Below are 195,056 nucleotides of genomic sequence, written 5' to 3' on the forward strand. Positions count from 1 at the left end.
ATTATCTACCGTCAAAATGCCGAAGATAACCGGTACAGGCAATTCCAGGTTCAGTTGCATCAATCCTTCTGTTACGCCTTTACAAACATAGTCGAAATGCGGAGTCTCTCCACGGATCACACAACCAAATGCAATAATAGCGCCAGGCTGAGCACCTGTGCCCTGGGTATGCTCCCAATATTGTTTTGCAGCAAAGGGCAGCTCAAAGGCACCCGGAACTTTCACTTTAGCAACCTTCGATATGTTGTACTGTGCAAGTGTCTTGTCACAGCCCGCCACCAATTCATTGATGACAGTATCATTCCATTCGGTATACACTATAACAACACTGGCATCCTCAATTCCGAGAATGCCAGTATCGTCCAATAAACTTTGATTATGTATTGACATGTTGAATATATTCTACCGGGAGTGAGCATACCACCATTACGAAAATATTCCACAATCTGTGATATCCCCCTCTTCCGCAATTATTCTCTAACTACACCCAGTCTGGCCAGGTATTTATCCATTTCGCGGCCTTCGTTTGACTGAGGATATTTTTCGCGGATCTCCTTGTAAATAGCGATCGCTTCGTCGTTTTTACCAGCAAGTTCCAGGGCTACACCTGCACGGAACAGGTAAGTTGGACCGGTAAAATCGTTGTCGCTGTACTGACCAGCTTTTTTGTAATATTTGATACCTTCTTCAGTATTCTTCAGTTCCATGTAGGCATCGCCGGTTACGCCGTAAGCCATAGCCTGTACTAACTGATCACCTGCATTGAAATCTTTCAGCTGATCGATACCTTCCTGGAATTTGCCCAGCTTCACGTAGCAAATACCAGCATAATATTTTGACAATTGACCGGTTTTGGTGCTGCCGTACTTCTTAATTACCTGTAAGAAGCCATCGTTGTTACCATCTCCGTTCAGGGCCAGGTTAAATGAATCTTTTTCAAACGCTTTCTGTGCGTGGAATACCATGTCCGCTGCTTTCTTCTCATTCGGAGCCTTGATGAATTTGTTGTAGGCAAAGGTACCGCCTATCACCACAACGATAACGAGGAGGGCAATGTTGATGACATTCTTGTTCTTGAAATAAAAGTCTTCCGCCTTGTGTACAGAGTTTTGCAAGTCGAAGTCCTTAGTAACAGGAGCAGATTCAGCGGCCTTATGTTTTGTTTCGGTCATTGTAATTGTGATCGTTAAATTGTTATTTCTTGTTAGGGTACAGGTACGGCCTGATCGCCATATTCCCGCAAATATAAAAAAGGTTAGCGAATCTGCCGCGCCATTTCATGCACGGACGGGACCGCTAACCTATTAAATATCACTTAGTCAACAATGAAAGGATAATCCTCCTGGGTGTATACATCTTTCAGCAGCTCGTCATCAGAAGGCCATGGAGAATTTTCTGCAAATTCTACGCAATGTTCAACCTGTTGTTTAACCTTCTCAGTGATAGCTTCGATTTCTGCATCTGTAGCCCATTTGTTTTTCTGAATGGTCTTCAGAACCACATTCAGCGGATCTCTCTCTTTGTATTCTTCTACTTCTTCTTTAGTACGATACTTAGCAGGATCACTCATAGAGTGCCCACGGTAGCGGTAAGTTTTGATTTCCAGTAAGGTCGGACCTTCGCCTACGCGCGCACGCTTTACAGCTCTTTCCATACCTTCATGTACTGCTTCACAGCTCATACCGTCGATAGTATCGCTCGGCATATCGTAAGCATTAGCTAACTTATAGATATCCAGTACGTTGGAAGTACGTTCTACTGAAGTACCCATTGCGTACATGTTATTTTCACAAATGAAAATTACTGGCAGTTTCCACAGCATGGCCATGTTGAATGTCTCATGCAGCATACCCTGACGGGCAGCACCATCTCCAAAGAAGACAACTGCTACGTTGTCAGTACCTTTGTATTTCTCAGCAAATGCCAGGCCCGCACCGGTACCAATCTGGGCGCCCACGATACCGTGTCCGCCGAAAAAGTTATGCTCTAAAGAGAAAAAGTGCATACTACCACCCTTACCCTTAGAACAGCCAGTAGCTTTACCATACAGTTCAGCCATACAAGCATCCGCAGACATTCCCTTGGCAATCGCCAGCGCGTGGTCACGGTAAGCAGTGATGAATTTATCTTCCGGTTTAGTAGCAGTCATACAACCCGCAGCAATTGCTTCCTGTCCGATGTACAGGTGGCAAAAACCACGAATCTTCTGCATTCCATATAATTGGCCGGCTTTTTCCTCAAAGCGGCGCAGCAAGAGCATCAATTCATACCAGTACAAATACGTCTCTTTGGTGAACTTCGTCTTTACGTCTGTTTTTGTAGCCACTGTTTCTTAATTTGTCCGCAAATATAACAGGAAAATCCTAAAAACTAAATACTTTGCAACTTTGCTGGAAATACATACCATAATAATATAATAGGCACCTGCACTACAGGGGTTAAAAAAAATATAATTTGCTGTCGCTCAAAAAGATAACATTAGTACAATTTAAGAACTATGCCCGGGCCGATCACCGGTTTACCCAACGGATCGTAGGCATCACCGGGCGCAACGGTTCCGGAAAGACGAACCTCCTGGATGCCATTTATTACCTCTGCTTCACAAAAAGCTATTTTACCAGCAGCGAAGCCCAAAATACCCGGTATAATACCAATGGCTTCCGGATCGATGCATTCCTCGACAAGGACGGCCACGAGGAACATATTGTATGCACCGTCAAAGATGGCAAAAAGGATATTGCCCTCAACGATGAATCCTACGAACGCTTTTCCCAGCACATCGGCAAATTTCCTGCTGTCATGATCGCCCCTGACGATGCCGAAATCATCCTGGGGGGCAGCGAAGAACGCCGCAAATGGCTGGATGCCCTGCTCTGCCAGCTACACCCTGGCTACCTGGATCACCTCATCACCTATCAGAAAGTATTACAGCAGCGCAACAGTCTGCTAAAAACAAGCCCTGCCGCCGGACAGGATCTCCTGCTCGACGTATTTGACGATCAGCTCATTCAACACGGCACTCCTATATATGAATGGCGCAGAAATTTTTTGCCCGCCTTCATACAACAGGTCCAATCCTTATATGATTATATCGCCGGCCAGCATGAGGTGGTGAACATTCAATATCTCTGCGGACTCCATGAGCAATCATTTGCACAACTACTACATGCCAATCGCTATAAGGATACAGTGATGCAGCGTACTACCGGTGGTATACACAAAGATGATCTGCTCTTTCTGCTGGATGACCATGCTATGAAATCAAGTGCATCGCAGGGACAACGAAAAAGTTTTTTGTTTGCACTGAAACTGGCGCAGTATGAAGTGATCAGAAAACACAAAGGCTTTGCCCCATTACTTCTGCTCGATGATGTATTTGAAAAACTGGACCAGGAGCGTGTTTCACGCCTTATACAGCTGGTAAGCGGTGCTGATTACGGGCAGGTGTTTATCACTGATACACATGCGACAAGATTACTGGATGCATTTAAAGAAAAAGAAGCAGGTTTTCAATTGGTAGAGATGGAGTAATCCGTATCTTTGCCGCATGCGCTACGGTATTACGACAATGGGAGATGCCCTCAGAGATTTTATGGATAAAAGCCGGATGAAACCACGGCTTACAGAAGTACGGATCAGAGAGAACTGGGAACAAATCATGGGTAAAACAATCTCCAGGTATACTGAAGGTATTCAGCTGATTGACGGGAAGTTGTTGATTTCTACCAACGTAGCGCCATTGAAACAGGAATTATCCTATTCAAAGGATAAGATTATTAAATTGGTCAACGATATGCTGGGTGAGCCGGTGGTAAGGGAAGTAGTGATCCGATGATGATCATTTTTTTTGTCCTTACCATTCTTCCTCAAACGGCGAAAACATTAGCTTTCAACTAATGTTCTCAACCTGGTAATATAAACTTATAAGCTCGCCGTTGACTTTGAAGATTTCGAATTAAACTCCTTAATCAGCATATTGATATCGTCTACATGTAAGCTGGTATGCAAATGCACCAACAATATATCCTTCTCATCCTGGATCAACAACACTACATTTCCCAGGTTATCATCCGCGCCTTTATTTAATACATGTACCACACTACCATGATCTCTTACTTCCATCAGTAAATCAAAGTGTTCTTTATCAATCAGCTTTTGTTTCAGCTTCAACAGATCACTTGCAGGAATCGGCCCGTCATAACCTTCCATGGCATAGAGCTTGATTTTGTGGATCTTTGAAAAGAGCATCCTTGCATCTGCACCATCGGAGGTTTTCTTGTCATTTGGAATGAGGCTGGTTACAAAGCGCATAGGTAATCTGCCTACGCCTATTCTGAAAGTTACGGCTACACCTCTGTGAGCATTGTAGAATTGGGCGAGGAGGCGATCCTGGGCCTGGGTAGTGCTGGTACTGAGGAGTAGGATTACGAGGCATGATAATGCGAGGAAATGTTTCATAAGGGTAATTTTAAATTCAGTGGTTTACATCGTACTTTTCTTATTCAGTGATTTCAGCCTGTCCATCCCCCCGATATTCATATCATTGGCTATCTGGCTGATTTCATTCAGGTCAATATCACCCAGGAGACTCATCGCCACAAATTCATCTTTACTACCCACCAGCATAATCAGCTCCGCAATATTCCCCTTGCTGTTTTCTTTTACCATGAACTTCACCAGTTCCCCCTCACTCCGTACAGTCATCAGTTCCTCATACTCTTTCGTGAGTTGGGAAGCGGCTTCCTGATAAAGCTTATTCCCTTCTTTCGTGTTTTCTTTTACAAGGATTCTCAGTCCTTTGAGCTTTTTGACAATAGCCATGAAGCTCTTTCCTTCAGCAGAATTGATGTCAAATTTGCTGAACATGGAGAACATCTTAGGTGTGACGCTGACCAGCGTGAAACTTTGGTCGTTTTCATACTTCTGAAAAAAACGGTCGATCACACTTACCTGTTGGGCAAACAGCCCCGTACCTGCTGTTAATAGCAACAGCAATAAACATAAGCGTTTCATTGTTTTCAATTTTATTTTTAAGGAATTAGAATGGCCAGATTTGCCTTTGTTTTGTTACGTTTTGCTCACGGGATACTTTTAATGACGTTCGAATTTTAAGTTTAATTCCGGTTAATGCAGCTTATTCCATTTCATACCGACTTATACATTTTATTACCGTTTCATTCAAACAAATTCATTTCATACCGTTATACTTTTTTGAATCTTCAGTTTCGCACTTTAATCCGCTTTAATAATCTCCGTCGCCTCATTGAAATAGGCAATCTTCTTTGCCTGCGCCGTCCCCTTGTTCAGGTTCTTCGCCAACAACTCCAGGGCCTTCTTTGTTGCTGCATACGCCTCCTTTGGATCATCGTAGGTATCCGCCTTATTCAGCGCCTCCGCCATACTATGATCACTCATCTCCTGCTCCTTGACCTTAAACTGCCGGCCACTGTATGCCAGTCCTACTCCTAAAAGCAGCACTGCCGCATATTTCATCCAGTGCTGATAAGGACGGGGCATAGTCACCACTCCCGTAGTTTTTTCAGGCTGTTCTTCCAGGACAGGTATTTCGGCCACCGATCCATTCTCCAATCCATCCATATCCTCCACCTCCCTCAAATCCAGCTCCTCAAACACCGTCATTTCCCTCTCCCCCTCTGCCACAAAATACCCAAACAAGGCCGCCGCCTCCAACAAATCCGCCGGCAGCTCCTGCCTGTTCCCGGCAAAAAAACTGCGCAGCAAATCCTCTTCTTCCAGCGAAGTTTCCCCTTCCCAATACCGGCTTAGTATTTCTCTGATCTCATTATACTCCATACACTTGCAGTTTTTGTAATTGTTCACGTACTGATTTGCGGGCACGATGTAAATTCACTTTCACATCACTTAAATCTATTTCCAAAATATCCGCAATCTCCTGATAAGTGTGACCATCTATATCACGCAATTGCATGATAGTACGGTATTTTTCCGGCAATGCCCGCATGATCCGGTGGACGCTGTTCATCACATCCTGCCTGGCCGTAGCCTCGTGAGGATTATCCTGATGAGTGACAGCTATATCTACAACCTTGTCCAGCTCTTCTGACCTGCGGTACTTCTTAGACTTCAATCTGTCCAATGCCAGGTTGCGTACGATCCGCATACACCATGCCTCCATGTTCTGCAGCTCCGCCATGCGTTCTTTCTGCTGCCAGACCTTCATCATCGCATCCTGGGTGATGTCCCTCGCGTCTTCCTCATTTCCCAGCAGGTGGTATGCAAAGCGATAGAGCTTTTGCCTGACCGGGACGACTTGTGATTCAAATAGTGCAAGAGACATATGTTATACCAGGGCGTTTATATAAGGAAGACGACTCGTAAATAAGTTTGTTACAAAAGTTCTTAATTTTTTTTCCTTAAATAAAAAAAGGCCCTTAGGGCCTTGATATTCAATATCATTTACAACTTTATCCTCGGGTCTATCACACTATACAACACATCCGCCAGCAAATTAATCACCACAAAAATCCCCGCCGTAAACAACACCGCCCCCATCAACACCGGGAAATCAAACTTCTCCAGGGCATCCACCGTCATCTTCCCTATCCCCTTCCACCCGAAGATATACTCCACAAAAAACGCCCCCGCCAGCAACTCCGCAAACCACCCCGTGATCGCTGTCACCACCGGATTCAAAGCATTCCGCAATGCATGCCTGAGTATCACCGTCCGCTTTTGCAGTCCCTTTGCATACGCCGTCCTGATATAATCCTGGTGCAATACATCCAGCATCGCCCCCCGTGTCAACTGCACGATAATCGCCAATGGCCTGATCCCCAATGTCACTGCCGGCAAAATCAGGTTTCGCAATGTCAGCGTTCTCCCTGAAAAGGCATCATAATCAAACAAACTCCCCGTCATATGCAGACCCGTATAATCACTCAGCACAAAGCCAAACATATACGCCAATACAATTCCCATAAAGAACGAAGGTGCCGAAATCCCTACCACACTTGCAAACACCGCCCCGGTATCCATCCAGGTATCCTTCTTCACTGCCGATAAGATGCCCAGTCCAATCCCCGCCACCGTAGCAAACAATATTGCCGCCACCGCCAGCACTAATGTCCCGGGCAAAGCCTCCGTCAGCATCTCCCATACATCCTTCTTCCCCTGGTAGGACCTTCTTAAATAAGGTGTCTTCAATACTAAAAGCCTGTCTCCACTCAAATGCAACAAAGACACAAAGTGCAAAGCACTCTCTGCCTCTTCCCGGCTATGTACCGATACCGGCGATAAATCATTCAGATACAACAGGAACTGTACCGCCACAGGCTTATCCAAATGCAATTCCTTCCGCACATTCTCCAGCGAAGCCACATCCGCCCGCTGTCCCAGCGTTAACCGCGCCGGATCACCTGGCAGTACATTAAATAAAAAAAATACCAGTGCCACTACACCGAGCAGCACCAGTATTCCGTAACTTATTTTCCGCAGGAGAAATCTCAGCATAAATTAGTCGATAGCAAATGGCAAATCATGATAGCTCCACTTTCCCTTGATTGTACCTTTCTCGAGCAACAGCAAACAAGGATTACTCCTTCCCGCTGTCTTAATGGCCGTTCCGTCCATATTCAGGAACTGGAACTCCAGTCCGTTTGCCTTCACAAAAGGTGCCACCTGATCTTTCGTAGAAGCCGTTACCCCATAAATATAACACTTACCCTGCTTTGCCATTGACTGCAATACAGCCATCTTACGTTGCCAGCCATCACCCGCCTCTTTCACATCCTTTACCAGGAACAAATACACCGGTGTCGTCTCTGTCAATATTGCCTCGGTCTGGTTACCGCCATCGAAATCCGTCAGGATAAAGTCCTTGATCGGTGGCTCACCATCCCCTTCCTTCACCAGTTTATCTTTTCTATCTACATACACCCAGGTACTGTCATTCCATGGGAAATTCTCGGTTGTAAACTCCTTCTCCTTTCCATCTTTCTTATAGATCAACACGGTTTCATATACATCCGGATGTGCTCCCGGCGGCAGTTTCATTTTCTCAGGAATATTGTTCCCTACCTTATAGCCCAGGCAATCCACGATTGGCAAATGCACCAGCGTATACCACTGGATGCCCAGGGAGAAAATCAGTGACACCAGCATCAACGCCCCATTCGCTTTCGTACCAAACAAAGGCCCGATTTTATTTCTATAAAGGAAGATCACAAGAATCATCACCAGCAATGCCACATCTTTCCAGAATGTTTCTGCCGGAGACAACTTAATACAATCCCCAAAACAACCACATTCACGCACGGTACCACTAAACAGCGCATAGGCTGTCAGGAACGTAAAGAACGCTATCAGCAGCAGGATCAGCCAGGAGAACAGGCGCATCCTGTACCCGATCAGTATCGCCACACCACATACAATCTCAAAAGTATTCATGGCCACTGAGTATACCAGGGAGTAGTGCGACATAAAACCCAGGTGCAATACTTCGAAGAACTCATCCATCTTATAACTCAGGCCCAGCGGATCATTCGCTTTGATCAGACCGGAAAAGATGAACAACACCCCCACAATGATTCTTAATAGGTTAAGGAGAAATTTCATGGATAATTTAATTTATTATGCCAGTTTACCTACCGGCACATCAACACATTATAGCTAAATTTGCATGGCAAAATAATCAATAATACGCAAACAGGATAAACGGAAAGGAGGAATGGCAATTATGAGTACTATTAACTGTAAAGGCAAATTACTGGACCTGTCAACCACCCCGGTGGTGATGGGGATCATCAATATCACTGATGATTCTTTTTTTGCTGATAGTCGCACCAAACAACTGGATGCGATCCTGGACAGGGCTGCACAGCACCTGGCTGAAGGTGCGCAGATCCTGGATATCGGGGCACAGAGCACCCGGCCCGGCGCTGTAACTGTGGGCGAAGAAACGGAAATTGACAGACTGATACCCGCTATCTCTGCACTGGTTGAGCGGTTTCCCGATGTCATTATCTCTGTCGATACATACTATGCAAGGGTTGCGGAGCAATGCATCCATGCCGGTGCCGCCATCATCAACGATATCAGTGCCGGCGACCTGGATCCGGATATGATCTCCGTAGCAGCAGCTACCAAAGCCCCCTATATTGCCATGCATATGCAGGGTACCCCCTCGAATATGCAGCAGCAACCACATTATGAAGATGTGACCCGCGAAGTACTGGATTACTTCATTCAAAAAAAAGCTGCCTGCCTGCAGGCCGGCATCAAAGACATTATTATCGACCCGGGCTTTGGTTTTGGTAAAACCCTGGCACACAACTACACGCTTTTGAAAAATATAGATGCTTTTCATATATTGGATTGTCCAATATTGATTGGCATTTCCAGGAAATCGATGATTTATAAATTGCTGGGCAATACGCCCGCAGAAGCGCTGAACGGTACAACGGTGTTGAATACACTCTCTTTACAGGCAGGCGCACAGATCCTAAGGGTACACGATGTAAAGGCTGCGATGGAAGCCGTAAGAATCCATCAGTTTATGAAAGGTCTCTAATATTTCCTGATCAGGATGTACCCTGAATACCCCTCTTTCTATGAAAGAGTTTGAGGAAGTTCATATCCCGGTATGCAACTCCTATTTAAACCATATCTATTTAATATTCATTATTTTTACAATCTATGGATGACTTGTTTCAATTTTACGGATACCGTTACAACTGGTTGAACGTACTTGACCTGGCGATAGTAATCTTTCTGGTAATTCAGCTCTACCGCCTGCTCAAAGGCAGTCTGGCATTCAATATATTCGTTGGTTTGCTCATGGTGTACTTCGCCTATTTCATGGTGGAGCTCCTGCACATGCCCATCCTCACCCTCATCCTGCAGAACTTTATCAATATCGGACTGATTGCTATTATCATCATCTTTCAGCCCGAAATCCGTAAGTTCCTGCTGGTATTAGGCAAGAAAGCACCGCTCAGCAAAGACAGCTTCTTCACGAAGCTCTTCCTGCCTGATAAATTCAAAAGCTACAAAGAAGAAGAAAATATCATTGACGAAGTGGTCACTGCTGTCAGCCACATGGCGGCTACTTATACCGGTGCCCTGATCGTCATATCCAATTCTTACCGTGTAAAGTTCGATACCGCTTCCAGCATTTCCCTGGATAGTAATATCAACGCAAAACTGCTGGAAAGCATCTTCTGTAAAGGGAGTCCGTTGCATGACGGAGCCCTCATCATTGTAGGCAACAAGATCCTGGCAGCCAAGGTGATCCTGCCGGTATCGGAGAATCCGAATCTTCCCTTGCAGGTAGGCCTGCGGCACCGATCAGCGGTGGGAATTACAGAGCATAGTGATAATCTTGCTATTGTAGTCTCGGAAGAAAGAGGGACGATTTCTTATGCAGAAGATGGAAGTTTGACACAGGATGTATCGCTGGAGGATCTGAAGAGTAAGTTATATGAAGTGCTGGTAGACGGATATACTGGTTAAAATGAATCACTAACCTGAAATATCCTGATAATACCAGGGCATAAAAAAGGCTGAACGCATCAAACGTTCAGCCTTTTTTATTATAAGAAGTTATTAATTATTTCTTCTTAGCTGGCGCAGCAGGAGCAGCAGGAGCAGCAGTTGGTTTTACAACATCCAGCAGTTCCACATCAAACACCAGTACGGAGTTAGAAGGGATCATTGGAGTTGGCTGCAGACCATAACCCAGACCGGAAGGCAGGATCAGGGTAGCTTTGGTACCTTTCTTCAGAGAAGCGATACCAGCATCCCAACCTTTAATTACATAACCTTTACCAATTGGGAAACGGATTGGTTGCAGTGGTCTGCCTGGGTTGATGGTAGAATCAACGGAAGAATCAAACACTTTACCATTCAGCAGTTTACCAGTATAGTTTACTACTACGGTATCACCTGGCTGAGGCTGTTCGCCTGTACCAGCTACCTGAGTAGCTACATAAACGCCTTCAGCTGTAGGAGTAGCCTGGATGTTGTTCTTTGCAGTATAATCCTTGATCAGTTTCTGATCTTCAGCCAATTGCTTAGCAGCAGAATATTTGCTCACAACTACGAAAGTAACGTTCAGCTTGTCACCTTTCTTAGCAAAAGGAGGACGTGGCTGAGGCAGGGAGTCTACAGGGATTGCAAAGGTAGCGCTATCGCCTTCGTGCAGGGCAGCCAGACCGTCCATCAGGTCCCATTTCTGCTGAGACTTCTGGATCAGTACAGGAACCGGTGCGCCACCGCTTCTTTCGCGGGAAGTAGCCAGCGTGGAATCGTTCAGTTTCTGGATGATGTTCATCAGCACGGTGTCACCTTCTTTCAACTGCGCACCACTACCTGATTTATGAACGATATAATCTACGCCACCGGGAGTCTTCTTGTGACCACCGCCACCGCAGGAGGCCAGCAACAGGCCCAATGCTGCAACTAACAACTGATTGTTCTTTTTCATTTGACTGTATTAGTAGGATTGAATGACTTATTGTAATGCTTCTTCGTTTTCAGCGATCGCCTTAACAAAACGCTGCACGGTCACCTCAAGGGAATCAGCACTATGACCACCGGCTGCATGAAAATGACCACCGCCGTCAAAGTACTTACGGGCAAAGGTATTCACGTCAAAATCGCCTTTGGAACGGAACGATAGCTTTACCTCCTGGTGACGGTCTATAATCAGCGCCGCCATCTTGATGCCCTGGATAGAGAGCAGGAAGTTGACCACACCCTCCGTATCGCCCGTTTGCAGGTCGAAACGCTTCAGATCAGTATATGGAATAGCGATCATTGCGGTGTTATACTCATAATAAACCTCCATCCGGTTCAGCAGGCTATGGCCCAGAAAGCGGAGACGGTTTTCAAGGAAATTATCATAAATCGCCTGGTGGATCAGCTCGTGGTTCAGACCATGATCCAGTAAATCAGCCACCATACGATGCACACGGGACGATGTAGAGGCAAAACGGAAAGAACCGGTGTCTGTCATGGTACCTGCATAGATGCATTGTGCCATTGCATCGTTAATATAACGCTCTTCACCCATTTTGTGTATAGTCTCATACACTAATAGTGCCGTAGAAGCCGCTGTGGTGTCACTCACGCCATAGTCAAACACTGGCTGAGGCTCCAGGTGATGGTCGATCAGTATTTTCGCACAATTCAAAGCTGCCAGGTATGGCTCCATGTTCTTAGTCCTGTACAAGGCATTGAAATCCAGACAAAACAGCAATTCCACACCCTCCAATGCCTTCATCGCCTTGTCCTGCGAAGACTCAAAATCCAGCACTTCCTGTGAACCCGGCATCCAATTCAGGAAATCCGGAAAATTGGTAGGTGAAATAACAGTTACCTCGTGTCCTTTCTGCTTCAAATAATGGTACAAGGCCAGAGAACTTCCCATTGCATCTGCATCCGGTTTCTGATGCATCGTGATTACCACTCTTTTAAGGGTTTCCAGCAAAGGCTTAATTTCCTCGATCCTCTTCATTTTATATTAATAATATAATGTAACTGTTTTTACCGAAAAATGAAGTGCGAAGTTCTCTATTTAGCGCAGAATTACAAAATTTTTGGGAGGAGGATTTAAAATTCCCTACTGAAGGGTAAAATTTCAGGCTAAATGCCTGTTTTAGCGGCAGAAATCGCTCTTTTTTTCTGTCTGTGAGCACTATCAGGCGCTTTTTTTTTCTGATTGCCTAAAATCTGGTTACATTTGCGCGCAAAATACGCTAATTAGTTACTCAATATATTATGGCTAACAACAGAACCTTTACAATGATCAAGCCGGATGCCGTAGAAAACGGTCATATCGGTGGTATCCTGAACAAGATCAACGAAGCTGGTTTCCGCATCGTAGCGATGAAGATGACCAGACTGTCTGCTCAGAAAGCAGGTGAATTCTATGCAGTACACAAAGAAAGACCTTTCTATGGTGAACTGGTTGAGTTCATGAGCAGTGGTCATATCGTAGCAGCTATCCTGGAAAAAGATAACGCTGTTGAAGAATTCCGCAAACTGATCGGTGCTACCAACCCAGCTAATGCTGAAGAAGGTACTATCCGCAAAATTTATGCTGAGTCTATCGGCCGTAACGCTGTTCACGGTTCTGACTCTGACGAGAATGCAGAGATCGAAGGTAACTTCTTCTTCTCTGGCCTGGAAAAATTCTAAGCTATTTCAGATATTCCGAAAGAGCGTCCTGTACCTGTTACAGGACGCTCTTTTTTTGAATGCCACAAGTCGTTAAAGCCAATTGAATACTACTGCTTATTAAAGCCAGCGGAAGTCCCTCACCTGAATGCCCGCTTTCATAAAGGTTCATTAACTTGCAGCCATGTGGGAGATCTATCTGAAAGGATTCAAAGCTTATTTACAACTCGAACGTTCCCTCTCCGGCAACTCTATCGAAGCCTACCTCCGGGATGTGGAGAAACTCGTGCAATACCTGCAATCGGCCAGCATCACCCTCCCACCCGACCAGATCGAACTCAAACACCTGCAATCCTGTGTACAATGGATTGCCAGTCTGGGTATGACCGCTACCTCACAGGCACGCATCATCTCAGGCATCAAAGCCTTTTATAAATACCTGCTCCTGGAAGACATTGTCAAAATAGATCCTACCCAGTTATTAGAAGCACCTAAAACCAAACGCCAGCTCCCCGATGTACTCAGCTTCGAAGAAATAGAACTGATCATCGCACAGATCAAAACCGGTACGCCCGAAGGAGCGCGTAACCGGGCCATCCTCGAAACCATGTACAGCTGCGGCTTACGTGTGAGTGAAGTCACCGGTTTACAGATCTCACAATTACATTTTGACGCAGGTTTTATCCGGGTAATCGGTAAGGGAGATAAGGAAAGACTGGTCCCTATTGGCCGTGATGCCATTAAGTACATTAATATATATAAGGATGAAGTAAGGGTACATATGCCCTGTAAACCCGGACAGGAAGACATTCTTTTTCTAAACCGCCGGGGTAGCGCCCTCACAAGGGTGATGATCTTCCTGGTGATCAAAGAACTCACGGCAGCAGCCGGAATTGAGAAACAGGTGTCACCACATACCTTCCGCCATTCATTTGCCACGCACCTGGTAGAAGGTGGTGCAGATCTGCGCGCCGTGCAGGAGATGCTGGGCCATGAGAGTATAACGACAACGGAGATTTATACGCACCTGGACAGAGAATACCTGAGAGATACCCTGCAAAGATTTCATCCAAGATTTTAAAATGAGATTAAATATTTCATCCCGTTCTACAGTAATACCTGAGAGATACGCTGCAAAGATTTCATCCAGGATTTTAAAATGAGCTTAAAATATTCCATCCTGTTCTTCTGAAACTGCTTAGAACCAACTACTTAATTCCCTGCAATTATTACCCTTTTGTTAATCATCCCGATCCCGTAACCAACCTATCGATAAGCGCATTATTTTACACCCGTAATTCAAAACCTACAAACTGTTACACGTTTACACTGTCAGTCCTCCCGGACCTGTACAATGCATGCGTTAGCACTTCCTATTGCCTGAAATTAACGCACAATGAAAGCATCAACTCTTCTGCATGTTCCTGCCACCATGCTGTTATCCCTCTTCCTGTTCAGCTGTTCGAAACAGGACCTGCCTGCGCCACAATTAAAAAACACTGTAGCTGCTACCAGTACCACAGCTGCCGTGAGTGTAACATCCAATAGCTGGATGACAGCGCTGGCAGACAACACCAATATTGCAGCCATCTCTATTCCCGGTACGCACGACAGTGGTGCACGCGTTGAACCAGTATCCGGTACGGCCAAATGCCAGGACCTCTCCATTGCAGACCAGCTGGAAGCCGGCATCCGCTATCTCGACATCCGCTGCAGGCACATTGACAATGCCTTCGCCATTCACCACGGCGCCATTTATCAAAACCTGAACTTCGACGATGTGCTCACTGCCTGTAAAACCTTCCTGACCAATCATCCAAAAGAAGTGATTGTGATGAGTGTAAAGGAAGAATATGATCCAAGCAACAACACCCGCACCTTCGAACAGACCTTTGATACTTATGTGTCGAAATACGGCATTATCTCCCTGGGTGCCACGGTGCCTGCCCTGGGAGATGTAAGAGGTAAGATCGTATTGCTCCGCCGCTTTTCAGCAACGACTACTCCAAAGGGTATCGATGCTACCAGCTGGGCAGACAACACCACTTTTACCATTAATAACGGTAATGCCAATCTGAAAATCCAGGATAATTACATTGTAAATGATAATGCATCCAAGTGGAGTAATGTCACTGCATTGTGGACGGAGTCAAGCAGTACCGGCAACAGTACCCTGTATATTAATTATACCAGCGGGTACAAACCCCTGATCTTTGGTATTCCAAGTATTACTTCGGTATCAGGTACTATTAATCCACAGATTGAAACTTATTTTTCTACCCATACTTCAGGTAGATATGGGATCGTGCCCATGGATTTTGCAAATTCGACAAGATCTAATGCGATCTTACACACGAACTTCTAAAAGCGGAAGGGTTCATCGCTATAGGCGATGAACCCTTCAATTATTTTCACCCCACCAACTTACTCAGCCACCGCGTTGCCTTCTTCACCACTCCTCCCTGCATCGTAATATTAATTACACTACAGGCATCAATCGCTCTCCTTCCGGGCATGGCTGCCACCTCCACATGCTCCTCCCATACCAGGCGCTTGTCCCTGTACACTTTAAAATACACATCGGGGCCAGGCAACTGTCCGCCGGACAGTTGCTTTCTACTGAATCTGATCTGGTAACGCCCCCGATCGTCTGTGCTGCCAGAGGCCAGCATCCGGTGGTTACCTGCATTGTACGCTTCTACCCGTAATTGTGATTGTCCCTCATAATCGTGGGTGCGCCTTACGATTCCGGCAATCACCCATGTACCATAGCTGGCTCGGATCTGTGCCCAGCTTTCAACTGGAATAACATAAGCATAAGCTGCTACATACTGCTGCATAGAATGCTTCCATTGGGGTACCAGCGTGCTCAGATGGAAATGTGTCTCCATCCTGTCGCCTGCCTCCTCGGGCATGCCCTGCAAACAAATGTCCAACTCTAAAGGTTCCGTGAATAAGTGCAATTGCTCCCAGCCAAGACTGAAATTGCCATGATGATCCAGGGCCGTTTCAGCCAATAACCGTTCCTGCTTATTCAACACCTCTGATGGGGTTAACTGCCTGGGGCCACTAAAAGAATTTTTATGGGGATAACGATTTGAAAGGTGCCCATCCGGCAAATAGACCCTGATTCGGGCGTTTACTAAGGGTTCAGTACTGTCAGCCGAGATCAATGCAGAAATGTTTCCAATTAGTAGGTAACACATAGTTGTAAATTTAAAAAATGGGGTCAACCCGGTTAACCTCAAATCCTGTCGTGGTTTCTCTGCATGTCTACTAGGAATGAACAAACTTTGGGTAGAAAGGCCCGTCGATGCTTGCTCGCATTGTGGGTATAGCCATTACCCACAATGCAAAGATTAAAAAGTCTCAAATGGCAGACAAGCGTTGTAATACGTTGTTTTTAGAATACGTAGTTCTACGCATTTTTCAGGGAGCCCTACGTTAGATTAGATACAAAACCATGCATTCTCTAACACATAACTCTATGATCCAACGCAAGATAAATTCAATTGCCGCCTCCTTATGGCACAAATATGGGATACCGGCCCCGGCTTTGAAAAGCGATTATTTATAATAATTTTACCGCCAATTAAAACAACAGCATTCGTATGAGTACTACTAAACCTAATTTCACCCCAGATGCAGGTGGATTTATTCACCATGACGAAGCACGACGTTTAAGGGACAACTACTGCAACAAAAAACGCCAGAAAGAACCACACAACCCTGATTTTATTCAGGCTTACTTCTTTGGGAAAGAAAAACTGCAACAACTTCTTGAATGTCAGGACGACATCATCGGACTCCGTATCTATTTCGGCGACGACCACGATCATCCTGAAAAGGAACTGAAGAAAATGGTCATCTATGCAGTAGACACAGAAGGCCACAACGTACATTACAAAGATTCAAAAGCTGCAAAGGAACTGAATCTCCGCGCCGGTTCCGCTGCGCCTATCGAATTCGCAGCGCTGGACCAGGGTTTACCTTGTCCGACAAATTGCCCTGATAAAGGAACCGTTTAAACCAAAAGGCAGGTGATTTCATATCTGATTACGTTCTACATCATGGAGGGGGTCGAATTTTTACTTTTGATCCCCTTTATCATGAACTTCAATATTCTCGACAGGAGTGGCAGATCGATCTTTTACTATCTAATCAGCAGTACTGTCTTTGCCGGCGGCTCGCACTTGCTGGCTCATATTTTCGGAAATAACATGTGGTTCTTTGCGGCCATGTGCTACATCCAATTCCTCATTCTTACCATCTTTTTCTATCATGTATTTAAAAACCAGCTGTTCAAGAAAATATTACTCATTGTTTTAGGGCTCACCACCTGTTTTGCGATAACTGATTTCGTTTACCTGGAGGGGCCTAAAGCCTATAACTCCTATGCTATCTCCATTGAGAACCTCTTCCTTTTACTGTACAGTGTCATTTATTTCTGGGAACTCATGCGCGACGAGGACCTGGTGAAACAATCCATCTTTGTCAACAACCTTCCTAACTTCTGGTACAATAGCGGCCTGTTTATTTACCATTGCTCCAACTTTATGTTGTCCCTGGCTTATAACTTTTTGCAGCACACCGATTTTGACAGAAGTATACAAAATGCCACGCTTTCTGTTACCTTTATCGGCGGCTTTGCAGAAGTAGTGCTGATCTTCATTGGACTCCTCAAAGCCAAAAAATTCAGGTCATGAACAGTTACGAAGTAGTTATCATCGGTACGGCAGTCATGCTCATCATGGGCATCTTTGTCATCGTACTCGTTATATTTCAGCAGAAACAGGTTATTCAACACAAACTCCTGATCAGGGACAAAGACCTGGAACTGCAGAAAGAACGCCTGGTAGCCATTCTTCAGGGCCAGGAACTGGAACGCAAACGTATCGCAGAAGACCTTCACGATGAAGTAGGTGCCCAGCTCTCCGTGCTCAAACTCAATCTCAACCAGCTCCAGCCATTACTCAAAACAGGTAATGGGGAGCAGGAACAATTAAAAGAAACCAAAGAATTTACAGATACTATCATCCAGCACCTGCGCTTCATCTCCCAAAGCCTGCACCCACAGGCACTTGAAAACCTGGGCCTGAGCCGGGCGCTGGATTCTTTCTGTAATATGATGAACCGAAACAAACAGGTGCAGATCCACTTTACTGAAGACAGTAACCACCACGATGTTGAACCCGAAAAAGCCCTGAATATTTACCGTGTGGTACAGGAACTCATCAACAATATTCTGAAACACGCACAGGCAACACAAGTCCAGATTACCTACATGACAACCCCGACCCTGCTAAGTATTTATGTAGTTGACAATGGAAATGGCCAGCTGCTGCACTCGCTGGAGAATGCCCGCCATAAAACAGGCAGCCTGGGCCTGAAGAATATTGAAAGCCGCCTCAACATCATAGGCGGTACTATTCACTACAAACCCGGCGTACCTGCCGGTACCATCGCCGAAATCAAAGTAGAAAATTATCAGCACGCTGAGTAATACTGGTATTTTATTCTAGCTTTGTCCCTGAGCAAAGACCACGTGAGACGAATCGGGACAAAAACGCAACCAATATAAACGGCTCCCTCTATGACAAACAACATTAAGGTAGCTATCGCCGATGACCATAAAATCTTCCGGAGTGGGGTGATCAATACCCTCACACCCTATGAAAACATCAATGTGGTGTTTGAAGCTGAAGATGGCGTGCATTTACTACAGATCATGGAAGAACAACAGCCAGATGTGATTCTCATGGATCTGAAAATGCCCAACATGGATGGCATAGAAGCTACCAAAAAAGTAAGGGAAAAATATGCCCACGTTAAAGTAATCGTACTTACCATGTATGAAGACGACAACTTTATTGTACATCTCATTGAGAACGGCGCAAATGCCTACCTGCTGAAAAATGCAGAACCAGGTGAGATTTATGAGGCTATTTGTACTACCTACGAAAAAGGGTTTTATTTTAATGAAAATGTGAACCTGGCGCTTCTTAAGAAGGTCATGCACAAAACCAGGCAACAGTTCAAACCGACTTTCCGCAGCGAGGTGCCCCTCACCGACCGCGAACTGGAAGTACTGCGCCTGATCTGTGAAGAACTGACCACACAACAGATCTCAGAGAAGATTTTCCTGAGTCCGAGAACAGTGGAAGGACTCCGCCAGAAGTTGCTGGAAAAGACCGGTGCTAAGAACATTGTAGGCCTCGTGATGTACGCCTTCAGGAACGGCCTGATTGAATAGAACGCGATTTTATTTAGTAAGGGAAGGGGTAATTTAGTAGAACTGGACTTATTTTGTAAGAACGGGACTTATTTTTATAGGAACGGGATTTATTTAGCAGGAACAGGACTTGTTTTGTAAAAACAGGATTTATTTTGTCATGTGAAGGAGGAATTTATCAGATACAATTTGATAAAGCCCTCCTCTATCCACTACATTTCCATCACTGGCAACCTGATTGCACAGGCTTCATTCCATTATGTGCAGGCTGCAATAATTGAATGATCCAGGCCAGTACGATCACCAATAAACACCCGATCGCATTCAGCCACAGGAACGACACTATATTGGTAATAAAGACAATGATCACCAGTATTTCCGCCACTATTGCCGCCCAGAATACCGCTGTGCCACCGATCCGCTTACAATAAAATGCCACCAGGAAGATACCGAGTATCACGCCATAAAACAGTGATCCCAGTACATTCACCGCTTCTATCAGGCTCCCCAGTTTGCTTGCAAACTGCGCTACTACTATGCAGAACAGTCCCCAGATGAACGTCCACCAGCGCGATGCCTTAAAGTAATGTTCGTCAGGGGCTGTTGGTCTGAACTGTCTTTTGTAAATATCAATCACCGTAGTCGATGCCAGCGAATTCAGGGCCGCTGCAATGCTACCCCATGCCGCTAAGAAGATAATCGCTATCAGCAGTCCTACCAGGCCTTTTGGCAGATTATTGACGACAAAATGAAGGAAGATATAATTCGTATCATTCGTATCCGCTGCCGGATCGGCTTTTTTAATATAGTCTATAGCGGTAGTACGCACCTTCATCGCATTTGCCTCTGCAGCCTGCAACTTTTGCTGCGCCATCTCCACCCCTGCATTGTCTTTGTTTTTAATGGCGCTGGACAATGCCCTCACCTGCTCCTGCTTCACCTGGTTGAAACTATTATATTCCGCCCGGAGTTGTTGTAAGGCAGGCCCCTCCACCTTACTCAGCTGCGCTTCATTAAAGAAGATAGGTGCCCTGAAATACAAATAAAACACGAATACCATCGAGCCCAGTAATAAGATCAGGAACTGCATCGGCACCTTCACCAGGCCATTCATCAGTAAGCCTAACCGTGACTCCGTCACACTCTTTGCAGTGAGGTAGCGCCCTACCTGCGACTGATCCGTTCCAAAATAAGAAAGTGCTAAAAAGAACCCGCCTACCAGGCCACTCCAGATATTATACTTGTCCTTCCAGTCGAAATCAGTCACAATCACATTCAGCTTATTCATCTTGCCCGCCACCTTTAGGGCATCATTAAATCCTATGCCATCAGGTAGCAGATGCACCACCATCCAGCCTGCCAGGAACATGCCCACAAAGATGATGACCAGTTGCAGGGTCTGGGTATAACTCACTGCCCTGGTACCACCGGAGACCGTGTAGATAATAAGGAGTCCGCCCATAATCACATTGGTCCAGTAAATGTTCCAGCCCAGCAATGAAGAAAGAATGATGGCCGGGGCATAAATACTGATCCCGGTAGACAATGCACGCTGTACTAAAAATAATATAGCCGTAAACGTACGCGTCTTACAATCGAATCGCCCTTCCAGGTATTCGTACGCAGTGAATACTTTCAGTTTGTGATAAATAGGCACAAAGGCAATACAGATCACTACCATTGCCAGCGGCAGTCCGAAATAATATTGTACAAAACGCATCCCGTCAGTATAAGCCTGACCTGGTGCAGAGAGAAAGGTAATGGCACTCGCCTGTGTGCCGATGATAGACAACAGTACAATATACCATGGCATAGACTGGTTATCCAGGAAATAGCCGGCCATATCCTTCTGACCACGGCTCTTCCAGATCCCGTATAAAATAATCCCGATTAATGTACCCCCCAGTACAATCCAATCTGCTACACTCATGAATAAACTTTAGTGAATAAATAAAACGCGCCGATCAGCAGGCAGAGCCAGCCGGTTACGAGTGCATACCATTGCCACCAATGTGGCAGCAACGGAGGTTTATTTTCTTCGATATAATCAGGGAACTCCTCCCATTCCGGCGGGAATGGCGGTTTATTCTTTTTCATAACAAATACTTCCTTTAGCTCAATTACTTTTTATCTGGCAATGAGTTGGGAGCCGGAGCGGTCAACTGATCACTTCCTCTTTGCCAGCATATTCCCGCTCAGCAAACCCAATGCTAGTCCTATCAGCAAACCGATATGAAGCCGCTTGATCTCAAAACCAATAGCCAGGCCAATGACAATACACAAAATCGCTGTCATCGTCAATCTTGACCTTGGAGGCTGTTTTTCCGCTGCCATTTATTTCTTCGTTGAAATCAGGTTTACAAATATGCGGTAAGCACCCGGTACACCCGCCGGCAACTCTCTAAAGAACGCCAGTGAAGTGTATACATACCTACCCTTGCCATACTTTGCAACGATTGTAGACCCCTGTAATGGTGCTTCTCCTTTATCATGCATAGAGAACAGCGCTTCATACTTTGCATCTGCGTTTGTCGTAAAGTACAGGCCGCGCTCCTGGATCCAGCCTTCGAAGTCCTGTTGGGTAATCTTATTCGGATAGTTCATAATCCCGTCCTCAGGCTTCAGGAAAGATACCTCGGCTTTTTCATCAGTCACACGGTCACGGCTCAGTGAAAACGGATAAGGTCCAAGATCATTGATCTGCAGGGGCCCGTTCACGTTATACTGCACCAGCAAGGTACCGCCATTCTTCACGTACTCCATCAGGCGGGGCTGCCAGTATTTGATACGTGGATTAATATTATATACCCTTACACCCGTAATGATTGCATCATACTGGCTCAGGTCTCCATTCATAATATCTTTTTCAGTGAGGTGCGTTACTTCATACCCTACCTGTTGCAGACTCGCTGCTACCAGGTCGCCTGCACCATCAATGTATCCGAGTTTGCGGCCATTGTGCTGCAGGTCTACCGTTACCAGACGGCCTGCTGCATCAGGGAATAAGGTAATGGTAGGAATATGATCATAGCTGATCGTCTGGATCCCCTGCGCGTAGGTATGCCCATCATCCTCAATGATTACTTTGAAGGTATCAGTACGGTTACTGCCCTCCACTTTGGCAGGAGCGATGTGAAACAGCAAAGTGGTTTCATCTCCCCTGTTCGTGAGCTCAAATGGCAGGGAAGTCTCCTGGCTGGAGAAGCCGGATGGCAATTGCAGTTTTACGCGGCCCCCGGTAGCATTCCCCATATTGCGCAGCTTGACCTGTACAGGTTGAGGAGTGGTGCTGGTGAATACAAAAACATTGTTCGCCAGGTTCGCCACTACAGGAGGAGCGATAATGAGGGGAGCGTATACCTCACCTTTTACAGGGTCGGTATGTTTGTATTGCACCGGACGGGCAATAGTCAGGTCTTCGCCCTTAATCTTTAAGCGGATGGTAGCCTGAATGCCCGGAATGTTTTCAGGATGGCCCACGAGCAGTGGATCCTGGATGGTGTATTCTCCTACACCATGAGCTGCGCGCAACCAGTACGGTTCAGAGATGGGCGTATTGTCCGGCACCTGCATGGTGATTGGTATATTTTTCAGCTGGTTGAAGTCCAGTTTATTTTGTGCGAAGCTGGTGTCCTTGCTGCCGAAGCTGAGGGACTGAATCTGCACGGGGATACTGCTGTTGCAGATTACCTGTACGCTGCCCTGCATGGTCTGACCAGGTACGACTACTTCATTGTTGCTATAAGCTTCTGCCCAGATACCGGCGCAGGCCAGGATGAGTTGTTCCGTCTCCTGGAGTTTCTGGTTACGCCAGTAACCCTCAGGGAGGGCCTGGATCGCTTTCCTGATTTGCAGCAGGGCGGGCACAGTAGCGGCAGGGTCATCTAGTTTATAGGCGGCCCTTGCTTTGTCGATCATCTCTCCGATGGCTTTACCGCCTTCGATGCGTGACCAGGTGGTATTGATGCCATCCAGCAGACTTTTCTGCGGGGTATCGCCCTTGATGGTGGTGAAGTATTCCATGGAGCTACCACGGGCAGCAGCTACACCGAATCCCTGGCTTTTGTGCTGGGAACGGCTCTCGGCGGCAATTTCGCCATAACCTTTGCCGAGGAGGTAATTGAAGGCACCTACGTCGAGTTTGAACTGGTCTTCGCTGGTGGTATTGAAACCACCAAAGTTGAAGGTATTCCAGAGCAGGCGTTTCACCTTCCAGGGCTTAACATATTTCAATTGTTCAGGAAACCGGTTTGGATCGGCGGCGGCATCGAAGGCTTCGGCTGCGATCATAGCGGAGGCGGTATGGTGACCATGACCGGCACGGCTATCGGCAGGGAAGCGGCATACGATGACATCGGGCTGGAATTTCCGGATGATCCAGACAGCATCGGCAAGAATTTGTTCACGGTTCCAGATCGTGAAGGTTTCGGCTGGGTTCTTGGAGAAGCCGAAATCCAGTGCACGGGTAAAGAATTGTTCGGCACCATCTACCCGCCGGGCGGCGAGGAGTTCCTGGGTACGGATCAGTCCAAGGAGTTCGCCCTGTTCATTGCCGATCAGGTTCTGACCACCATCTCCACGGGTAAGGGAAAGGTAGCCGGTACGATATAATTTTTCGTTTGCCAGGTAACCCAGCAGGCGGGTATTTTCATCATCAGGATGAGCGGCCATATATAAAACACTTCCCAGCGTATCCAACTTTTTCAGCTTCAGGGCAATGGAGGCGGAATTGTTCACGGGCGAGGGTTGTCCCATGGCCGTAATGGCCGCCAGCATGCCTGTTGCGATTGCTAAACAGATGCTCTTTACCATTTCGTTCGAGAATTTAAACAGGCTCAAAAATAGTGATTATAAGGAGGTGTTTGGGAAAATGTGATAAAAGGAAATAGGTGAAGGAGAATGGGGGCATTATGGAAAAAGGAGTAAGGAAAAACCGCGGGAGATAGGGTGTAGATTAAATATCACTAGTATTCCATAAGGTCACTAAAAGGTCACCAAAAGGGCACCTCAATATCCCCGGGATATTGAAGTGCCCTTTTGGTGACCTTATGGTGTACTTTTAATATAAAAGAAAGGGTATAGCCTGGGTATACCCAGACCAGGCATTTATACAACTTCAGCGAAAAAATTAAAGCGCCCCCGCCCTGTTATTTCTTAAACATAAAGTAAACGGCCCCGAGAATCAGGGCAAAGGATACCAGGTAATTCCACCTGATCGGTTCTTTCAGGTAGAAAATCGCAAAAATGGCAAATACGGAAAGGGTAATGACTTCCTGGATAGTCTTGAGCTGGAATCCGGAGAAGCCTTCCTGCTCGCCGATACGGTTGGCCGGGACCTGGAAACAATATTCAAAGAATGCGATTCCCCAGCTGATGAGGATGACTTTCCAGAGAGCAACGTTGGTGAACTTAAGATGACCATACCAGGCGAAGGTCATGAATGTGTTGGAAATGATGAGAAAGATAATGGTACGCATGCTGCGAATGTACTGCGTTTTGGAAATGAAAAATAGAAGTATCAGGCTTAGGTATAGCAAAAAATTCGCCAGTAAGCGGAGGTGAGAGGAAAGAAAAATCCGCTCATCTCAGAGTCGTACCCCTAAAATGAACGGATCCAGTTTGTAAATAGAAGGTTATCAGGAGGCCAAATACCCACCCGTTATAATTGGCAAGCGTAGCGGGGGGTATGGTATCTTTACCTTTAGCAAAATAGGATAAAAAAAATAAACCGGCCCAAAAGAGCCGGCCGGTTGTTACAGGTCTCAACTTTCCTATCATGCTTAGGAGTTGTAAGTTTTCAGAGTGCTCAAAGGGGACTTGTACACCCTTCTTGCATCATATATAATGATCTCTGGTAATAATCTAAGGTATAGGCACCTGCCTTTTGCAGGTATGTGGCTTGACTGAGCATCTTTATATATAATATATATAAGAACCGCTCCCCTGTCACTGGCAAATCCATGCCTTCCAGCTGACCCCTTGCCCTCAGGCAGTGGTCTCCTCCCCAACTTGTCAATACCACTCTGTTTTTCCTAAATAAAGAATGGTTACTCTTTCAATATTTTTAGCAGGCGCCTGCTAAATGCCGGCTTCTTATTCACTGTCTACATAAATAATACAACCGTTATTATCTTTACCATTAGTCTCTTTTAAAAAAAACTTGTCTTTTTTTTAAAAAAAGGGGCTTTTAAAACAAAGATCAGCCATGGTGGCTCATTTCCAAGTATAAAAAATTTATTTACTTTTTTTGTCCGGCTGCTAATCAGGCAATTAGCCGGATAATTGATAGAATAACCATAATTTTGCTATATTCTGTTTTTGAAAGCCAACTTTAGTTTTTTAAAAATGGAATGAAAAGATAGTTACAGGATGCTGCCGCTCAACAATACAGATATAGTCACCGGGGTCCGGAACAGGGATAAACAGGTATTTGAAATTATATTCAATCAGTTTTCGCCATCCATGTTCAGCATTGCCTTGCGCTACCTGAAAGATCAGGAAGAAGCGCAGGATATTGTGCAGGATGTATTCCTGAACCTGTGGCGAACCGCCGAGAACCTGGATGAGCGGGCACCGATCCAGCACTACCTGGCCCGCGCCACTGTAAACACCTGCCTCAACCGTATTAAAAAGACCCAAAGGCAGCAGGCGTACGCCAAAGAGCAACAGCAAACGCAGGAACCAGGCACCATTGAGCACCTACTGCTGGAACATAAGGAACTGGAAGCCCAGTATCTTTCCATTTTAGAAAAACTGCCTGAACAATGCAGACGGGTGTTCGAGATGAGTCGCATAAAGGGATTGTCGCCCGCAGAAATCTCGCAACAGTTAAATATATCCATCAATACAGTATACACACACCTTACCACCGCACTTAAAAAAATCAGGTTGGGACTGCTCAATCAGCAGTAGCGGGGCATACATATATAATATATAGACGCCCAAGAAAATGTTAAAATTTTTCCCCGGGGACTAATGGTAAGTTTATTTTTGATTGTATTAATAGTAAGAGATGAAACTACAGCAACCTGATATCGATGTCGTTATCCACTACCTGGAAGAACCAGGAAATGAGGAGCACAAACGTTCACTGGATGAATGGTTGCAGCAGGATGCTGCCAATTTGGATATCTTCCTTGAAACCAAAGCCTTATGGCAGGGTGACGACCTGATACCGACAGCAGCTACCTATAATACTACGCAACAATGGCAAAGACTGGAAACCCTGTTCGCCACTGAAGAGATCCTCTCCGGCAACAGTCTCCTCTCCCCTGCCACCTCCACGTCAACTCCCGTAATTAAGATGCGTAAACCTATCCACCGCTACTGGTGGGCAGCCGCCGCATCCGTACTCCTGATGGCCGGAACTTACCTCCTGGTCCGTCAGCCAATGTATACGACCCAACAAACCGCACAAAATAAAGATAGCCTCCTGTTACCCGATGGTACCCGGCTCTATCTGAATGCACATACCTCTGTCAAATACCCTCGCCACTTCAAAGGTGATACCCGCGAAGTATATGTGCAACAAGGTGAGGTATTTGTCGATGTAAAGCATATGCCTGAAAAACCATTCACCGTTCACCTGAAAAATGTGGACATTGAAGTACTCGGTACCTCCTTCGATGTGAAAGAAACCAAGCAAGGCGTAAAAGTCTTCGTACAGAGTGGTAAAGTAAGAGCCATCTACAAGAACAAGAACAGATCAGTGATCCTCACCCCAGGCCAGGAAGCCGATATGCTCCTTGCCAGTGAAAGCATCACTACCCGTCATCATAGGAATAATAATCCCATCGCATGGAAAACTGGTCAGCTGAGCTTTGACGATGCCCCATTGTCCGAAGTAGCCGACATACTCGAAGATTATTATAAAGTACATATCGTACTGAAAGGTGACGCGGTGGCCGATAAAAAGCTGATTGCTACCTTCCATAAGGAATCCCTTTCTGAAGTACTGGACATCCTGTCAAAAACACTGCAGGTACATACCGTACAGAAAGATAGCCTCGTAGAAATTTATTAAGTACTTCCGGAGAAAAAATGCAGGAAACTCATATGGCACTCCGGAAGGCCGCTTTTTATAAGCGCTGGTACATTGCACTTTTTTGTGCATGTATAGGGCTTCTTTTGACATGCCCATCAGTGAAGGCCCAGGATGCAGATACCATTCACGTATCCCTGAAAGTCACCCGCACCCCACTCCGCCAGGTATTACGCCTCATTGAAAAACAAACCGGCCTTACCTTCGCCATCTCCTCTACTGTCATAGAAAATTCCAGGAACGTATCTATTGTTGCTGATCACCAGCCATTGAATACAGTACTGCAACAACTATTTTCCGGTACCCGCTATGCATTCGAAGTCAGGAATAAACAGATCATCGTATTCCCGATCCTGCAATCCGCTCCCATAAGCGGGGTGCCAAAGATTCCGGTCAAACCAGAACCCGAAGTCTTTACCGTGTCGGGGGTCATATCGGACGGCGAAAAGCCACTGGCCGGGGTTTCTATCAGGGAAAAGGGTACCCGCAACGGTGCCAGTACCAACGAAACCGGTCGCTTTAAACTAACAGTGAATAATGGAGACGCAGTATTACAGATCTCCCTCATCGGTTATGAACCACAGGAAATAGCACTCAAACAAAGGAAAAACCTGGATGTATTGCTCACCGGCGATACCAAAATCCTGAATGACCTCGTCATCATCGGGTATGGTATCCAGACAAGGGCAAACATCAATGGTGCTATCACTAAAGTGGAAGGTCGCCGCCTTAAAAGCCGCCCGGTTACGAATGTGATGGCAGCGCTGCAGGGTACCGCACCAGGACTGCTCGTTACCCGCCTGAATGGACAACCCGGCAAAGAAGGATTTAACCTGCAGATCCGTGGCCTCTCCTCCGGCAACAACAGTGATCCCCTGGTACTTGTAGATGGTGCCCCTGGTTCTATTGCACTCCTCAATCCCAACGATATTGAATCCGTTTCCGTGCTGAAAGATGCCGCTGCGGCGAGTATCTATAGCCCGCAAGGTGCCGGAGGCGTGGTACTCGTAACCACCAAAAGAGGCAAGGCCGGCAAGATCAATGTGGAATACAATAGTCTCTTCGGCCTGGAACATCCCATCAACCTGCCCAAACGCATGCACTCCTGGCAGGCAGCAGCGCTGCAGAATACTGCTGCCACCAACGCCGGCCTGGATCCCATCTGGTCTGAACAGGAAATCGGGTATATGAAAGATCCGGCCATCGGGGCTGTGCGTGATCTGAACGGGGATTACAAGTATTATTATGACAATAATCCGCTGGAGAATGTTACCCGGCAAAATAGCTCAGTTTCCAATTTTAATATAAGTGCACGAGGTGGCAGCCTGGATCACCAATACCTGCTGTCACTAGGCACCTTTGCCCGCCAGGGTCTGTTTAATACAGGGCCGGACAATACCAACAGGAACAACGCCCAGCTGAATATCAATAACCGCTTCAGCGATATGATCAGCCTGGAGACGAGCCTGCAGTATGCCAGGAGTCATACGCAATCGCCGGGTTACCGGGTAGATGGGTACAATGGTTTATTGAATTACCTGTACCAGGCACCGGGTTACCTGCCTACCTACGTACCGAATACAAGCGACTACACAGCTGGCTATAATCCTATTTCATTATTGGAGGATGGCGGTAAACGCGACGAACAAACGTCGTTTGCAGATGCCACCTTTTCGCTGAAAGCAGAGAACCCGGTGAAGGGCCTGACTTTGAAAGCAGTGTATAGTCCGCAGATCACCCATTACTACGATGGCCTTGGCAAACAAACCATCCGCTACTATAACGGCAATGGCTACGTGAACAGCATCAATGATCCTAACTCCCTGAAGAGGGGTGATCTGCTGGAAGTACAGCATAGCCTGCAATTGCTGGCGGATTATGATATTCCTGCCGGTAAGCTGAATACCATTCACATATTGGGTGGTTATGCTTACGAAAGCCATTACCAGCGTCAGAAAATTTCTTCGCTCTATAATGTAACGAAAAATGAGATTGCCAATGTGGCATTCAATGATCCTTTAATTGCCGATAGACGCTGGTTCAAGGCTTCAGGCTCACAGGGATCTATGTTTGCACGCCTCAATTACAACTTCAACGACCGTTACCTGCTGGAAGCAAACGTAGTAGCTGCAAGATTGTTTTATAACAGTTCAGAGATGGGATCAATTACGCGTCAGCATATCTTCCCTTCCTTTTCCGGCGGCTGGCGACTGAACAATGAGAAATGGTTTGGGCATACCTTCCGCTTCTTCGATGAGTTTAAATTAAGAGCATCCTGGGGCTTGCTGGGCAACTTTAACTGGCGTGCAGGCCTGAATGATTATAACTACAGGGACCAGCTGAAATCACCGCAGGCTTATCCATTGTTGAATGAGGATTATAGTGACAGGTATATGCCTGGCAATAATAACTGGGAGACGATCAATACGACCAATGCAGGCTTGGATATGGCTTTCCTGAAAGGACGATTGACTGTGACAGCGGATTATTTTGTGAAGCATAATCCCAGGATCCAGATAGCATCGCAGACATTGCCTCCTTATAATTATGCTTATCCTGCCTTCTTTATAGCAAGCATGCATTCATGGGGATGGGAGTTGAATATTGGGTGGAGAGATAACAGGGGGGCATTTAGTTATTGGGTAAATGCGAACTTGTTTGACGGGCAGAATAAGATCTTAAGTAGTGATGGTAATACGGCCTGGTTACCGGGGAATAATAAGGGATTGACCGGATTGCCTTACAACGCAATCTTAGGGTATAAGAGCGAAGGATATTTCAGGACGAATGATGAGGCGCATGCACATGCCTATCAAAGTACGGTTACGGCTGCGGGTGATTTGAAATATGTGGATCAGAACAATGACGGGATTATTAACGGGGGTACTTATACGAAAGCGGATCATGGTGATTTAGTATACCTGGGTAGTTCACAACCGAGGTATTCTTATGGTTTTGATGCGGGCTTCTCTTATAAGGGAGTGGATTTTTCCGTGTTTTTCCAGGGGATTGGAGAGCGGAAGGTGATGGTACCGGCTAAGTATAGTATGCCGTTTGTAGAAGGCTGGCAGCAGCCCTGGCAGATTCATGCGGATTACTGGACACCGGGAAACCAGTATGCTGCGTTTCCACGACTGTATAATGGGTATAACCAGAACCTGGCACCCAGTTCGTTTTGGGTGATGAATGCGGCGTATGTGAGGTTGAAAAATCTACAGCTGGGATATACGTTCAGGTTTACGCATGGGCAGCCATTGCTGAGTAGTTTGCGGGTGTATTTTTCAGGGCAGGATTTGTGGGAGATCAATCATATGAAGATCCGGTATTATGATCCGGAGCAGGCGGCGAATACGGGGTACCAGTATCCGTTTTTCAGGTCGTTTACACTGGGGATGAATGCGATTTTTTAGTGGCGGGATTGTGCTTTTTAAGGTTTAAAATTTCTTCGCCTGTCAGTAGAATATGGTTTAAAAAAGTCTTTCTTTTGGTAATTAAGGTTGTTGTTTATAATGCAATAAATCTTAAATGCCTTAAAATAAAAAAAACGCTTCTACCAAACGGTAAAAACGTTTTACAGTTATTGGGTTGTTAGTATTGTCTGTTAGTGCTCCTTCTTCCCTGCCAGCAGGTACAACACCGCCATCCTCACAGCTACCCCATTCTCCACCTGGTTCAGAATGATAGAATGTCCGGAATCTGCTACGTCAGAGCTCAACTCTACGCCGCGATTGATCGGGCCGGGGTGCATGATCACAATCTCTTTCTTCAGACTATCCAGCAGCTGGCGGTTTACGCCGTAAGCCAGTGAGTATTCTCTCAGCGAAGAGAAGAGTGGTGTATTCTGTCTTTCCAGCTGTATGCGCAGCACATTCGCTACATCGCACCATTCCAGTGTTTCGCGGATGTCGTAGCTGACATTTACACCCAGTGCTTCCTGCATGTGCTTGGGGATCAGTGTAGGCGGACCTACTACCGTCACCTCAGCGCCCAGTTGCTTCAGGCAGTAGATGTTTGATAAGGCTACACGGGAGTGCATGATATCGCCGCAGATGGCAATTTTCTTACCTGTTACAGCACCCAGCTTTTCCCTGATAGAGAAAGCATCGAGCAGCGCCTGGGTCGGGTGTTCGTTGATCCCGTCACCAGCGTTTACGATAGGTACCTGGATGTGTTTGGATAAGAAGTGAGGCGCACCTGTGGCCGAGTGTCGCATTACTACCATGTCCACTTTCATGGAGAGGATGTTGTTCACTGTATCAATCAGGGTTTCACCTTTTGATACGGAAGAACCGGAGGCTGAAAAATTCACCACGTCAGCACCAAGACGTTTCTCCGCCAGTTCGAAGGAGATACGGGTACGGGTGGAATTTTCAAAAAATAAATTAACGATGGTAGTATCCCTGAGCGTAGGAACTTTTTTGATTGGTCTTTGTAAAACCTCTTTGAACTGATCAGCTGTTTGAAAGATTAGTTCTATATCCTGACGCTTCAGACCGCGAATTCCGAGGAGATGATTTACTGATAATGACATTTAAGATGCAAATATAAATGACCTGAATACAAAACCCAAAATCAATATCCGGACGGTAGGCTGTTTTTTAGCAAAAATCAGGTGGATAGTGGCTGGAATATTGGTATAAATGGCTCCATTTAAACCGCCTGATCAAAAGGCCTGGTTTTTAAAAACACCATCTGAAATTCCGCTTCCTGACAAATTCCTCCTGCTACTCAATGATCACATCGTCATGCCCATCTCGGTCTTTCCAGCGTACCTTCACATTTTCGGAGTTGACAGCATCAATTTCACGCCCCGTATAATCTGCCTGGATAGGCAGCTCACGGGTAAAACGGCGATCTATTAATACAAGTAACTCCACAGCGGAAGGTCTGCCGAAATCCAGCATTGCATCCAATGCAGAACGGGTAGTACGGCCTGTATACAGCACGTCGTCGATCAGTACGACCTTCTTATTTTCAATAGAAAAATCAATCGCAGTTTCGTTAGGCACATGTAGTGCCTTTCCTTTATTGAAGTCATCACGGTAAAAAGTGATGTCAATTCTTCCATATTGGATCTTTACACCTGGCAGCAGCTTCTGCAGGGTATTATAAATTCTGTCAGCCAGGTAAATGCCTCTTGGCTGCAGTCCGATCAGGGCAGTCTGGGAGAAGTCTCCGTGATTTTCGATGAGCTGGTGACAGAGTCTGTCAACAGTGATGGCCACTTGTGTACCACTCAGTATGGTCTTCAAAGTATGCAGTTTTAGGGAGTAAAAATAAGGATTATAAGAGGTTTATTGAATAATTTTTAAAAAACAGTGACCTTTCGCTGACTGAATCCGTATATATTGCATATGGTTTATTCAATCCTCATCATATGAAGTACTTTCTTATGTTTTCACTGTCCTTTTTTGTTTTTGCATGCAATTCCAAATCCCAGCTGAAAGTAGGTGATAAAATTCCGTCTTTCCAGCTGAAGGATCAGGATGGCAATACGTTTGATATCAATACTGTTTTAGGTAAACAGCCGCTGGTAATCTATTTCTATCCAAAAGATGAGACCAGTGTGTGTACGAAAGAGGCGTGTTCTTTCCGGGATGCTTATACGGCTTTTTCCCAGTATGGGGCGAAGGTGATTGGTATTAGTTCTGATGGGGTTACATCTCACAAGAAATTTGCGGAGCATCATCATCTGCCGTTTACATTATTGGCAGATACATCTAATAGTGTGCGGAAATTATTTGGTGTGCCGAAGACCTTTGTGATTCCGGGCAGGGTGACTTATGTGGTCGATAAGCAAGGGGTGGTTGTGCATATGTTTAATTCTATGAAGGATGGGGAGAAGCATGTGACGGAGTCGCTGGAAGCCTTGAAGAATATGAAATAAAGAGCATAAAAAAAAGGGCACCTCATTTCGAAGTGCCCTTTTTTTATATCGCATGAATTATGCTTCTTTGATAAAAGGATAACCGTACTCCGTAGGTGGTACCAGGGTTTCCTTGATCGTCCTTGCACTCAACCACCTGTACAGGTTCAGCATAGAACCCGCCTTATCGTTGGTACCGGAGGCTCTTGCTCCGCCAAAAGGCTGTTGACCTACTACCGCACCGGTCGGCTTATCATTGATGTAGAAATTACCTGCTGCATTCACCAGCTTTTTAGTCGCCAGGTCAATGGCATAACGGTCCTGTGCAATGATAGAACCGGTCAATGCATACGAAGAGCTGCTATCTACCACACTTATTATTTCTTCGAATTTATCTGCGTCATAAGTATAGATGGTCAGCACCGGGCCGAAGATCTCTTCGCACATCGTTACATATTTCGGATCTGTCACTTCGATGACGGTAGGCTCGATGAAGTAACCTTCAGTCTTGCTATAGTTACCACCGGCAATGATCTTAGCGGCAGGATCTTTCTTCGCATTCTCAATATAATTCGTGATTTTATCGAAGGAACGTTCGTCAATCACCGCATTGATAAAGTTGCTGAAGTCTTCCACGCTACCCATTTTCATGGTTTTCAGTTCTGCGAGCAGGCGGGTTTTCACTGCTTCCGCGATATTGGAAGGCAGGTATGCACGGCTGGCTGCAGAGCATTTCTGCCCCTGGTATTCGAAGGCACCGCGTGCCAGAGCAATGGCAGTAACGGCTACATCGGCAGAGCTGTGTGCCAGAACAAAATCTTTACCACCGGTTTCCCCTACGATGCGTGGGTAAGCTTTATATTTTTTGATGTTCTGACCGATGGTCTGCCACATGTGCTGGAACACAGCAGTAGAACCGGTGAAATGGATACCTGCAAATTCAGGGTGGCTGAAGCAGATGTCGCCCAGTTGAGGACCATCTACATAAATGAGGTTGATCACACCGGCAGGCAGGCCTGCTTCGATCATGATCTGCATAAACATATTCGCAGCGAAGACCTGTGTATCAGCTGGCTTCCAGACTACTACGTTCCCACACATTGCTGCGGAGGTAGGCAGGTTGCCTGCAATCGCGGTGAAGTTGAACGGTGTTACGGCCAGTACGAAACCTTCCAGTGGGCGGTATTCGGTACGGTTGTGTACACCTGGAGAGCTTACAGGTTGTTGTTTATAGATTTCTGACAGGAAATGAACGTTATAACGCAGGAAGTCGATCAGTTCGCAGGCGCTATCGATCTCTGCCTGGTAGGCATTTTTGCTTTGACCGAGCATGGTCGCGGCATTCATGTGGTAGCGATATTTGGTCGCAATCAGTTCAGCGGCTTTCAGGAAGATACCGGCGCGTTGTTCCCATGGAGTAGCGGCCCATTGTTCTTTAGCGGCCAATGCTGCGGCGATGGCATCATTGATATGGGAGGCTTCGCCCATGTGGAAATGACCCAGTTTGTGCTTGATTTCGTGTGGAGGGCGCAGGTCAACAGTTTTACCGGTACGGATTTCCTGGTTATTGATGTACATAGGAATATCCGCCTGTTGGGCCTTAAAGGCAGACAGTTGCTTTTTCAATGCAACCTTTTCTGGCGATCCGGGTGCATAGCTGTAAACCGGTTCATTTGCCGGTGCAGCAAAATGAAAATAAGCGTTGTGCATTCTCAAAGAGTTTTTGTTGTAACGATAATAAGTAAAATTAAGAGAAATGGTTCTCTTTCTGCCAAAAAGGAAAAGCCCCTCCTGCTGGAAGGGCCTTTTCACATAAGTAGCATTAATTATTTTCCTTGGACATCATCAGGTAAGCTTTAATAAAGCCATCCAGTTCTCCGTCCATTACGGGGCCTACGTTTCCTACTTCGAAATCTGTACGGTGATCTTTGATCATCTTGTACGGATGGAATACATAGGAGCGGATTTGCGACCCCCATTCGATTTTACGCTTGTTGGCGTTAGCGGCATTTTTCAGCTCTTCGCGCTTGCGCAGCTCTTCCTCATACAGGCGTGATTTCAGCATAGTCAGTGCTTTTTCACGGTTTTCACCCTGTGTACGGGCCTGCTGGCATTCCACGATGATGCCTGTAGGAATGTGCTTGAGTCGCACGGCTGTTTCCACCTTGTTGACGTTCTGTCCGCCCTTACCACCTGAACGGTAGAATTCCCATTCCAGGTCGGCCGGGTTCACGGCAATTTCGATGGTATCGTCCACCAACGGATACACATAGACTGAAGCAAATGAAGTATGCCTGCGGGCATTGGCATCAAACGGGGAGATACGAACCAGACGGTGTACCCCGCTTTCAGCTTTCAGCAATCCATAGGCAAAGCTACCGTCGAACTCGAGGGAAGCTGATTTAATACCAGCGCCATCCCCGTATTGCACGTCGATTTCAGATACTTTCCAGCCTTGTTTTTCACCGTACATACGATACATGCGTAGCAGCATTTCGGCCCAATCCTGGCTCTCGGTACCACCGGCACCGGAGTTGATGGTGAGTACTGCCGGCATCTCATCTTCCGGCTCGTTCAAGGTAGACTTGAATTCCAATTCATCTAAAGCGGCCACTGCTCCTTCGTACGCAGCTGCTACTTCTTCTTCGGAGGCTTCACCCTCTTTCTGGAAGTCCAGCAGTACCGCGCTATCTTCTATAGAGGTTTTCACCTGCTCGTAAAGATCGACCCAGAACTTATTGACTTTGATCTCTTTCAGAATTGACGTAGCCCGGGCATTGTCGTCCCAGAAGCCGGGGGCTAACGATAATTGTTTGTCATTTTCGATTTTTGCTATGCGGTCCTGGACGTTAAAGAAAACCTCCCAGGACATGGAGACGGTCCCTCATAGCTTTGAGTTGTTCTGCTGTCATAATGGTGGCAAATGTAAGGAAAAAGGGGAACAATATTTGTTGCACATTGACATTATTCTTCGCCCTTAAATTAAAAATTTCAACTATCCATGAAAGCCTCCCATGAAAGCCTTTACTACAAGAACAGCGCGATTTTTAATACAATAGGGTATCTGGTGGTCATAGGTGTGAATGTGCTTGCAGGCTTAGGCATGATTAACGGGAATACCACTTCACAGGTGTCTGAAAAGTATGATAATCTCTTTGTGCCGGCGGGTTTTACGTTTTCCATCTGGGGTTTGATTTACCTGGCACTGCTGGGATTTATCATCTACCAGCTCCGGCTGGCATTTGCTCCAGGCCATGAGGATACTTTGGAACAATTCATGGAAAGGATGCGCGGTTGGTGGTTGATCAGCTGTATGGCCAACAGTTGCTGGCTCTTCGCATGGCATTATGAGTTATTGCCACTGGCCTTATTACTGATGCTTACCTTATTAATATCATTGCTGGCTATTCATATAAATTTTAATATTGCTGCACCGGGTGCCAGCCGCTCCGTGCGATGGTTTATCTACATTCCTTTCAGCCTGTACCTGGGTTGGATCTGTGTGGCAACTGTAGCCAATACTGCTGCGCTGATGGTATATGCCGGCTGGAATGGCATGAGCGTAGCCGTGACGGCTATACTCATCCTGGTAGCCTGTATAGGGGCCACCCTGCTGGTCGTAAAGCGACACAATATAGTGGCGGGTATTGTGGCCATCTGGGCATTTTATGGTATCATTGCCAAACGGCAAAGTGAAGTGACGAGCATGGCCCTACCGGTAATAATCTGTTGCCTCACCGCAATTGGCGTTGTGCTGATTGCAGGTGTCAGAAGCGTTTTTCATAAAAAGGCCGTTAAATAATTTATTACATTTGGAGACTAAATAATCAACTCATGTTCCCAACGACAAATCCTGAATCAACAAAAGCCTGGCAGGAGCTGCTGAAACACGCAGACCAGATGAAACAAACGCACATGCGCACTTTGTTTGCGGAAGATGCTGAAAGATTTAACAAATTCAATCTGCGTTTTGAACAAATCCTGTTCGACTATTCAAAAAACATTATTACTGAAGAAACGCTGACTAAGCTGTTTGCGCTGGCAAAAGAGTGTGGTGTGGAAGAGGGCATCAAAGCTATGTTCAGTGCTGAAAAAATAAACGCTACCGAGAACAGGGCAGTACTGCATACAGCACTGCGCAACTTCTCAGGCAACCCTGTAGTGCTGGATGGTAAAGATGTAATGCCGGATGTGCTGACTGTGCAAAAGAAGATGGAAGAGTTCTGTGAGCGCATTCATAGCGGCGAGTGGAAAGGTTATACCGGTAAGCCTATACGTTATATTGTAAACATTGGCATTGGTGGATCTGACTTAGGTCCGGTGATGGTGACTGAAGCACTGAAACCTTACTGGAAAGAAGGTATGCAGCCTTACTTCGTGTCTAATGTGGATGGTACGCATATCGCAGAAACACTGAAGAAAGTGAGTCCTGAAGAAACATTGTTCTTAGTTGCTTCCAAGACCTTTACTACGCAGGAAACTATGACCAATGCGCTGACTGCGCGCAGCTGGTTCCTGGAGCATGCAAAGGATGAGAAATTTGTAGCGAAGCACTTTGCTGCCTTGTCTACCAACGAAAAAGCAGTGAAGGAATTTGGTATCGATCCTGCGAACATGTTTGAGTTCTGGGATTGGGTAGGTGGCCGCTATTCACTGTGGTCCGCTATTGGATTGAGTATTGCGCTGACTGTAGGCTTTGATAATTTCAAAAAATTGCTGGAAGGTGCACATGCAGTAGACAAGCATTTCCAGACGACTCCATTGGAGAAAAATATCCCGGTTATCATGGCACTGATTGGCCTGTGGTATGGTAACTTCTTTGGTACCGCTACAGAGGCAATCCTGGCTTATGATCAGTACATGCACCGCTTTGCAGCGTATTTCCAACAGGGAAATATGGAGAGCAATGGTAAGTATGTGGATCGTAATGGTAATGCCGTGACGTATGAAACAGGTCCGATTGTATGGGGTGAACCTGGTACGAATGGACAGCATGCCTTTTATCAGCTGATTCACCAGGGTACACGTATTGTTCCGGCAGACTTTATTGCACCGGCTATCAGCCATAACCCGATCGGGGATCATCATGTGAAGTTGCTGTCTAACTTCTTTGCTCAGACAGAAGCGCTGATGAATGGTAAGAGTGCAGAAGAAGTGAAAGCGGAACTGGTGAAACAGGGGCTGACAGAAGCGGAGATTGCGAAATTGACACCTTATAAAGTGTTCACGGGTAACAGGCCAACAAACTCCTTCCTGGTGAAGGAAATTGATCCAAGAACCCTGGGGTCACTGGTAGCACTGTATGAGCATAAGATCTTTGTACAGGGCGTGATCTGGAATATTTACAGCTTTGATCAGTGGGGTGTGGAATTGGGTAAACAGCTGGCAAATAAGATCCTGCCTGAGTTGGTGAATGATGCTACTGTGAGTAGTCATGATAGCTCAACGAATGGGCTGATTAATGCGTGGAAGAAGTTGAAGCAATAAGCTTCATTATGAAACAATAATAAAAGAGGGGTTTGCCTATGGCAAACCCCTCTTTTTGTGCAATAAAAAACCTCCGGAAAAATCCGGAGGTTGTATAAGAAGTTTAAGAAGTCAATTTGAACCTTCCCTTACCACTTATCTACATCTTCACTATGTGAAGTAGCAGATGCAGTAGCGGCAGGTGCGGCAGCAGCTTCAACAGCGGCTTCCACAGCATCAGAAGAACCTTCTGCGCCTTCTCCATCTTCATCATCACGTACATAGTCGTGATTGTAGGCATCAAAATCGAAGTCGGGCATCAACTCAGTCTTCACGTAGTTGATGGTCTCTGTTAATGCATTCAGGAACTTGTTGAAGTCCTCCTTGTACAGGAACACTTTGTGCCTGTCGTAACCATTGTCATTAAAGCGTTTTTTGCTTTCTGTAATGGTCAGAAAGTAATCGTTTCCCCGAGTGGTCTTTACATCAAAGAAGTATGTTCTTCTTTTGCCCGCTTTCAATCGTTTAGAAAAGATACTGTCATTATTTCTTTCCTGCTGATTGGTATTTTCGTACGCCACAGTTGATAGATTTAAGTTGTTAACGAATCAAATCCTTTTTCCAATAAGCAACAAATATACTATTGTTTTACAAATATCAAAATAATTTTAAATGATTTTGAAAAATGATAGAAAGACAGCTTAGGTATTGGTTTTCAGGCATGTATAAGATTTTGATCCTTATTCTATTACAGATTCATCATCCCCTGATTGCTGGCGGGCATACAGTTCTGCATAATAACCGTTTAATGATAACAATTCATCATGGGTGCCTGTTTCAACGATCTTTCCTTCATCCAAAACGATGATCTTATCAAACTCAAACAGGGCAAAGATGCGGTGGGTAATTATTATTGCAGTTTTGTCTTTCAGGTATGCATACAGATTACCAATGATTTCTTTCTCTGTACGGGCATCTACTGCCGACAGGCAGTCATCAAACACCAACAGGTTGGGATCTTTGATCAAACCACGGGCTATTGAAATACGTTGTTTTTGTCCACCGCTCAAAGTCACCCCCCGCTCCCCTACTACTGTATTGAAGCCTTCCGGGAATCCCAGGATGTCTTTTTCTACGGATGCCTGCCGGGCCGCACGGCGTACTGCTTCCTCATTAGCTTCGGGGGTACCGAAACGGATATTGTTGGTGATTGTATCTGAAAACAGGAATACATCCTGCGGCACATAACTGATCTGTGTACGGAGGTCCTCCAGCTTCAGGGTTCTCAGGTCCATGCCATCCAGCATCACTGCTCCCTCCTGGGGATCGTACATACGAATGAGCAACTGTGCCAGGGTAGATTTCCCTGAGCCTGTACGGCCTATTACGGCCACCTTTTCTCCCGGTTTCACGGTGAGATTGAAATTTTGAATCGCCTGGATACCTGTATGCGGATAAGTGAATGATACGTTTTTGAAAATCACCTCTCCCTTTACATCTATTGATTTTGCATCGGGCCTGTTATAGATAGCCGGCTGGATATCCAGGAATTCATTTAAGCGTTGCTGACTTGCAGCAGCACGTTGTACCATGCTGGCCACCATACCGATAGAGAGGAATGGGAACATGAGCATGTTTACATAGATCACGAATTCAGCGAGGTTGCCTACGGTGATATTGCCATGGATCACCTGGATCCCGCCGATGAAGATGGTTAAGAGTACACTCAAGCCGATCATCAATGCCATGCTGGGTTGGAAGAGTGCATCTGTCTTTGCCAGGCTTACAGAACTGATCTTGTAGTCTTCACTGGCTTTCTCAAAATGCCCGATCATGCCTTCTTCCTGCACGTATGACTTGATCACGCGGATACCGGAATAAGACTCCTGTGCGATAGACGTGATATTGGATAACTGTGACTGGATTCTTTCACTCTTCCTGTGAATGATATGGTTCACATAATAGATAGTGAGGGCCAGGAAAGGTAGTGGTGACAAGGTATACAGCGTGAGCAGGGGGTTCACATCTATCATGAGGTAGACCACGATCACGAGCATGAAAATAGTACGGGTGGCATACATGATAGCAGGGCCTACATACATGCGTACGCGTGATACATCTTCTGTAATACGGCTCATAAGGTCGCCGGTACGGTGCATCTTAAAGAAGTTGAGGTCCAGCAGCTGGTAGTGCTGGTAAATTTCGTTCTTGAGGTCAAATTCAATGTGGCGGCTCATCACGATAAGTGACTGCCTTTGGAGATAGAGGAAGAAACCACTCAGTAAGGCAAATACCAGGAGCATTACGCCATAGAAGGCAAGGACCTTAGAGAAGTCGGAGTGGAAAATAGTTTTGAGATTGGTATCGCTGATCAGGTGATAGTTATTGAGGTTCTGTGCCAGCAGATCGAAGATCTGGCGTACCATGATCGGTTGAAACACACTGAATACAATGGAGATTACTGTACAGATTAATCCTAGCAGGAATCGCCATTTGTATCGAAGAAAATATTTATTCAGTACGGCAAGGTGTTTCATTGGTTTGTCGCTCGTAAATATCCTTTAAGCATGATTGCTGATTGATCTTTCGGGATCAATTTTTTGGTTTCCTTTTCTATGTAGAAAGATGATTCCTTTCAGGTGCCTACATCTTTCTATGTAAAAAGGGAGAGGTTGCCCTCCCCCTTTCCTGTAGCTTATAAACTTTTCAAAGTCTCGATGATCTTCTGCTCGCTTTCAGCATCACTTACGTCCTGCTTCACGAATTTCTGACCAGTGATATTTTCGAACAGTTCTATATAGCGTTCGCTGACTGTGTTGACGAATTCATCGGTCATTTCAGGCACCTGCTGGCCTTCTTTGCCCTGGAATCCATTAGCCATCAGCCATTCGCGAACGAATTCTTTAGAGAGTTGTTTCTGTGCTTCGCCGGCTTTTTGTTTTTCCTCGTAGCCTTCTGCGTAGAAGTAGCGGGAAGAATCTGGTGTGTGGATCTCATCGATCACGTAGATGGTATCGCCAATTTTACCAAATTCATACTTGGTATCTACCAGGATGAGGCCACGTTTTGCAGCGAGTTCTTTACCACGGGCGAAGAGTGCCAGCGTATATTTTTCCAGTTGCTCGTAATCTTCTTTACTTACAAGTCCTCTTGCGAGGATCTCTTCGCGGGAGATGTCTTCATCATGCCCTTCGTGCGCTTTGGTAGTCGGGGTGATGATAGGAGTTGGGAAATAATCGTTCTCCTTCAGGCCTTCAGGCATGGTGACACCGCACAGTTCGCGTTTACCGCTTTTGTAAGTTCTCCAGGCATGGCCGGTCAGGTTACCACGAACCACCATTTCTACCGGGAAAGTTTCACATTTTAAGCCAATGGTTACATTTGGCAAGGGTACAGCCTTTACCCAGTTAGGTACGATGTCCTTAGTAGCTTCCAGCATGATTGCTGCTACCTGGTTCAGTACCTGACCTTTGTAAGGAATGGGACGGGGCAGCACCACATCGAAAGCAGAAATACGGTTGCTGGCTACCATTACCATCTCTTTATCATTGATGGTGTATACGTCTCTTACCTTTCCCTTGTAAAAAGCCGTTTGCCCGGGAAATTTAAACTTTGACTCTAACATGAAATAATACCGATTATAACGATTAATGAATATCCTTCATTCACAGGGCAATTTCTGCCGGCTATGCATTCAGATGCGCAAAAATACTTTAGCTGGGATTAATTAACTAAGAAAACTTTAGAAGCCGGGAATTATTAGCACCGGCAAACTGGTGAATCAGGTTTAAAATATATTCATTGTCAGGGTACTGCGTGAGCCATTCCTTAACATCCATTCCGTTTGTGATAGCGGTTTCGCGGGGAATGTAGCCCATGCCGTAGAACCTGCCTTTTTCCATGAGGATGCAGCTTTGTTCTGCAGCATCACGGCCGGCATCTACGATCATAAAAGAAGGCTGTGCCTTCTGCATGTGGATAATGGCAGCCCGTACCCGGAGATTATAGTATTCAGGTAATTCCTTTTTGTCGCAGGCACCTTTGCATTTGTGGCCAGTGAGCGGTTTGCAGGCACCGTCTCCTTTCTGGAGGAAGCAGAGGCGCGGGCAGAGATCGAATTCGCGGATCAGGCCTTTGAGCATCTGGTGACCTTGTACCAACAGGGGAAACGAGTGAAGCGGCATGGTATACTTGCGGCGGCGTTCGATCACGAGGCGCAGGTAGCCGAGCTGGTCTTCGAAGGTATAGAAGCCATACTTGAACTCGATGTTCTTCTGACTCCTGTTATATTTAGGCCAGAGCCGTTTGATTTCCACGCTTTCCAGGATATTGGCCATCAGTTCAGTGCCTGTCACTTCGTGAGAGATACTGTGGATGTTGCGCAGGAACTCCTGTCGCTGGCGACTTGGATTATTGCCCGTGAAATGGCTGTTGACTCTTTTCTTGATATTTTTGGCCTTGCCGACATAGATGACTTTCCCTTTCTGATCATGAAAGTAGTAAACACCGGGATTGGAAGGTAATGTCTTTACGTGGTCGGGAGGCAGGTTCGTAGGGAGGAACTGTTCCTTACTGGTGGTTTTGAGTGCTGCAGAAATAGCGTTGTTCGTATCCAGGCTCAGGTAGAGGCCGAAGAGCCGAACGGTAGCAGCAGCATCGCCGGCAGCGCGGTGGCGCTGTTCAACATTTATTTGCAGTGAGCGGCAAAGGTTGCCGAGGCTGTAGCTGGGTAAGCCGGGAACGATTTTACGACCGAGGCGTACAGTACAGAGTTTTTTAGTGCGGAGGTCGTAGCCTGCCTGCAGCAAATGATATTGTAGAAAAGAGTAGTCGAAATTGACGTTGTGCGCCACGAAGATCTTGTCTTTTAACAGGGCGAATACTTCGCCGGCAACATCTGCGAATTTAGGCGCGGAGGCCACCATATCGTCCGTAATGCCCGTGAGGGATTGGATATAGCGGGGAATGGGTACGCCAGGATTGATCAGCGATTCAAATTGCTGAACGATTTGAGATCCATCATAAATGAAAATGGCTATTTCGGTGATGCCATTGGCACTCGCGTGCCCACCTGTGGTTTCGATATCGACGATTGCGTACATAGCTCCCTTCCTTTCCTCGGGGAACAAAGATAGGGATATTTTTGGCCTGCGACGGCAAGGAAGAGGATGAATGCTGATTAAAAAATGCAGGCCTCTTATATACAAAAAGAGTTGTTAGCCACCAGGTCGACATTCCCGAATCCATTGCACATGAAACCATCCTGGCAACTAACAACTACAATCTTTAATTTTATAACTGCATGATTGAGCGCATTATTTCTTTTTCAGCAGACTATCCAGTGTTTTTACATGTGTCTGATGCGCCTGCAGAGTAGGCAGTGTTTTGGAAGCAAAAGCTTTCAGTTCCGGATCACTTACATCATTGCTTGCTTTCTGGAACAGGTCTACTGCATCATTATGGTCTTTTACCATAGCATCTACATAAGCCTTATCGAAATCTTTACCGGTCTTTTTGCTGATATCGTCAATATCTTTCTTGTAGTCCACACCAACACTATCTGGCAGTGTGATATTCTTGGCAGCTGCAATTGATTTCAGTTCGTCATTAGCTTTAGAGTGATCCGCTACCATTTGTTCACCAAAGGCTTTTACCTGTGGGTTCACACCTTTCTCCTGTGCAATTTTACCCAGGGCTACTTCTTTTAAACCTGCATCGGCAGCTTTTACAGCGAAGTCAGAGGAGCTTTGATCCACCGGAGCGGTTTCCTTGTTTACAGCCTGAGCGCTGTCTACAGCATCTTCATGCTTTGCTTCGGTATTACCACCGCAGGATTGTAACATCCAAACGGTCATCAACGTGGCGGCTACATAACTTAGTCTTTTCATGTCTAACTTTTTTAGGTTCAACAATTAATTACTGGGAGAGAGGCAAAAAAGGGGCCACTGCGCCGGTGCCAATTCCTGGAAACGGGCAATGCCTTGTTGGGAAAGGATTTTCTTAAAACAACCTCTACTGTAATGATTTTCAGATAATTGTGGACACGTTTCTACAAAAAAGGAACAGTTCCTTTTTTATTTTACCTGCATCCTGCGTTTTACCTGTTATAAAAGGCTATGATCTATTATAAAGGGCTGTGATCCGACAAGGGGCCTGCGGCTGGCTTTTTAATTTCAAATGATAGGGCAAATTTCTTTTTTGGAACATTCATTCTATATTTATTTGGAACATTCATTCTGTAATTATATCTTTGCACCATCATGGCACGTAACAAAGCATTCGATCCTGAAGAAAGGCTGGAAAAAGCAAGAGACCTCTTTTGGCAAAAGGGGTACAACGCTACATCCATGCAGGACCTCGTGGATGGTATGCAACTGAACAGAGCCTCTATATATGATACTTATGGCGACAAGCACGCCCTTTTCCAGCAATGTCTCTCTAACTACGCCAAACAGGCCCTGAAAGATTATAAGCAATGCTGCCAGGTATGCTCCCCGATCGCCGCTGTTGAACACATTGTACGCAAGGCTATTTCAAACAGAAAGGAAGGGCAGAGTTGCCTGATGGTTAAGACTTCCTTTGAACTGGCATCCATGGACCAGGGAATAAAGGATCTCGTAAAGAACCAGGCACTGGAACTCATCAATGTTTTGCAGGAACTACTTGAAAAGGCTAAACAAATGGGAGAAATTCCCGCGGATAAAGACCCAGGTGTAATGGCCCGCTTCCTGTACAGTAGTTTTAGCTCCATCTGGATGATGGATGTGTTATTCAATGATAAACAGTTAATTGATCAGCTGACTGATCATATTTTAAACAGTATCAGGCATTAAAAATTTTTTGACCATTTTCAGAACGATCATTCTAATATGTATCCAGCATTATTCTCACAATCCAGCATAGGCAAATACGCCCTTTCCAACAAAGTCGTGATGGCTCCGACTGTAACAAAGCGCCGTGTCAATGATGGGGTACAACAGGACCTGATGGCCCACAAACGCCGTGTCACTGACGGGGTTCCGAATGATCTGATGGTAGAGTATTACAGCCGTCGGGCAGGTGCCGGGTTGATTATAGCCGAAGGCACCAGCCCTGTGGAAAGCGGTATGGGGCATGCGCACATGCCGGGGATCTATAGCAAGGCACAGGTAGCAGGATGGAAAAAGGTAACGGATGCAGTGCATGCAAATGGCGGTAAGATCTTTTTACAGATTATGCATACGGGCAGGATCTCCCACCCTGCCAACATGCCGGCCAAGGCCAGGATTGTGGCACCCAGCGCGATTGCCGCCAATGGACAGATCTGGACAATGGAACATGGTTACCAGCCTTATGGTACGCCCCGTGCTATGAGTACAGGAGAGGTACAGGAAATGGTGCAGTTGCATGTAAAGGCAGCGAAACAGGCAATGGAGGCCGGCTTCGATGGTGTGGAGCTGCATGCAGCCAACGGGTACCTGATGGAACAGTTCCTGCACCCGGATACGAATCAGCGGACGGATAAATATGGTGGTAGTATTCCGAACAGGGTACGGTTTATACTGGAAACGGTGGCGGCTGTAAGTGCGGCGATTGGAAAGGACAGGACAGGGATCAGGCTTTCTCATTATAGTAAGGTGAATGATCTGCAGCATCATGGACAGATTGATGCGACTTATGAATACTTAGTGGATGCGTTGGATACGTTTTCACTTTCATATATACATGTAGTGGATGGGCATAGTTTGGGTGAACCGGAGATACCAGCTATTCTGCTGGCGGGGATCAGAGCAAGGTTTAATGGCCCGCTGATACTGAATGGGAATTTCGATGCACTGAAGGCAGAGGATACTTTGCGGAGTGGGTTGGCGGATTTTGTGGCATTTGAACAACCATGTAACAGCGGGGTAAAATTGTCCGGTCCGCGGATGAGCGCGGATTGTTTATCATAAATAGGTTAGGGTTTAGGTGAATGGGGTGTAAGCGGGTTTAGGTTTAGATGAATGGGTTAGTAAGTACGTTTAGGTTTAGAAGAAAAAAAGATTGGAGTTGATGAGAAGTGGTTTAATTTGAAAGAATGGAGAAGGAATGAGAGCGTGGAGTTGATGAAAAGTGGTTTAGTTTGAAAGAATGGAGAAGGAACGAGAGCGTGGAGTTGATGAGAAGTGGTTTAGTTTGAAAGAATGGAGAAGGAATGAGAGACTGGAGTTGATGAGAAGTGGTTTAGTTTGAAAGAATGGAGAAGGAATGAGAGCGTGGAGTTGAGAAGTAGAATGGTTTAAAAGAATGGCGGAGGAATGAGAGATTGGAATGAAGAAGTGGTTTAGTTTAAAAGAATGGAAAGGAATGAGAGAGTGGAGTTGTTGTTACGTGAAATTAGAGTAATAGTAAGAAGTAGGAATCAGCAATTGGAATTTGAAGTAATGTAGTGTTGTAGGCGTAACAAAAATGAAGTATCGATTGGATGAATGAAGTGGTGTAGTGTTAAAGCTTGAAGTATGAATCAGCAGAATGGACCTGTAACCAGGGTTTAACCAAACCCAACGAAGATTGATTCAGTGCAAGGTTGTATAGGCCCGCCGTCAAAGGCGGGAGCGAACTATCCGATCCGCGGATATGAGCGCGGATTGTTTATCATATATTAGATTGCTTGCAGCGAAGGAGAATCCCGGTGACGCTTATTTGCATCACCGGGATGTGTTTTATTTAGCCTGTTGCCAGCCGAAATACTGCTGTGCATTGTAAAAACAAATATCCTGTACCACCTTCCCTACCCACGCCAGATCATTCGGCAGTTCGCCATTTTCTATCTCCTGGCCAAACAACTCACAAACAATCCTCCTGAAATACTCATGCCTGGGATAAGAAAGGAAACTCCTTGAATCCGTCAACATTCCCACAAACCGACTCAGCAAGCCCATATTGGAAAGCGCATTGATCTGCCTGATCATCCCATCCTTCTGATCCAAAAACCACCATGCAGAACCAAATTGCACCTTGCCCGCTATCGACCCGTCATTAAAATTACCTATCATTGTAGCCAGCAACTCATTATCTGAGGGATTCAGGTTGTAAAGAATCGTCTTTGCCAACTGATCCTGGCTATCCAGTCTATCCAGGAATTTCGCCAAGGCTCTTGCCTGTGAAAAATCACCGATTGAATCCCAGCCCGTATCCGGGCCTAACTGGCGCATCATACGGGAATTGTTGTTCCGCAATGCACCCAGGTGATACTGCTGTACCCATCCTTTTTCCCAATCCCAGATCGCCAGTTGAACCAACAAGGCTGATTTGATCTGACGGATTTCAGGCAAAGTCAATTGTTTACCTCCTCTTACTTTCAGGAAAACAGTATTGATCTCAGCATCTGTATAATCATCTGCATAGATTTCTTCTATGCCATGATCTGATACTGAACAACCTATACCGGCGAAGAAATCATGCCTGCTCTTCAGTGCAGCAAGCAAATCCTGGAAAGTGGAAATGCTTGTATTGGCAGCCTGCTCCAGTTTCCCGAGATAAGCGTTGTATTTGACGGGATCATCCACGTTCATCGCCTGGTCCGGGCGGAAGGCAGGCAGTATCGGTATTTCAAATCCTTCCTGTTTCAGCTGCTGATGATATTCCAATGTATCAGCAGGATCATCCGTCGTACATACCAGCGCTACTTTCATCCGGCGCAGCAGGTTGCGGGTCGTGTAGTCCGGTGTCCGCAACAAATCATTGCAGGTAGCATAAATAGCTGCTGCAGACGAAGCATTCAGTATTTCAGTTACACCAAAGTAACGTTGTAATTCGAGGTGTGTCCAATGATACAGCGGGTTTCGTAATGTATAGGGAACTGTAGCCGCCCATTTCTCAAACTTCTCCCAATCCGAACGCTCACCAGTGCAATAGCTTTCATGCACTCCGTTTGTACGCATCGCTCTCCACTTATAGTGATCGCCATACAACCAGGCCTGTGTAATGTTTTCGAACCTGGTATCGGCTGCAATCTGTGCCGGCGGCAGGTGACAATGATAATCGATCACGGGCATCTCCTTTGCATAGTCGTGATACAATTTCCTGGATGTCGCAGTACTCAACAGGAAATGTTCATCTAAAAACTGCTTCATTATTGCTGATTAAAATGTTTTCTTATAATGAGACTCCTCTCTTCCAGGGAATGAAATCATCCTGTCCGTTCAGGACTGATTTGGCGGGCAATGTACCGCTGGCCACCTGGATCACATGCTCCAGGATCCGCTCCCCTGCCTGTTGAATGGTCTCGTCCCCATCGATGATGGTACCGGTATTGATGTCAATGATATCCGGCATTTTTTCAAATAACTTTGTATTGCTCGACAGTTTAATGACGGGGGTTACGGGATTGCCGGTAGGCGTACCCAGGCCTGTAGTGAATAAAACAATGGTAGCCCCCGCTCCTACTTCGGCTGTTGTGGATTCCACATCGTTGCCGGGAGTGCATAGGAGATTAAGCCCCGGTTTCTTTACCTGCTGGGGATAGTCCAATACTTCTACCACCGGCGAGGTACCACCTTTCTTCGCAGCACCAGCACTTTTGATTGCATCCGTAATGAGGCCATCCTTGATATTGCCCGGTGAAGGGTTCATATCAAAACCGGAACCTGCATCTTCCGCTCTTTTTTCATAAGTCCGCATCAGGTCTATGAAGCGCAGTGCATCTGTTTCCTGCACACAGCGGTCACTCATCTCCTGCTCTACCCCGCAAAGCTCGGGGAATTCAGATAAGATCACACTGCCACCAAGGGCAACGAGCAAATCGGACGTATAGCCAATAGCAGGATTCGCGGAAATACCGGAGAAGCCATCTGATCCACCGCATTCAAGACCAATGGTCAGTTTACTCAAGGGCGCGGGTTGACGGGTGACGGTATTGGCTTCTATCAAACCGGCAAAGGTTTGTCTGATCGCAGCAGATACCATGGCCTGCTCCGTGCCGATCGTTTGCTGGTCCAGGATGTATAGGGGTTTACTGAACCGGGGCGAGCGTTTTTTAATTTCATCCTGCAGCATGGTAATCTGCGCATTCTGGCAGCCCAGGCTCAAAACTGTAGCACCTGCTACATTTGCATGGGTGATGTAACCAGCCAGCAATCCACAGAGGGTTTGCGCATCCTGGCGGATGCCACCACAACCACCTTCATGAGTGAGAAATTTAATCCCGTCTACATTGGGAAAAACTTTTGATTGCCGGTAAGCTGTCTCGTTTTCTGTGTAGACAGTTTCCAGGATGCTTTCTTTGCTGGCACCCTGTTGAAACTGGTCTGCGAGTTGCTTTGCAAAAGCCGCGTATTTCTTAGGACGACCATAACCCAGTGCATCAGTAAGTGCTTCTTTCAATACTTCCACATTCCTGTTTTCACAGAAGACCATGGGGATCACAAGCCAGTAGTTGCCCGTACCAACGGTGCCATCTGCACGGTGGTAGCCCAGGAAAGTGCGGTCTTTCCAATGTGAAATGTCAGGCTGATGCCAGTCAGTTTTGCGCTGTGGGGCCAACTGAAAATCACTGGCAGCATGTTGTACATTGTTAGTCCCAATTCTGGCCCCGGCGGGCAGATCCTGTTTTGTCCTGCCTACAAGTACACCATACATGGTGATCGGTTCACCTGCTTTGAGTGCAGTTTCGGTAAATTTATGTTTGGCAGGCACGTCATCATACAGCGTGTACGATTGCCCGTTATCCTGTACGGTTTCTCCTTTTTTCAGGTCGGTTAATGCCACCACGACATTGTCATGTGGATGGACTTTTAAGATACTTCTTTTCATAGCACGGTTGTTTCTGCAGCTACTCTTTTGATCAAGGTAGCAGCTCCTTCATTGATTAAATTATTCAGCATGACGGTGACTGCCTGAGGGAAGCCGCTGTATTTGCTCAGGTCTTCGCCCCATAAGGCTTCATTTTTCAATACTTCCTGTACGAGGGCACCAGGAGATAAGTGCTGCCATTTCTCTTTGAAATAAGGCGCATGATCATCCTGTATGTCCTGTTTCATGGTGAGCAGGTAAGCTGCAAAGCCCATGGCCAGCAGGGCAGGTACTTCATGCACATGCTGGTAATATTTCCTTAAAATCGGGATAACCCGCATCTTCATCTTGCTGGTATACTGCATCGTGATGCTTAGCCAGCGATGCTGTATATAAGGATTACGGAAGCGGTCTAACACGCTTACAGCAAAGCGATGCGCGGCATCTTCACGAATCCCGATATCGGTGATGGCAGGCACGATCTCATGTTGCATGAGGGCGGAGATCACTGCCTCCATATTTGGGTCTTCCATGGCTTCACGAACGGTTTCAAATCCTGCCAGCTGAGCGAGGCCACAGGTGAGGGTATGTGTACCGTTCAGGAGGCGCAGCTTCAGTTCACGAAATACATTGATATCAGGCGCGAGGATCACTCCCTCATCAGCTTTTGCAAAAGAGAGGATCTTTCTCACCTTTTCACTACCTGTTTCTATGGCCCAGAGGCGATAGACTTCAGACATAATCATGAGCTGATCTTCGTAACCAAGTTGTTTTTCTATTGCAGCCTTTTCATCGGCTGGCAACGCACCGGGTACAATGCGGTCTACGAGTGAGTTGCAGAAGTAGTTTTCTGTGTCCAGCCAGTGAATAAAAGGCTGTTCTAAATGATGACGCTTTGCCTGTTCGAGAACGATGTTTTTGAGCTTAGTACCATTATCCGGAATGAGTTCAGTTGGTATAATGACCATGCCCTGTTGATTCGACTGGTAGCGTTTCAGTAAGAATGCCAGCAGTTTTCCGGGAAAGGAAACCGGTGGATTGGCGTAGATATCATCATCTGTCAGACTGATTCCTACTTCGGTAGTATTGGATATAATGATTTCCAGGTCTGGGTTTGCTGCGCAAGCAAGGATGTCCGCCCATTGCGCTGAAGCAGAAAGCACCCGGCTGATGGAGGTGTTGACGATCTGTTCTGAAATACGCTGGCCGGCGTAGATGCCCTGGATACATTGTGTAAAGAGATTATCCTGGGCAGCAAAGGCATCGGTACCGCCTTTGTCAGTAGACTTGATCACGACGATGCGGCCATTGAAGATACCGGCTTTGTTAGCTTTGTCTATGAAAAAATCAGGGAGACCACGGAGAAGTACGCCGGTACCAAATTGCAGGACTTTCTCGGGAAGGTCCGGGACGGCTACGTGATTTTTAGATAATTGCATATAATGAGTTACTTATTTGAAATTTCAAGTTTTTAGGCAGCCCAGATATATAGTTTACAAATGGCCTAAGTCTTGTCTTGCGAACAGCTTAGATCTTGCTTGCGAACAGCTTGGATCTTGTTTGCGAACAGCTTAGATCTTGCTTGCGAACAGCTTGGATCTTGTTTGCGAACAGCTTAAGTTTTGCTTATAAACCAGCACCCCCTATTTCTTTGCCTCCCGGATCATCCAATCTGCAAGATCGGAAGCTGCCTGAAAATTTTGAAAATCGGGGCTGAGTCTGCGTCCATCCAGGTATTCATTATAGAACCAGGGATCACCCACGGCAAATACAGCTCCCTTGCCTACTTTGGATACTGCCATGATCACATCGCCCTTGTCAGTCAGGACCGATGTAGCAGGTGCCGAAAGTCTGATCGTAGAGATCTCTTTGATGTAGATCTTCTTCGTATTTGGAAAAACGACATTTCCTGCAGGCAGGTACAATGCCCCCTGTTCAAATTGTTTGCCTTCTACATGGTTGCGGCTGTCTTCATTGAAGTGAATACCAAAGCGCTCTGTGAGCGTATTGAATTTCTCTATTTCTGAATTGCCTTTGTCATTCTGCAGGATGATTAAGACACCGCCCTTCTTCACCCAATCGTATATTACATCTGCGTAAGCAGGGGTCATGTAATTGGGTGTAGTAGTTTCTTTTTCTGTATCAGGATCTACGATCAGGAAAATATTGGTCTTTGCAAGATTGGCAGCAGTAGGTGCTTCGGGCAGCATGGCTGTACGGACACCTTTGTTGTGGAAGATTTCGCCCCAGAGGGAATAACCGCCATTATCCATTTCATCCCATATATAGTGCCAGGTAGTACCATTACTTCTTAGCTCATGGTTGAAGAAATTATCGATGGTAATGGTGAGTCCTTTGCCTGTTTTGGGAATAGCCAGCAGGTCCATTTCATTCGCAGCCATCATATAAGCTCCTACGCCTTTAGGATCGTTCTGGATCACCTTTTCACTGAGGTAGTATTCATAGCTGCCATCGCGGTAAGGGTCGCCCCCTAAGCCACCGACAGTAACAGTGCCTTCGAGGTTTACGCCACCTTCGGCAGCAGGACGAATAAATTGTTTATTGATCCCGGCGAATCCCTTTTTGGCGGCAGGTAAATATGATGCAGGCAGGTAGCCCAGGCGGATGCCTTTGGCCAGGGTATAGACAAACATGTTGCTGACTGATGCTTCGAGGTAATTACCTTTCTTAGCCGGCTTGTCTAAGATCTGCCACCATACACCACTTGCAGGATCCTGGAATTTCTTCACAGCCGCTGCATAGCGCTGTAAGATCTGTAAAAGGCTATCTCTGCCCGGATGATGTGCAGGATAATATTCCAATACATCTACGAGTGCCATGCCATACCAGCCCATAGCTCTGCCCCAGAAATTGGGAGAGCGGCCGCTGGTCTTATCCGCCCATTTCTGTTGCCGGGATTCATCATAACCATGGTATAATAATCCTGTTTTTGCGTCGCGACTGTTGGTTTCCATGAGCACAAACTGCCTGGTGATATCCTTAAAAGCGGTATCCTCATGAAACAGGGCAGCATATTCTGCATAGAATGGCTCGCCCATATATAAACCATCTAACCACATCTGGTAAGGATAGCGTTTCTTGTGCCAGAATCCGCCTGCATTGGTACGGGGTTGTTGGCGCAATTGCTCCCTTAGTTTTTCAGCCGCCAGTTTATATTTCTCCTCATTGGTAACTTTGTAGAGCAGCAAAAGTGCACGGCCGTTTTTGATATTATCTATGTTGTAATCATCCTGTTTATAGGTGCGGATGTTGCCGTCTTTGTCCAGGTAGGTATCAATGCCCTGCTGGATAAACCGGAAGTACCTGCCATCGCCGGTGTTTTTCCAGAGGCCGGCAAAGCCTTCCAGTACTACTCCCTGGTCATAGGTCCAGTGGGCACGTTCGCCGGTTTCCTGTAATGAATCTTTCCATAATCGCATGACGGTAGCGGCCATTTGAGCAGATTGCGCATGGCTCTGCATGGTGGCTGCCAGGAATAAAAAAAGTAAGCCTGTTCTTTTCATGTTAATCTCCCATTTTAATTGCTTTGCTATCCTGCACGTTCATTTTGCCATTATCGGCAGTGAGCAGTTTTACGTTGGTCAGGTTAATATTTTTACCTTCTATGCAATCACCTGCTTTGTCTGCCCTGATGGTGATATTATTCAGGTAGATGTCGCTGATTGGCATTTCAGGTAAGCCGCGGATAAAGATCGCCTTTGCCGCACCATTACATACCACGTTGCTGATATGAAAATCCCTGAAACGCGGCGTGGCTTCGGTGACAGGTATCGTTTCTACTTTCGGCGCTTCTCTCTTTTCACCTACCAGTACTACCGGGTCTTTTGCCATGTAATACATATCAAACAGGATGGCTTCCGCAGGTATGTTTTCCATGTTGATATTGTTCACGTAGATCTTTTCTACGATACCGCCACGGCCCCTCGTTGTTTTGAAACGAAGGCCAATGTCCGTGCCTAGGAAAGAACAATCGGATACATATAAATTGTTCGCTCCGCCGGACATTTCGCTACCGATTACGAATCCGCCATGTGCATGATAAACGGTACAATTATTCACGATCACATCGGCAGTAGGTACGCCTCTCTTCCTACCCTGTTCATCTCTGCCGGATTTGATACAGATGCCATCATCACCTACATCGAATGTACAACCTTCGATCCTGGAAAAGCGGCATGATTCCAGGTCCAGGCCGTCTCCATTCTGCGCATACCAGGGATTCTTTGCATATACATTCCTGAGAGTGATATGTTCACACAATAAAGGGTGCAAGCACCATGCCGGTGAATTCTGGAATGTAACCCCTTCCAGCAATACATATTTGCAGGATGCGATGCTGATCATATTAGGACGGAGGAAATCTTTGATATCATTGTAATCAGCGGCAGTTTTACCGGGAGCAATGACACCAGCCTGCTGGGTTTTGGAACCTTTCTGTGATTTTTCGGAAGGGTACCAGGTTTTCTGGTCTTCGCCGGTAATACCGCCGGAAGAGGTGAGTTTCTTCCATTGGCTTTCTGTCAGTTTATCCTTCTTGACAATGCGCCATGCATCGCCACCACCATCGAGAATACCTTTGCCGGTGATGGCAATATTTTCTGCCCCCACTGCGGAAAGAGGGGCCTGGCAACGAATGGCGCTTAACCCCTCGTAAGTGGTCTCTATCAACGGGTATTGGGAAAAATCAGTTGTAAATTGTAAGATGGCATTGGGTGCCAGGTACAGGTTCACATTGCTCTTCAGGACGATGGGTCCTGTGAGCCACAGGCCTGGGGGAATCATGACTACGCCACCACCCCGCCTGTTGCAGGTGTCGATTGCTGCATTGATGCACTGACTATTGAGCGTCATGCCGTCTGCTTTGGCACCAAAGGCTACGATATCAAGCGTATCTCTTCTGAAGTGAGGTTCATAGATCTCGGGCAGATCAAAGCGGTATTTGCCTTCAAATGCCGTTTTACGGAGGTATTGATCCAGACCAATGTGTTTCTCATGAATTTCCTTTGCCACTAAGCCTGCTATGAGGGTAGCTCCATAGGTGTTAAAGTGAGTATTGTCGGTCACGCCATCAGGCAGGCTGCGATAGTGCCCGGCGGGTGTGGTTTTAAAGAGTTTTTCAGAACCCTGCACGCCCTGTTGGACGAGCAATGCTTCGCTGCTTTTGTGCAGGTCGATGAGGGGTACCTTGTATTGTGCAGCGAGGGCTCTTACCACACCGGGGTATTCACCATGCTGGTCTACGAACTTTCCCTTGTCATCGAACTTACGGCGCATCACGGGTGTAATGAGCACAGGATTGGCTCCTTTGGCGCGGGCTTCTTTTACAAAGCGCAGCAGGTTGTCTTTGTAGGCACCATTGGGTGCTGCATAACGGGTGGAATCTTCTTTCTTCTGGTCATTGTGCCCGAACTGGATCAGGACCCAGTCTCCCTGTTTTAACTGTGCTAAAACAGTATCCCAGCGGTGTTCATTGATGAAGCTCTTAGTACTCCGGCCATTCACGGCAAAGTTCTTTACTTCTATGCCATCCAGGAATTGCGGGAACAGCTGGCCCCAGCCTCTTTCGGGATTATCTTCCAGGGGCTTGTTGGACATCGTGGAATCTCCAATCAGGAAGATACGGGGTTGATCAGCCGGCATCCAGCTGATCAACGGTAACAAAAATACCAGTAAATAAGGTCTTATATTCATCTGTAACAGTTTATTGGTAGCCAGGATTTTGAGTGAATTCAGCTTTGTTGGTCACGGCATCAATCTGATCCTGCGGAATCGGGCGCAGGGTGTGATAGGATTGGAAGTTGGCTGCCGGATCGGGGCTGTATTTATCAATGCGTTCTTCCAGTTTGCCGGTACGTTTCAGGTCAAACCATCTTAATTGTTCACCTGCCAGTTCACGGGCTCTTTCATCGAGGATGAAGTCCAGCGTGATGTCGGCATCGGTGATCTGCATGTCGGCTTCATGACCGGGGATGGCGGCTCGCTTACGGATCACGTTGATGTAGTCAGCGGCTTTGGCATTATTGCCCAGTTTGAACTGTGCTTCGGCTGCGATCAGATACATTTCTGCAAGGCGGATGATGAAGGCATCCCGGGCGCTTTCTTCTTCACTCATCGAAGCGCGGGTCGGATCATCAAATTTCTGTAATGAAATATAGTGCGTACGGTCTTTCCCTCCACCATTTGCAGCATAGACCATATTCCGGTCATACACCCTGTATTTTTTGCCGGCAGTATCAGCATTGGTCACTGCATATTTGGTGACTACAATCGCGGTATCGCCCAGTTTCATACCAGCAGGCGCAGTTTTCAGGTTATTGCAATACCAGACCTGTTTGAAGGTAGCTGCATAACGGGAATCTGCATTTTCGTTGAACAGGTTCAGCAGGAAGAGGGATGGCATATACCTGTTGAAAGGGCGGCCATTGGTTACATCGCGCTGCATACCTGGCAGATCATCGTACTTCATGATAAACATGAGATGACCATTGTTAGCACCCCGGGAGTGGCCGTTGGGATAAAGCGTTGCATCTACCCGGTCATCGAAGACCAGGTTTTTCATATAGTTCACAGCCCACACCACTTCCTTGTTCTGCAGGTTGCTCATGCTCCAAAGGTCGGCATATTTTGCCTGTAAGCTATAACCATAATTGTTAATTACGGAATCAGCGAGTACAGCCGCTCTTTCATTGAGTCCCCGGGTGAGGCACATCCTGGCTAAGAATGCCTGTGCTACGGGTTTGGTAGCACGGCCATAATCCGTCGTTGTAAGTGGCAGATCATTGATAGCTACATCCAGGTCACGGAAGATCAGGGCATAGAAAGTATCGACCGGGGTACGGTTAGCTGTCGTTTCGACACCAGTTGTTTCATTGACAGTAAAATGTACGCCGCCCCACATTTCCACGATGTGCCAGTAGTAGAAAGCGCGCATGAAGTGGAGTTCAGCATTGCGTGTCTTCCTGACAGCATCTGTATAACCGGCTTGATCTACGCGGCCAATACCTGTATTGCAAAGGTTGATGGCTGCATACAATTGTTTCCACAATCCACTCACCACGGTATTGCTGGCCTGTAAATTTATGTATTGGGTCATGTCCGGGTATTTATCACCGGTACCGCTGGTCCAGAGGTCAGTGCCCATTTCAGAAATGCTGTAACCTTCTTCTTTGCCATACCACCAACGGTTGTAGGTGTATACGGCATTCACCAGGGTTTCAAAACCTTCGGGGGTGCTGAATACCTGGTCGGTGGTGAGGCCCGATGGGTTGTATTCTTCCAGCTGCTTGTTACAGGCAAAACCGGTTAATAATATGAGTAAGATATAGTAGCGTTTCATGGTTTGCTTTTTTAGGATCAGAATTCAACGTTTAAGCCAGCGACATACATTTTCGTGAGAGGGTTACTCAGGTCCCCGCCTCTTTCCGGATCATAGTCTTTCACTTTGCTGAAGGTGAAGAGGTTCTTGCCCGTTACGTACACTCTTACATTGCTGAGGTGTACGGCTTTCAATGCGCCTGCAGGCAGGGTATACCCCAGTGAGATATTCCTGATCTTTACAAAAGAGCCATCTTTATAGCCAAGTGTTTTGATGAATGGGGTACCATCTTTGGATACGCTGGCATTTGGGCGCGGATATTCATTGCTGGCATGTTCCGGGGTCCAGTAATCCAGGGGGGCGCTGTTTTCAAGGCCCTGGGGATCAAATTTGGCAGCGTATTCAGAATAGATGTACTGGCCGATACGGGCAAATACATAGATGTTCAGGTCGAAGTGGGCGAAGCGGATATCGTTGTTAAAACCACCACTCCAGGCAGGCACTTGTTTACCTAAGACTTTTCTGTCCTGTGAATTGAGGGCACCATCACCATTGAGGTCTTTCACTTTGATATCGCCGGCTTTGTAGCCAAATTTAGCCGCTTCGGTGGCTTCATCTGTTTGCCAGATCCCTAATTTCTGGTAGTCATAATACACTTTTACAGGGTAACCAATGAACCAGCCATTGGCAACGTCGTTGGTGCTGGCATCGGCCAGTGCAACGATTTCTTCTTTGTTTTTAGAGAAGACGATATTGGAAGTCCAGGTAAATTTACCGGTACTGATATTCGTGGTGTTCATGCCGATTTCGATGCCCCTGTTGCGGGTCTTACCAATGTTCTGGATCACGGTACTGACACCGGAAGAGGATGGTAAGGTTCTTTGCAGCAGCAGGTCTTTGGTATGGGTATCGTAGTAATCGATGTTGGCTCCTACCCTGCCATTGAGGATACTGAAATCCAGGCCTATATCGGTGGTGGCGGAGAGTTCCCATTTCAGGTTTTTGTTGCCGATCTGGCTACCGATGGCATAGGCAAGCGCAGCGTTGGTATCATCGTAGGAGAATGGAATCTTGCTCAGGTAACTGGCGGTAGAGTAAGGAGACACCGCATCGTTGCCGGCCACGCCATAGCTGGCACGGAGCTTCAGGTCACTGAATACGCTTTGTCCATGCATGAAAGATTCATCGCTGATTCTCCAGGCCAGGGCGGCAGATGGGAAGAATGCCCATTTATTGCCGGGAGCCAGTTTGGAAGAGCCATCGGAGCGGCCGGTGAGGGAGAGCAGGTACTTACCTTTATAATTGTAATTCACACGGCCAGTGAAGGAGATGAGTTTACTGGAGAGGTAGTTGGTGCGAACAGCGATACCACTTACGCTATTTGCAAGTGCATAATAAAGTTGCGAGGGTAACAGCTGTCCTTCACCCTGCAGGAAACCCGAATCACGCTGATCGGAGAGCAGGCTGGCTACACCGGTAATACCGATGGTGTGGTGTCCGAACTGGTGTGAATAATTGGCTACGTTCTCCCAGCTCAGGTAGCGTTGTGCACCTGTGTTGTATTGGGAACGGGAGGTAGAGGCAGTAGACCTGTCGATGGAATTTTTAGCAGCAAAGATCCCCTGTCGGGCATTGTCCAGCGTAACGCCCAGATTGGAGCGGAGGGACAAGCCTTTGAGTGGTGTAAGCTCTACGTAGGCATTGATAAAAGTCCTTGTGATGCGGCTATTGTTCTGATAGATATTGGGCTGTTCATCAGCCAGCGGGTTGATGGCAGAACCGTTATTGGGGAACAATACAAAATTGCCGTCAGCATCGTAAGGGCCATTGAGGGGTACGATTTTGTTGGCCTGGTTCAAAGGGTCGCGGCGTGCATCCTGGTCGTAGTAGGTCAGCTGACTTTGCATCCCAACCTTCAGGATGCTGCTGATAGTCTGGTCGATGTTCAGACGGGCGCTGTAGCGACGTGTGCGATCGAGTTTGAATAAACCTTTTTCATCAAAGTAATCGAGGGAAAAGTACACCTTTGTTTTATCGGAACCACCGGTTACCCCTACCTGGTAATCCTGTTGTAAGCCTTTATGAATAAGCAGGTCAGCGTAGTTGGTCCAGAGGTTATTTTGGATAGCATTGACTTCGGCCGCGTTGAAGATAAGGGCATCGTCGGCTTCAGTGTTCCAGCGACCAGTGGTGTGGTAGGCCTCTCTTTTGAGGGCCACGTATTGCGGACCGGTCATCATGGACGGATAGCCCGCTACCTCATTAGAGCCCACATAAGTGTTGAGATTTACTTTAGGCTTGCCCGTAGCCCCCTTGCGGGTGGTGATGATAATAACACCGTTTGCACCACGGGAACCATAGATGGCAGTGGAAGAAGCGTCTTTGAGCACTTCCATGCTTTGAATATCGCCGGGGTTGATGTCCTGGATGTTTTGATATTGTACACCGTCTACGATGTAGAGCGGACCATTGTCTGCACGGATGGAGCGGTTGCCTCTTACGGTGACGTTGATTTTAGCACCGGAGGCACCACTGCTTTTGGTAATGTCCACACCGGGCAGTTTACCCTGTACAGATTCCATTACGTTGGTAGCAGGTACTTTTTTGAGCTCGGCGCCTTTCACGGAAACAACGGAGCCGGTGAGGTCTCTTTTCTTCACTTCACCATAGCCGATTACGACTACTTCGTCCAGTTGTTTGTTATCTTTCGTCATTGCTATGCTCAGGCTTGTATTTCCTTCAATATTGCGGGCGAGTGCTTCATACCCCATGTAGGTGAATGTGAGCACGCCCTGTGGATGGGGGACATTGATGGAGAAATTACCAGCGGCATCGGTTTGTGTACCGGTAGTGGTGCCTTTGAGTTGTACGCTGACCATCACGAGTGGTTCGCCGGTGGCAGCATCAGTGACTTTTCCTTTCACTATATGGGTTTGAGCGAATGCCGAACTGACAGTGCATAGCAATAGCCAGCCAAACATCAGTAGTTTTTTCATAACGTTTCGAATTGTTGCGTGTTTTTCAAATGGGTTATCAAATCCAATAATGGAATACGCATTGCTACAGTGGCAATACAGGCAGGCACTGGTTTTGTATCAGATTGATAGATCGTAACCGTATCCCCGAAACAATTCTACAGCTATAATTTTATTAATGGAAAGGAATGGGCGGATTTATTTACGCAAACGTTTGCGGTTGATGATAATCATTGGAATTTTTTCTATAAAATCAAAGGGAAAGAGTTTACCTTAGTATAGAAATCCTCAATACCTATTTATGAAAAAATGGTTTTTATTGTTTTGTATAGCAGGAAGTATGCCTGCTATGGCCCAACTTGGTGTTAATGACACATTGCATATTCGTAGTTTAAGCGTAGGTGCTAACATTAATTCAGCATTTCCATTGAATGTGGGTACTAAGGCCCGGTTTAGCGATCAGGCTCATTTTGGCGACTGGTATGATGATACACCTTATGGCTTTGGCATCCAGATTGCCAGGCCAGCAAATACCGGAGATACCCGTTTCCATTTATCGTTTGTAAGAGCTGGGCAATGGGTAGCTGGTTTAGGGTTTTTACAGTCCAGCAATACTTTTGCTATTCAGAACTATGGCAACAACTCCGTTTCTACTGGTATCTTTATCACTTCTGCCAGCAATGTGGGTATCAATAACCGTACCCCCACCACTACATTGGATGTGAGTGGAACAGTCAGGGCTGAGACAGGTATGGTTGTAAATATGGCTTCTTTGCCTACGGGTTATGCCCTGGCAGTAAATGGCACCATTGGTAGTACAAAGGTAAAGGTGACCCAAACCTGGGCAGACTTTGTGTTTGCACCTGGATACAAACTGCCTTCATTAGCGGAAGTGGAGGCACATATCAAAGAGAATCACAAATTGCCGGATATTCCTTCTGAGAAGCAGATTGCAGCTGAAGGCCTTGATGTGGGTGAAATGCAGAAACTGCAGATGCAAAAGATTGAAGAGCTGACATTGTATATCATTGATTTGAAGAAACAGCTGGAAGCACAACAAAAAGAAATTGAAGCGCTAAAAGCAAAATAATTATTTACAGTGGATTTTTACAAAGGGTTTGCCTGGCGGTAAACCCTTTGTATTTTATTCTATCCTGAACCAGTTATAATCTGCATACCCCGCATCATTGGTCTGACCTGGCCGGGTACAAAATAATCCCACCTTCGCTCCGATCCAGCGCCCGGGTTTGCCGGTAAAGGTTTCTTTTACCGCTGTAAAATCTTTTCCATTCTTGCTGTAGCTAAACCGGCAAATGGCCCCTTCGCTTACTTTCACACGGAAGTAGCAGGTGCTGTCTGAAAGTGTAGTAATAATCTCTTCTGTTTCTGCATAGCCTTTGTCGGCATTTTTGCAGGTGCTGTAAATGAGCTGAAATTTGTGGTTGAGCGAAAGTGATGCATAATCAGTACCCATGATAATGAGGCCTGTGCGTTCCCCTTCTAATTTTGGATTGGGGGTGAATTTGCAAACGGTGGTGACAGTGAATGTGTCATTGGGAAATTTCTGTAAGAGCAGATTCGGAACTTCCCAGTAGTTGTGCGATGAATCAGGGAGTTTTGCGGAGAAGAGCCGTAAACATCCTCTTGCAGGAGAGAGCATTCCCCAGGTAGGGAGCGGATTGGCCTGCCACTGCCATTGCAGTCCCAATGCGCTGTTGTTGAATTCATCGGAGGAGGGCGGTGTTTGGATATTACCCTTATTGAGCGGCTTTTTGTAAGTGAGTACAGGTTCCCCTTTGCCATCACCATCTTTGTCAATACCAATGAGGGGCCAGTCATTCACCCATTTCATGGGTTGTAAATGCACGACACGGCCATAGGCATCTTTATCCTGGAAATGCAGGAACCAGTCAGCTCCGGTGTTAGTGGTGACCCAGGCTCCCTGATGGGGCCCATTGACGGGAGAACTACCCTGATCCATAACGATCTTTTCTTCGTAAGGACCTTCGATCTTTCTGGATCGCAATATGAGTTGCCAGCCGGTGCTTACACCACCTGCGGGGGCAAAGATATAGTAGTAGCCATTACGCTTGTAAAGCTTTGGTCCTTCCAGCGTAGGATTAGATGGATGGCCATCTGCCACGAGGATACCAGCATCTGTTACGGTAGTACCTGCTGCATTCATATGATGGAGAGTAAGCACACTTTTGATACCTGCGCGACTGCCGGCATATGCATGAATGAGATAGACCCGGCCATCGTCATCCCAGAATGGGCAGGGGTCAATGATGCCTTTGCCTGCTTTGACGAGGATGGGATCGGACCAGGGTCCTCTGGCCGCTTTGGCTTTGATCATGTAAATGCCAAAGTCCGGATCTGGGTAATAGATATAAAATTCGTTTTTGTGGTAACGGATGGAAGGGGCCCATACTCCACCGCCATGTTGGACTTTTGAAAAGTGATCATAGGGCGGCTGGCGAAGCAGCGCATGCCCGATCAGGGACCAGTTGACCAGGTCTGTAGAATGCAGGACCGGCAAACCGGGGATGCAGTTGAAGCTGGAAGCGGTCATGTAAAAATCCCGCCCGGCGGCACAGACATCCGGGTCAGAATAATCGGAATTGATGACTGGGTTACGGTAAGTGCCATTACCAAGATCCTGTGCATTAGTGCAGGTGCAGCATAGACACAGGATGAGTGTACAAAGCGTGGATCGTGTCATTATTTTTCAAATACGTGTGAATCTAACACTAAAATAGGGCAATTCTTTATTTTGAATGTGATATACGGTTTTCAGGTAATGTTAAAATAAATTATATTTACGAAGACGTTATGAAATTTGAAGCAGCCACTATAAAAGATATTGCGAACGCACTGGGCCTTTCCACCTCCACCGTTTCACGCGCACTGCGCGACAGTCATGAGATCAGTATAGCGACTAAACAGCTGGTACTGGAGTATGCTACCCGTATCAATTATCATCCGAATCCTATTGCGCTGAGTCTGAAAGAGAAGCGTAGCAGGTCTATTGGGGTGATTGTAGCTGAGATTGCCAATAGTTTCTTTTCACAGGCGATCAATGGGATTGAATCCGTGGCGAAGGATAAGGGGTATAATGTAATCATTTCCCAGACCCATGAATCTTTTGAGAAAGAGGTGATGACCTTGCAGTACCTGGCTTCCAGGTCGATAGATGGGCTACTGATTTCAGTAAGTAGTGGTACGCAGAACCTGGAGCACCTGAAGGCCTTGCATGACAGGGGATTTCCGATTGTGTTTTTTGACAGGATTGTGGAGGATTTGCAAACACATAAGGTGATGGTGGATAATTTCAGGGGTGCATATGATGCGACTTTGCACCTGGTGAATAAGGGGTATAAGCACATTGCAGTGCTGGCAGGGTCAGAGAACCTGAGTATCAGCAGGGAACGCGTAGCGGGGTACCTGGAGGCGCTGGCACAATCGAGGATGAAGCCGTCGAAACCGATGATTAAGTATAGTCAGTTTGCCGGATTATATATTGATGAAGTGGAGCAGTCCATGAACCAGTTATTGAAGTTAAGACCCCGCCCGGATGCAATCTTTACAGCCTCGGATAAGTTGACAACGAATTGTATGCGGGTGTTAAAAGCCAAAGGAATTAAGATCCCGGAGGATATGGCGCTGGTAGGGTTTTCGAATTCGGACCTGATTGAGTTGCTGCATCCGCCATTGACCGTAGTGAGACAGCCAGCCTTTGAGATGGGGCAGATAGCCACCGGAATGTTGCTGCAACTGGTGGAGAGTAAGAAGCCGGTGAAAGAGTTTGAACGAAAGATACTAGCCACAAATCTGATTGTACAAGCGTCATCATAAAAAAAGGGTTTGCCTGGCGGCAAACCCTTTTTAATTTAAGCAGTTTGTAAATTCCCTTTTGTAAGTTTTGCCAATGTTACCGTCATTTCTGCTAAGCGATTAGAAATCCCTACTTCATTGTCATACCACGCTACTACTTTCACAAGATTACCAATACTGCGGGTCAGCGTACCATCCATGATGGAGGAGTGTGTATTGCCTAAAATATCAGCGGATACCAATGGTTCTTCGGTATATTCCAGCACACCTTTGAGACTATTGTCAGCATAAGATTTGAAGAGGTCATTGATTTCCTGTGCAGTAGCAGGTTTGATCAGGTTCACGGACAGCTCGGCGATGGAACCATCTATTACGGGCACACGATAAGAGAATCCATCCAGTTTACCTTTCAGTCCAGGCAGTACGTCACCAATCGCTTTCGCAGCACCGGTGGTAGTTGGAATGATGGATTGGGTGGCGGCACGGGCCCTCCTGAAATCTTTATGCGGACCATCCTGCAGCATCTGATCCATCGTGAAAGCATGGATGGTGCTCATGAAACCGGAAGTGATACCATATTCTTTTTCCAATACATAGAGTAAGGGGGCGATACAATTTGTAGTGCAGGAGGCCGTGGAAAGGATCTGGTCATCCTTGTCCATGATTCCATCATTCACACCTACGACAACGGTTTTTACACCACCGGTTGCCGGTGCCGTGATCAGTACTTTGGAAGCGCCTGCGTTAATGTGTGCCTGGGCGGCTTCCTTTTGTGTAAAGCGACCGGTAGATTCAATGACTACATCTACCTGGAGCGCGCCCCATGGCAGTTTTTGCGGATCTCTTTCACTGAGAAAAAGAATCTCCTGGTCATTGACTTTTATTTTATCATCATGCTGTACGATGGTGCCGGGAAATTTACCATGGGAAGTATCGTACCTGAGTAGATGTGCCAGTAGTTTTACGTCTGTAAGGTCATTGACAGCAACGATCTGAACGTCTTTTTTGTCTTGTAATGCTCTTAAGGTCATTCTGCCTATTCTACCGAAACCATTGATGGCTACTCTCATAACTTAATTTTTAGAGTGATAAATGTCCACCTCATCACGGAGGACGTGATGCAGTAGTTATGTTAGAAATTTTATGTTTTTTATTAATCGGCGAAAGACGTTCTGAACGTGCGCCTGTAATCACTAGGCGTTACATTCATATGTCTCAGGAACACCCTCCTCATCGAGACCACACCTCCCAGGCCGCACCTGGTGGCAATCTGCTCCATACTGTAATCACTATCTTCCAGGTATTTTCTCGCTATCTCCACGCGCAACTTCTCTACAAACTTGGCAGGTGTCATACCGGTTTCCCGGGTGAATACACGGGTGAAATTGCGGATACTCATGTTCAGGTGAGTTGCCAGTTCTTCTACCCCCATTTCCTTGTCAAGGTGCTCCAGGATCCAGGGGCGTAATTTTCCTGCAAGAGAGTTGGCTACGCTGTGCAGCTGGAGCAGGTTGGCGAACTGGGATTGATAGCCGGGACGTTTGAGGTATAATACCAGTTTGCGGGCTACCTGGATGGCTACCTCGCGGCCATAATCTTCTTCTACGAGGGCCATGGCCAGGTCTACCCCGGAGGATACACCACCAGAGGTGTAGACATTGCCATCTTTAGTATAGAATGGATTTGTGTCTACGCAAATGGAAGGGTATTTTTCCTGGAAGGAGCGGCTGTGTTCCCAGTGGGTAGTGGCATTTTTGCCATCAAGGATGCCGGCTTCGGCAAGGGCGTAGGTACCTACGCAGATGGAGCCAACACGGCGAAGGCGGGGATAGTTTTTTTTGAGCCAGTTGATAAGCCGCCGGTCTCCTGCCTGGATGAGGGCCATGGGGAACCCTGCCACGATAAAGGTATCGATGGGTTCAGTGATTTCGTCCACCGTAAGGGGGCAGATCATGGTGATGCCACTCCTCGTAGGGACAGTCTTTTCATCTCCATAGGCGGCAAGTAGAATATTGTAGCCGGAACCGGCTCCTTCAGTGCCGAGACCTTCCCGAAGGATTTGGTCGGCAGCAGCGAAGACATCACAGGGGCCTGCGATATCGAGCATGTAGGTACCTGGCATAGGTACAATTACTACTGTTTTTTTGGCCATAGAGATGAATTATGAGGTAAAGGTAAGGGGTTTTGATGGTGGCGGAAAGGTCATAAATGATACAGATTCGGCCAAGGCTTCAAAGGCCGTTTTTAAGATTGAGGACGGTAACGATTCCCATTAATTAAAGTTTTATTTTTATTATATGAAAAGTATTTTATTAGGTTGTTTGTTGGCATTATCGCCACTTAAAGATGAAGAATATTGTAACGATCGCTTCCAGTTTTGTATTACTTACCCCGCCGGTTTCAAAGGACAAGGAGAAGCAGCAAACGGGGATGGCCAGGAATTCATTTCTGCTGATCAAAAAGCCCGGATCCTCGCGTGGGGGCACCTGCAGTTCACCGACGAAGATCAACCCTCCTATGCTTCGCTGGAGGGTTCCCTGAATTATGACTTAAAGAACAAGGGTTCAAAAGTGACTTATAAAGTAAAGAAGCCTGGTTACTATATTTTGTCCGGTACGGATGAAAAGGGTAACGTCTTTTATCAGAAAACGACTTTAAAAAAAATCAACTATTTCGACAGTCCCAATACACAGGTATTCCAAACCATATTATTCATTTATCCCGCCTCACAGCAGGCCCAATATGCCGCGTATTGCAGTTATATCGCCAGGGCGCTTTAAATTAATATTCCTGTTCGTTTTCAGGCAGGATACTGTACTAAAAACGAACAGGTTAAATATTCTAAAATATGTATATTCCTGATAAGTACTCCCTAAAAGTATGGCATCTGTTTCGTGCAGCAAACATAACCGCTAAAACGATCATATGTATAAAGGTATCTTTACTATTGCCTGGCGCAATCTTCGCAAAGACCGCCTGTTTACCCTGCTCAATCTCCTCGGCCTTTCTACCGGCCTTGCCTGTGCATTGCTGATCTTCTTATGGATCAGGGATGAAAAACAAATCAATCATTTCAATACAAAAGATAATCAACTTTACCAGGTACTCGTCAACAACGATGATCATGGCCAGGTTACTACCCTGAGTCAGACACAGGGTCTGCTGGCACAATCCTTAAAAAACGAAGTATCCGGGATAGAATATGCCGTATCTGTACTGCCTGCCTCCTGGTTTCAGAACGCCGGGGTAGTGAGTTTTGGAGACAATCATCTCAAAGCAGGCGGACAATTTATCAGCAAAGATTTCTTCAACGTATTTAGCTGTAAAATTCTGCATGGGAATGCGATGGGAGATAAAAGGAGCATCATGATCTCTGACCGGATGGCGAAGAAATTATTTCCCGGTGAACAGGATGCCATTGGAAAATCTATTCACTGGGAACAGGGAGATTACAGCGGGGACTACGGTATTGCAGGCGTATTTCAGGCACCTCCTGCCAATGCAACGGAACAATATGATCTCTTACTCGATTACGATCTCATTCTCGAAAAAAGAAAGGAATTAACGCAGTGGTCCAACTTCGATCCCAATACCTATATCATTGTTGGCAAGGATGTAAACCTTCCTGCATTGCAAAACCGCCTAAAGGACTTTGTGAAAACAAAAGATAAGGATAGCCATGCAAGTTTACTGCTAACAAAATACGCCGACTTTTATCTCTATAATAAATATGAAAATGGCAAACAAAGCGGGGGCAGAATTGCCTATGTAAAACTCTTCTCTCTCATCGCCCTGTTTATCCTGCTTATCGCCTGCATCAATTTCATGAACCTGAGCACCGCAAAGGCTGCCGGCAGAGTCAAAGAAGTGGGTGTAAAGAAAGCGATAGGTGCCAGCAGGGGGTTACTCATTTTACAATACCTGAGTGAAAGTATTTTACTCTCTCTGCTTGCCTTATTTTTTGCCATTGTATTGATCATACTGCTCCTGCCCATGTTCAATCACATTACGGGCAAACAATTGCAGATCTGGCCAAGCGTGTCTTTGGCCGCCGTATTCTTAGGTATTACCTTACTGACCGGAATAATCGCAGGCAGTTATCCCGCTTTGTATTTATCAGGTTTTAAACCTGCTGTCGCCTTAAAAGGTAAGTTGTGTACTGCATTCGGCGAAGTCATGACCCGTAAGGGATTGGTTGTATTTCAGTTTATATTGTCTGTCAGCTTCATCGTTGCCGTCCTCATTATTTACAAACAGATGGAATATATCCAGCACCGGAATCTTGGGTATAACAGGTCACACCTGGTGCATTTTGAAGTGCCAACAGGACAGATAGATAACATGGTCTCCTTCCTGGAACTGGTCAGAAACCAGGGAGGCGTGCAGGCTGCATCCAGCTACTACCATGACTTCACCGGCAATCATGGTGGTCTGGGAGGCATGAGCTGGCCTGGGAAGATGGACAATACCGATGTAAACTTCAGCAACCTCGAAGTAGGTTATGGTTACCTGGAAGTGATGGGCGTGAAATTAAAAGAAGGCAGGTACTTTTCACAGGATAGCCGGGCCAATAACGAAATCATCTTCAATGAAACTGCCATCCGTGACATGGGCATCAAAGATCCTATCGGCAAAACTGTTCGCTTCTGGGACATGGAAAAAGTGATCGTTGGTATTGCGAAAGATTTCAACTACGAATCATTGTATCAATCTGTGAAACCTGCATTTTTCCAGAGCTATCCCGTAATGCCGAACTTTGTTGTAAAAATAGCGCCCGGAAAGGATGAAGCGACTCTACAACAATTAAAACAGCTGTATGAACAACACTTCCAGGGATTGACTTTCGACTATAAATATATGGATGAAGATTACCAGGCACTCTACGCATCTGAAAGAAGAGTGAGTGATTTGTCCCGTTACTTTGGCGGGTTAACGATCCTGATTTCCTGCCTGGGACTGTTTGGCCTGGCGGCATTCACAGCACAAAGAAGACAAAAGGAAATAGGCATCAGGAAAGTAATTGGTGCCTCAACAGGCAATATCATCACCCTCTTGTCAACAGATTATTTTAAACTGATTGGCATTGCTATGATCATCGCTTTTCCACTGGCTGGCTGGATGATGTTCCAATGGTTGCAGACCTTTGCCTACCGGATACAGATAGGTGCCGATGTCTATTTTATTGCAGGCCTTGCGACCCTGCTCATTACCTTTACAACCATCAGTTATCAAAGTATAAAGGCGGCACTGACTAACCCGGTGAAGAGCCTGCAAACTGAATAAAGTATGTTTAAAAGAAGCTTTCGCCGGCTCATGAAAGACCGGCAATCTACTATCCTTAACCTGATCGGTTTGAGTACAGGTCTGGCCTGTGCCTTCCTAATATGGTTGTGGGTGCACGATGAATTACAAACAGACCGCTTCCATAAATATGGTGACCGCATTTACCAGGTGATGGTCACACAGCAACAGGGTAAGCGCCTTGATACCGGCCCCGGTACTTCAGGGGGTTTAGGACAGGAACTTGCACGTACGATTCCCAATGTGGAACAGGCCGTAACTTCGGCACCACAGATGTGGTTTGAGCCATTTAGTATCACTTACGGGAATAGTACGGTGAGTGCTACCGGCAATTTTGCATCGAAAGATTTCTTCTCTGTCTTCTCTTTTGATTTATTGGCAGGAGATAAAAAAACAGTGCTTGCGGATAAGCATGCCATTGTAATTTCGAAGTCGCTGGCGCTGAGTTTATTTCATTCTACCGACAATGCTGTCGGGAAAACGCTGACATGGAAACTCTTTGACTTCACCCAGCCAGTGACCATTACAGGAGTATATAATGACATGCCGGCGAATAGTACTATCCGGATGGATTTCGTGCTGAACTTCGGGGCCTGGGTAGATGAAGTACCCGTATCAGGCGAACTGGCAAATGGAACAGGTCCATTTGAGACCTATGTGTTGTTAAAACAAGGTACTGACATCTCTCATGTACAGGCAGCGTTGAAAAGATGGCCTTTTAAAATCCAACTTTCACTCAGGAGCTTTACTGACAGGTACCTGCAGGAGGGCAGCAGAATGAATTATGTGCGCATGTTCAGCCTGATTGCTATTTTTATTTTGATAATCGCCTGTATCAATTTTATGAACCTGAGCACAGCAAATGCTGCAGGCAGAATGAAAGAGGTAGGCATTAAAAAAGCGATCGGTGCTTCAAGAGGTACATTGATCAGGCAATTCCTGGGCGAGTCTATGTTACTGAGCTTTATGGCATTGTTGCTGGCCATTGGCATTGTGGCGCTTTTATTGCCTGCTTTTAATGCGATTACCGGCAAGCAGCTCTTTTTGAAGCCTCACTATGTAATACTGGTCATTACCCTTGTTACAGGCCTCTTAGCAGGCAGTTATCCTGCCTTCTACCTCACCGGTTTTCATCCTGTTGTAACCCTCAAAGGGAAATTTCTGCAAAGTTCTGGTAATGCATGGGCAAGGAAAGGCCTGGTAGTTTTTCAGTTCGTAGTATCAGTCGTATTTATCATCGCTGTATTGGTGATTTACCAGCAGATAAAATTTATTCAACATAAGAACCTTGGATTTAATCAGGAGAACGTTATCTATTTCCAGGCAGATGGGCCGGCAATGGAACATCAGGATGCACTGATAGCCGGGCTAAAGCAAATACCGGGAGTAGAAAATGCATCGGGTATGATGCGCAACATCATCATGCCATTTGGTACTCCTGATTCACATATCCAGTGGGATGGTAAAAACAAGGACAACCAGATCCGGTTTACACAGATGCTGGTTAATTACGACCTGCCGGAGACGCTGGGAATGACGATCCTGAAAGGCCGTTCTTTCAGCAGGGATTTTAGTACTGATAGCCAGGGGGTCATCCTGAATGAAACAGCAGTAAAAGCAATGGAACTTACTGATCCTGTTGGTAAGACGATTTATACAGAGAATGTACCGGTGCAGGTGATTGGTGTAGTGAAGGATTTTCATTTCACTTCACTGCACAATGCGATTCAGCCCTATATATTCAGGCTCTGGCCGGAATATTCCATTATCACCATGGTGCGTATTAAGGATGTGCAAACCATTGAGCGTATTGCTGATTTCTATAAAAAGTTTAATCCGGGTTATGTATTCAATTATAAATTCCTCGACGAATCGGTGCAGGCACAATATAAATCAGAGCAGGTGATTGGTAGTCTTTCCCGTTATTTTGCGGGCCTGGCCATCCTGATTTCATGTCTTGGATTATTTGGATTAGCCGCATTTACTGCTGAGAGAAGAAGGAAGGAGATCAGTATCAGGAAGGTATTGGGAGCATCTGTAAATCAGCTCGCAGTAATGCTTTCCGGCGATTTCCTGAAAATGGTATTCATTGCTGTTATCATTGCATTTCCCCTGGCCGCCTGGATGATGGAAAAGTGGTTGCAGGGCTTTGCTTACCGCATTCACCTGCAAGCTGGTGTTTTTATACTTGCGGCCATCGTCACTTTGCTCATCACCATTTGCACGGTTAGTTTCCAGTCATTGAAGGCTGCTTTTTCAAACCCGGTGAAGGCTTTGCGCGCGGAGTAGTTTTCTTTTTCTTATTACCGATATATAATTACAACGCGTAATGCTCACTATATAAACCACCAGCCCGGATATGAATCCGGGCCGGCGATGTAAAAACAATATGACTTTTTAAATGTCGTCGCTAGAATCTGAATGTGATATTACCAATGATTTCGCTTAATGCCTGCGGGTTCATAGTCCCATTACCTACCCAGTATTTTTTGTTTGTCAGGTTATTGCCTTTCAGACCTATGCGGAAACGTGCATGATCGTAAAAAATAGCAGCATTCAGCAATGTATAGGAAGGCAGGATAAACTGACCTCTTGCTTTTGTATTCACAGCAAAGGTTTCGCCTGCATAGGTACCACCGGCACCAAAGCCCAGCCCCTTTACGGTTCCCCTCGTAATCCGGTAGCTGGCCCAAAGGTTGGCAGTTTGCTCAGGGCCTGCGTATACAGGACGTAATCCATTCAGATCAGCACTGGTGTTTACATATTGGCTTTTGTTATAACCATAACCCGCCATGATATTTAAACCTGCGACCGGACTTGCTACGACTTCTGCTTCTACCCCTTTGCTATCCTGTGTACCATTCTGGATAGTGAGGGTGGGTTCCGGATCATAAGTGCGCACGATGTCGGATACTTTGATGTTGTAGTAGCTCACATTACCGCTCAGTGTACCCTGCAGCAGATCGAACTTCACACCACCTTCATATTGACTGGCATGTTCCGGTTTGTAAGCTTTGCCTTCGTAGTCAGTACCGGTTTTGTTGGTGAAGCCGGTCTGGTAGTTGGCGAACAAAGATACCTGTTCCGGGATGACCTGGTAAACTGCTCCGAATTTTGGTGAGAGGGCTGTTTGATGATAGCCCTGTGATGTGATATTTGTTGAGTTGTTGAGAATTCCTTTATTCTCAAAGCGGTCTGCCCGCAGGCTTACCAATACCAGCAGGTTGCGGGTGATATTCAGTACATCGGCGGCATAGGCGCTGTAGGTGTATGTATTGGCTCTTGTGAGCAGAGATGCGGCTGCAGGGCGGTTCTGGAATGCAGAGTCTACCTTGTCATTATTGAATCGATAGTAATCAGCACCCGGATTCGAGATGCTTACGAAATCGAAAAGATCGGAGTATTTAGCACCTTTCGCCGCAGTAGTAGCACCTGCTGCATTGTAGAAATCATTGTTGCTGAAGCGGGTGAAGGTGATATTGGTATTGGTGTGGAGATAGTCCAGACCTACCGTGAGCCGGTTCCTCATCTGACCGATATGGAAGTCGCCCGTAAAGTTTTGCTGGATCTCAGTATTCTGGTCAGTACCCTGTGGCCGCCACACCATTCTTTCCAGGTACATGCTGTCATTATAAGTTTTACCATCCGTGCGGATAGCGGATGTAACATCGGTAATGCCTCTCACAGCGGCCCCCGGCATCAGGTAGAAATAAGGAGCAGCACCACCGGAATAACTGGTGGTAACACTCAGGTTCGTTTGTGATTTCCATGCTTCGGAGATATCGTAATTCATCTGGCCAAAGAAGTTCGCATTGCGACCTGTTTTTACAAGGTCGTTGCTGCTGAAGGAGCTTTTATAATTGACGGGCACCTGGTCAGCACGGTTCACACCGAATGTAGAGATAGCACCTTTGCCATAGATGTAGATATATTGGCTACCGGCGCTTTGCACATTGCTGAATTCAGCATCGAAAAGGAAGCTCAGTTTATCATTGACCTGGTAAGAGAGTGATGGCGCAATGAGCAGGCTTTTTCTGAAGCCGTTGTCCTGGAAGGTGTTCTGGTTATTGTAAGCCGCGTTCATGCGGAAGAGTATTTTCTTTGCGGTGTCAAGTGGCGTGTTGACATCCACGTTGAACCTGTTAGCAGCGTAGCTACCTCCATAGTAAGACAATTCTCCACCGAAAGATTTAAAGGGCTTTTTGGTGACACGGTTGATGAGGCCACCGTAAGAGGTATTCGCATTGCCGAATAAGGTGGCGGAAGGACCTTTGATCACTTCAACAGCTTCTACATTGGCAGCATCGATTACAGTGGTAATGTTACCGGCTACGCCGTTTCTAAGTTTTGCCTGTGTAACGAAGCCACGAAGTACATAGTAAGTACCTCCGGAGCCTGCACGGCTGGTGGCTTCCATGGATTTGGTGACACCTGCTGCATTTTTGAGGGCATCGTCCAGGTTGTTGATCTGTTGATCTTTCAGGAGTTCCTTACTGATGCTGGTATAGACCTGCGGATTCTCGAGGTTTGTCAGCGGCAGTTTGGATACAAAAGGACTGGACTTGCGGGTGAATTTATTGATACGGCCGGAGGCGATGGTCACTTCCTGCAGATCGCGGTTAGAGATGTTTAAGGTAATGGTGGGCACGGCAGAGACTTTGCCGGATTGTACGCCGACTGTGATGTTTTCCTGCTTTGCGCCTACCTGCGAGATGATGAGGGTGTAGGTACCGGCGGGTACTTTTAGTTCATAGTTGCCCGATTCATCGGTGATTGTACCGATGTTGGTTCCCTGGATGGTAACGTTTACATTGTCTGCCTGTTTTTTTTCGGAGGTGGTAATTTTACCACGGATGGTACCTTTGTTGTCCTGCCCGAAAATGTTGGTACATAGCATGAGGATAGCTATGGTAGAAAATAATAGTCTGTTCATTCGTTAATTTCCTGATAAGCGGGGCAAAGGTGGGGGTAAATGAAGGAGGGGTGTTTACGCAATCGGGAAAAAATAAAGATGGAGTTTGATTTTCATAAACGAAAAAATCGCTTTTACTTTCGGTAAAAGCGATTTTTTCGTGTTATTGCTTTAATTAGCGAATGACTCTATACAATGTATAAGACTGCCCTGCCCTGGTTTGTAAAGCATACACAAATCCATGTTCCTCATCCTTTGCTTTAACAGGTGCCAACTGCGCATCCCCGCCTGCTTTCACCCTTTGTGGTACGCGTAGCATACAGGTTCCGTCTTTAGCAGCATGTACTGTTACACTGGTGAGCATTCCCTCTTTCCAGTTCATATCCACCGTATATCCACCCTGCGCCAGTAATCCGGTCACCTCTCCTGTTTGCCATACATCAGGCAATGCCGGCAGCAAATGCAGTGTACCTGTCTGGCTTTGCAACAGCATCTGCGCAATGCCTGAGGTACCACCAAAGTTCCCGTCAATCTGGAATGGCGGATGTGCACAGAACATATTTGCATAAGTACCACCTGCATGATGCATTTGTACCCCTCCTTCAGTGGTAAGGGTCAGTAATTCCTTCAGCAGCTTATGCGCATGGTTGCCATCCAGCAGTCTTGCCCAGGTATTGATCTTCCATGCCTTGCTCCAACCGGTGCCTCCATCTCCGCGTATTTCAAGGCTTTTTTTGCAGGCAGCTGCCAGCTCAGGTGTTGTGATGGGAGAAATCTGATTGCCCGGGAAAAGGCCAAATAAATGGGAAATATGACGATGCTGAGGGTCTTCATCCTCCCAGTCTTTATACCATTCCTGCAGGTTGCCTTTTTTACCTATCTGCAATGGATACAATTTCGCCAAAGCCTGTTTCAGGGAATCTGCAAAAACAGCGTCTTTGCCTAATACTGTGGAAGCAGCGATTACGTTGGTAAACAGGTTGTGGATCACTGAGAGGTCCATGGTCGAAGCGATAGATACGGCTCCATGTTCTCCTTTTTCGGTGATAAAGATATTTTCCGGTGAGGTAGCAGGTGCGGTAACCAGTCGACCTTCTTTATCAGGCACCAGCCAACCCAGGCTAAACTGGGCGGCAGCTTTCATGATAGGGTAAGCGGTATCTTTTAAGAAGGCTTTGCTGCCACTGTATTCGTAGTGCTGCCAGAGGAACTGACAGAGCCAGTTGCCGCCCATCATCCAGTTGGCCCAGTTAGGGTCACCCTTGCCGATATCGCCTACCGGGTTGGAGATGGCCCATATATCCGTATTATGGTGGGCTACCCAGCCATTTGCATTGTAAAAGTTCTGCGCAGTATAGCGGCCGGTTACTGCCAGTTCCATGAGCAGGTCATACAGGGGTTGCTGCATTTCCATCAGGTTACACTCTTCCGCCGGCCAGTAATTCATTTCGGTATTGATATTAATGGTATAGTTGGAGCTCCAGGGTGCCCGCAGTTCCTTGTTCCAGATGCCCTGCAGGTTAGCAGGTGCACCTTTTGTGCGGGAACAGGAGATGAGCAGGTACCGGCCATACTGGAAATACAATGTTTCCAGGGATGGATCTTCACCGCCTGCGGTAAAACGGCGCAGGCGCTCATCAGTTGGCAGGAAAGCTACGTCTTCACCACCTGCTATAGCAAAATGGACCCTGTTGAAATATCTGGTGTAATCCTTTATATGCCGGGCGCGCAAATCGCTCCATGTGCGGGCAGCAGCTTTTGCCTGTTGACCGGCAGCAATCTTGTCTTCATTCAATCCATCCCTGTCCGGGCACCTGTCATAACCATTAAAACTGGTGGCACCGGAAACGATTACAGTGACATCAGTCGCGTTTTTGACAGTGATGCCGGAGGTATCTGCTTTAATTGTACCATCGACATTAATGGCTCTCAGCCTCACTTCAAAGCGCATGCCCTTACAACTGCCCGGCTGTTCATATTTAATAGGTTCCTTATTATAATCTACATAACTGGGGTCTGCCTGTGAAGGTGCTTTCCCTTTGAGTACCAGGTCCCGGCCTTCTACAGCATTCTGATAACGCAGCTGGCTGTTCAGGCTGAGCGTGAAATTCAGCTGTCCTTTCTTACTGGCTTTCAGATGGTAAACGATTACCTGATCCGCGGCAGAGATGAACATTTCACGCGTATACTGTACACCATTGCTGGTAAAGCGGGTGTTTGCCTGTGCATTGTTCAGGTCCAGGTCACGATAGTAATCCTTTACGTTGTTGTCGGCTAACTGCTGGCGCAGGTGCAGGTCTGCCATCGGCAGGAATGACTGTGAATACACTCCCTGCATCTTGCGGAGCAGGCTATCCGCCTGGTGATAATTCTCATTGAAAAGGGCTGCCCTTACCTGGGGCAGGTATTTTGGTGCATCCGGATTGACATTATTATCGACCGGACCACCCGACCAGAGCGTAGCTTCGTTGAGTTGAATCAGTTCATCGCTGACTTTCCCGAATACCATAGCACCCAGTCGTCCATTTCCAAGCGGCAGCGCCTGGGACCATTCTTTGGCTGGCGCATCGTACCAAAGTTTTAATGAATTGGCAAGCTGTTGAGACCTGACTGTTCCGGCAGTCAATAGCAGTACGGAAAGCAGTCCTATTTTGTTTTGTTTCATACCGTTTGTAAAATAAAACTATATTGATCTAAAAGCAAGCTAAATGTAATGGAAAGTAACATGTCGCAAACGATTGCACAAAAAAGTTTGCTAAACACTTGGTAATCATTTTAGCCCTCGTTACATTTGTCGTATATTTAATAAACGCCACCTAAATGAAAAGTGAACAGGATGAAATGGTGGTTGCTGATTGGAGATTAAATTACCTAATTTATATATAGCAAACGCTGAAAGATTTTATGGACCTGAGTACCATAACGTGGAATTTTAGCACAAAGGTCGAATTCTTTCGACCTTTCTCTTTTTATAAAATAGCTGAATTGGCCTGAAGCAGGCCGGAAACATCGAAGATGCATACTTATCAACGTGGACCTGAGGTGGACTTAACCGCAACAATCTCTGCCCCCAATACAACGATCATTGTTCCCTTCTCAGGAACCGGCAACGCTGCCTGGTGATCCCTAACAATTACTGACAATACTTTCAACTCATGAAAATCAATAGTCACCGCAATGACCTGCCCTGCCCCATGAACATTCTTATTAAACCTGTATCCAATAATCGCAGCAATATGCTCCCCGCCAGAAGAAGACAATAAGGTAGTTAACCTGTTTACATGCTCCCCATCCGGCACTACCGGCAAATATGGATAGAAAGCCTTCCTGATAAAAGCAGCTACATGGCTGGCCTGGCCAAACCTCCTGGCCGCTTTCCGGGTATTTTCAGTCTGGCTCACCTGTTCAGGCAGACTGCGCTCATAATACTTATTATCTCGCTTTACGCCTACCTTTTTACCAATCTTACCTCTATATAATAATATGGATGATTGTCTGGACATACACCCAATTTAGCAACATTCAGAAAATGCGCTCATCCCCTCCATTACAATTAATTCAATAAGTGATCGAACAGGATGATAAATAATCAAACAGGATTCCTCCGGGAATTTGATATTTTACAAAACATCCATTCCAGGGAATGGATAATTTCGAAAAATGTGTGTATTCCAGACATTTAATTATATTACATCCGCGTTTATGAAAAATTCTTAGAGTGACCATCCAAAGAACGATTGTATTCATCCTGCTGCTGTTTCAATTCACCTTACTATGGGCGCAAACTCCACAGTCTCAATACCAATTGACGCGAATCGACATCACGCAGGGCCTTTCTGCCAACCAGGTCAACTGTATATATAAAGACAGTCAGGGCTTTATGTGGTTCGGCACCATGTCCGGACTCAACCGCTATGATGGTTACAATTTCCGGATTTTCAGACAGGATCTCAGGGATACCACCACCATTGCCGACAACTTTATCACCAGCATTATGGAAGGGCCTGAAGGCCTCCTCTGGATTTCTCACAGGAATGGTCAGAACGTATACAATCCGCGGCTGGGCAATTTCCAGCGCAACCCAAGGCTGGCCCTTTCCAGGTTTGGCGTACCTGTAGATAGCATCAATAATATTATTAAAGACCTGGATGGCAATTACTGGTTCGTCACCCCCAAAGATGGCCTTTACTGCTACTCCCCTTCCAACAAAAAAACACTCCATTTGCTTCCGGGCACACAAATATCGGACATGGCCCAGGCCCCCTCCGGATTTTGCTGGATCATACACAGCAATGGTCTGCTGGAAAAAATGGATCCTCATACCCGGCAAATCGTTTCCAGGGATCAACTGCCCACTTCCTCCACATCTCCCTATCAGCTCATGGCCGATAAAGACGGGGACTGCTGGCTGTTCAGCATCAACGATTTCCAGGGTATTTACTGCTATCAGCAACGCACAAAAACTTTTATTCACTACGACCAGAACAACGGACTAAATAACAACATTGTGCGGGGCGTAGTACAGGACAACCAGGGCCTCATCTGGGTGGGTACCGATCACGGTGGACTCAACATCATCGATAAGAAACAACAAACTTTTCGCTACCTTACCAATAATAGTGAAGATCCTAAGAGTCTGAGTCAAAATAGTATTACCACCCTTTATAAGGATAATACAGGCATCATCTGGATTGGTACCTACAAAAAAGGACTCTGCTATTACCACGAAAACATGGTAAAGTTCCCCCTCTACCAGCACCAGGCATTTGCGTCGAACTCCCTCCCTTACGATGATGTGAACCGCTTTGCCGAAGATGCAAATGGCAATATCTGGATAGGCACAAACGGAGGTGGGCTCATTTATTTCGACAGAACGAAAAATACTTATAAGCAATATCTTCACAACCCATCTGATCCCAATTCTCCCAGTGGTAATGTAATTGTAAGCCTCTGGATCGATCACCAGCAAAAATTATGGATAGGCTCCTATTTTGGAGGCCTTGATTGTTTTGACGGACAACGTTTCGTTCACTACCGTCATGACCCAAAGGATCCCAATAGTCTTAGTGACAACAGCATCTGGGAAATCTTTGAAGACAGTCAGCACAGGCTCTGGATAGGTACTTTAGGTGGGGGCTTAAACCAGCTGGTGAATAACCAGTTCCTTCACTACAATGATAAAGTGCGGTCGCCTTACATCTCTGCATTTCTTGAAGATAAAAAAGGTAATCTCTGGATAGGCACTGCCGAGGGGGTGGATGTGATGGATCCAAAGGGACAATTCACACACTACGATGCTGATCCCAGGCAGGCAGGCAGCCTTAGTCATAAGAACACCCTCTGCCTGTTTGAAGACAGTCATGGACAAATATGGGTTGGTACCAGGGAAGGATTAAACCTTTACAATCCCGCTACGCACCAGTTCAAAATTTTCAGGAAAGAAGATGGTTTACCGGACAATACTGTGCTGAACATCCTGGAAGATAATAACCACACCCTCTGGATGAGCACAGCCAATGGTTTGTCTAACATGCGGGCGAAAAATCAATTTAAAAACTACGACCAGTCAGACGGATTACAGGGCAGAGAATTCAATGAAAATGCAGCCTTAAAAACACGCAGGGGGGAATTACTTTTTGGCGGAGGGAATGGCTTCAATTTATTTTATCCAAACAACATCTCGATCAATTCAAACGTTCCGCCAATTGTACTTACAGACTTCCAGGTCTTCAATAAAAGTCTGCAGCCGGGTGAAACCTTGAATGGCAGAGTATTGCTGTCGGAAGCCATCAATCAGACAAGGCATATCACTTTAAAATACCGGGAAAATGAATTCTCCATCAGCTTCGCAGCGCTCAATTTTTTTCATCCTGAAAAGAACGAGTATGCCTATATGCTGGAGGGCTTTAATCATGAATGGCTGAGCAGCGATGGACTTTTACGCACCGCCACTTATACAAACCTCGATCCGGGTGATTATATCTTCAAGGTAAAAGCATCGAATAATGATGGTGTATGGACTCCACAGGCATTGGAATTACGCATTACCATCTTACCTCCGTTCTGGAAAACACCGCTTGCATTTATCATTTACGCTTTGCTCATCATAGGCGCATTAATTATTGGCAGGCGTGTGATCCTGGAAAGGGAAAGGTTCCGTGCACGTATAGCACAGGAGAGACAGGAAGCGCGCCGCATGCATGAACTGGACTCACTGAAGATCCGTTTCTTTACAAATATCAGTCATGAATTCCGCACCCCGCTTAGCCTGATTATTACACCACTGGAAAGGCTACTCAAAAAAGAAATTGAAGGCAATGTACAACAGCAATTAGTATTGGTGCAGCGCAATGCCCGCCGCTTACTCAACTTAGTCAATCAACTTCTCGACTTCCGTAAAATGGAAGTACAGGAAATAAAACTCTACACCACCGAAGGTGATATCATTGCTTTCATCAGGGAGCTGACTACTTCCTTTTCTGACCTCTCAGAGAAAAAACAAATACACCTCGACTTCCACAGCAATGTACCTTCACTCAGCATGCTCTATGATCCTGACAAGATTGAAAAGATCCTTTTTAATTTACTCAGCAATGCATTCAAATTTACACCTGAGCAGGGCAATATATCTGTGGACTTGCAACTGCAACAAAATGACCTGCTGGCCATCATCGTAAAAGATACTGGTATTGGTATTCCCCTGGAGCAGCAGGACCGTATTTTCGAACGCTTCTTCCAGCATGATATTCCCGGATCACTCGTGAACCAGGGTAGCGGTATCGGCCTAAGCATCACGAAAGAATTTGTAAAACTCCACGGCGGTTCTATTAGTGTGGATAGTGCCCCCGGTATGGGAAGTGCATTTACGGTCTTACTCCCGGTAAATGGCATCAAAACGGCCACCAAAGGGGCTTCCCAGCATTCCCTGATCATGGAGCCACAGGCACCTGACGCACCTGCTGTTTATACCGGTAAAAAGCCACTTATCCTACTGATAGAAGACAGCGAAGATTTTAGATTTTACCTGAAAGATAATCTTGGTCAATATTTCCATATTATTGACGCACCAAATGGGTTGGCAGGCTGGAATATATTACAGCAAACCTTGCCTAATATCATCGTGAGTGATGTAAGTATGCCCGAGATGGACGGCCTGGAGCTCTGCCGTAAAATCAGGCAACAGCCCCGTACGGCACACCTGCCAGTGATCCTCCTGACGGCTCGTGCATCGGAGGAAGATCAGCTGGAAGCCCTTGACAATGGCGCATCTGAGTACATTACCAAGCCCTTCAACTTCGAAATGTTGTTGTCACGGATAAGGAATATTATCACGCAACAACAGACCCTGAAAAAGACTTTTCAGCAACATATTGAAGCACATCCGGAAGAAATTGCCATCTCTTCCCAGGACGAACAGTTTATTCAGCAGGCATTACAAATAGTAGAGAAGAATATAAGTAACCCGGATTTCTCGGTAGAGGAGCTCAGCCGTGAACTTTTCATGAGCAGGGTTTCTGTCTATAAAAAACTGCTTACATTAACAGGGAAGCCTCCAATAGAGTTTATCAGATCCATAAGACTCAAGCGGGCGGCCCAATTGCTCGAAAAGAGCCAGTTAACCATTGCGGAAATTGCCTACGAGGTAGGCTTTAACAATCCCAAGTATTTTTCCCGTTACTTCAAGCTGGAATACGGCGTACTTCCCTCTGCCTACAAGGGGAAGAACGAATAAAATAACCACAGTCAGGCCTACACAAACTCCAATCATCCGCAGCGATGATGTCCATCATTTCCCACCAACCCACTTATCACCATCTTGCACTCAGATCGGAACGTTATCCGATTAACGCTTTAAATCCAATTTACCATGTATCACTCAGCAATCATCAGAAAAGGAATCGCCACATTACTGTTCGTTCAACTTATCGTAGCGGCAGCATTTGCACAGACCAAATCAATGGTAGTAAGCGGCATCAGTCTCAAAGTAAACGGTACATCTACCCTTCACGACTGGGAAATGAAAGCTACTTCAGGTACCTGCACAGCTGACCTTACCTTCAATACATCCGGCCAGCTGACCGGAATTCCAGCACTGAGCTACACTGTAGCTGCAAAAGCGCTGAAAAGTGAACACAGCGGCATGGACGACAATGCATATAAAGCATTAAAAGCAAAAGATAATCCAAATATTACTTTCAAACTCACAGCTGGTACTGTTGCAGCGGATGGCTCCGTAAAAGCACAGGGTCAACTGACTATCGCAGGTGTAACCAAAGTTGTAGAACTGACAGCTAAGGCCACTGCAGCTGCTGGCGGCAAATCAGTTATCAAAGGAAGTAAAATTCTTAACATGACTGACTTCGGTGTAACACCTCCATCATTCATGATGGGTGCAATGAAAACCGGTAACGCCGTAACCATCAGCTACGAGTTTACTGTTCAACATTAAGTTACACTTCATCAATAATAAAACCACTAACCACTACACATTATTTTAAATCGATTGCCATGAAAACAAAAATGCGTCTGCAACATATAGTGTTGCTTTGCGTCGGCCTCTTCCCAATTACCTTGATAGCGCAAGACCGAAACATTCCAAACTGGAGACCATACGATAAAACTGGTATCAACGTTTTTGAAGGTGCAAAGGATACTTCTCTTTACTTCGATGGTATTAAGCCTAGAATCGGTGCAGGTTTCACCATGCAGTTCCAAAATCTGAAACACGAAAATCCAGGTGCATTAAATAACAAAGTAGGTTCTTACTCCGGCGGTACTTCTGTAGCTGGTAACAAACTGAAAGATATCACTGCAGGATTCCAGACAGCTCAGGCTAACATGTACTTCGATGTACCCCTGGCTCCTGGTATCACCATGAACTTAACCTTATACCTGTCTTCCAAACACCACAATGAAACATGGGTAAAAGGTGGTTATATCCAGATCGACAGACTGCCTTTCAGAAACGAGATCCTGGATGGCATCATGAAATATACTACCATCAAGGTAGGTCACATGGAAGTAGACTATGGTGATGCTCACTACCGTAGAAGCGATGGTGGCCAGACTCTCTACAATCCTTTCATGGAAGGCAATATCATGGATGCTTATGCTACAGAAATTGGTGCTGAAATCTACGTAAAAAACAATGGTTTGTTCGGTATGGTTGGTGTAACCAACGGTATGATCAAAGGTAACGTAGACTCCCTGTATGCTAAGAACAATCCTGATGGCAAACTGCACAAGTCTCCTTCCCTGTTGGCTAAAGTAGGCTTCGACAAAAAACTGGCTGAGAAATTCCGTCTGCGTGCAAGCCTGAGCTACTATGGTAACCAGAGTAGCGGTAGCAACACACTGTATGGTGGCGACCGTTCCGGTTCTAACTACCAGTACGTAATGGAGTTAGCTTCTGCTAACCCAAGCAGCACCAGCGGTGCAGGTACTCCACTCGCATTCTCTGGTCGTTTCAATCCTGGTTTTACCAAGAAGATCAACGCAGGTATGTTCAACGTGTTTGCTAAATACAGCGGTTTCGAAGTATTCGGTACTTACGAACAATCAAAAGGTCGTACTGCTGCTGAAACTGCAGACAGAAAAGCCAGCCAATATGCAGTGGACGCAGTATACCGTTTCTTCCCTAAAGAAAATGTGTTCTTAGGTGTAAGATATAACGAAGTAACCGCCCGCCCTGCAAACAGCGCAGCCGGTACCGGTGCAGGTGCAATCACCTACACCCAGGATGTGAAAGTAAATCGTGTTGCTGTAGCTGCTGGTTGGTTTATCACAAACAATATTCTGATGAAAGGTGAATATGTGGTGCAGAAATACAAAGACTTCCCTACAGCAGACTATCGCAGTGGTGGTAAGTTCAATGGATACGTGATTGAAGCAGTGGTTGGGTTCTAATCTTTCAATGTCTGATAGTGTATCAATTTGAGAAAGGCCCTCCCCAAATGGAGGGCCTTTTTTACTTCTTTCTTCCTTGTAACAATGCGCACACTTACTTTCATATTGACTATCTTTTGCCTCCTGGCTTTTAAAACGCCGGCCCCCCGTGGAGTAAAATGGGTTGTCCTCAACAACATCCTCGTACGGGTAAGCGGCAGCACCAACGTGAATAAATTCAGTTGCGCCATCAAAAACTATCCAAACAGGGATACCCTCATCTGCTACCAGAACAATGGTTCAGAAATTGTTCGACTCAGTGGTAAACTTGAAATGGCTGTATTTGACTTCGACTGCCTGGACAAAATGATGACCCACGACCTCCGGGAAACCCTCAAAGCCAGTCAACACCCTTCCCTGCGTATCGCCCTCTTATCTCTTCAGAAATATCCTGCTGTAAATGGAAGCACTGAACAGTTGTGCGGTAATGTAGCCATTGAACTCGCAGGGGTCACCAAAGAAATGTCACTCTACCTGACCACCACTTCGGACGATCAAAAGATGATTCATATGACCGGTTCCAAAAATATCCGCTTCTCCGACTTTGGCCTGGTACCTCCCCGGAAATTTGGCGGCATGATCCGCGCCAAAGACGACCTGCTTGTAAGCTTCCAATTCAACTTTAAAATAATTGATTGATAATCAATACCTGATTATCAAAACGTCCCCTTCGTTTTTTTGTTTGGTTAACATTTTGACCCCTAATTGAAAACATTCCCCTACCCTCTGTCTGGTAGCAGTAGGCTACATTTGTCCGCACTCGAACCTCAACCAACAACGAGCTAAGACAAATTCCACAGATATGAAGAAAATCCGATTCTTACCGATTGTGATGATTTCCTGTTGCTTTCAATTTTGTCATACCGACCGCGTAGAAAAATTGAAAGATGGCCTGCTGATTCATTTAGAAGGTGATGTTAAACAGGTGCAACTGCAAGTGATCAATGACAAAATTATCAGGGTCTCCGCATCCCCGGAAGACAAAATTTCTACTACCCCCAGCCTGATATCGGTAGTAGGTAACAATACCGGTGCAAAATGGACTTCTACAATAGATGATCATACGGCAACATTGAAAACCAATGCCTTAACAGCTACTGTAGACCTCAAAACCGGTCTGGTGCAGTTCAAAGATGCCCAGGGTAACACCATCATAAACGAAGGAGGGAAGGCTTTTACCCCTATCACTATAGACGGTAAAAAGCTTTTCCGACTTCAACAACTCTTTGATTCCCCGGCAGATGAAGCTTTTTATGGCCTGGGCCAGCCACAAACTGGTCTCATGAACTATAAAAACCAGGATGTAGATCTCACCCAATATAACAGCCAGGTAGCTGTACCCTTTGTTTTGTCCAGCCGCCATTATGGTATTCTATGGGATAATTACTCCATTACACGCTTCGGAGACGATCGCCCTTATGAAGAACTCGCCAGCATGGAGCTGACTGATAAAAAGGGCCAAAAAGGGTCTTTAACGGCTACCTATGGCATACGCAATCAGCAAGACAGCGTATTCCTGCAAAGGGGAGAGTCTAAAATTGACTACTCCTTTATCCCTTCCCTCAAAACCATCCCGCAAGGATATCCAATGGCCAAAGGCATCGTAACCTGGGAAGGAAAGGTCAGCCCCAAAGAAAGCGGCGACCAGAAATTTTACGTTTCGGCTTCCGGTTACATCAGGATATGGATCGATGGAGTATTGATGCTAGACAAATGGCGGGAGGGCTGGAACCCTGGTCCTTCCGTCTTTAAAAAGGCGATGCAGACAGGGGAACAACATGACCTGAAGATCGAATGGATCCCCGAATCAAACCAGGCCTTCATCTCCCTGAAGCACCTCTCCCCCACTCCGGAACGCCTGAAAGATAAAATGGCCTTTACCTCAGAAGCAGGTGAAAAAATCGACTACTACTTTATATATGGTGCCCACCCCGATGAAGTGATCAATGGCTACCGTACCGTAACCGGCAAAGCCGCTATCCTCCCTAAATGGGCCCTGGGTTTCTGGCAAAGCCGTGAAAGGTATAAAACCCAGAGAGATGTGATCAGCACCGTACAGGAATTCAGGAAAAGACAAATTCCCCTGGATAATATCGTGATGGACTGGTCCTACTGGGAAGAAAACGCCTGGGGAAGCCAGGATTTCGATTCTGCCCGTTTCCCGGATGCAAAGGGAATGATCGACTCCCTCCACGACCTGTACCACACTCATTTCATGATCTCTGTATGGGCTAAGTTCTACAAAGATATTCCGAACTATAAGGTCATGAATGACAAAGGCTACCTGTATACCCAAAGTATTAAGGATAGTATTCGTGACTGGATCGGCAAAGGCTATATCTCTACCTTCTACGATGCCTTCAATGCAGATGCAAGAAAGGAATTCTGGGGCATGTTAAATAAACACTTATTCAGCAAGGGTGTCGATGCCTGGTGGCTGGATGCCACTGAACCGGATATTTATTCCAACTCCACGATCGACTATCGCAAACAACTGATGAACCCCACTGCACTGGGACCATCTACCCAATACTTCAATCCTTTTGCCCTCATGAATGCCAAAGGCATCTATGAAGGTCAGCGGGAAACCAAACCTGATCAGCGCGTATTTATCCTCACCCGCTCTGCATTTGCCGGCTTACAGCGTTACAGCGCCGCTACCTGGAGTGGAGATATCGCCTCCCGTTTCGATGAACTGGCCAGGCAGATACCGGCCGGACTGAACTTCTGTATGTCTGGTTTACCCTACTGGACTACGGACATCGGGGGCTTCTATGTAGAAGATAAATACGACAAGCCTGATCCACAGGGGGAAAATTTACAGGAATGGCGGGAACTGAACACACGCTGGTATCAATACGGGGCCTTTTGTCCATTGTTCCGTGCTCACGGACAGTATCCATACCGGGAAGTGTACAATATCGCACCTGAAAACAGCCAGGAATACCAATCCATCGTTTATTACGACCGGCTGCGTTACAGGTTAATGCCTTATATTTATTCCCTTGCCGGGCAGACTTATCATAACGGCTACACGCTGATGCGGGGTCTGCTCATGGATTTTGACCAGGATACTGCCGTTCGTCAGATAGGAGACCAGTTTATGTTCGGTCCTGCCTTCCTGGTTAACCCTGTATATGCTTATAAAGCACGCAGCCGTGCACTCTATTTACCCGCAGGCCAGGGCTGGTACAACCTGTACGATGGCAGGTATACCGATGGTGGTCAGCACATCACTGCCGCCGCACCACTAAACCGTATTCCCCTGTATGTAAAGGCAGGCAGCATTGTGCCTTTCGGACCGGACATCCAATACACCGGCCAGCAGGCTGCGGATACCATTACCCTTTATGTTTATGGCGGTAGCAATGGAACTTTCAGCCTCTATGAGGATGAAGGCCTGAATTATAACTATGAAAAAGGAGCATTCAGCACAATAGCATTTAAATATAACGATACAGACAATACGCTGACACTCGGTAAGCGTGCAGGCGAATTCCCCGGCATGCTGCAACAACGCAGTTTCCGTATTGTAAAAGTAGATAAGGCACATCCACAGGCATTCGACCTGGCAGCCAACAAAGGCCAGCTGGTTCAATATAATGGCAATGAACAAACGATCCATATAAATCTTTAAAACCTAAACCTCGTAATGACAGGAACATTTAACACGTTGTGAACACAATGAATTCGTCGACCATCAATTCAACACTCATCCAGAAACAAACATTCTAACATTATGAAAACTGCTTACAAAATCCACGATTTTGTGGCTGCATCCTGGGGGATCAGGGGCATACTGCTCATCGCAATGCTGCTGACCGGTACTATGACTATTGCACAGACCAACTCTCACCAGCTGGAAGGAAGAGTATCCACAGCCGGTAAAGATGAACCACTACCCGGCGCCAGCGTGCGCGTAAAAGGCACCGCCAATGGTGCAATATCTGATGTAAACGGCCGCTTCCACCTGCAGGTGAAAGACGAAGATTCCCTGGAAGTGACCCTCATGGGTTTCGACAAACAGGTAATTGCCGTGAAGGGACTAACAAGTATCTCCGTCCGCCTAAGTGAAGGCACAAAAACAATTGAAGAAATCGTAGTTGTAGGTTACGGTACCGAGAAGAAGAAACTCGTAACCGGTGCCATCGACCATGTAAACACCAAACAACTGGAAGAAAACCACTCCCTGCGTGTAGACCAGGCCTTACAGGGACAAACACCCGGTGTTCAGATCTCCACTGTATCCGCACAACCCGGTGAATCCATGAAAGTGCGCATACGTGGTACAGGTACTGTAGGTACTGCCGATCCTATCTATATCGTAGATGGCGTGCCTATGAGTGACATCTCTTACCTGAACTCCGCCGACATTGCCGGTGTAGACGTGCTGAAAGACGCTGCATCCTCTGCCATCTACGGTTCCCGTGGGGCAAACGGTGTAGTACTGATCACCACTATCAAAGGTAAGAATGCCCAGACCAGGATCTCCTACGATGCTTACTATGGTGTACAGAATCCTACACACAAAACAGCATTGCTGAATGCTCATGACTATGGTGTGATCATGAACGAAATGGCCATCAACTCCGGCAACAGTCCTTACTTCACCACGCAGCAACTGAGCACACTGGGTAAAGGAACTGACTGGCAGGAAGCGATGTACAACAAACGTGCACCTATGATGAACCATAGCCTCAACTTCTCTGGTGGCAACGACCATTCTGTATATTCTTCTTCTTTATCTTATACCAAGCAGGATGGTATCATCGGCTTCAAAGGTCAGTCCAGGTACGAGCGCGTTAACTTCCGCCTCAACTCCGAGCATAAAATGTATAAAGACCTGCTCACCTTTGGCGAAAACCTTACTTACTCCCGTTCTGCAAAAAGCGGTGTAGGCGTGAGCAACATCTATGACAATACTATGCACGGCGTACTGAATGTAAGTCCGCTGTTTAATGTATACGACTCTACCGGTGCCTTTGGCAAATCTGCCTGGAACGTGGGCGAAGCCAACCCGGTAGCACTGATGTACTATAAATACCAGAACAAAAATACCTACGATCGCATTGCCGGTAATGCTTTCCTGCAGGCCACACCCATCAAAGGGCTGAGCATCCGGTCCGACTTTGGTATCAACCTGCTGTATACAAATACTAATAGCTATACACCGATATACGACCTCTCTACTACCGAATATAATATTCACTCCCAGGCCAACCAGGGTATGCAGCGCGATGCTACCTGGAACTGGGATAACACCGTGAACTATCAGCGCCAGGTGGGTAAACACAACATCTCCGCACTGGTAGGTCTGAATACACTTGAAACCACTTACTTCTTTGTAAATGGTTACAAACAGGACCTGACCAAAACAGGCCTGGACAACTCCATCATCAACAATGGTACGACCGACAGTACGCAAAGAATCTATGGTTCCAAAGGGTCTTCCGCACTGCTCTCCTACTTTGGCCGTATCGGGTATAATTATGCAGAGAAATACATGTTCACGGCCATCTTCCGTGTAGATGGCTCTACTGCTTTCGGTTCCAACAACCGCTATGGTCGTTTCCCTTCCTTCTCCGCAGGTTGGGTACCTACCAATGAAGCATTCCTGCATGTAAACTGGCTGAACTTCCTGAAGATCCGCGCCGGCTGGGGCCAGAACGGGAACCTGCCATCTTCTCAATACCAATACCTGTCTACCATCTCCACCCAGTACCTGGGCTATTATTTTGGTAGCGGCGATGTGGCTTATGTGGGCGCAGCTCCTATCAAGACAGCAAATCCTGATCTGAAATGGGAAACATCTGAACAGACAAATATCGGTTTCGATGCGATCCTGTTTAAAGATATCAGCCTGACCATAGACCTGTACCGTAAGATGACCAAAGACTGGTTAGTAAGTGTGAATACACCAGCTATCTCAGGTGCAACTACCGCCCTGGTAAATGGTGGGGATGTACGCAACCAGGGTATTGAAGCTGCTTTAGGCTGGGACCACCAGTTCAATGATTTCAAAATAGGGGTGAATGCGAACATCGCTGTGAATCGTAATGAAGTGACTGATATTCCAAACAAGGAAAAGATTATCAATGGTGCAACTGCCGTAACCTATGCAAGCATGCCTGAGTTTTACCGTGCACAGAAAGGGTTCCCAATGGGTTACTTCTATGGTTATAAGACAGATGGCATCTTCCAGAACACTGCTGAAATTGCTGCTTATAAAGGTAAAGACGGCTCCCCCATTCAGCCAAATGCACAGCCAGGCGATGTGCGCTTCCAGGACCTGAACGGCGATGGTGTCATCGATGCAAAGGATGAAACCATGATCGGTAACCCATATCCTAAGTTTACTTATGGTTTCAATGTGAACATGGGGTACAAAGGCTTTGACCTGACCCTGGCCATCTATGGTAGCCAGGGCAACAAGATCTGGGATGGCACACACGACTTTTCCAGCCCGCTCAGCAACTATTCTGCTGAAATCCTGGGCCGCTGGACAGGCGAAGGCACCTCCAACAAGATCCCTCGTGTAACTGATGGCGCTGAACTGAACCAGAACTGGATCCGCTCTTCCGACCTGTATATTAAAAATGGTTCTTTCCTGCGGATCAAAAGTGTAAACCTGGGTTATGACTTCAAGAAGTTGTTCCCTGAAATGCCTATTCAACAATTAAGATTGTACGTGTCTGGTACTAACCTGTTTACGTTCACCAAATACAAAGGCATTGACCCAGAAATAGGTTATGGTCCCAGCGGCTGGGCTTCCGGCATTGACGTAGGTACCTATCCACAGCCAAAGACATTATTAGTGGGTCTGAGCGTAAAATTCTAAAACATTCCACATGAAAAAGATATTCTTAGCAGCTATAGCCATCGCGTTCTTTGCCGCTTGTAGCAAGAGTTTCCTGGAACGCTCTCCCATAGATGAACAAACGGAAGAGTCCTTCTATAAAACACCGGAACAGGCATTGCAGGCACTGGTAGCCGTGTACAATGAACTGGAGATCGGAGATTATGACAACATCCACCTGGTATCTGAAATAGCCAGTGACGACTGTTTTGGTGGTGGTGGTACTTCTGACCTGGTATGGAAACAATGGGATCGATTCGAAGCAAGTTCTAATATGAACCTGACCCTCTGGCAGAAGTATTATACAGGTATTTACAGGGCAAATATCCTCCTGTCAAAAATAGACAACGTAAGCTGGGGCAGCGATACTACCCTGAAAACACAGTACATCGCCGAAGCACGTTACCTGAGGGCCTACTTCTATTTTGACCTGGTAAGGTTGTTCGGAAATATTCCAATGACCACGACCCCACTCACACCGAGTGAACTGAACATCCCACAATCTGATCCTGCAACCGTATACGCACAGATTGCAACAGACCTGAAGTATGCTGCTGATAACCTGCCTGCTACCCCATACGCCAGCATCTCCTCATCAGATTATGGCAGGGTGACCAAATGGGCAGCTGAATCCCTGATAGGGCGCGTATATCTTTACTATACAGGTTACTATAGTCAGAATGACCTCGCTGGCGTAATCACTAAAGCACAGGCAATAAATTACCTCGACAATGTGATCAATACCGGCGGCTTCGGACTCGTAGACAACTTTGCGAACCTCTGGCAGTCAGCTCTGACCAACTTTGTAGGAGAAGATAATAAGGAAACTGTATGGTCTATCAAATTTACCTACAAAGGCCTGGGCAACTGGGATCAGCACAATGGTAACCGTATGCAGGTAGACATAGCCATTCGTAACCAGATACTGGATCCTTACTACAAAGGCTGGGGTGCAGGTACTGTGAACAGTAGTCTCTGGAATGCATATGACAACAACGATACCCGCCGTGGGGCAACAATCGTGTCCATCGAAAATGAGAACCTCACCGCTTACTCACAGGGAGACCAGGCACAATACACCGGTTACTTCTGGAAAAAATATACCCCTATGAACTCAGGCAATGCCGTGGAAATGGGTGGCGACTTCCAGATTGACAACTACTACGATGATGTGGTGATCCGCTATTCCGATGTATTGCTGATGGCTGCAGAACTGAACCTGGATGGAAACTTATCAAAAGCACAGGATTATTATAACCAGGTACGCGACAGGGCATTCCAAAGCACCAGCTACCGTAAGACGCTGACTGCCGATGCTGCAGGTAAAACCCTGATCATGAACGAACGCAGACTGGAACTGGCACTTGAAGGTCAACGGTATTGGGACTTACTCCGTCAGGGTGTAGATGTAGCAAAAGCGGCCATTGACAATGCAGGTACTTCTGATATGACAGTGAGCTTCCCTGCTGCGACAAAAGGCTTGTTCAAAATTCCTGAACAGGAGATCAGTTTGTCAAATGGAGTATATCAACAAAATGCCGGATGGTGATTTTATAATTCCACAAAACAGTTAAAAATGAAGAACTATATTATACTGTCACTGCTGGTACTGGCTTGTGCTTTCACTGCCTGCACCAAAGAAGATAGCGAGAGCATGGGGTCTCCGACTATTGCACAATCCAGCCTGAAATTTTCTGTCACACAGAAAGATGGCTATGATAATATCGTGTACCTGAATAGCCAGACGAGCGGCGGGTATATCCCTTTCTGGCAATACACCGGAGGCTTCTCCAAAAAGATGCTGGATACGATCAACCTGCCTTTTGCGGGTAACTACTGGATTAAATACACGGTATATACACCCGGAGGCCCGGTAGGCGATTCTACACAGATCACCGTATCAGAAAATGATCCTGAATATTTCAGCAGCGCCACATGGAACCTGCTGGCGAATGGTGCAGAAGGCAGGACCTGGGTATGGGCCGTAGACGTGCCAACTTTATATTGCTATGGTAATGGTCCCGGCGATGCGACCACGCCTGCCTGGTGGACAAATGGTCTGAGCTATTTACAATCAGTGGGCGTGCAGAATGACGAGATGACCTTTGACCTGAAAGGTGCGAAGAACTTTACATTTAATCATAATGGCACTATTACGAAGGCCATCTTTGACCTGGATACTACCGCACAGACCGTAAAGATCACGGGTAGTGATATTAGTCTTGGTACCAAGGCAACCTATAAGATCGTGAAGCTGAATGATAATGAGCTGACGCTGGTGGAGCAGGGAGATGGCTGGAGAAATATATGGCTGTTTAAAAGAAAAGGATATAGTTATTAAGGGTGATAACAAGGGCTGGCTGTTTAGCCAGCCCTCTTCGTGTTTATTGATAACCGGGATTCTGATAATACAGGCCCGGTTTTATTTGCATTTCAGATTGTGGTACCGGATATAATTCCTGCGTCACATCAATAGATTTCGAATAGTTGGTTTGTAACCAGGGGTTCATCACATCCAGGCATCTTCCTGTTCGTATTAAATCTCCCCAGTAGATTCCTTCCCAGGCCAGTTCGTGTCTTCTCTCAGTTTCTAATATAAGTCTGAATTCAGATTGTGATACACCGGAAATACCTGTAAGCCCTGCCCTTGTCCTGATCCTGTTCACAATACTGAGCGCTTCTGCTGTAGGCCCGCTTGTTTCATTCACCGCCTGTGCGTACATGAGCATTACATCCTCTGGTCTTAAGATCGGGAAGTTAATGCCCCAGTCTGAACTGCTGAGAATAGATGCGGCGGCAGAAGAGTCAAGGTACTTTTTGAAATAACTCCGCTGGGTCATCACACCGGATTTATTTCTATATACAGTATCCAGGATCACGAATTCTCTTTTATCCCCGGCTTCAAAACTATTAATGAGATCATCGGATGGGACCCCCTGCATATAATAGGCACCATAGGGTGTGATCTTCGTATCCATATCCAGTGGAATCACTTCTCCCGGAACAGGATTGCCTAAGCCCTTACCGCCAGACAGGTATTGAACTTCAAAGAGGTAGTATTTATTATCGCTGCTTGTTTTGAAGATCTCCGCATAAGTGGGTGCAAAGGTCCAGCCATTATTTTCTGCATCCAGTACCTGCCTGAATACCTGGATGGCATTGCTGTAGTTTTCTGTTTTATTAAATGGATAACCCGCCATGAACATATAAGCCCTGCCCAGGATGCCTAAGGCAGCTAACTTAGTCGCACGGCCTTTGTCCGTACCGCTATAACTGTTAGGTAGTAGTGAAGCTGCCGCAGTGAGTTCACTGACGATGAAGTTGTAAATAGTATCTGCACCTACGCGGGGATAGCTGAGCGCTTCTTCGGAAGAAACTGTGTGTTCTATCAAAGGTACCGCACCAAAGGCTTTGACCAATTCAAAATAAGCCAGGGCACGGAGAAATTTACATTCCCCTTTCATCCTGCTCCGTTTGGTAGTGTCAGTAAATGAAATCTCATCTATCCTGTCTAACACCTGGTTCGCCCTTTCTATCATTTCATAGTCATTCGTCCAGGCAGTTTGTAAAGTGCCCAGGGCAGAGGTGATTTCAAATGCAGAGAGACTGAAGTAATCCCTGGCAGCATCCTGCCTGTCTACGTAATAATTATTGGAGCGTACCTCAGAGAGGTACAGGTTGTTCACGTCAGGGAAGGTGAGCAACTTGTTGTACACACCGCTGACAGCCTGCACAATGTCGTTTTCAGTTTTATAAAAACTGCTTTCATTCTGGTTGGAAATGGGCGCTGTATCCAGGAAATCCTTATTACAGGCCGCTAGTATGCTGATGCAAAAGATTGCGATGATATATTTCATGTGGCTGATTTTTATAGTCCGATATTAATACCCATGCTGTAAGTGCGTGCGGTCGGATAACTGGACCAGTCACTCAGGTAGTCGTACTGGAAGGCTTCCGGAGAATAGCCCCCTGTGTAGTTGTCATGCATCCAGAGATTGTCTACACTGAAATACAGCCTGGCGCTGTGGAGACCTTTTACAATACCCGGGCGGAAATTGTACCCGAGCGTAAGGTTTTTAATTTTGTAAAAAGCACCACTGTAAAGCCAGCGGGTATCGTACAAACTGGCTGTAGAAGCATCGATGCGGGGAGTCTTGCCATCGCCGGGTTCACTGAGGCTGCGGAAGCGGTTTACCCACACCTGCTTTGCATTGTAATTGCCCAGACCTGTTGTAGGACGGTCAATGTTACGGCCAAACATGCTGAAAATCTGGTTGCCCCACTGCCCCTGGAACAAGATGGACAGGTCAAAACGCCTGTAACTGAAGCGGTTGGTCATCCCCCAGGTGTAATTGGGATCTGGGTGCCCTACCTCAGTCATGTCATTCGCATCGATCTTACCATCTTTGTTCACATCCCTGTAAACCGGGTCACCGATGATCGTACTGGTCCTTTTAGGCTGGTTTTTCAGCTGATCTTCGGTTTGATAGACTCCTACAGCATCGTAGAGCACATAGGAGTATAATGGCCTTCCTACGGCTATTTTTACGGTACTTTCCCAGCCGGTGTAGATGGGGGTATTGTCGTTGTTTAGTTTTACCACCTTGTTCCTGTTCCAGGAAAAATTGAGGGAGGTACTCCAGTTGAAGTCTTTTGTATTGATATTCCTGGAGTTCAGGTTGATTTCATAGCCCCAGTTCCTCACTGAACCGATATTGGCATTTTCCTTTGTAAAACCGGTGGCCCTGGTGACAGGTACGCTGAGCAGGAGGTCCCGGGTCATCTTGTCGTAATAATCGAAGGAGACAGAGAGACGGTCTTTCAACACGCTGGCATCGAAGCCCACATCGTTGGAAGTGGTCTTTTCCCAGCGAAGGTTAGGGTTGGTGATGCTGGTTACAGAGAAGCCCGTGCTTTGTGCCTGTGTTTCTCCAAATACATAGTTGGTGCTGGTCACTAAACCGATAGCGGGATAATCACCCCCTATCCTGTCATTACCTGCTATCCCCCATGAATAGCGGAGTTTCAGATCGCTGAAGATGTGTCTCAGCCCGCTCATAAAACTTTCATCGCTGATTCTCCAGCCCACGGAGGCGGCAGGAAATGCACCCCACCTGGAATCTTCACCAAAACGGGAACTACCATCCTGCCTGAAGCTCACAGACAATAAATAGCGGCTGTTGAAGTTATAGTTGACACGGCCGAAGAAAGAAGCCAGTGTCCGTTTTGATTCAGTGGTACTACTTGCTGTCACCGTCGATGATCCCTGGTCAAAGGTATAGAGGTTATCATTGGCGAATACCTTATTGGTTTGGGTACTGGTAGCTGCATTATTGTTTTCGGTACTTGCCCCGGCTATGACGTTAAAGCCATGTTTACCCACCTGCCTGTCGTAAGTAAGCAGTGCCTGGAAGAGGTAGTATTGTGTACGGGCACTCTTGCGGGTGGCGGTACTTTGAGAGCCCTCTACCGCTGTACGCCTGGCAGAAGTAACGGAGGTAGGCTGATAATATTTATAGTCACTGCTACTACTGTTCCATGCACCCGTGAGGTTCAGGCGAAGGCCTTTTGCCAGGGCTGCGTTGATGTACATCTGGGAGAGTAGTTTCGTCAGCTCTGTTTTGTTCATCGTTTTCTCCATCACTTCCACAGGGCTGATCTGGTCTGCCACCCAGCGATAAGCATCTGTACCGATAGCGCCGGAATGTACACCTACACCTTTCTCCTGGATAGGCGCAGTACCAGCTACAGAAGGGCCGATACCACTGCGGCCGTCGATGCCGGCACCATCTGTCCATGAGATGGAAGGCGATAATTGCAGGCCTACCTTTACGCGGTCGCTGAGTTTTATTTCCATATTGGAACGAAACGTGTAGCGTTTGTAACCGGTGTTCACAGCCATCCCATCCTGGTCCATATATTCTCCTGATAAAAGGTAGTTTACATTTTCATTGCCACCAGAGGCTGAGAGATTGTACTTCTGCATCCATGCGGGCTGGAAGAATTCATCCTGCCAGTTTACATAATCGAGACTGTCTGTACCATAGTTCCAGTAAGGATCGTACATGTAGGTAGTGTTCGCCAGTTTGTGTGTATTGGCAGTCGTTCCACCCAGTTCCGCAGCACGGAAATCCATGTTGTCGCCGGCCTGGTAGTTCCTGCCTTTGGTTCTGCCAAGGGCTGTCCAGGATGAATCGATAAGGTCTTTCTTGAATTGAATCCATTGTTGTGGACTCATCATAGCTACCAGCTTTTCAGGTGCCTGCCTGGCATAGTTTGCAGAAAAGGCGATGACGGGCCTACCACTTTGTCCTCTCCTGGTCGTGATGAGCACTACACCATTGGAACCCCTGGCACCATAGATGGCAGCTGCCGATGCATCTTTGAGCACGTCTACAGACTGTATAGTGTTTGGATCTATGTCGCCGAGGTCTTCCACGGGTACACCATCTACAATGTACAGGGGATCATTGCTGCCGGAGACAGAGGCGGCACCTCTTACCCTGATTTGCAGGGCAGCCCCCGGGGTACCCGTCACGGACTGCACCTGTACCCCCGGCATCTGGGCGGCGAGTGCCTGATCGATGCGGGTAATAGGACGATCTTTGATCTGGGCTTCGCCGATAGATGCGACTGCACCTACCAGGTTCTTTTTGGCAACACTACCGTAGCCGATGACTACGACTTCATTCAATCCCTTGTTTACTTTGGATAAACGGATGCTGAGATGCGGACCATGTACGGTGACCTCCTGTGATTCGTAACCGACATAAGAGATGACGAGTACAACATTGTCCGGTACGTCGAGCGTAAATTGTCCCTGGGCATTGGTGGTGGTACCTTTAGCGGTATTCTTCACCTGCACACTCACACCAATTAATGGTGTCTGATCTGCATCGTCCACGATTTGTCCTGTAACGGGGGCGAATGCGGCATAGAGACACTGCGGGATGAGCAATGCTGCCAGCAATAAAAGTTGTTTCATAACGCTTTCGTTGGTTGATACTAATTGAAAAAGAATAGCCAGGCTACCAGTGCGGTAGCAGATATGATAAGAATGAGTAATAATTTTTCTATTCGTTTAAGACGCGCGATCTTTTGTTGTTCGTAATGCGATTCCATGGGGTAAAAATAGCCGCGGGAAGAGGGTGGAACAATGGAAGATTGTACTATTTGATGGAAATTCTGTCAGGTATTTATAAAAAAACAGTTTCCACCTTCTGGTAGAAACTGTTTTGTGCAGGCAGCATGGCCTGCTGCCTGCCGGAATGCTTTGCCTGCTATTGATCTGTTCTAAACGGACTTGCCGGCAACCCTGCCTTATTATACAAATTCACTACAGGATTTCCCGCCCATCCATACCTCACTGCTACCGGCTTTGATACTTCCGGCGCTGATACGATCACCGTATTCCCCTCAATGCGTGCATTTGCAAATACAAATTGCTGATCCGCTCCTGCTATCGCAAAACCTTTCAGTGTATCTCCTTTCGCTACCAGGCCACCATCCGTATGGTCAAAAAACAACTTTACCTGCTTACCCTGGATTTCCATTTTTGAAAATACAGGACCGCTGTAAGAATTATTCAGCTTGTAGGTTTTTGCCTCTGCTATCAGTGCCAGTCTCAAACCTATCTCCTGCTTATTCTTCGGATGGATATTCCCCGGATCTTCAGGATTCGCATTGTCTATCGCCACAGCCATCCCACTGTTCGGAATACTTAGATTTTCCAGCTGCGCCTGTCGTATCAATACTGTTCCATTCTCCTTTACCGGCAGCGAATCCGGCTTACCATAGTTCGCCAGCTGTACATAGTAAAAAGGAAAATCACCCTGATGCCACTCTGCTCTCCAAGCCGCTACCAGGGTCTCCATAAGTGACCGGTAAATGTTCGGATTGTTTGCATTAGATTCTCCCTGGTACCAGATAGCGCCTTTTATTGTATAAGGAATCAAAGGCGCTACCATGCCATTATACAACACAGCAGGACTATGCTGGTCATGTTCAGGATTGGGATCCTTCGGACTCCTTGGCGGATCTTTATGTGCAGCCTTTGCAACAGCGGCATCTGCATCAAATTTCTCCAGGGCGGTTTTATATTTTGCACGCGCAGTAAAACTGGTATCATACATTGCTTTTCGCTGGGCATATGCGTCTAACAAAGACTGGAAATGATGATTCGCTAAATCTTTCCGGCTTATCCAGGCTTCTGCCGTACTACCACCATAAGCGGTGGTGAGCAAACCTACCGGCACTTTGAGTTGCTGTTGCAGGTGACGTGCGAAGAAATAGGCCGCGGCAGAGAAATGCCCCACCGTAGCCGGGGAGCAGATTTCCCACTTCCCTTTTACATCAGACTGCAGCGTATCTGTAGGTGTAAAGTCAGTATCAAACACCCGGATCAATGGATAATTCGCCGCTGCCACTTCCGCCGCTTCATTATACACCCCACACCAGTAGCGGTCTTCGCGTGCCACCGTCATATCCATGTTAGATTGTCCTGAACAAAGCCATACTTCGCCTAAATAAAGATCTGACAGGCGGATATTATTAATTGCAAGGGTATAAGGACCACCCGCTTTAGTAGTAGGCAATACAGCCTGCCAGCGGCCATCTTTGCCTACAGTAGTTGCAATGGTCTTATTATCCCAGCTGTTACGAATTGTCACCTTTTCACCCGCAATTCCCCATCCCCAGATGTTTACATCCGCATTTTGCTGCAATACCATGTGATCTCCTATTACCGCCGGCAAACGCAGGGCCGTTGGCTTCAATTCATCCGGACTATCCTTCGTATACAGGTTGATCTTCTTTGATGCGCCCGGCCTGAATAATTCCTGGATCACCGGCAACTTCACATCTATGGCAGGATTGAATTTAGCCGACTGCATATATTTCAGCAAACTATACTTCAACTGCCGGGTGACGATGCCTTCTCTCTCCAGGTCAATACTTGAAATGAGCAATCGGCCCTTCCCTACTTTTGCCTCCACCATCATACCAATCCGCCTGTTCAGGAACCAGGTATCTATATTCTGAATCAAAGGGGTCAGCCCAGCCGGGAAGTCTGAGACGTCCATGACCTGTGTATTATTTACCAGCTCCCACCACTGGTAATCGCTGTAGTAATCTGTAGGAAAATCTGTAAACAAAGGATGCTTAGGATTACATAAGATGCCCAATGTATGTGGCGGCCGCATCTTAAACCAGGAAGTGTTCCAGAACACAGGTGTAAAGTTTTGTATCACCTCTTTGCCCTGCTGCACCTTTCCTGCTGCCAGCAACAATACCTTACCCCCATCCTGCAATACCTTTTGTGCAGCGGCATCCAGCGTATCGCATACATACACGCCCTTGTCAGCGATTTCCAGGGCTGGAGGGTATACCCACAGCGGCCAGCTGTTGCTAATATCCGTACCATCCAGGCTTATTTCCAAAGATATTTTCCCGGTAAATTCTAATGGCAGATGTAAATCACCTAAAGGAATATTATCTCCCAGCGGAATATTCACAAGCGGGAATGTACCCTGTTGTAATACCTTTCCATCTTTGAGAATTTTCCATACAGGCTGCACAGCACTCAATGCCTTCTCTCCAAAATTCGTCACCGCTATCGCCGCATGCAGGGTATCCTGGCTGGTGTATACAAATTTCTTTATCCTTGCCAGCAATACAGTCGGACTGCAAAAACGTCTCCACTCCTTTTCACTCACATAAGGTTTTTCATTCCAGAAAGGATCCAGCACACCCACCAAGGCAGTACCCTGGCCCGGATAATCGTTGACCGACAATAATTGAAAGCCTGCCAGTCCCGGTGTACGCAGTGCAGCTTCTATCTCTGCTTTATAACACAGCACCTGCAATTTCCCCGAAGCCATGAAGAAATCTTTTGCCTGTGCACCCATGTGATGTGCCGTAAGCTGATCACGGAAGATCTCAAAGTTCTTCGCCTTGTATAAACCTGTATATTTAGGAATCTCTGTGAAGTCAGGGTATACACACCACTGTCCCATTTCATGACTGACATAGGGTACATGAAAGTCTTTGATGCGATCATAGTAATCAAAATCACTCCCCGGCAAAGTAGACCAGCGTAAACCACGGGCACCGGCTTTCACCATATATTCATTGTCAGGCACCAGGGGCCAGCTATTGCCGACAGAAGCACCTGTATATACCCGCCTGCTATCCTTCTTTTTCCAGTAAGCGATGAATTGTGTGAGGTAGTCTACCTGGTGCCCTCCCTTTGGTTCATTGCCATAGGCAAGCATACAGAAAGATGCGTAGTTTCCATATGCTTTGGCCATGCGATTTGTTTCGTCATAAATGTATTGGTCTACCGGCAGACCATCCCCCAGTGATGTACCGTGATTCGCCCAGCTGGGTCCTTCCGGCTGCAAATAGAAACCTACTTTATCAGCTGCGCTGAAAGCAGCTTCCGGCGGGCACCAGGAATGGAAGCGCATATGATTGAGACCATAGGATTTTGCCTTCCGGAATATCTGCATCCAGCTGGCTTCATCCATCGGCGGATAACCCGTTAAAGGAAATACGGCATTATCTACCGTGCCACGCAGAAATACAGGTCTGCCATTCACCATAAACCGGGTATCATAGATACTGAATTCCCGCATACCGAAAGTGATGTTTTTCACACTTGCCTCCCCGTTAGCAGGCTTCAATTGTACCTGTAAATTGTACAGGTTCGGATGAAACTCATCCCACAACAATACATCATCTCCCATGGGATAATCTATCACGATCGCCGTCGTATCCTCCTTCAATTGAAAGGGAACTTCTTTCGCCGCTATGTTATTGGCAGCTACTACAACATGTCCCCCTGTTACTCCGATATTTTTCCTTCCGATTAACAATTTTATTTGGGCCACATGTTTTTTCACATCCGGGTACACCTGCACATCCTCTATCCACACTGTACTGCCCGCACTCAATTCCAGTTTGCCAATAGTGCCATTCCAGTTACCCTGTGTATGATCTGTCAGACTATGTGAGTCGGGGCCTACATTAATTTCTTTAATCCGGTTATCGATGCGCACGAGGATCGTATGCTTACCCGGTGTCAGCAGGGCAGACAAATCATAGACATGTGGCGCACTCATACTATTCTGCATACCGGCACGCTGACCATCTACATACACCACGGTTTCCCAGTGCGGCCGCTCCATCGTAAATGTAACCCGCCTGTCTTTCCAGTCTGCCGGAATCTCCACTACCTTCTTATACCACGCCGGCCCTACATAGGTTTTTGCAGGTGTGAGCCAGAAAGGAAATTTAATATTCCCCGGCACCCGGTATTTCGCCATTTCAGGATTGAAGTACCAGGAGCTATCATAGATACTCCCTGTCCATTTTGTGTTCACGGACACATCCACACCTTTCCCATTTCCCAGCATAGAGCCAGGCAATTGCACAGTGCTCCATTGTCCGGCAGAGTCAGTAGTGAACTGCCATTCTCCCTTCAGGGAGATAGTTTGTGCTTTTACAGACAGCATACAGCCTAGCAGCAATGCTATCAATCCTGTTTGTTTCATATCAGTTGATGACTATCGTATTTTCTTTAGTAGCATCGATGCCTGTCACAGTATAGACCTGTGTAGCAGGATCGTATTGCCCCTTGCTATTGGCAGGAGCTTTATCTACATGCACCCTGAGGGTAAAGGTCTTGGTGGGAGCGTTAAATTTTCCTTCAGGTGCACTGATGTGTATGCGGCAGTTGCCATTTTCTGTCCGCTGCTCTATGTGGGTGATGGCATAGTCTCCCTGCTGGTAGCGCAGGCTTTTGCCATCATCGGTATACAAATCCGCTTTACTGTCTGCACCCGGGTATACTTCCAGGATCACGTTGTCAATTACATGCTGTCCTACATACTGCAGGACCTGCTGCTTTGGAATAATACTGCCTGCTTTGATGAAGAGCGGTACTTTGTCAAGCGGGCATACAGCATTCAGGTAAGTCTTGCCTTTATATTGTTTGCCAGTCCAGTAGTCGATCCACTCCCCTTCAGGTAAATAAACCACGCGGGTGGCAGCCCCTTTCTCCGTCACCGGACATACCATCATGTTCTCTCCAAGCAGGTACTGGTCATCAATGTTGTACACATTCACATCATCCTGGTATGCCAGTACAAGGGCCTTCATAATCGGCGTACCTGTTTGATACTGGTGATAACCGGCGCTATAAAGATAAGGGAGCAAACTATATCTCAGTTCATCATATTGTTTGAAAATATCTGCGGCTTCCTTACCATATCTCCAGGGTTCCTTGTACCCCGGATGATCCATGCCAAAGAGTAATGCTACTGGACTCAACATTCCAAACTGTACCCAGCGTATATACAACTCAGGATCCGCAGGCTGCTCAAATCCGCCCATGCAATGGGCCCAGTAGCCTACACCGGATATGCCTATATTCAAACCTGCTTTGATCACCGGACCAAAGTACTGCCACTGGCTGGGCCAGTCACCTGCAAAAATGAAAGGAAAACGCTGAATGCCTGCATAGCCTTCGCGGGTCTGGTTCAAACCACGCAGCTGGTTGTAAGCGGCAAACTGCTCATATGCCGCCTTTGCATAGGCAATTGGGAATACATTGTGCAGGCGCTGTGCTTCGGGACCAACAGGCCCCGTCTTCGCACTCTCATTTGCCAGTGCCCCAAATGCACTGCCTTCATCAGTCTTAAAGAAGCGGGCACCTATAGCTGCTACTTTCATGGCCGCATGATTCCACCACCAGCTCACGGCAGCCGTATCAAAATAGTTGATAAACTCCCCTGGATTATTGGCCTCAGGATAGGTATAGTGTAAAGCCCGGGCAGTGTCCAGGAGTTTAAAATGTGTTCCATTATCTATCCTGGGACGAATATGCAAGCCTACCATGTTATAATGTAAACTGTACAGTGTATCGAACATCGCCTTCGGATGCCGGAAGGTCTCTCTCCATTCAAAAGAAGTGGCCCCCTTACCCCCGTTCTGTCCGAATAACCTCCAGGTAGAATCCAGGAACAGGATATCTACCGGGATGCCCAATGTTCTAAAGCGACGTGCCAGCTCGATCACATAAGCGGATGAAGTCAGTTCCTCATGCCCCCATGTACCACCGCTATAGGTGCCTACATGCAAACCCAGGGCAAATTGCGGCAGTAAAGGTGACTTGCCGGTCAGCCGGGTATACTGATCCAGGATGCTGGTAAAATGAGGCCCGTAGACGAAATAATATTCCAGGGGTCCATGATCCACTGAGAAACTGTAGGCATCACTTTCGGTATTCCCCATATCCCAGCTGGAATTGTAAGAGGTATGCAGAAAAATACCGTAGCCTTTTGTACTCATAAAGAAAGGTATGGGACTATAATTCGCCTGCAATACATTGTAAGCACCTACAATGTGGGGCTTCTCTTTTCCCCTGCCTACTTCCAGCTGCAATTTTTTGCCCCGCTGGTCCAGGAAGTCCATGCGCTCCCCAAAACCAAAGAAGTGCTCATCGGCCTGCAACTGGTTTTTACAGTGAAGGGTATCACCACTTTGCTGCGAAATTATATTATGACCATGGTGATCCCAGACTGACAATTGCCCATCGCTTCCAATAACCAGGCGGAGGCTGTCCGTGTTAAGTCTTAAACTGCCGTCTCCCTCATTGATCTGTACATGCACACTATCCCAGTCATAGCGGGTCACCATCAGGGACTCCCTGACAGGAGGACCATAGCTGACCCTGAACATAGCAGGTGTACAAAATTCCAGCTGGAAAGAAGCCCGGGCAGTGTGGATTTGAAAGGCATTCTGATGCCGGGTATATTGCTGTGCCCGGGCCGGCATTATCACATACAAACAGATTATCGTAAATATAGACCTGATCATACCCTCAAATCTATCTCCTGTACCATTATTGTGCAATGGATAATTGTAGTAAACCCTGTAAAAATGTGGTCAGCGGCATGGAAAAATTGACAAAAGGATAGAAAAATGTGCGAAAAAGTGTTGCTAAGACACTATAGGATAAAGAGTAGGGGTTATTTTTTTATATTGCTCATACGAACTGATTTCGGGCTTTATAAATTCCATCCGGCTGCATTCCACCAATGCCGGCAAAGAAAAACGTTATGCGACTGCAACAACTCTTCCTTTTGTTTGGCGGCCTGGTACTGCCGTCGTTAACCGGGCAATCCGCTCTTTCTGCTCATGCAAAGGAAAAATATTCCTTTCTGTCCGCTCCGGAAAACAACCTCCATGAATCAGCCACTCCTGCCCGGAAAGTGAATCCTGATACAGATCCGTCCGCCAATATCAGGCTGGAACAATTGACTACCCATGACGGGCTGTCGCAGAATACCGTGCGCTGTCTGCTCCAGGACAGGAAAGGCTTTATCTGGGCAGGTACCCTCAATGGCCTGAACAGGTATGATGGCAGGAAGTTTACCGTGTACCGGACCGATATCGGTACCCCCCAGCCTATCAGCGACAATCGCATCCGCTCCCTCTATGAAGACAAAAAAGGCATGATCTGGGTAAAAACAGCCGAGGGTCACTTTCATTGTTTTGATCCCGGGAAAGAGGCTTTTGTGAACATAATACCCGATAGCGCCGACCTGGCTTACGACTACCTCTATGAAGGTACAAAAGGTGTATGGTTATACAGCAAAAGTAATGGCTGCCTTCACAATGGTCGCCACTATGCCCTGGGTACAGTGCATTTCATATTTGAAGACCCGGAGCATACCACATGGATTGGCAGCGACCGGAATTTGTTTAAACTGGATGGACGTGGAAATGCGATACCTGTTTTTGAAGGCAACTTTATCAAAGCGATTTCGAAGGACCAGCAATTGTATTTCCTGAAAAAACAGGGACTGCTCATTTATAACCTGTCTACCCACACCTCCTCCTTCAATGAACTGAGTCCGCTCCCCCAGGGAACAATCCTCACGGATGCGGCTGTCCTGACTAAAGATAGAATTCTACTGGGCACCCATCAAAACGGGCTGCAAATCATGGACCTTCAGAACAACGTTTTGATTCCGGGCACCCGGCTCTTTGGCGAAGCAATACCCGGACACATAGATATAGAAACCGACCAGGACCATGGTATCTGGATCAATAACCACAGCGGCAATGTCTGGTACTTCGACCCCCTGCAGGAATTCAGTCAGCGCATCACCCTCATCCCTGCCAGTGTCATGAAGGTCATTGACGACTGCCGCTTTGCTTTTGCCGCAGACCACAAAGGTAAGGTGTGGATCACCACCTATGGCGGTGGCCTCTATTGTTTTGATAAATCAGCGAGGCAGGCGCAGCATTTTGTATATGCGCCAGACAATCCAAATGGCCTGAGCACGAACTACCTGCTCAGTGTCATTGCAGATCGCTCCGGCTTAATATGGGTAGGAGCCGAACATACGGGCCTGCAAAAACTTACCCCGCAATCATTACATGTCACACATATCCTTCCCGAAGCACAAACCCCGGAAAAGTATGCCTCCAATGGCGTCAAAACCATCTTCGAAGACAGTTACAAACGGATCTGGGTCAGTACCCGCAATGGCACATTGTATCTATACAATGATCAACTCGAAAAGACCCGCTCCCTGGAACACCTGCTCCCCGGTCAGTGTTCAAACATTTACTGTATGACCGAAGATGCCAGGGGATACCTCTGGATAGGTACCAAAGGAGATGGCGTTTACATCGTACACCGCGATTCCCTGCAGCAAAGAGCAAGACATTTCCTGTTGCCCAGCGGTGACAACAGGTTAGTATATACCATCATGCAGGACCGCCAGCAACGCATGTGGGTGGGTACCTTTGGGAGTGGCTTATACCTCGCTGCTTACAATGGCGGCAATCAACTGGAATGGAAAAATTTTCTCCATGATGGAGTCACCCCCGTTTACATCCGCTGCTTAATGCAGGACCGGCATAACCAGCTCTGGGCCGGCACAAACAATGGTCTGCTGGTATTCAATCCTGATCATTTGCTGGCAGGTAAAAGTAATATCACTACCTACCAGGCAGGACTTGGCAGCAACGAAATCAAGAGCCTTTGCGAAGACCATAAGGGCAGGATCTGGATCGGCACTACCGGAGGTGGTTTTAGCCGCTTTGTGCCGCAAAAAAAGACCTTCATTAATTACACCACTGAACAGGGTCTTTCGCATGATGTGGTGAATAGTATGCTCGAAGATGCACAGGGCAACCTCTGGGTCAGTACTGAAAATGGACTCACCCGTTTCAACCCGGAGAAGAGCACATTTGAAGTCTTCTATTTCGCCAATAATGCATTGGGCAATTTATTCTCCGAAGGTGCCTGCTTTCGCCGGGACAACGGACAACTGCTATGGGGTAGCCTGAATGGCTTCTACAGCTTCTTCCCCGAACAGTTTAAAACAGGCAACGGAGATGCGCCTGTATTACTGACAGGGTTGAGCATAGCAGGTAATGCGGTACCACTGGAAGAATCAATCAGCACTGCCAAATCTATTACCTTAGAACCGGGACAAAAGGTCTTCAGCCTCTCTTTTGCATCGCTGGCACTCAGGAATCCCCAGCAAAATAAATACACCTATATTTTAGAGAATTATGAGGATGAATGGAATGCACCCACCAGCTATAACGTAGCTACTTATCGGAACCTGCCTCCGGGAAAATATACCTTCAAAGTACGGGGCACCAATGATGACGGTACCTGGAGCAAACAGGAAGCCCGTATAGAAATCACAGTATTACCCCCATTCTGGAGATCCAATTTCGCCATCATCTTATCGCTTGGACTGATCATTGGTATGGTCATGTGTGTGATAGTGGTCAACCGGCGCATCCATCGCCTGCAGCATGCTGTAACCTTGGAAAAAGAATTGACAGAATATAAACTGAACTTCTTTACGGATATCTCCCACGAGTTCAGAACACCCTTGTCGCTCATCGTGAGTGCGATGGAACAATTGATTCCCGGCAAGCAATCCGGCAGGCACCTGCATATCATGCAAAGACAGGTTGCACACCTCATGCGCCTTGCAGATCAGCTCCTGGATTTCAGGAAAATACAACACAAGAAACTACAGTTACAGGTCCAGGAAACAGAGATCATCCAGTTCATACAGGACATCTGCAATGGCTTTAGTGACCTCGCTGCACAAAAGCAGATTACCTTATCCTTTCAGGCGAATGTAGACGCTTACATGGCATGGGTAGACCAGGGCAAACTGGATAAAATGCTTTATAACCTACTTTCCAATGCACATAAATTTACACCTGCCGGCGGGAAGATAACCCTGCTTGTACACATAGCCGATCAGCTCTGCATTAAGGTCATTGACAGCGGTATCGCCATCCCTGCGGAGAAACAGCACATGGTATTCCAGCGCTTCACACAACTCAATTTCTCACCTACCGGCACCGGCATTGGCTTATCCCTGACAAAAGAACTGGTTACCCTGCACAAAGGGGAGATCAGTTTTGAAAACAATGCTGATTCCGGGGTCACCTTTACCATCCATTTACCGATCCATAAACAGGCTTATGTGGCGGATGAAATTGCAGCGCAAACGGTCTGCAAGGCACCTGTCATGCCATTTATTGACGATACAGATACGGTAGAAATAGGAGCCCCCAGCTCCCGCTATAGTGTGTTGATCATCGAAGACAATCCGGATATATCCGCTTACCTGGCCACAACCCTGGGCCGTTATTTCCAGATCCATACCGCTGCCAATGGCAGGGAAGGGTTAGAGCTGGCCATAGCACAATCACCTGACCTCATTGTATGCGATATAATGCTACCTGAAATGAGCGGACTGGATATCACGCATAAAATAAGAAGTGAATTCCAGACCTGTCATATCCCCGTCGTATTGCTGACAGCCTTATCTTCCGGGGAACACCAGTTACAAGGGATTGATGCCGGTGCAGATGCTTACATCACCAAGCCATTCAGCACAAGATTCTTATTGACGACCATAATCCGGATCATAGAGCAGCGTGAAAAGATCAGGAAGCGCTTTGCAAATGATCCAGGATTCTTTGCGGTACACATTTCAGAGAATGAAGCCGATCAGCAATTCCTGGAAAAGATCAATATGATCATAGAAAAGAACCTGGACAATGCACAGTTTTCAGTGGACGATTTTGCACTGGCCATGAAGATGGGCAGGACCCTATTTTACAAAAAAGTAAAAGGACTAAGCGGTTATTCGCCGAATGAATATATCAGGCTGGTGAGGGTAAAGAAGGCGGCGGAGTTATTGAATACAGGAGAATATACGGTAGCGGAGGTAGCTTATAAAGTAGGGATGAATGATCCGTTTTATTTCAGTAAGTGCTTTAAGACCCAGTTTGGGGTGCCACCCAGTGTACATTTAAAAAAGGTGAAAGCAGCGGGATAAAATGAAGAGGTTGTATCAAAAGTAATCTGAAGGAATTAAGAATTACTTAAATAAAAATTCTCTCCATCAGGTTCCCGGATTAAATCGCAGGAATATTACTTTTGATACAACCTCTTTTACTTTACATCGATAGTTTCCGTGATATCGTTACCGTCTTCACCTCTGAATGTGAGGAATGAAGTACCGGGTTTAGTCGGGTTGAATTTATAGCTGGCAGAACGCTCGGGGATATCCATCGTACAGATGCAACCTTTGTAAACAGCTTGTACTGTTACGATATGAGCACCGGCAGAGTCTTTTTCTATAAATTTATTAAACTGCCCACAGCCGCTCATGACATGGAAATACACCTTGATGCTGTCGTTGACATGTTCGATTCTTGATACAGGTACGATGGCATATTTAGTACAATCTCCGTCTCCTTCGGGAGTGGTTTTCTTGCTACAGCTGCTGAGCAGCGCTACGGTCAGAATAAGGTAAATGGTTCGCATGGTAGTTAAACGCATGAGAGGACCAATTGGTTACAATTAATTTTATTTACCGGATCCGTACTATTTTGCTGGTGCCCAATAAACCCGCTTTGCCATTCACTTTCAGCACCCAAACTCCAGCCGGCACCGTACTGATATCCAGCTGTACTGTACCTGATGTTTTAATCACCTTCTGCAATACTGGATTACCTGACTGTACATCCAGCAATGAAATCTCCAGGGCCTCATGCCTTTCATTAGTAATATGCAAAGTCAGGGTATTGCCACCCACCGGGTTTGGATACACTGTCAGCGCTTCAGTACTCAGCTCCTTAGCAGCAGCTGTTTTAGCTGAAGCGGTACATACCCCTACATAGGTCCATGGTTTTCCATCCCCCGCATTCAGATCAGGTCTTTCTCCCTGTGTCCACCATTTCGCCTGGTAGATCTTTCCATCATACGCCACCTGCTTGCCTGCTGTATAAATACCACCCTGAGACCATCCGGCAATACTGCCGCAGGTCTGCCCGTTGCCACCACCATTACCGCCATTTCCTGAACAGGTACCCACTACTGCCCAGGTGTCATTACTACCGGGAACGTCTGCACTACCAGCCCACCACTGATTACGATACACAATAGAATTATACAATACTATATTGCCTGCACTGGTATAATTCTTCGTCGCATCCCATGCCGGCAGGTAAGCACAACCTGCAAAGGTCTGGCTGTTCCATACGGCAAATGTGGTACTCGTCACTACAGAGTCCTTTCCATTCCGCAAAGCTACCGCCGTTGCCGTATAAGCCTTATACGCAGGCGGTGTCCAGGATACACTCGTACCTGGCAGGCGTTGCCCATCTATATTAATATATACAGCCGTCACCTCATTGTTCGGATCATTCTTTGTTACAGACAATGTAAGCGGAGATAAACTGCCCGCGTCCAGGATGCCATTGGCCGGACTTGTAAATGTCAGTGATACAATCCTGCTGCACTCCGCATTATCAATCACAAACTGGCTCATATTGGCACAACCACAATTACTGGCATTGTTGCCGCCATCCAGCTCCAGGCTCACGCCTTTCAAACCGGTATATCGTGTATAATGCCCGATTCGACCCAGGGTCTGTGACTTCTCGGTACCACCGCCACATTCCACACCACCATTGATGATATTCACGGTTGCACCAAAACCAGGCTTGATGCCGGCGGCCGTCTGCGTAGCCGTAGGTACCCACTTACCCGGAATCATCACATCATGACAGCAGGGCTTTGGATATTGCTCTGCCATCCAGAACCAGATGGCCGTTTCAAAAGCAATGGCACCATCTTCGATCACCTTTTCGGGGTTGGCCAGCAATACATTCTTATCTCCAAAAATAAACTCACTTGCCTGTCCATAGTTATAATTATAACTCAGCTGGATAGGGCCACGGCCATGATAAGACTTGCCGGGAGCAGGGGGATACGCTGTATTCGTTTCATCCCTGTAACCAATATTGGTAGTGCCTTCATAGCCCACTTCTTCCCTGAAGTACAGGCCCCAGGCATACTGGCCACCGGGCGCTGTGGGCCAGCCACCCGTTGTTTCCTGTGAAATGTTTGCCAGGAATGCACTCAGTTCCCGCTTACGCACTGCCAGGTCACCTTCATTCGCAAAGGAGCCATAGTCTACAGTAGTGGTAATGATGTTGTTCGATGAACTGTTGAACCCATCTACGGTGCGGATCACAATAGCTGAACCGGTAGTTTTGTCGACGCGGGTCAGGCGATACAGGTTCGTGGCACAGCGCCGCTCTACGATAATTTTGATATTGCTCATCCAGTTGACGGCCTTCACGAAATTGGCGTAGGAATAAAAATCTTTGGCAGCGGTAGTGGGCAATGTACCGGCCCCTGTACGGTCGTCAGGATTGAAGCGGTGAGGAAAAAATGTATTCCATTCAGTGCTGTCGATGACGGAACTCAGGGATTGGGAACGGGTGGGCAGCCAGGAGCAGGTGAATAGGATCACCCACACAATGCGGGAAAACAATGTTTTCATAGATACAGTATTTGGTTATTTTGAGTCTAACGAAGATAAGGTCAAATAGTATGACCTAAAACATTTTTTTTCTATTTCAGAATTCATATTTTTATTCCATACTTTTCCACTTATGAAAACTATCCGACTTCTAGTCATAGTATTAGCCATTGGTATGCACGCATTTGCACAGGATAAAGACATCATTCATATATGGCCGGGCCAGGTGCCGGGGGAAACCGCTCCCAAGCAGCCAGCCCACCCTACCCCCGATACTACCCGTGGAGTGGTACGCCTCACCGATGTGACTGACCCTGTCCTCCAGGTCTTCCGTCCTGCAAAACCCAATGGCGCAGCAGTGGTGGTATGCCCCGGTGGTGGTTATAAAATACTCGCTATCAACCTCGAAGGTGATGAAATAGCCCAATGGCTCAATAGCCTGGGTATTACTGCTTTTGTACTGCAATACCGGGTACCTGACAAAGAACAGGGTGCCCTGCAGGACGTACAACGTGCCATCCGCCTTGTAAAGAGCAGGGCGGCCACCTATGGGATCAACCCTGACAAAGTAGGTGTACTGGGCTTCTCCGCCGGCGGTAGTTTGAGCGCCCGGATCAGTACCCTCTATGATTCAAATACTTACACCAAAGTAGATGACGCAGACAAGCAATCAGCCAAACCAGCTTTCAGTGTACTCATCTACCCGGCTTACCTGGATAAGGGAGAAAACCGGAGCCTTACACCGGAGCTGAAAGTAAACGCCAATACCCCTCCTATGTTCCTGTTTGCCACTGCGGATGACCCCTATGGCAATAGTGCCCTGGTCATGGCAGGTGCCCTTCGGGATGCAAAAGTGCCTGTAGAACTGCACTTTCTGTCACAGGGCGGTCATGGTTATGGTTTACGCAGGGGTAACGGAGCAGCCGAAACATGGCCTTCGCTGGCCGCCAAATGGCTGGCCCCCTATGGCCGATGATGATAATCACCGGCATCACTGACACTCATCATATGCATTCACCCCACCGTAGCGGAATTTTACAGCTGTAAGGCTGATCTTGTAACTATGCTCTACGGTAACAACCTGTATAAAAAGGAATACGATAAAGAACTACAACGCTTTGAGGCGCTGTTCAATTTTGCCAGCATTGGCATACTGGTGACCAACCGGCAGGGGGAGATCGTCCTCATCAACGATTTTGCACTGGAACAATTTGGTTATCAACGGGAAGAACTCATTGGCCAGACCATTGAGCGCCTCCTCCCCATGCGATTCCGTCCCAAACACGAAGAATACCGCGACGGCTTCAGTAGCCAACCCCAAAGCCGCCCTATGGGGATCGGCATGGACCTTTTTGCACTCAAAAAGGATGGCACTGAATTCTCAGTGGAGGTCAGCCTCAGTCAATACCAACATGAAGAAGGCTCTTTCGTCATTTCCTATATCAATAATATCACCGAAAGGAAAAAGGCGGAAGAAAAGCTCGAAAAAATGCATAACGAGCTGGAACAGAAGATCGCTGAGCGTACCCAGCAACTTACCCATGCCCTGGAACAACTGGAACTCTCCAAGCAGGAAGTCATGATAGCGCTGAACAAGGAAAAAGAACTGAGTGAGCTGAAAAGCCGCTTCGTTTCCATGGCATCCCATGAATTCAGGACACCACTGAGTACCATTCTTTCCTCTGCTTTCCTGGTTAACCAATACATTAATACCGAAGACCAACCTAAAAGAAGTAAACATATACAAAGAATCATCTCTTCTGTGACCCTGCTCACCGAAGTATTGAACGATTTCCTGTCTGTAGGAAAAATTGAAGAAGGAGGTGTAACAGTAAGAAGCAACACCTTCGATATACAGCTACACACCACTGCTATAATCCAGGAAATGCAGGATCTTGTACAGGAAGGCCAGAAAATTGAGTATGAACACAAAGGCCCCTCCAAAGTAAAACTGGATCCTTCATTGATCAAACACATCTTGCTCAATCTCCTGGGCAACGCGATCAAATTCTCCGGAAAGCATGCGGTGATCCGCGTCAACACTCTCCAGAAAGGACATATTATCAAACTCGAAGTAAGCGATTCCGGTATAGGCATCTCCGAGGAGGACCAACAGCATCTGTTTGAGCGGTTTTTCAGGGGCACCAATGTCAGCAATATACAGGGAACCGGTTTGGGCCTGCACATTGTAAGTAAATACGCAGAACTGATGAACGGAAAAATCACATGTAAGAGTGAATTAAATAAAGGTACTACCTTTACAGTGACCTTTCTGCAATCTTAACTAAAACGCTCTAATGATGAAAACTATCTTACTCATAGAAGACAACGACGATATTCGCGAGAACACCGCCGAAATCCTTGAGCTGGCCAACTACAAAGTATTAACCGCTGAAAATGGAAAAACCGGTGTAGAGCTGGCCCTGGAGCATCAACCGGATCTGGTGGTATGTGATATTATGATGCCCGTACTGGACGGGTATGGGGTACTGCACCTGCTGCAAAAGAACCCCGATGTTCAGGATACCCCTTTTATCTTCCTAACCGCCAAGAGTGAGCGTGGAGATTTCCGTAAAGGTATGGAAATGGGTGCGGACGACTATATCACCAAGCCATTCAGTGGCACCGACCTGCTGAATGCCGTGGAAAGAAGGCTGAAGAAAGCCGCTGTTAAGAAACTGGAACTTACGTCAGATATGGAAGGATTACAACAGCTATTGACGAGTGCAACCGGTACGAACACACTGCAAACCCTCATGGAAGAAGGTAACACCGACCGGTTCAAGAAAAAACAACTTATTTACCAGGAAGGTAACCGCCCAACCAGCCTGTATTATATACAGAAAGGACGAGTGAAAACCTACAAAGTCAATAATGACGGTAAAGAACTGGCAGCTAACCTCTATAGCACCGGCGACTTCCTGGGCTATGTAGCCCTCCTGGAAGGCAGTAACTATCATGAAAATGCAGAAGCACTGGACGATTGTGAACTGACCGCCATTCCCAGAGAAGACTTTGAAACACTCATCAACAATAACCGCGAAGTAGCCCAGCAATTTATACGACTGCTAGCCAAAAATATCACGGAAAAGGAACAACAACTGCTCCACATCGCTTACAGCTCCCTGCGTAAGAAAGTGGCAGAAGCCCTCCTCTTCCTCAAAAAGAAATACCACGTGGCCAAGGATCAGCCTTTCTCGATCGACATCTCCAGAGAAAACCTGGCGACCATCGCAGGAACAGCTACCGAATCCATGATCAGAACACTTGGTGATTTCAGAGATGAGAAGTTACTGGAGATAAAACAAGGGGTTATCACGATCCTGAACGAACAAAAGCTGGCTAATCTGGTAAACTAAGCATGATAAAAATCAGTTTTCTTACTGACCCGTATCCTGTTTGGCCAAACAGACGCTAAGTATCTTTGAACTGATAAGATTTTTAGCGATGGAAGACTTGCGCAATGCCCTTGATAGGTGCAAAAAACAACTGGCCGTACTGGAAAACCGGAATATCAACCTTAAAACCCAGTTAGCCAATATTTTACAGTTTCACTTTGATCGTTCCCTGTTGGAAAAACTGGAATACTTCCATACTGCGTTTCTTCAGATGGATACACGATTCGAAGCGCTGCGCAACGAGGTGGCTTTGCAACAAGCCTGGTTAACCCCACATGAAAGCGATTTTTCTAATGAGGAACATATCAGGCGACACCAGCAGCACATGCTGGAAAAGCTGGAAAACATGGAAAGAGATGCGAGGCGGCTGGGATTAGGATTCGATGAGTATGTGACCGAGCACTTTCCCGTGAATCTGGTCGTGCAGGCGCAGGAGATAAGGAAACGAGATATCAGGTGAAGATTTTAAATAAGGACCGTCATGACGGTCCTTATTTTTTTATAAACAAATTAAAAATAAGAACTATATTAGCCCCGATTCTGAGTCCTATGCCAACGAAACGACTGATCGAGCTTATTTCAGCACTCCTGATTTTCCTGTTTGTCTATACCAGTATCAGCAAACTGCTGGATTATTCCGTATTCAACAGACAACTTAGCCAATCTCCCTTCATCACCCAATACGCTAATCTTATCTCCTGGGCACTGCCCCTTGGAGAACTCCTGATAGCTGGCCTCCTGATGGTCAATAAAACCCGTTTAACAGGCCTTTACTGCTCCTTTTTCCTGCTCAGCCTATTCACTTTCTACCTGGTCGCTATGCTCAGGTATAGCCCATATATACCCTGTTCCTGCGGAGGCATATTACAACACCTCTCCTGGCAGGCACACATCATCTTTAATGCAGCATTCATAATCATAACCACCATTGGGGTACTGCTTCACGTACATAAGCATCAACGAAAAACTTTGCCAGGAGCTGCCGAAAACCTGTAGAAAAGAGTAGGCATGAATCAACAAAATAATAATCCTTAAGACCATGAAAAAGACCTTAAGTATCGCCTTCATTGCCGCACTGCTGGCAGTAGGCACCGCGTTTGCCAGCCATAGAGCAGAAACTACCTGGATCTTTTATGAGGGAAGCACCAGAACAGGCTTTGCCAGCGACATCAAAAATATTTATTGCTATGGTGCCAACAGGCAACTATGTGCCGTTGATGCAAACAATGGGGCTAACATTATTTACCGTCCCTAAGCCAACATTCCTAAATTTTTCAGGGGCTGACCAGCATAAGCTTCAGCCCCGCCTCATTTAATAAACAACCATGCGCAAAGCCATTATCATCCTCCTCTCCCTCTTTCTTTCCGCAGTCATCATCGTCACCTTCCTGGTGAAAACCGCCCCCCTGGCCAATAAAGTCCTGAACGGATTTGACAGAACCATCCTGCCGGCCAGCTTCCTCACCCCATTAGGCAACATGCCCGCCAGCGACAGTATCCAGCTCGTAAGCGGCGCTACACCTACCCAACTCTTTTTCTCTACTACCGACCCTACCCTCATTCTCAGTACCGATTATCATTTTAAACATCCCCGCCAAATCCGGCTGCCCCTCTCCCAGGGCCTCATCGATTCCCTGCAAACCTATTTCTATACCACCATCGACTCTCCCTACGTACATATCTATGCCTACAACCTGCCGGCTATTATCACCCTCCCCCTCTCCGGTGGTACTCCACAGGTGTTCAGGTTAGCTCCCGGAGGCTTCTCGAAAGCATATGCCATCGCCCCCGATCAGTTCATTCTCCGTAAACTGGACAGGAAAATTTTTGATCAGCAATTCCTGAAAGTTAATACCACTACCCATACAATCACCGTTGAAAAAAACCTCTCTACCCTACACCAGGATGGAGGTATGAGTACTGACGGCACCCTTATTTACGATTCGGCAAACAAAAAACTGATCTATACCTATTTCTACCTCAATCAATTCTTTAGTTTCGATACCTCCCTGCAAAAGTTACACGATGGCCATACCATCGATACCTCCAGCCATTCCCGCTTCCAGCTGTCTGATGCCACTGCCCGCAATGAACATGTATTCACCAGTCAGGGACCCGACCAGATGGTGAACAATACCAGCTTTGTACACAAGGGAAAATTATTCATTCACTCTCTCCTGAAAGGAGATCATGAAGCGGAAGGGAAATTCAGTACCAATACAGCTATTGACAAGTACGATGTAAATACGCATCAATACCTGGGCAGCTTCTACCTGCCACTGCGCCCAGAGAAAGTGCTCCGTATCCAGATCTTCAATGATAAAATGGTTATACAATGCAGGGATTACATCTATAGTTACGCTATCAATACCCGGGATTCTGTGTTAAATTAGGATCCTTGTCCAGTTCCTGTTGCGGAATAGGATATAATGCTGCCCAGTCCTTCCAGAAACCGGGTTTCAAAGTGCCCAATACATTGTTGATAGTGCCCATGCGTTGCAGCGTGAGCCAGCGGTCTCCCCATTCACAAAATAGTTCCACTCTTCTCTCCTGCTCCACTGCCGCCAGGCAGGAGGTACGGGTATGATTGGCATCCAGCGGATCCAGTCCGGCAACAGCCCTGATCACGTTCAGATCTGCTATCGCATCAGTATAATTCTCCTGCCGTGCCCTTGCTTCTGCCCGTAACAGGTACAGTTCTGCCAGGCGGAAGACCATCAGGTACTCCCTTTTCTCATCGGTAGTAGTGGCCCGTTGTTTATATTTAAACGGATAATACCAGGTGTTGCCTCCATAAGTAAAAGACCGTGTCCAGGCAGTTTTGCGAAGGTCACCGGTTTCAAAGGCTGCCATCAGATCTGCTGACAACGGATAATAGGAAGCATCCCCCTCCAGCGGGATAAATAATTGACCCGGCCAGGTAAATCCATTGTCGTTCCAGATCTGCAAAATCGCCTGGGGACTATTGTACAAAAAAGCACTATCCTGTACACATAACCGATACCTCCCTGAATTGAGGACCTGTGTAGCATAAAATTCCGCCGCTGGCGATTGCTCACTTTGCAGGCAGATCCTTGCCATCAGCATCATGGCCGCATCCTTGCCGGCCCTCACCCGCTCTCCTCCCGGAACCACTTCCGGCAAAAGATTGATGGCACTCTGCAATTCCTGTTGCATCCACACGGTGATGCTATCGGCCGGACTCCGGTATGCCTTTGCCGTTTGCTTTACGTCAGTCGTCGTAATATAAGGCACATCTCCCCAGCAGTTTATGAGATAATAGTAACACAGGGCCCGCATAAACTTCGCCTCCCCCTGCCATTGCAACACCTTGACTGTAGTGAGGCCATTAGGTGCAGACAATCCTTCCAGCACCGCATTACACCTGTAAATTACTTTATAGTAAGTGTTCCAGATCTGGTTCATCTGCGGATCGTCCGATGGAATACTATTGTTTAAGTAGCGCTGATAGTAAGTATTCAATGTATTGCCTTCATCAGCAGTCATCCCATTGATTACCGACAATAAATTGCCACTGTAATACATTCCCATGTTGTAATAAAGATCTGCCACAGCAGCATCGGCACTGGCATCGGAACTGAATACACCATCGGCACTCTGCTCACTGTCCGCCGCAGGAACAGTCAGCAGTTTCCTGCACGATGTCAGGCAAAGCACCAGTATTATAATTCTTACATATACCATGTACTAAAGTGTTAACTGCATCCCCCCTGTGATGATTTTCATAGGTGGCAATGCCAGCTGTGTTTCCGGGTTTGCACCATTGTAAGGTGAAATGGTAATCAGATCCTGCCCTGCTGCATACAGCCTGCATTTGCTGACATGTACCCGCTTTATCCAGGCAACAGGCAGTTCATAAGCCAGACTGATATTTCTGAGCCGCAGGTAAGATGCATCCATATAGGCAGCATTGGAAAGAGACAGTTTTGTAGTGAGATCAAAAGCCTCATTGCCGGGTGTGGCGCTGGCTCTTTGTACATTTGTCTTGTCTCCATAATACTGCCAGCGGTCGAGTGCAAAAATAGTTTCATTGCGCAGACTACCTGGTGCATTGACATATACCTGTCCCTGTTGCCTTACATATTGCAGGAACCAGCTGAGAGAAAATTGACCGAATGTAATATCGTTCGTAAATCCTACATAGTAACGGGGATCCCTGTTTGCAACAGTCACCAGGTCGTTTGCACTGGAGAGATTCCCATCCTTGTTTACATCCTCAAACACCGCGACCCCTGTTTCAGGATTCACCCCCAGGAAATGATAACCTCTTACAATATTCAATGACTGACCGATTGCAAAGATAGTGGCATAGGAAGATGCTGCCAATGCGGGGAAGGATTGTAATTTATTGGCAAAGAATGTAGCATTCACACTACTCTTCCAGTTCAGTTGCTTACTTCGTATATTAGAGGAAGTGAGTTCTATTTCCCATCCTTTATTGCGTACAATAGCTGGCAGGTTCGCCTGGTAACTGGCAAAACCGGAGATGCCCGGCAACTGGTAACCGACTAACTGGTTGCTGCTCCAGTTTTCATACCGCGCTACCGCAAGGAAAAATCTGTCCTGCAGGAAACCCAGTTCCAGTGCAGCTTCCAGCTTCTTGTTTTCTTCCCAGCTATAATCGTCATTCGCAATACGCAGGGGTGCCAGTGTATTACTGTTCTGGTAATTGCCCCCGGGGCCATAGTTACTCATATATTGATAATCTGGGATCTGGTCATTGCCTGTAATACCACCACTTACCCGGAGCTTACCAAAACTCAGCCAGCGCAATTGTTTTAACCGGGGTTCTTCTGAGAAGATCCAGGCTGCACCAATCGCGCCGAAATCGCCGAACTGTCTGCCGGGACCAAAGCGGGAAGAACCATCTCTCCTGTAACTCACATTCAGCAGGTACTTATCCTGCCAGTTGTAATTCCATCTTGTAAAAAATGAGATATACCTGTATTCACCATGCGTATCGTCTTTGCGGATTACCGTATCAGCACCTGCCAGGGAGCCTAAATTATTTTCATCTGCATAGCCACTGCCTTCGGCAAATTCTCCCCTGTTGCGGGTACGCTGGAAGGTACCTCCTACCAGTGCATGCAGACTGCCCTTCGCTATGCGCATGGTATAATCTGCCTGTGGTTCTACGATGTAGCCTGACCGGATATTGTCCGCCACACGCACATAACTGCCGGTGGCAGATTCAGGATGCTGGGAAGACTGGGGGAAACTGAATGTCTGCCGCATATCAATTCGTGCATACCCACCGCTTAGCTTCAGGTAAAGGCCCGGATACAGGCGATAACGCAGCACGACATTGCTCAGTAAATTGCCTGTCTGACTATTGGCACGCTGTATTAAATACGCCGCCGGGTTATCGAGGTAGGTACCCCAGAAGAATTTACCGTTGCGATCATACATGGGATAATCAGGAGGCAGGTTGATCAGCGAATAAAGATCGTTGGAAATGCTCCTGTTATAATCAGTGGTAAATAAGGTGGTACTGTTGACCTCAAAACGTTCATTTACATCGTGGTGTTGTATGCTGAAATGACCGCCTCCCCTGGCATAAGAAAGCGCTGCCGGCAGTACAGAACCCTGCCTGTAATAATTGCCTGCCAGTCGGAATGTAGTCAGCTCATTGCCACCGGAATAACTCAGCTGTACATTGGTCACGGGTGCTGTGCCCCCGGTCAGGTATTTCTGCCAGTTCATATTGAGCGTGGTATCCCAGACCAATAGGTCAGGTGCGTCTGCTACCCCGGGGGTGATGCCGTCATTTTTAAATGCATCCCTGCGCATGGCCAGGTATTGAGGAGTATTCAACATGGGGAATGAACCGGCGGTACGGCCGGCACCCTGGTAGACGTTCAGTTCCAGCTGCGATGGGCCGGGTTTCCCTTTTTTGGTGCTGACAAGCACGACTCCATTGGCACCACGGGAACCATAGATGGCCGTAGCGTCGGCATCTTTAAGAATGTCGACACTTTCTATGTCGGAAGGATTAATGCTGTTAAAAGGGCTGATATAGCGCACAGCGCCCTGTAGTTCGTCCAGCTTGTTCAGCGGCGAGATGTCAAAAGGAACGCCATCGACAATGAAGAGGGGATTATTCCCGGCTGCAATGGAATTACGGCCCCGGATATAGACTTTGATTTCGGCTCCCGGCAGGCCATTGGTATTCATCACGAGTAAGCCGGGAATCTGCCCCTGCAGGGCAGTGAGTGGATTTACGACCGGCTGACTTGCGATTTGCGCTGCAGTGATACGGTTTACATTTCCCGTCAGCAGGCGGCGGCTACTGGCTCCGTAACCAATTACCACAGCGGCATCCAGGCTGTTGACTGCTTCCGACAAATGAATCACATGCGTATGGAAAGGAGCCAAAACAGTATCCAGCGGTGCAAAGCCCAGTGATGAAATATGTAAGACAATATTGCGGGGTAGCTGGCGTAGTTCAAATGCGCCATCATTACCCGTAGTGATACCGCGGGAAGTACCTTTGAGCATTACAGTCACACCTGGCACGGCCTGCTCTCCATCTGTACGGATGTACCCTTTCACCACATATTGCAGGGTATCCTGTGCGGGCGCAGCTGCAGCCGGGATATCGGTCCTGGCCGATTGCTGTAAAAAAATCCTGTTGTTCAGCAGTGTCCAGCTGATATGTTTATCCTGTAATACGATTTGTAAGATCTGATCCCATGGCACCCTGCGAAAATGTGCATTCACTTGTTCCGTTTCATCCAGGATAGCATTGTCGAACACAAAATAATAACCGGTCTGCTTTGAAATACTTTTAAAGATCGCTGATAATGGAAGGTGTTTACCTACTACCGTTACTTTCGCACTGTGATCAGCAGTCTGGGCTAAAGCAGTGGACCGCAGTAATAAAAGGTACAAAACACAGAGGGTTCCAATAACGCTACAAACATGCTTGGCCATCCTTGAGTTTTAAGGTACGGATTTGTTGGCTTCTTCTGACAAGTTTTGAATTGGTTGAGTTTTAATCACAACGTAATATGCTTCCGTCCTGAAAGAACGCTCTTCAAATACCTTCGTCTTAAAGGAACGCGTTAATTAATTGCCTTCGTCTTAGTGTTAATTGCTTTCGTCTTAGTTAATTGCTTGCTTTCGTCTTAATTGAATAAAGGCAAGCTTTTTAAGCCAGCCTTCCTAATTGTTGGCACTAAGATATATCTTCTCTGCTGTAATGTGATATGATATTCCGGAAGTTTTTTTCAGACCATCGAGGAATTCGGTGATAGCATGGTCTCTTTCTATCACACCGGTGAGCATTTTATGGGTCAGGCTTGTGTCTTCAAAAACAAGGGTTTTGCCATACCAGTGGCGAATCACCGCATCCAATGAACTGAGTGACTGGTTGTAATAAGCATACTCGCCCTTACGCCATCCCAGTGTAATGTTTTCATCAAATGCACGTACTAATTGTGAATGCCCTGCTGAGTAAACGGTTTCCATACCAGGCTTTAGCAGCACCGGATTTTCATGGCTGCGGGCAGTACTCACACTCCCCTGTACCAGGGAGGTAACCACCAGGCTGTCAGAATAAGCATTGATATTAAAAGCGGTTCCCAGGACTTTGGTATCGATTGAACCTGTGTGCACAATGAAAGGATGCGCGGCATCAGGCGCAATATTGAAATATGCCTCTCCTTCCAGGTAGACCTCCCTGGTGCTTCCATTGAAAGCAAAAGGAAAACGGAGCCGGGAAAAGGCATTGAGGTGTACCTGTGAACCATCGGCGAGTACTACCCTATAATCACGGCCTGTAGGCACCAGCAGGGTATTCCAGCCATTAGCATTGCCGGTAGAGGTAAAGGTTAGCTGGCCAGGTACCGGGTGCAGCCTGGCCTGCAGGGCAGTAATATCTTCGCTGTTGTTTTCCGGCAGACTGATAGTATCGCCATTCTCCAGCAGGAGCCTGATTGCGCCGCTGGTATTGGTATGAGCCATTAATACATTTCCGCCGCGTTTATGTCCTGAAACCAGGAAAAACAGCCCTATGGTAACTAAAACAAGAAAACTGGCAGCTGCCAGCCAAAGTTTTGAAGGAGATTTTTTAATGATTTGAATTTGATCGGGGGCATCTTCCTGTTCCTCTTTTTCTGTGGCCTGTGCGCCGACTTTTTCAGTGGCTTGTTCTCCGGATTTTTCCGGTTCCTGTGCTCCTGTTTTTGCTCCATCAGCCTGATCTGCTTCCAGGAGAGACAAAACCTTCCCCCATGCCATTTCATTGTACACATCGGTCATAAAGCCGGGGCCAGCAGCCGTCAACGCCTCTTCCATTTCGTTCAGACAACGCTGTACATTAGGATCCTCCGCGGCCGCCTTGTTCAGGATGTCGAGATTTTCCCTGGTGATTTCACCACTCAACTTTTCCAGAATCAGCTGAAAGATATGTTCTTCGTTATGAATCATTGGGCTAAAAAAAGAAAGTTGTCACCTACTACAGGCGACAGGTTTTTCGTTGGCATTAATAATTACTATTTGCGAAGCCTGAGTGTTCTGAGGACTTCTCTGCATAACTGTTTAGCGTATAGGACACCGTTTTCCATTATTCTTTTAAACTGTTCTCCTCTGTCTTTTTCAGGAGAGGAAAAACTCAGCGCGCCGTTCATATCCACCTGGTTATAGGGTGTCGGTAAAGGAAACTCAACGTGGCGGACCATCAATAAGCCGGGATCTGCGGAAAAGCTGTCGTTTGAATCACTTTTCCTTACCAGATTAACACAACTGTTGTGTACCATTTTGTATAAATACCCACCCATAGAGTGGTCTATTTCCAGATATAACTGCTCCTCCCATACCTGTACGAATACATGCTGTACCAGCTGCTCGGCCTCCTCCATTACAGTCAGCATCGTCCTGGCCTTCAGGCATAAGGGCTTATAATACTTCATAAAGAAATATTGATAAGCTTTCAAATCTCCGCCTTTCAGGGCAGCCAGCATTACCGAATCATCCATATACTGCATACAGCGTGTTTTTGGGAAAAACGTTAACAGTTATTACCGTAAATATCATATTTCCCTGATCGCCACAACGTTAATACCATGTTAACAGGTATATTTTACGTTTTTTTGGCCGCCTATGGCTGGTTCCGGTAGGCAAATTCATGTAAAATTTACCCTCTAAAACCGGGATAAACCTACGATTTATTAACTGAACAAAGATCGCTTTATTGCTTTAACGATTTAGTTTTTTTGGGTAATTTTTAAAGTTATCCAGGTAAAAAAAGCCCCCGCAGGTGCAGGGGCTATGAAAATCAAATAATTATTGTTGTTCTAAGGAGTTCCAGCAGCACATCCACATCTATCGGCTTACTCACATACCCATTCGCCCCTGCTGCCAGGCATTTTTCCCGGTCTCCCACCATCGCCTGGGCCGTTACCGCTATTACCGGGATCTCCACCAGCTCAGGGTCTTTCCTTATGATGGACAGCGCTTCATACCCATCCATTTCCGGCATCATCATATCCATCAATACCACCTTCACATCCTTTTCCGCTTTCAATGTCGCGATTCCCGCAGGTGCATCTGTTGCAGTTAACACCTCAAATCCTTTTGCCTTTAATACCAACCTTAATGCGTAAATGTTACGCGAGTCGTCGTCTATAATCAGAATCTTTTTCATGTGTCTTTTAAACGTTACGGGAATTATCGTACAACCATACCCTCAGCAAGGATACCAGCTGGTCAATATCTACAGGTTTCGAAATATAATCGGAAGCGCCCGCACGGATACATTTTTCCCTATCCCCGATCATCGTCTTGGCAGTCACCGCCAGTATAGGCAGGTGGCGGTACCTCGGTACCTGCCGGATCATGCGGATCGTTTCATATCCATCCATTTCCGGCATCATCATATCCATCAGCACAATGTCTATATCACCGTTATTCTCCAGCTGCTGCATCGCTTCTTTACCATCCAGTGCCGATACAATCTTCATTTTATGCTGCTCCAATGCTTTAGTCAGCGAGAAGATATTTCTTACATCATCGTCCGCTATCAGCACCGTCTTGCCATTCAATACTTCTTTCAGACTACCCAGCTGCCTGCGGCTTGGCTTCTGACCTCCTTTTTCCTCTACCAGGTGCAGGAAGAGCGCTACCTCATCCAGCATACGCTGATAGGAATGCGCCGTTTTGATCACAATACTATCCGCATACTGGCGAATCCTGTTTTCCTCCGCGCGTGACAGGTTCTTACCTGTAAAAATGATGATTGGCAGATTCTCCAGGCCCGGATTATTCTTCACCGTTTCCAGTGTTTCATAGGCATGCTGGTCAGGTACCCCCATATCAAGGATCACACAGTTCACATCCTGTTTTTGCAGGGCCGTAATACTGCTGCTAATATTGCCGGTGATTTCTGTACTTACATTAAAGTTCTCCAGGAAGTAAGCGAGTGCCTGTGCATGCTTAGGATTCTCCTCCACGATCAACACTTTCTTAGGTCCCTTGCTCAGCGCTTCCTCCAGTTGCTGGAAGATGCGTGGCATCTGCTCCAGCGCCAGGGGCTTGTTGATGAAATCAACCGCACCTTTCTGCAGGCTCTCACGTTTTGCATCCATACTCGATACAATATGTACGGGTATATGACGCGTTGCCGGGTTAGACTTCAGGGCATCCATCACCTGCCAGCCACTCTGTACCGGCAGAACGATGTCCAGCAGGATGGCTACCGGCTTGTACTTCAATGCCCATTCCAGGCCCTGGTCACCTCTTACTGCCACAATCCCTTTATACCCACGTTTACGGGTAAAGTCGAGCAATATGCGGGCATAGCTGGTATCATCCTCTACAATCAGGATGATCTTATCATTTGCCCTGATGTCGTTCCTGTCGTCAGGAATTTCATCCGGAATAGCACTCGCTATAAAGTCAGCGTACTTATCTACAGGTTGCTGCGCCTCCTGCCATACCTTCTCTGCCTGTTCCTGCGTAGGTTCCGGTGCCAGTTCTTTTTCCACTTCTTCCGGATGTATAGGAATGGTCACCATGAATTCACTGCCATGATCCGGTTCTGAATCCAGTTTCAGTTCACCATGGAGTAACTTCGTCAGTTCACGGCTGATGGAAAGTCCCAGCCCCGTTCCACCGTACTTACGACGGGTAGAGCCATCGGCCTGCTGGAAGGCTTCAAAGATAACTGCCTGCTTATCCTTCGGAATACCTATACCTGTGTCTCTCACCGAAAACCGTACATAATTGCTCTGGTCAGGCAACAGCCCTACCTGCAGCGTTACTCCGCCTTTAGCTGTAAATTTCAGTGCATTGGACAACAGATTTTTCAGGATCTGTTCCAGGCGCATTTTATCAGTTTCGATCAATGCCGGTGCATCTGCAAGAATGTTGACATTGAAACTCAGGTTCTTTTCCCTGGCGATCGGTGCAAACAGGGATTCCATGTCTGTACAGATTTCGTGAACTGGAACGTTGGCAAACTCCAGGTCCATCTTACCGGCTTCAATCTTGGAGAGATCCAGGATTTCATCGATCAGGTTCAGGAGTCCCTTACCGGAGCTCTGGATGACGCGGGCTGATTCTATCTGGTCATCCAGCAGGTTGCCTTCGTTATTCTCTGCCATGAGGCGGCTCAGGAGCAGGATGGAGTTCAGTGGCGTACGGAGTTCGTGCGACATGTTCGCCAGGAACTCTGATTTGTACTTGGTACTTACTTCCAGTTCCTCTGCTTTCTTCTGGATTTCCAGGTTGCGTTCCACAATCACCTGGTTCCGGTCTTCCAGCATGCGGGAGCGCTCTTCCAGTTCCTGGTTGGCCTGTTGCAGTTCCTCCTGCTGTACGCGGAGTTCCTCTTCAGATGCCTGCAGTTTCTGCGCCTGTGCTTCCAGCTCTGTATTGATATTTTCGAGTTCGGAGTGCTGGGTTTGCAGCTCTTCCGCCTGTGCCTGTGTTTCTTCCAGCAGTTCCTGCAGGCGGCGGCGATTCTCTGCCGTGATGATGGCGAGACCTATATTGTGACTCACCTCTTCCAGGAAAGCAACATCGTTCTGCGTATAAGGAGTCAGGCTTGCCAGTTCGATTACACCTTTGATCCTGCCTTCGTAGTTGATCGGAACAGTGATGATGCTTGTTGGCTTTATCTCACCGGATGCATAGCTGATACTGATATGTTCAGGTGCTATATCCGTGATTAAAATTGTTCTGCCACTGGCAGCACACTGCCCTACCAGCCCATGACCGAAAGTTATTTCTTCTCTTTCTGCAGGAGGTATAAAAGCATAGCTACCGGAGAGCCACAGTCTCTTTCCGGAATCATTCACATATAAAGCACCTACCTGGCTATGGGTATATTCAGCAAGATATTCGATGATGTGGGCCGCGAGCATTTCTACCGTCTTCTCTCCCACCATTTTGGTATTCAGTCCGGCCACGCCTGTCTGGTGCCATTCTTTATCACCCAGCAGTTTGAAAGAAGTTTCAAGGGAACTGGCCATCCTATTGAGGGCATAGGACAAACTACCCAGGCCATCCTGCTCCTCGTCATTCACGCGGGTAGCATAATCGCCTGCCGAAATCTTCTCAGCTATGCTGCGGATGATATCGATTCGCCGGGTTATTTCCCGGTCCTTAGCTTCCAAAGCATGTTGTAACTGGGTGCGGAGGTCGAAGTCACGTTTTACCCGTACGTAAAACACAGATGTGATCATCAATGCAAGAAGTGCTGCAATCACAATGAGAATGGGAGTATAACCGGATACACGGTTCAGGCGGTCCGTACGATCCTGCAACAGTTTCCTTTCACGTGCTTCCATTACCCTCACAATGTTGCGGGCATCGTCCATGATCATACGACCACTTTGCAGGGTATCATAGCTGATAATTCTGCCACTTTTTTTCGCTTCTACAGATCTCTGGAGGAGAGCCTGTCTCCTCATAATGAGGAGGCGTAACTGTTCTATTGAGGTTTGCTGTGGAAGATTGTCCACAGTTAGTTGCCTTACCTGTTGAATTCCTGCTATAGCACTATCATATGCTCCCCGGTATGGGTCGAGAAATTCTTCATTGCCGGTAAGCAGGTAGCCTCTTTGCCCTGTTTCCCCGTCTTTCATAGAGGACAGTGTGTTTTCAAGGCCCATGATCACCTGATTAGTGTGATCTACCAGGGCAGCGCTATCCATCAGGTTTCTGATACTGAAAAATGATGCAACTGAGCTGATGATCAGCAGGAATAAGGATAAGCCGAATCCAATCAGCAGATTTCTCCTGAAAGTAGAACTAGTTTTCATCCAATCGTTGTTGTGCGGTGTATAAGGCCGTAAATATAGTGCCACATTATAAATTGTTATAAAAAAATGAGTTTGTCCCAATCAATTGAGACAAACTCATTCTTATATATTTGCCGGCAGGCGGCTTATATCTTTTCTAAATATGCGGCCAGTTTATTGATCGCTCCTGCGACAATAATGATCTGTTCCTGTGCTTCTTTCCAATCCCGCTGTTCTATCGCCTCTCTCACACCAGGTATTGTTTTCACGCCATAGCCCGTATAGAAACCCGGTGCATAGATTGTATGTTTGTACCAGTCCCTCCGTGGCAAACCACCAGTTACCAGCAGCTGTTGTTCCGCCTGATAAAGTGCCTGGTTGATGGCAGCTTTATCACCCGTACCTGCAGCCTTTACATTCGTATGGTGCGCAGCAGAATCCAGTGTGACCAATGCATTCTGCAAAGGTGAGAAATCCAGGTAAGGTACTTCTGCTTTCGTAGCCGGGGCCTTTACTTTTTCCAGTGGATCCGTTGCCAGATCGTACTGACGACTGCGGATCAGTTCATTTTCGATTGTTGTATTTTCCCGCATGGTAGTGACCAGGGCATCCAGTTCCTTTACATATCCTGCTATTGTTTTTTGCAGATTACTAAAGTTGAAAGGCAATACAGGCGCATCTGCAAGGCGTAGGGCCGCCCTGCCCGCAGTCTGTGCCAGTGCTACACCATAGGCAAATTCAGGATCTCCGAAACGGCGATAGTGATCCCAGCTATCAAAGATGGAGTGGTAATCGCCTCCTTCATCTTCACCTCCAAAACCTACGTTCAGAGAAGGGATACCCAGGTGCTGCAGGAAGGATGAATAGTCAGAACCGGAACCTAATGCAGACATCGTCAGTTGTGGTTGTTGCAGCAGGTCTTTTTTGGCTTTGGCATTACCGGCTTTCAGTACATCTGCGGCTTTCCTGCGCTCATAGATACTTACTTTGGTTTGTGGATCGGTCACCGTCTGTGCAATATCTGCCATCAGTGGTTCCAGTGCATGCGAGCCACCTGCATATAAAAAGCCACGGCCGTTGCCATCACTGTTGATGTAGGCCACCGCTTTCTGTTGCAGTTCCTGCGCATGATCTTCTACCCACTCGGTAGATCCCAGCAATCCAGGTTCCTCCCCATCCCATGCACAATATACAAGGGTACGTGCAGGCTGATAACCTTCTTTCACCAGCTGGCCGATGGCCTTTGCTTCATTCAGTTCAGCAGCCATACCACTGATCGGGTCAGAGGCACCATTTACCCATGCATCGTGGTGGTTACCCCTGATCACCCATTGGTCAGGGTATTGGGCACCTTTTAGTTTTGCGATTACATTGTAGGCAGGCACCAGTTTCCAGTCAAACGACAATTCCAGGTGCACCTTTCCAACGCTTGGTCCAATGTGATAAGTGATCGGTAAAGTACCTCTCCATCCCGCCGGTGCCACCGGTCCTTCCAGGCTTTTGAGCAGCGGCTGGGCATCGTGGTAACTGATAGGTAATACCGGTATTTTGAGCAGGTTGGTAGCCTGTGATCTTTCCAGCCTGTTAGCAGACTCCGTAGCCCCGGTACCCGGTGTGAGCGGATCGCCGGGGTAAATTACCATGTCCATGACTGATCCCCGCTGAACCCCGTATTCGTTTTTATAGGCACCTTTGGGATATACATCCCCCTGGGTATACCCGTCATCAGCCGGATCAGAATAGATAATACACCCTACCGCACCGTGTTCCTGTGCTACCTTGGGTTTGATACCTCTCCAGCTATGTCCGTATTTGGCGATGACGATCCTGCCTTTTACATCGATGCCCTGTCTTTCCAGCCAATCATAATCTTCAGGCAACCCGTAGTTAACAAATACGAGTTCCCCGTTTACATTACCATCCGCGCTCCATGCATTGTAGGTAGGCAATTGTCCCTCCTGTGCAGAAGTGCCATCCTCTTTCAATGCAGGCTCTTTTAGTACAGCTTTATAGGGAGTGGGGCCGCTAAGCTCCAGTACTCTCGTTTTAGGAGTTGGGAACAGCACCTTGTAAGTAACGATGCTGGCATCCCAGCCATAATTTTTAAATTTGGCAGCAATGTCTTCAGCCACAGCCTTTCCACGGGCCGAGCCAATATGATGTGGGTAAGCAGAATAGTATTTGATGTTATCTCCAATTTCTGCTGCGGAAAGCAGTTTGTCGAAGCGGGTCTCCAGCTGGAGCTGTGCGGCGGTTTCGCTGCTGTTATAACCAGTGATTGGCTTTTGCTGCGCAGTCGACAGCGTGGCATAGCTCAGGAAAACAGACAATACACAAGTAATACTACGGGTTTGCATGTATGTTTTTTTTAGTTGATAAAAAGGTAGACAAATATACTATATTAAACTAGTAGACTAATACTCTTTTTTCAACAGGAAGCAATACCTTGAATGGCAGCAGCCTGATTGCCGGATGTAGGACTGAATTTAAACCTTAGCCTACAGTGAGCGTCTAAATTTTTTCACTACAGATCCGGGGGCTGACCCTTTTACTTACAAAACCGGGTTCGCTCCATACTCGCTCCACAACTCATCCACCGTTTTTCCGGTCAGTTCTTTCCAGATGCCATCTGTGTAAGTGTTGGTCCGCATTGCTTTATCCAGCTTTACCACCATGTCTTTGTTTTTGTGTTTCTCCAGCCAGATCAGGAAACGGGCGGTAATACGATAAGCATTTTTGTAAGACTGCTTCTCATTATACGCCGGCAGGGTCCAGTTTGCACCGGGATTATCTACGCCCATGGTAGCCCGTACATAATCGGCAATACCTTCGGTGAGCCAGCCCGGGTTGTATTCCGGATATGCCTGAACCACATGCATCGCTTCGTGGGTCACCACATCGATATCACCTGGGTGCTTACGGAACCATTCCGGGTTGTAAGTGATGACAGAACCACTGGTAGCAGCAACACCATCATAGGCAGGATCCACTACGAATTCTACTTTCTTTACGGTGTTTTTGTTGTACTTCTTCGCTTCGGCCGGATAAACGGTGAAGAAAGTGCTGATCAGACGTGCTTTGACTGTGGAGTCGAGGTCAGGGCTCTTGTCAGTGAAGACAAGGGTGTAACCCTTACGGCTGATGGTTTCTGTCTTGTCCTGTGCCCGGGTTGTTGCGGGGAACAGGGACGCTGATAGGCATAGGATGCCCATAGTTCTTTTCAGACCTTTAATTGAGTAGACCATTTACGTGGGTGGTTTAAATAAAAAATAAAAGAAAGGCTTGCCCCCGCATCGCGGTAAGCAACCCTTACTTCGCTACAAAATAAATATTTAAAAATTAATTTTCTATTCTTTCATCATTCTCTCCCTCTTCCAGTTGTTCCGGCAATTGCCTTACTACTGTTTCCACAGGTTTTATCTCTGCCAGCTGTGTCTTCACCGCCGGTCCAAGATTCTGCAGCCTTCTTGCCTGCGGCATAAACCGGCTTTCCAGGCTGGCCACCGCACTGTTATAATGCCCTACCGCGGTAGTCAGACTCCCCCCGATAGATGCAAAATGTTTAATCAGCATACCCGTTCTGTTATACAGCTCAATACCAGCATTTCTTATTTCATCAATGTTTTCTGCCACGTGCAACTGCTGCCATACAAAACCCACCGTCCGCAGTAAGGTGATCAGGGTCGTCGGTGTTGCCAGCACTATCTTACTCCGGATTCCTTCTTCAATCAGTGTAGGATCTGCCTGCAAAGCCGCACCAAAAGAAGATTCTATCTGCATATAAAGAATCACATAATCAGGTGAATCTTTCCATTGACTCCAGTATGCCTTTGCACTCAGTTTCTTCAGGTGGTCCTTTACTGCATAGGCATGTTGTGCAAGCAATACCTTTCTTTCCTCCTCATTCTCTGTTTCAAAGGCCTTCATATAAGCACTTAATGGTACTTTGGAATCAACAATGATCGTCTTTCCCTCCGGCAGGCGAATAATCATATCCGGGCGTAACTGCCCATCCTCACTATTGACTGATACCTGCTCACTGAAATCACAATGCTCTGTCATACCAGCGAACTCTACTACCCTGCGCAATGCAATCTCACCATAGCGCCCACGGATATGAGACGTTTTCAGTGCACTCACTAAACTATGTGTCTCCTTCTGCAACTTCTCTGTACTTTGCTGCACACCAAGGATGAACTGGTTAATCTGTCCATACTGTTGCTGGCGGTTACTTTCCAGCTGACGCATATTCTCGTCGAAGCGTTGCAAACTTTCACTCAGCGGTTTTACCATGCTGTCAATTGCCTGCTGCCGCTTTTCCAGATCGCCCCTGGCATCTGTCAGCTGTGTTTCCAGCGCCGCTTTAGCCAGTGTTACAAATGAATTATTATTATGCTTCAAAGCTTCTGTAGACAAAGCACTGAATGCATCCCTGAGTTGCAGGTTAGATTGCTCTATAAAATGCTGTTGTTCCCGTAAGCGCGTTTCGCGGGCCTCTGCATCGCTATGAAGACGGATATTCTCCTGTAGTAAAATCTGCATGCGGGCATTCAGTTCTTCTGCCAATGCCTTTTTTTCCTGCACTTCCTGTTTCAACAGTTCTACCGCCTGGTTGCCGGCACCCGTCTGGGCCTCCATAACGGCAATGCGGGTCCTGTATTGATGTATGGTAAAAAGCAGCCACAAGATAACCGCTAAAGAAAGCACGACAATGATGATAATCTCCATATATAAGCGAAAAAAGGAATTTCGTGCAATAATAGTGAAAAATTACCGAGCGATGTCTTCCGGTTATTCAAGGATTGAAATAAAGGTTTCATAGATAGTTTTAAGCCATTCATCTCATTATATCAGAACTTTTTAAACTCAATTCGCAAAAGGATATCTAAAAAACCTGATAAACTTTAATTTAATTATAATTATGTATTATGATGAATTACGTAAGTTTGCCCGCGAATAAATTTTAGGTTATATTTTAAAGGGAGGAGCCTTTTTTACCCTTCAAAATTATAAAATTGTCAAATAGCAAAAAAAATCTATGAAAAAAGGATTGTTACTGGCAGGTGTTTTATCACTGTTTATTGGAACGGCTTCCAAAGCGCAGACATTTCATTACGGTTTAAAAGCCAGCCTGATGTTTTCCAGTATTCACGGAGATGGCATGGAGTCAGGAATTAAGCCAGGTTTCCAGGGTGGTCTGTATGCACAGTGGGATCTGTCAAAAGATGGTAAATGGGGTTTCCAGCCTGAATTGCTCTTTACACAGGCGACTGCAAAGAAAGCAAATGATTTTGCCACCTACTTCGTTTCTGACAGGAATACGTATGGTAATGACAAATTACAGCTCAGCTATATTACTGTGCCACTGTTGCTGCGCTACAACCCAATCAAGAACTTAACCATCAACGCGGGTGCACAGTACAGCTATCTCTTTTATGCAAATGAAAATATCTTCAAGGCTAACAGAGATGCACTGGTAAAAAGTGATATCGGCGCTGTATTGGGTGTACAGGTGCAGGTGGCAACCGTTCACTTCTTCGGCCGTTATGTATACGGGATCAACGATGTGCTGAATGTACATCCGGCTGACCGTAATGACGTTCACTGGCACTCTCAGCAGATTTCAATCGGGATGGGGATCAACATTAAATAATGTCAATCCCTCATCATTCTGATCGTACCATATACCGGGCCTGTACTATTGTGCGGGCCCGCTTTCATTGTAACGGTAACCTGTTTTTTGCCCTTCGTTAATTCAACCGGAATAGTATATTCAATTTCGTAGAACTTACTTGCTTTGTACTGGTTCAGATCTTCCGTCGCTACCTTCACACCATCGATCAGGATATCAAATTTGCGGTAACGGTTGTCCATTCCCCAATAACTGCACAGCAAACTATTGGGAGCTGCAGGATCTGTCTTCATCGTGAAACTCAGGTATCCGTCTTCCTCCGTCGCTCTCCATTTACGCCCATGCTCTTCGCCATTCAGTGTCTTTTCCCCACCAAAGTTGTGGTCCCTCTCCGGCTGCATCTCCCCTACTCTCAGCATGTCTACCGTCCTGGCTTCTATCTGTTGCTGTCGTTTCTTTTCTCCTTCATATTTTTCCTGTTGTACTGCCCAGGTTTGCGGGGTGAAAGCATCCCAGTATACACTGTAATATTCTTTCGCCACGGTATTGAACGGCACCAGTGTGAGGTCCTTAGGCTGGCCGGTTTGGATAGTGTGGAACACCAGTGGCTGATCTGCTTTCACCCAGTTATCCGGGTTGTTGTCTGCTGTTACCAATACCGGGATACCCGTTACCGGATCTGGTTCTGTGGTGCCCAGTACACCTGCCAATACAACAGGGCCGTAGAACAGCGCGATCCTGTCAGGATTGTCCGGCATACTTTCCTTATACACATTCATTGGCAGTTCCAACGTGATCCTGTCCCCGTTCTTCCAGCTGCGCTTTACAGTAATATATCCATCAGTACCCACCGTAACCCCTCTGTCAGTTTCTCCATTCACATTGATCTTCCAGCCCGGTTGTACCCAGTGTGGTTTGCGAATGCGCACTGCGAAGGTAGCAGGTGCTTTTGTATTGATTGTAAGTTCTACCTTATCATCCGCAGGTAATGAAGTAGACTGCTCAATCACTACATTTTTCTCTTTCCATTGCAAACGGGATGGAATAAAGAGGTTCACATACAGGCTGCCATCTGCCCCCTGGAAGTAAATGCTCTCGCCATACTTCACATGGTTTTCCATACCACTGCCCACGCAGCAGGTGAAGGTATTGAAGGTATCACTGAATTCCTTGCGGGTACCCATGCGCAAAGGAACAAAGTAACACATCATTCCATTTGAATGATTCTGTGAAGCAAGAATATGATTGTATAAAGCTCTTTCATAAAAATCCATATAGTGTGCATCCGGCTGCAGGGAGAAGAGGTGACGCGTCAGCTTCAGCATATTGTAGCTGTTGCAGGTCTCCATCGTGTTGTCAGTGAGATAGTCATTCAGCTTATCCGCAGGGCCCAGGTATTCGTAGTTACTGTTACCACCCGGTGCATAGCTGTGATGCTGTGTGACCGTGTTCCAGAAGAACCCTGCGATCACACTGTCTTTCTTTTGACCCGTTACTTCATAGCGACGGATGCAGCCGATCACTTTGGGAATCTGCGTATTGGAATGCTTGCCTGGCAGTACATCCAGGTTAGCTGCAAGTGAATCGAGAATGCGCACATCATGGAACTTGTAAGAGAGGTCCAGGTATTTTTTCTCCTTTGTCAACGTATAAGTATTCACTAATACTTCGTTCATCCCACCGTATTCACAGAGCAGCATTTTCTGGATCAGGGAATCGGGCAGGTGATTGATCTCTTTCGATGTCCAGTCGGCCATCTTTTTTTCTACTACCAGCGCCGTATTGTTATTGCAATAGAGATAGGCATCCAGCAAACCGGCCATGATCTTATGCACGGTGTACCAGGGGGACCAGCCGCCATTCAGATCGAAACCACGGCTTTTGATCTTGCCGGCAGCTACCTGTGCCCATACAGAGTCCTCACCCGGTATAGCGCCCAGGTAGCCTGTCTTGCGGGCCTGTTGACATTCGTCCAGTTCTTTTACAATATAATTTACCTTTTCAAGAAAACGTTTATCGCCGGTAGCGGCATATTCCAGTGCACAGGCAGACAGGTAGTGCCCTAAGGTATGCCCGGCCAGACCGGAAGATTCCCAGCCACCATATCTTTCTCCCTTTGCTTTCAGGCCTGCATGTTCCCTGAAGTCGGCCAGCAGGCGATCAGGTTCCAATACCAGCAGGAAGCGTTCATCTGCTTCCATCGCCTGTTTAAAAGGTCCGGCAGCAATGCTCACATCTTCCAGGGGGAAAGTATAGGCCTGTAATTTCACGACAGGTTTTACCTTCATCTTTCCGTTATCTTTCATGGGTGAGAAAGATTGTGCGGAGCAAAATGCAACAGGCAACAGGAAGGAAAATATAGCGAGTGTTTTCATGCGTCAAAATCGTTTAATCGGTTACCAGAAGTCTTAACTCTTCGAATGGGTTCAATTCTATTCGGGCAATAATACCTTTACCCCCTTTTACGGCCTAATAGAAACGCCAGGTGGATTTGAAATCTTTATTGATCGTTTTATTTTCCAGGATCACCCTGATCATCTCTACAGGCAACATGTTATTCTGCATAATCGCATCATGGAATTGCTGATAACTCATTTTTCCACTATCCACCATCTCTTTCTTCAGTGCCATGAATTGCAAACCACCTATCATATACGCCACCTGGTACAGCGGACTATAATCTCCTTTGAAAGAACGGCGTACTTCACCTGCTGCATTCGCCCTTTCATGTCCTACCCTGTCTACGAGGAAATCAATACATTGCTGCGGTGTCCATTTTCCAAGGTGGTAATTGAGGGAAAAGATAATCCTGGCACAGCGATGCATTCTCCAGAAGAGCATGCCCACGCGGTCTTCGGGTGACTGAGGAAATTTCAGATCCCACAGCAGCATTTCCCAGTAGAGGGACCAGCCCTCTATCCAGAACGGTGTTTCAAAGTGGCGATACGTCTTATAACGGTTGGTCATAAACTCCTGTAATGCATGACCGGCAAAAAGCTCATGGTGCACAGTAGCACGGGAGAAATGCGGGTTATTTCCACGCATACTCATCAGCTTATCGGCTTCTTCCATGTCGTTTGTCGGGTAAGAAATACTTAACTCCTCGCCTCCTGTAAAGAATGGATTCACCAGTTGCCGCTCAGGTGTCATCATAATCATGCGCCAGGTCTCTTCCGCCAGGGGTGGAATGGTTACCAGGTGCTTACCTTTGATGAAGTCTACAGATTCATTGTAGAGTTTCATGATGGCTTCAGGTTGATCACCTGCAGGCACATACGTGTTCTTTACTTTTTCCAGCGCCTTGTGCCAGTCATCGCCAAAGCCCATTTCACGGCTGGCTTTCAGCATTTCCTTATCACAGAACGCAAATTCCTTATTTGCAATTTCAATCAGCTCTTCCGGTGAATAAGGAATGAATTCCGTTTGCAACTGACGCAGCAATTCCTCTCTGCCAATAGGATGACCGGTGATGCCACTGCCATCGTCTTTGGTACCGGGAGCCTGCTTCATCTTGTTTTTCCATGCATTGGCATAACTGGTCAATGCAGAATCCAGCTGTGCATAGGGAGCGGGGATCCACCAGGTGAACAGGGGATCATAGCCATTGTAAAAAGCCTGGATGCTATGAATGGCTTCCTGCAAACCTTTGGTTACCTGCTCACCTCTGCGCAGCAGGTAGATGTTGAGGTCTGTATTATTGGTTAACTGTTTTTCCTTTTCTTTGACAGCAAGTGCCATTTCTCTGTAAGTGCCGGCCAGCGCCTGTGCATCCTGTTTGCCACCTCTTCTCCTGATCTTTTCGGCAGCATAAATTTTGTCAGCTACAGGAAACCAGGGGGACAATGTTTTTACCTGTGCAGCGGCTTCGTCTAAATGATAGATGTTTTCTTTCAGTTTGGTGCGAAAGAGGATGTAGTCTACTCTTGCATCAGTGCTCAGTGCATCGAAATTCACTGCTTCCAGTTGGCCGAGATAGTCGTTGTTAAATGTTTTAAAGCGGGCATTCTTTTCCGGTGATTCATCAATCTGATAAAAGCGGTACAGGCTGCCCCTGTCTGCTTCATAGTGAATGAGCAGATCCGTAATATCTTTTTGTTGGGCCCATACGGGCATAGTAGTCCCCAGCATCATCGAGAGAATGAGTCTTTTCATGTATAATGAGTTTGTATATGTTAGAATCGGTCTACCTTGAAAGGTGTGATGTCCATGGAGAGTTGATCACCAGTGATGATTTCGCTGACTAACTTACCGGTGGCCGCCCCCAGGCTGATTCCCAGCATGGAGTGACCTGTGGCCACGGTGACATTCGGATAGTTTTTCAATGTACCGATATGAGGCAGACCATCTGCACTACAGGGGCGATAGCCATGCCATACCTTATCCGGTGTGGGTAATGGAATGTCGTAAGCAGGGAAATATCTTTTTACAGATTCGAGAATACCCTGTACCCTTTCCATGCGGGGAGGGGTGTTGACAGGGGTGATCTCCATGGTACCACCAAAGCGGATCTTGTTGCCGTTCATGGGTGATATCGCTACTCTTGCCTCGCTGAGGATCACAGAGCGCCTTACTTTCCAGGGTGCATCTTCGTAGGTCACGGAGTAACCGCGGCCACCGACCATGGGGATGTTCAGGTGCAGGAGCTTTGCTAATTCACCACTCCATACCCCTGCAGCGACAACGATATGGTCTGCTTCTAAATTTCCTTTTGAAGTAATCACGCCATTCTTCGTAAATCCTGTCACCTCCCTGTTGCCTTCAAACTGCACACCCTTACTTTTCAGGTAAGCAATCAGGCTGGTCATGAGTTGATTTGGATATAACTGAGCATCCCCGGGAAAGTACACTGCACCGAGAGCGTTGATTTCCGTATCGGGTTCCATCTGCTGCAGGGTCGCCTTATCTATCAGGCGGGCTTCAATGCCCAGTTCCTTTGCTGCTTTGATGGTATGTTCGGCATGATGGGCGCTGGCTTCCTGCTGAAAGAGCTCCAGCATGCCGGTGGGGTCGTAACTGAATTCAAGGCCGGGTATTTTGGTCCATTCTTCATAGAGCTGCTTGCTGAGCAAGGCGATGTCTCTTAATGGAACGGCGGATTTCTCAACATGTGATTGAGTGGCGCTTTTATAAAATTGAAGACCCCATTTTACGAGGGCACTGTTTAGAGATGGTTTGACGTAAAACGGGCTTTTAGAATTAAGCATCCATTTGAGGCCCTGCCATACGATACCTGGCGCAGCAAGTGGTACGAAATGACTTGGGCAGATGTAACCCGCATTCCCATATGAGCAGCCGTTCAGCATGTCAGTACGGTCTACGATGGTAATGTTGTGTCCTGCGGCCTGTAAGTAAAGTGCACTGGATAATCCGATAATGCCGCCGCCTATGATGATGATCTTCATGAATTTTAATTTTTCTTTTTGATTTGCCGCCTAATGACAACAAATCAAAACAATTTGACTCCCCATACGGGCAATGTAGTCAAATAATTATAATACAGTAAACCCATATGCGTACGGATCATCTTCCGGATCAACAGATATCGTATTATATCCATAAATCCTTGCCCATCCCTCAATTCCCGGTCTGATCGCAGGCATTCCCCCCACAGTCGTCTCCTCTTCTATTGTGCCAATAAAGCGGGAACCGATAATGCTTTCATGTATAAAAGCATCTCCTTTCTTCAGTTTCCCTTTTGCATACCACTGCGCCATGCGTGCCGAGGTACCGGTACCACAGGGCGAGCGGTCAATCGCTTTGTCACCATAGAACACAGCATTGCGTGCTGTAGATGCAGGATCCAGCACACTGCCCGTCCAGAGCACATGCGAGCAACCGTTGATGTGAGGATTATCAGGATGAACGAAGGTGTATTGCTCATTAATGCGTTTTCTCAGTTCACGTGCCCAGCTGATTAACTGGGAAGCGGTATAATGTTCCAGGCCAGGGAAGTTCTCCTGTACATCTACGATGGCATAGTAATTTCCACCATACGACACATCCACTTTCAGTGGCCCCAGGTCAGGACATTCTACCACCAGGTCAGTAGCAGCCAGGTAAGAGGCAACATTCGTCAGTTTGACACTTTTTACCTTTTTACCTTCCTGTTTGTATTCGATGATGACCAGGCCGGCAGGTGCTTCCATCCGCACAATGCCCGGAATCTTTGGCGTAATCAAGCCCTCTTCGATGGCAATAGTAATAGTACCGATGGTACCGTGACCGCACATGGGCAGACAACCACTGGTTTCAATAAATAATACGGCAACGTCATTCGACGGATCATGCGGGGGATACAGGATACTGCCGCTCATCATGTCATGGCCGCGCGGTTCGAACATCAGTCCTTTCCTGATCCAGTCGTATTCCTGCAAAAAGTGGTTGCGTTTGTCACTCATAGTGGCGCCATGGAGTACAGGACCTCCGCCGGCTACCAGTCGCACAGGATTGCCGCAGGTGTGGGCATCGATACAAAAAAATGTTTTCTTCACGGGTGCTTGATTCTGGTTAATTTGTTTTCCTCATTGGTAAAAATACCGGGTGTATAGGAATGTGTACTCTCAGGTATTAATCAATGATGTGCAAAAATTAACATAAAATCAGCGGAAAAGAAAGGCTATTCTTTTGGCAGGGCAATCCGGCCCGGTTTGGGATCGTGATAGTCATCGGAAGAGTCAACCATGAATTCTACCTTTTCTATCTGGTCAATGTTGCCAAATACGGCATCCGCATACCACAGGCTGCGTTGCGTACTATCCACATCCTGGTCATACCTGAGGGTCACGCCAAGGGTTTCGCTGACTTCTGTAACGATAAGTCTGAATGATTCCATGCTATCGGCATTCAGCCCGATAATGGCCTTTACGGAGAGGAGTCTTTTCCCGTCGGGAGAAGTGAGGAATGCTGTAGAGACAAAAGGGATGTCGTTGCTGATATTAATTACCTTTTCGGAGGTGCTGATCAGGTCAAATGTACTGTGAATAATGACTGGCGCAGTCAGTGATTCTTCCATAAATACATGATTTTTACCCTATAAGGTGTAAAAATCATGCCGGTATTAAAAAAGGGCCCCTGTAAAAACAGAGTACCCCTTCATCTCAACATTCCAATTATTTAGTGATTACCAATTTTTTGGTATATGTGCGGGAGCCACTTATTTTTAGTACATAGATCCCGGCAGGCAAAGCCTTATTGATATTAATCGTGGTTTTCCCTTTGATCCCCTGGAGCAATACCTCCTTGCCCTCACTGTTATAAATGGAGAGCACAGATGCTTCTTCTGCATCAAAGTTGCGGAGACTCACATTAAAAGAGGTAGCAGCAGGATTTGGATATATGACCACTTCCCTGGTAACAGTTTTTGCCACCGCTGTTGCTGAGCATGCCACATTGCCGCTAAAAGCCATTTGTGCATCGGTAAACTGGGTATAACTGCTGTTTACATCCGTATTTGATGCATCGCCGGCCCCCTTGCCATCACAATCACTCCGGCCATTGTTAGTATGGGGTACCTGCAGGTAAACGCCTGCCGTACTACAATTCCCTATTTCCGCATCACCTCCTACGGTTACGCCTGTACCCAATGTAACACCCCATTCCATGGCATCACCTTTCACGATCGCATTGTTGGTGACAGTACAATAACTCAGCAGGGCATTGTCTGTCACCTGGGCAGTACCGGAGTAGGTGCCATACCACACATTCGCATTGCCATTGATTACCACACTACCTGATACGGCAGCATTTTCCACCCAGGCAAAACCATCTATCCGTGCAGTCCCTGATATATTGCTGGTACCTGATACGATGGCATTGGGGCCTACATAAGCAGTGGATGCCACAGTGGCGGTATTGGCTACCCAGCCACCGCCATTGGAGTGCGTATGCCCATTCGTTTTGTAGGCGGAGCGGAAGGTGCTCTGGTACCCTTCAGGCACTGCATTCGCAATCCGCAGTTCATAGGGATAGCGTTTGATCTTTGGCCAGCCGGGCTCCCATACATAGGAAGTATGGGTGGTAGGCGCGCCCATGACCACCAGGTATAATTTGGATTCACCACTGTTCAGCTGAATACTGATCTGGCTTTCATTGGCACTGTTCAGGGTACCATAGCGGGATATGGTACCATCTGCCAGCGCGGTAACAAAGCCATAACGCCAGCCGGCAGTACTATTCACTTCTGTATGCCCTTTGAATTTGACGGTCACTAACCCGCCACTACAGGTAGGATATAAGGGAATGATGTTATAACCATAATCCTGCGGTGCAAAGGCATCCGGTACCACGTAGCGACCAGTGCCGGCACTGATCCGGGTAAGAATGGTATTGAGCCGCCATACATAATGGGGTTCACTGTTGATCAGGGCATCGCGCTGTGCACGGATAATACCCCCAAAACCATTCACGGTATAATCTGCCGTGGGTTCTCTTTTTACATATTCATACATAAAGTCGTTCAACTGTGATTGAGTCCACCCCTTCAACCGGCGATAGGTGACCAGCGGGTGTTCATTGGCAAGGGATTCCTTCCAGAGGCGGTTGACCATAGAGATGCCATCGATCTGCTGAATGGTGAACAGGAGGCGGAATGCATCGTAATGGTGGCGGGTGGAACTATAGTGGAACATGGAAGTGCCCATCCAGCGGGGCATATCGTCCGCCGCAAAGCGGGGATACATCTGGTTACGCATGAAATTGGCGTGGGTCTCCCAAAAGAATCCTGCGGGTTCATAATTGACAAAACCACCTCCTACGGTATTCTCCTGGATGGAGATCATGCCCTGCAGGGAATGGGTCAGTTCATGGCTGATCACACCTCCATCGCGGGTAGCGTTGGGATGCACCCACATAGCCCCGATGGTATTGTCGTAGGTACCGCCAAAGGCCCACCCGCCAGGTCCATTAGTGCCCCAGGTGTCGTTCATGACGATGATGATCTTGTATTTGCCGAGGTTTTTAGTGCTGGTGTCAGTACAGAATTTGATCTCGGAGATGTACTTCGTGTAAATCTTTTCGAGGGTGTCGCAGATGGATTGGGGATTAAAGGCCAGGTTGGCATCGGGGTAACTGGCGGGATCAGTGCCGACTACATTGCCCCAGAAAACAATGAAGTTGGCGGATTGATAAGATTTGCTGTAAGACCAGGTATTTAAGGGTGCCGACGAAAACTCAGTGGGGATGAATACCGACTTTTGGGCGGCGGCGATGCCTGTGATGAGCAGGCACCAGACTAACAGTACATGTGATTTCATGGATTGTGTTGTTAAGGGTTTTTAGCATGAGGGTGTGCGCTTCTAAATTTAGGAGAATTGAAAAGGCAGGGAACTACGAATATTAACTCATTCTAACCAGATCCTGACTTCAATGGAATAAGTACACGATATCATCATTATAAGGTCACCAAAAGGTCACCTCATTATCCCGGGGATATTGAAGTGACCTTTTGGTGACCTTATAGTGTACTATTGGATACGAGATAGCATTAAAGATGCATACTATTTTAACAGCAGGCAGGAAGGCTCCTTACTATACATTAAATAAAATTATATTTAAAATTATTCTGGAACACGGTTCCATTTTTATTATATTGTAACAACCCAGTATCAAATTATATCAAGCGCTTATGGGATTTTTGGACCAATATGACCTTTCTCCCAACGTATGGGATGAGATGTACGATCGTAAACAGATCAGAGAACACTATCACAAAGTCTTCAATTCGCTGGAACAATTTGATGTGAATGCCCTCCAGCAGAAGGACCGCCTTGCGGGCGAACTCTTTATGAACCAGGGCATTACATTTACAGTATATAGCGATGATGCCGGTATTGAACGCATTTTCCCTTTTGACATCATTCCCCGCGTCATTACCGGGAAGGAATGGGATCATATAGAACTGGGTATTCAACAGCGCTTAAAGGCCCTGAATCTCTTCCTGAAAGATATTTACAATGAACAGCAGATCCTGAAGGATAAGGTCGTTCCTGCGGCGCTTATCGCCTCCTGTCCGCATTATACCAGGGAGGTATTCGGGATCAGGGTGCCCCATGATATTTATGTACACATTTCGGGGATTGACCTGATCCGGGGCGAAGACGGGCAGTTTTATGTACTGGAAGACAACCTTCGCACCCCTTCGGGAGTCAGTTATATGCTGGAAAACAGGGAGGTGACCAAGCGGATCTTCCCGGAAATGCTCGCATCCAGTCATGTGAGGCGGGTGAGTAATTACCCCCTGATGCTCCATGAGATTTTACTGCAAATGGCACCCGCACAGATCTCCAATCCCAGCGTGGTACTGCTTACTCCCGGCATCTACAACTCCGCTTATTATGAGCACGCATTCCTGGCCCGTATGATGGGGATTACACTTGTAGAAGGCAGGGACCTGGTGATAGATAATCACAAGGTGTATATGAAAACAACGGAAGGACTGGAACAGGTGCATGTGATCTATCGCCGTATAGACGATGAATACCTCGACCCCCTGGTGTTTAAACCTGATAGCGCTCTGGGTATTCCGGGACTGATGAATGCCTACCGCATGGGGAATGTGGCTATTGTGAACGCCATTGGAAATGGGGTGGCGGATGACAAAGCGGTGTATGCATATGTACCGCAAATGATCCGTTATTACCTGAATGAAGAACCCATTCTGCCCAATGTACCGACTTATGAAATGAGTGATCCCGAACAACGCAAACATGTATTTGACAATATAGAAAAGATGGTGATCAAGCGCACCAATCAATCCGGTGGCTATGGTATGGTGATGGGCAATAAAGTAAGCCCGGAAGAATGGGCGAAGGCTAAAACTGCTATTGAAGCGGATCCACGCAGCTTTATTGCACAGCCAATCATCAAGCTTTCTACCGTACCTTGTTTTATTGACGGCACTTTCCAGGCCAGGCATGTAGACCTGCGTCCTTATGCACTTTGCGGTCCGCAGGGTGTACAGATTGTACCCGGCGGCCTTACCAGGGTAGCTTTACGTAAAGATTCCCTGATCGTGAATTCTTCGCAGGGCGGGGGTAGTAAGGATACCTGGGTTATTGACTAAAACATTAATATAGATCGTACATGCTAAGTAGGATTGCGGATTCACTATTCTGGCTGGCCCGTTATATGGAAAGGGCCGAAGGTTTACTAAGAGTTACTGCTACACATTATCTTCTCTCTCTCGACAAAGATGTGAATGGTGCCCTCACCTGGCAATCTGTACTGGAGACATTCACCACGGCAACACCCGCAGAGATTGAAGCAACAAAAAATCAAACTGCGGAAGCCCTGAAATTATTGCTCACCAGCAATAGCAACGCCAATTCACTGAAGATGATCATCAGCAAGGCGCGCGAAAATGCGAGAGGGATCCAGGATTATATTACCAAAGAAGTATGGGAGGAAGTCAATTCCTTTTATCACCTCATTAATCAGCCCACACTGGATAAACGCTTATCCAGTTATGAAGCGGCAGATATGCTGGACCTGTTTACAAGGCATAGTGTATTGTACACAGGTATTACAGATATCACCATGGCAAGGGGTACCGGCTGGGGCTTCATGAATTTGGGTAAATATATCGAGCGCTGCTTTGAGACGATTGTGCTCACGAATAAACATTACCAGATCAATCATTATAAGATTCATGAGAGTAAAGACATCATGCAGTGGCGGCAATTGCTCATGTCTCTTTCCGGATATGAACTACATTTGAAGACTTACCGCTCTTCGGCAGATAATCATGATGTATTGCACCAGGTATTGTTCAATGAAGACTTCCCTCATTCCGTCGTATATTCCCTGGGGCGGATCGACAGGCACCTGCAGGATGTGACAAAGCGGAACTTCTCTGAAGAAAACGCAGCACTCATGCGCTGTTTTGGCAGGTTGCACAGCAAGGTGAAACACACCGACCTGGATACGCTGAACAATCATACCCTTCATCCGTACCTGGAAGAGTTGCGTGGTGAAGTATTGCAGTTTACAAAACTGCTGGGTCAACAATTTTTTTCTTACGCATAAGAGCTTGGATTATGCCAGTTTTCAGAATACATCATATTACCAGATACGAATACGACAGACCGGTCAAAGAGAGTGTGAACGAAATTAAGATCTTTCCTTCTCAATGTCCGGGACAGGAGGTATTGCAGCATGACCTTTCTATCACCGGGCATCCGGATGTGCAGACATTTACCGATTACTTTGGGAATAAGACCGGCGCATTCAACATCCTGGCAGCACACAAGCTGCTGAAAATAGAAAGTAAACTCCTGGTAAGAACCACGGCGACATCCCAGTTACAATTAAATTTCCATTCAGGGTTTGAGCAATTGCACGATGAGATCCTGGGGAACTTACAATTGCTGGAAATGGCGCGAACTTCCGCAATCGAGGCACAGGAGACGATTAGCGATATTATTGCAAAGATTGGTGGCAATAGAAGCGTGGCGGCGGTGACAGAGCATTGCAGTGAATATATCTTCCGGCATTTTAAATACATCAAAGGGATTACGAACATTGAAACAACAGTAGATGAGATTTTACAGCACAAAGCGGGCGTGTGCCAGGACTTTGCACACCTCATGTTGCAGATCTTAAGGAGTTGCCAGATTCCAAGCAGGTATGTGAGTGGATATATTTGTCCGAATAAAGACGGGCTGAGAGGTGAAGGTGCCACGCATGCCTGGGTAGAGGTGTATATACCGGGAACGGGTTGGGCAGGCATTGACCCGACTAATAATGTGTGGGTGACGAATAAGCATGTGAAGCTGGCGGTGGGCAGGGATTTTAAAGATTGTACGCCTGTGAAAGGAACCTTCAAGGGGCTGGCCAAACAGCAGCTGTCAGTATTTGTAGCGGTGGGCTATGAGGATGGCTATGTATTTGAGGAACTGAATAATGTGCACCTGCAGGGGCAACAGGAGGAAGCGCCGCAGCGGGAAGAAGGCGCAGGACAGCAGCAATAACTTGTGCGCCTGCATAAACCGGCCGCAGGCCAATCTCCCGGCGAAAGGAACAATTTTACGCATAGAAAAAATGTTCCTTTCGCTGGAAGATTTAATTTAATAAGGCTTTATTAATTTCAACTTTCCCTTTTCCAAAGAAATAATACGCCGGTATCCCTAACAATACAATCAACAATCCCGGCCAGGTATTCTCCCACTTATATACCAGCAATGACAAACAAATAATCGTCGCTGCTATAATATACAACATAGGAATAAACGGATACCCAAATGCCTTATACGGTCTCTCTATCTCAGGCCTTGTGCGTCTTAATCTAAAGATCCCCGCAATCGTCAGGATGTAAAAAATCAACACCACAAAGATCACGTAATCCAGCAACTGCCCGTAGCGCCCACTCAAACACAACAGGGAAGCCCATATACACTGACTCCACAACGCCTTGCCAGGCACCGCATTCTTATTCAGCAGGCCCATTTGTTTGAAGAACAATCCATCTTTTGCCATGGTAAAACATACGCGGGCACCAGACAGGATCAATCCATTCACACAACCAAATGTGGACACCATCAATAATACTGCAATGATCATGGTACCATTGTTCCCAAAGATGCGAACCGCAGCAGCCACCCCTACCCTGTCATTCTCTGCAAATGCAATTTCATGCAAAGGCAACACCGCCAGGTAAATCAGATTGGTAGCAATGTAAATAGTCGTCACCAGCAGGGTGCCAAAAAACAAACTGCGCCCGATATTCCGTTCAGGATTTTTAATCTCGCCTGCTATAAAGGTTACATTGTTCCAGCTATCACTACTAAACAGGCCGCCGACCATACTTGCTGCGATAGCGCCCAGTACAGCAAAGCCGGAATAAGATACCAGCTGCGTTGGTTCCAGTTTATTAAACCCAAACCCGCTCTGCCAGTTGGCATCCCAGACCTGCCTGCTGGCTGCAAAGCAACCAAACACAATCAGTGCCAGCAAAGCCACAATCTTCGTCAATGTAAAAATTGTCTGTATTAATTTCCCTTCTCTCACACCCCGTGTATTCACGAACGTGAGAAATACAATCAGCAAAATAGAGGTAAGCTGTGCAGCGGTGATCTTTACAAATCCCAGGTCTGCCAGTACATTCGTCTCACTCAATAGGGGAAACCGGAAGGCCGTAAACCTTGCAAAAGCCACGCCCACTGCCGCGATGGTACCAGCCTGTATGACCGTAAAAAAGCTCCAGCCAAACAGGAACCCTGTGAGGTCATTGAAAGCTTCTTTGAGATATACGTACTGTCCGCCGGCATGGGGAAACATCGCACTCAGTTCACCATAACTCACGGCCGCTGTAATGGTGAGCACTGCTGTAATCACCCAGATCAGTATCAGCCAGCCGGCCGAGCCTACATTGCGGGTGATATCGGCACTCACGAGAAAGATCCCGGAACCGATCATGGATCCTGCTACGATCATTGTAGCATCGAGCAGGCCAAATGAACGTTTAAATGATTTTGGTTGATCTGACATAGGTGTTTTTTATCTGGTAAATTCATTATCGACCAGTCTCCATATTCCTAAAGGGTTGGATTTTTTCAATGCATCGGGCAACATACTATCTGTAAAGTTCTGGAAGCATACAGGTCTTACCCAGCGGCGGATGGCACTGGTACCCACACTGGTAAAACGGTTATCTGTTGTAGCCGGGTACGGGCCGCCATGCACCATTGCAGCACATACTTCCACACCTGTAGGCGCGTTGTTCAATATAATCCTGCCTGCTAAAGTAGCCTGCAGGGCGATCATTGATTTGTAAATAGTGGTATCCTTTTCAGTGCCTACTACGGTAGTAGTGAGCTGGCCTTTCAGGCTCCTCAGTACTTTCTCCAGTTCCTCTTCATCAGCACAGGATACCAGGAGTGAATAAGGGCCAAACAACTCTTCGGCCAGGTGAGGATTTTGTAAAAACTCCGCACCGGTGGTACGTGCTACTGCCGGCCAGGCTTCTTCTTCCGCAGGTTCCGGTGTTTGTCCGACCAGGCTGACGGCTTCCAGTGAAAGTATCTTTGCCCTGCCTTTTGAATAGGCTGCATGGATGCCCTTATGCAGCATCTTTGCAGGTGCACTGGCGGAGATGGCACCACCCAGCATGTGCGCAAAATTGTCCAGGGCATCGCTTTGAATACCCAGCAATAAACCGGGGTTGGTACAGAATTGGCCCATGCCCAGTGTGATACTTGCTGCAAAGGTTTGTGCCAGTTGCGGCCCCTGGGTAATCAATGCATCGGGGTAAAATACAACGGGGTTTACACTACCCATTTCTGCGAAGACAGGGATGGGTGTTTCTCTTTGTGACGCGTATTGCAACAGTGCTTTACCGCCATTGAAAGAGCCGGTAAATGCCACGCCGGTGGTAGCAGGGTCTATCACCAGGAGCTTCCCGGTTTCATAACCTTCATCGGCTACATGCTGCACGGTATGCGCAGGCAATCCTGATTTCTCAACGGCTTTGGAAATGGCTGCATATGCTAATAAGGAGGTGCGCGGATGTGCAGGATGTCCTTTCACGACTACAGTAGCCCCGGCTGCCAGTGCACTAGCTGTATCACCACCGGCGGTAGAAAATGCAAAGGGGAAATTGCTGGCACCAAATACCACCACGGGGCCCACGGGCAACAGCATTCTGCGCAGATCGGGTCTGGCAGGTGTGCTTTCAGGGCGGGCGGAGTCGATGACAGCTTCCACCCAGCTGCCTTCTTTAACCAGTTCAGCAAATAACCTGAGCTGGTTGGTAGTGCGGGTCAGTTCTCCATTCAGGCGCGCGGCAGGCAGATTGGTTTCTTCGCCGGCTGTCTGTACCATGGTTTCTCTCTGTGCTTCCAGCTCTGTGGCGATGGTTTCCAGGAATGCAGCACGTACAGCAGGGGTTACCTGTCTGTACGTTTCAAAGGCCTGTGCGGACTGCTGCATAATCTTTTGTATCTGCATGCGATGATTTATTGTAATGGTTAATATACGGGCAACTTGGGTCTGTTGGCCAGCGCGGTATTGATCACGGCAAGGATCTGTTCTCTCTCCTTACCTTCCAGTGGCAGGCGGGGTGCTCTTACAGCTTCGGAACCGAGACCTACCTGTTGCTCTGCCAGTTTAATGTACTGCACTAATTTAGGATGTAAATCTAGTTCAAGCAAGGGCAGGAACCAACGATAGATGGCCAGGGCTTCTGCAATCCTGCCGGCCTTGGTGAGGCGATATACCGCCACGGTCTCTTCAGGGAAGGCACATACCAATCCTCCTACCCAGCCATCGGCACCCAGCATCATCTCTTCCATGGCTAAAGTATCGACACCACAAAGTATTTTAAAGCGATCCCCGAATCGATTTATCATACGGGTCACATTAGAGACATCCCTGGTAGATTCTTTAACGGCCTGTACGTTAGGATAAGCTTTTAGTTGTTCAAAGATATCCAGCGTTACTTCGATCTTATAATCTACCGGGTTATTATAGATCATGATAGGCAGGTCGGTAGAAGCGGCTACTGTTTTGAAGAAGGTAGCGGTTTCCTTTTCATCGCTTTTATAGCGCATGGGTGGCAACAGCATCAGGCCTTTTGCACCCCATTTAGCGGCGGCTTCAGCTTGTTTTACGGCTTCGCTGGTAGCACCTTCTGCAATGTTGAGTACTACCGGAATTTTACCCTGCACTTTTTCAACTGCATATTTAGTAAGGGTTTCTTTTTCAGCAATGCTGATGGTACTGGCTTCGCCCAGTGAGCCCCCGAGGATTACGCCGTCGATACCGGCCGCTACCTGGGCATCCAGATTCTTACCAAACAGAGGGAGGTCTAATTCATCTGATGGTGTAAACTTGGTGGTAAATGCAGGAAATATTCCTTTCCATTCAATAGCCATAGACTGTGTATTTTTTTTTCCAAAAATATCTACTAGGATGTAAGAGGGCCGCTCTGATAGTAATCAATTATACGTAAATTTTAACCTCTTTGACTGAGGGGCGATTGCAATAACTGCGGTATGCGGGGCCTGGTTACAATGCCAGTGTGCACGATAGTATCTGTACAGTGTGCGACCATGCTTCTACTGCCTGAAACATGGTACCGGCAATAGCTACAAAATACGATAATCCGGATTTTAGCAATCATTGCCCGGATATTAACCTGTGTAGGTTTAATATTATGAAATTTGGGTTAAAATATGTAATATTGAGTGGACGAAATTTTAATTGTGTAAATAACACTCATTACTGCCCGAAAGACGGGATCAACCAAAAGGCCAGAATCAGAATTAACGCAACTGAAGGAGGGATTTCTACTTTTTACCTGTAAACAATTTTTGCAAGTACCTGCTTGCTGTGACTTAAAACTACCTTACGATGAAAGTGTTACAGTTTACTATACCTGTTCCGCTGGACAAATCGATCATTGTTCAAAAAGATGTGTTGCCGTTTTTCTATCCTCATCTGCACAGGCACCAGGAGATCCAGATGAGCTGGATCCAGCAGGGAGAAGGCACCCTTGTGGCGGACAATAATATGCATGCATTCAGGCCGAATGACATTTTCTGGCTGGGAGCCAATCAACCGCATATCTTTAAAAGTGAGGCATCGTATTTTCAGCCGAAGAGCAGGAAGAAAATAGTGGCGTTGGTAATCTTCTTTAATCCGAACGGGGAACTGGCATCGCTGTTTAACCTGCCGGAGACGAAGTTGCTGAAGAACTTTATTATGCAGAGCCAGTCGGGGTTTAAGGTACCCCCGGCGTATACTGCGGAGGTATCGAGCAAGATGATGCAGATTACGAACAGTAGTGGAACGGACCAGTTGCTGCAGTTTGTAGACCTGTTAAAACAGTTGTCCGGCTATGCAGATATGACCCCGCTGGCCACGGCGCAGAAGAGCCAGATGGTGAGTGAGCATGAGGGCATCAGGATCGGGAATATTTATAATTACATTATGCAGAATTATGATAAGCCGATTACACTGGAGGATGCGGCAAAGCAGGCGCATATGACACCACAGGCATTTTGCAGGTTCTTCAAGAAGCATACGCTGCATACCTTTGTATCATTCTTAAATGAAGTGAGGATTAATGAGGCGTGTAAGAAGCTGACGGATGGTGCGTTTGACAATATTGCGACGGTAGCTTATACCTGCGGGTTTAATAGTATAACGAATTTCAACAGGGTGTTTAAGACGGTGACGACACAGTCGCCGAGTGAATATATGACGAGTTATTTTCAGAGTGTATGATATTGACAAACCCGCTATTGATGGCGGGTTTGGTTTTTATAGGTCTTATAGTTCAGATCCGGGATTACTTTTTCTGCTGGTCCCTTTCTGCTCTTTGTCTTTTCCGATTTCTTTCTCTTGCATTCCTGACATCTTTTCTTCTTGCCGCTACCAGGATTGCAATAGCGATTATTATAAATATTCCCCGTACAACAAACGAATCTCCCCCTGATTCATATCCATACAGGATGATATCCTCATCAGGCAGGTATTTCATCGTCACCTCGTCATTGATCCGATGGGTAAAATAAAACTCCTCGCTTACCTCCCGCTCCATATGCACCCCGGCACCTATAAACGCTGCATAATAATCATCTCCCATCCGAAAATGCTCCACCTTACGCAGCTTACTGATCTTCATCTCTACCTTCATCCCTTTCTTTGCCACCTTAAATACCTTCAGCTCTTTTCTTAAACCAATACAAGTCAGCAAAATAATGAATATACTAAGCGGTAAAAAAGTTAACAAAAGAGATTTCTTCATAACAATGAATTTATAATTATAAGTTGTCCATATTTCCTGACATACCTCTTCTACGGTGTCTTTTATGATGCCTTCTGCGAAGCCTTCTTAACCTGGCTTCTTCACTCCATCTCTTCTTATTCCTGATATCCACTTTCCATGCAACTATTAACATTCCTATCGCCAGCAGGATTAATACACTTCTTACTACATATGGCGATTTCCTTTGTTCATCTGCATACAGGATCACACTTTCATGCGGCAGGTATTTCATCCACACCTCATCATTGATCTGATGTACTTTGTAAAACTCTTCACTCACTTTCCGCGTTCTTTGTACACCGGCCCCTGAAAACGTTGCATAAATATTCATCCCTTCCATCCCTGAACCGAAATACCAGGCACTGATCTTTGTGTGGATAGGAATACCTTTGGTGGCTACTCTGAATTTCGCAAGGTCCATCCGCAAATCCATAAAACTCAGTAAAAATATAAGAATGCTGACAGGTAAGACCAGCCGGAAAAAGATAATATTTTTCATAAATTCATTTGTCGTGGGGTGAAGGCTCTGCTTTCATTCAATCAGCTTATTGAGATATCCTATGCCGCATTTCCCTGCGGCTTCGATCACCTTATTGAGACAACCTACGCCGCATTGCTCTACGGCTTCGAATGACCCAGATCATGCAAGGGATCAGCACAAACAGGGAGCCAACAGTCACTAAGCTCCAGGTATTCGCCTCCTCGCCGTCATACAACTCCACATAATCCGAACCGGCCAGGTACTTTACCCGGACAGCATCCAGGTACTTATGCTTCATAATAAATGCGCTATCCACCTTATGGCTAAACTGCTTACCCTGATAGCTCAGATCAACATACATAGACATCGCCCGGGTACCGTGTAATGAGTATCCATCTTTATGCATATACACCCATTCTGCCTCCCGCTCATGCCGGTACAGTAAAGCACATATTATCTGCAATAGTATGGCGACAACCGTAAATATCACCATCCATCTCCGCGCAGATCTGTAATTCGCGTTTAAGTCCCATGACTTATTTAATGCCTGTATAAGTTCGCTGGATTTTCTATTTCTTTTCATTTTCCTTTGTCCCTTTTCCCTTTAGCATAATTACATCCGGGTAGATGGACTGACTCCCTGCTTTCTATGTAATGACCATTGTTCCAAAGCCTTCTCAAAAAAAGACTGTACAGTAGCCCGGCTCCCATCCACATAGACTTTAATCAGTTTATGATCAAAGGTAGTAACCAGTAAATGTGGCGAGGAGACCTGTACGGAACGGTACAGGGTGTCCATGGTCCGGATATTCTCATAGTAAGCAAAAGCAATCTCATCTCTCGACTGACTCCTGTCGTCGATATAGTAAGTAGCTACTCTTTTATTGGAAACAAAGTTGCCGGCAATGCGCTTTCTGTAGTTGGAGTAATATTGGAAAATAGTTTCGTCCTCATCCAGTAAATGCAGGTCTTTGAGGCGCTTTACCAGCCGCTCGCTGATCGTCTTGTCCCTTTGAATGGGCTGGCAGGCAAACAAACAACACAAAAAAATGCCCCATGCGTAATATTTCATGATAAGGAAATTTACATAAAAGCATGGAGGCCAGGATCGACCTCCATGCTTTTGCGTTACAATTTAATAAATTTCCTGTTTATCTTCTTTTCACCGTCTTTAAATTGTATGATATAGGTACCCGGTGTCAGCCGGCTCACATCGATTTTGCCATCTTCCGAACGCAGGTAGCTGTTTTGTCCGCTCGCCACATTCACAATATTAAAGAGGCCATCGCCGCTTATGCCGCTGATAGTAAGGTAATTATATACCGGGTTAGGATAGATCCTGAATGCCTTCTGACTGGCGTTGGCTGTCGTTGGCAGGGTGTAATTCGCAATTCTCGCCGCACTGTTGCCATATACTTCCAGTTCGAAAATGGAGTAACCGTAGCCTGTGGTGCGGGCAGTACCATACACCTGTACATAACGGCCTGCACCTGTTAAACCGGTATGATCATTTATGAGATCGTTATTGCCGGTAACGGTTTTCAGGTTATGCCAGTTGCCAACAGTATCCGCTACCTGCACGAGGTAATCTTTACCCTTTGCATTCTCCCAGGTGATCTTCACCTCGCTGATGTTATACCTGGCACCCAGGTCTACATAGATATAGGAAGGATCTTCGAAGGCACTGGACCAGCGGGTATTGATATCGCCATCTACAGCTGCGGAGCCAGGCATCGTTACACCGTTTTCATTACCTGATACTGTTACATTTTTATTGAGGGCCAGGTTGCTGCTGCTACCATTGCTCACCGTGATGCTCACCGGAATAGAGGTAGCGCTGAGGCCCTGATTGTCCGTTGCTTTTGCAGTGAGGGAGTAAGTACCGGCAGGCGCATTGGTCCAGGTAAAGGTATAAGGCGCATCTGCATCCTCTCCTATTTTAGTAGCACCCTGGTAGAATTCTACATTGGTCACCGCACCGGTAGCATCGCTGACAGCTGCATCTATTTCAATATTTTCACCTGCGGAGAAAGTAGTATTGTTCGCAGGGGAAGTCAGGCTCACGACAGGACCTTCGATGCTGCCTGCCAGTGCAAATGTGAGGTAGTTGACATTGAAGTCTGTTGCATCCAGTGATACACGCAGTACTTTCACCCCTTTGCTCAGTACCGGGGTCGTCACAGACACTGTTTGCCATGCCTGGAAACCGCCGGTAGCAGGTACAGTAATATTGCCTGAAATGTTCTGACCGTCGAGTTCTACATGCATGGTCTTCGCTGCACCCGGATTTGCTACCCGTACAGACAGGGTATACTGAGCCGCAGTAGTGACATCAATGGTGTATTCCAGCCACTCTCCTGCTGCTACATAGCCAATGTTAAAGCCACCTTCAGCGCAGTTTTCAAGATCTACATCTTCAGTAGTACGGTATTGGTTACCGGCATTACCGGTGGAGTTGTCATGGTAAGCGATGCCTTCGCCACCCAGGTCGAAGTTTTCAATTTCGATCTTACCTGGGATCGGTGTCGGAGTCGCGAAGTAAGGATTCTGCAGGTTGGCACCAGGTGTATAAGTAGCTGTGAAGGTGCTATCCTTTGCAGGAACGCGGATGACCTGACTGGCCGCACCACCATTGCTCCAGGAAGCAAATTCGTAGAACTTGCCGTTCAGCACCTGCGGCGTTACCGCTTCTAAAGAGATAGGTGTATTTACCACCAGCGTTTTAGTAAAGGGAGCCGTATTCTGTGCACCGAGTATGAGTTGTAAACCAGGGATACTGCTGGCTGCGGTGATGTTCACCTTGTTTGGAATGATATCCAGTGAATCAACACCTGTGCGGCCCTGGGAATCAGTTACGGTAAGCATGATGCGTAACCATACATTCGGAGAAGTTTCACCACCATTGTCAGCAATGAAGGTACCGGCTGTTACACCATTTGGTACGGCAGGCCCCGGGTGATAGTGCTGATTGTTCGGACCATCCTGGTGATAGAAACGAACTTCCCACTGGTATTTAGCGGCTGGAATAGTACCGTCTTCTGCATCGGTAGCAGTACCGGCAAAGTGAATGGTATCACCTACATTCCAGGTGCGTGTAGAGAGGGGGGCAGAGATATGGGGAACAGGGCGTGCATTGAATGGCAATACGGTTAACTTCGCATTGTCACTGGTATCTTTGCCTGCACTGTTGCTGACTATACAACGATAATTGGCAGCGTCAGCGGCGGCTACAGCGGCGATTAAAAATGTATCGGCAGTAGCACCGGCGATGTTTACACCGTTCTTTTGCCATTGATATGTCAGGGGTAAGGCACCTGAAGAAGTAACTGAAAACGCTACAGGGTCGCCGCTAACAATGGATTGGCTCTGTGGCTGATTCACGATCACAGGTAATTGTGTGGTATCGTATTCAAGACGATACAATGAGCCGCCTGTACCATAATACACAAAATAAATATTACCATCCAGTCCTACGCTGGTACCTAATACACTTCTGAAACCGGTAGTGGAGAAAGTAGTAGCACCAGCTCCGGGATTGCCTGGGTCTATACTTTTGAACCAGTCAGCACACCAGTCAGAGAAGTAGAAACGATTCTTGTATTCAGCAGGGTATTTTGTATTTGTTGGATTGAAGAATACACCTGAAGTGATGGCACATCCCCATCCATCGTGCGGATAAGCAAATACCGGCGCGATAGTAGAATCCGGCTGCTCAGGGCCTGACTGACCCTTGCCATCCCAGCCATAGTTATAATGTTTGGCAGAATCAGGAGCGGTGACATCGTCAATCTCTTCGTAGTTACCACCTACATTGACAACGTAGATCTTTCCGGATACAGGATCCAGTGCCATTTTCCAGGGATTGCGCATACCAATGGCCCAGATGCTTCTCTGCTGGCGGGAAGCGCCGGGTGTGTTGTAATAAGGATTTCCGGGAGCTGGCTGACCGGCATCTGTGAGACGAAGAATCTTTCCGCGATAGGTATCCAGTTTGGTGGCTTCTGCAGGTGAGTTACTTTCGCCGATGGCTACATAGAGGTAGTTGTCTTTGAAGAGGATCGCACCACCATTGTGAAAGCCGTTGATGATAGGATCGAATTCCATGATGCGGGTAGTGGCAGTAACCTGGTTCGCCGCATTGATAGTTACGCGGTCCAGGTAGTGCACGGTACTGGCGGCGTTGGTGTAGAAGATGTAGAACTGGCCATTGGTAGCAAACTGCGGATGCAGGGTGATGCCTAAGAGACCTTGTTCATTTGCAGTAGTGGTTGACACGGAGTGTACGGTAGTCACGGTACCGTTTTGATAGACTTTTACATTACCACCACGTTCGGCAATAAAGATACGACCATCCGGCGCGTGGGCAAGAGCGGTGGCCTCGTTGATATTCTTGCCAGAGAGTTGCTTGAGTACAAATGCGGAAGGCAGTTGACTATAGGCAGGACAGGCATAGAGAATGATCAACATTAAAATGGTGAGTAGGTTTTTCTTCATGTAAGGATTGTTGATTAATGAATATAGGAGGATATATTTAAGGCACGGTTTAGGTTTTCAGCGGATCTTGTGTTTAGATGAATGGTGCTTGTAAAATAAGAAAGTTATTGGAAGTTGTATGTCAGGGGAATGTAAAACGTGGTTAACTTATTATTATGAAATGCCGGCTGTACCGGCATTTCCGCAGAAAAAGAATGTATGTATATACGTTACAAGGTGAGTTCTCCATTATAAAGATCGATACCTGTAGCATAGGGTTGCAGTGGTCCGAAAGGAGATTCCTCTGCAATCAACTGTAATTCAGTGCCAAAACTCATGACAGGATCCAGGTCGATTTCAGTTGCCACCATTTCAAAATTACGGCCGTACCTGATGAAGGGAATAAAAGTGTTGCGGACCTTTTTGTAAAAAACACCCTGGTAACTGAAGCCCCAGAAATTGCTGATGGGATGATTCAGGCTATCGAGCATGACGAGGTTCCGGCCATCCTTCTGCATAGTTCCGTTTGTTTGAGGATTGTTGTGCAGGAAATCATCGTATGTCAGGTAGACACCCTGTCTGAAAGCTTTCAGCACGAATGCAGGCTGTGCGAACCATTCATGCAGTTTATTGAGAATGCTTTCTTTTGTCTGTTTTGTTGCATCAGCAATTTGATTATCAGCGGTGATGGCGATCAGATCGATTGCTTCTTCTATATTACGGTTATGCGCATGCGTTACATCCATACCTGCCCATTTCATCAGGGTATCTACGGAGCAGGCGAGCTGGTATTGCTGCTGATCCTCAGATACGTATACATCGGCTTTCAGGCATACAAATGCATTTTCCCTTACATTACCACTACGCTCTCCTATCCGGAGGTATTTGATGATGTAGAGTAATGACTTCCCACCGGGAGTATATTGTGCTTTGTACTGACTGGTGATGTAATCCTGAAAGAATGCGCGCAGGGGCTTGTCCGGCACCACCATTTTCTTATTATTTAAAAGCCCCTTTTGGATCATGCCCAGGTAAGAAGTATCTCCACTCATAGTAATAACGGAGATGTCACGCACAGGCATGGCAAATTGATGAACCTTTATTTTTGGCACCAGGGATATTTTCTGGGCGGGGGATGTGAAAACCTGAAATAAAATAATTGCTACAGTCAGATAGAATTTCATGCAGCGAATTTCGTCAATTTCTCTCAGGCGGCATGACCCCTAATAAATTCTTAACAAAGAAATCCCGCTTCTTCATCCTACCATAAGGTCCGCCATCACTATGGCCCATCCCGGGCACGACCAGCAGATCGAAGTCTTTGTTGGCTTTGATGAGCGCATCTACTACGCGATAAGTGGATTCAGGAGGAACATTGTTATCAGCTTCGCCAACGATGAGGAGGAGTTTACCTTTGAGCTTTGCTGCATTGGTCACATTGGATTGTGCGGCATAATGCGGCCCTACAGGGTATCCCATCCATTGCTCATTCCACCATTGCTTATCCACCCGGTTATCATGACAACCACAGGCGGATACCGCAGCTTTATAAAATTCCGGGTGGAATAATAAGGCACCTGCAGCATTCTGGCCACCAGCAGAGGTACCATAGAGTCCTACACGGGTTGTATCCACATATGGATACCTGGCAGCCAGGGCTTTGATCCAAAGGATACGGTCAGGCAGACCAGCATCGGCCAGGTTTTGCCAGCATACATCGTGGAAGGCTTTGGAACGGTTGGCGGTGCCCATGCCATCGATCTGAACGACAATAAAGCCCAGTTCCGCGAGACTTTGCATCTCGCTGAAGCTCATGAAGGTCTTGGGTACAAAAGCGTCCTGTGGGCCTGCATAAATGTTTTCTATAACAGGATACCTGCGGGTGCTGTCATAGTTACGGGGCCGGCATACAATACCCCAGATGTCGGTCTGGCCATCGCGTGCTTTTGCAGTGAAGACTTCAGGCAGGCGGATGCCGGTAGCGAAATAATCCTGCAGGTCTGCTCTTTCAAGCTCCATGATTTGTTTACCATCGGAAGTACGGTGTAAGGTAGTGACAGGAGGCAGATCAGGACGGGACCAGGTGTCCAGATAAAATGTTCTGTCAGGCGAAAAGCTCAGGTTATGCTGGGCGTTTTCTTTGGTGAGGGATACAAGTTGAGTGCCATCGAAACTGATACGATAATAATGAAGATTGTAGGGGTCTTCACCGGCGTTCATCCCACTGGCTTTGAACCAGATCTCTCTTTTCTTTTCGTCTACACTGTCTATATCGCGCACCACATAGGGACCTTTGGTAATTTCATTTTTGATGGTGCCTTTAAGTGCATCTATTAAGTACAAATGGTACCAGCCGTCTTTTTCGGAGGACCAGATAATTTCGTTGGTGGCTTCCAGGTAGTGTGTGAAGATTCGTGATTCGTAGATGAACGTTTTGGTTTGTTCATCCACCAGGTCGCGGGTATTGCCATTCGTGGCATCCACCTCTATGATGCGGAAACGCTGGTGACCACGATCAGCTTTTTCGTAAGTGAAATAGCGGGGATCGTCTTTGCGCCAGCGCAGGTACGGCTTGCCGAGGAAATCGTAAAGTGGTGTATTCACTTTGGTCACCTTCTTATCGGATGGATGGAAGATAAACATTTCGAAGGAGGTGAAGGGATCACCGGGTTGTGCATATTCTTCCGTATCCAGGCGGGCACGGGTCTGGTCAGGCAGCGATGAGAGTAAATGATGGATGGATTTTATTTTCTCAGGACGGATACGATAGCCTACAAAATACCTGCTGTCAGGCGACCATTGCAATGCGCCGTAAGGCTGATCTGTATTGCCGTCGGTGGTGAGCTGAACAGAATCGCTGCTGCTGCCGGCTTTCAGAAATACGTTGCCATTATGTATGGTGGTCACCCATTCTTTGTTGGGTGAGGAGGTATCGGAAGCAGTGTTGTCATCATGAAATGCCCAGCGGGGGATCTGGCGGAACGCACCTGGCGTGTTGTGAATGATGGGCGCTGGAATGCTTGTACACCGGCCATTTTTGTAATCGTACCATTGCTCTTTGATAGCGAATTTCAAGACATTCTTCTCTATGATAAGATCTGTAACAGGCAGATGTTTCGCATCGTATTGCTGTAAGGCGGCTGCAAGTTTAGCATGATCGAAAGCCGGGGCTTTGGTACCTTTCACCGCATCAACCATTATAAATTCAACCGTGCTGTCTTTTAAATAGTTTTTATACCAGAATGATTTACCATTGGGCAGCCAATGAGGTCTAACAGTGGTTTTGTAGGCTTTGCCGCGAATGATGGAATCGAGATGGGCAGCTTGCTGATAGGCGTTTTTTTCTTCAGCGGCAGTGGGCTGATAGGGTGCCAAGGATTGAGACCTTACGAATGCAGGGAGTAAGATGATGAGCAGGAAAATATTTTTCATAAGGATAAATTTAAGGGATGCACGGTCATATGGGTTTGCAGATTTTAGCTTTTTGTGAGCGAATGTTATTATCTTGGGGATCCTAAATTTTCACGAATATGAATGCTTATGTACCTGCTGGTGACCGGTATGATTCCATGCAATATAACCGTTGCGGGAAAAGCGGCATCAGACTCCCGGCGGTATCGCTGGGCCTGTGGCACAACTTTGGTTCCATTGATACTTTTGAAAACGGCAGAAAGATTGTACGCCGGGCCTTTGACAAAGGCATTACCCATTTTGATCTGGCGAACAACTATGGTCCCGTGCCTGGATCGGCAGAGGAGAATTTTGGGAATATCCTGAAGAAAGACTTTACAGGTAACCTGAGAGATGAACTGATTATCTCTACCAAGGCCGGGTATCATATGTGGCCTGGTCCTTATGGTGAATGGGGTTCAAGAAAGAATTTGTTGTCCAGCCTCGATCAGAGCCTGAAAAGGATGCAGCTGGATTATGTAGATATCTTTTATTCGCATCGTCCGGATCCCGAGACACCTATTGAGGAGACCATGGGAGCACTGGATACGGCAGTAAGACAGGGAAAGGCGCTGTATGTAGGCTTGTCCAATTATACGGCGGAGCAAACCACAGCGGCACTGGCGGTGTTGAAATCACTGGGTACGCCTTGCCTGATCCATCAGCCTAAATACTCCATGTTTGAAAGATGGGTGGAAAATGGACTGCTGGATGTACTGGAGAATAATGGCGTGGGCTGCATTCCGTTTTCGCCGCTGGCACAGGGATTATTGACAGACAGGTACCTGGGTGGTATTCCGGAGGGCTCACGGGCAAGCAAGCCTAGCGGCTTCCTGAAAGCGGAGCAGATAACCCAGGAAAAGCTGGACAAGATCAACCAGCTGAATGCAATTGCACAAAGGAGAGGTCAGTCGCTGGCACAAATGGCGTTGTCATGGTTGCTGAAAGACAGGAGGATTACGACGGTGTTGATAGGAGCAAGTTCTGTAGAGCAGCTGGATAATAACCTGGGGGCGCTGGCGAACCTGAGGTATACGGTGGAGGAATTAGAGGAAATAGAAGCTATCTTAAAATAAAATCAGCGGTTGTAGTAAAAGTAAAATTTCCGGGATTTAATCCGGATTCCTGATGGAGAGAATATTCTTTTATAGCATACTAAATACCATCAAATTACTTTTGCTACAACCTTCTAATTTTTACAGGTAAAAATGGAAGCTATCACCTCTCAGACCGATTCTCATCGCTTCGAGGGAAATGACTTCATGTGCAGAAATATTGCCCAGGTTGGCGTTGCAACCTACTAATCGCAGGAAATACAATTGCTGATCTTTGCGTGGCGCTTCCCAGATGATATTCTCACCGGGAATCTTGGTCAGGATCTCCTGTACCAGCCCTTCTCTCACTTCCCCGGAATCACGATACAGGCCTACTGTACCCTGCTCTCTCGCTTCAGCGATTACATAAGAAGCACCGGCATCCATCTCGGACTTCATCAGTTCAATCCATTTATAAGGAGGTGTGATGTGCTCCCGGTCTTTATCTTTGGAACCTACTTCACTTAATACAGTACCTAATTTAGCCAGCTTTTCTATATACCCACATTTTTCTGCATGGGGAATATCGAGTGATCCATCGGATACTTCAAAATATTTAATACCATATTCTTTGGCTACGTTCAGGTAGTCGTCAAACTGGTTGCGGATGATAAATGCTTCGAGCAATAAGCCGCCGAAATAGACAGGTACATTGAAGGAATGGAACAGGTCTATTTTTTCCTTCAGGTTTGGTGTCACGTATGCCGTACCGAAGGCGAGCTTTACCATGTCTACATGTGGTGATGCAACGGATAAGAAGTCTTTAGTGTCTTGCAGGCTCAGTCCCTTGTCAGTTACCATTGTGATGCCGTAAGAACGGGGCCGTTGCGTGCGCTCTGGCATCTTGTCCAGGTTAAAGTTCATTTTCCTAATTTTTTATCTTCCGGGGGCAAAGGTATTTAAAAAATCAGGACATGTGAGGGAAAGTTTTGATAGGTGGTTTGAGTTAGAATGTAAGCGTGAATGAATTCCATGCGAGATTGTGTCTTGTGTCTAAGCCGGAGGGCACTTTGATTACAGGGATTGCAATTGTTTCTTTAACAGTTCGATCTGACCGGTATGGTACATATCGTGCAGGGCAACACCGTTTATGAGGTATTTAATATCGTAATCCCTGCCGCCTACCTGGGTGTCTAAATCCTCCGGACTAAGATCGTCAATGGCTTCCAGCAGGTCTTCGTGCACGTTTTCCATGTCTTCAAGAATGATTTTCCAGCCTTTGGATGGGTCTGCTGCAAGCTCAGATACGTCGAGGGAGGCATCCTGGTCTACATCGAAGTGAACATTGCCCTGGAGTTTTTGGATGACAAATTGTTTCCAGTGAGTCATGTGTTTTACGATCGCTGCGATTGAATTACGATGGCCCGGGGGTTGCAGAAAAGCCAGTTCGGGGGTTACACCATCAATGGCACTGCAAAAACTGACCCCTACCCAGTTGTCTCCATCATAGATCTCGGCATATTGCTGATGGATGTCGAGGTTAAGTGATTTCATAATTTGAGGTTGATGATGTAAAATACGGAGTGTGAAGGGATTTGCCTAATGATGGTGTAACATTTAATATTAAATTTTCCGGGATAAAAAAGGCAGTCCCGGCCGGTGACCTGGACTGCCTTTTCCGGAAAGCACCTATTATGACCCCGCTACTACCGCAGGCACCTTCTCCGGCAGGGCATCGCCTACCATAGGCCCATTTGCCGACAGCTCGCTCCCCTCCTTCTTAGACTTGAAAATAGGCCACAGGAACTGCGCATACCATTCTTCCTGCTTATAATGCTTTATACCATACCCCGAAGGATACTGGCGGGTAATAATTCCCGTACCAAAGATCAGGTCCCAGATAAAGAACATATTGCCAAAATTCCCTTTATAATATCCTACCCCATCATCTGAAGTATCTGCATGATGCGCATGATGTGTGGCAGGTGTGGAGATCAGTCGCTCCATCACCCAGCCAATTGGCTTCAGCCATTTAATGGTATAAAAAGGTTTGTCCCATTTAATACTGGAATGCGCCCCTGTAGTGATCAGCGCCTTTACCCCGGTCACAAACAAGACAGGATATCCCAGCCCCAGGTACACCAGTGTAGTAGTCAGATAGATCTGCGAAAAGAAGATCGTATAAATGATATTCTGCCTGCTCGCCATGGCCATACCCATATAGGGTGCTGAATGGTGCGTGCGGTGGAAGCGCCACAACCATGGCAACTGGTGATGCAACCTGTGGTACCAATACTGCGTGAGATCATCCGCTACTGCAATGATCGCAAAACCCCACCAGAAAGGCACCCATGCAAAGATATTCTTTGCCTCAGGCAGTAACCTGGGGAATAACAACAGCCCCACATAAGCCACGAAAGGCCTTACCACTATTCTCGGCACCACAAAGCATACAATGTCCAGCACCTTTTCATTTTTCGTCCAGTGATTTTCGTAGAGTCCATATGCAAATTCGATTACACCAATGAGGAGCATGATCACTGGCAGGCCCCAGCCATTGAGATTGCGAAAGATGGTTTCAATATGTACGAGCATAAGCATTATTTTTGAATAGTTGTTGAATTGGGTTTATCCTTCCATGGGCGCTGACCGCTTATCTTAAATGACAATAGCATCAGCACTACCGGCAAAGCATAAATGAAGATGCTGATGATCACATCTCTCAATATGCGCTTCTGTGTGACTACAGGTGTTTTCATACCCTATGTTTTTTTTAGTTAGACAATAAATACCTTACCAGCCATAATAAGAGACCGATAATCGTGAGCGGAATGAGGAAAATGATAATGCCCACTATGATCTTTCTAATAAGTAATAGTATGTCCTGGACTACCATGATTATCGTTTTATTTTCTGTGCGTTAATTAATTTCCCGGTAAATACATCTTCCCAGTCTATGAATGGATAGATGTGGTACCTCTTCGCATCTTCTTCAAACTGTTGCTTTAACTCAGCCAGCTTTTCCGGGTACTTCTTAGCGAGGTTGTTTTGCTCATTGAAATCTTCATTCAGGTTATAGAGTTCCCATTCCTCCTTGTCATAATCTCTCTTTACCTCGTGTCGGGTATCTGCAAATTCATTCAGGTCTATGAAGTCAGGATGATGTGCTACTGCTGCTTTCCAGCCATCTTTGTAGACCGCGCGGGACCCGAAGATGTAGTAGTATTGTTCATTGTGACGGGATGCTGCTTTCGCATTGTCAAATGAGTAAGCCAGTGAGGTACCCTGCAATGTATCCTGTTTGATACCTCTGATAGACTCAGGGAAAGGTACGCCTGTCACTTCGAGGGTAGTAGGCAGGATGTCTGTCACGTAGCCATATTGCGTACGCAGGGCACCTTTGTCTGTGATCTTTTTAGGATAGAATACGATGAGCGGGTTGCGGGTACCACCTTCTGCATGTGCATCCTGTTTCCAGAATTTGAAAGGTGTGTTGGTGGCCTGCGCCCATCCTAAAGGATAGTTTGCATCAGACTCCGGCGTGCCAATGAGGGCGATGTTTTCTTCATTGTACTTAGCAATTTCCGCACGGGTCAGGTTTTTATTGCCACGGGGTGTTTGTTTGGCACTCACGACTCCTTCGTCAGTACCCTCTTTGCTGGCACCGTTATCGCCTATCACCACATAAATGAGGGTATTGTCCAGCTGGTTGATACTCTTCAGGTAATTTACCACGCGACCCACCTGGTAGTCGGTGTAGGTAAGGTATGCGGCGTAGACTTCGAAGAAGCGGGCATAGAGTTTCTGTTCATCAGGGCTAAGGCTGTTCCATGCCTTGATGCGCGGGTTGCGTGCAGGCAGGGTGGCATTGGCAGGAATGATGCCCAGCCTCTTCTGGTTGGCAAATACTTTCTGACGGTATACATCCCAGCCATCATCGAATTGCCCTTTGTACTTATCGCGCCAGTCAGCTGGCACCTGGTGGGGTGCATGGGTAGCTGCAGGTGCATAATAGAGGAAGAATGGCTTGCCGGGTGCTGCCTTTTGCTGGCGGGCTATGTAGCTGATAGCTTTGTCAGTAAGCTGTTCACTGAAGTGCCGGCCATCGGGTTGAATGTTTACGTTGTCTTCTGCGAGGGCTGGTTTATACTGGTCTGTTTGTGAGCCCAGGAAACCAAAGAAATGTTCGAATCCTTTGCCGGAAGGCCAGTAGTCAAAAGGGCCGGCATTGGAAGTATCTTCATCCGGTGTCACACCATACTTACCTACAGCAAAGGTATTGTAGCCTGCATTCTTCAGCACCTCAGCAATAGTACCTGAGGAGCTGGGAATACGACCATCCCAGCCGGGGAAACCTGCTGATGAGAAGTAGTGTGCAAATCCACCCATGTGTACAAAATGCTGGTTCCTGCCAGTCAGCAGTGCAGCACGGGTAGGTGCACAGATTGCAGCTGTATGGAAGTTGGTATAGCGAAGACCGTTAGCCGCCAGGCTATCGAAAGTTGGCGTGTTGATTAAACCACCAAATGCACTGCTGGCACCAAAACCCACATCATCTAACAATACAAGCAATACGTTGGGAGCGCCTTGTGGCGGGCGTACAGGTGCTGGCCACCACTCTTTGGATTCAGCGAGCGTGCGGCCTACAGTGCCCTGATAAGTTTGAGCCGTTGCAGCGAGCGAAGAGAGAATGACAGCAGCGGCTAAAAATTGTTTTTTCATTGCTGGAGTTTTGTGATTTTTACCAACCTGGATTTTGCGTTAGTTGATTATTAAGATCGATTTCTGATTGTGGAATCGGGTAGAGTGTATCTTTGACAGCTGCGCCTGTCTTGGCAGGGTATTTCTTCAGCGCATCGTACAGGTAAGTACCTCCCCTTCTCGCTAAGTCAAACCAGCGATTACCTTCCTGGATGAATTCCTTTCTTCTTTCAAGAAATACGGAGTCACGAAAATCGGCCTGATTCAGACCCGGGGTGAGATTACTGATCTTTGCCCTCGCCCTTACCTGGTTGATGGCGGCATAGGCATCAGCGGTAGGACCATTGATTTCGTTCAATACTTCCGCCTGCATCAGCAGTACATCTGCATAGCGGATCACCGGGTAGTTGATCCCACTGATGTTCTGATTCGTCAATGGAGAGATGGAGTAGTCGATGAACTTAGCGAAACGTGCTGCACCAAATTGTACATACTTGCCGGTGGCGGCATTGTACAGCTGTGTAAAGAAGGTGACATCGCGACGGGTATCGAAGCTGGCGAACAACTGGTACAGACTACTGTCCGAAGGCTGATCGCCGGGATATACGGCAGGATTGAAGGAGCCGAAATTACATACGCTGAGGGAGTTCGTACTATTCTTAGCGCCGAGATTCGTTCCGAACTGCACAGAGAAAATATGCTCTTTGCCATTCTTGGTTGCCTGCTGGAATACATCAAGGAAACTATCAAATAAGGCATAGCCATAACCGCCATTGATCACTGACTGCAATTCAGCGGCTGCTTTTGACCATTCTCTCCGGGTGAGATAGACCTTGGCGAGAATAGCATGTGCGGCACCACTGGTGGCACGGCCGACATCTGCACCGGTATATGTTTTCGGCAATAAGGTAGCTTCATTCAGATCTGAAATAATCTGTGCATAGATGCTATCTTTCGGACTGCGTTTGATCTTTTGTGCATTCACGTCTGTGCTGGTAGGATCATGCAGTACCAGCGGGGCATCGCCCCAGAGACGTACAATATTAAAGTAGAGTAAGCCCCGGATAAACTTCGCTTCACGCACCAGTCTTGCACGCAGGGTCGTATCGAAATCGATACCAGCAATATTGTCGATAGCCACATTTGCACGGCTGATACCGAAGTAATGCTGTTGCCAGTTCTTCTTGATACGGTCATTGGCCGGCACGTAGGTAGCAGTACCTAATGCACGTACGTCCGGGTTGGTATTGGATGGACTATAGATCTGGTCATCGCTGCCATTGCCGGTCAGGAGGTTCAGGTTACGGCCATAAATGACGAAGTCACCGGCGGCATCGGTATTGAGTGTGCTGTATACCGCAGATACTGCGGAGATAGCGTCTGACTGTGTCTTATAGAATTGCGATGCCGTGACGAGCGCGTTCGGATCTTCCTCCAGCTTGTTGCACGCTGCAGCGAAGAGTAAAGAAAATATAAGGAGTGATTTTTTCATGATTGCTATTTTTAGAATGTCAGATTCAGGCCGGCCAGGAAACCTTTTGTGCTGGGATAGGCACCGTAGTCAATCCCCTGCTTGGTATTGTCACTATCAAAGAAATTGACTTCGGGATCGAGGCCGGTGTATTTGGTCCATGTCCAGATGTTCTGGGCTGTGACATAGACCCTGAGCTGACTGATATGTAACTGGCGCAGTACATCGCGTGGGATGGAGTAGCCTAAGGACAGTGTTTTCAGTTTTACGTAAGAACCATCTTCTACATACCTGTCGGTCACCTGTGCCACAGGTGCATTGGTGGCTTTCGCTACCTTCCCGTTTGGATTACCTGCACTATACCTGTCCAGCAGCGTGGCAGAGGCATTCAGGGACAGGGTGGGAATTTCCAGTTTCTGCTGCAGGAAGTTGAAGATCTTATTGCCATAAGAACCCTGGAAGAAGAAAGACAGGTCAAAGCCTTTGTAAGCAAGGGTATTGGAAAGGCCGAAGGTAAACTTAGGCTGTGCGCTGCCCAGGTAATGTTTATCAGCAGTTGTAATGGTACCATCCCCATTTGTATCTACATATTTGGTATCACCTACCTGCTGAGATACACCTGTGAGGTAAGGTACGCCCTTCGCTACATCAGCATCCGTGAGCAAGCCGGCGGTATTATACCCCCAGAAGCTACCTACAGGCAAACCTACTTTTACAATCACAGGTGATACATAGCCTGTAGGTGCCAGCGGGTAGTAGTAATCCGTACCCGGCCCGAGGTTCAGGATCTTATTTTTATTCACAGCAAAGACAGCGGTGGTCTTCCAGCTGAAAGCACTGTTTTTAATATTGTCAGAAGAGAGGCTCAGTTCTATCCCTTTGTTTTCTACGCTGCCCACATTTTCCAACACGCTGGAATAACCGGAATAGAGCGGGAATGGTACATTCAGCAGCAGGTCTGTCGTCTTCTTGTAATAGGCATCGAAGGTAAAGGTGAGGCGATTATCCAGGAAACCTGCATCAAGGCCGACGTTGTACTGTGTAGTCGTTTCCCATTTCAGATCCGGGTTAGCAATCTGCGTAGGGGCGATACCGGTAACCAGGGTACCATTGAAGTAATAATTGCTGGGAGACAATGCTGCCAGTGAACTATATGGCGGTACTTCCGAGTTGCCTGTGCGGCCTACAGAAGCACGAACCTTCAGGTCATTCACAATACTACTGGCAGGACGGAAGAAGTTTTCCCTGCCTGCATTCCAGGAGAAACCAAGGGATGGGAAATACCCCCACCTGTTGTTCTTACCCAGTTTGGAAGAGCCATCTGCACGGATGGAGATCGTTACATTGTATTTATGGTTGTAAGAATAATTGGCTCTTGCCAGGTATGAGTTCAATGAAGACTCATGTGCATCGGAAGTAGAGAGTACCGCAGTACCTGCATAGTTCAGGTTATTGAAGGTGGTGAGGTCATTGGGAAACTTTTGTGCACTGGCTACGGCCGACTGATCTTCCTGGTGCTGGGTAGTATACCCTGCCAGTACATTCAGGAAGTGCTTATCGCTAATCGTATGGTCCCAGGTAAGGGTATTTTCATTGATCCAGGTGCTGGCGGCAATGCTACCTACGGACGCAAAACCCTGTGAAGAATAACCAGTGCTGCTGCCGCCCGGAGAACCTGCATAGCTGGGTGAATAATAATTCTGTTTGGTATTAATGAGGTCTGTACCGCCTGTCACTTTAAGCGTCAGGTCTTTGAGGATCTTATATTCTGCAGAGGCGTTGCCGAGAATACGGCGGATATAAGTACGGTTGATCGTTGACTTAAAATCCTGGATAGGGTTCGTTGGAATAGAAGAATAAGGGCTGGCTGTATAGTAAGTACCATCTGCATTGTAGACTGGGACTACAGGCGATACCTGCAATAGATTGGCGAAGGCTGTGTTCTGGAAGTTGATGCTGTTATATGCGTTACCAAAGAGTTTATCTTCGATGGACTGGCTACCGAAAATGTTGGCAGAGACTTTCAGTTTGTCTCCGATATTTCTTTCATAATTGATTCTGCCTGAGTAACGTTTGAAACCGGTGTTCACAACGATACCATCCTGGTTGAAGTAGTTGCCGGAGATGAGGTACCGGGATTTATCATCACCACCGGATACGGAGAGTTCATGGTTCTGAATGGGACCTTTGCGGAGAGCGGCAGATTGCCAGTCGGTACCTTCGCCCAGGGCAGCGATGGCGGAGTCACTGTAGGTCTTGGCGCTGCCGGTGCTTACATTCACATCATTGATCAGTGAGGCCCATTGAGCGGCATTGAGGAGATGGAGTTTTTTACGCACCTGTTGCTGGCCGAAGTAGGTGCTGTAGCTGATTTCGTCACGGCCACGCTTCCCACGTTTGGTAGTGATCACCACTACCCCGTTTGCACCCCGGGAGCCATAGATGGCAGTGGCTGAAGCATCTTTGAGGATTTCGATACTTTCTATATCGCTGGGATTGATGGTAGAAAGGGCGTTTACACCGACACCGTTGGAGGCACCGGTATTTACATTATCATTGTTATTATATATAATGAAGCCGTCGATGACGTAGAGGGGGGCATTACCAAAGCTGATAGAGTTACCGCCCCTGACGCGGATGGTAGCGGTGGCACCGGGTGCACCTGAGCTCTGGGTGACGTTGATACCGGGTACGGAACCCTGAAGCAGGTTATCGAAAGAGGCAGCGGGTTGTGACAGCAGCCCTTTGTTCACACTGGCAACAGCACCCGTCAGGTCGCTTTTGCGCTGTGTACCATAACCTACCACTACGACCTCGTTGAGCTGGCTTTCATTTTCTACCAGCGAGATGGTGAGTGGAGAGCTGGTGGCATCTATTTCCTGTTTTTTATAACCTATATAAACGGCTTCGAGTACGTAGGGGAGCCTTTGTCCTGTTTTGAAGAAGAACTTTCCTTTGTTGTCAGTAAGTACCTGGTTGGTGGTACCCTTGATTCTTACCAAAGCCCCAATGAGTGGGGTTTGGGACTTACTGTCGACGACAATGCCGGTGAGTGTGGAGTTGATGACTGGTTCATTCACTGTTTGAGCATACGACGTTACAGGTGCTAATCCCAGGGTGAGTGAGATGAGCAAGAGAACTTTTTTCATTAAATTTGTAGTTAGCGATTAGAAAATAAGGTGCCTGCCCAGCGATGAGAGTCGTTGAGTGGTGCGATAACGAGCCTTGTTAAAATCCGGCCGGTGACTGTTCCCGCAGTTACCGGCTTTCTTTTTTTAGGGCACTTATGGCGTGCCTTTGTTATGTAGATGAGTGTGCATGTTATAATTTTAAAGCGTTCTTATGCCTTTTAGTGACATAGGAAAGCGTGTTAGGATTATTATATTGAAAAGGTGATTGAAGGGAAGAGAATACAATTAGCGGCAACAACAGCGGTCGGCTGAGTTAGGACATCCTGGTTGATGGTAAATGGTTAGTACTGTATTTGCCATTGTACAAAATAAATTACAGTGATATTGAGACAAAAATAGTAAAAAATATTAGTCCACCAAATTAGTGCACTATTTATTTTTGGGAAGCTGTAATTACATAAAATAAGGCGACCTCCCCAATGGGGAGGTCGCCTTATACCGGAAAACAGGTTATTTTATTAAAAGAAATCCACTGTCCAGCTTCTTTCAAACACCTGCTTCGCAGGCAATTTATTGATCCCCTCCTTCTCTGTCAGCTCACCGCTGGCATCCACGCTATCAGCCACGCCACACCATGGTTCGATACAAACGAAGTCAGCATCTATCGCTGCCCAGATACCCATAAAAGGAAATCCATCATATTGCAAGGTCAGGCCACGCGGCTTTTTATCACTCTTCAATGTGATCGCATTGGAGGCAAGGCCTTTGAATACCAGCGCATCCTTGTAAAACAGTGATTTCTTCAGGTCCAGGCGCTGCGTACGCTCCAGGAAAGGTACTGGTGTCGTCTCCACGAACCCACCGTCAGAAAGCAGGTACAAAGGAGTATCTTCTACTTTATTGAACGCCAGGTAGTAATCTTCGTAACTTACACCTTCTTCCAAAGGCACTTTGAAAGCAGGATGTGCGCCTACGGAAAAATACATGTCTGCAGCACCTTTATTCTCTACCTGGTAGGTGACTGTGAGTCTGGCACCTTCAATAGTATATATGACAGTAAAACGAAAATGAAAGGGGTATACTTTCAGGGTTTCTTCACTACTGTTTAGTTCAAAGCTTACCTGTGTATCGCTTTGGGAAGTTACAGCAAAGACATTATCCCTTGCAAAACCATGCCTGCTGAGTGTGTAATTTTTTCCTTCAAACGTGTAGGTATTATTCTTTACCGTACCCACTATCGGGAATAAAACAGGGCTGGTTTTGGCCCAGAATGCAGGGTCTGCATTCCAGAGGTATTCCTGCTGCAGGTCTGTACGGGTTACCTTGCGGAGCTCCGCTCCTTTTTCAGCGATGACTACGTGCAACTGTCCGTTCTTCAATTCAGGCATATGTTCCTATTTTTATGCCTGTAAATGTAAGGATTATTTTTTCCTGGCACCCAATACCAGTACTACGCCCACCACGGCAACAATACCACCGGCATAGGTAGGCCATCCAATCCATTTATTTTCTTTCTTGTTGATTTCTACGGGGCCGAGATCTACCACTTTCTTTTGGGTTTGTACAGAGAAGCCTCTGATTACGATCATGGCAATACCGGCAATAATGAGAACGAGACCTAATGTTTTCATGTGTATCAGTTTTAGATACTGAAAACAATCAGCATGCCAGCAAGATGGCACAGGGCGCAGTTACACAAAAGTAAAAGGAATAACAGGGGCTCAGACAAAAAGGGAAGCCAACCCAAAAGATGGTCCTCCGGCAGAAGGTATCTTCCAAATCAGCTTCCTTGCAGGTTTATTTGTATAGTCTATGAAGAACGTCAGAGTTGAGTCATTGGGCACACATAATCTGTCAACTTGAGATGATTAACCTCACGGATTGCCTTGAGCCCACCCCTAACATCTACCAGGTGGTTATACCCCCTGGCCTTCAATATAGAGATAAACATCATGGAGCGATATCCTGCTGCACAATGTATGTAGTACAATTTCTCTTTATCAAGCAGCAGCATGCTGTCATTGATATAATCCAATGGAGCATGGATAGCATCCATAACGTGTTCGCTGTCAAATTCGCTTTTTCGGCGTACATCTACGATATGTTCAGCACCTGTCAGGGAGCTGGCTTCTACGGTGATGACCCTGTCTATAGGCTTATTGGCCTCCATCCAGGAAAGTATGCCACCTTTCAGGAAACCCAGTGTAAAATCGTATCCTACCCTGGCAAGGCGGATGATGACTTCCTCTTCACGGCCTGTGGGAGCCACAATGAGGATAGGTTGTTCTATATCCGGAATCAGGGTACCTGCCCAGGGAGCAAAGCTGCCATCTATACCGATATTAATAGCACCGGGAATAAAGCCGGTGGCAAATTCTTCCGGATCGCGGGCATCGAGTATGAGTGCACCGGTTTCGTGCGCCACTGCTTCAAAATCGTCCGGTAGCAAAGCATGTAGCCCTCTGGATACTACGGTACCAATGTCTGTAGCACCTTCCTTGTTCAATCGCACATTTTCGGGGAAGTAAGCAGGAGGTGCCGTTAAACCTGTCGTTACTTCTACGATAAATTCTTCACGGCTCATATTTTTGCGCAGGGCATAGTTCGTTGCCAGCTGGTTGGCCAGGGTATCGGTGGTTTCACGGCTCATATTCTTGCCGCAGGAACTACCAGCACCATGACCGGGATATACTGTAATATCGCCGGGTAATGTCATGATCTTATTGCGCAGGGAGTCGAACAGCACACCGGCTAATTCTTCCCTGGTCATGTTTGCAGCCTTTTGGGCCAGATCAGGACGTCCTACATCACCAATAAAGAGGGTATCTCCTGAGAACAGGGCCACCGGTTTATTAAACTCGTCGTATAATAGATAAGATGATGATTCAGGTGTGTGACCAGGTGTATGCAACACCTGGATAGTACATTTGCCCAGGAACAGAAACTCATTGTCTGCTGCTATATAGGCAGGGAAACCGGGTTGCGCCGTAGGGCCATATACGATAGTGGCACCGGTAATGGCGGACAACTCCAGGTGACCGGATACAAAGTCAGCATGAAAATGTGTTTCCAGCACATATTTTATACAGGCATCAGCTGTAGCGGCCTTTTGGATATAAGGGGCCACCTCACGCAGCGGGTCTATGATGGCTGCTACTCCATCACTTTCGATGTAGTAAGCCCCATGAGCGAGACATCCTGTATAAATTTGTTCTATTTTCATGGTGACTAAGCTTGTGTTGCAAAGATGCAGTTCAACACTTACTAAATAGATGACCAGGGTCATGCATAAGAATGATATAAATTTTACAGGTAAGATCGTATGGATTACGGGCGCATCTTCGGGAATTGGAGAGGCGCTGGCTGAGCTCCTGGCAGGGAAAAAGGCGAAACTGATCCTGACTGCAAGACGGGCAGACGTGCTGGCAACATTGGCTGCGCGATTGGATACAGCAGTGAAAACATTACCCGCTGACCTGTACGAGGCGGATTTTAAAGCCTTAACTACAGCAGCATTAAATGCATTTGGCAATATCGATATCGTCATTCATGCCGCAGGTGTAGGGCAACGATCCCTGGCGGCAGTAACCCCCTTGCAGGTATACAGGCAGCTCATGGAGATTAATTTCTTTGCACCGGTGGCCATTACAGGACAGCTGTTGCCATTGTGCAGGGCACATATGGTGGTCATAGGAAGTATGTCGGGCCTGATGGGATTTCCGGGGAGATCAGGGTATGCAGCCAGTAAACACGCATTGAAAGGATACTTTGAAACCCTGCAGGTGGAACAGGATGTGCCGGTTACGATTGTGAGCCCGGGAAGAGTGCAGACGAATTTATCTTTATCTGCCATTACAGCAAGTGGAGAAGCGCATGGCGTGATGGATGAAGCACAGCTGAAAGGGATTCCTGTGATGGAATGTGCCACACGTATTTTAAAGGGCGTAGCCAGGCAAAAGAAGCATGTGATCATTGCCCGAAAAGAGCAGTATTTATATTGGTTACACTGGTGGTGGCCGCGGCTGTACTATAAGATTGCAAAGAAATACTCATTTGTCAGGGACAAATGAGTACGATCTTAAGCCGGCAATAATTCTGTTAATATTTCCTTTATAATATTTTTGCCGATTGGCTTTACTAAATATCCTGCCAGGAAAGGGAACTCCTTGGCGCGCTGTAAATCACTTTCGTGTGTTGAACTCGTCAGCACATAGACTTTAATCTGCTTTCCGGCCGGCAAGGACAACTTTACATACTCCCGCAGAAACTGCCAGCCATCCATATAAGGCATATTTACATCCAGCAGAATCAGGTCAGGGAGATTATCCGGCTTATTCAGGTTTTGTTTAATATAATTCAAGGCCTGTTCCCCATCTGTAAACTTATGGATCTTCTCCACCAGTTCCAGCCTTTCAAAATGCTGCCGCATGACAAATTGAAATAATTCATCATCATCAACAACGCAAACATTTTTAATCTTATTCATCATCCTTCGATATGTGTACCCGGTTATTAAAATAAACAAAGAAACTGCTTCCTTTCCCCACCTCACTTTTTACATCTATACTACCACCGAAAGTCCGGATCTGATTCCGGATCATAAAAAGGCCCACTCCGTTACTTTCATAACCGCGATGAAACTTCTTCTTATACCTGAACAACTGCTCTCCATGTTTCTGAAGGTCAATCCCTATGCCATTGTCACTGACCATCAGGACGATCTGATCATCCTCTTTCCAGGTTTCGACCCTTATCTCAGGTAAAACGTCCGGCCGGGTATAAGTTAATGCATTGTTTATCAAATGGAATAAAATATTTTCCAGATACGGGCGGGAATACTCAATGCTGGATTCCCTGAAATTAACTTTTAACTGGGCATTTTTCTCTACAACCTGTTGATTAAGCGAGCTCCACAACTGTTTTGTTATGGCTTCTACATTGCAGGGAGTGAAGGGCAATTCTGTATTTGCCTGTTGTGCCAACACATCTTTCAGGTCGTTGAGGGTACTTAAAATTGCGTTTGCTGAAATTTTCATGTGGTCGAGCATCTCCTGTTGCTCCTCCATATTGGCCAACTCCGGCAGGAGCTCCACAGAACTGATAAGGGCGGTAGCGGGGCCACGAAGGTTATGGGCGATGATCTGGTTAAGTTCGAAGAGTTGTTTGATCTTTTGCTGGAGGTCGATGGAGGTTGCGTGCAGGATGATATTCTTCTTCCGGGCATCCGAATCCAGCTGTTTCAGCTCCGTTACATCGATCATCTGGAGAATGAGGTAACGGATGCTGCCATCGGGGTTTAACATGGCAGAGCAGGCCAGGAACATGTAGATATAATGCCCGTCGCGATGCTTATACCGCCGTTCAGCCCTGTAGGTATTGATCTTCCGGTCCAGTATCTGCGCTATCTGCGCCTTGGCTTTATCCATGTCATCCGGGTGAATAAGAGTGCTTACACTCAGGCCTGACATCTCATCACGGGTATATCCCAGGGTCTCCAGCAGCGAGGCATTCACATCCAGCCACTGCCCGGTTATCGATAAAAGAGCGATGCCGGTGGGGGAATAGTCAAAGACACTTTTGAACACCTGCTGACTGTCTTCCAATTGGGTACGGGCTTCCCGGAGTTCTTCATTCGCCTTGTATTCGGCGGTAACATCGTGGATACTGACAATGATGGTATTATTGGTAGTACCTGGTCTGACCAGGCGAATCCGGTACCATACCTGCTGATTCCTGCCCAAAGGATCCTGCAGTACCCTGACTACTTCCTTGCCTGAGATGATCACTTCCCGGATCAGGTGCTGGAATTCCATTATCAGCCTTTCGGGCATATACTGGTAAACAGACTTGCCCTGCATCTCCATCCAGGGAAGGGTAAGACGGCTTGTTCTGTTCATCCACACATGCAGGAGAGTGCCATTCACCGTCATTTCAAGGATAATATCGTCCAGGGAGGAGATAATTGTATTCAGGGACCGGTTGACCTCCAGGTAGCTCGTCACATCTCTGAACGTGAGCATGTAACCGGTTTCTGTTTGCGTATGCAATGCCTTGCCGGAGACCCGCAGCCAGCAATCCTTTTTATTAGGTACATCCTGGCGGACCTTATGGTCAGAGAATTCTTTCCGTTCCCGCAGGAGTTGGCCTAAAGCGCCTGCAGACGGGCTCTCCCACCAGCCGGGATCGAGCATCTGGGATTCAGAGATCCTTAGGATCTCCAAAGCGGAGGGATTAAAGGCCACGATCTGGCCTGCCTGGTTGGTAGCAATATAGCCATCCTCAAAAGCGGCGGCTATTGCACCATACCATTGGTTCGCCGGGTTAAAGGTTTTAGATTGCACCATAGTTATTCTGAACACTCCCTTTAAGGATTGAGTGATTTTTCTTCTAATGGTTGGACACGGATATGATTATAACAAAATATTAACAGCAATATTAAGAGAAAAGTACAAGTTTGCCGCCAAAAACGAGTAATTCATCTCTATTTTCTCTTACAATCCGGATATTTTCAGTTCTTTTGAGGGTTCTAACGGAAGAATAAAGTAATGACTGCCACACGAAATGAAATAATACCCGCCTGGTATACGAAGAAATGGGCACAGCCTTTTTTACATGCAGTAGCATGGATCACCCTTCTCTCATTACCCTATTTATTGCGCCCTTCTCCTGACAAACACGTAGGACACAGAGAAGAAGACCCGCTCTGGCACATGCATTATATCATCAATTGTGTGTTGCTCACCTGCTGGTTCTATCTCAATTCAAACGTATTAATTCCGAAACTGGTATACAAGAAGAAATGGGGGCAGTATGGAGCTATGCTGTTTTTAATGCTCGTAGTACAGGTATTAGTGAGATGGATTTTTGTCAATATCTTCATTTCCCCCCAGGAGTTTGACCTGAAGCCTACGATGTTCTTTAGCTTTTTCACGCTATTGTTCATCCTTGCCTGTAGTACTACCTGGAGAATTCTCAAAGACAAAGTGGAGGAAGACCAGCGGGCCAGTGAGCGCTTAAATGAGAACCTGAAGACAGAACTGAGCCTCCTGCGCTCCCAGGTAAGTCCGCACTTTATGTTCAATGTACTGAACAATATGGTGGCCCTGGCCAGAAAACAATCCGACCAGCTGGAGCCTTCCCTGATTAAGTTATCATCCCTGATGCGGTATATGCTCTATGAAGCGGATGAGGACAAAGTGGCGCTGGATAAGGAAGTAGATTACCTGCAAAGTTATATTGACCTGCAGCAGCAGCGATTCGGGGCCAAAGTGCAGGTGAATGTCAACCTGCAACTGCCGGAAAATGGTTATGAGATAGAGCCGATGCTGCTCATTCCCTTTGTAGAAAATGCCTTTAAGCACGGCACAGGGATGATTCCGGATGCCAGGATCGATATAGAATTGAAGGCAAGGCAGGGATTACTACAGTTCACCGTGATGAACAAGTACAATGAAGAATTTGAAGAAGTAAAAGATAAGACATCCGGAATCGGCCTGACGAATGTGAAACGCAGGCTGAACCTGATGTACAGGGATAATTATCAGTTACTGATCAATAAAAAAGAAGGTTGGTTTGTGGTATCCCTCCAATTACATTTGCATTAATAAATTTTGATTATGGTATTACGCTGTATAGCAGTAGATGATGAGCCGCTGGCCCTGGATTTATTGGAAGATAATATCAAACAGGTACCTTACCTGGAGCTGGTAGCAAAGTGTGCGGATGCTTTTGAAGCGATTAAGGTGCTGGAAGAAAAAACCGTAGACCTGATCTTCCTGGATATCCAGATGCCGGGCCTGACAGGTTTACAGTTTATACAAAGTTTGCAGCATAAACCGATGATCATCCTGATTACTGCCTACGAAAAGTATGCATTGCAGGGATTTGACCTGGAGGTGACGGATTACCTGGTGAAGCCTGTAGCCCTGCCCCGCTTTATCAAGGCCTGTAATAAGGCGAAGGAACTGTTCCAGCTAAAGCAACAGCCAGCGATCCCTGCGGCAGCAGCTACACCCTCTCCGGATTTCTTCTTTGTAAATGCGGATTATAGCTTACTGAAAATCAATATTGCCGACATTATCTGGATTGAAGCACTGAAGGATTATATCCGGATTCATATGACGGGCACTACGAAACCAGTGGTCACCAGGATGCCCCTGAAGCAGGTAGAAGAGCAGCTGAATCCGGCAAAATTCATCCGGATTCACAAGAGCTATATCATTGCGGTTGCCCACATTACCGCCATCAGGAAGAATAGCGTATTTATCGGTACAATGGAGCTACCTGTGGGTGATAACTACAGGGAATCTGTGGCTGCCCTGACAGGTACGAAGTAATCGCTTTAAATCAGTTTTTTTGGGGGCTTGCCAGGCGGCAAGCCTTCTTTTTTTTCAGCTGCCAGACCGAACATGAAAAGAAGGTGCCTTTTGTCGCTATATTTTTTCCTATTGTCTCATTTGACTATGCATAATTAAATTCTACAATTAGTTTTGCACTATCAGAAAAGAAGATTATGCAAAGAATTTTTTGGCTAATTGCCCTGTTGACCTTTACCGTAGCAACATATGCACAAATGCCTGGAGGCGGGGCTCCTCCCCCGGGTGCTTTTCCAGGCGGGGGCAGACCCGCCGCAAACGGTCACCTTTATGGGAAGGTATTGGATAATGATGGAAAACCCCTTCCCTACACTTCCGTAATCGTATTTCAAAACAAATTTGACTCTGCTTCCGGCACTAAAAAAGATGTGCTTGTAAAAGGAGCCATAACACAAAATAACGGGGATTTCAGCCTGGAAGGTGTGCCTACATTTGGCCCCCTGACCCTGAAGATCTCCGCTACCGGTTTTAAGCAATATGTGCAGACCGTGTCGTTCAAAAAAGCAGGTGGTGGTCCACCGTCTACTGACAAAGACCTGGGCAACATCAAACTGACTGCCGATGTCAGCCAGCTGAACGAGGTAACTGTAACTGCTACTAAACCGCTCATGAAAGTAGATATGGACAAGAAGGTATTCGACGTGACCCAGAACATTGCCAGCGTAGGGGGTACCGCGCAGGATGTAATGAAAAACGTACCTTCTGTGAATGTGGATATTGATGGTAACATGACGATGCGTAATGCAAGTCCGCAGTTATACCTGGATGGCCGCCCTACCACCCTGACACTGGACCAGATTCCTGCTGACGCGATTGAAAGCGTGGAAGTAATGACTGCTCCAAGTGCTAAATACGATGCTTCCGGTGGCGGTGCAGGTATTGTCAACATTGTACTGAAAAAGAACCGTAAAACGGGTTACAATGGGAACCTAAGGGCAGGTGTGGATAGCCGTGGTGGCCTGAACGGTGGCCTGGACTTCAACGCCCGCCAGGGTAAATTCAACCTGAGTGCAAATGCCATGTATCACCAGAACAGAGATCGTACAACCGGCTATACCAACCGTACTGATTACTCTACCACGCCGAACCTGCATACTTTGCAGGAAAATACACAAACCGGTGGCGGTGGATTTATGTTTGGCCGTGTAGGACTGGATTATTTCATGAACAACAGAACGACATTCTCCCTCACAGGTACAAAAGTACATGGTGAAATGACACCAAAGAGTACACTGGATATCTTTACTGATAGCCTGTTCAACACCGGAACGACCAATTCTTTTAGCCATCGGATCACAGACGGCAAGAGAGTGTTCAACGGTAATGGCCTGGAACTGGCCATGAAACACCTGTTCCCGCACGAAGGCGACGAACTGAGTGTGACTGCTAACTACTTTGGTGGTACCAACAAGAATAATTCCCTGTATACTACCAATTACTACACGGCAAAAGGAGGTACTTATACAGACAATGAAATTCAGAAGATCAATGGCAACGGTAAGATGAGTCATGTAACCGTTCAGGCGGATTATGTGAAACAACTGACTGCCAAATCCAAACTGGAAGCAGGCGTACGCGGACAATTCAACTATACGCTGAACAAGAATGCCACTTACTACTACAACGATGAAACCGGTCAGTACGACTTATCATCCAGCTCCAGCAGCAACTACGAGAACCATGAAAATATCCTCGCAGCATATGGAACATTCAGCAGCAGCGTGAAGAACTTTAGCTACAAACTGGGTGTACGTGCAGAGCGTAGTAACTATGATGGTAAACTGATCAACACCGGCGAAAAGTTCAGCAACAGTTACCCGGTGAGCCTGTTCCCAACCATCTTCCTGAGCCAGAAACTGGGCCACAGCCAGGAGCTGCAGCTGAGTGTAACAAGAAGGATCAACCGTCCGAACTTCTTCCAGCTGATCCCATTTGCAGATAGTACAGACAAGCTGAATATCACAAAGGGTAACCCGGCACTGGTACCAGAGTTCACACAGTCATTCGAGTTATCTTACATGAAAACGTTCAGGAATAACAGTACCTTTATGGCATCTGGTTATTACAAACGTACATCCAATACGATCACCAGCTACATCGATTCACAGACCGACGAAACCACTGGTAGCACCGCGCTGATCAACACCTATATCAACGCGAAGAACAGTTATACCACAGGTGCGGAAATTACCCTGGTAAATTACCTGACTAAGTGGTGGGATATGAATACGAACATCAACACTTACAACTCAAAGGTAAATGCAGGTACCTCAGAAGTACAGAACGATGCCTTGTGGAGTGTATTTGCAAAGGTGAACAGTAATTTCAAACTGCCGGCAAACTTCGAACTGCAGCTCACAGGTACCTATCAGTCTAAAACCAACCTGCCGGTAAACCAGCAGAAAGGCTTTGGCGATGGTCCTCCGAATATGCAGGCACAGAGTTCTTCACAGGGTTATATCAAAGGATTCTATGGTGTAGATGCGGCGTTGAAGAAGAGCTTCCTGAAGAACAAGGCGCTGACAGCGACGCTGAGTGTGAACGACATTTTCCGCAGCAGGAAAACGGATCAGATATCTTACAGCACTTATTTCACACAGGAGTATACACGTCTGCGTAACCCACAATTCGTGAGATTGAACCTGGCTTATCGTTTTGGTAAAATAGATGCGAGTCTGTTCAAACGTAAAGCTAACAGTACAATGGATACGAATTCAGGCATGCAGATGTAAATTTTTATACATAGGATAGGCGGAAAATAAAAAGCAGCGGCTCGTTCCGCTGCTTTTTTATTTTATCTGTCCAGCAGCGACATAAAGCCGAGGAGGAGCAGGAAAAGAACAGGTGCCAGTACGAGGAGGCCAGTGGCGAAAATGAGTCCATCATGGATGGCTTGCTCACTTTGATGGGCGAATTCCTTATAGGTTCTGCGAATAACTGTTTTGCGGCTGAAATAACATCTGTTTACCGTATAAATAACGATGGTAAATCCTGTAGCGATTAACGACAGGAAGCCATAAGACACTTTATCGAAGATCATAATAAAGCTGGCTATTACGAATGGTAATAGCACCATAAAACCCACCGCAGTCAGGTATAAAACGGCATTTCCCCTAGCATACCGTTTCGTAAATTTTTGTGCCAATAAGTAATAATGGTAATACAAATAGCGGTATACTAATGTCATAGACAGATCATCTATATGTTTTTAACATAACGTTGTTGTGCTGTGCGTGTATTTGGTTGATAGGCCGAAGTAAAGAATTATTCCTGTCTTTTATGGTTAATAAGCGGTTAAGACTATATGTCTTCCGCATCGTAGACAATCACCTTTTGCCACAGGGAAGAGCAGTTTTTGACAAATGCCAGGTGAGCAGGATCGGTCTGATAAATATCCTGGTCCGCTTTGTTTTTAAAGAACAGGAGCCACGATACCTGGTACGAGCGATCTATCACTTCGCGGTTGGTAGTGGAGGGCAGTCCGATATGATGCTGACGAATGGTTTTGGCCGTTTTAGCCAGGGTTTGCAAACCTTCAATCAGTTTGGCTTTATCCTCCTGGCTGTCCGGGTTATTGAGCCAGAAGTAGACATGGTGAACAAAAACCTTTTCAGTTGGCTTGGCAGAGAGCGCAGAGCCCGACAGGGAAGCAATACCGGTGAGAGCGGCTGTCTTACCTGCGATGGCTAAGAATTGGCGCCTTGTTTTTTTGAACATAGGGTCATGATTTTTAGTCCCTTAAAATAGGAAATATCTATGAGCCCAAAATTTATTTTTTGCAAAATGGATTTAGCTTAACGTATAAGCAGGATAGACCCTTTTCTTACCACATCCCCACAGATAGTTCTGGCCCTGATCATATAGATATAGGTCCCCACAGGCAGGGGCTGCCCTTTGGAAGTACCGTCCCAGCAAGCATCCGGCGAATTGGAAGAATATACGATCCGGCCTCCCCTGTTGAAAATATTAAACTCAAACCAGGAGCTTTCCCCCCAGCGCTTTAGTCCAAAACAGTCATTCTTACCATCGCCATTCGGTGTAAAGGCCGATGGAATGGGGTATCGTGTGAAGGCGAGGGCCACATCCACATTGACGGTTATACTCTCTACGTTGGTACAGCCATGGCCATCCATGATAGTAACCTCGTAGGTGGTGGTTTCAAGGGGAGATACGGCCGGACTGGCGGTATGGGTATTGGTAATACCCGGAGCCGTTTCCCAGGTGTAATAAACGCCTCCTGTGGCTTTTAAACTGATACTGGCATTGGCGCAGTCAATGTCGCCCGACTTGGCAATGGTGGTAGTAGGTGTATCATAAACGATCACGGGTACTACAAGTGTATCGGCGATCTTACAGGTATAGTCTGCAATATATACCTTGAAGGTAGTATCATGCAGGGGAGAAATATTCAACGCAGTAGCTGTGGTCAACAGGGAATCGCGTGAACTGAGCCATGCGTATTCATCCCCTCCGTCCGCATTCATGATCACTGATTGCCCGATGCAGACGGCGGGAGAATCTGGTGTAACTTTGAACACGGGCGTAGGAGTTACATTGATATGGATCGTTTTGGAAGTACGGCAACCATAGATGGTGGATGCAGTCACCACATAGTTCGTAGTAGTAGCAGGGGACGCAGTGGGATTGCTGATACCTGCATTGTTCAACCCGGCGACGGGCGACCAGCTATAACTGGCAGGGATATCTGAAACACCTGATAACTGGATGGTTGTGCCTGTGCACATAGCCGTATCCTTGCTGGTGGTAATGACAGGTGAGGGATTGACATAAATATTGAGTGATGCACTGCCTGTACAACCGTAGGCATCTGTGCCGGTTACGGTATAACTGATACCTGCAGGCGGAGATGCGACCGGCTGGGCAATAGTATCACTATTCAGGTAGCTGGAGGGTGTCCATTTATAAGTGGTAGCACCAACAGCACTGAGCTGGGTAGACTTGCCTGCACAAAGAATGACATCGGCGAGGGTGCTGACTTTCACATCGCAGGGCGCGGTAAGGGCAATGAAATAGTCTTCCACTTCACCATTGGGCGCATAGCCGGTAGGACTCGTAAGCAGACTATCGGAAATGCGGAAACGAAAAGCCCATTGTGACACCTTGCCTGCCGGAAGGCGTGCAGGAATGCCTGTCCATTTTAAGTTGGCCGTGCTGCCGGTAGTAGAATCGACAGCGATTTCATTTGAGTCGAAAACACCATTGCGGTTGAAGTCGAACCATGCAGAGATGTAAGATTTAGCGCCTGCCTTTATTGGCATACTGATCTCATACTCCCCTCCTCCTGTATATGGCGGGAAACTGCTAACGGCATCTTCATCGGCACCATCATCTGTTGCCTTGAGCGTATCGGCATCCGGGGCAATGGCTCCCAGGTAGTAATCCGTTTGTTGTGTAAGGGTACAGGAATCATAAGTAAGTTCATGAGCAGCATAGCCATAGGAAGCGGGAAGGTCTCCCCTGTCGTAAGGAGCCAGGATACCGAAGATGATGGTGGAAGTGTTTTCCATGGCGACTTCGGTGCTATTGCTTTGTAATGACGGGGCGGTGGTACAGGCACCTGTATAAGTTGTATTTCCAGTGGCTATAGTGATCATTCTCAGGGGTGCAGGGGTATTATTCCTGGAGGCAGAGAATGCGACCTTGAAGTGGGTGCTGCCGGTGGCATTCAAAGAGCCTTTGATCGAGGGATTATTGAAGTCATAACCGGCATAAGACATGTAGTTAGGTACGGGAGTGGCACCTGAGACATCTGAGAACGTGGCGGTAACAGTGAGACTATCACTGGTAATGAATGTTTTGGTGGCCCCTTCGGTAATGGAAAAACCGGCCCAGTTACACCAGTGAATTTTCTCTTTGAGGGTTCCTGTTCCAGAATCGGCATATTGTGCTTTTAGCTGCAATGGAGATAAAAGCAATGCCAGGGACAGGGAATAGAGTTTTGGCATCAGGTATCAGGATAAAGTTTTCAATGCATACAGGCACTGGTTCAGATCTGGTTAATAAGGGTTCAATATCACGGTAGCTGTATGTGTCGATGATGGTTTATGAGACAGGTAAATTATGATATTTTTCTATATAATAAAATATATTTTCGGGTAGGCATTTTCTTTATATGAGTATAATGGATAGAGATTGTTGAAAGTGAGAGAATTGCCTATTGTGCAGTATTTGACAGGGAAAAAAGATTTGGAAAGAGCGGAAAAAGATTGTTACATTTGCATACCAATATTTGAAGGGGAATAATACAAATTAGGTTTTCAAAGGACCAGATAATTTATTGAGGTAGCATAGGCGCTACCTCTTTTTTTTGTTGGTATGCTATTGTGATAATGACAATAAAATAGATAATGCATTAAAACAGGTGATGCCATTAAAAACAGGTGATGCCATTAAAAACAGGTAAATTAAAAGCAGGAAGGGCCGCATCATACGATGCGGCCCTTCTTAATTGATTGCAGTGAGCAATTATTTCTTAACAGCCTTCAGTTTGAAGCCGATTTCGATATCCTTGCTGATCACCCAGTTTTCAGGGCTACCTTCAGTTTTGTAATGGATACCCCAGGCGGTTCTGTCAATTACGAATTTTGCGCTGGCAGTTACATCGCCTTCAGTAACAGCTACAGTAGCTGGGAAAGTGATGTTCAGGGTGCTATCTTTCAGGGTCAGGTTACCGCTGATCAGGTTAGTTGCACCTGCTTCCAGGCTTTTACCTTTGGTGCTGTCGTAAGGAGCTACGGCAGTGATAACGAATTTTGCAGTAGGATACTTAGCAACATCGAAGAAGTCGCCGCTCTTCAGATGGCCATCCAGGTCAGTGGATTTCTTATCCTTTTCAGTAACAGATGCAGGATCAGTGGTCAGTGAGTTCATGTTCACTTCGAATTCACCACTGGTGATAGTACCGTTTTCAACATTCAGGGTACCGGAAGCTACCTTGATAACGCCCCAGCGAGGAGCCATACCACCTTTGTGAGTTGCTTTCCAGTCAACAGTAGTTGCGGTAGTGTCGATGCTGTAAGCAGCACCGGTAGTAGCAGCAGCTTGCTGTGCTTCGGAGGTTTGCGCTTGTTCAGGTTTAGTACCACCGCCACAAGCGGCCAGTGCGAGCATTAAAGCAATAGCAGATACAGTTTGCTTCATGGTTTTCGATTTTTTTAATTAAGAGACAATGTATTATATCACCGAAATTAAATATTTGTGTTAAAACAACAATAGCGAAACCGGAAAAAAGATGAAATGTACAACGACTTTTTCATAGGGAATGGACAATTTTCTGAAAATGATGTGCTTTTTTAGGGTTTAATGATTGGGCAGGGGAATGTTTTTAATGATTGGACAGGGGGATGTATAATAACTGGACAGGAGAATGTTTAATGATTGGGTAGGAGAAAGTTTTTAATGATTGGACAGGGGCATGTATAATAACTGGACAGGAGAATTTTTAATGATTGAATAGGAAAATGTTTAATGATTAGACGGAGAATGTTTAATGATTGATATAGGATGTAACGAAAAGATCTAAAGCATGTAAATTTGTAGCTCAGATAAACAGCAGTGGTGATGCGTTTAGTATAGCCATGTTAGTTTGTTTATTTTACAATTTTAATGGGAAGCCCCAGCTGGATCTCCGGCTGGGGCTAATTATTTTATCCAGGTGTGTATTGTATTGCAATTATGTAAAGCGCCAGGCATGAACCTGCAATTGGGTACTACTTCCTCGCCTTCGTATTCACCTGCAATCGAATGCTACTTCTTCGCCTGCTGGGTCAGAATCGTCTCATCACCCTTCAGGATCGTCAATGTAGGCGGCAATTTCTCCTTTGCAATAATCGTGACTTCCACATTGTAAGTATAAGCCCCGTTTTCAAAAGAAAAGTAGTGATTCCCGCCTGAACCTTCCCTTATAAATTTTCCGTCAGGAATAATCATATCCGGCTTATCAATCGTCTTTGCATTCACCGGCCAGCTGGCATAACGGAAGGTATTATTGCCCATTTCATCTACCCGCACTTTAAAGCGCTCTGTCTGAAAAGCCAGCACCGGTTGTTTATAATCTCTTAACCCGGGGAAGATGGCGTTCCTATCAGCCTCAATAAGAGCGGCTCTTTTAGCAGCTTCCAGCTTTGTCTGGTAGTTCACCGCAATCAGCTTACCATTATCATCCAGCCATACCTGTCCGCGGTTCAGGGAGATGCCTCTCCATCCTCCTGAAGTCCAGTCTTTTGCCGGGTCGGAAATAACAATGATATGAATCAGGGAATCGTCAAATACTTCATTGTAACGGGCCAGGAATTCCTGCTTATTATTGATGGCTGGAAGCGGGTATTGTCTTTTGAAAGGATAATTGACCTTATCAGCGATAGCCTGCTTGTCCTGCTGCTTTACAAGAGCAATAAAGGCTGCAGTAGCTTTAGGATTAGGATTTGAATTATCCTGACCGAAAGCGGTTACGCTGGCATAGAGAAAAATGGCTAAGAGTAATTTTTTCATAGTTATTGTGGGCGCAAAGATATTGCGCGTTGAGGGATAGAAGGCGAATTATATGCCAATTTTTTTTTAAATTAGCCAGGCAGGTTAATAGCGGGATGTAGCGCAGCCCGGTAGCGCGCTTCGTTCGGGACGAAGAGGCCGCTGGTTCGAATCCAGTCATCCCGACCTGAAAATTGAACCCTTCAGATCGTTGGATTTGAAGGGTTTTTCTATTTTAATAATTCCAAATCTATTGGGGTGGATTTTCTATGGTATTCATTAGGACTATCTTTCAACAAGGTTCATTCCATCATTCATCAGCTCTTAAAATTGATGCAGGACATGAATTGGTCAACAACCAGGATCCCTATATTCTACACCTGAACCTACAAAAGCTTTTTGGTTACATCCGTAGTCTGCACAATTTCTCCATCTAACGTTAAACAACCAGCCTTCTCCATCTTTAAAACCGTATCCCGCACCTCCGTCTCCGTTAATATAACGGTGTACTGCTGCACAATCGAAGCAAGGGAGCTTGAGCCATTACCGGCAAAGTGCACAAACCGTAAGACAGCATCATCCCGGTAAGTAAACCCATTCTTGAAAAAGATCTTGAAACTATAATTCCCGGAAATGGCCTTGTCAACCATTTCAAGCGCCCGCACTAATCTGTCAATTTTCGAATGCTCTTCGTTTAACCGCTCTATTAATTCAAATTTATTTCCATTGTATTCGACAGTATGTCGTTTTATATTACTTTTAAATTTTTCAGGAAAATCTGGAGGGAATTCGGCTGATTTATAAATTGCCACTTTTTCATCAATCGCCTGTTCAATTTTTTCCTTTATAATTGATATATCCGGCTCATCAATAGTAACGATATCAACTAGTCCTTTCTCCCGTCGCGCTTGCACTATGTCATCAATGAACACGGCTATGGGAAGTCCGTCGAAAGAACTACTATAGCCTATGTGATTATACTCTTCATTTTTTACCATGTACATATTAATGCCATCATCGTAAGGCTCGGCATTTTTTATTTTATCGTTGAATTTCCGCTTTAGATGACAACCATAACAAATTTCCTTTGGCAAGTAAGGGCTGTTGGTAGGGATGACCATCTTCGCACAATCAGCACATTGAATGGCCAAATGCCGTTGCTCCCAACCCGGACAATCACTATCCGGTTCTTTATCAGATGGAAAATAAAACATCAATCCATATTTTTCATTGGCCATCTTGCCCCATTCTTTTGCCAACTCCGCCTCAGGCCAGGGTGGAACAGTTCCATTGAACAACCTAATATCTCCGCCCACGCTAATTGTACCTAAATACTTAACTTCTTTTTTTATAGTAAAGAGTTTTTTTATTATGACATGTATGTTTAAATACAAATACCATCCAGAGGTATCGCCATCCCACAATGCTTCCAGTACAGTTGGTTTTCCGCCAGCCAGCCTGATAGCTTTATCAAGTGTTTCAAACGATGTAATACTGTTCATTGGAAATAATATTGCTGTAAAATAGACTTTTTTACCAATAGTAAAAAAACGCAGGATTGAGCGTTAGGCAGCATGGATGTTGTGTTTAACGTACTTACGCCTGGCAATCTCAGCGAGCAGGATGCTTGTAAGTCGCACAGTAATTCCTAAAAAAGATAGAGCCATCTATTCCATGTAAATAATATGTTTAATTCTCTGAAATCCAACAAGACTTTTAAGGATGCAGTTCGACAATTGTCCATCCTACCCGACAGATTTAGTATCAAAGAGCCTCAGGAGGCACGTAGAACGCAGGTTTAACGTGCCTTTCGTATTCTTGGGGATGTAGTTGAGGTGAACCGGTATCGATTTATCCGGGAGTTAAAAGGCGAATCGTTTTGTGAATTGCATCAGCGATTCACGAGCTCAAATACAACAATCTGTATTTTAGCGAATTACAACACATAAATCGAGGTTTTTTGATATGATTTCAATTCATTTTTCGTGGCTTGTGAGTGAGCTGTTAGTGTAATTGATTTTTTAACAAGTAAAAATGATTTCAATTGAAAGAAAGGATTCCTTTGGGGTGCATTTTGTGTTGCGCCGGATGAAGTACGGGAAAAACTAAATCTATGCCCGTGTAGTAGTAAATGGAACTATTAGTGAAGTTGGGGCAAAGCAGGACATTGCCGTAACCGACTGGAATTATGACCGGGGTTGTACAAAACCCAGAACGGACGAATTGAAAAGAATAAAATAGTTATCTGAAAGAAATGAGGAGAAAGCTGGTAAGGCATTATCAGCAGCTAAGATTAGGAGAAGAAGAAATAAACGCCGATATGGTAAAGCAGGCGTTTTTTAACAAGGACAAGCCGGTAGATCAGCTTTTATTAATGTGGCTCATCAATCATCATGAAAAACTACTACACTACAGAGAGATACTTACAATTATTCATAAAAAAACAGTACGGCACCAACGATTTGCTTCTCAGAAAGTTAACATTTGAGTCTATCACTGCAATTGAACATTATGTTAGAACCCAGCCCCTGAAGGAGCATGATAAATGTACTAATAATGGCGCAATGAAACACATGGAGCGTCTTAAGAAAATAATCAACTGTGCAAAAGGTAATGGATGAGTAAAAAAGAAACCGTTGTACAAACTGAAATTTAAACATAAGGTCCGTGACTTTCCCAGTCTGGAAGAACTAAAATCAATCGAGCAAAAAGAATTTAAGAACGAAATGTTAGTCCAGGTAAAACAGCTATTCCTGTTCAGCTGTTACACTGGGTTAGCATTTTCGGATTTGCTTGCACTCAGACCGGTGAACCTATTCACAGGAAATGATGGAATGAAATGGATTACAACTGTAAGGGTTAAAACCTCGACACCTGTATTTGTACCGCTGCTTAATCAGGCATTAACCTTACTGAATAAATACAATCAATCAGCTGGTTTGATCTTTCCTACCATCAGCAATCAAAACGTGAACAAAGCGCTTAAAATAATAAGTGAGATATGCCATATTAAAAATTATCTGACATTCCACCTTGCAAGGCATACGTTTGCAACTACTATCACACTAATGAATGGCGTACCGGTCGAATCAATCAGAAAAATGTTAGGGCATAGTAAGTTGAGTACAACAATGATATACGTAAAGGTTACACAAAGTAAAGTAGCGATGGACATCGCAATGTTGCAGAAGAAAATGAATGAAAATGAACAAAAATGACGCGTGTACCAAACCTACATTTGTATTGTTATGAAGAAAGAAAAGTATCCTTATATATTAAATGACTCCACTTCCAGATTTGACTTTGAGAGTAAGGGACCGAATGGTATAATTAAAAAGACAGTCGATTACTATAAAATCGGAACCTGGACAGATGGATCAGAAGTATATAATCTGGCATTCGGCGATTGGGATGAAACAAACAATATCATTAACGATCTTTCACGAACAGATAACAATGACAGGGATAAAGTATTAGCAACGGTTGCGAGTACTGTAATTGATATGATCATTGCAAATGAGAATATAGCAATATATGCAGAAGGTAGTACACCAGCACGAACAAGATTATATCAAATAGCTATAAATATCAATAAAGATGAGATAGAGGATATGCTCAATATTTATGGATATATAAATGAAAAGTGGCAGCCGTTTGAATCAGGCAAGAATTATGAAGCTTTTTTGGTTACCAGAAAAAAGGTGTAAATTTGATTAAAAGGAAGAAATTATGTCTACAAAAATTTCAAATTTCCTTAATAAAAGGGAAAAGCCAGTGATAGGTAAATCGAGCATTCCAGAGGAGGCTGTGAGGAATAGTCCTTTTATTATTAAAAAAATAGAACAGGCAAAGCGCAGATTAAAAGAACATCCATTTCCTATCGAACTGTTAAAGTCAAAATAATACTATTGGTAATGCCTCACAGATGTGGGGCATTCTTTCTTTCAAGCATATCTCTATACCAGCTAGCTGTACATATATTTGTAATTTGATTTTATCTCAACCGGTAAGTAATCCATATCATTCTAATACAATCCTACACAATTATTACACCAATCCTACCAGCTGGCCTTCCGTAAGGGCTTAATTCAAAGTACTTCTTTCCTCTAATTAAGCTAATATTTTATCCCTAAACCTAGCCCGTCTATGTTAGTGGCCGAAGTTGCTGAAGAGAACAACCTCCTGCCCATAACGGCATGTTACACTCAGATCTTTTTACAAATCATAATTCATCCTTACTAATTTAACTTTCTATATTCTTGTGGCGTTAAACCTGTTTTACTTTTAAATAGACGATTGAAATAATGTGGATAGTTAAATCCTAAATTATAGGCAATACTACTAACACTATTAGATTCAATAAGCAATAAGGTTTTGGCTTTTTCAACAATAAAATTATTGACATGATCTTTTATAGTGTAACCAGTTTCCTTTTTTAACAAGTCACTCAAATAATTTCCTGAAAGATGAACCTTATTAGAAAAGTATTCTATTGATGGTATTCCTGTTTCTGCAAATTTCCCATCTTTAAAATAGCTATTCAATAAAGAATGAAACTGACTAACCACGTCAGAGTTTTGAGCTGACCGCGTGTTAAACTGCCTTTCATAGTAACGTCTTGACAAATTCAATAATAACTCCAGGGAAGATGCAATGACGGTCTGACTATGATTATCTATTCGCTCCGCAATTTCATTTTGAATCATAACCTTGCAATCAGTGACCGTCTTTTGCTCTGCATCTGACAAATGAAGTGCTTCATGAACGTCATAAGAGAAAAACGCATAATCTTCTATTGTTTTCCCTAGCGAAGTATTGCGGATTAAATCGGGATGGAAAAATAACATCCATCCCTGTATCTCATCTATTACTTGTGCTTTTGATACTGACTGTACCTGGCCTGGTGCAGTAAAAAATAAAACGCCTTCATTAAAATCATACGCATTTCTTCCGTATTGCAGTCCACAACTTTTGTCTTTTAAACCAATGGTATATAATTCAGACGTGAATTTTACAGCAACAAATTGTTCCTGGATTTCCCACTTCGAAACATCAATAATGCTAATCAATGGATGTGTAGGTTTCGGAAATCCAAAAATCTCATGCAGTTGACTAATTGACTTTATGTTATTAATGTTCTGGTTCATTCTGTTTACAATTTTCAATGCGTTTTTTCAGAAGAATGCTATGTTGTGCAAAAGCTGCCCGCATGTCAATTGGGATAATTTTTAAAGTTAGTTAGTTTTTCCAAAACTATACTTAGCGTACCATTGATTTTACGGATGTATGCCCCGGTTTCATTACACTTTGAAATTTTAATTTCATTTATTTTACAATGTCTTATTCAGACTACTTCACCTGTGTCATGATTATTTTGTCAAATATATTGTCGCCAAACCATTTCCTAATTGCTATTGCTGGTTTTGCCATATAACCTTTTACATATCTTGTTTTGGGTTTTTTGTCAGTGGCGGCTTTGGCAATAGTTTGCCCAAGTATCTCTACATCGGTCAATTGGTTTCCGGTGTACATTTTCTTGGTAGTCTCTGCCATTTTATTAGCGAAGTTTGCGTAAACGCCACTGCCGGAAGTTTTCTTTAAATTTTCCGCAGCTATTACACCCCATGGAGTTTTTATACCACCTGGTTCTACTACTACCACATCTATTCCAAATGCCTTCAGTTCCAAACGCAAACAATCACTCCAGCCTTCTACCGCATGTTTTGTGGCGTGATACCAGGCACCCAGTGGGTAATGATTCGGAGCTGACCATTCCCAAATTGAATTAAAAACTACAGACTTTTGCAAAAACAATTTTATGCAAAAGA

The 195,056-nt window shown here is 46.4% G+C and carries 143 protein-coding genes and 1 tRNA gene (1 of these 144 cut by a window edge); 54 read left to right on the top strand and 90 right to left on the bottom strand.

What is annotated here, in order from left to right; all coding sequences use genetic code 11:
• The 3 genes from ribH to pdhA all read right to left on the bottom strand — a co-directional run.
• Positions 1–390, bottom strand: the 5' portion of a protein-coding gene (ribH, locus tag DXN04_RS18030; RefSeq protein WP_116854777.1) for a 6,7-dimethyl-8-ribityllumazine synthase. Its footprint begins 114 nt before the window's first position; only the first 390 of its 504 coding nucleotides appear in the window; the start codon lies at positions 388–390; its stop codon lies off the left edge, out of view.
• Positions 391–470: 80 nt separating this feature from the next.
• Positions 471–1,172 (bottom strand): tetratricopeptide repeat protein, encoded by a 702-nt coding sequence (locus DXN04_RS18035; protein WP_116854778.1) that lies wholly within the window; start codon positions 1,170–1,172, stop codon positions 471–473.
• 143 nt (positions 1,173–1,315) lie between these two features.
• Positions 1,316–2,326, bottom strand: coding sequence for a pyruvate dehydrogenase (acetyl-transferring) E1 component subunit alpha (pdhA, locus tag DXN04_RS18040; protein WP_116854779.1), 1,011 nt, complete (start codon positions 2,324–2,326; stop codon positions 1,316–1,318).
• 128 nt (positions 2,327–2,454) lie between these two features.
• On the opposite strand from pdhA, the gene recF reads away from it, so the two are divergent.
• A complete protein-coding gene (recF, locus tag DXN04_RS18045) occupies positions 2,455–3,531 on the top strand; it encodes a DNA replication/repair protein RecF (RefSeq protein WP_116854780.1) in 1,077 nt (358 codons plus the stop codon).
• 16 nt (positions 3,532–3,547) lie between these two features.
• Positions 3,548–3,835 carry a DUF721 domain-containing protein gene (locus tag DXN04_RS18050; RefSeq protein WP_116854781.1) on the top strand — a complete coding sequence of 96 codons (288 nt, stop codon included), beginning with the start codon at positions 3,548–3,550 and terminating at the stop codon, positions 3,833–3,835.
• An 86-nt stretch (positions 3,836–3,921) separates the two neighbouring features.
• Here DXN04_RS18050 and DXN04_RS18055 read toward each other — a convergent pair whose 3' ends face one another.
• From DXN04_RS18055 to DXN04_RS18080, 6 genes are all read right to left on the bottom strand, one after another.
• Entirely contained in the window at positions 3,922–4,458 is a 537-nt protein-coding gene (locus DXN04_RS18055; RefSeq protein WP_116854782.1) for a DUF4252 domain-containing protein, read from the bottom strand.
• A gap of 24 nt (positions 4,459–4,482) precedes the next feature.
• A complete protein-coding gene (locus DXN04_RS18060) occupies positions 4,483–5,013 on the bottom strand; it encodes a DUF4252 domain-containing protein (RefSeq protein ID WP_116854783.1) in 531 nt (176 codons plus the stop codon).
• Positions 5,014–5,232: 219 nt separating this feature from the next.
• Complete coding sequence (locus DXN04_RS18065) at positions 5,233–5,814, bottom strand: hypothetical protein (protein WP_116854784.1); 582 nt, start codon at positions 5,812–5,814, stop codon at positions 5,233–5,235.
• Positions 5,804–6,319, bottom strand: a complete 516-nt coding sequence (locus DXN04_RS18070) for an RNA polymerase sigma factor (RefSeq protein WP_116854785.1) — start codon at positions 6,317–6,319, stop codon at positions 5,804–5,806. The genes DXN04_RS18065 and DXN04_RS18070 overlap by 11 nt, the downstream gene beginning before the upstream one ends.
• Before the next feature lie 119 nt (positions 6,320–6,438).
• The gene (locus DXN04_RS18075) at positions 6,439–7,491 is read right to left on the bottom strand and encodes an ABC transporter permease (protein WP_116854786.1); all 1,053 of its coding nucleotides are present in this window, start codon (positions 7,489–7,491) and stop codon (positions 6,439–6,441) included.
• 3 nt (positions 7,492–7,494) lie between these two features.
• Complete coding sequence (locus DXN04_RS18080; RefSeq protein ID WP_116854787.1) at positions 7,495–8,595, bottom strand: BT_3928 family protein; 1,101 nt, start codon at positions 8,593–8,595, stop codon at positions 7,495–7,497.
• Positions 8,596–8,716: 121 nt separating this feature from the next.
• Here DXN04_RS18080 and folP point away from each other — a divergent pair, with 121 nt between their 5' ends.
• Together folP and cdaA are read left to right on the top strand one after the other, a co-directional pair.
• Positions 8,717–9,550 carry a dihydropteroate synthase gene (gene folP / locus DXN04_RS18085; RefSeq protein ID WP_116854918.1) on the top strand — a complete coding sequence of 278 codons (834 nt, stop codon included), beginning with the start codon at positions 8,717–8,719 and terminating at the stop codon, positions 9,548–9,550.
• A 125-nt stretch (positions 9,551–9,675) separates the two neighbouring features.
• A complete protein-coding gene (gene cdaA, locus DXN04_RS18090) occupies positions 9,676–10,491 on the top strand; it encodes a diadenylate cyclase CdaA (RefSeq protein WP_116854788.1) in 816 nt (271 codons plus the stop codon).
• Between the two features lie 97 nt (positions 10,492–10,588).
• On the opposite strand, the gene DXN04_RS18095 is transcribed toward cdaA, so the two are convergent.
• Entirely contained in the window at positions 10,589–11,464 is an 876-nt protein-coding gene (locus tag DXN04_RS18095; protein ID WP_116854789.1) for an FKBP-type peptidyl-prolyl cis-trans isomerase, read from the bottom strand.
• A gap of 27 nt (positions 11,465–11,491) precedes the next feature.
• Positions 11,492–12,496: a DHH family phosphoesterase gene (locus DXN04_RS18100; protein ID WP_116854790.1), complete on the bottom strand. Its 1,005-nt coding sequence runs from the start codon at positions 12,494–12,496 to the stop codon at positions 11,492–11,494.
• A 263-nt stretch (positions 12,497–12,759) separates the two neighbouring features.
• Between DXN04_RS18100 and DXN04_RS18105 the strand changes: the two genes are divergently transcribed.
• The 3 genes from DXN04_RS18105 (at position 12,760) to DXN04_RS18115 (ending at position 15,523) form a co-directional block, all read left to right on the top strand.
• Positions 12,760–13,179 carry a nucleoside-diphosphate kinase gene (locus tag DXN04_RS18105; RefSeq protein ID WP_116854791.1) on the top strand — a complete coding sequence of 140 codons (420 nt, stop codon included), beginning with the start codon at positions 12,760–12,762 and terminating at the stop codon, positions 13,177–13,179.
• Positions 13,180–13,342: 163 nt separating this feature from the next.
• Positions 13,343–14,239 carry a site-specific tyrosine recombinase XerD gene (gene xerD / locus DXN04_RS18110; protein ID WP_116854792.1) on the top strand — a complete coding sequence of 299 codons (897 nt, stop codon included), beginning with the start codon at positions 13,343–13,345 and terminating at the stop codon, positions 14,237–14,239.
• Between the two features lie 315 nt (positions 14,240–14,554).
• A complete protein-coding gene (locus tag DXN04_RS18115; protein ID WP_158569067.1) occupies positions 14,555–15,523 on the top strand; it encodes a phosphatidylinositol-specific phospholipase C in 969 nt (322 codons plus the stop codon).
• Positions 15,524–15,569: 46 nt separating this feature from the next.
• On the opposite strand, the gene DXN04_RS18120 is transcribed toward DXN04_RS18115, so the two are convergent.
• Positions 15,570–16,364 (bottom strand): hypothetical protein, encoded by a 795-nt coding sequence (locus DXN04_RS18120; RefSeq protein ID WP_116854793.1) that lies wholly within the window; start codon positions 16,362–16,364, stop codon positions 15,570–15,572.
• 405 nt (positions 16,365–16,769) lie between these two features.
• On the opposite strand from DXN04_RS18120, the gene DXN04_RS18125 reads away from it, so the two are divergent.
• The 4 genes from DXN04_RS18125 to DXN04_RS18140 all read left to right on the top strand — a co-directional run bounded on the left by DXN04_RS18125 (position 16,770) and on the right by DXN04_RS18140 (position 19,411).
• Positions 16,770–17,186 (top strand): hypothetical protein, encoded by a 417-nt coding sequence (locus tag DXN04_RS18125; protein ID WP_116854794.1) that lies wholly within the window; start codon positions 16,770–16,772, stop codon positions 17,184–17,186.
• Positions 17,187–17,267: 81 nt separating this feature from the next.
• Positions 17,268–17,864 carry a hypothetical protein gene (locus DXN04_RS18130; RefSeq protein WP_116854795.1) on the top strand — a complete coding sequence of 199 codons (597 nt, stop codon included), beginning with the start codon at positions 17,268–17,270 and terminating at the stop codon, positions 17,862–17,864.
• Entirely contained in the window at positions 17,861–18,661 is an 801-nt protein-coding gene (locus DXN04_RS18135) for a sensor histidine kinase (RefSeq protein ID WP_116854796.1), read from the top strand. Before DXN04_RS18130 ends, DXN04_RS18135 begins: the two co-directional genes overlap by 4 nt.
• A gap of 90 nt (positions 18,662–18,751) precedes the next feature.
• The gene (locus tag DXN04_RS18140; RefSeq protein ID WP_116854797.1) at positions 18,752–19,411 is read left to right on the top strand and encodes a response regulator transcription factor; all 660 of its coding nucleotides are present in this window, start codon (positions 18,752–18,754) and stop codon (positions 19,409–19,411) included.
• 202 nt (positions 19,412–19,613) lie between these two features.
• On the opposite strand, the gene DXN04_RS18145 is transcribed toward DXN04_RS18140, so the two are convergent.
• The 5 genes from DXN04_RS18145 to DXN04_RS18155 all read right to left on the bottom strand — a co-directional run bounded on the left by DXN04_RS18145 (position 19,614) and on the right by DXN04_RS18155 (position 24,867).
• On the bottom strand, positions 19,614–21,320 hold the full coding sequence (locus DXN04_RS18145; RefSeq protein ID WP_116854798.1) for a sodium:solute symporter: 1,707 nt from the start codon (positions 21,318–21,320) through the stop codon (positions 19,614–19,616).
• On the bottom strand, positions 21,317–21,487 hold the full coding sequence (locus DXN04_RS34830) for a hypothetical protein (RefSeq protein WP_158569068.1): 171 nt from the start codon (positions 21,485–21,487) through the stop codon (positions 21,317–21,319). The genes DXN04_RS18145 and DXN04_RS34830 overlap by 4 nt, the downstream gene beginning before the upstream one ends.
• Positions 21,488–21,556: 69 nt before the next feature.
• A complete protein-coding gene (locus DXN04_RS35220) occupies positions 21,557–21,724 on the bottom strand; it encodes a hypothetical protein (RefSeq protein WP_199415075.1) in 168 nt (55 codons plus the stop codon).
• Entirely contained in the window at positions 21,725–24,202 is a 2,478-nt protein-coding gene (locus DXN04_RS18150; RefSeq protein WP_116854799.1) for a PIG-L family deacetylase, read from the bottom strand.
• Between the two features lie 335 nt (positions 24,203–24,537).
• A complete protein-coding gene (locus tag DXN04_RS18155; RefSeq protein ID WP_116854800.1) occupies positions 24,538–24,867 on the bottom strand; it encodes a DMT family protein in 330 nt (109 codons plus the stop codon).
• Between the two features lie 892 nt (positions 24,868–25,759).
• Between DXN04_RS18155 and DXN04_RS18165 the strand changes: the two genes are divergently transcribed.
• From DXN04_RS18165 to DXN04_RS18175, 3 genes are all read left to right on the top strand, one after another.
• Positions 25,760–26,302, top strand: coding sequence for an RNA polymerase sigma-70 factor (locus DXN04_RS18165; RefSeq protein ID WP_083729047.1), 543 nt, complete (start codon positions 25,760–25,762; stop codon positions 26,300–26,302).
• Positions 26,303–26,402: 100 nt separating this feature from the next.
• Positions 26,403–27,413 (top strand): FecR family protein, encoded by a 1,011-nt coding sequence (locus DXN04_RS18170; protein ID WP_116854802.1) that lies wholly within the window; start codon positions 26,403–26,405, stop codon positions 27,411–27,413.
• A 32-nt stretch (positions 27,414–27,445) separates the two neighbouring features.
• Positions 27,446–30,841, top strand: a complete 3,396-nt coding sequence (locus DXN04_RS18175) for a SusC/RagA family TonB-linked outer membrane protein (RefSeq protein WP_158569069.1) — start codon at positions 27,446–27,448, stop codon at positions 30,839–30,841.
• A gap of 191 nt (positions 30,842–31,032) precedes the next feature.
• Here DXN04_RS18175 and DXN04_RS18180 read toward each other — a convergent pair whose 3' ends face one another.
• Both DXN04_RS18180 and pyrR read right to left on the bottom strand, forming a co-directional pair.
• Positions 31,033–31,962 carry an aspartate carbamoyltransferase catalytic subunit gene (locus tag DXN04_RS18180; protein ID WP_116854804.1) on the bottom strand — a complete coding sequence of 310 codons (930 nt, stop codon included), beginning with the start codon at positions 31,960–31,962 and terminating at the stop codon, positions 31,033–31,035.
• 193 nt (positions 31,963–32,155) lie between these two features.
• A complete protein-coding gene (pyrR, locus tag DXN04_RS18185) occupies positions 32,156–32,683 on the bottom strand; it encodes a bifunctional pyr operon transcriptional regulator/uracil phosphoribosyltransferase PyrR (RefSeq protein WP_116854805.1) in 528 nt (175 codons plus the stop codon).
• A gap of 125 nt (positions 32,684–32,808) precedes the next feature.
• On the opposite strand from pyrR, the gene DXN04_RS18190 reads away from it, so the two are divergent.
• On the top strand, positions 32,809–33,318 hold the full coding sequence (locus DXN04_RS18190; protein WP_233525624.1) for a peroxiredoxin: 510 nt from the start codon (positions 32,809–32,811) through the stop codon (positions 33,316–33,318).
• Positions 33,319–33,375: 57 nt separating this feature from the next.
• On the opposite strand, the gene pruA is transcribed toward DXN04_RS18190, so the two are convergent.
• Positions 33,376–35,007 carry an L-glutamate gamma-semialdehyde dehydrogenase gene (pruA, locus tag DXN04_RS18195; RefSeq protein WP_116854806.1) on the bottom strand — a complete coding sequence of 544 codons (1,632 nt, stop codon included), beginning with the start codon at positions 35,005–35,007 and terminating at the stop codon, positions 33,376–33,378.
• A 112-nt stretch (positions 35,008–35,119) separates the two neighbouring features.
• A protein-coding gene (gene prfB, locus DXN04_RS18200) for a peptide chain release factor 2 (RefSeq protein ID WP_116854807.1) occupies positions 35,120–36,209 on the bottom strand; the annotation gives its coding sequence in 2 pieces (ribosomal slippage) (positions 35,120–36,148 and positions 36,150–36,209; 1,089 coding nt in all).
• Between the two features lie 89 nt (positions 36,210–36,298).
• Here prfB and DXN04_RS18205 point away from each other — a divergent pair.
• Positions 36,299–37,099 carry a hypothetical protein gene (locus DXN04_RS18205; RefSeq protein ID WP_116854808.1) on the top strand — a complete coding sequence of 267 codons (801 nt, stop codon included), beginning with the start codon at positions 36,299–36,301 and terminating at the stop codon, positions 37,097–37,099.
• A 32-nt stretch (positions 37,100–37,131) separates the two neighbouring features.
• Positions 37,132–38,784, top strand: coding sequence for a glucose-6-phosphate isomerase (pgi, locus tag DXN04_RS18210; protein ID WP_116854809.1), 1,653 nt, complete (start codon positions 37,132–37,134; stop codon positions 38,782–38,784).
• 128 nt (positions 38,785–38,912) lie between these two features.
• On the opposite strand, the gene DXN04_RS18215 is transcribed toward pgi, so the two are convergent.
• From DXN04_RS18215 to DXN04_RS18235, 5 genes are all read right to left on the bottom strand, one after another.
• The gene (locus DXN04_RS18215; RefSeq protein WP_116854810.1) at positions 38,913–39,344 is read right to left on the bottom strand and encodes a DUF3276 family protein; all 432 of its coding nucleotides are present in this window, start codon (positions 39,342–39,344) and stop codon (positions 38,913–38,915) included.
• A gap of 159 nt (positions 39,345–39,503) precedes the next feature.
• Positions 39,504–41,300, bottom strand: coding sequence for an ABC transporter ATP-binding protein (locus DXN04_RS18220; RefSeq protein WP_116854811.1), 1,797 nt, complete (start codon positions 41,298–41,300; stop codon positions 39,504–39,506).
• Between the two features lie 158 nt (positions 41,301–41,458).
• The gene (locus DXN04_RS18225; RefSeq protein WP_116854812.1) at positions 41,459–42,388 is read right to left on the bottom strand and encodes a phosphoribosylaminoimidazolesuccinocarboxamide synthase; all 930 of its coding nucleotides are present in this window, start codon (positions 42,386–42,388) and stop codon (positions 41,459–41,461) included.
• A 106-nt stretch (positions 42,389–42,494) separates the two neighbouring features.
• A complete protein-coding gene (locus tag DXN04_RS18230) occupies positions 42,495–43,865 on the bottom strand; it encodes an exonuclease domain-containing protein (RefSeq protein WP_116854813.1) in 1,371 nt (456 codons plus the stop codon).
• Positions 43,866–44,078: 213 nt separating this feature from the next.
• Positions 44,079–44,651 (bottom strand): DUF4142 domain-containing protein, encoded by a 573-nt coding sequence (locus tag DXN04_RS18235; RefSeq protein WP_116854814.1) that lies wholly within the window; start codon positions 44,649–44,651, stop codon positions 44,079–44,081.
• A 372-nt stretch (positions 44,652–45,023) separates the two neighbouring features.
• On the opposite strand from DXN04_RS18235, the gene DXN04_RS18240 reads away from it, so the two are divergent.
• On the top strand, positions 45,024–45,596 hold the full coding sequence (locus tag DXN04_RS18240; RefSeq protein ID WP_116854815.1) for a TetR/AcrR family transcriptional regulator: 573 nt from the start codon (positions 45,024–45,026) through the stop codon (positions 45,594–45,596).
• Between the two features lie 36 nt (positions 45,597–45,632).
• Positions 45,633–46,694 carry an alkene reductase gene (locus DXN04_RS18245; RefSeq protein WP_116854816.1) on the top strand — a complete coding sequence of 354 codons (1,062 nt, stop codon included), beginning with the start codon at positions 45,633–45,635 and terminating at the stop codon, positions 46,692–46,694.
• A 750-nt stretch (positions 46,695–47,444) separates the two neighbouring features.
• Here DXN04_RS18245 and uxaC read toward each other — a convergent pair.
• The 7 genes from uxaC to DXN04_RS18280 all read right to left on the bottom strand — a co-directional run bounded on the left by uxaC (position 47,445) and on the right by DXN04_RS18280 (position 60,846).
• On the bottom strand, positions 47,445–48,857 hold the full coding sequence (uxaC, locus tag DXN04_RS18250) for a glucuronate isomerase (protein WP_116854817.1): 1,413 nt from the start codon (positions 48,855–48,857) through the stop codon (positions 47,445–47,447).
• 22 nt (positions 48,858–48,879) lie between these two features.
• On the bottom strand, positions 48,880–50,535 hold the full coding sequence (locus DXN04_RS18255; protein ID WP_116854818.1) for a UxaA family hydrolase: 1,656 nt from the start codon (positions 50,533–50,535) through the stop codon (positions 48,880–48,882).
• Positions 50,532–51,953: a tagaturonate reductase gene (locus DXN04_RS18260; RefSeq protein ID WP_116854819.1), complete on the bottom strand. Its 1,422-nt coding sequence runs from the start codon at positions 51,951–51,953 to the stop codon at positions 50,532–50,534. The genes DXN04_RS18255 and DXN04_RS18260 overlap by 4 nt, the downstream gene beginning before the upstream one ends.
• A 204-nt stretch (positions 51,954–52,157) precedes the next feature.
• Entirely contained in the window at positions 52,158–54,038 is a 1,881-nt protein-coding gene (locus tag DXN04_RS18265) for a glycoside hydrolase family 88 protein (protein WP_116854820.1), read from the bottom strand.
• Position 54,039: 1 nt separating this feature from the next.
• Positions 54,040–56,226 (bottom strand): glycosyl hydrolase family 28 protein, encoded by a 2,187-nt coding sequence (locus DXN04_RS18270; RefSeq protein ID WP_233525625.1) that lies wholly within the window; start codon positions 56,224–56,226, stop codon positions 54,040–54,042.
• A gap of 10 nt (positions 56,227–56,236) precedes the next feature.
• Positions 56,237–57,871, bottom strand: coding sequence for a RagB/SusD family nutrient uptake outer membrane protein (locus DXN04_RS18275; protein WP_116854821.1), 1,635 nt, complete (start codon positions 57,869–57,871; stop codon positions 56,237–56,239).
• A gap of 17 nt (positions 57,872–57,888) precedes the next feature.
• Positions 57,889–60,846, bottom strand: coding sequence for a SusC/RagA family TonB-linked outer membrane protein (locus DXN04_RS18280; RefSeq protein WP_116854822.1), 2,958 nt, complete (start codon positions 60,844–60,846; stop codon positions 57,889–57,891).
• 280 nt (positions 60,847–61,126) lie between these two features.
• Between DXN04_RS18280 and DXN04_RS18285 the strand changes: the two genes are divergently transcribed.
• The gene (locus DXN04_RS18285) at positions 61,127–61,915 is read left to right on the top strand and encodes a hypothetical protein (protein WP_147319977.1); all 789 of its coding nucleotides are present in this window, start codon (positions 61,127–61,129) and stop codon (positions 61,913–61,915) included.
• A gap of 54 nt (positions 61,916–61,969) precedes the next feature.
• On the opposite strand, the gene DXN04_RS18290 is transcribed toward DXN04_RS18285, so the two are convergent.
• Positions 61,970–63,547, bottom strand: a complete 1,578-nt coding sequence (locus DXN04_RS18290) for a glycoside hydrolase family 43 protein (RefSeq protein ID WP_116854824.1) — start codon at positions 63,545–63,547, stop codon at positions 61,970–61,972.
• 110 nt (positions 63,548–63,657) lie between these two features.
• On the opposite strand from DXN04_RS18290, the gene DXN04_RS18295 reads away from it, so the two are divergent.
• Positions 63,658–64,680, top strand: coding sequence for a LacI family DNA-binding transcriptional regulator (locus DXN04_RS18295; RefSeq protein ID WP_116854825.1), 1,023 nt, complete (start codon positions 63,658–63,660; stop codon positions 64,678–64,680).
• Positions 64,681–64,715: 35 nt separating this feature from the next.
• On the opposite strand, the gene gap is transcribed toward DXN04_RS18295, so the two are convergent.
• Both gap and DXN04_RS18305 read right to left on the bottom strand, forming a co-directional pair.
• Positions 64,716–65,729, bottom strand: a complete 1,014-nt coding sequence (gene gap, locus DXN04_RS18300) for a type I glyceraldehyde-3-phosphate dehydrogenase (RefSeq protein WP_116854826.1) — start codon at positions 65,727–65,729, stop codon at positions 64,716–64,718.
• Positions 65,730–65,812: 83 nt separating this feature from the next.
• Complete coding sequence (locus DXN04_RS18305; RefSeq protein ID WP_116854827.1) at positions 65,813–66,811, bottom strand: GlxA family transcriptional regulator; 999 nt, start codon at positions 66,809–66,811, stop codon at positions 65,813–65,815.
• Positions 66,812–66,956: 145 nt separating this feature from the next.
• Between DXN04_RS18305 and DXN04_RS18310 the strand changes: the two genes are divergently transcribed.
• From DXN04_RS18310 to DXN04_RS18320, 3 genes are all read left to right on the top strand, one after another.
• Positions 66,957–67,439, top strand: a complete 483-nt coding sequence (locus DXN04_RS18310) for a hypothetical protein (RefSeq protein WP_116854828.1) — start codon at positions 66,957–66,959, stop codon at positions 67,437–67,439.
• A 145-nt stretch (positions 67,440–67,584) separates the two neighbouring features.
• Complete coding sequence (locus tag DXN04_RS18315; protein ID WP_116854829.1) at positions 67,585–69,942, top strand: ABC transporter permease; 2,358 nt, start codon at positions 67,585–67,587, stop codon at positions 69,940–69,942.
• A 3-nt stretch (positions 69,943–69,945) separates the two neighbouring features.
• The gene (locus DXN04_RS18320) at positions 69,946–72,249 is read left to right on the top strand and encodes an ABC transporter permease (protein WP_116854830.1); all 2,304 of its coding nucleotides are present in this window, start codon (positions 69,946–69,948) and stop codon (positions 72,247–72,249) included.
• A 121-nt stretch (positions 72,250–72,370) separates the two neighbouring features.
• On the opposite strand, the gene DXN04_RS18325 is transcribed toward DXN04_RS18320, so the two are convergent.
• From DXN04_RS18325 to DXN04_RS18335, 3 genes are all read right to left on the bottom strand, one after another.
• Positions 72,371–74,893 carry a TonB-dependent receptor gene (locus DXN04_RS18325; protein ID WP_116854831.1) on the bottom strand — a complete coding sequence of 841 codons (2,523 nt, stop codon included), beginning with the start codon at positions 74,891–74,893 and terminating at the stop codon, positions 72,371–72,373.
• 154 nt (positions 74,894–75,047) lie between these two features.
• On the bottom strand, positions 75,048–77,537 hold the full coding sequence (locus DXN04_RS18330; RefSeq protein ID WP_116854832.1) for a glycoside hydrolase family 95 protein: 2,490 nt from the start codon (positions 77,535–77,537) through the stop codon (positions 75,048–75,050).
• A gap of 361 nt (positions 77,538–77,898) precedes the next feature.
• Entirely contained in the window at positions 77,899–78,375 is a 477-nt protein-coding gene (locus DXN04_RS18335) for a hypothetical protein (RefSeq protein WP_116854833.1), read from the bottom strand.
• 215 nt (positions 78,376–78,590) lie between these two features.
• Between DXN04_RS18335 and DXN04_RS18340 the strand changes: the two genes are divergently transcribed.
• From DXN04_RS18340 to DXN04_RS18375, 8 genes are all read left to right on the top strand, one after another.
• Positions 78,591–82,604, top strand: coding sequence for a hybrid sensor histidine kinase/response regulator transcription factor (locus DXN04_RS18340; RefSeq protein WP_199415076.1), 4,014 nt, complete (start codon positions 78,591–78,593; stop codon positions 82,602–82,604).
• A gap of 135 nt (positions 82,605–82,739) precedes the next feature.
• Positions 82,740–83,321: a YceI family protein gene (locus tag DXN04_RS18345; protein ID WP_116854834.1), complete on the top strand. Its 582-nt coding sequence runs from the start codon at positions 82,740–82,742 to the stop codon at positions 83,319–83,321.
• A gap of 59 nt (positions 83,322–83,380) precedes the next feature.
• On the top strand, positions 83,381–84,778 hold the full coding sequence (locus DXN04_RS18350; protein WP_233525626.1) for a hypothetical protein: 1,398 nt from the start codon (positions 83,381–83,383) through the stop codon (positions 84,776–84,778).
• Between the two features lie 84 nt (positions 84,779–84,862).
• Positions 84,863–85,456 (top strand): YceI family protein, encoded by a 594-nt coding sequence (locus tag DXN04_RS18355; protein ID WP_116854835.1) that lies wholly within the window; start codon positions 84,863–84,865, stop codon positions 85,454–85,456.
• Between the two features lie 163 nt (positions 85,457–85,619).
• Positions 85,620–88,454, top strand: coding sequence for a TIM-barrel domain-containing protein (locus DXN04_RS18360; protein WP_116854836.1), 2,835 nt, complete (start codon positions 85,620–85,622; stop codon positions 88,452–88,454).
• A 102-nt stretch (positions 88,455–88,556) separates the two neighbouring features.
• Positions 88,557–91,655, top strand: coding sequence for a SusC/RagA family TonB-linked outer membrane protein (locus DXN04_RS18365; RefSeq protein ID WP_116854837.1), 3,099 nt, complete (start codon positions 88,557–88,559; stop codon positions 91,653–91,655).
• Between the two features lie 10 nt (positions 91,656–91,665).
• Positions 91,666–93,222, top strand: coding sequence for a RagB/SusD family nutrient uptake outer membrane protein (locus DXN04_RS18370; RefSeq protein WP_116854838.1), 1,557 nt, complete (start codon positions 91,666–91,668; stop codon positions 93,220–93,222).
• Between the two features lie 27 nt (positions 93,223–93,249).
• Positions 93,250–94,014, top strand: a complete 765-nt coding sequence (locus DXN04_RS18375; RefSeq protein ID WP_116854839.1) for a hypothetical protein — start codon at positions 93,250–93,252, stop codon at positions 94,012–94,014.
• A gap of 43 nt (positions 94,015–94,057) precedes the next feature.
• On the opposite strand, the gene DXN04_RS18380 is transcribed toward DXN04_RS18375, so the two are convergent.
• From DXN04_RS18380 to DXN04_RS18395, 4 genes are all read right to left on the bottom strand, one after another.
• On the bottom strand, positions 94,058–95,530 hold the full coding sequence (locus DXN04_RS18380) for a RagB/SusD family nutrient uptake outer membrane protein (RefSeq protein ID WP_116854840.1): 1,473 nt from the start codon (positions 95,528–95,530) through the stop codon (positions 94,058–94,060).
• An 11-nt stretch (positions 95,531–95,541) separates the two neighbouring features.
• Positions 95,542–98,658 carry a SusC/RagA family TonB-linked outer membrane protein gene (locus DXN04_RS18385; RefSeq protein WP_116854841.1) on the bottom strand — a complete coding sequence of 1,039 codons (3,117 nt, stop codon included), beginning with the start codon at positions 98,656–98,658 and terminating at the stop codon, positions 95,542–95,544.
• A 295-nt stretch (positions 98,659–98,953) separates the two neighbouring features.
• Positions 98,954–103,225 carry a sialate O-acetylesterase gene (locus DXN04_RS18390; RefSeq protein ID WP_116854842.1) on the bottom strand — a complete coding sequence of 1,424 codons (4,272 nt, stop codon included), beginning with the start codon at positions 103,223–103,225 and terminating at the stop codon, positions 98,954–98,956.
• Position 103,226: 1 nt separating this feature from the next.
• On the bottom strand, positions 103,227–105,551 hold the full coding sequence (locus DXN04_RS18395) for a glycoside hydrolase family 31 protein (RefSeq protein WP_116854843.1): 2,325 nt from the start codon (positions 105,549–105,551) through the stop codon (positions 103,227–103,229).
• 242 nt (positions 105,552–105,793) lie between these two features.
• On the opposite strand from DXN04_RS18395, the gene DXN04_RS18400 reads away from it, so the two are divergent.
• Complete coding sequence (locus DXN04_RS18400; protein ID WP_158569070.1) at positions 105,794–110,068, top strand: hybrid sensor histidine kinase/response regulator transcription factor; 4,275 nt, start codon at positions 105,794–105,796, stop codon at positions 110,066–110,068.
• Positions 110,069–110,184: 116 nt separating this feature from the next.
• Here DXN04_RS18400 and DXN04_RS18405 read toward each other — a convergent pair whose 3' ends face one another.
• Positions 110,185–110,574 (bottom strand): hypothetical protein, encoded by a 390-nt coding sequence (locus tag DXN04_RS18405; RefSeq protein ID WP_147319978.1) that lies wholly within the window; start codon positions 110,572–110,574, stop codon positions 110,185–110,187.
• 31 nt (positions 110,575–110,605) lie between these two features.
• Positions 110,606–112,585: a glycoside hydrolase family 19 protein gene (locus DXN04_RS18410; RefSeq protein WP_116854846.1), complete on the bottom strand. Its 1,980-nt coding sequence runs from the start codon at positions 112,583–112,585 to the stop codon at positions 110,606–110,608.
• A 112-nt stretch (positions 112,586–112,697) separates the two neighbouring features.
• Here DXN04_RS18410 and DXN04_RS18415 point away from each other — a divergent pair, with 112 nt between their 5' ends.
• The 7 genes from DXN04_RS18415 to DXN04_RS18445 all read left to right on the top strand — a co-directional run bounded on the left by DXN04_RS18415 (position 112,698) and on the right by DXN04_RS18445 (position 118,355).
• Positions 112,698–113,540, top strand: a complete 843-nt coding sequence (locus DXN04_RS18415) for an alpha/beta hydrolase (protein WP_199415077.1) — start codon at positions 112,698–112,700, stop codon at positions 113,538–113,540.
• Positions 113,541–113,627: 87 nt separating this feature from the next.
• On the top strand, positions 113,628–114,848 hold the full coding sequence (locus DXN04_RS18420; protein WP_116854847.1) for a PAS domain-containing sensor histidine kinase: 1,221 nt from the start codon (positions 113,628–113,630) through the stop codon (positions 114,846–114,848).
• 13 nt (positions 114,849–114,861) lie between these two features.
• Complete coding sequence (locus DXN04_RS18425) at positions 114,862–115,923, top strand: response regulator (protein ID WP_317128899.1); 1,062 nt, start codon at positions 114,862–114,864, stop codon at positions 115,921–115,923.
• 88 nt (positions 115,924–116,011) lie between these two features.
• A complete protein-coding gene (locus DXN04_RS18430) occupies positions 116,012–116,422 on the top strand; it encodes a hypothetical protein (protein WP_116854848.1) in 411 nt (136 codons plus the stop codon).
• An 89-nt stretch (positions 116,423–116,511) separates the two neighbouring features.
• Positions 116,512–116,958: a MauE/DoxX family redox-associated membrane protein gene (locus tag DXN04_RS18435; protein ID WP_116854849.1), complete on the top strand. Its 447-nt coding sequence runs from the start codon at positions 116,512–116,514 to the stop codon at positions 116,956–116,958.
• Positions 116,959–117,001: 43 nt separating this feature from the next.
• Positions 117,002–117,217 (top strand): hypothetical protein, encoded by a 216-nt coding sequence (locus DXN04_RS18440; protein ID WP_116854850.1) that lies wholly within the window; start codon positions 117,002–117,004, stop codon positions 117,215–117,217.
• A gap of 70 nt (positions 117,218–117,287) precedes the next feature.
• On the top strand, positions 117,288–118,355 hold the full coding sequence (locus tag DXN04_RS18445; RefSeq protein ID WP_116854851.1) for a hypothetical protein: 1,068 nt from the start codon (positions 117,288–117,290) through the stop codon (positions 118,353–118,355).
• Here DXN04_RS18445 and DXN04_RS18450 read toward each other — a convergent pair.
• The 9 genes from DXN04_RS18450 to rmuC all read right to left on the bottom strand — a co-directional run bounded on the left by DXN04_RS18450 (position 118,327) and on the right by rmuC (position 133,955).
• Positions 118,327–119,667 (bottom strand): RagB/SusD family nutrient uptake outer membrane protein, encoded by a 1,341-nt coding sequence (locus DXN04_RS18450; protein ID WP_116854852.1) that lies wholly within the window; start codon positions 119,665–119,667, stop codon positions 118,327–118,329. The genes DXN04_RS18445 and DXN04_RS18450 overlap by 29 nt on opposite strands.
• Before the next feature lie 3 nt (positions 119,668–119,670).
• Positions 119,671–122,916 (bottom strand): SusC/RagA family TonB-linked outer membrane protein, encoded by a 3,246-nt coding sequence (locus DXN04_RS18455; RefSeq protein ID WP_116854853.1) that lies wholly within the window; start codon positions 122,914–122,916, stop codon positions 119,671–119,673.
• A gap of 231 nt (positions 122,917–123,147) precedes the next feature.
• On the bottom strand, positions 123,148–124,413 hold the full coding sequence (locus DXN04_RS18460) for a FecR family protein (protein WP_116854854.1): 1,266 nt from the start codon (positions 124,411–124,413) through the stop codon (positions 123,148–123,150).
• 65 nt (positions 124,414–124,478) lie between these two features.
• Entirely contained in the window at positions 124,479–124,970 is a 492-nt protein-coding gene (locus tag DXN04_RS18465) for a sigma factor (RefSeq protein ID WP_116854855.1), read from the bottom strand.
• 290 nt (positions 124,971–125,260) lie between these two features.
• Positions 125,261–125,629 (bottom strand): response regulator, encoded by a 369-nt coding sequence (locus tag DXN04_RS18470; protein WP_116854856.1) that lies wholly within the window; start codon positions 125,627–125,629, stop codon positions 125,261–125,263.
• Positions 125,630–125,636: 7 nt separating this feature from the next.
• Positions 125,637–129,248: a response regulator gene (locus DXN04_RS18475; protein WP_116854857.1), complete on the bottom strand. Its 3,612-nt coding sequence runs from the start codon at positions 129,246–129,248 to the stop codon at positions 125,637–125,639.
• 125 nt (positions 129,249–129,373) lie between these two features.
• Positions 129,374–131,584, bottom strand: a complete 2,211-nt coding sequence (locus DXN04_RS18480) for a transferrin receptor-like dimerization domain-containing protein (RefSeq protein ID WP_116854858.1) — start codon at positions 131,582–131,584, stop codon at positions 129,374–129,376.
• Positions 131,585–131,779: 195 nt separating this feature from the next.
• Positions 131,780–132,472: a basic secretory protein-like protein gene (locus DXN04_RS18485; protein WP_116854859.1), complete on the bottom strand. Its 693-nt coding sequence runs from the start codon at positions 132,470–132,472 to the stop codon at positions 131,780–131,782.
• A 94-nt stretch (positions 132,473–132,566) separates the two neighbouring features.
• Positions 132,567–133,955, bottom strand: a complete 1,389-nt coding sequence (gene rmuC / locus DXN04_RS18490) for a DNA recombination protein RmuC (RefSeq protein ID WP_116854860.1) — start codon at positions 133,953–133,955, stop codon at positions 132,567–132,569.
• Positions 133,956–134,265: 310 nt separating this feature from the next.
• Between rmuC and DXN04_RS18495 the strand changes: the two genes are divergently transcribed.
• The gene (locus tag DXN04_RS18495; RefSeq protein ID WP_116854861.1) at positions 134,266–134,880 is read left to right on the top strand and encodes a porin family protein; all 615 of its coding nucleotides are present in this window, start codon (positions 134,266–134,268) and stop codon (positions 134,878–134,880) included.
• A gap of 2 nt (positions 134,881–134,882) precedes the next feature.
• On the opposite strand, the gene DXN04_RS18500 is transcribed toward DXN04_RS18495, so the two are convergent.
• The 6 genes from DXN04_RS18500 to DXN04_RS18525 form a co-directional block, all read right to left on the bottom strand.
• Positions 134,883–137,234, bottom strand: a complete 2,352-nt coding sequence (locus tag DXN04_RS18500; protein WP_116854862.1) for a glycoside hydrolase family 127 protein — start codon at positions 137,232–137,234, stop codon at positions 134,883–134,885.
• A 94-nt stretch (positions 137,235–137,328) separates the two neighbouring features.
• The gene (locus DXN04_RS18505) at positions 137,329–139,011 is read right to left on the bottom strand and encodes a DUF885 family protein (protein WP_116854863.1); all 1,683 of its coding nucleotides are present in this window, start codon (positions 139,009–139,011) and stop codon (positions 137,329–137,331) included.
• Positions 139,012–139,031: 20 nt separating this feature from the next.
• Complete coding sequence (locus DXN04_RS18510) at positions 139,032–140,261, bottom strand: NAD(P)/FAD-dependent oxidoreductase (protein ID WP_116854864.1); 1,230 nt, start codon at positions 140,259–140,261, stop codon at positions 139,032–139,034.
• 87 nt (positions 140,262–140,348) lie between these two features.
• The gene (locus tag DXN04_RS18515; protein ID WP_116854865.1) at positions 140,349–141,350 is read right to left on the bottom strand and encodes a 4-hydroxyproline epimerase; all 1,002 of its coding nucleotides are present in this window, start codon (positions 141,348–141,350) and stop codon (positions 140,349–140,351) included.
• 125 nt (positions 141,351–141,475) lie between these two features.
• Positions 141,476–141,871 carry a hypothetical protein gene (locus DXN04_RS18520; RefSeq protein ID WP_116854866.1) on the bottom strand — a complete coding sequence of 132 codons (396 nt, stop codon included), beginning with the start codon at positions 141,869–141,871 and terminating at the stop codon, positions 141,476–141,478.
• A gap of 97 nt (positions 141,872–141,968) precedes the next feature.
• Positions 141,969–144,110, bottom strand: coding sequence for a DUF6055 domain-containing protein (locus DXN04_RS18525; protein WP_116854867.1), 2,142 nt, complete (start codon positions 144,108–144,110; stop codon positions 141,969–141,971).
• A gap of 371 nt (positions 144,111–144,481) precedes the next feature.
• Between DXN04_RS18525 and DXN04_RS18530 the strand changes: the two genes are divergently transcribed.
• From DXN04_RS18530 to DXN04_RS18540, 3 genes are read left to right on the top strand one after another with little or no spacing between them, the layout of a single operon-like run.
• Complete coding sequence (locus DXN04_RS18530; protein ID WP_116854868.1) at positions 144,482–145,918, top strand: circularly permuted type 2 ATP-grasp protein; 1,437 nt, start codon at positions 144,482–144,484, stop codon at positions 145,916–145,918.
• Positions 145,919–145,938: 20 nt separating this feature from the next.
• Positions 145,939–146,880 carry an alpha-E domain-containing protein gene (locus tag DXN04_RS18535; RefSeq protein ID WP_116854869.1) on the top strand — a complete coding sequence of 314 codons (942 nt, stop codon included), beginning with the start codon at positions 145,939–145,941 and terminating at the stop codon, positions 146,878–146,880.
• A gap of 11 nt (positions 146,881–146,891) precedes the next feature.
• Positions 146,892–147,824, top strand: a complete 933-nt coding sequence (locus DXN04_RS18540) for a transglutaminase family protein (RefSeq protein ID WP_116854870.1) — start codon at positions 146,892–146,894, stop codon at positions 147,822–147,824.
• Between the two features lie 91 nt (positions 147,825–147,915).
• On the opposite strand, the gene DXN04_RS18545 is transcribed toward DXN04_RS18540, so the two are convergent.
• From DXN04_RS18545 to DXN04_RS18555, 3 genes are read right to left on the bottom strand one after another with little or no spacing between them, the layout of a single operon-like run.
• A complete protein-coding gene (locus tag DXN04_RS18545) occupies positions 147,916–149,340 on the bottom strand; it encodes an APC family permease (RefSeq protein WP_116854871.1) in 1,425 nt (474 codons plus the stop codon).
• A gap of 9 nt (positions 149,341–149,349) precedes the next feature.
• Positions 149,350–150,798, bottom strand: coding sequence for an aldehyde dehydrogenase (NADP(+)) (locus DXN04_RS18550; protein ID WP_116854872.1), 1,449 nt, complete (start codon positions 150,796–150,798; stop codon positions 149,350–149,352).
• Between the two features lie 20 nt (positions 150,799–150,818).
• The gene (locus DXN04_RS18555) at positions 150,819–151,724 is read right to left on the bottom strand and encodes a dihydrodipicolinate synthase family protein (protein WP_199415078.1); all 906 of its coding nucleotides are present in this window, start codon (positions 151,722–151,724) and stop codon (positions 150,819–150,821) included.
• A 478-nt stretch (positions 151,725–152,202) separates the two neighbouring features.
• Here DXN04_RS18555 and DXN04_RS18560 point away from each other — a divergent pair, with 478 nt between their 5' ends.
• The gene (locus DXN04_RS18560; RefSeq protein ID WP_116854873.1) at positions 152,203–153,078 is read left to right on the top strand and encodes an AraC family transcriptional regulator; all 876 of its coding nucleotides are present in this window, start codon (positions 152,203–152,205) and stop codon (positions 153,076–153,078) included.
• A 64-nt stretch (positions 153,079–153,142) separates the two neighbouring features.
• Here the strand turns inward: DXN04_RS18560 and DXN04_RS18565 are convergent, their stop codons facing one another.
• From DXN04_RS18565 to DXN04_RS18595, 7 genes are all read right to left on the bottom strand, one after another.
• Positions 153,143–153,601 carry a hypothetical protein gene (locus tag DXN04_RS18565; RefSeq protein ID WP_116854874.1) on the bottom strand — a complete coding sequence of 153 codons (459 nt, stop codon included), beginning with the start codon at positions 153,599–153,601 and terminating at the stop codon, positions 153,143–153,145.
• 16 nt (positions 153,602–153,617) lie between these two features.
• Positions 153,618–154,121 (bottom strand): hypothetical protein, encoded by a 504-nt coding sequence (locus tag DXN04_RS18570; RefSeq protein WP_147319979.1) that lies wholly within the window; start codon positions 154,119–154,121, stop codon positions 153,618–153,620.
• Positions 154,122–154,212: 91 nt separating this feature from the next.
• Positions 154,213–154,686 (bottom strand): hypothetical protein, encoded by a 474-nt coding sequence (locus DXN04_RS18575; protein ID WP_116854876.1) that lies wholly within the window; start codon positions 154,684–154,686, stop codon positions 154,213–154,215.
• Between the two features lie 30 nt (positions 154,687–154,716).
• Positions 154,717–155,175, bottom strand: a complete 459-nt coding sequence (locus tag DXN04_RS18580; RefSeq protein ID WP_147319980.1) for a hypothetical protein — start codon at positions 155,173–155,175, stop codon at positions 154,717–154,719.
• A gap of 56 nt (positions 155,176–155,231) precedes the next feature.
• Entirely contained in the window at positions 155,232–158,597 is a 3,366-nt protein-coding gene (locus DXN04_RS18585) for a PQQ-dependent sugar dehydrogenase (RefSeq protein WP_116854878.1), read from the bottom strand.
• Between the two features lie 209 nt (positions 158,598–158,806).
• Positions 158,807–159,688, bottom strand: a complete 882-nt coding sequence (locus DXN04_RS18590; protein ID WP_147319981.1) for a hypothetical protein — start codon at positions 159,686–159,688, stop codon at positions 158,807–158,809.
• Positions 159,689–159,773: 85 nt separating this feature from the next.
• Positions 159,774–162,008: a S9 family peptidase gene (locus tag DXN04_RS18595; RefSeq protein WP_116854880.1), complete on the bottom strand. Its 2,235-nt coding sequence runs from the start codon at positions 162,006–162,008 to the stop codon at positions 159,774–159,776.
• A gap of 98 nt (positions 162,009–162,106) precedes the next feature.
• Here DXN04_RS18595 and mgrA point away from each other — a divergent pair, with 98 nt between their 5' ends.
• On the top strand, positions 162,107–163,102 hold the full coding sequence (gene mgrA, locus DXN04_RS18600; protein WP_116854881.1) for an L-glyceraldehyde 3-phosphate reductase: 996 nt from the start codon (positions 162,107–162,109) through the stop codon (positions 163,100–163,102).
• A 120-nt stretch (positions 163,103–163,222) separates the two neighbouring features.
• Here the strand turns inward: mgrA and DXN04_RS18605 are convergent, their stop codons facing one another.
• The 10 genes from DXN04_RS18605 to DXN04_RS18645 form a co-directional block, all read right to left on the bottom strand.
• Positions 163,223–163,984: a phosphosulfolactate synthase gene (locus DXN04_RS18605; protein WP_116854882.1), complete on the bottom strand. Its 762-nt coding sequence runs from the start codon at positions 163,982–163,984 to the stop codon at positions 163,223–163,225.
• A 150-nt stretch (positions 163,985–164,134) separates the two neighbouring features.
• Positions 164,135–164,614, bottom strand: a complete 480-nt coding sequence (locus tag DXN04_RS18610; RefSeq protein WP_116854883.1) for a DinB family protein — start codon at positions 164,612–164,614, stop codon at positions 164,135–164,137.
• Positions 164,615–164,752: 138 nt separating this feature from the next.
• Complete coding sequence (locus DXN04_RS18615) at positions 164,753–165,655, bottom strand: sterol desaturase family protein (RefSeq protein WP_116854927.1); 903 nt, start codon at positions 165,653–165,655, stop codon at positions 164,753–164,755.
• 5 nt (positions 165,656–165,660) lie between these two features.
• Positions 165,661–165,819 carry a hypothetical protein gene (locus DXN04_RS35225; protein WP_199415079.1) on the bottom strand — a complete coding sequence of 53 codons (159 nt, stop codon included), beginning with the start codon at positions 165,817–165,819 and terminating at the stop codon, positions 165,661–165,663.
• Positions 165,820–165,958: 139 nt separating this feature from the next.
• Positions 165,959–167,782 (bottom strand): sulfatase-like hydrolase/transferase, encoded by a 1,824-nt coding sequence (locus DXN04_RS18620; protein ID WP_116854884.1) that lies wholly within the window; start codon positions 167,780–167,782, stop codon positions 165,959–165,961.
• Between the two features lie 19 nt (positions 167,783–167,801).
• Complete coding sequence (locus DXN04_RS18625) at positions 167,802–169,253, bottom strand: RagB/SusD family nutrient uptake outer membrane protein (protein WP_116854885.1); 1,452 nt, start codon at positions 169,251–169,253, stop codon at positions 167,802–167,804.
• A gap of 11 nt (positions 169,254–169,264) precedes the next feature.
• The gene (locus tag DXN04_RS18630) at positions 169,265–172,381 is read right to left on the bottom strand and encodes a SusC/RagA family TonB-linked outer membrane protein (RefSeq protein WP_116854886.1); all 3,117 of its coding nucleotides are present in this window, start codon (positions 172,379–172,381) and stop codon (positions 169,265–169,267) included.
• 500 nt (positions 172,382–172,881) lie between these two features.
• Positions 172,882–173,751 (bottom strand): aldose 1-epimerase family protein, encoded by an 870-nt coding sequence (locus tag DXN04_RS18635; protein WP_116854887.1) that lies wholly within the window; start codon positions 173,749–173,751, stop codon positions 172,882–172,884.
• 33 nt (positions 173,752–173,784) lie between these two features.
• Complete coding sequence (locus tag DXN04_RS18640) at positions 173,785–173,994, bottom strand: hypothetical protein (protein ID WP_116854888.1); 210 nt, start codon at positions 173,992–173,994, stop codon at positions 173,785–173,787.
• A 191-nt stretch (positions 173,995–174,185) separates the two neighbouring features.
• The gene (locus DXN04_RS18645; RefSeq protein WP_116854889.1) at positions 174,186–175,586 is read right to left on the bottom strand and encodes an MBL fold metallo-hydrolase; all 1,401 of its coding nucleotides are present in this window, start codon (positions 175,584–175,586) and stop codon (positions 174,186–174,188) included.
• A gap of 61 nt (positions 175,587–175,647) precedes the next feature.
• Between DXN04_RS18645 and DXN04_RS18650 the strand changes: the two genes are divergently transcribed.
• Positions 175,648–176,433 (top strand): SDR family NAD(P)-dependent oxidoreductase, encoded by a 786-nt coding sequence (locus tag DXN04_RS18650; RefSeq protein WP_158569071.1) that lies wholly within the window; start codon positions 175,648–175,650, stop codon positions 176,431–176,433.
• 8 nt (positions 176,434–176,441) lie between these two features.
• Here DXN04_RS18650 and DXN04_RS18655 read toward each other — a convergent pair whose 3' ends face one another.
• Complete coding sequence (locus DXN04_RS18655; RefSeq protein ID WP_116854891.1) at positions 176,442–176,852, bottom strand: response regulator; 411 nt, start codon at positions 176,850–176,852, stop codon at positions 176,442–176,444.
• Positions 176,842–178,707 (bottom strand): PAS domain S-box protein, encoded by a 1,866-nt coding sequence (locus DXN04_RS18660; RefSeq protein WP_116854892.1) that lies wholly within the window; start codon positions 178,705–178,707, stop codon positions 176,842–176,844. The genes DXN04_RS18655 and DXN04_RS18660 overlap by 11 nt, the downstream gene beginning before the upstream one ends.
• A gap of 201 nt (positions 178,708–178,908) precedes the next feature.
• Here DXN04_RS18660 and DXN04_RS18665 point away from each other — a divergent pair, with 201 nt between their 5' ends.
• From DXN04_RS18665 to DXN04_RS18675, 3 genes are all read left to right on the top strand, one after another.
• Entirely contained in the window at positions 178,909–179,967 is a 1,059-nt protein-coding gene (locus DXN04_RS18665; RefSeq protein ID WP_116854893.1) for a sensor histidine kinase, read from the top strand.
• Positions 179,968–179,979: 12 nt separating this feature from the next.
• Positions 179,980–180,699, top strand: a complete 720-nt coding sequence (locus DXN04_RS18670; protein ID WP_116854894.1) for a LytR/AlgR family response regulator transcription factor — start codon at positions 179,980–179,982, stop codon at positions 180,697–180,699.
• A gap of 176 nt (positions 180,700–180,875) precedes the next feature.
• Entirely contained in the window at positions 180,876–183,470 is a 2,595-nt protein-coding gene (locus DXN04_RS18675) for an outer membrane beta-barrel protein (protein WP_116854895.1), read from the top strand.
• A gap of 62 nt (positions 183,471–183,532) precedes the next feature.
• Here the strand turns inward: DXN04_RS18675 and DXN04_RS18680 are convergent, their stop codons facing one another.
• From DXN04_RS18680 to DXN04_RS18700, 5 genes are all read right to left on the bottom strand, one after another.
• Complete coding sequence (locus DXN04_RS18680) at positions 183,533–183,925, bottom strand: hypothetical protein (RefSeq protein ID WP_147319982.1); 393 nt, start codon at positions 183,923–183,925, stop codon at positions 183,533–183,535.
• 113 nt (positions 183,926–184,038) lie between these two features.
• Positions 184,039–184,455, bottom strand: a complete 417-nt coding sequence (locus DXN04_RS18685) for a Dabb family protein (RefSeq protein ID WP_116854897.1) — start codon at positions 184,453–184,455, stop codon at positions 184,039–184,041.
• A gap of 77 nt (positions 184,456–184,532) precedes the next feature.
• A complete protein-coding gene (locus tag DXN04_RS18690) occupies positions 184,533–186,704 on the bottom strand; it encodes a T9SS type B sorting domain-containing protein (RefSeq protein ID WP_116854898.1) in 2,172 nt (723 codons plus the stop codon).
• Between the two features lie 520 nt (positions 186,705–187,224).
• On the bottom strand, positions 187,225–187,899 hold the full coding sequence (locus DXN04_RS18695; RefSeq protein ID WP_116854899.1) for a YceI family protein: 675 nt from the start codon (positions 187,897–187,899) through the stop codon (positions 187,225–187,227).
• A gap of 606 nt (positions 187,900–188,505) precedes the next feature.
• Positions 188,506–189,249, bottom strand: a complete 744-nt coding sequence (locus tag DXN04_RS18700) for a hypothetical protein (protein ID WP_116854900.1) — start codon at positions 189,247–189,249, stop codon at positions 188,506–188,508.
• A gap of 91 nt (positions 189,250–189,340) precedes the next feature.
• Between DXN04_RS18700 and DXN04_RS18705 the strand changes: the two genes are divergently transcribed.
• Positions 189,341–189,414, top strand: a tRNA-Pro gene (locus tag DXN04_RS18705).
• A 200-nt stretch (positions 189,415–189,614) separates the two neighbouring features.
• On the opposite strand, the gene DXN04_RS18710 is transcribed toward DXN04_RS18705, so the two are convergent.
• Entirely contained in the window at positions 189,615–190,730 is a 1,116-nt protein-coding gene (locus DXN04_RS18710; RefSeq protein ID WP_116854901.1) for a hypothetical protein, read from the bottom strand.
• Between the two features lie 891 nt (positions 190,731–191,621).
• Here DXN04_RS18710 and DXN04_RS35815 point away from each other — a divergent pair.
• From DXN04_RS35815 to DXN04_RS18725, 3 genes are read left to right on the top strand one after another with little or no spacing between them, the layout of a single operon-like run.
• Positions 191,622–191,849, top strand: a complete 228-nt coding sequence (locus DXN04_RS35815; protein WP_158569073.1) for a phage integrase SAM-like domain-containing protein — start codon at positions 191,622–191,624, stop codon at positions 191,847–191,849.
• 15 nt (positions 191,850–191,864) lie between these two features.
• On the top strand, positions 191,865–192,446 hold the full coding sequence (locus DXN04_RS18720) for a site-specific integrase (protein WP_116854903.1): 582 nt from the start codon (positions 191,865–191,867) through the stop codon (positions 192,444–192,446).
• A gap of 30 nt (positions 192,447–192,476) precedes the next feature.
• Entirely contained in the window at positions 192,477–192,935 is a 459-nt protein-coding gene (locus DXN04_RS18725) for a DUF6934 family protein (protein WP_116854904.1), read from the top strand.
• A 531-nt stretch (positions 192,936–193,466) separates the two neighbouring features.
• Here the strand turns inward: DXN04_RS18725 and DXN04_RS18730 are convergent.
• Together DXN04_RS18730 and DXN04_RS18735 are read right to left on the bottom strand one after the other, a co-directional pair.
• On the bottom strand, positions 193,467–194,375 hold the full coding sequence (locus tag DXN04_RS18730) for a helix-turn-helix domain-containing protein (RefSeq protein WP_116854905.1): 909 nt from the start codon (positions 194,373–194,375) through the stop codon (positions 193,467–193,469).
• Between the two features lie 202 nt (positions 194,376–194,577).
• The coding region (locus tag DXN04_RS18735) for an SDR family NAD(P)-dependent oxidoreductase (protein ID WP_116854928.1) at positions 194,578–195,056 on the bottom strand (479 nt) is incomplete at its 5' end.

Source organism: Chitinophaga silvisoli, from assembly GCF_003412465.1.
GTDB lineage: Bacteria > Bacteroidota > Bacteroidia > Chitinophagales > Chitinophagaceae > Chitinophaga > Chitinophaga silvisoli.

Excerpts from the sequence above, each read along its gene's own strand:
- DXN04_RS18370 (WP_116854838.1), top strand. The coding sequence starts at position 91,666 with ATGAAAAAGATATTCTTAGCAGCTATAGCCATCGCGTTCTTTGCCGCT.
- DXN04_RS18290 (WP_116854824.1), bottom strand. The coding sequence starts at position 63,547 with ATGACACGATCCACGCTTTGTACACTCATCCTGTGTCTATGCTGCACC.
- DXN04_RS18150 (WP_116854799.1), bottom strand. The coding sequence starts at position 24,202 with ATGGTAAAGAGCATCTGTTTAGCAATCGCAACAGGCATGCTGGCGGCC.
- DXN04_RS18260 (WP_116854819.1), bottom strand. The coding sequence starts at position 51,953 with ATGCAATTATCTAAAAATCACGTAGCCGTCCCGGACCTTCCCGAGAAA.
- pgi (WP_116854809.1), top strand. The coding sequence starts at position 37,132 with ATGTTCCCAACGACAAATCCTGAATCAACAAAAGCCTGGCAGGAGCTG.
- DXN04_RS18175 (WP_158569069.1), top strand. The coding sequence starts at position 27,446 with ATGGCACTCCGGAAGGCCGCTTTTTATAAGCGCTGGTACATTGCACTT.
- DXN04_RS18485 (WP_116854859.1), bottom strand. The coding sequence starts at position 132,472 with ATGGTCTACTCAATTAAAGGTCTGAAAAGAACTATGGGCATCCTATGC.
- DXN04_RS18520 (WP_116854866.1), bottom strand. The coding sequence starts at position 141,871 with ATGGAAGAATCACTGACTGCGCCAGTCATTATTCACAGTACATTTGAC.
- DXN04_RS18390 (WP_116854842.1), bottom strand. The coding sequence starts at position 103,225 with ATGAAACAAACAGGATTGATAGCATTGCTGCTAGGCTGTATGCTGTCT.
- DXN04_RS34830 (WP_158569068.1), bottom strand. The coding sequence starts at position 21,487 with ATGAAAAAGAATAAACCGCCATTCCCGCCGGAATGGGAGGAGTTCCCT.
- DXN04_RS18480 (WP_116854858.1), bottom strand. The coding sequence starts at position 131,584 with ATGCAAACCCGTAGTATTACTTGTGTATTGTCTGTTTTCCTGAGCTAT.
- DXN04_RS18525 (WP_116854867.1), bottom strand. The coding sequence starts at position 144,110 with ATGAAATCACATGTACTGTTAGTCTGGTGCCTGCTCATCACAGGCATC.
- DXN04_RS18680 (WP_147319982.1), bottom strand. The coding sequence starts at position 183,925 with ATGACATTAGTATACCGCTATTTGTATTACCATTATTACTTATTGGCA.
- DXN04_RS18570 (WP_147319979.1), bottom strand. The coding sequence starts at position 154,121 with ATGAAAAATATTATCTTTTTCCGGCTGGTCTTACCTGTCAGCATTCTT.
- DXN04_RS18455 (WP_116854853.1), bottom strand. The coding sequence starts at position 122,916 with ATGGCCAAGCATGTTTGTAGCGTTATTGGAACCCTCTGTGTTTTGTAC.
- DXN04_RS18055 (WP_116854782.1), bottom strand. The coding sequence starts at position 4,458 with ATGAAACATTTCCTCGCATTATCATGCCTCGTAATCCTACTCCTCAGT.
- DXN04_RS18510 (WP_116854864.1), bottom strand. The coding sequence starts at position 140,261 with ATGAAGATCATCATCATAGGCGGCGGCATTATCGGATTATCCAGTGCA.
- DXN04_RS18440 (WP_116854850.1), top strand. The coding sequence starts at position 117,002 with ATGAAAAAGACCTTAAGTATCGCCTTCATTGCCGCACTGCTGGCAGTA.
- DXN04_RS18380 (WP_116854840.1), bottom strand. The coding sequence starts at position 95,530 with ATGAAATATATCATCGCAATCTTTTGCATCAGCATACTAGCGGCCTGT.
- DXN04_RS18500 (WP_116854862.1), bottom strand. The coding sequence starts at position 137,234 with ATGAAAACACTCGCTATATTTTCCTTCCTGTTGCCTGTTGCATTTTGC.
- DXN04_RS18665 (WP_116854893.1), top strand. The coding sequence starts at position 178,909 with ATGACTGCCACACGAAATGAAATAATACCCGCCTGGTATACGAAGAAA.
- DXN04_RS18295 (WP_116854825.1), top strand. The coding sequence starts at position 63,658 with ATGAAATTTGAAGCAGCCACTATAAAAGATATTGCGAACGCACTGGGC.
- DXN04_RS18615 (WP_116854927.1), bottom strand. The coding sequence starts at position 165,655 with ATGCTCGTACATATTGAAACCATCTTTCGCAATCTCAATGGCTGGGGC.
- DXN04_RS18265 (WP_116854820.1), bottom strand. The coding sequence starts at position 54,038 with ATGAAAAGAACAGGCTTACTTTTTTTATTCCTGGCAGCCACCATGCAG.
- DXN04_RS18345 (WP_116854834.1), top strand. The coding sequence starts at position 82,740 with ATGTATCACTCAGCAATCATCAGAAAAGGAATCGCCACATTACTGTTC.
- DXN04_RS18320 (WP_116854830.1), top strand. The coding sequence starts at position 69,946 with ATGTTTAAAAGAAGCTTTCGCCGGCTCATGAAAGACCGGCAATCTACT.
- pruA (WP_116854806.1), bottom strand. The coding sequence starts at position 35,007 with ATGCACAACGCTTATTTTCATTTTGCTGCACCGGCAAATGAACCGGTT.
- DXN04_RS18450 (WP_116854852.1), bottom strand. The coding sequence starts at position 119,667 with ATGGTATATGTAAGAATTATAATACTGGTGCTTTGCCTGACATCGTGC.
- DXN04_RS35225 (WP_199415079.1), bottom strand. The coding sequence starts at position 165,819 with ATGAAAACACCTGTAGTCACACAGAAGCGCATATTGAGAGATGTGATC.
- xerD (WP_116854792.1), top strand. The coding sequence starts at position 13,343 with ATGTGGGAGATCTATCTGAAAGGATTCAAAGCTTATTTACAACTCGAA.
- DXN04_RS18285 (WP_147319977.1), top strand. The coding sequence starts at position 61,127 with ATGAAAAAATGGTTTTTATTGTTTTGTATAGCAGGAAGTATGCCTGCT.
- DXN04_RS18675 (WP_116854895.1), top strand. The coding sequence starts at position 180,876 with ATGCAAAGAATTTTTTGGCTAATTGCCCTGTTGACCTTTACCGTAGCA.
- DXN04_RS18495 (WP_116854861.1), top strand. The coding sequence starts at position 134,266 with ATGAAAAAAGGATTGTTACTGGCAGGTGTTTTATCACTGTTTATTGGA.
- DXN04_RS18555 (WP_199415078.1), bottom strand. The coding sequence starts at position 151,724 with ATGGCTATTGAATGGAAAGGAATATTTCCTGCATTTACCACCAAGTTT.
- DXN04_RS18540 (WP_116854870.1), top strand. The coding sequence starts at position 146,892 with ATGCCAGTTTTCAGAATACATCATATTACCAGATACGAATACGACAGA.
- gap (WP_116854826.1), bottom strand. The coding sequence starts at position 65,729 with ATGAGAGTAGCCATCAATGGTTTCGGTAGAATAGGCAGAATGACCTTA.
- DXN04_RS18130 (WP_116854795.1), top strand. The coding sequence starts at position 17,268 with ATGAACTTCAATATTCTCGACAGGAGTGGCAGATCGATCTTTTACTAT.
- uxaC (WP_116854817.1), bottom strand. The coding sequence starts at position 48,857 with ATGAAGCAGTTTTTAGATGAACATTTCCTGTTGAGTACTGCGACATCC.
- DXN04_RS18690 (WP_116854898.1), bottom strand. The coding sequence starts at position 186,704 with ATGCCAAAACTCTATTCCCTGTCCCTGGCATTGCTTTTATCTCCATTG.
- DXN04_RS18580 (WP_147319980.1), bottom strand. The coding sequence starts at position 155,175 with ATGAAATATTACGCATGGGGCATTTTTTTGTGTTGTTTGTTTGCCTGC.
- DXN04_RS18685 (WP_116854897.1), bottom strand. The coding sequence starts at position 184,455 with ATGTTCAAAAAAACAAGGCGCCAATTCTTAGCCATCGCAGGTAAGACA.
- DXN04_RS18585 (WP_116854878.1), bottom strand. The coding sequence starts at position 158,597 with ATGAAGAAAAACCTACTCACCATTTTAATGTTGATCATTCTCTATGCC.
- DXN04_RS18235 (WP_116854814.1), bottom strand. The coding sequence starts at position 44,651 with ATGAAAAGACTAAGTTATGTAGCCGCCACGTTGATGACCGTTTGGATG.
- DXN04_RS18365 (WP_116854837.1), top strand. The coding sequence starts at position 88,557 with ATGAAAACTGCTTACAAAATCCACGATTTTGTGGCTGCATCCTGGGGG.
- DXN04_RS18145 (WP_116854798.1), bottom strand. The coding sequence starts at position 21,320 with ATGAGTGTAGCAGATTGGATTGTACTGGGGGGTACATTAATCGGGATT.
- DXN04_RS18475 (WP_116854857.1), bottom strand. The coding sequence starts at position 129,248 with ATGAAAACTAGTTCTACTTTCAGGAGAAATCTGCTGATTGGATTCGGC.
- DXN04_RS18140 (WP_116854797.1), top strand. The coding sequence starts at position 18,752 with ATGACAAACAACATTAAGGTAGCTATCGCCGATGACCATAAAATCTTC.
- DXN04_RS18155 (WP_116854800.1), bottom strand. The coding sequence starts at position 24,867 with ATGCGTACCATTATCTTTCTCATCATTTCCAACACATTCATGACCTTC.
- DXN04_RS18655 (WP_116854891.1), bottom strand. The coding sequence starts at position 176,852 with ATGATGAATAAGATTAAAAATGTTTGCGTTGTTGATGATGATGAATTA.
- DXN04_RS18725 (WP_116854904.1), top strand. The coding sequence starts at position 192,477 with ATGAAGAAAGAAAAGTATCCTTATATATTAAATGACTCCACTTCCAGA.
- DXN04_RS18670 (WP_116854894.1), top strand. The coding sequence starts at position 179,980 with ATGGTATTACGCTGTATAGCAGTAGATGATGAGCCGCTGGCCCTGGAT.
- DXN04_RS18225 (WP_116854812.1), bottom strand. The coding sequence starts at position 42,388 with ATGTTAGAGTCAAAGTTTAAATTTCCCGGGCAAACGGCTTTTTACAAG.
- DXN04_RS18610 (WP_116854883.1), bottom strand. The coding sequence starts at position 164,614 with ATGAAATCACTTAACCTCGACATCCATCAGCAATATGCCGAGATCTAT.
- DXN04_RS18395 (WP_116854843.1), bottom strand. The coding sequence starts at position 105,551 with ATGATCAGGTCTATATTTACGATAATCTGTTTGTATGTGATAATGCCG.
- DXN04_RS18120 (WP_116854793.1), bottom strand. The coding sequence starts at position 16,364 with ATGTGTTACCTACTAATTGGAAACATTTCTGCATTGATCTCGGCTGAC.
- DXN04_RS18560 (WP_116854873.1), top strand. The coding sequence starts at position 152,203 with ATGAAAGTGTTACAGTTTACTATACCTGTTCCGCTGGACAAATCGATC.
- DXN04_RS18620 (WP_116854884.1), bottom strand. The coding sequence starts at position 167,782 with ATGAAAAAACAATTTTTAGCCGCTGCTGTCATTCTCTCTTCGCTCGCT.
- DXN04_RS18400 (WP_158569070.1), top strand. The coding sequence starts at position 105,794 with ATGCGACTGCAACAACTCTTCCTTTTGTTTGGCGGCCTGGTACTGCCG.
- DXN04_RS18630 (WP_116854886.1), bottom strand. The coding sequence starts at position 172,381 with ATGAAAAAAGTTCTCTTGCTCATCTCACTCACCCTGGGATTAGCACCT.
- DXN04_RS18330 (WP_116854832.1), bottom strand. The coding sequence starts at position 77,537 with ATGAAACAAAACAAAATAGGACTGCTTTCCGTACTGCTATTGACTGCC.
- DXN04_RS18460 (WP_116854854.1), bottom strand. The coding sequence starts at position 124,413 with ATGATTCATAACGAAGAACATATCTTTCAGCTGATTCTGGAAAAGTTG.
- DXN04_RS18240 (WP_116854815.1), top strand. The coding sequence starts at position 45,024 with ATGGCACGTAACAAAGCATTCGATCCTGAAGAAAGGCTGGAAAAAGCA.
- DXN04_RS18135 (WP_116854796.1), top strand. The coding sequence starts at position 17,861 with ATGAACAGTTACGAAGTAGTTATCATCGGTACGGCAGTCATGCTCATC.
- DXN04_RS18445 (WP_116854851.1), top strand. The coding sequence starts at position 117,288 with ATGCGCAAAGCCATTATCATCCTCCTCTCCCTCTTTCTTTCCGCAGTC.
- DXN04_RS18125 (WP_116854794.1), top strand. The coding sequence starts at position 16,770 with ATGAGTACTACTAAACCTAATTTCACCCCAGATGCAGGTGGATTTATT.
- DXN04_RS18575 (WP_116854876.1), bottom strand. The coding sequence starts at position 154,686 with ATGAAAAGAAATAGAAAATCCAGCGAACTTATACAGGCATTAAATAAG.
- DXN04_RS18465 (WP_116854855.1), bottom strand. The coding sequence starts at position 124,970 with ATGCAGTATATGGATGATTCGGTAATGCTGGCTGCCCTGAAAGGCGGA.
- folP (WP_116854918.1), top strand. The coding sequence starts at position 8,717 with ATGAGTACTATTAACTGTAAAGGCAAATTACTGGACCTGTCAACCACC.
- DXN04_RS18430 (WP_116854848.1), top strand. The coding sequence starts at position 116,012 with ATGGAAGACTTGCGCAATGCCCTTGATAGGTGCAAAAAACAACTGGCC.
- DXN04_RS18530 (WP_116854868.1), top strand. The coding sequence starts at position 144,482 with ATGGGATTTTTGGACCAATATGACCTTTCTCCCAACGTATGGGATGAG.
- DXN04_RS18205 (WP_116854808.1), top strand. The coding sequence starts at position 36,299 with ATGAAAGCCTCCCATGAAAGCCTTTACTACAAGAACAGCGCGATTTTT.
- rmuC (WP_116854860.1), bottom strand. The coding sequence starts at position 133,955 with ATGGAGATTATCATCATTGTCGTGCTTTCTTTAGCGGTTATCTTGTGG.
- DXN04_RS18220 (WP_116854811.1), bottom strand. The coding sequence starts at position 41,300 with ATGAAACACCTTGCCGTACTGAATAAATATTTTCTTCGATACAAATGG.
- DXN04_RS18420 (WP_116854847.1), top strand. The coding sequence starts at position 113,628 with ATGCTCTACGGTAACAACCTGTATAAAAAGGAATACGATAAAGAACTA.
- DXN04_RS18280 (WP_116854822.1), bottom strand. The coding sequence starts at position 60,846 with ATGAAAAAACTACTGATGTTTGGCTGGCTATTGCTATGCACTGTCAGT.
- DXN04_RS18060 (WP_116854783.1), bottom strand. The coding sequence starts at position 5,013 with ATGAAACGCTTATGTTTATTGCTGTTGCTATTAACAGCAGGTACGGGG.
- DXN04_RS18695 (WP_116854899.1), bottom strand. The coding sequence starts at position 187,899 with ATGAAGCAAACTGTATCTGCTATTGCTTTAATGCTCGCACTGGCCGCT.
- DXN04_RS35220 (WP_199415075.1), bottom strand. The coding sequence starts at position 21,724 with ATGGCAGCGGAAAAACAGCCTCCAAGGTCAAGATTGACGATGACAGCG.
- DXN04_RS18310 (WP_116854828.1), top strand. The coding sequence starts at position 66,957 with ATGAAAAGTATTTTATTAGGTTGTTTGTTGGCATTATCGCCACTTAAA.
- DXN04_RS18100 (WP_116854790.1), bottom strand. The coding sequence starts at position 12,496 with ATGAAGAGGATCGAGGAAATTAAGCCTTTGCTGGAAACCCTTAAAAGA.
- DXN04_RS18645 (WP_116854889.1), bottom strand. The coding sequence starts at position 175,586 with ATGAAAATAGAACAAATTTATACAGGATGTCTCGCTCATGGGGCTTAC.
- DXN04_RS18075 (WP_116854786.1), bottom strand. The coding sequence starts at position 7,491 with ATGCTGAGATTTCTCCTGCGGAAAATAAGTTACGGAATACTGGTGCTG.
- DXN04_RS18080 (WP_116854787.1), bottom strand. The coding sequence starts at position 8,595 with ATGAAATTTCTCCTTAACCTATTAAGAATCATTGTGGGGGTGTTGTTC.
- DXN04_RS18255 (WP_116854818.1), bottom strand. The coding sequence starts at position 50,535 with ATGAAAAGAAGTATCTTAAAAGTCCATCCACATGACAATGTCGTGGTG.
- DXN04_RS18035 (WP_116854778.1), bottom strand. The coding sequence starts at position 1,172 with ATGACCGAAACAAAACATAAGGCCGCTGAATCTGCTCCTGTTACTAAG.
- DXN04_RS18170 (WP_116854802.1), top strand. The coding sequence starts at position 26,403 with ATGAAACTACAGCAACCTGATATCGATGTCGTTATCCACTACCTGGAA.
- DXN04_RS18710 (WP_116854901.1), bottom strand. The coding sequence starts at position 190,730 with ATGAACAGTATTACATCGTTTGAAACACTTGATAAAGCTATCAGGCTG.
- DXN04_RS18275 (WP_116854821.1), bottom strand. The coding sequence starts at position 57,871 with ATGAAACGCTACTATATCTTACTCATATTATTAACCGGTTTTGCCTGT.
- DXN04_RS18635 (WP_116854887.1), bottom strand. The coding sequence starts at position 173,751 with ATGCCTGAATTGAAGAACGGACAGTTGCACGTAGTCATCGCTGAAAAA.
- DXN04_RS18180 (WP_116854804.1), bottom strand. The coding sequence starts at position 31,962 with ATGTCATTATCAGTAAATCATCTCCTCGGAATTCGCGGTCTGAAGCGT.
- DXN04_RS18405 (WP_147319978.1), bottom strand. The coding sequence starts at position 110,574 with ATGCGTTTAACTACCATGCGAACCATTTACCTTATTCTGACCGTAGCG.
- DXN04_RS18325 (WP_116854831.1), bottom strand. The coding sequence starts at position 74,893 with ATGAACAGACTATTATTTTCTACCATAGCTATCCTCATGCTATGTACC.
- DXN04_RS18335 (WP_116854833.1), bottom strand. The coding sequence starts at position 78,375 with ATGTCCAGACAATCATCCATATTATTATATAGAGGTAAGATTGGTAAA.
- DXN04_RS18245 (WP_116854816.1), top strand. The coding sequence starts at position 45,633 with ATGTATCCAGCATTATTCTCACAATCCAGCATAGGCAAATACGCCCTT.
- DXN04_RS18650 (WP_158569071.1), top strand. The coding sequence starts at position 175,648 with ATGCATAAGAATGATATAAATTTTACAGGTAAGATCGTATGGATTACG.
- DXN04_RS18305 (WP_116854827.1), bottom strand. The coding sequence starts at position 66,811 with ATGGCCAAAAAAACAGTAGTAATTGTACCTATGCCAGGTACCTACATG.
- cdaA (WP_116854788.1), top strand. The coding sequence starts at position 9,676 with ATGGATGACTTGTTTCAATTTTACGGATACCGTTACAACTGGTTGAAC.
- DXN04_RS18070 (WP_116854785.1), bottom strand. The coding sequence starts at position 6,319 with ATGTCTCTTGCACTATTTGAATCACAAGTCGTCCCGGTCAGGCAAAAG.
- DXN04_RS18505 (WP_116854863.1), bottom strand. The coding sequence starts at position 139,011 with ATGAAAAGACTCATTCTCTCGATGATGCTGGGGACTACTATGCCCGTA.
- DXN04_RS18605 (WP_116854882.1), bottom strand. The coding sequence starts at position 163,984 with ATGAACTTTAACCTGGACAAGATGCCAGAGCGCACGCAACGGCCCCGT.
- DXN04_RS18375 (WP_116854839.1), top strand. The coding sequence starts at position 93,250 with ATGAAGAACTATATTATACTGTCACTGCTGGTACTGGCTTGTGCTTTC.
- DXN04_RS18115 (WP_158569067.1), top strand. The coding sequence starts at position 14,555 with ATGAAAGCATCAACTCTTCTGCATGTTCCTGCCACCATGCTGTTATCC.
- DXN04_RS18360 (WP_116854836.1), top strand. The coding sequence starts at position 85,620 with ATGAAGAAAATCCGATTCTTACCGATTGTGATGATTTCCTGTTGCTTT.
- DXN04_RS18640 (WP_116854888.1), bottom strand. The coding sequence starts at position 173,994 with ATGAAAACATTAGGTCTCGTTCTCATTATTGCCGGTATTGCCATGATC.
- DXN04_RS18190 (WP_233525624.1), top strand. The coding sequence starts at position 32,809 with ATGAAGTACTTTCTTATGTTTTCACTGTCCTTTTTTGTTTTTGCATGC.
- DXN04_RS18425 (WP_317128899.1), top strand. The coding sequence starts at position 114,862 with ATGATGAAAACTATCTTACTCATAGAAGACAACGACGATATTCGCGAG.
- DXN04_RS18550 (WP_116854872.1), bottom strand. The coding sequence starts at position 150,798 with ATGCAGATACAAAAGATTATGCAGCAGTCCGCACAGGCCTTTGAAACG.
- DXN04_RS18565 (WP_116854874.1), bottom strand. The coding sequence starts at position 153,601 with ATGAAGAAATCTCTTTTGTTAACTTTTTTACCGCTTAGTATATTCATT.
- DXN04_RS18595 (WP_116854880.1), bottom strand. The coding sequence starts at position 162,008 with ATGAAAAATATTTTCCTGCTCATCATCTTACTCCCTGCATTCGTAAGG.
- DXN04_RS18065 (WP_116854784.1), bottom strand. The coding sequence starts at position 5,814 with ATGGAGTATAATGAGATCAGAGAAATACTAAGCCGGTATTGGGAAGGG.
- DXN04_RS18435 (WP_116854849.1), top strand. The coding sequence starts at position 116,512 with ATGCCAACGAAACGACTGATCGAGCTTATTTCAGCACTCCTGATTTTC.
- mgrA (WP_116854881.1), top strand. The coding sequence starts at position 162,107 with ATGAATGCTTATGTACCTGCTGGTGACCGGTATGATTCCATGCAATAT.
- DXN04_RS18350 (WP_233525626.1), top strand. The coding sequence starts at position 83,381 with ATGAAAACAAAAATGCGTCTGCAACATATAGTGTTGCTTTGCGTCGGC.
- DXN04_RS18315 (WP_116854829.1), top strand. The coding sequence starts at position 67,585 with ATGTATAAAGGTATCTTTACTATTGCCTGGCGCAATCTTCGCAAAGAC.
- DXN04_RS18095 (WP_116854789.1), bottom strand. The coding sequence starts at position 11,464 with ATGAAAAAGAACAATCAGTTGTTAGTTGCAGCATTGGGCCTGTTGCTG.
- DXN04_RS18385 (WP_116854841.1), bottom strand. The coding sequence starts at position 98,658 with ATGAAACAACTTTTATTGCTGGCAGCATTGCTCATCCCGCAGTGTCTC.
- DXN04_RS18730 (WP_116854905.1), bottom strand. The coding sequence starts at position 194,375 with ATGAACCAGAACATTAATAACATAAAGTCAATTAGTCAACTGCATGAG.
- DXN04_RS35815 (WP_158569073.1), top strand. The coding sequence starts at position 191,622 with ATGAAAAACTACTACACTACAGAGAGATACTTACAATTATTCATAAAA.
- DXN04_RS18410 (WP_116854846.1), bottom strand. The coding sequence starts at position 112,585 with ATGAAAACATTGTTTTCCCGCATTGTGTGGGTGATCCTATTCACCTGC.
- DXN04_RS18355 (WP_116854835.1), top strand. The coding sequence starts at position 84,863 with ATGCGCACACTTACTTTCATATTGACTATCTTTTGCCTCCTGGCTTTT.
- DXN04_RS18625 (WP_116854885.1), bottom strand. The coding sequence starts at position 169,253 with ATGAAAAAATCACTCCTTATATTTTCTTTACTCTTCGCTGCAGCGTGC.
- DXN04_RS18050 (WP_116854781.1), top strand. The coding sequence starts at position 3,548 with ATGCGCTACGGTATTACGACAATGGGAGATGCCCTCAGAGATTTTATG.
- DXN04_RS18470 (WP_116854856.1), bottom strand. The coding sequence starts at position 125,629 with ATGAAAAAGATTCTGATTATAGACGACGACTCGCGTAACATTTACGCA.
- DXN04_RS18105 (WP_116854791.1), top strand. The coding sequence starts at position 12,760 with ATGGCTAACAACAGAACCTTTACAATGATCAAGCCGGATGCCGTAGAA.
- DXN04_RS18415 (WP_199415077.1), top strand. The coding sequence starts at position 112,698 with ATGAAAACTATCCGACTTCTAGTCATAGTATTAGCCATTGGTATGCAC.
- DXN04_RS18230 (WP_116854813.1), bottom strand. The coding sequence starts at position 43,865 with ATGTACGCAATCGTCGATATCGAAACCACAGGTGGGCACGCGAGTGCC.
- DXN04_RS18165 (WP_083729047.1), top strand. The coding sequence starts at position 25,760 with ATGCTGCCGCTCAACAATACAGATATAGTCACCGGGGTCCGGAACAGG.
- DXN04_RS18660 (WP_116854892.1), bottom strand. The coding sequence starts at position 178,707 with ATGGTGCAATCTAAAACCTTTAACCCGGCGAACCAATGGTATGGTGCA.
- DXN04_RS18700 (WP_116854900.1), bottom strand. The coding sequence starts at position 189,249 with ATGAAAAAATTACTCTTAGCCATTTTTCTCTATGCCAGCGTAACCGCT.
- DXN04_RS18545 (WP_116854871.1), bottom strand. The coding sequence starts at position 149,340 with ATGTCAGATCAACCAAAATCATTTAAACGTTCATTTGGCCTGCTCGAT.
- DXN04_RS18535 (WP_116854869.1), top strand. The coding sequence starts at position 145,939 with ATGCTAAGTAGGATTGCGGATTCACTATTCTGGCTGGCCCGTTATATG.
- DXN04_RS18270 (WP_233525625.1), bottom strand. The coding sequence starts at position 56,226 with ATGAATATAAGACCTTATTTACTGGTATTTTTGTTACCGTTGATCAGC.